Source organism: Robbsia betulipollinis, from assembly GCF_026624755.1.
Classification (GTDB): domain Bacteria; phylum Pseudomonadota; class Gammaproteobacteria; order Burkholderiales; family Burkholderiaceae; genus Robbsia; species Robbsia betulipollinis.
Genome location: NZ_JAPMXC010000001.1, coordinates 2,014,743 through 2,242,575, shown reverse-complemented (window position 1 = coordinate 2,242,575; position 227,833 = coordinate 2,014,743). Strand labels below are relative to the sequence as shown.

At 66.5% G+C, this 227,833-nt stretch carries 201 protein-coding genes, 2 tRNA genes, 2 other RNA genes and 6 pseudogenes (2 of these 211 only partly in view); 89 read left to right on the top strand and 122 right to left on the bottom strand.

The annotated features are described in order from the left end of the window. On the top strand, positions 1-505 hold the 3' portion of the coding sequence (locus OVY01_RS09780) for a TetR family transcriptional regulator (RefSeq protein WP_267847254.1). It extends 143 nt beyond the left edge of the window; only the last 505 of its 648 coding nucleotides appear in the window; its start codon lies beyond the left edge, outside the window; its stop codon occupies positions 503-505. 117 nt (positions 506-622) lie between these two features. Further along, on the top strand, positions 623-1,651 hold the full coding sequence (locus tag OVY01_RS09775; RefSeq protein WP_267847253.1) for an XdhC family protein: 1,029 nt from the start codon (positions 623-625) through the stop codon (positions 1,649-1,651). 30 nt (positions 1,652-1,681) lie between these two features. Here OVY01_RS09775 and OVY01_RS09770 read toward each other — a convergent pair whose 3' ends face one another. The 5 genes from OVY01_RS09770 to OVY01_RS09750 all read right to left on the bottom strand — a co-directional run bounded on the left by OVY01_RS09770 (position 1,682) and on the right by OVY01_RS09750 (position 6,539). Beyond that, positions 1,682-2,152, bottom strand: coding sequence for a peptidase associated/transthyretin-like domain-containing protein (locus OVY01_RS09770; protein WP_267847252.1), 471 nt, complete (start codon positions 2,150-2,152; stop codon positions 1,682-1,684). Between the two features lie 89 nt (positions 2,153-2,241). Next, a complete protein-coding gene (locus OVY01_RS09765) occupies positions 2,242-3,720 on the bottom strand; it encodes a DegQ family serine endoprotease (protein WP_267847251.1) in 1,479 nt (492 codons plus the stop codon). A 157-nt stretch (positions 3,721-3,877) separates the two neighbouring features. After that, entirely contained in the window at positions 3,878-5,260 is a 1,383-nt protein-coding gene (locus tag OVY01_RS09760) for an ATP-binding protein (RefSeq protein WP_267847250.1), read from the bottom strand. A gap of 87 nt (positions 5,261-5,347) precedes the next feature. Then, entirely contained in the window at positions 5,348-6,007 is a 660-nt protein-coding gene (locus tag OVY01_RS09755) for a response regulator (RefSeq protein ID WP_267847249.1), read from the bottom strand. Next, complete coding sequence (locus OVY01_RS09750) at positions 5,988-6,539, bottom strand: nucleoside 2-deoxyribosyltransferase (protein WP_267847248.1); 552 nt, start codon at positions 6,537-6,539, stop codon at positions 5,988-5,990. Before OVY01_RS09750 ends, OVY01_RS09755 begins: the two co-directional genes overlap by 20 nt. 380 nt (positions 6,540-6,919) lie before the next feature. Between OVY01_RS09750 and dacB the strand changes: the two genes are divergently transcribed. Next, positions 6,920-8,839, top strand: coding sequence for a D-alanyl-D-alanine carboxypeptidase/D-alanyl-D-alanine endopeptidase (gene dacB / locus OVY01_RS09745; protein WP_267847247.1), 1,920 nt, complete (start codon positions 6,920-6,922; stop codon positions 8,837-8,839). A 34-nt stretch (positions 8,840-8,873) separates the two neighbouring features. Here dacB and OVY01_RS09740 read toward each other — a convergent pair whose 3' ends face one another. From OVY01_RS09740 to OVY01_RS09710, 7 genes are all read right to left on the bottom strand, one after another. Then, the gene (locus OVY01_RS09740) at positions 8,874-10,031 is read right to left on the bottom strand and encodes an L-threonylcarbamoyladenylate synthase (RefSeq protein ID WP_267847246.1); all 1,158 of its coding nucleotides are present in this window, start codon (positions 10,029-10,031) and stop codon (positions 8,874-8,876) included. Beyond that, positions 10,031-11,389 carry a 5-(carboxyamino)imidazole ribonucleotide synthase gene (locus tag OVY01_RS09735; protein ID WP_267847245.1) on the bottom strand — a complete coding sequence of 453 codons (1,359 nt, stop codon included), beginning with the start codon at positions 11,387-11,389 and terminating at the stop codon, positions 10,031-10,033. The genes OVY01_RS09740 and OVY01_RS09735 overlap by 1 nt, the downstream gene beginning before the upstream one ends. Next, positions 11,386-11,931, bottom strand: coding sequence for a 5-(carboxyamino)imidazole ribonucleotide mutase (gene purE / locus OVY01_RS09730; RefSeq protein WP_267847733.1), 546 nt, complete (start codon positions 11,929-11,931; stop codon positions 11,386-11,388). Before purE ends, OVY01_RS09735 begins: the two co-directional genes overlap by 4 nt. A gap of 147 nt (positions 11,932-12,078) precedes the next feature. Continuing rightward, positions 12,079-12,972, bottom strand: a complete 894-nt coding sequence (locus OVY01_RS09725) for a phosphoribosylaminoimidazolesuccinocarboxamide synthase (RefSeq protein WP_267847244.1) — start codon at positions 12,970-12,972, stop codon at positions 12,079-12,081. Between the two features lie 217 nt (positions 12,973-13,189). Continuing rightward, positions 13,190-14,254, bottom strand: a complete 1,065-nt coding sequence (gene fba, locus OVY01_RS09720; RefSeq protein WP_267847243.1) for a class II fructose-bisphosphate aldolase — start codon at positions 14,252-14,254, stop codon at positions 13,190-13,192. A 140-nt stretch (positions 14,255-14,394) separates the two neighbouring features. Next, complete coding sequence (gene pyk, locus OVY01_RS09715; RefSeq protein WP_267847242.1) at positions 14,395-15,999, bottom strand: pyruvate kinase; 1,605 nt, start codon at positions 15,997-15,999, stop codon at positions 14,395-14,397. Further along, positions 15,996-17,189, bottom strand: a complete 1,194-nt coding sequence (locus OVY01_RS09710; RefSeq protein WP_267847241.1) for a phosphoglycerate kinase — start codon at positions 17,187-17,189, stop codon at positions 15,996-15,998. Before OVY01_RS09710 ends, pyk begins: the two co-directional genes overlap by 4 nt. 285 nt (positions 17,190-17,474) lie before the next feature. Here OVY01_RS09710 and OVY01_RS09705 point away from each other — a divergent pair, with 285 nt between their 5' ends. The 9 genes from OVY01_RS09705 (at position 17,475) to OVY01_RS09665 (ending at position 26,288) form a co-directional block, all read left to right on the top strand. Then, positions 17,475-17,675 (top strand): zinc-finger domain-containing protein, encoded by a 201-nt coding sequence (locus OVY01_RS09705; RefSeq protein ID WP_267847240.1) that lies wholly within the window; start codon positions 17,475-17,477, stop codon positions 17,673-17,675. A gap of 188 nt (positions 17,676-17,863) precedes the next feature. After that, a complete protein-coding gene (gene waaF, locus OVY01_RS09700; protein ID WP_267847239.1) occupies positions 17,864-18,892 on the top strand; it encodes a lipopolysaccharide heptosyltransferase II in 1,029 nt (342 codons plus the stop codon). 31 nt (positions 18,893-18,923) lie between these two features. After that, positions 18,924-19,364 carry a nuclear transport factor 2 family protein gene (locus OVY01_RS09695; RefSeq protein WP_267847238.1) on the top strand — a complete coding sequence of 147 codons (441 nt, stop codon included), beginning with the start codon at positions 18,924-18,926 and terminating at the stop codon, positions 19,362-19,364. Between the two features lie 17 nt (positions 19,365-19,381). After that, positions 19,382-20,449: a YheT family hydrolase gene (locus OVY01_RS09690; protein ID WP_432422203.1), complete on the top strand. Its 1,068-nt coding sequence runs from the start codon at positions 19,382-19,384 to the stop codon at positions 20,447-20,449. A 1-nt stretch (position 20,450) separates the two neighbouring features. After that, the gene (locus tag OVY01_RS09685) at positions 20,451-21,104 is read left to right on the top strand and encodes a DUF2946 family protein (protein ID WP_267847237.1); all 654 of its coding nucleotides are present in this window, start codon (positions 20,451-20,453) and stop codon (positions 21,102-21,104) included. An 88-nt stretch (positions 21,105-21,192) separates the two neighbouring features. Continuing rightward, positions 21,193-21,705: a cyclic pyranopterin monophosphate synthase MoaC gene (gene moaC / locus OVY01_RS09680; RefSeq protein ID WP_267847236.1), complete on the top strand. Its 513-nt coding sequence runs from the start codon at positions 21,193-21,195 to the stop codon at positions 21,703-21,705. A gap of 65 nt (positions 21,706-21,770) precedes the next feature. Continuing rightward, complete coding sequence (locus tag OVY01_RS09675) at positions 21,771-22,901, top strand: OpgC domain-containing protein (protein ID WP_267847235.1); 1,131 nt, start codon at positions 21,771-21,773, stop codon at positions 22,899-22,901. 133 nt (positions 22,902-23,034) lie between these two features. Continuing rightward, on the top strand, positions 23,035-24,846 hold the full coding sequence (locus OVY01_RS09670) for a PglL family O-oligosaccharyltransferase (protein WP_267847234.1): 1,812 nt from the start codon (positions 23,035-23,037) through the stop codon (positions 24,844-24,846). Between the two features lie 68 nt (positions 24,847-24,914). Further along, a complete protein-coding gene (locus tag OVY01_RS09665; protein WP_267847233.1) occupies positions 24,915-26,288 on the top strand; it encodes a chloride channel protein in 1,374 nt (457 codons plus the stop codon). Positions 26,289-26,323: 35 nt separating this feature from the next. Here the strand turns inward: OVY01_RS09665 and minE are convergent, their stop codons facing one another. The 3 genes from minE to minC all read right to left on the bottom strand — a co-directional run bounded on the left by minE (position 26,324) and on the right by minC (position 28,265). Beyond that, positions 26,324-26,578 carry a cell division topological specificity factor MinE gene (gene minE / locus OVY01_RS09660; RefSeq protein ID WP_267847232.1) on the bottom strand — a complete coding sequence of 85 codons (255 nt, stop codon included), beginning with the start codon at positions 26,576-26,578 and terminating at the stop codon, positions 26,324-26,326. Between the two features lie 9 nt (positions 26,579-26,587). Then, complete coding sequence (gene minD / locus OVY01_RS09655; RefSeq protein ID WP_267847231.1) at positions 26,588-27,403, bottom strand: septum site-determining protein MinD; 816 nt, start codon at positions 27,401-27,403, stop codon at positions 26,588-26,590. 82 nt (positions 27,404-27,485) lie between these two features. Next, positions 27,486-28,265, bottom strand: a complete 780-nt coding sequence (minC, locus tag OVY01_RS09650) for a septum site-determining protein MinC (protein WP_267847230.1) — start codon at positions 28,263-28,265, stop codon at positions 27,486-27,488. A gap of 336 nt (positions 28,266-28,601) precedes the next feature. On the opposite strand from minC, the gene OVY01_RS09645 reads away from it, so the two are divergent. Then, the gene (locus tag OVY01_RS09645) at positions 28,602-28,898 is read left to right on the top strand and encodes a hypothetical protein (RefSeq protein ID WP_267847229.1); all 297 of its coding nucleotides are present in this window, start codon (positions 28,602-28,604) and stop codon (positions 28,896-28,898) included. Between the two features lie 47 nt (positions 28,899-28,945). On the opposite strand, the gene OVY01_RS09640 is transcribed toward OVY01_RS09645, so the two are convergent. The 7 genes from OVY01_RS09640 to OVY01_RS09610 form a co-directional block, all read right to left on the bottom strand. After that, on the bottom strand, positions 28,946-29,749 hold the full coding sequence (locus OVY01_RS09640) for an ABC transporter substrate-binding protein (RefSeq protein WP_267847228.1): 804 nt from the start codon (positions 29,747-29,749) through the stop codon (positions 28,946-28,948). A gap of 117 nt (positions 29,750-29,866) precedes the next feature. After that, a complete protein-coding gene (locus OVY01_RS09635; protein WP_267847227.1) occupies positions 29,867-31,423 on the bottom strand; it encodes a YihY/virulence factor BrkB family protein in 1,557 nt (518 codons plus the stop codon). Between the two features lie 87 nt (positions 31,424-31,510). Then, the gene (motB, locus tag OVY01_RS09630; protein WP_267847226.1) at positions 31,511-32,599 is read right to left on the bottom strand and encodes a flagellar motor protein MotB; all 1,089 of its coding nucleotides are present in this window, start codon (positions 32,597-32,599) and stop codon (positions 31,511-31,513) included. Then, positions 32,596-33,459, bottom strand: a complete 864-nt coding sequence (motA, locus tag OVY01_RS09625; RefSeq protein WP_267847225.1) for a flagellar motor stator protein MotA — start codon at positions 33,457-33,459, stop codon at positions 32,596-32,598. Before motA ends, motB begins: the two co-directional genes overlap by 4 nt. 95 nt (positions 33,460-33,554) lie before the next feature. Further along, positions 33,555-33,746 (bottom strand): hypothetical protein, encoded by a 192-nt coding sequence (locus OVY01_RS09620; protein WP_267847224.1) that lies wholly within the window; start codon positions 33,744-33,746, stop codon positions 33,555-33,557. A gap of 347 nt (positions 33,747-34,093) precedes the next feature. Further along, positions 34,094-35,269, bottom strand: coding sequence for an MFS transporter (locus OVY01_RS09615; protein WP_267847732.1), 1,176 nt, complete (start codon positions 35,267-35,269; stop codon positions 34,094-34,096). A 69-nt stretch (positions 35,270-35,338) separates the two neighbouring features. Continuing rightward, complete coding sequence (locus OVY01_RS09610; protein WP_267847223.1) at positions 35,339-35,662, bottom strand: hypothetical protein; 324 nt, start codon at positions 35,660-35,662, stop codon at positions 35,339-35,341. A 157-nt stretch (positions 35,663-35,819) separates the two neighbouring features. On the opposite strand from OVY01_RS09610, the gene OVY01_RS09605 reads away from it, so the two are divergent. Continuing rightward, positions 35,820-36,350 carry a hypothetical protein gene (locus OVY01_RS09605; protein ID WP_267847222.1) on the top strand — a complete coding sequence of 177 codons (531 nt, stop codon included), beginning with the start codon at positions 35,820-35,822 and terminating at the stop codon, positions 36,348-36,350. Positions 36,351-36,382: 32 nt separating this feature from the next. Here the strand turns inward: OVY01_RS09605 and OVY01_RS09600 are convergent, their stop codons facing one another. After that, a complete protein-coding gene (locus OVY01_RS09600) occupies positions 36,383-36,568 on the bottom strand; it encodes a hypothetical protein (protein ID WP_267847221.1) in 186 nt (61 codons plus the stop codon). Between the two features lie 271 nt (positions 36,569-36,839). Here OVY01_RS09600 and OVY01_RS09595 point away from each other — a divergent pair, with 271 nt between their 5' ends. Next, complete coding sequence (locus tag OVY01_RS09595) at positions 36,840-41,123, top strand: PipA/GogA/GtgA family type III secretion system effector (protein WP_267847220.1); 4,284 nt, start codon at positions 36,840-36,842, stop codon at positions 41,121-41,123. Positions 41,124-41,366: 243 nt separating this feature from the next. Here OVY01_RS09595 and OVY01_RS23280 read toward each other — a convergent pair whose 3' ends face one another. Both OVY01_RS23280 and OVY01_RS09590 read right to left on the bottom strand, forming a co-directional pair. Beyond that, the gene (locus OVY01_RS23280) at positions 41,367-41,561 is read right to left on the bottom strand and encodes a transposase (protein ID WP_432422228.1); all 195 of its coding nucleotides are present in this window, start codon (positions 41,559-41,561) and stop codon (positions 41,367-41,369) included. A 103-nt stretch (positions 41,562-41,664) separates the two neighbouring features. Beyond that, a complete protein-coding gene (locus tag OVY01_RS09590) occupies positions 41,665-42,531 on the bottom strand; it encodes a glycosyltransferase (protein ID WP_267847219.1) in 867 nt (288 codons plus the stop codon). A 425-nt stretch (positions 42,532-42,956) separates the two neighbouring features. Between OVY01_RS09590 and OVY01_RS09585 the strand changes: the two are divergent. The 4 genes and pseudogenes from OVY01_RS09585 to OVY01_RS09570 all read left to right on the top strand — a co-directional run. Next, positions 42,957-43,157, top strand: a pseudogene (locus tag OVY01_RS09585) (IS3 family transposase); the annotation flags it as partial. A gap of 70 nt (positions 43,158-43,227) precedes the next feature. After that, on the top strand, positions 43,228-43,779 hold the full coding sequence (locus OVY01_RS09580; RefSeq protein WP_267847218.1) for an SRPBCC domain-containing protein: 552 nt from the start codon (positions 43,228-43,230) through the stop codon (positions 43,777-43,779). Between the two features lie 277 nt (positions 43,780-44,056). Beyond that, a complete protein-coding gene (locus OVY01_RS09575; RefSeq protein WP_267847217.1) occupies positions 44,057-44,221 on the top strand; it encodes a hypothetical protein in 165 nt (54 codons plus the stop codon). Between the two features lie 264 nt (positions 44,222-44,485). Further along, on the top strand, positions 44,486-44,776 hold the full coding sequence (locus tag OVY01_RS09570) for a hypothetical protein (RefSeq protein ID WP_267847216.1): 291 nt from the start codon (positions 44,486-44,488) through the stop codon (positions 44,774-44,776). 152 nt (positions 44,777-44,928) lie between these two features. Here the strand turns inward: OVY01_RS09570 and OVY01_RS09565 are convergent. From OVY01_RS09565 to OVY01_RS09555, 3 genes are all read right to left on the bottom strand, one after another. Continuing rightward, positions 44,929-45,019 (bottom strand) — tRNA-Ser (locus tag OVY01_RS09565). Between the two features lie 117 nt (positions 45,020-45,136). Then, positions 45,137-46,429, bottom strand: coding sequence for a serine--tRNA ligase (gene serS, locus OVY01_RS09560; protein ID WP_267847215.1), 1,293 nt, complete (start codon positions 46,427-46,429; stop codon positions 45,137-45,139). Positions 46,430-46,465: 36 nt separating this feature from the next. Beyond that, entirely contained in the window at positions 46,466-47,179 is a 714-nt protein-coding gene (locus OVY01_RS09555; RefSeq protein ID WP_267847214.1) for a CerR family C-terminal domain-containing protein, read from the bottom strand. 103 nt (positions 47,180-47,282) lie between these two features. Between OVY01_RS09555 and OVY01_RS09550 the strand changes: the two genes are divergently transcribed. Genes OVY01_RS09550 through OVY01_RS09540 form a run of 3 tightly spaced genes read left to right on the top strand, consistent with a single transcriptional unit; the run spans position 47,283 to position 51,732 of the window. Next, positions 47,283-48,665 (top strand): HlyD family secretion protein, encoded by a 1,383-nt coding sequence (locus OVY01_RS09550; protein ID WP_267847213.1) that lies wholly within the window; start codon positions 47,283-47,285, stop codon positions 48,663-48,665. Beyond that, positions 48,658-50,250, top strand: a complete 1,593-nt coding sequence (locus OVY01_RS09545) for an MDR family MFS transporter (protein ID WP_267847212.1) — start codon at positions 48,658-48,660, stop codon at positions 50,248-50,250. Before OVY01_RS09550 ends, OVY01_RS09545 begins: the two co-directional genes overlap by 8 nt. 12 nt (positions 50,251-50,262) lie before the next feature. After that, positions 50,263-51,732, top strand: coding sequence for an efflux transporter outer membrane subunit (locus OVY01_RS09540; protein ID WP_432422202.1), 1,470 nt, complete (start codon positions 50,263-50,265; stop codon positions 51,730-51,732). A gap of 62 nt (positions 51,733-51,794) precedes the next feature. Here the strand turns inward: OVY01_RS09540 and OVY01_RS09535 are convergent, their stop codons facing one another. The 3 genes from OVY01_RS09535 to OVY01_RS09525 all read right to left on the bottom strand — a co-directional run bounded on the left by OVY01_RS09535 (position 51,795) and on the right by OVY01_RS09525 (position 56,411). Continuing rightward, positions 51,795-53,162 carry a replication-associated recombination protein A gene (locus OVY01_RS09535; protein WP_267847211.1) on the bottom strand — a complete coding sequence of 456 codons (1,368 nt, stop codon included), beginning with the start codon at positions 53,160-53,162 and terminating at the stop codon, positions 51,795-51,797. Between the two features lie 72 nt (positions 53,163-53,234). Next, the gene (lolA, locus tag OVY01_RS09530; RefSeq protein ID WP_267847210.1) at positions 53,235-53,882 is read right to left on the bottom strand and encodes an outer membrane lipoprotein chaperone LolA; all 648 of its coding nucleotides are present in this window, start codon (positions 53,880-53,882) and stop codon (positions 53,235-53,237) included. Positions 53,883-53,888: 6 nt separating this feature from the next. After that, positions 53,889-56,411 (bottom strand): DNA translocase FtsK, encoded by a 2,523-nt coding sequence (locus tag OVY01_RS09525; protein ID WP_267847209.1) that lies wholly within the window; start codon positions 56,409-56,411, stop codon positions 53,889-53,891. A 416-nt stretch (positions 56,412-56,827) separates the two neighbouring features. Between OVY01_RS09525 and trxB the strand changes: the two genes are divergently transcribed. Next, entirely contained in the window at positions 56,828-57,802 is a 975-nt protein-coding gene (gene trxB / locus OVY01_RS09520) for a thioredoxin-disulfide reductase (protein ID WP_267847208.1), read from the top strand. 90 nt (positions 57,803-57,892) lie between these two features. Beyond that, positions 57,893-58,603, top strand: a complete 711-nt coding sequence (locus OVY01_RS09515) for a Smr/MutS family protein (protein WP_267847207.1) — start codon at positions 57,893-57,895, stop codon at positions 58,601-58,603. Positions 58,604-58,661: 58 nt separating this feature from the next. Here the strand turns inward: OVY01_RS09515 and OVY01_RS09510 are convergent, their stop codons facing one another. From OVY01_RS09510 to hemC, 8 genes are all read right to left on the bottom strand, one after another. After that, positions 58,662-59,000: a P-II family nitrogen regulator gene (locus tag OVY01_RS09510; RefSeq protein WP_267847206.1), complete on the bottom strand. Its 339-nt coding sequence runs from the start codon at positions 58,998-59,000 to the stop codon at positions 58,662-58,664. A gap of 107 nt (positions 59,001-59,107) precedes the next feature. Next, on the bottom strand, positions 59,108-60,805 hold the full coding sequence (locus OVY01_RS09505; RefSeq protein ID WP_267847205.1) for an NAD+ synthase: 1,698 nt from the start codon (positions 60,803-60,805) through the stop codon (positions 59,108-59,110). A gap of 143 nt (positions 60,806-60,948) precedes the next feature. Beyond that, positions 60,949-62,097, bottom strand: coding sequence for a GNAT family N-acetyltransferase (locus OVY01_RS09500; RefSeq protein ID WP_267847204.1), 1,149 nt, complete (start codon positions 62,095-62,097; stop codon positions 60,949-60,951). A gap of 91 nt (positions 62,098-62,188) precedes the next feature. After that, entirely contained in the window at positions 62,189-62,716 is a 528-nt protein-coding gene (gene ppa / locus OVY01_RS09495) for an inorganic diphosphatase (RefSeq protein WP_267847203.1), read from the bottom strand. Between the two features lie 103 nt (positions 62,717-62,819). Next, complete coding sequence (locus tag OVY01_RS09490) at positions 62,820-64,010, bottom strand: heme biosynthesis protein HemY (protein ID WP_267847202.1); 1,191 nt, start codon at positions 64,008-64,010, stop codon at positions 62,820-62,822. Between the two features lie 4 nt (positions 64,011-64,014). After that, entirely contained in the window at positions 64,015-65,202 is a 1,188-nt protein-coding gene (locus OVY01_RS09485) for a uroporphyrinogen-III C-methyltransferase (protein ID WP_267847201.1), read from the bottom strand. Continuing rightward, the gene (locus OVY01_RS09480) at positions 65,189-66,253 is read right to left on the bottom strand and encodes a uroporphyrinogen-III synthase (RefSeq protein WP_267847730.1); all 1,065 of its coding nucleotides are present in this window, start codon (positions 66,251-66,253) and stop codon (positions 65,189-65,191) included. The genes OVY01_RS09485 and OVY01_RS09480 overlap by 14 nt, the downstream gene beginning before the upstream one ends. A gap of 5 nt (positions 66,254-66,258) precedes the next feature. Further along, the gene (gene hemC, locus OVY01_RS09475; protein ID WP_267847200.1) at positions 66,259-67,338 is read right to left on the bottom strand and encodes a hydroxymethylbilane synthase; all 1,080 of its coding nucleotides are present in this window, start codon (positions 67,336-67,338) and stop codon (positions 66,259-66,261) included. Positions 67,339-67,574: 236 nt separating this feature from the next. On the opposite strand from hemC, the gene argH reads away from it, so the two are divergent. Continuing rightward, positions 67,575-68,993: an argininosuccinate lyase gene (gene argH, locus OVY01_RS09470; RefSeq protein ID WP_267847199.1), complete on the top strand. Its 1,419-nt coding sequence runs from the start codon at positions 67,575-67,577 to the stop codon at positions 68,991-68,993. 65 nt (positions 68,994-69,058) lie between these two features. Here the strand turns inward: argH and OVY01_RS09465 are convergent, their stop codons facing one another. The 6 genes from OVY01_RS09465 to apbC form a co-directional block, all read right to left on the bottom strand. Continuing rightward, entirely contained in the window at positions 69,059-70,516 is a 1,458-nt protein-coding gene (locus OVY01_RS09465; protein ID WP_267847198.1) for an AcvB/VirJ family lysyl-phosphatidylglycerol hydrolase, read from the bottom strand. Next, on the bottom strand, positions 70,516-73,113 hold the full coding sequence (gene mprF, locus OVY01_RS09460; protein WP_267847197.1) for a bifunctional lysylphosphatidylglycerol flippase/synthetase MprF: 2,598 nt from the start codon (positions 73,111-73,113) through the stop codon (positions 70,516-70,518). Before mprF ends, OVY01_RS09465 begins: the two co-directional genes overlap by 1 nt. Before the next feature lie 250 nt (positions 73,114-73,363). Continuing rightward, positions 73,364-75,634 carry an arginine/lysine/ornithine decarboxylase gene (locus OVY01_RS09455; protein WP_267847196.1) on the bottom strand — a complete coding sequence of 757 codons (2,271 nt, stop codon included), beginning with the start codon at positions 75,632-75,634 and terminating at the stop codon, positions 73,364-73,366. 34 nt (positions 75,635-75,668) lie between these two features. After that, positions 75,669-76,238 carry a dCTP deaminase gene (gene dcd, locus OVY01_RS09450; protein ID WP_267847195.1) on the bottom strand — a complete coding sequence of 190 codons (570 nt, stop codon included), beginning with the start codon at positions 76,236-76,238 and terminating at the stop codon, positions 75,669-75,671. Between the two features lie 116 nt (positions 76,239-76,354). Then, positions 76,355-76,930 carry a superoxide dismutase family protein gene (locus OVY01_RS09445; protein WP_267847194.1) on the bottom strand — a complete coding sequence of 192 codons (576 nt, stop codon included), beginning with the start codon at positions 76,928-76,930 and terminating at the stop codon, positions 76,355-76,357. Between the two features lie 106 nt (positions 76,931-77,036). Then, positions 77,037-78,131 (bottom strand): iron-sulfur cluster carrier protein ApbC, encoded by a 1,095-nt coding sequence (gene apbC, locus OVY01_RS09440; protein WP_267847193.1) that lies wholly within the window; start codon positions 78,129-78,131, stop codon positions 77,037-77,039. 342 nt (positions 78,132-78,473) lie between these two features. Between apbC and OVY01_RS09435 the strand changes: the two genes are divergently transcribed. After that, the gene (locus OVY01_RS09435) at positions 78,474-79,127 is read left to right on the top strand and encodes a YiaD family glycine zipper/OmpA-like lipoprotein (protein WP_267847192.1); all 654 of its coding nucleotides are present in this window, start codon (positions 78,474-78,476) and stop codon (positions 79,125-79,127) included. A gap of 323 nt (positions 79,128-79,450) precedes the next feature. Beyond that, the gene (gene metG, locus OVY01_RS09430) at positions 79,451-81,616 is read left to right on the top strand and encodes a methionine--tRNA ligase (RefSeq protein WP_267847191.1); all 2,166 of its coding nucleotides are present in this window, start codon (positions 79,451-79,453) and stop codon (positions 81,614-81,616) included. 94 nt (positions 81,617-81,710) lie between these two features. Here the strand turns inward: metG and OVY01_RS09425 are convergent, their stop codons facing one another. Both OVY01_RS09425 and OVY01_RS09420 read right to left on the bottom strand, forming a co-directional pair. Further along, positions 81,711-85,961 (bottom strand): translocation/assembly module TamB domain-containing protein, encoded by a 4,251-nt coding sequence (locus tag OVY01_RS09425; protein WP_267847190.1) that lies wholly within the window; start codon positions 85,959-85,961, stop codon positions 81,711-81,713. Positions 85,962-85,980: 19 nt separating this feature from the next. Next, positions 85,981-87,777 (bottom strand): autotransporter assembly complex protein TamA, encoded by a 1,797-nt coding sequence (locus tag OVY01_RS09420; RefSeq protein ID WP_267847189.1) that lies wholly within the window; start codon positions 87,775-87,777, stop codon positions 85,981-85,983. A gap of 334 nt (positions 87,778-88,111) precedes the next feature. On the opposite strand from OVY01_RS09420, the gene OVY01_RS09415 reads away from it, so the two are divergent. The 3 genes from OVY01_RS09415 (at position 88,112) to panC (ending at position 90,174) form a co-directional block, all read left to right on the top strand. Further along, positions 88,112-88,297, top strand: coding sequence for a DUF3460 family protein (locus OVY01_RS09415; protein WP_267847188.1), 186 nt, complete (start codon positions 88,112-88,114; stop codon positions 88,295-88,297). A 2-nt stretch (positions 88,298-88,299) separates the two neighbouring features. After that, a complete protein-coding gene (locus OVY01_RS09410) occupies positions 88,300-89,241 on the top strand; it encodes a segregation and condensation protein A (RefSeq protein ID WP_267847187.1) in 942 nt (313 codons plus the stop codon). A gap of 72 nt (positions 89,242-89,313) precedes the next feature. After that, positions 89,314-90,174, top strand: coding sequence for a pantoate--beta-alanine ligase (gene panC / locus OVY01_RS09405; protein ID WP_267847186.1), 861 nt, complete (start codon positions 89,314-89,316; stop codon positions 90,172-90,174). A gap of 73 nt (positions 90,175-90,247) precedes the next feature. Here panC and OVY01_RS09400 read toward each other — a convergent pair whose 3' ends face one another. Beyond that, positions 90,248-90,877, bottom strand: coding sequence for a ParA family protein (locus OVY01_RS09400; protein ID WP_267847185.1), 630 nt, complete (start codon positions 90,875-90,877; stop codon positions 90,248-90,250). A gap of 330 nt (positions 90,878-91,207) precedes the next feature. On the opposite strand from OVY01_RS09400, the gene OVY01_RS09395 reads away from it, so the two are divergent. The 4 genes from OVY01_RS09395 to OVY01_RS09380 all read left to right on the top strand — a co-directional run bounded on the left by OVY01_RS09395 (position 91,208) and on the right by OVY01_RS09380 (position 93,190). Further along, complete coding sequence (locus OVY01_RS09395; RefSeq protein WP_267847184.1) at positions 91,208-91,585, top strand: ATPase; 378 nt, start codon at positions 91,208-91,210, stop codon at positions 91,583-91,585. Beyond that, positions 91,575-91,895: a cell division protein ZapA gene (locus OVY01_RS09390; RefSeq protein WP_267847183.1), complete on the top strand. Its 321-nt coding sequence runs from the start codon at positions 91,575-91,577 to the stop codon at positions 91,893-91,895. Before OVY01_RS09395 ends, OVY01_RS09390 begins: the two co-directional genes overlap by 11 nt. Positions 91,896-92,066: 171 nt before the next feature. Next, a non-coding RNA gene (gene ssrS, locus OVY01_RS09385) (6S RNA) lies at positions 92,067-92,248 on the top strand. A 192-nt stretch (positions 92,249-92,440) separates the two neighbouring features. Beyond that, positions 92,441-93,190 carry an SIMPL domain-containing protein gene (locus OVY01_RS09380; protein WP_432422201.1) on the top strand — a complete coding sequence of 250 codons (750 nt, stop codon included), beginning with the start codon at positions 92,441-92,443 and terminating at the stop codon, positions 93,188-93,190. A gap of 49 nt (positions 93,191-93,239) precedes the next feature. Here OVY01_RS09380 and lgt read toward each other — a convergent pair whose 3' ends face one another. The 3 genes and pseudogenes from lgt to OVY01_RS09365 all read right to left on the bottom strand — a co-directional run. After that, entirely contained in the window at positions 93,240-94,142 is a 903-nt protein-coding gene (gene lgt, locus OVY01_RS09375; RefSeq protein WP_267847182.1) for a prolipoprotein diacylglyceryl transferase, read from the bottom strand. Between the two features lie 169 nt (positions 94,143-94,311). Then, the gene (locus OVY01_RS09370) at positions 94,312-94,725 is read right to left on the bottom strand and encodes a DNA polymerase III subunit chi (protein WP_267847181.1); all 414 of its coding nucleotides are present in this window, start codon (positions 94,723-94,725) and stop codon (positions 94,312-94,314) included. Between the two features lie 213 nt (positions 94,726-94,938). Then, positions 94,939-96,459: pseudogene (locus tag OVY01_RS09365) on the bottom strand (leucyl aminopeptidase); the annotation flags it as partial. A gap of 109 nt (positions 96,460-96,568) precedes the next feature. On the opposite strand from OVY01_RS09365, the gene lptF reads away from it, so the two are divergent. The 3 genes from lptF to OVY01_RS09350 are packed head-to-tail and all read left to right on the top strand — an operon-like array spanning position 96,569 to position 99,331. Then, the gene (lptF, locus tag OVY01_RS09360; protein WP_267847180.1) at positions 96,569-97,657 is read left to right on the top strand and encodes an LPS export ABC transporter permease LptF; all 1,089 of its coding nucleotides are present in this window, start codon (positions 96,569-96,571) and stop codon (positions 97,655-97,657) included. Positions 97,658-97,688: 31 nt separating this feature from the next. Then, complete coding sequence (gene lptG / locus OVY01_RS09355) at positions 97,689-98,849, top strand: LPS export ABC transporter permease LptG (RefSeq protein WP_267847728.1); 1,161 nt, start codon at positions 97,689-97,691, stop codon at positions 98,847-98,849. Between the two features lie 35 nt (positions 98,850-98,884). Then, a complete protein-coding gene (locus OVY01_RS09350) occupies positions 98,885-99,331 on the top strand; it encodes a sirohydrochlorin chelatase (RefSeq protein ID WP_267847179.1) in 447 nt (148 codons plus the stop codon). 4 nt (positions 99,332-99,335) lie between these two features. On the opposite strand, the gene OVY01_RS09345 is transcribed toward OVY01_RS09350, so the two are convergent. The 9 genes from OVY01_RS09345 to OVY01_RS09305 all read right to left on the bottom strand — a co-directional run bounded on the left by OVY01_RS09345 (position 99,336) and on the right by OVY01_RS09305 (position 109,878). Then, a complete protein-coding gene (locus OVY01_RS09345) occupies positions 99,336-101,651 on the bottom strand; it encodes a xanthine dehydrogenase family protein molybdopterin-binding subunit (protein WP_267847178.1) in 2,316 nt (771 codons plus the stop codon). Next, positions 101,651-102,637, bottom strand: a complete 987-nt coding sequence (locus OVY01_RS09340; protein ID WP_267847177.1) for an FAD binding domain-containing protein — start codon at positions 102,635-102,637, stop codon at positions 101,651-101,653. The genes OVY01_RS09345 and OVY01_RS09340 overlap by 1 nt, the downstream gene beginning before the upstream one ends. After that, positions 102,634-103,167 (bottom strand): 2Fe-2S iron-sulfur cluster-binding protein, encoded by a 534-nt coding sequence (locus OVY01_RS09335; RefSeq protein WP_267847176.1) that lies wholly within the window; start codon positions 103,165-103,167, stop codon positions 102,634-102,636. The genes OVY01_RS09340 and OVY01_RS09335 overlap by 4 nt, the downstream gene beginning before the upstream one ends. A 130-nt stretch (positions 103,168-103,297) precedes the next feature. Continuing rightward, entirely contained in the window at positions 103,298-104,071 is a 774-nt protein-coding gene (cobA, locus tag OVY01_RS09330; RefSeq protein ID WP_267847175.1) for a uroporphyrinogen-III C-methyltransferase, read from the bottom strand. Positions 104,072-104,276: 205 nt separating this feature from the next. Continuing rightward, on the bottom strand, positions 104,277-105,596 hold the full coding sequence (locus tag OVY01_RS09325) for a sulfate adenylyltransferase subunit 1 (RefSeq protein WP_267847174.1): 1,320 nt from the start codon (positions 105,594-105,596) through the stop codon (positions 104,277-104,279). A 20-nt stretch (positions 105,597-105,616) separates the two neighbouring features. Continuing rightward, complete coding sequence (cysD, locus tag OVY01_RS09320) at positions 105,617-106,567, bottom strand: sulfate adenylyltransferase subunit CysD (RefSeq protein ID WP_267847173.1); 951 nt, start codon at positions 106,565-106,567, stop codon at positions 105,617-105,619. Positions 106,568-106,647: 80 nt separating this feature from the next. Continuing rightward, complete coding sequence (locus OVY01_RS09315; RefSeq protein WP_267847172.1) at positions 106,648-107,466, bottom strand: phosphoadenylyl-sulfate reductase; 819 nt, start codon at positions 107,464-107,466, stop codon at positions 106,648-106,650. Next, positions 107,463-108,050: a DUF934 domain-containing protein gene (locus OVY01_RS09310; protein WP_267847171.1), complete on the bottom strand. Its 588-nt coding sequence runs from the start codon at positions 108,048-108,050 to the stop codon at positions 107,463-107,465. The genes OVY01_RS09315 and OVY01_RS09310 overlap by 4 nt, the downstream gene beginning before the upstream one ends. Before the next feature lie 157 nt (positions 108,051-108,207). Then, on the bottom strand, positions 108,208-109,878 hold the full coding sequence (locus OVY01_RS09305) for a nitrite/sulfite reductase (RefSeq protein WP_267847170.1): 1,671 nt from the start codon (positions 109,876-109,878) through the stop codon (positions 108,208-108,210). A gap of 343 nt (positions 109,879-110,221) precedes the next feature. Between OVY01_RS09305 and OVY01_RS09300 the strand changes: the two genes are divergently transcribed. The 10 genes from OVY01_RS09300 to OVY01_RS09255 all read left to right on the top strand — a co-directional run bounded on the left by OVY01_RS09300 (position 110,222) and on the right by OVY01_RS09255 (position 115,682). After that, a complete protein-coding gene (locus tag OVY01_RS09300; protein ID WP_267847169.1) occupies positions 110,222-111,163 on the top strand; it encodes a CysB family HTH-type transcriptional regulator in 942 nt (313 codons plus the stop codon). A 172-nt stretch (positions 111,164-111,335) separates the two neighbouring features. Further along, positions 111,336-111,420: transfer RNA gene (locus OVY01_RS09295), tRNA-Leu, on the top strand. A gap of 166 nt (positions 111,421-111,586) precedes the next feature. Then, the gene (locus tag OVY01_RS09290) at positions 111,587-111,775 is read left to right on the top strand and encodes a hypothetical protein (protein ID WP_267847168.1); all 189 of its coding nucleotides are present in this window, start codon (positions 111,587-111,589) and stop codon (positions 111,773-111,775) included. An 82-nt stretch (positions 111,776-111,857) separates the two neighbouring features. Continuing rightward, positions 111,858-112,424, top strand: coding sequence for a tyrosine-type recombinase/integrase (locus OVY01_RS09285; RefSeq protein WP_267847167.1), 567 nt, complete (start codon positions 111,858-111,860; stop codon positions 112,422-112,424). A 159-nt stretch (positions 112,425-112,583) separates the two neighbouring features. Then, on the top strand, positions 112,584-113,330 hold the full coding sequence (locus OVY01_RS09280; protein WP_267847166.1) for a metallophosphoesterase family protein: 747 nt from the start codon (positions 112,584-112,586) through the stop codon (positions 113,328-113,330). Positions 113,331-113,683: 353 nt separating this feature from the next. Next, entirely contained in the window at positions 113,684-113,914 is a 231-nt protein-coding gene (vapB, locus tag OVY01_RS09275; protein ID WP_267847165.1) for a type II toxin-antitoxin system VapB family antitoxin, read from the top strand. Next, entirely contained in the window at positions 113,914-114,324 is a 411-nt protein-coding gene (vapC, locus tag OVY01_RS09270; RefSeq protein ID WP_267847164.1) for a type II toxin-antitoxin system tRNA(fMet)-specific endonuclease VapC, read from the top strand. The genes vapB and vapC overlap by 1 nt, the downstream gene beginning before the upstream one ends. 218 nt (positions 114,325-114,542) lie before the next feature. Next, entirely contained in the window at positions 114,543-114,902 is a 360-nt protein-coding gene (locus OVY01_RS09265) for a type II toxin-antitoxin system HicB family antitoxin (protein WP_267847163.1), read from the top strand. A 106-nt stretch (positions 114,903-115,008) separates the two neighbouring features. Beyond that, positions 115,009-115,263 carry a type II toxin-antitoxin system Phd/YefM family antitoxin gene (locus tag OVY01_RS09260; RefSeq protein WP_267847162.1) on the top strand — a complete coding sequence of 85 codons (255 nt, stop codon included), beginning with the start codon at positions 115,009-115,011 and terminating at the stop codon, positions 115,261-115,263. Continuing rightward, positions 115,260-115,682: a type II toxin-antitoxin system VapC family toxin gene (locus tag OVY01_RS09255; RefSeq protein WP_284700847.1), complete on the top strand. Its 423-nt coding sequence runs from the start codon at positions 115,260-115,262 to the stop codon at positions 115,680-115,682. Before OVY01_RS09260 ends, OVY01_RS09255 begins: the two co-directional genes overlap by 4 nt. Before the next feature lie 423 nt (positions 115,683-116,105). Here the strand turns inward: OVY01_RS09255 and OVY01_RS09250 are convergent, their stop codons facing one another. Beyond that, complete coding sequence (locus OVY01_RS09250) at positions 116,106-118,142, bottom strand: hypothetical protein (RefSeq protein ID WP_267847160.1); 2,037 nt, start codon at positions 118,140-118,142, stop codon at positions 116,106-116,108. Between the two features lie 314 nt (positions 118,143-118,456). After that, positions 118,457-120,064, bottom strand: a complete 1,608-nt coding sequence (locus tag OVY01_RS09245) for a PKD domain-containing protein (RefSeq protein WP_267847159.1) — start codon at positions 120,062-120,064, stop codon at positions 118,457-118,459. Positions 120,065-120,779: 715 nt separating this feature from the next. Between OVY01_RS09245 and OVY01_RS09240 the strand changes: the two genes are divergently transcribed. After that, positions 120,780-121,457 carry an O-methyltransferase gene (locus OVY01_RS09240; RefSeq protein ID WP_267847158.1) on the top strand — a complete coding sequence of 226 codons (678 nt, stop codon included), beginning with the start codon at positions 120,780-120,782 and terminating at the stop codon, positions 121,455-121,457. A 96-nt stretch (positions 121,458-121,553) separates the two neighbouring features. On the opposite strand, the gene OVY01_RS09235 is transcribed toward OVY01_RS09240, so the two are convergent. The 3 genes from OVY01_RS09235 to OVY01_RS09225 all read right to left on the bottom strand — a co-directional run bounded on the left by OVY01_RS09235 (position 121,554) and on the right by OVY01_RS09225 (position 124,006). Further along, positions 121,554-122,324: a DUF72 domain-containing protein gene (locus tag OVY01_RS09235; RefSeq protein ID WP_267847157.1), complete on the bottom strand. Its 771-nt coding sequence runs from the start codon at positions 122,322-122,324 to the stop codon at positions 121,554-121,556. 35 nt (positions 122,325-122,359) lie between these two features. Next, on the bottom strand, positions 122,360-123,433 hold the full coding sequence (locus OVY01_RS09230; RefSeq protein WP_267847156.1) for an alpha/beta fold hydrolase: 1,074 nt from the start codon (positions 123,431-123,433) through the stop codon (positions 122,360-122,362). A 183-nt stretch (positions 123,434-123,616) separates the two neighbouring features. Next, complete coding sequence (locus OVY01_RS09225; RefSeq protein WP_267847155.1) at positions 123,617-124,006, bottom strand: hypothetical protein; 390 nt, start codon at positions 124,004-124,006, stop codon at positions 123,617-123,619. Between the two features lie 146 nt (positions 124,007-124,152). Here OVY01_RS09225 and bla point away from each other — a divergent pair, with 146 nt between their 5' ends. Then, positions 124,153-125,040, top strand: a complete 888-nt coding sequence (bla, locus tag OVY01_RS09220) for a class A beta-lactamase (RefSeq protein ID WP_432422200.1) — start codon at positions 124,153-124,155, stop codon at positions 125,038-125,040. 21 nt (positions 125,041-125,061) lie between these two features. Here the strand turns inward: bla and OVY01_RS09215 are convergent, their stop codons facing one another. From OVY01_RS09215 to OVY01_RS09195, 5 genes are all read right to left on the bottom strand, one after another. Next, positions 125,062-126,450, bottom strand: coding sequence for an aminotransferase (locus OVY01_RS09215; RefSeq protein ID WP_267847154.1), 1,389 nt, complete (start codon positions 126,448-126,450; stop codon positions 125,062-125,064). Further along, positions 126,447-127,337, bottom strand: coding sequence for an aldo/keto reductase (locus OVY01_RS09210; protein ID WP_267847153.1), 891 nt, complete (start codon positions 127,335-127,337; stop codon positions 126,447-126,449). The genes OVY01_RS09215 and OVY01_RS09210 overlap by 4 nt, the downstream gene beginning before the upstream one ends. A 33-nt stretch (positions 127,338-127,370) precedes the next feature. After that, the gene (locus OVY01_RS09205) at positions 127,371-128,948 is read right to left on the bottom strand and encodes an ABC transporter substrate-binding protein (protein WP_267847152.1); all 1,578 of its coding nucleotides are present in this window, start codon (positions 128,946-128,948) and stop codon (positions 127,371-127,373) included. A 229-nt stretch (positions 128,949-129,177) separates the two neighbouring features. Next, a complete protein-coding gene (locus tag OVY01_RS09200; RefSeq protein WP_267847151.1) occupies positions 129,178-129,477 on the bottom strand; it encodes an ArsR/SmtB family transcription factor in 300 nt (99 codons plus the stop codon). A 62-nt stretch (positions 129,478-129,539) separates the two neighbouring features. Further along, positions 129,540-130,673, bottom strand: a complete 1,134-nt coding sequence (locus tag OVY01_RS09195; RefSeq protein ID WP_267847150.1) for an NADH:flavin oxidoreductase — start codon at positions 130,671-130,673, stop codon at positions 129,540-129,542. Positions 130,674-130,825: 152 nt separating this feature from the next. Between OVY01_RS09195 and OVY01_RS09190 the strand changes: the two genes are divergently transcribed. The 4 genes from OVY01_RS09190 to OVY01_RS09175 all read left to right on the top strand — a co-directional run bounded on the left by OVY01_RS09190 (position 130,826) and on the right by OVY01_RS09175 (position 135,233). Continuing rightward, positions 130,826-131,749, top strand: a complete 924-nt coding sequence (locus OVY01_RS09190) for a pyridoxal-phosphate dependent enzyme (protein ID WP_267847149.1) — start codon at positions 130,826-130,828, stop codon at positions 131,747-131,749. 124 nt (positions 131,750-131,873) lie between these two features. Further along, positions 131,874-132,950: an LLM class flavin-dependent oxidoreductase gene (locus OVY01_RS09185; protein ID WP_267847148.1), complete on the top strand. Its 1,077-nt coding sequence runs from the start codon at positions 131,874-131,876 to the stop codon at positions 132,948-132,950. A 13-nt stretch (positions 132,951-132,963) separates the two neighbouring features. Next, on the top strand, positions 132,964-133,533 hold the full coding sequence (locus tag OVY01_RS09180) for a cysteine dioxygenase family protein (protein ID WP_267847147.1): 570 nt from the start codon (positions 132,964-132,966) through the stop codon (positions 133,531-133,533). A gap of 17 nt (positions 133,534-133,550) precedes the next feature. Beyond that, positions 133,551-135,233 carry a rhodanese homology domain-containing protein gene (locus tag OVY01_RS09175; protein WP_267847146.1) on the top strand — a complete coding sequence of 561 codons (1,683 nt, stop codon included), beginning with the start codon at positions 133,551-133,553 and terminating at the stop codon, positions 135,231-135,233. A gap of 6 nt (positions 135,234-135,239) precedes the next feature. Here the strand turns inward: OVY01_RS09175 and OVY01_RS09170 are convergent, their stop codons facing one another. The 4 genes from OVY01_RS09170 to OVY01_RS09155 all read right to left on the bottom strand — a co-directional run bounded on the left by OVY01_RS09170 (position 135,240) and on the right by OVY01_RS09155 (position 140,165). Continuing rightward, positions 135,240-135,992 carry a CDP-diacylglycerol diphosphatase gene (locus tag OVY01_RS09170; protein ID WP_267847145.1) on the bottom strand — a complete coding sequence of 251 codons (753 nt, stop codon included), beginning with the start codon at positions 135,990-135,992 and terminating at the stop codon, positions 135,240-135,242. A gap of 173 nt (positions 135,993-136,165) precedes the next feature. After that, positions 136,166-137,092, bottom strand: coding sequence for a CysB family HTH-type transcriptional regulator (locus OVY01_RS09165; protein WP_267847144.1), 927 nt, complete (start codon positions 137,090-137,092; stop codon positions 136,166-136,168). A gap of 233 nt (positions 137,093-137,325) precedes the next feature. Further along, positions 137,326-138,642 (bottom strand): MATE family efflux transporter, encoded by a 1,317-nt coding sequence (locus OVY01_RS09160; RefSeq protein ID WP_267847143.1) that lies wholly within the window; start codon positions 138,640-138,642, stop codon positions 137,326-137,328. An 83-nt stretch (positions 138,643-138,725) separates the two neighbouring features. Further along, a complete protein-coding gene (locus OVY01_RS09155) occupies positions 138,726-140,165 on the bottom strand; it encodes a saccharopine dehydrogenase C-terminal domain-containing protein (protein WP_267847142.1) in 1,440 nt (479 codons plus the stop codon). 390 nt (positions 140,166-140,555) lie between these two features. On the opposite strand from OVY01_RS09155, the gene OVY01_RS09150 reads away from it, so the two are divergent. Continuing rightward, complete coding sequence (locus OVY01_RS09150; RefSeq protein WP_267847141.1) at positions 140,556-140,981, top strand: DUF3597 domain-containing protein; 426 nt, start codon at positions 140,556-140,558, stop codon at positions 140,979-140,981. Between the two features lie 36 nt (positions 140,982-141,017). Here OVY01_RS09150 and OVY01_RS09145 read toward each other — a convergent pair whose 3' ends face one another. Then, the gene (locus OVY01_RS09145; RefSeq protein WP_267847140.1) at positions 141,018-141,923 is read right to left on the bottom strand and encodes an MBL fold metallo-hydrolase; all 906 of its coding nucleotides are present in this window, start codon (positions 141,921-141,923) and stop codon (positions 141,018-141,020) included. 185 nt (positions 141,924-142,108) lie between these two features. Here OVY01_RS09145 and OVY01_RS09140 point away from each other — a divergent pair, with 185 nt between their 5' ends. Then, positions 142,109-142,282, top strand: coding sequence for a hypothetical protein (locus OVY01_RS09140; protein ID WP_267847139.1), 174 nt, complete (start codon positions 142,109-142,111; stop codon positions 142,280-142,282). A gap of 60 nt (positions 142,283-142,342) precedes the next feature. Here OVY01_RS09140 and OVY01_RS09135 read toward each other — a convergent pair whose 3' ends face one another. The 3 genes from OVY01_RS09135 to exaC all read right to left on the bottom strand — a co-directional run bounded on the left by OVY01_RS09135 (position 142,343) and on the right by exaC (position 144,793). After that, positions 142,343-142,705: a response regulator gene (locus OVY01_RS09135; RefSeq protein ID WP_267847138.1), complete on the bottom strand. Its 363-nt coding sequence runs from the start codon at positions 142,703-142,705 to the stop codon at positions 142,343-142,345. 141 nt (positions 142,706-142,846) lie between these two features. Next, the gene (locus tag OVY01_RS09130; protein ID WP_267847137.1) at positions 142,847-143,272 is read right to left on the bottom strand and encodes a DUF779 domain-containing protein; all 426 of its coding nucleotides are present in this window, start codon (positions 143,270-143,272) and stop codon (positions 142,847-142,849) included. Next, positions 143,273-144,793 carry an acetaldehyde dehydrogenase ExaC gene (gene exaC, locus OVY01_RS09125; protein WP_267847136.1) on the bottom strand — a complete coding sequence of 507 codons (1,521 nt, stop codon included), beginning with the start codon at positions 144,791-144,793 and terminating at the stop codon, positions 143,273-143,275. 296 nt (positions 144,794-145,089) lie between these two features. Between exaC and OVY01_RS09120 the strand changes: the two genes are divergently transcribed. The 4 genes from OVY01_RS09120 (at position 145,090) to OVY01_RS09105 (ending at position 149,897) form a co-directional block, all read left to right on the top strand. Continuing rightward, positions 145,090-145,755: a glutathione S-transferase family protein gene (locus tag OVY01_RS09120; protein WP_267847135.1), complete on the top strand. Its 666-nt coding sequence runs from the start codon at positions 145,090-145,092 to the stop codon at positions 145,753-145,755. A 230-nt stretch (positions 145,756-145,985) separates the two neighbouring features. After that, positions 145,986-146,768 carry a c-type cytochrome gene (locus tag OVY01_RS09115; protein ID WP_267847134.1) on the top strand — a complete coding sequence of 261 codons (783 nt, stop codon included), beginning with the start codon at positions 145,986-145,988 and terminating at the stop codon, positions 146,766-146,768. A gap of 12 nt (positions 146,769-146,780) precedes the next feature. Next, positions 146,781-148,100, top strand: coding sequence for a c-type cytochrome (locus OVY01_RS09110; RefSeq protein WP_267847133.1), 1,320 nt, complete (start codon positions 146,781-146,783; stop codon positions 148,098-148,100). A gap of 327 nt (positions 148,101-148,427) precedes the next feature. After that, positions 148,428-149,897 carry a DEAD/DEAH box helicase gene (locus OVY01_RS09105; protein ID WP_267847132.1) on the top strand — a complete coding sequence of 490 codons (1,470 nt, stop codon included), beginning with the start codon at positions 148,428-148,430 and terminating at the stop codon, positions 149,895-149,897. 86 nt (positions 149,898-149,983) lie between these two features. On the opposite strand, the gene OVY01_RS09100 is transcribed toward OVY01_RS09105, so the two are convergent. The 5 genes from OVY01_RS09100 to OVY01_RS09080 form a co-directional block, all read right to left on the bottom strand. After that, positions 149,984-150,535, bottom strand: coding sequence for a hypothetical protein (locus tag OVY01_RS09100; RefSeq protein WP_267847131.1), 552 nt, complete (start codon positions 150,533-150,535; stop codon positions 149,984-149,986). Positions 150,536-150,562: 27 nt separating this feature from the next. Next, positions 150,563-151,390 (bottom strand): ferritin-like domain-containing protein, encoded by an 828-nt coding sequence (locus tag OVY01_RS09095; protein WP_267847130.1) that lies wholly within the window; start codon positions 151,388-151,390, stop codon positions 150,563-150,565. Positions 151,391-151,841: 451 nt separating this feature from the next. Continuing rightward, positions 151,842-152,537 carry a glycosyltransferase family 2 protein gene (locus tag OVY01_RS09090; RefSeq protein ID WP_267847129.1) on the bottom strand — a complete coding sequence of 232 codons (696 nt, stop codon included), beginning with the start codon at positions 152,535-152,537 and terminating at the stop codon, positions 151,842-151,844. Then, positions 152,534-153,160 (bottom strand): SAM-dependent methyltransferase, encoded by a 627-nt coding sequence (locus tag OVY01_RS09085; RefSeq protein ID WP_267847128.1) that lies wholly within the window; start codon positions 153,158-153,160, stop codon positions 152,534-152,536. The genes OVY01_RS09090 and OVY01_RS09085 overlap by 4 nt, the downstream gene beginning before the upstream one ends. Next, on the bottom strand, positions 153,148-154,347 hold the full coding sequence (locus tag OVY01_RS09080; RefSeq protein ID WP_267847127.1) for an acyl-CoA dehydrogenase family protein: 1,200 nt from the start codon (positions 154,345-154,347) through the stop codon (positions 153,148-153,150). The genes OVY01_RS09085 and OVY01_RS09080 overlap by 13 nt, the downstream gene beginning before the upstream one ends. Positions 154,348-154,683: 336 nt before the next feature. Between OVY01_RS09080 and miaB the strand changes: the two genes are divergently transcribed. The 12 genes from miaB to gloA all read left to right on the top strand — a co-directional run bounded on the left by miaB (position 154,684) and on the right by gloA (position 167,491). Then, positions 154,684-156,081 carry a tRNA (N6-isopentenyl adenosine(37)-C2)-methylthiotransferase MiaB gene (gene miaB, locus OVY01_RS09075; RefSeq protein ID WP_267847126.1) on the top strand — a complete coding sequence of 466 codons (1,398 nt, stop codon included), beginning with the start codon at positions 154,684-154,686 and terminating at the stop codon, positions 156,079-156,081. Between the two features lie 85 nt (positions 156,082-156,166). Beyond that, positions 156,167-157,294, top strand: a complete 1,128-nt coding sequence (locus OVY01_RS09070; RefSeq protein ID WP_267847125.1) for a PhoH family protein — start codon at positions 156,167-156,169, stop codon at positions 157,292-157,294. A gap of 14 nt (positions 157,295-157,308) precedes the next feature. Next, positions 157,309-157,866, top strand: a complete 558-nt coding sequence (gene ybeY / locus OVY01_RS09065) for an rRNA maturation RNase YbeY (protein WP_267847726.1) — start codon at positions 157,309-157,311, stop codon at positions 157,864-157,866. Further along, on the top strand, positions 157,863-158,675 hold the full coding sequence (locus OVY01_RS09060; RefSeq protein WP_267847124.1) for a gamma-glutamylcyclotransferase: 813 nt from the start codon (positions 157,863-157,865) through the stop codon (positions 158,673-158,675). The genes ybeY and OVY01_RS09060 overlap by 4 nt, the downstream gene beginning before the upstream one ends. Before the next feature lie 128 nt (positions 158,676-158,803). Further along, positions 158,804-159,688 (top strand): CorC family transporter, encoded by an 885-nt coding sequence (locus tag OVY01_RS09055; RefSeq protein WP_267847123.1) that lies wholly within the window; start codon positions 158,804-158,806, stop codon positions 159,686-159,688. A 52-nt stretch (positions 159,689-159,740) separates the two neighbouring features. Beyond that, positions 159,741-161,435, top strand: coding sequence for an apolipoprotein N-acyltransferase (gene lnt / locus OVY01_RS09050; protein WP_267847122.1), 1,695 nt, complete (start codon positions 159,741-159,743; stop codon positions 161,433-161,435). A 179-nt stretch (positions 161,436-161,614) separates the two neighbouring features. Further along, the gene (glyQ, locus tag OVY01_RS09045) at positions 161,615-162,562 is read left to right on the top strand and encodes a glycine--tRNA ligase subunit alpha (RefSeq protein WP_267847121.1); all 948 of its coding nucleotides are present in this window, start codon (positions 161,615-161,617) and stop codon (positions 162,560-162,562) included. 11 nt (positions 162,563-162,573) lie between these two features. Further along, a complete protein-coding gene (gene glyS, locus OVY01_RS09040) occupies positions 162,574-164,796 on the top strand; it encodes a glycine--tRNA ligase subunit beta (protein ID WP_267847120.1) in 2,223 nt (740 codons plus the stop codon). A gap of 2 nt (positions 164,797-164,798) precedes the next feature. Further along, a complete protein-coding gene (gene gmhB / locus OVY01_RS09035) occupies positions 164,799-165,380 on the top strand; it encodes a D-glycero-beta-D-manno-heptose 1,7-bisphosphate 7-phosphatase (RefSeq protein WP_267847119.1) in 582 nt (193 codons plus the stop codon). An 18-nt stretch (positions 165,381-165,398) separates the two neighbouring features. Beyond that, a complete protein-coding gene (locus OVY01_RS09030) occupies positions 165,399-166,154 on the top strand; it encodes a lysophospholipid acyltransferase family protein (protein ID WP_267847725.1) in 756 nt (251 codons plus the stop codon). Between the two features lie 13 nt (positions 166,155-166,167). Continuing rightward, positions 166,168-166,992, top strand: coding sequence for a M48 family metallopeptidase (locus OVY01_RS09025; protein WP_267847118.1), 825 nt, complete (start codon positions 166,168-166,170; stop codon positions 166,990-166,992). A gap of 106 nt (positions 166,993-167,098) precedes the next feature. Beyond that, positions 167,099-167,491: a lactoylglutathione lyase gene (gene gloA / locus OVY01_RS09020; RefSeq protein WP_267847117.1), complete on the top strand. Its 393-nt coding sequence runs from the start codon at positions 167,099-167,101 to the stop codon at positions 167,489-167,491. 138 nt (positions 167,492-167,629) lie between these two features. Here gloA and rsmA read toward each other — a convergent pair whose 3' ends face one another. From rsmA to OVY01_RS09000, 4 genes are all read right to left on the bottom strand, one after another. Beyond that, entirely contained in the window at positions 167,630-168,508 is an 879-nt protein-coding gene (rsmA, locus tag OVY01_RS09015) for a 16S rRNA (adenine(1518)-N(6)/adenine(1519)-N(6))-dimethyltransferase RsmA (protein WP_267847116.1), read from the bottom strand. Between the two features lie 137 nt (positions 168,509-168,645). Further along, complete coding sequence (gene pdxA, locus OVY01_RS09010; protein ID WP_267847724.1) at positions 168,646-169,689, bottom strand: 4-hydroxythreonine-4-phosphate dehydrogenase PdxA; 1,044 nt, start codon at positions 169,687-169,689, stop codon at positions 168,646-168,648. A 5-nt stretch (positions 169,690-169,694) separates the two neighbouring features. Continuing rightward, a complete protein-coding gene (locus OVY01_RS09005; protein WP_267847115.1) occupies positions 169,695-171,065 on the bottom strand; it encodes a peptidylprolyl isomerase in 1,371 nt (456 codons plus the stop codon). Between the two features lie 62 nt (positions 171,066-171,127). Beyond that, positions 171,128-173,512, bottom strand: coding sequence for an LPS-assembly protein LptD (locus tag OVY01_RS09000; RefSeq protein ID WP_267847114.1), 2,385 nt, complete (start codon positions 173,510-173,512; stop codon positions 171,128-171,130). Positions 173,513-173,739: 227 nt separating this feature from the next. On the opposite strand from OVY01_RS09000, the gene OVY01_RS08995 reads away from it, so the two are divergent. From OVY01_RS08995 to OVY01_RS08945, 11 genes are all read left to right on the top strand, one after another. Further along, the gene (locus OVY01_RS08995) at positions 173,740-174,870 is read left to right on the top strand and encodes an aminoglycoside phosphotransferase family protein (RefSeq protein ID WP_267847113.1); all 1,131 of its coding nucleotides are present in this window, start codon (positions 173,740-173,742) and stop codon (positions 174,868-174,870) included. A gap of 37 nt (positions 174,871-174,907) precedes the next feature. Beyond that, positions 174,908-175,705: a nucleotidyltransferase family protein gene (locus tag OVY01_RS08990; protein WP_267847112.1), complete on the top strand. Its 798-nt coding sequence runs from the start codon at positions 174,908-174,910 to the stop codon at positions 175,703-175,705. 8 nt (positions 175,706-175,713) lie between these two features. After that, on the top strand, positions 175,714-177,237 hold the full coding sequence (locus OVY01_RS08985) for an aminopeptidase P N-terminal domain-containing protein (RefSeq protein ID WP_267847111.1): 1,524 nt from the start codon (positions 175,714-175,716) through the stop codon (positions 177,235-177,237). Continuing rightward, positions 177,231-178,604 carry a UbiH/UbiF/VisC/COQ6 family ubiquinone biosynthesis hydroxylase gene (locus OVY01_RS08980; protein WP_267847110.1) on the top strand — a complete coding sequence of 458 codons (1,374 nt, stop codon included), beginning with the start codon at positions 177,231-177,233 and terminating at the stop codon, positions 178,602-178,604. Before OVY01_RS08985 ends, OVY01_RS08980 begins: the two co-directional genes overlap by 7 nt. Positions 178,605-178,808: 204 nt before the next feature. After that, positions 178,809-179,897, top strand: a complete 1,089-nt coding sequence (gene dusB, locus OVY01_RS08975; protein WP_267847723.1) for a tRNA dihydrouridine synthase DusB — start codon at positions 178,809-178,811, stop codon at positions 179,895-179,897. Then, positions 179,894-180,127: a Fis family transcriptional regulator gene (locus tag OVY01_RS08970; RefSeq protein ID WP_267847109.1), complete on the top strand. Its 234-nt coding sequence runs from the start codon at positions 179,894-179,896 to the stop codon at positions 180,125-180,127. Before dusB ends, OVY01_RS08970 begins: the two co-directional genes overlap by 4 nt. 130 nt (positions 180,128-180,257) lie before the next feature. Then, positions 180,258-181,835 (top strand): bifunctional phosphoribosylaminoimidazolecarboxamide formyltransferase/IMP cyclohydrolase, encoded by a 1,578-nt coding sequence (gene purH, locus OVY01_RS08965; protein WP_267847108.1) that lies wholly within the window; start codon positions 180,258-180,260, stop codon positions 181,833-181,835. A 61-nt stretch (positions 181,836-181,896) separates the two neighbouring features. Next, positions 181,897-182,439, top strand: a complete 543-nt coding sequence (gene ruvC / locus OVY01_RS08960) for a crossover junction endodeoxyribonuclease RuvC (protein ID WP_267847107.1) — start codon at positions 181,897-181,899, stop codon at positions 182,437-182,439. Positions 182,440-182,570: 131 nt separating this feature from the next. Then, the gene (gene ruvA, locus OVY01_RS08955) at positions 182,571-183,155 is read left to right on the top strand and encodes a Holliday junction branch migration protein RuvA (protein WP_267847106.1); all 585 of its coding nucleotides are present in this window, start codon (positions 182,571-182,573) and stop codon (positions 183,153-183,155) included. Between the two features lie 70 nt (positions 183,156-183,225). Next, the gene (ruvB, locus tag OVY01_RS08950; RefSeq protein ID WP_267847105.1) at positions 183,226-184,290 is read left to right on the top strand and encodes a Holliday junction branch migration DNA helicase RuvB; all 1,065 of its coding nucleotides are present in this window, start codon (positions 183,226-183,228) and stop codon (positions 184,288-184,290) included. 10 nt (positions 184,291-184,300) lie between these two features. Continuing rightward, entirely contained in the window at positions 184,301-185,221 is a 921-nt protein-coding gene (locus tag OVY01_RS08945; protein ID WP_267847104.1) for an oxygenase MpaB family protein, read from the top strand. Positions 185,222-185,277: 56 nt separating this feature from the next. Here OVY01_RS08945 and OVY01_RS08940 read toward each other — a convergent pair whose 3' ends face one another. From OVY01_RS08940 to tyrS, 3 genes are read right to left on the bottom strand one after another with little or no spacing between them, the layout of a single operon-like run. Continuing rightward, positions 185,278-185,988, bottom strand: coding sequence for a histidine phosphatase family protein (locus OVY01_RS08940; protein WP_267847103.1), 711 nt, complete (start codon positions 185,986-185,988; stop codon positions 185,278-185,280). Between the two features lie 22 nt (positions 185,989-186,010). Beyond that, complete coding sequence (dtd, locus tag OVY01_RS08935; RefSeq protein ID WP_267847102.1) at positions 186,011-186,475, bottom strand: D-aminoacyl-tRNA deacylase; 465 nt, start codon at positions 186,473-186,475, stop codon at positions 186,011-186,013. A 22-nt stretch (positions 186,476-186,497) separates the two neighbouring features. Further along, complete coding sequence (gene tyrS / locus OVY01_RS08930) at positions 186,498-187,775, bottom strand: tyrosine--tRNA ligase (RefSeq protein ID WP_267847101.1); 1,278 nt, start codon at positions 187,773-187,775, stop codon at positions 186,498-186,500. 289 nt (positions 187,776-188,064) lie between these two features. On the opposite strand from tyrS, the gene OVY01_RS08925 reads away from it, so the two are divergent. Together OVY01_RS08925 and OVY01_RS08920 are read left to right on the top strand one after the other, a co-directional pair. Next, positions 188,065-189,552: a M23 family metallopeptidase gene (locus OVY01_RS08925; protein WP_267847100.1), complete on the top strand. Its 1,488-nt coding sequence runs from the start codon at positions 188,065-188,067 to the stop codon at positions 189,550-189,552. 22 nt (positions 189,553-189,574) lie between these two features. Next, entirely contained in the window at positions 189,575-190,714 is a 1,140-nt protein-coding gene (locus OVY01_RS08920) for an anhydro-N-acetylmuramic acid kinase (protein ID WP_267847099.1), read from the top strand. 30 nt (positions 190,715-190,744) lie between these two features. Here OVY01_RS08920 and erpA read toward each other — a convergent pair whose 3' ends face one another. From erpA to rplM, 3 genes are all read right to left on the bottom strand, one after another. Continuing rightward, positions 190,745-191,110, bottom strand: coding sequence for an iron-sulfur cluster insertion protein ErpA (erpA, locus tag OVY01_RS08915; RefSeq protein WP_267847098.1), 366 nt, complete (start codon positions 191,108-191,110; stop codon positions 190,745-190,747). 263 nt (positions 191,111-191,373) lie between these two features. Next, positions 191,374-191,766, bottom strand: coding sequence for a 30S ribosomal protein S9 (gene rpsI, locus OVY01_RS08910; RefSeq protein ID WP_267847097.1), 393 nt, complete (start codon positions 191,764-191,766; stop codon positions 191,374-191,376). A 12-nt stretch (positions 191,767-191,778) separates the two neighbouring features. After that, the gene (gene rplM, locus OVY01_RS08905; RefSeq protein WP_267847096.1) at positions 191,779-192,207 is read right to left on the bottom strand and encodes a 50S ribosomal protein L13; all 429 of its coding nucleotides are present in this window, start codon (positions 192,205-192,207) and stop codon (positions 191,779-191,781) included. A gap of 501 nt (positions 192,208-192,708) precedes the next feature. Between rplM and OVY01_RS08900 the strand changes: the two genes are divergently transcribed. Continuing rightward, complete coding sequence (locus tag OVY01_RS08900; protein ID WP_267847095.1) at positions 192,709-193,131, top strand: OsmC family protein; 423 nt, start codon at positions 192,709-192,711, stop codon at positions 193,129-193,131. A 22-nt stretch (positions 193,132-193,153) separates the two neighbouring features. Here the strand turns inward: OVY01_RS08900 and rnpB are convergent. Together rnpB and pyrC are read right to left on the bottom strand one after the other, a co-directional pair. Beyond that, positions 193,154-193,549: RNase P RNA component class A (rnpB, locus tag OVY01_RS08895), an RNA gene on the bottom strand. Positions 193,550-193,644: 95 nt separating this feature from the next. Continuing rightward, positions 193,645-194,772: a dihydroorotase gene (pyrC, locus tag OVY01_RS08890; RefSeq protein WP_267847094.1), complete on the bottom strand. Its 1,128-nt coding sequence runs from the start codon at positions 194,770-194,772 to the stop codon at positions 193,645-193,647. Positions 194,773-194,920: 148 nt separating this feature from the next. Here pyrC and OVY01_RS08885 point away from each other — a divergent pair, with 148 nt between their 5' ends. The 3 genes from OVY01_RS08885 to OVY01_RS08875 all read left to right on the top strand — a co-directional run bounded on the left by OVY01_RS08885 (position 194,921) and on the right by OVY01_RS08875 (position 196,633). Further along, positions 194,921-195,814 (top strand): class II glutamine amidotransferase, encoded by an 894-nt coding sequence (locus tag OVY01_RS08885; RefSeq protein ID WP_267847093.1) that lies wholly within the window; start codon positions 194,921-194,923, stop codon positions 195,812-195,814. 112 nt (positions 195,815-195,926) lie between these two features. Further along, entirely contained in the window at positions 195,927-196,469 is a 543-nt protein-coding gene (locus OVY01_RS08880; protein ID WP_267847092.1) for a hypothetical protein, read from the top strand. An 11-nt stretch (positions 196,470-196,480) separates the two neighbouring features. Further along, positions 196,481-196,633, top strand: coding sequence for a hypothetical protein (locus OVY01_RS08875; RefSeq protein WP_267847091.1), 153 nt, complete (start codon positions 196,481-196,483; stop codon positions 196,631-196,633). A 39-nt stretch (positions 196,634-196,672) separates the two neighbouring features. Here the strand turns inward: OVY01_RS08875 and OVY01_RS08870 are convergent, their stop codons facing one another. The 9 genes and pseudogenes from OVY01_RS08870 to OVY01_RS08835 all read right to left on the bottom strand — a co-directional run bounded on the left by OVY01_RS08870 (position 196,673) and on the right by OVY01_RS08835 (position 205,261). Then, entirely contained in the window at positions 196,673-197,398 is a 726-nt protein-coding gene (locus tag OVY01_RS08870; protein WP_267847090.1) for an amino acid ABC transporter ATP-binding protein, read from the bottom strand. Further along, a complete protein-coding gene (gene gltK / locus OVY01_RS08865; RefSeq protein ID WP_267847089.1) occupies positions 197,395-198,072 on the bottom strand; it encodes a glutamate/aspartate ABC transporter permease GltK in 678 nt (225 codons plus the stop codon). The genes OVY01_RS08870 and gltK overlap by 4 nt, the downstream gene beginning before the upstream one ends. After that, on the bottom strand, positions 198,072-198,812 hold the full coding sequence (locus OVY01_RS08860) for an amino acid ABC transporter permease (RefSeq protein ID WP_267847088.1): 741 nt from the start codon (positions 198,810-198,812) through the stop codon (positions 198,072-198,074). Before OVY01_RS08860 ends, gltK begins: the two co-directional genes overlap by 1 nt. Before the next feature lie 126 nt (positions 198,813-198,938). Continuing rightward, entirely contained in the window at positions 198,939-199,832 is an 894-nt protein-coding gene (locus tag OVY01_RS08855) for a glutamate/aspartate ABC transporter substrate-binding protein (protein ID WP_267847087.1), read from the bottom strand. 232 nt (positions 199,833-200,064) lie between these two features. Continuing rightward, positions 200,065-201,351, bottom strand: a complete 1,287-nt coding sequence (locus tag OVY01_RS08850) for a Glu/Leu/Phe/Val family dehydrogenase (RefSeq protein ID WP_267847086.1) — start codon at positions 201,349-201,351, stop codon at positions 200,065-200,067. A gap of 192 nt (positions 201,352-201,543) precedes the next feature. Next, positions 201,544-201,882: pseudogene (locus OVY01_RS23155) on the bottom strand (LysR substrate-binding domain-containing protein); the annotation flags it as partial. 225 nt (positions 201,883-202,107) lie between these two features. Continuing rightward, positions 202,108-202,701: pseudogene (locus OVY01_RS23275) on the bottom strand (LysR family transcriptional regulator); the annotation flags it as partial. A gap of 19 nt (positions 202,702-202,720) precedes the next feature. Beyond that, complete coding sequence (locus OVY01_RS08840) at positions 202,721-204,694, bottom strand: ABCB family ABC transporter ATP-binding protein/permease (RefSeq protein WP_267847084.1); 1,974 nt, start codon at positions 204,692-204,694, stop codon at positions 202,721-202,723. 9 nt (positions 204,695-204,703) lie between these two features. Next, the gene (locus OVY01_RS08835; protein WP_267847083.1) at positions 204,704-205,261 is read right to left on the bottom strand and encodes a nitrate reductase associated protein; all 558 of its coding nucleotides are present in this window, start codon (positions 205,259-205,261) and stop codon (positions 204,704-204,706) included. Between the two features lie 160 nt (positions 205,262-205,421). Here OVY01_RS08835 and fdhD point away from each other — a divergent pair, with 160 nt between their 5' ends. After that, entirely contained in the window at positions 205,422-206,345 is a 924-nt protein-coding gene (gene fdhD / locus OVY01_RS08830; RefSeq protein ID WP_267847082.1) for a formate dehydrogenase accessory sulfurtransferase FdhD, read from the top strand. Here the strand turns inward: fdhD and OVY01_RS08825 are convergent. The 18 genes and pseudogenes from OVY01_RS08825 to OVY01_RS08745 all read right to left on the bottom strand — a co-directional run. After that, positions 206,342-207,160 (bottom strand): enoyl-CoA hydratase, encoded by an 819-nt coding sequence (locus OVY01_RS08825; protein WP_432422199.1) that lies wholly within the window; start codon positions 207,158-207,160, stop codon positions 206,342-206,344. The genes fdhD and OVY01_RS08825 overlap by 4 nt on opposite strands. A 125-nt stretch (positions 207,161-207,285) precedes the next feature. Then, a complete protein-coding gene (locus OVY01_RS08820) occupies positions 207,286-208,488 on the bottom strand; it encodes an acetyl-CoA C-acyltransferase (RefSeq protein WP_267847081.1) in 1,203 nt (400 codons plus the stop codon). 95 nt (positions 208,489-208,583) lie between these two features. Then, positions 208,584-211,034 carry a 3-hydroxyacyl-CoA dehydrogenase/enoyl-CoA hydratase family protein gene (locus OVY01_RS08815; protein ID WP_267847721.1) on the bottom strand — a complete coding sequence of 817 codons (2,451 nt, stop codon included), beginning with the start codon at positions 211,032-211,034 and terminating at the stop codon, positions 208,584-208,586. Positions 211,035-211,108: 74 nt separating this feature from the next. Further along, entirely contained in the window at positions 211,109-212,929 is a 1,821-nt protein-coding gene (locus OVY01_RS08810) for an acyl-CoA dehydrogenase C-terminal domain-containing protein (protein ID WP_267847080.1), read from the bottom strand. Between the two features lie 81 nt (positions 212,930-213,010). Further along, the gene (locus OVY01_RS08805) at positions 213,011-213,604 is read right to left on the bottom strand and encodes a TetR/AcrR family transcriptional regulator (RefSeq protein ID WP_267847079.1); all 594 of its coding nucleotides are present in this window, start codon (positions 213,602-213,604) and stop codon (positions 213,011-213,013) included. Positions 213,605-213,717: 113 nt separating this feature from the next. Beyond that, positions 213,718-214,980: a phospholipase D-like domain-containing protein gene (locus tag OVY01_RS08800; protein WP_267847078.1), complete on the bottom strand. Its 1,263-nt coding sequence runs from the start codon at positions 214,978-214,980 to the stop codon at positions 213,718-213,720. A 49-nt stretch (positions 214,981-215,029) separates the two neighbouring features. Beyond that, complete coding sequence (gene nudB / locus OVY01_RS08795) at positions 215,030-215,566, bottom strand: dihydroneopterin triphosphate diphosphatase (RefSeq protein ID WP_267847077.1); 537 nt, start codon at positions 215,564-215,566, stop codon at positions 215,030-215,032. Between the two features lie 35 nt (positions 215,567-215,601). Beyond that, positions 215,602-217,383, bottom strand: coding sequence for an aspartate--tRNA ligase (gene aspS, locus OVY01_RS08790; protein ID WP_267847076.1), 1,782 nt, complete (start codon positions 217,381-217,383; stop codon positions 215,602-215,604). A 25-nt stretch (positions 217,384-217,408) separates the two neighbouring features. After that, positions 217,409-218,077 carry a DUF502 domain-containing protein gene (locus OVY01_RS08785; RefSeq protein ID WP_267847075.1) on the bottom strand — a complete coding sequence of 223 codons (669 nt, stop codon included), beginning with the start codon at positions 218,075-218,077 and terminating at the stop codon, positions 217,409-217,411. A gap of 41 nt (positions 218,078-218,118) precedes the next feature. Beyond that, positions 218,119-218,559: an FmdB family zinc ribbon protein gene (locus tag OVY01_RS08780; RefSeq protein ID WP_267847074.1), complete on the bottom strand. Its 441-nt coding sequence runs from the start codon at positions 218,557-218,559 to the stop codon at positions 218,119-218,121. Between the two features lie 135 nt (positions 218,560-218,694). Then, the gene (gene ubiB / locus OVY01_RS08775) at positions 218,695-220,275 is read right to left on the bottom strand and encodes a ubiquinone biosynthesis regulatory protein kinase UbiB (RefSeq protein ID WP_267847720.1); all 1,581 of its coding nucleotides are present in this window, start codon (positions 220,273-220,275) and stop codon (positions 218,695-218,697) included. Further along, positions 220,275-220,898 carry a ubiquinone biosynthesis accessory factor UbiJ gene (locus OVY01_RS08770; protein ID WP_267847073.1) on the bottom strand — a complete coding sequence of 208 codons (624 nt, stop codon included), beginning with the start codon at positions 220,896-220,898 and terminating at the stop codon, positions 220,275-220,277. The genes ubiB and OVY01_RS08770 overlap by 1 nt, the downstream gene beginning before the upstream one ends. Before the next feature lie 198 nt (positions 220,899-221,096). After that, positions 221,097-222,137 carry a Tim44 domain-containing protein gene (locus OVY01_RS08765; protein ID WP_432422198.1) on the bottom strand — a complete coding sequence of 347 codons (1,041 nt, stop codon included), beginning with the start codon at positions 222,135-222,137 and terminating at the stop codon, positions 221,097-221,099. A gap of 146 nt (positions 222,138-222,283) precedes the next feature. Continuing rightward, positions 222,284-223,015 (bottom strand): bifunctional demethylmenaquinone methyltransferase/2-methoxy-6-polyprenyl-1,4-benzoquinol methylase UbiE, encoded by a 732-nt coding sequence (gene ubiE / locus OVY01_RS08760; protein WP_267847072.1) that lies wholly within the window; start codon positions 223,013-223,015, stop codon positions 222,284-222,286. A 35-nt stretch (positions 223,016-223,050) separates the two neighbouring features. Next, complete coding sequence (locus tag OVY01_RS08755) at positions 223,051-223,473, bottom strand: gamma-butyrobetaine hydroxylase family protein (protein ID WP_267847071.1); 423 nt, start codon at positions 223,471-223,473, stop codon at positions 223,051-223,053. After that, positions 223,457-223,936, bottom strand: coding sequence for an HIT family protein (locus tag OVY01_RS08750; RefSeq protein ID WP_267847070.1), 480 nt, complete (start codon positions 223,934-223,936; stop codon positions 223,457-223,459). The genes OVY01_RS08755 and OVY01_RS08750 overlap by 17 nt, the downstream gene beginning before the upstream one ends. Further along, positions 223,933-224,115, bottom strand: a pseudogene (locus OVY01_RS23270) (DUF3400 domain-containing protein); the annotation flags it as partial. The pseudogene OVY01_RS23270 and the gene OVY01_RS08750, both read right to left, overlap by 4 nt. Positions 224,116-224,231: 116 nt before the next feature. After that, a pseudogene (locus tag OVY01_RS08745) lies at positions 224,232-227,833 on the bottom strand (DUF3683 domain-containing protein) (its annotated part continues 260 nt past the right edge of the window); the annotation flags it as partial.

The following is a 227,833-nucleotide window of genomic DNA, read 5'->3' as shown; positions in this document are numbered from 1 at the left end:
CTATTGGCATTTCAAGAACAAATGCGAACTGTTCAGCGCGATGGTGGATCGCGAACTGCTGCCGCTGGACGAATTGCTCGCCACCACCTTCGATACGCGCGAGGCGGACCCGTTGCAACGCCTGCGCGACATCATTGTCGGTTGCCTGTGCGACATGATGCGCAATCCGCGTCGCCGCACGATCGTCGAAATCCTGTTGCTGAAATGGGAACATACGAAGGACATGCAGCCGGTCATCGACCGCAAGCAGGTCAACGTACGGCAAGGCATCGAACGCATGCAACGCGGACTCGACAACGCCGTTGCAAAAGCGCAACTGCCCGCCGCGCTGGACACGCACCGCGCCGCCCAATTCCTGCATGCATTGATCGTCGGGGTCATGTCGGATTATCTGACGGCATCGGAACATCTCGACATTCTGGTGGAAGCCCCCCGCCTTATCGACGGTTACCTGGATATGCTGCGTCTCTCGCCGGCGATGCGCCGCAGCGCCGCGCCCGCCTGAGCGGGACGCTGCAACTATGATCCATCACCGCTACACTGGTGGCAACCGGCGTCTGTTTCATACAACGGTGGCGGCCCAGCCGCGCGCTCCCCACCTTTCTCCCGAGACCCTTTCGCGATGGACAACATCGATCTGGAAGTGCTGCATAGCGCCGCCGACTGGCAGCGCGAGGGTTTTCGCACCGTATTGGGCACCGTGGTGCGCACCTGGGGGTCCGCGCCGCGGCCGGTCGGGTCGATCGTCGCGATTCGCGCCGACGGCAGGATCGCCGGATCGGTCTCCGGCGGCTGCATCGAGGACGACCTGATCGCCCGCGCCCGGGCCGGCGCGCTGCCCGCCGAGCGGCCGGAGCAACTGACCTATGGGGTGAGCGCGGAAGAGGCGCAGCGTTTCGGCCTGCCGTGCGGCGGCACGCTGCAACTGGTACTGGAACCGCTGGGGGAGCGCAGCGCGCTGCCGGCGCTGCTCGATGCGATCGCCACCGACCGGCTGATCGTGCGCCGCCTCGATCTGCGCACGGGGGCGGCTTCGCTGGCGCCGGTGCCCCCGGGAAACGGGACCGGTTTCTCGTTCGACGGCGAGACGCTCGCCGTCGTGCACGGGGCGCCGTATCGGCTGCTGCTGATCGGCGCCGGTCAGTTATCCCGTTATGTGGCGGAAATGGCCGTGCCGCTGGGGTACGAGGTGACGGTCTGCGACCCGCGCGAGGAGTACGTCGGCGGCTGGCACGTGGCGCATACCACGCTCGTGACCGACATGCCCGACGATGTCGTGCTGTCGATGGGGGTGGATTCGCGTACGGCCATCGTCGCGCTCACGCACGATCCGAAGCTTGACGATCTGGCGCTGATCGATGCGCTGCAATCGCCGGCCTTCTATGTGGGAGCGATCGGCTCGCGGGCGAACCGCGTGGCGCGCGCGGCGCGCCTGAAGCTGTTCGACGTCGACGATGCCCAACTGGCCCGTCTGCACAGTCCGGTCGGCCTGGCGATCGGTGCCAAAACGCCGCCCGAGATCGCGGTTTCGATCCTCGCGGAAATGACGGCGGTGCGTTACAAGGTCGTGCATGCCGGTTCGTCCCTGGACCGCGCCACCCATGGGCAGCTCGCGGGTCGGGCCACCGCTTCCGCTACCGACCGGGCGTGACCCGACGGGGCGGCCCGCCCCCGTCCTGGCTTATTGCGCCTGCCAGTTGAAGCGCAGTTTCGCGTGCCCGTTGCCGGCGACCTTGACCTGCTTCTTCTGCTCGTGGCCGGAATAGCTTGCCTGCACGGTGTAGGTGCCCGGCTTCAGACGAACCAGCATGTAGGGGCCCTGCGACGAGGTCTCCAGAATCTTGCTGCCCTTGTCGTCAACGATCACGAGCGCCACGTCGGACACGTAGTCGCGCGAGCCGCCGATGAACTCGAGCGACAGCGGCCATTTCGCGGCAGCGGCCTTGATCGCCTTCGATTCGTCGAGGCCGACGCCGCCCGAGAGGAACTGCACGTCGCCCTGCTGGGCCGCGGCCGGCAGCGCGCTATCGGCCGCGGGCGCCGTCCCGGACGCCGCTTCGGCCGCCATGCAGGCCGTGCCGGCAGCGAAGCAGGCGGCCGTCAGCGCGGACAGTACGAAAGTCGGGATTCGCTTGTTGTTCTGGTTCGGCATAGAGGTTTTCTCCTTATTGGTTTGTCGACGGCAGGACGCGCGGACGCCACCGATGCGCTCCGCAATGCAAGTTTCGCGCCCGCGTTCCCTCAGGACCCCAGATCGACCGGCACGAAGATCTGCGAGTCCTCGCGCTGGATCAGCAAGGCGACGCTGTTGCCGGCATGGGCGATGCGATCGCGCAGTTGGTCCGCGCTCGTTACCGGCTGACCGTTGATCGACAGGATCACGTCGCCCTGCTGAATGCCGGCATTGCGTGCGGCACCCGTCGATTGCTCGACCAGCAGGCCGCTGCCGATCCCGGATGCGCTGCGCTCCTGCGGCGTCAGCGGCCGCGCGGCGACACCCAGTCGGCCTTGTGGCGCCGCCGTGTCGTCCTGGGCCGCCGCGACCTTTTCGTCGCCCAGCCTGCCCACCGTCACATCGATGCTCCTGCGCGCGCCGTCTCTCCACACCTGTAGCGTGGCCTTCGCGCCGGGATGGATATCCGCGATCGCTGCCGGCACCGAGGAAGAATCGTCGACCGCCTGACCGTTCACCGCAAGAATCACGTCGCCGGGCTTGATGCCCGCCTTCGCGGCCGGCCCGCTCGCATCCACCGACGCGACCAGCGCGCCGTTCGTGTCCTTCAGCCCAAAGGAATTCGCGAGCGACTGGTTGAGTTCCTGGATGGTCACGCCAATGCGCCCGCGGCTGACGTGACCGTCGCTGATCAGCGCGTTCTTGACCTTCATCGCGACGTTGATCGGAATCGCGAACGACAGCCCCTGGAAGCCGCCCGTCTGGCTGTAGATCATCGAATTGATGCCGATCACCTCTCCATCGAGATTGAAGAGCGGGCCGCCGGAGTTGCCGGGGTTGACCGGCACGTCGGTCTGGATGAACGGCACGTAGGTGTCGTCCGGCAACGAGCGCGACTTCGCGCTGATGATGCCGGAGGTGACCGTATTGATGAAGCCATACGGCGAGCCGATCGCCACCACCCACTGCCCGACCTTGCTGCGCGACGGGTCGCCGATCTTCACGATCGGCAGATTCTTCGCGTCGATCTTCAGCACCGCGACGTCGGTCGGCTTGTCGACGCCGACGACTTTCGCGCGGAATTCGCGCTTGTCGGTGAGCTTGACCGTGACGACGTTCGCGCCCTCGACCACGTGCGCATTGGTCAGGATATAACCGTCGGGACTGACGACGAAGCCCGATCCGAGGCTGGTGCTGGGCGCGTCGTCCTGCTGCTGATGCGGCACATCGCCGTAGAAATGCTTGAAGAACTGGTAGAACGGATCGTCGGGACTGACCGGGAGCTGCTGCTGCGATTGCGCGCGGGCGGATGGCTTGCCGTCGTGCTTGGCGCTGATGTTGACCACGGCCGGGCTGTAGGTCTCGGCGAGTCCGGAAAAATCCGGAACGCCGGTCTTCGCCGCCGCCTCGGCGGGCATCAGCGGCGCGGCCCGGGCGGGCTCGACGAGGTGCGTGTCGTAATGGCGGGCGCCGGCCAGATAGCCGCCGCCGATCGCCAGGGCCAGGACACTGGCCGCGGCAGTACGCTTGAATGTTCGTTGTTGCATGCGGAGACTCCTTCGACGCTCGCGGTATCACGTATGACAGGGATGGGCGGCTCCGAGGAACCGCTGTTGAAGCCAGACTACGGGACGCGGCTTAAGGGAGCCTTAATCGCGGCGCATATCACCGCGCGCAAAAAGCGGGGCGGACCCACGCCGGGCATCAGGAGCGGACAGGGCCCAGCCAGATGGTGACGCGCAGGCCGCGCGCCGCGCCCGGCATGCGGGCGCCCTCCGCTCCCGGCGCGCCGTCGGCCAGCACGATGTGCGCGCCATGACGCTCGGCGATGCGCCTGACGATCGCCAGTCCCAGGCCGCTGCCTTGCTCCGGCGCCCGGCCATCCACGCCCTCCCCGGGCGACCGATAGAAACGGTCGAACACCCGCTCCCGCTCCGCGGGGGCGATGCCCGGGCCCGTGTCGACGACCTCGATGAACGCCTGCGCGTCCCGCTGTCCGGCCGCCACATCGACGCGCCCGCCTCGCGGCGTGTACTTCACGGCGTTGTCGAGCACGTTGCCGAGCAGCACCCGCAGCGCGTCGGCGTCGGCGTCGCCTGCGATGGCGGTGGCCACGGCGCCTTCGATACCCAGGTCGATGCCCTTTTCAAGCGCCAGCGGCGTCATGGCGAGCACGCACGCCTCGATCAGCGGCAGCAGATCGAGCGACCGCCCGCTGCCGGCGCGCGCCTGGGACGACGCGCCGGCGTCGTTCGCCGCCTCGGCGCGCGCGAGCGACAGCAACTGCTCGACCAGACGTGTCGCACGCGCGACGCCGTGATGCAGGTCCGCGAGCGCCTCGGCGCGGGCGACCGGGTCGGCGGCGCGTTCGAGCAGTTGCGCCTGGATGCGCAGCGCGGCGAGCGGGGTGCGCAATTCGTGCGCGGCATCCGCGACGAAGGCCTTCTGCGTGTCGAGCGCGCCGCTCAGCCGCTGCAGCAGGCCGTTGAGCGCATGCACCACCGGCCGGATCTCGCTCGACAGGCGGCGGTCGGGCAAGGGGTCGACCGCCTCGGGACGGCGCGCCTCGAGCGCGTGCGCGAGGCGCGACAGCGGCCGCAGCCCCCGGCCGACGATCAGCCAGACGCCCAGCCCCAGCACCGGCAGCAGCACCAGCAGCGGCCAGATCGTGCGCCACGCGGTCTCCGCGGCCAGCAGGTCGCGGATCGCCATCGGCTGCGCGAGCTGCACGACATTGTCGCCGACGATCGCGCTATACACGCGCCAGTCCCCCGCCGGCGTGCGTTCGGTGGAGAATCCCAGTTCGGCGCGCGGCGCGAGCGGCGCGCCCGGATGCGAGTAATACAACTGCGCGCCGTCGCGGCTCCAGATCTGGATGACGACGCCTTCGCCGTCGCTCGTGTGACCGCCCAGCACCGACGAAAACGGCTCCGACGGCAATGCCGCCGCGGTCTGCCGCAATTGGTAGTCGAACAAAGCGTTCGCCTCGGCGCGCGCCTGTCGATAGATCAGAATGCCGGCGAGCACGACGCCGATCAGGACGATGGCCAGCAGCCAGACCAGCAGGACGCGGCGAATCGAACGCATGGAATTCCTGGAGAATGTGATGGGCCTTGACGGGCGGGCGAACGCAGGGGGAGCGGGCTGGGCGACGTCGTGCCGGCAGCCGCGGCGCTAGCTGGCCGACACGACATAACCCAGCCCGCGCACGGTGCGGATGACGTCGGCGCCGAGCTTCTTGCGCAATGCGTGAACGTAGACCTCGACCGCGTTGCTGCCGATTTCCTCGCCCCAGCCATAGATGCGCTCCTCGAGTTGCGCCTTCGACAATACCGCGCCCGGGCGTGCGATCAGGGCCTCGAGCAGCGCGAATTCCCGCGCGGACAGCGCCACCGCGACGCCGTCGACCGCGACCGCGCGCGCGGCCAGATCGATCGACAGCCGGCCGATGCGGATCGCCGGATCGCTGCGGCCCGCCTGGCGACGCAGCAACGCGCGCATGCGCGCGGCGAGTTCGTCGAGGTCGAACGGCTTGACCAGATAGTCGTCGGCGCCCGCGTCCAGCCCCTTGATGCGGTCGGCCACCGCGTCGCGCGCGGTGACGATCATCACCGGCAAGCGCTGGCCGGCGGCGCGCAGGTGGCGCAGTACGTCCAGCCCGTCGCGCTTGGGCAGGCCCAGATCGAGCAGCACCATATCGTACTGCTCGAGCGCGAGCGCCGAGATCGCCGCCGCCCCGTCGGCGACCCAGTCCGCCGCCCAGCCGTCGGCGCGCAGCGCCTTGCGCACGCCCTCGGCGATCATCCGGTCGTCCTCAACGAGAAGGATGCGCATGGTTCGCTTCGGGTTCGGATTGTACGGCAGGCCAGGTGGCGCGCATCTGCGCCAGACAGGCGCGGGCGTCGCCCGGCACCACGCGCGCCGCGCATGCCAGCATCAGATTGCGCGACATGCCGAAGTCCTCGACGAGATAGCCTTGCGCGTCGCGGCCGGCCGCATCGCCCGGCACCTGCTCGACGATCGGCACGGCCGGCGCGCCGTAGGCCCAGACGGGCAGGCCGAGCGCGGCGGCGAAGCCCACCTCGAACGCGGTGCCGGAGTCCGGCTCATGGCCACGGAAATCCTGCAGATTGGCGAGCACCGCATCGGCGCGGCGGATCAGCCCGAGATTGGCCTCGAAGATCCGGCGCGCGAAGCGCGCGGGCGAAGACGCGTCCGCCGGCGCCGGCGCGTCCAGCGGAAACAGGCCCTCGAAGCCGAATTCCGTGCACAGTGCGCGCAGCGTCGCACCCCGCGCGAGCGCGTCCGGGAAGAATACATCGGGACCCGCGAGATAGACCCGCGGGCGCGTCGGCAGGAAGGGCATGGACAGGCCAGGAGCAAGAGGGACGGAGCGGCGCACCGGCACCGGCGGCGCGCCATGATGCGGAACCCGCGCCTTCGCGCATTGTATGTCCGTTACCCGATCCGCGCGAGCCGTCCGCCGGCGTCGCGCCGTTGCGTCACTTGTCCGCGCCACCGTGGCGATAGCTGGCTGCGGCACGACGCAGGCCGCCGCAATATGACTAGAATGAACGCTTCCCATCGTCCCCGAGCCGCGCCTTGCCTTCCTCGCACGCCCCCCGCGCCGCTGCCGGCTTTCGGCCTTCAGCCCGTTCGTCCGCCGACTCGCCGTCCGCTGCCCTACCGTCCGCTACGCTACCGTCCGCTGCCCCGCCGTCCACTGACTCGTCGTTCGCCACCCTCATGTCCGCTGCACCGCCATCCCCGCCCGCGCCGGCCACCGCGCGCGCAACCGCGCTGTCGCGGCGCGTGCGCCGGGCGCTCGCCGGCTGCGCGCTGGCGCTCGGCCTGGCGCCGCTCGCCTGGCCCCAGGCCGGCATCGCGCAGCAAGTCCACGCCCCGCGCGCCGGCGCGGCTGACCGCGCCAGGAGTCGTCCGCCGGAACGAAACGCCAGGGACGCGACGAATACGGCGGCGGCGGCAGCAAAAGCGGCGCGCAATGCCGCGCTCGCCGCGCGTCGCGCGAGCGCACAACGCCAGCGCGACGACGCGAGCGACGCCACCGCGCGCCTCACCGCGCGTGCGCTCGCATCGCCCGCCCCGCGCCGTCGGGAGAGCACGGAGAGCACGAGAAGCGCCCCGAGTCCGTCGTCGATGCCGGCCGCGGCCGCCGCGCGCATCGGGCCGTCCCGTCCGGCCGCGCTGTCCGCCGCGCTGGCCGCGGTGGCGTCCGCGCGCGCTCACGCCGCACGCGGCACGGCCGACCCGGACGGCGCGAACGCAAGCGCAAGCGATACGGACGATACGCCCAACGGCGTGTTGCCCGCGCCGGTGGCGGCCGCGCTCGCCCGCGCCAACATCCCGCGCGCGTCGGTCAGCGCGCTGGTGATGCGTCTCGACGACGACCAGCAGATACTCGCCGTCAACGCGCGACGCCCGATGACGCCGGCGTCGACGATGAAGGTGGTCACCACCTACGCCGGTCTGTCGATGCTGGGCGCGGACTTCCGCTGGCAGACCTCGGCCTTCGCCGACGGCACGCTCGCCAACGGCGTACTGCATGGCAACCTCTACATCGAAGGCACCGGCGACCCCTTCCTCGTGCCGGAACAGCTCAGCGATCTGGTCGCCCAGATCCGCCGCGCCGGCATTACGCAGATCGCCGGCGACCTCGTACTCGACAAGGGCTATTTCGATCTCTCGACGCGCGACGCGCCGCCACTCGACGACGCCGCGTCCGCCCCCTACAACGTCGGTCCGGACCCGCTGCTCTATGCCTTCAAGGCGTTGACGATCGACGTATCGCCCGGCGCCGACGGCGCCGCGCAGATCGACATCCAGCCCCCGCTCGCCCAGTTGCGCATCGTCAACGACATCCACATGACCGGTGGCGCCTGTCGCGCAGGGGAAGCGAACCCGGCGCTGAGCAATGGCGCCGACGGCACCTTGAACCTGCGTTTCTCGGGCAACCTGTCGACGCGCTGCGGCACGCAGCAAACCAACATCGCGGTGCTCGACCACACGCGCTTCTTTTCGGGCGGTTTCCTGGCGCTGTGGCAACAGGCCGGCGGCACGTTCACCGGCACGGTACGCGAGGCGCCGGTGCCGGTGGCCGCGCAGCGCATCGCGGTGCACATGAGCCCGCCGCTGAGCGAAGTGATCCGCAACATGAACAAGTTCAGCAACAACGCGATGGCGCGCAATCTGTATCTGACCATCGGCGCGGTGACCTTCAAACCGCCGGCCACGCTCGACGGCACGGAACGGATGATGAACCGCTGGTTCAAGCGCAACCATATCGATGCGCAGGGACTGGTGGTCGACAACGGTTCGGGACTGGCGCGCGATGCGGCCATCAGCGCCGAGACGATGGGTGAATTGCTGAATTCCGCGTATCGCAGCCCCGTGGCGCAGCCCCTGATGGATTCGCTGCCCACAGTGGGCGTCGACGGCACGATGCGCCGCCGGCTGACGAACAGCGGCATCACCGGCCATGCGCAGATCAAGACCGGCACGCTGGGCAATGTCCGGGCGATCGCCGGCTACGTGTTCGCGGCGAACGGCCATCCCTACGTGGTGGTGAGTTTCATCAACGACCCGCGCTCGTCGGCGGGCGGCGCCGCGCACGATGCGCTGTTGAACTGGGTGTACAACCAGCCATGAGCCGGCGCGGGAGCTTATCTGGGCGCGGCGGCCGTCAGTCCGGCGCGGCGCCCGCTTCGGGCAGGAAGGCGGCCGCGGCCCGTCCCAGCCGGTCCGCGACCGCCTGCCAGGCGGGATCGTCCGGCAGCGCTTCGACGAGGATGCGCACGACGTGCGCGCCGTCGAGCGCGCGCAGCATCCCGTACAACACGCGCGCATAACCGGCGGCATTCGCCGGAGCCTGCACCCATTCCACGTCGGCCGCGCCGGCTAGCGCCGCGGCGCCGGCGGCGCTATGCGTCACGACTGCATACCGCATGCCGGGCACATCCGCTGCGCGCGCGCGCAGGATCGCGGCGATCGCGGGCGCGGACAGCAGCGCGAGCGGCGTGGCCGGCGCGTAATGCGCGCGCAGGGTCCCCGAGGCGCGCGGCGCGGGACGATCGCCCGGCGCGGGGCCGGCGTGTCCGTCCCGTGCGAATGGCATCGCTACCGTCGCCGGCGCGGACGCCGCCTGTGATGCGAACGTCGATGGCATCGACGGCATGCCGCCCAGCACCGCGGCGATCTGCTCGGGCGTGACGTGCCCGGGCCGCAACAGCGCCGGAAAACCGCGCGACAAGTCCACGATCGTCGATTCGATGCCGACGGCGCTGTCGCCGCCGTCGAGCACCGGAATCGCGTCGCCGAACTCGTCGCGCACGTGCCGTGCGGCGGTCGGGCTGACCTTGCCGAAACGGTTCGCGGAGGGCGCCGCGACGCCCCCATGACCGCCGCGCAAGGCCGAGAAAGCTTCGAGCAGGGCCTGCGCCACCGGATGCGACGGGCAGCGCAGTCCGATCGAATCCTGGCCGCCGCTCACGGCGGCGGGAATCCGCGCGGCGCGCCCGAGAATCAGCGTCAGCGGCCCCGGCCAGAATGCGTCGATCAGCGCCTGCGCGGCCGGTGGCAGGTCCGCGGCCCACCAGAGCGGATCGCCGCCCGGCGGCAGATGGACGATGACCGGATGGTTCGACGGCCGCCCCTTCGCCGCGTAGATCCGCGCCACCGCGACCGGATCGGCGGCGTCGGCGCCCAGCCCGTAGACCGTTTCCGTGGGGAAACCCACGAGCTGCCCCTGGCCGAGCCAGGCGGCGGCCGCGGCGATGCCCTCCGGGCCCGCAGGCAGGCAGGCGGACCCATCCGGGCCGGTCGGGCGCGCGGCCGCTGTCATCAGTCGAGCGGAATGCGCAACTGCGCGGCGACCGTGCGCGACGCGGCGCGCGCGGCCTCGGGCGTGGGCGCGGTGCAGGTGATGTGCCCCATCTTGCGCCCTGCCCGCGCGGCATCCTTGCCGTACAGGTGCAGATGCGCGCCGGCCACGCCCGCGACCGCGTCCCAGGCGGGCGTTCGCGGGGCGGCTTCCCGGGCGCTGTCCGCACCATCGGCAGCGGCATCCGCCGCGGCAGTGTCCACTGCGGCAGTCTCCACTGCGGCAGTCTCCTGCGGCGCGCCGGCGAACCAGACGTCGCCCAGCACGTTCAGCATCACCGCGGCGGAATGCTGGCTGGTGTCGCCCAGCGGCAGGCCGGTCATCGCCCGTACCTGCTGTTCGAACTGGCTGCTCACGCAGGCGTCGATCGTATAGTGACCCGAATTGTGCGGCCGGGGCGCCATCTCATTGGCGACCAGCGAGCCGTCGTGCAGCACGAAGAATTCCACGCACAGCACGCCGACATAGTCGAGTTCGGCAGCGATCGTGCGGGCCTCGTCGCGCACGCGTGCCGCCAGCGCCGCGTCCAGCGACGGCGCCGGCACGATGGTCTCGGCGAGGATGCCGTCGCGATGAACGTTCTGCGCGATCGGATAGACGAGGCACGCGCCATCGAAACCGCGCACCACCAGCGCCGACACCTCGAAGGCCAGCGACAGGCGTTTCTCCAGCACGCACGGCGCGCCGCCGAACGACCGGAATGCGCGCCGCGCTTCGTCGGCGGTCGCGACCCGGACCTGCCCCTTGCCGTCGTACCCCAGCCGCGCGGTCTTGACGATGCCGGGCAACACGGGCGCGAATGCCGCGTCGTCGAGCCCGTCGAGTTGCTCGACCGATTCGATGACCTGATGCGGCGCGACGCCGACGCAGTCGGCGAGGAAACGCTTCTCGGCAACCCGGTCCTGCGCCACCGCCACCGACCGGCCCGCGGGGCTGACGGTGACCGTGCGCGCCAGCCAGTCGAGGCTGGCCGCCGGCACGTTTTCGAACTCGGTGGTGACCGCCGCGCACAGCGCCGCCAGTTCGGCGAGCGCCGTCGGGTCGTCATAGGCGGCGCGCAGATGGCGCTCGGCCACGGCGCCGGCCGGACTTTGCGCGTCGGGGTCGAGCACGGCGACCCGATACCCCATCGACTGGGCGGCGAAACAGAACATCCGGCCCAGTTGACCACCACCGAGGATGCCCAGCCACGCGCCCGGCAGGATCGGCGGGCCGCCCGCCTGCGTGAGGCGCGTATCGCGCGCGTCCGCCCCGCTGCCGGATGCGGAAGCCGACGCGGGTGCCGAGGCGTGCATCGCGGCGTCCGCCAGCGTGCTCACGCCGAAGCTCCGTGCGCGCCCTGCGCCGTATCCGGCCCGGCCGGCGGCGGCAGCACCATGGCCTCGGCGGCCTGCCGCTGTCGCACGCGAAACGCATCGAGCTTCGCGCAGGTATCCGGACACTCGCCCGCCAGCAGCGCGACCGCGAACAGTGCCGCGTTGGCCGCGCCGGCTTCGCCGATCGCGAACGTCGCCACCGGCACGCCGCGCGGCATCTGCACGATCGAATGCAGCGAATCGACGCCGCGCAGGTATTTGCTGGCGACCGGCACGCCCAGCACCGGCACCGTGGTTTTCGCCGCCAGCATGCCTGGCAGATGCGCCGCACCCCCGGCACCGGCGATGATGGCGCGCAGCCCGCGCGCACGCGCGCTCTCGGCATACGCGAACATCTCGTCCGGCATGCGGTGCGCGGAGACGACCTTCGCCTCGTGCGCGACGCCGAATTCCTCGAGGATCGCGACGGCATGGCGCATCACCTCCCAGTCGGAACTCGACCCCATCAAAACGCCAATCTTCGGGCCGTCCTGCTCGGTCGGCATGCGCAGGCCGGCGGCGGCGCCCTTTTGTTGATCGATCATCGCGGACAATCAGCTTCCATCAGGTTGTTCGGTCGCGGAGGCGAACGAGGACAGATACAGGCACGGGCGCACGCACAAGTACGCGCGCGGACACACCATCGGGCAGGTTCAGCGCAGCGGCAAGCCGGTCAGGCGGCTCAGCGCCTCGCGGTATTTCTCGGCGGTCCTGGCGACGACGTCCGCCGGCAGACGGGGCGCGGGCGGGGTCTTGTCCCAGACCTGCGTTTCGAGCCAGTCGCGCACGAACTGCTTGTCGAACGACGGCGGGTTCGCGCCGACCCGATACGCGTCCGCAGGCCAGAAGCGCGAGGAATCGGCCGTCAGCACCTCGTCCATCAGATACAGTTCGCCCGCGGCGTCGAGACCGAATTCGAATTTCGTGTCGGCGATGATGATGCCGCGCGTCGCCGCGTATTTCGAGGCTTCCGTGTACAACTGGATACTGATCGCGCGGATGCGCTCGGCGAGATCGCGCCCGATCCGGCCGGCGGCATCGTCGAAACTGATGTTTTCGTCGTGCTCGCCCAGTTCCGCCTTCGCCGCCGGCGTGAAGATCGGCTCGGGCAGCTTCTCGGCGTTGCGCAGACCGGGCGGCAGCGCCACACCGCAGACCGCGCCGCCCGCCTGGTATTCCTTCCAGCCGCTGCCGGCCAGATAGCCGCGCACCACCGCTTCGATCATGATCGGCTGCAAACGGCGCACCACCACCGCGCGGCCGGCCACCTGCGCGACCTCGTCGGCGGCGACGACGGTTTCCGGCGCGACGCCGGTCAGATGATTCGGGACGATGGCGGCGAGGCGGTCGAACCAGAATTCGGCCATCTGGTTCAGGACCCGGCCCTTGTCCGGGATCGGTTCGCCCAGCACCACATCGAAAGCCGACAGCCGGTCCGACGTGACGATCAGCAGCTTGTCGTCGCCCACCGCGTAGTTGTCGCGCACCTTGCCGCGCCCCAGCAGCGGCAGGGAACGAAGGGTGGATTCATAGAGCGTCGATGACATGGGAGGGCATCCTGTGGTCGGCCGCGCGCCGTCATGGCACGGAAAAGCGGGGATTTTAATACCTTGCCGCCTGCCCTGCCCACTTTTCGATCATGATGGACGAAAAAAAGCCGCCGGTCACCTCTTGGGTGAACGGCGGCAGGCGCACCGGGCGGCCGGCCCGGCCCCGGCCCCGTGCAGGACGGGCGGGGACAGGCGGCGGCGACGGGGCGTGGCGTTATTTGACGACTTGCGCCAATTCGCCGCGCTTGTAGCGCTCGGCCATCTTGTCGAGCGACATCGGCTTGATCTTGCCGGCCTGGCCCTCGCAGCCAAACGCGACGTAACGGTCGAGACAGACCTGCTTCGCCGCCGCACGGGCCGGCTTGAGGAAATCGCGCGGGTCGAACTTCGACGGGTTTTCCGCGAAATAGCGGCGGATCGCGCCCGTGATCGCCAGGCGCAAGTCGGTGTCGATATTGATCTTGCGCACGCCGTTACGGATGCCTTCCTGGATCTCCTCGACCGGCACGCCGTAGGTTTCCTTCATGTCGCCGCCGAATTCACGGATCTCGGCGAGCAGTTCCTGCGGCACCGACGACGAGCCGTGCATCACCAGATGGGTGTTGGGGATGCGACGATGAATCTCCTTGATCCGCTCGATCGACAGGATGTCTCCGGTCGGCTTCTTCGTGAACTTGTAGGCGCCGTGCGAGGTGCCGATCGCGATCGCCAGCGCGTCGCAGCCGGTCTGGCGCACGAAATCCGCCGCCTGTTCCGGATCGGTCAGCAGTTGCTCGCGGGTCATCGTGCCTTCCGCGCCGTGACCGTCTTCCTTGTCGCCCTTCATGGTCTCGAGCGAACCCAGCACGCCCAGTTCCGCCTCGACGGTGACGCCGATCGAATGCGAGAATTCGACGACCTGCTTCGACGTCGCCACATTGTATTCGTAGGACGCGACCGACTTGCCGTCCGCTTCCAGCGAACCGTCCATCATCACGCTGGTGAAGCCGCTGCGGATCGCCGCCATGCAGATCGCCGGCGACTGGCCGTGGTCCTGGTGCATCACGACCGGAATGTGCGGATAGGCTTCCACGGCCGCCTCGATCAGATGGCGCAGGAAGGCTTCGCCGGCGTACTTGCGCGCGCCTGCCGAGGCCTGCATGATGACCGGCGCGTTGACCTGGTCGGCCGCTTCCATGATCGCCTGCACCTGCTCCAGGTTGTTCACGTTGAAGGCGGGCAGACCATAGCCGTTCTCGGCGGCATGATCCAGCAGTTGACGCATTGATACGATAGGCATCTCAAAAACTCCTTAGATTAAAACGATAGCGTGCAATGCGTTCCGGACGTCGTCGCCGCCCGCGGGCGGCGCCAGGACGAATGGCCGAAATCGATGTCGGTCACCGATGCCGGCCATTAGAACGCAAAAAAATATTCGGTTCAGTGCTCGCCCACTCGTACGATCTTCAACGCGTTCGTTCCGCCTGCCTGCCCCATCGGCTCGCCGACGGTCAGTACGACCTGATCGCCCTCGGCGGCATAGCCACGCCGCACCAGTTCGTCGAGCGCCGCCGCCAGCATCGCGTCGCGATCGTTGCCGTCCTCGGCCGCGAGCGGGGTGACGTTGCGGTACATCGCCATCGCGCGCTGGGTCCGCAGGCGCGGCGTGAGCGCGTAGATCGGCACTTTCGTCCAGTGACGGCTCATCCAGAGCGCGGTCGCGCCGGACTCGGTCAGCGCGACGATCGCCTTCGCGCCCAGATGATAGGCGGTGAACATCGCGCCGATCGCGATCGACTGGTCGATGCGCTTGAAGGTGCGGTCGACGATGTCGCGATCGAACGCCACTTCCTGGGTTTTTTCCGCTTCGATGCAGATCGCGGCCATCGTCTCGATGGTCTCGACCGGATACTTGCCGGCGGCGGTCTCGGCCGAGAGCATCACCGCGTCGGTACCGTCGAGCACCGCGTTGGCGACGTCGGACACCTCGGCGCGCGTGGGCACCGGCGCCAGAATCATCGATTCCATCATCTGGGTGGCGGTGATCACCAGGCGATTCGCGTCGCGCGCCATCCGGATCATGCGCTTTTGCAGCGCGGGCACCGCGGCATTGCCGACCTCGACCGCCAGATCCCCGCGCGCGACCATGATGCCGTCCGACGCTTCGAGAATCTCGGCCAGCGCCGGAATCGCCTCGGCGCGCTCGATCTTCGCGATCATCTTCGGCTTGATGCCGTGGGCCGCGCCGGCGATGATCGCCAGTTGCCGCGCCATCGCCATGTCGGTCGCGCTCTTCGGAAACGACACCGCGATGTAGTCGGCCTGGATGTCCATCGCGGTACGGATGTCCTCCATGTCCTTCGCCGTCAGCGCGGGCGCGGACAAGCCCCCGCCCTGCCGGTTGATGCCCTTGTTGTTCGAGAGATCGCCGCCGATGCGCACCGTCGTATGGATCGCCGGACCGGCGACCTTGTCGACCACCAGCACGATGAGGCCGTCGTTGAGCAGCAGGACGTCGCCGCGCGACAGGTCGCGCGGCAGGTCGGGATAGTCGAGTCCCACGCGCTCGTCGTTGCCCAGCGTGCAGGTGGCGTCGAGAATGAAGGGCTGGCCGGGCACCAGCGTCGTCTTGCCGTTCGCGAACTTGCCGACCCGGATCTTCGGCCCTTGCAGATCGGCCATGATCGCGACCTCGCGGCCCAGAGAACGGGCTGCGGCGCGCACGCGCTCGGCGCGTCCCCGGTGATCGTCGGCGGTGCCGTGGGAAAAGTTCAGCCGGGCGACGTCGAGTCCCGCGCGGATCATGCGGGTGAGCACCTCGCTGTCGTCCGACGCCGGGCCCAGCGTGGCGACGATCTTCGTCGCGCGGCGCCGCCCGCCCGCGGGTAGCGCGCTCGCGGGCTGCGCCTGCGGCGGCGCGATCCAGTGCGCGGGCGCACTGTTGCCCACCAGGCCTGTTGCCGGTGCAACGGTGGCGTCGTGCGTGCCGGGGCTGCCTGCCGCTGCGTGTTCCTCGGAATCCTTGCGTCGCGTGACCATGCTCATGCCCTCGCTTCGAGGATTTCCACCGCGGGCAGCTTCTTGCCCTCGAGGAATTCGAGAAAGGCGCCGCCACCGGTCGAGATATAGCCGATGCGTTCGGTGATGCCATATTTCGCGATCGCCGCGAGGGTATCGCCGCCACCCGCGATCGAAAACCCGTCGGACGCGGCGATGGCCTCGGCGAGCGTCTTCGTGCCGTTGCCGAAGGCGTCGAACTCGAAGACGCCGACCGGGCCGTTCCACACGATCGTGCCGGCGGACTTCAGTTGCGCGGCGAGCGCGCCCGCCGTGTCCGGGCCGATGTCGAGGATCAGATCGTCGGCGGCGACGTCCGCGACCGGCTTGACCGTCGCCTCGGCGCTCGCGCTGAAGGTCTTCGCGGTGACGACATCGGTGGGAATCGGCACCGAGGCGCCGCGCGCCTTCATCATCTCCATGATGGCTTTCGCCTCGTCGACCAGATCCGCCTCGGCCAGGGACTTGCCGATCGGCAGACCGGCCGCGAGCAGGAAGGTGTTGGCGATGCCGCCGCCGACGATCAACTGGTCGACCTTGTCGGCGAGCGATTTCAAAATCGTCAGCTTGCTCGATACCTTGGAGCCGGCGACGATCGCCACCAGCGGCCGGCGCGGCTCGTGCAGGGCGCGCCCCAGGGCGTCCAGTTCCTGCGCCAGCAGCGGGCCCGCGACGGCGACCGGCGCGTATTTCGCGATGCCGTGCGTGGTCGCCTCCGCGCGGTGCGCGGTGCCGAACGCGTCGTTCACGTAGACGTCGCACAGCGCCGCCATCCTGCGCGACAGCGCGTCGTCGTCCTTCTTTTCGCCGACGTTGACCCGGCAGTTCTCGAGCAGCACGACGTCGCCCGGCGCCACCGTGACGCCGTTCTCGACCCAGTGCGGGACAAGCGGCACGTCGCGGCCCAGCAACTCGCCCAGGCGGCGGGCGACCGGCGCGAGCGAGTCCGCCGGCTTGAACTGGCCCTCGGTGGGACGACCCAAATGCGACGTCACCATCACGGCCGCGCCGGCGTCGAGCGCCGCGCGAATGGCCGGTACCGACGCCCGGATCCGCGTGTCCTCCGTGATGTCGCCCTGCTCGTTTTGCGGAACATTCAGATCGGCGCGGATGAAGACGCGCTTGCCGGCGAGCTTGCCATCGGCGATCAGGTCGGAAAGGCGAAGAACTTGTGTCATGGGCGTGGGCGGGCGCGGTCGGCGCAGAAGAGGGTGGATCGGCCATCGCGCCGGCCCGCAGACCGGCGACAGGCGACAGGCGACAGGCGACAGGCGACAGGCAAACATTCTAACTCCGATGTCGGCACACCGCGACGCGCCGAAACACTTCCATACACAGTAGTGCGGCGGCCTGTTTGCGCCATGGCGCAAACAGGCCGCCGCGCAGGGGTCGGGTGATTTACAATACGCGGTTGTGAACAGCTGCGCCCGATTCCCCGCAAACCTCGCAGCAAGGGTCGAGAGATGTCGAACATGAGTGAAATGCCGCTGGTCGAAGTCCGCGCCAAGGATCTGCCGGTGCATTGCCCAAATCCCTCCATGCCGGCGTGGAGCATGCATCCGCGGGTGTTCATCGACGTCACGCATGGCGAGGCGCGCTGTCCGTATTGCGGCACCCGCTACAAGCTGCGCGCCAGCGAAGTGCTCAAGGGCCACACGGTCTGACGCCTGCGGCACGGGCGTACCCGGGGCGGGTCGCGCGGCGCGCGCCGCCGGACGCCCGGCGCGCGTGAAGCGTCGCCCGCCGTCATCCTTGTTTTTCCATCCCGCGCCTTTCGTGCGCCCAGCGCGGCCCGCGCCGTCCGACACCCGCGGACGGCGGGGCCGCCCGGTTTTTTTTGGATTTCTACTCGATGCGTCGAGCGCTCGTCATCGCCCCCAACTGGATCGGCGATGCGCTGATGGCCCAGCCCCTCTTCTCGCTGCTGAAACGGCTCCATCCGAAGCTCGTGCTCGACGTCGTCGCGCCGGCATCGGTGGCGCCGGTCCTGGAGCGGATGCCCGAAGTCGACGCGGTGCATGGCACCGACCTCGCCCACGGACGCCTGCAATGGATGGCGCGCCGCCATCTCGCCGCCGAATTGCGCGACAACGCCTACGACGTGGCCTACGTGCTGCCGAACTCGTTCAAGTCGGCGCTGATCCCCTGGCTCGCGCATATCCGCCTGCGCGTGGGCTATCGGGGCGAACACCGCTACGGGGTGCTCAACGTCGTCCACGCCGCGCCGTCGAAGAAGCGCGAACGCCCGCCGATGGTCGCGCAGTACGCGGCGCTTGCCTACGCGCCCGGCGCGACCCTGCCCGAAACGCTGCCGACGCCGCGCCTCGAGCTCGACCTGAACGAAGGGGTGCGCGTGTCGCACCGCTTCACGCTGGATACCCGGGTGCCGCTGGTGGTCTTCTGTCCGGGCGCCGAATACGGCCCCGCCAAACGCTGGCCCCCGGAACACTTCGCCCGCCTCGCGACGCTGCTGCGGCAATCCTTCCCCTATGCGCAGTTCGTCGCGCTGGGCGCGCAGAAGGATGCGCCGATCGCGCAGGCGATCGTCGAGCAGGCGCCCTTCGTGCGCAATCTGTGCGGGCAGACCGCGCTGGGCGAGGCCTGCGCGCTGATCGGCCGCGCGGCGCTGGTCGTCAGCAACGACTCCGGCCTGATGCACGTGGCCGCCGCGCTGCGCCGGCCGCTGGTCGCGCTGTACGGCTCGACCGACCCGCGACACACCCCGCCCCTCTCGGACAGCGCGCAGGTACAATGGCTGCATCTCGAGTGCAGTCCCTGCTTTGCGCGCGAGTGCCCCCTCGGGCACCTGAACTGCCTGCGCCAGCTCGCACCGGAGCAGGTGTTCGAATCCGCCCGACAGCAGCTCATCGCGCGTCGCTGAGCGCCGTCCAACCGTCTCCGCCGAAGCCAAGATGCCACGTTTCGCCCGCCTGTTCGAAGCCGCCGCCGACACGCTCAATGCGTTCTACGCCGCCATTGCCGAGAGCAATCTCGAAACGGCAATGGACTTGTGGATCGACGAGGAATTCGTCTCCTATATCCGTGCGGATGGCCCGCACCTGCATGGTCTCGAACGGATACGCGCCGGCCTGGCGCAGCAATTCGAGCGCGGCCGCACCACCATCGAGGCGCTCGACGTGCGCGTCTACGACAGCCTCGGCACGGTCGTCTACGCGGCCGCCGAGGCGCACCGCCGCGCGGACCAGAGCGAGACCATGGTGTTCGCCACCTATGTGATGGTGCACGAGCGCGGCGAATGGCGCATCGCGCACGTGCACGCCAGCGTCATGCCCGAGGAAACCGCCGGCCAGTTCGTCGCGAAGATGCGGCGCGGGCGCGGTCCGCTGCACTGACCGGGACGCCCGCGCGCATGTTGCGGGATGGCGCGACGTCCGCGGAATCGATACCTCCCTACGTGGCGCCGTTCTGGCTGCCCGGCGCGCATCTTCAGACCATCGTGCCCGCGCTGTTCGCGCGCCTGCCCGTGGTCGCCTACCGGCGTGAACGCTGGAACACGCCGGACGGCGATTTCATCGATCTCGACTGGCTGGCCGACGACGGTGCGTGCGACCCGGCCGCGCCGTTGCTGGTGCTGTTTCACGGGCTGGAAGGCAGTTCGGACAGTCACTATGCACGTGCCGTCATGCATGCGGCGCGATTGCGCGGCTGGCGCGCGGTGATTCCGCACTTTCGCAGTTGCGGCGGCGAGATGAACCGCGCGCCGCGCTTCTACCACTCCGGCGACGCCGCCGAGATCGACTGGATCCTGAAACGGCTCGACGCGCCGGTCCTGGCGATCGGCGTGTCGCTGGGCGGCAATGCGCTGCTGCGCTGGCTCGGCGAACACGCCGCCGAGTCGCCCCGCCGGGTGCGGGCCGCCGCGGCCGTGTCCGCCCCGATCGATCTGGCCGCGGGAGGCCACGCGCTGGCGCACGGTTTCAACCGCGTCTATACGCGGCATTTCCTGAACACGTTGAAGCAGAAGTCCCTGCTCAAGCTCGCCCAGTATCCGGCGCTGTTCGACCGCGAACGCATGCTGGCCGCCCGCAACCTGCATGATTTCGACGATGTGGTGACTGCGCCGCTGCATGGCTACCGGGACGCCGACGATTACTGGCGGCGCGCGTCGGCCAAACCCATCCTGCCGGAAATCGCCGTGCCGACGCTGCTGCTCAATGCGCTGAACGACCCTTTCCTGCCCGCCGCCGCGCTGGCGCGCGCCGATCAGGTCTCCGCCGCCGTCACGATCGAACACCCGGCGGCCGGCGGTCATGTCGGCTTCATGCGGCCCATGCGCGCCGGGGCATGGCGGGCGCGCGCCCCGGACGAGCGCCCGTCCGCGGGCGCGGATGACACGACACGGCACGCCGCGGCCGGTCGCGAGGACTGGCTGGCACGCCGCCTGCTCGCCTTTCTCGCCCCTTACTGGAGTCCCTGACATGGACCAGATCGTTCGCGACGCGCTTGCCAAGTGGCCGAACGTACCGGCCTGCACCGGCTGGCTGCTGCTCGACCGGCGTGGCCAGTGGCGGATGCGCGACGACGCCTGCCAGGCCGCCGGCGGCATCGGCGACGTCATCCGGCACGACGCGCTCAAGCGCTTCATCGCGCGCAATTACGAAGCCGATGCGTCCGGCCGGTGGTTCTTCCAGAACGGTCCGCAACGCGTCTTCGTCGATCTGGCCTATACGCCGCATGTCGTGCGGCTGCACCGCGGCGGCGCGGCGCACGAGGGCGACACGCCGCGGCTGGTCGATGAATGCGGCAACCCGTTCGCGCCCGCCGCCGGCTGGTTCGACGACCAGGGCAATGTGCTGTTTTCCGGCACCGGCACAAACGGTGCCGCCACGCCGCCGACCATCGCGCTGTTGCACGATCACGACCTGGCGCTGTTTGCCGAATGCCTCGATGCGGACCTCCCGCCCGACGCCACGGCGCACGCCACGCCGGACGCCGCCGTGTCCGTCTCGCCGGATGGCGCCACCATGCCACGCGCGGTGGCCTGGGGCGGTGGCCGGTCGCTGCCGTTCGCGCCGATCCCTGCGGCCGAGATCGCGAAACGCTTCGGCTTCGTTCAGCGCCCGGACCTCTGAACCCCGCCGCCGACGCGTGCGCGCCCGGCGGGCTATCCTTGTCTTCTGCTTTCTTCACCGCCCACGCTTTTTCAGGAAAATTAAACCGATGCGCGATGCTTCCGCCGACCAGCCCACGCCCTCTCCCCTGACGCATTTCGACGCCGCCGGTCAGGCGCATATGGTCGACGTGGGCGACAAGGCGGTGACGCGCCGCCTGGCCATCGCGCGCGGCACGATCCGCATGCGCGCCGAGACCCTCGCGCTGATCATGGGCGGCAATGCCAAAAAGGGCGACGTGCTCGGCATCGCGCGGATCGCGGCCATCCAGGCAGCGAAGAAGACCGCCGACCTGATCCCCCTGTGTCACCCGCTGGCCCTGACGCGCGTCGCCGCGGACTTCGACACCGACCCGTCGCTGCCGGGCGTACACTGCACCGTGCGCGCCGAGACCACCGGGCAGACCGGCGTCGAAATGGAGGCGTTGACCGCCGTGCAGATCGGCTTGCTGACCATTTACGACATGTGCAAGGCGGCGGACCGCGGCATGACCATCACCGACGTGCGCCTGCTGGAAAAACAGGGCGGCAAGTCCGGGCAGTGGTCGGCCGCCGCGCCGTGACGAATCAGCGACATCCGCGGTAACCGCCCGGGACGGCGGCTCCCGCCCCAGCGGAGATACGATCCATGACGTCCTCGACCCAACGGTCCATCGAAATCGACTTCTTCCGTGGGCTGGCGCTCGTGGTGATCATGCTCGATCACATCCCGAACAGCCTGCTTTCGCACATCACCCTGCACCACTACGCGTTCTGCGATGCCGCCGAGGTCTTCGTGTTCGTGGGCGGCTATTCGACCGCCGCGGCGTACGGCGCGATCTGCGCCCGGCAGGGAGAGGCCGCCGCCGCCGCGCGCTTCCTGCGGCGCGGCGGCGAGATCTACCGCGCCTTCCTGCTGAGCGCCGCGTTGATGATCGGACTGGGGCTGGCGCTGCACGGTCTGGGCGTCGACACGCCGGACGTCGACGCAACCGAGGCCGCGACCTTCCTGCGGCGCCCTTTCGGCATGCTCGCCGACATCGTCAGCCTGCGGCGCCAGCCGTTCCTGTCGTCCGTCCTGCCCATGTATGCGATGTTCGCGCTGGCGGCGCCGCTGCTGATCGGCTGCGCGCGCCGCACGCCGTGGTTCGCCGTGGTCGCGAGCCTGTGCGTCTGGTACGCGGCCCCGGCGCTGGCGCAGGGCCTGCCCAGCGCCTACCCCGAGGGGTGGGCCTTCAATCCCTTCGCGTGGCAGTTGCTGTTCGTGCTCGGCGCGGTGGCGCGAATACGGCCGCTCGACCCGGCCTACCTGCGCAGCCCGGACGCGTTGACGCCCACGCGCATCGCCTGCGGGGTGGCGCTCGCCTGCGCGTTCTGGTGCGTTTTCCTCACCGTCGGCCCCGCGCCAGGCTACGAAAAACAGAATCTCGGCGTGCTGCGCCTGCTCAATTTCGGCGTGCTTGCCTGGCTCGCCGCCTGGGTCGGCGCGCGCGGGGCGATCCTGCCGCTCGCGCGCGCCCTGCCGGCGCTGGTACGCATCGGGCGCCGGAGCCTGCCCTGCTTCGTCGGCGGCGCCGGCATTTCACTGACGCTCGACGCCCTGCTGCGCCCGATGTTCCTCACCGGGCTGCCGCTGCCGCACGCGTTCGAACCGTTGCCGTCCTGGCTGATCGGCGGCATCGACGATTTCTGCGCGATCGTCTTGCTGATCGGCGTCGAGCGTCTGGCGTCGGCCGATCTTTTCCGGCATCCGCCGCGGCGGCAACCCTTCACGCGATAACGGCGGCGGCGGCGTACATCCTCCGCCCTGCGTGTCGCGCACATCGGACGGATCGGCGTCAAACCCCGGCGGGCGGTTACATGGCAGGCTTCTTTGTGTATAGTCGCCGCTTGCAGCGACCACTTTGATCCCCATGCCGACCCTGTCCCCCCGCAACACGTCGATCTTCCTGTTTGCATTGCTTGTGCTGGCCTGGACGGTGCCCTACGCGGTGGTCGCGCACACCTATCCGGTTCCTACCTTCTACGCCGAGTACGTCGCCTACGGGCTGTTCGTGCTGATCGGCGCAACGGTCGGCGTGCTGGCCGCCGGCTCGCCGATCCTGCGCCGCGCCGCGTCCCCGCGCGTGGCCGTCGTGCCGCTCGCGTTCGCGGCGGTGCTGGTCGTCCAGACGCTGCTCCTGCCCACCCAGCAACCGTCGATGAATCTGCTGGGTGCCGGTTCGCTGCTGATCGCCGCGCTCGCCGTGCACGCGGGCTACTGGACCGGCCGCCTGCAGCTCGGCGAGGACGCGCTGCGCTGGATCGCGTGGGGTTTGATCGCGGGCGGGCTCTTCGCGCTGTTCTGTCAGGTGGTGCAGCTCTGCCACGCCGAAGCGCGTTTCGCGCCGTTCGTCGTGTCGTACGGCGTGCTCGCCGACCGCCGGCCGTTCGGCAACATGGCGCAGGCCAATCATCTGGCCACCTACATCGCCTTCGCCTTCGCCGCCGCGGTCTATCTGGTGCAGTCGCGCCGCTTGCCGCTGGCCGTCTGGATCGTGCTGGCCGCGCTCTACTCGATCGGCCTCGCGCTGACGGTCTCGCGCACGCCCTGGCTGCAGACCGCCGTGATCTTCGTCGTCGGCCTGGCGATGGCCTGGTCCGACGCCCGCACGGCGATACTCGTGCGCGGCTGGCAGAAAAGCCGGCGCTGGCTGGTGCCGGTGCTGACGGTGCTGATCTTCTGCGCGATGAACCTGCTGGTACGCCGCCTGAACGGGAACTTCGGTCTGCATCTCGCCGAATCGGCCGCCGACCGCTTCAAGGATGCCGGTCAGATCTCGCCGCGCCTGGCGTTGTGGGAGTACGGCTGGACCATGTTCAAGACCCATCCCTGGCTGGGCGTGGGCTGGGGCGAATTCCCGCGTTTTCAGTACCAGCTGGTGCAGCAGCTCGGCCGGGTGGAAATCGCGAACAATTCGCACGACATCGTCGTGGACGTGCTGGCCAAGACCGGACTGATCGGCGCGGGAATCGTCGCGCTCGGCCTGGGTTTCTGGCTGTGGCGGGTCCTGCGCGCCCCGCTCAGCACCGTGCGCCTGTTCGCGCTTTGCCTGCTGGCCATCCTCGCCGTCCACGCGCTCGTCGAGTACCCGCAGCAATACCTGTTCTTCCTGCTCCCCGCGGCCTTCCTGATCGGGCTGCTGGAAACCGAATCGATGGTCCGGCTGCCCACCCGCGCCACGGCGGTCGGTTATGCCGGCGTGACGCTCGCCGGCATCCTGATGGCCTACCCGGTGCTCGCCGACTATCACCGCGCCGAGAAATTGTATTACGGCAACCGGCCGGAACAGGAGTACCGCGCGGCGCCCGCGACGATCTTCGGCGCCTGGGGCGAGTTCGGCCTGTCGACGCTGCTCCAGCTCGACAGCAACGGTCTCGCCAACAAACTGGCGATGCACCGCAAGGCGATCGCATTGTTGCCGGGCGAGGTGGTGCTGCGCCGTTACGCGGTATTGCGCGCGCTCGACGGCGACCTTCCCGGCGCGCTGGATCAGGTCGCACGCCTGAAAATCTTCGCCGAGGCCCTGCACGACTGGCCGGCGCAACTCGGCCTGCTCTACAAGCTGTGCGAGACACGGCCCGCGCTGGACGATTTCAAAACGCAGCTCAAAGCGCGATACGGCATGCCCGCGCCGGCGGTTGCCGCCGATCCCGACGACGACGATGACGATGGCGACAACTGACCGCTTCCCGCACGGTCCCGCGCCGGGGCGGGCGCTATAATCGCGCTTTGCGCTATGACGGGTCGTTCATGCCTTCGCCTCCCCTTCGCCTTACCAAGCGCACCTGGCGGCGCGCCCATCACCTGTGGCACGAATACGGCATCATCTGGCTCGGCGCGATCGTCGTCGGGCTGATCGCGGTCTTCTACGCACGCCTGATCGACTACGGCTTCTCGCTGTTCAGCGCCATCCAATCGCAATACTTCTGGGCGCCCCTGCTGATTTCCCCGGCGGTCGGCGCGCTGTCGGTGTGGCTCACGCGCCGTTTTTTCGCGGGCGCGGAAGGCAGCGGCATCCCGCAGGTCATCGCAATGCTGCATACCGACGCCGCGCTCGGCAGGACCTTGCTGACGCTGCGCATCGTCGCCGGCAAGATCGCCATCTCGTTCCTGGCGATCCTCGGCGGCTTCACGATCGGCCGGGAAGGGCCGACGGTGCAGGTCGGCGCGGCGCTGATGTACCAGCTGCGCCGCTTCTACGCGCCGGCCGGCGCCGCGCTCGAACGCCAGCTCGCGCTGGCGGGCGCGGCCGCCGGCCTGTCGGCGGCGTTCAACACGCCGCTGGCGGGCATCGTCTTCGCCATCGAGGAACTGACGCGCAGCTTCGAGCAGCGCGCCAGCGGCGTCGTGATCACGGCGATCATCTTCGCCGGCATCGTCGCGCTGGGCGTGAACGGCAACTATACGTATTTCGGCACCATCGAAGTCCGGCGCGATTTTCCCGGCATCCTGCTGGTTGCGGTGATCGTCACCGCCGTGGTGACCGGCATCGCCGGCGGCGGCTTTTGCTGGCTGATCATCCATAGCGCACGCTGGCTGCCCGCGCCGGTACGCGCGCTGCGCGCCGAGCACCCGGTCCTGTTCGCCGCCGGCTGCGGGCTGGTGATCGCAATCATCGGACTGGCCGCCGGCGGCTACACCTTCGGCAGTGGCTACGCCGAAGCACGCGGAGTGCTGGACGGCCGCCAGAGCATGTCGCTCGCCTACCCTTTCCTGAAGATGGCCTCGATGGTCGGGTCCTATCTGCCGGGCATTCCGGGCGGGATCTTCGCCCCGTCGCTGGCCATCGGCGCGGGATTCGGCAACCTGCTGCACGAGGTATTCGGCAGTTTGTCGGTGCCCATGCTGATCGCGCTGGGCATGGTCGGCTATCTGGCCGCCGTGACCCAGGCGCCCATCACCGCGTTCGTCATCGTCATGGAGATGATCAACGGCCATGCGCTGGTGATCTCCCTGATGGCAACCTCGCTGATCGCCGCGCGCGTCTCGCGCCTGTTCGCCCCGCCGTTCTACGAAACGCTGGCGAACCGCTATGCGCGCGCGCCCGCGAGCGGTGGCGCCGCCGCAGCGCCCGCGGGAACGGACATCGACACCGCCAGGCGGGCGCACCACGAAAAAGGCTGACCGGACAAGCGGTCAGCCCCGGTCAGCCGCGCCGTTCAGACCTGGGGAATCTCGATCTTCACCTCGAGGACTTCGAGATTGCCCTGCTGCTCGACGCTGACCTTGATGTCGTCGTTGCCGATCTTCACATACTTGCGGATCACCTCGACCAGCTCCCTTTGCAGCGCCGGAAGATAGTCAGCGGGCGGCCGATCGCTCGCCCGTTCATGCGCGATGATCAGCTGCAGCCGCTCCTTCGCGACCGCGGCGGTTTTCTTTTTTTCGCCCAGCAAAAAAGAAAGTAGCGACATGTCGGCCCCTTACTTGTTGCCGAAAAGGCGTTGCAGCAAGCCCGGCTTGGTGTAGTCGGTAAAGCGCAACCCCTTCTCTTCGCCGAGGAAGCGGCCCACCACGTCCTTGTACGCCTCGGAGACGTCGCTGCCGTCGATGTGCACGGCCGGCAGGCCCTGGTTCGATGCCTGCAGCACCGATTCCGACTCCGGAATCACCCCGATCAGCGGAATGCGCAGGATCTCCTGGATGTCGCTCAGGGACAGCATCTCGCCGTCGTTGACGCGCTTCGGGTTGTACCGGGTGATCAGCAGGTGCTCCTTGACCGGCGCCTTGCCTTCGATCGCGCGCCGCGTCTTCGACGACAGGATGCCCAGGATGCGGTCCGAGTCCCGCACCGACGAGACCTCCGGATTCGTCACCACCAGCGCCTCGTCGGCGAAATACATCGCCATCAGCGCGCCCGATTCGATCCCCGCCGGCGAATCGCAGACGATGTATTCGAATTTCAGGTCGATCAGATCCTTTATGACCTTCTCGACGCCTTCGAGCGTCAGCGCATCCTTGTCGCGCGTCTGCGACGCGGGCAGGATGAACAGGTTCTCGCACTTCTTGTCCTTGATCAGCGCCTGATTCAGGTTCGCTTCGTCCTGGATCACGTTGATCAGGTCGTAGACCACGCGCCGCTCGCAGCCCATGATCAGATCGAGATTGCGCAGACCCACGTCGAAATCGATGACCGCCGTCTTGTGGCCGCGCAGCGCGAGGCCCGATGCGAAGCTCGCGCTGGTCGTGGTCTTGCCCACGCCGCCCTTGCCGGAAGTCACCACAATGATTTTTGCCATTCGTTTCCCACCTAGCGGAATTTTCGTATACCGACGGCGTGCCCCGGCCTGCGCCGGCACCACGCACCCATCGACCTGCAAACTATGTGAGCCGGAGCGGCTCGAATATCAACTTTTCGTTTTCCAGACGGATCTGCACCGATTTTCCCACCACGTCCGCGGCCAGCGGATGCTCGGTCGTGCGGTAGATGCCCGCGATGGACACCAGTTCGGGTTCGAGACAGGTGCAGAAGATGCGCGCGCCCAGGTTGCCGTGCACGCCGGCAAGCGCGCGGCCGCGCAGCGGCGCGTAGACATGGATATTGCCCTCGGCGATCACTTCCGCGCCATAGCTCACCAGCCCGAGTACGACCAGATCGCCCTCGGCATAGATCCGCTGACCCGAACGCAGCGGCCGGTCGACGACCAGCGTCGGCACGAAACCCGTCGAGACCGCCGTCGGCAGCCCTTCCTCGACGTTCGCCGTCGCGGAGGCCGCCACCGGCGCGTCCGTCGCTGGCGGGCTGGCATCGTCGCCGGCATCGGCTGTTTCGGCGCGCTCGCGCTTCTCGCGCGACTCCAGGATCGGCGCGCCCTGCGCCTCCGCCCAGCCACGCTGTTCGGGCTGCACGACGACCCCGGCCGCCCGCATCCGGAATTCCGCGAGCAGCGCCTCGACCCGGTCGATTCGCAGGGCTGGCGTCGCCGCGAGGCGGCGCACGTCGATCGCCACGGATTCGCCAGCGAAAAAAGCCGGCGTGGACTCGAAACGGCGGCCCAATTCGGCGCGCAGCTCGTCCAGGTCCGGCGTCTTGACGACGAAATGGAGTAGATCGACGGTTCCGCTTCTCAGTTCGAAGAACGGCGTTTTCTTGAGCGACATAGATGACCAGCGATGAAGCGGCAACGGCCGCGGACCCCGAACCACGAGGCAGGCGAATATTTCGCGTATTTTACAGGGCTCGCACGCGGGGTCGAGCCCTGTAACGATTTCTTTTGATTGCGCGCTGCATATGTCCCCACCGGCACCGGTCGCGGGCATGCTCCGCTCGCGCAAAACCAGCGAGTGGCGGCGCGGCGCGCCCGGCACAGCGCGAGAGGTTACGGGTAAGATGAGGCATGCCGGGCGGAGCGCTTCGGGCCTTGCATCCCGGGCAGGCATGCGCTTCGATCCGCCTGCGTCGGCATCCGCTTCGATGCCGCTTTACTTCTGCAAGCGATGCAATCCGGAAATTTCTTTGAATGGCTGGGCGCGCTGGTCGGCGCCGTGATCGGCGGCATCGTCCATGCCCTCAACTTCGTCGTCCACGGTTTGGGGCACGCGGCGGGCGACTTCTCCGGCGGTCTGGCCGGTAGTCTCGGCATGCACGATTCGATGCTGAACATCGTGTTGCTGGTAATCGGCCTGCTGCTGCTGGTGAGCGGCATCCGCGCCTTGCTGCGCCGCGCCATCCTGGCGGGCGTGATCTGGATCCTGCTCGCCGCGCTGGTGCTGGGCAAGCTGGCGATCTATTAGAACAAGCCGGCGCGCGATCATACATCGCGCGCGCGGGGCGAAACGGGTCAGTCGCCGTAGACGTCGAAGTCGAAATACTTCGCCGCCAGCTTCTGGTAAGTCCCGTCCTGGCGCATTGCATCGAGGGCCGCATCGAGCTTCGTCTTCAGTTCGGTGTCTTCCTTGCGCAGGCCGATCCCGGTACCGTTGCCGAAGATCGCCTTGTCGACCAAGGCCGGTCCGGCCAGCTCATAGGGTTTGCCCTGGGGCGTGCGCAGGAACCCCCGTTCCGCCTGTACGGCATTCTGCAGCGATGCATCCAGCCGGCCCGCAACCAGATCGGCGTATACCTGGTCCTGGTTCTGGTAGGACAGCACGCGCACGCCTTGCGCACCCCAGTGCACCTTCGCATAGGTTTCCTGAATCGTACCCTGCTCCACCCCCACCGTCTTGCCCGTCAGGGACGCGGCGCTCGGCAGCAGCCCCGAGCCTTTTTTCGCGACCATGCGGGTGGGCACGTGGAAGACCTTGTGCGTGAATGCGATCTGCTCGGCGCGCTTCGGCGTCATGGCGAAGGTGGAGAGCACCGCATCGAATTTACGCGCCTTCAACGCCGGAATCATGCCGTCGAAGGCGTTTTCGGTCCACACGCACTTGACGTTCAAACGGCGGCAAAGTTCGTTGCCGATATCGATATCGAAGCCCATCAGGCTACCGTCGGGCGCCTTCGACTCGAATGGTGGATAGCTGGCATCGGTGCCGAAGCGCAGCGTGGCCGCATCCTTGGCCTGGGCGGCGGAGATCGGCCCCATGGGCGCACAGGCCAGCCACGCCGTGGCGGCAAGCAGGCAAACAGCGGTCATTTTTTTCAACGCAGGACTCCCCGGATGGCGCGGATGGAAAGCACCGTGCTTTCCTTGCAGCGCATTCTAGCGGGCCTGGCGCGTCGTGTGCCGCTGGCAAGTATCAAAAAAGCGTATCCCGCCATTTCAGCGTTTGCCGAGCGGGCCGGCATCCGATTTCGCGTCGCGATTGGCGATCGATGCGACGATCAGCCCGGCGCCGGCCGCGAACAGGGCCGCCGTCAACGGATGGCGGCCGCGCGCCTTGGCCTTCGCTTTGGCGAGCCGATCGGCTTCACGCGCCGCTCCCAGCGCCGCGGCTTCCTGCGCCGCGGCGCGGATCGCCTTCATGCCTTTTGCCCCTTTTGCGCCTTTCAAACCTGCCTCGGACTTCGCGAACGGCATGAGTCGGGCAAATAGGGACGCCGTGCGCGCCGGCGCGCGCGGCTTTTTCTTCGGCATCAACAACGAGACGCCCCGCAGCAGCAACGGCGCGGAGCGCACCGCCATGCGCAACGCCACCGGGTGCTTGGTGCGGCTGATGAGCGCGTCCAGCAAATCCATGCCGGATGCCGGCTCGCGTGCCGGACCGGCGACGCGGGGACGGGCGCGGGCCCGGCCGGTACGGTCCGCATGCACGTCCGCCCGGCGACCCGATGTATCGTCGAGACGCGATGCGGTACTCTGGCGCAGCAGCGAAGGCACCATCGCGGCCAGACCGCCGGCGGGACGCGGCGTCTCCGCGGCAGCGGCGGTTTCCGGAGCGTTCTGCTTGCCGCCATTACCGGGCGCGGGCGCGCCGCCCGCCGCGGCCACCGCCGCCGCGGTCGCATCCTTGCGCACGCCGAACCCGCCTTTCACCGCGGCGAACTCGGCACCCAGCAGCAGCACTGCGGAAGAAAAATACAGCCACATCAGCAGCACGGCCAGGGAGCCCGCCGCGCCGAAAGCGCTCGCGGTGCCGGCATGCGCCAGGTAAAGCGCGAACAGCTTCTTGCCGATCGTGAAAAGCACCGACGACACGATCCCGCCCACCAGCGCGTCGCGCCAGCGGATGCTCGCATCGGGCAACAGCTTCATCAAGGCGGTGAAGGCCAGCGACAGGATGCTCAGGCTGACGACCAGCTGCACGATATCGCCGACGATGACGAAGGGCGAGTCGCCCCACACCATCTTGCCGATGAACGTGACCACCGTGTCCAGCACGAGTGAAACCACCAGCAGGAAGGCGACGCCCAGCACCAGGCCGAACGACACCAACCGTACGCGCACCATCAGCGCGATGCCGGAACGTTTTTCCTTCGGCAGGGCCGGAAAGACCACATCGAGCGCCGTGTTCAGCGAGGAGAAGGTAGCGGACGCGCCGATGAACAACAGCGCCAGCGAGGTGACCGCCGCCAGGCCGCCACCGCTTTGTCGATGCGCGTTCTGCACGATCGCCTGGATCGCCGCGGCGGCATCGTTGCCGAGAAAATCATGCACGCGGGAGAACAACTGGCCCTGCGCCGCCTCTGCACCGAAGAACCAGCCCGCGACGGCGATCACCATCAACAGCATGGGCGCCAGCGAAAACGCCGAATAAAAGGCAATGCTCGCTGCCAGCGTGGTGCACTGGTCGCTGCTGAAACGCTTGATGGCCGTCACCGCGAGAGAGCCTTCGCGCTTCAGCTCCTCGGTGATCGCATGAGTATCGACAGTGGTCATCGTGGCCGCCCGGGAAAAATTGCAAAATGTTACTTTAGCATTTTTCATTCCCGATCGATCGGACGGTCGACCCTGCGGCGTTTCGCACTAGCCCGCGAGCGCCTCGCTGCGCGGCTTTTCATTCGATCCGACGTTCCGGACGGCCGACGATTCCGCTGCCGCCTGCTTGTCCGAAGGCGCATCCGCGCCGGCCGGCGCGTTCGAGCGGCTTGAACGGATCGGCCGAACGGGCGGCGGTGCGCTGGCCCCCAGCACCGCGGACGCCTCCGCGGGCGTGCTGATATCGGTGCGGCCGCGGTCCTTGAGGAACGATTCCTCGCTCGCGTGATTCAGCACGAGGATGCTGATGCGCCGGTTCATCGGTGCGGCCGGGTCCGCGGCGACCAGCGGCAGCGCATCCGCCAGGCCACGCACCTGGATCACTTTTTTCTCGTTCATGCCGCCCGCGATCAGTTCGCGCCGCGCCGCATTCGCCCGTTCGCTCGACAGCTCCCAGTTCGAATAGAACTTCTCGCCGCCGCTGTAGGGTGCGGAATCGGTGTGACCCGCGATCGACACCCGGTTGTCGACGTCGTTCAGCGCCAGGCCGATCTCGTGCAAAATGTCTTTCGTGTAACCCGCCAGCACCGGGCTGCCGGAAGCGAACATCGGTCGGTTCTGCTCGTCGGTGATCTGAATGCGCAAGCCTTCGCTGGTGATGTCGATGCGAATCTGGTTGCGGAACGGCTTGAGCTTGATGTTCTTGTCGATCAGCGCGTCGATCTTGAGCTTGAGCCCCTTCAGACGCTGCATGTCGTCCGCGGACGGTTTGGCCCGCGCGGACTCCGCCGCCGCTTTCTGCGCCTTGCTCTTCTCGGCCTCGGAATGCGTCACGTCGCCGAGCTGCGGCTTCGTCATGTCCGCGCCGCCGCCGTCCAGCACGGAGGTCGCACCGCCGGAATAGCTGCCCTTGTTCAGCGCGACCGCCAGCGGGGTATTGAAAAAGTCCGCGATGCCCTGCTTGTCGCCTTTCGTGGTGGACCCCAGTAGCCACATCAGCAGGAAGAACGCCATCATGGCGGTCACGAAGTCCGCGTAGGCGATCTTCCAGGCACCGCCGTGATGCGCATGACCATGCCCCTTGCCCTTGCGGCGAATGATCGTGAGGGAAATCCGCTCCTTGCCTTCTTCGCTCATCGCGGCCCCCGCGTCGCTTTCACCGCGTCCTCCAGCTCAGTGAAGCTCGGGCGATCGAAGGTGAAGAGTACCTTGCGGCCGAATTCGACCGCGATGCTGGGCGCATAGCCGCCGAGAGATGCGAGCAGCACGCATTTGACGCACTCGTAGGGTTTGCTTTCCTCCTTCGATTTCGCCAGCAGCAGGCTCGCCAGCGGGCCGACGAAACCGTAGGCGAGCAGGATGCCGAGGAACGTACCCACCAGCGCGCCCGCGATCATCTCGCCCAGCACCGCCGGCGCGGCCCCCACCGAACCCATCGTGTGCACCACACCCATCACCGCGGAGACGATGCCGAACGCCGGCAGACCATCGGCCACTGCCTGCAATGCCGAGGACGGGACGGCGGCTTCGGCGTGATGCGTCTCCAGTTCCGCGTCCATCAGGTCCTGGATTTCGTGCACCGTCAGATTGCCCGAGGACATCATGCGCAGGTAGTCGATGATGAAATCGAGCAGGTGCGTGTCCGCCAGCACTTCCGGGTATTTGGTGAAAACCGGACTGGAGGCGGGCGTCTCGACATCGGCCTCGAGGGCCATCATGCCGTCCTTGCGCGCCTTCTGCAGTATCTCGAACAACAGCGAGATCAGCTGCACATAGCGTTCCTTGGTATAGGTCGCCCCCTTGAAGCACTTCGGCAGGGCGCCCAGCGTCGTTTTGATCGTCTTGCCGGAATTGCTGATGACGAAGGCGCCGATCGCCGCACCCAGGATGCACAGCAGTTCCAGAGGCTGCATCAGCGCGGCGATATGGCCGCCCGCGCCCAGGAAGCTCCCGATGACGCACCCGACGACAATGACGAATCCCAATCCAACAAGCATGACCCACCTTTCCGAGTGAAGACCGGAGAGTGATCCGGCCTTCCTGTATTACGGCGATGGCGGGAAAAACTTGAGCGTCAAACGTCGGGCCGTGTTTACCAGGTGCGCATTTTCGCGTCGAACAGCGCGGCACCGCCGGCAAGCAGCAGTTGGCGATCGGTTTCCGACAGGTCCGGCCATTTCCGGCTCAGGCACCGTGCGTAATCGTCGAGGTCGCCCACCATCTGCGAAGGGGATTTCTCTGCCCAGGTTTCTTCTATTTTTTTTACGATGCTGTCAGGACTCATCGGACCCATTTTTCCCTCCGAACGTATATCGCGCGAGGCTTCCTGCCCGTGATGCCGGAAATGTCGGAAATGTCGGGCTTCGCACCGGTTTTGTCCGGGACGGGCGTACCGGACAGGCGCATCCAGTCTGCCGTTGCGCGGTGGCAACGTCTGAGCGCTTGCGTACCAAGCGCGGCAGATATCCCCCGGAAAGCACGACAAACCTCTCGGCCACCCGATATAACGGCCCCGAATGTCGCCGCTTTAAGTGTTCTGCCTGTTTTTACCGTTTTCGGAAAAGACCGGGAACCGGCAAGCGGAATCGCGGTGCGATTGCCGGTTCCGGACGCGGCGTCGGGTCGCGGCGTTCAGTCGAGCTCCGCGCCGCGCAGTTCCGGAATCAGGCATACCGTGGCGAGCAGATCGACGATATAGATGGAGGCCAGCAGCGCAAGGGCCGTCGCGAAGGAGAAATGCGCGGCCAGCGCGCCAATGACGAGCGGACCGAAGCCCCCCACCGCGCGGCCGATGCTCCACAACACGTTCTGGGCGGTGCCCCGGGCGGCCGTCGGATACAGTTCCGCCAGCAGCGCGCCGTAGCCGCCCATCATGCCGTTGACGAAGACGCCCATGACGACGCCGCCGATCAGCAGGGCCTGCGGCGTCCTCAGCGTCGAATACACGAATACCATTACCAGCGCGCCGATCTGGTAACCGATGAACGTCGGCTTGCGGCCGATGCGGTCCATCAATTGCCCGAAGATGCCGATACCGGCCAGCATGCCGAGAATCGAGCAGCCCGTCCATACCGCCGAGCGCGTCAGGGTATAGCCGAAAGCCCGGGACAGATAGGCAGGCATCCACACGATCAGGCCGTAATAGCCGAAATTCTGAACAGAGCACAGGACGATCACGCCGAGGCTGCGCTTGGTGGTGGCCGCGTCGCGAAACAGCATGCGCAATGGAAATTCCCGCGTGCCGGCGCGCGTCGCCCGGGAAAAAAGCGTCGATTCGCCGATCGACCGGCGAATGAAGAAAGCACCGAGCGCCGGGAACAGGCCGACGACGAACATGCCGCGCCAGCCGATGACGGGCAGCAGCCAGGGCGTGAGGACCGCCGCGCCCAGCACGCCGAGCTGCCAGCCCATTCCCACGTAGGACGATACCCGGCCGCGTTGCGCCGCGGGCCAGGCTTCGATCGCCAGTGCCATGCCGATGCCGAACTCCCCGCCCAGGCCCACCCCGGCGACGAAGCGGTATGCCAGCAGATCCCAGTAACGCGTGGCCAGCGCACACAGGCCGGTGGCCAGGGCGAAGAGCAGGATCGTGTAGGTCAGCACCCGTACCCGGCCGAGATAGTCGCTCAGGATGCCGAAACCGATGCCTCCCGCGATACCACCGATCAGGGTCCAGGTAACCAGCGAACCCGCCTGCGTCGAGGTCAGGCCCAGATCCGTGGAGATCGCACTCAACATGAAGCCGACGATCAGCAGATCGAAGCCATCCATCGCATACCCGGAGACCGCCGCGATCAACGCGGCCATCGGGCTATGCGCGCGCGCGATGGTGGGCGGCTTCACGCCGTGGCCCGTGTCCGGATCGCGTGCCGGCGTTCAGTTCGTCGCGTCCTTGACGTCCGCCGTGTCGGCATTCAGATCGGTGAAATACCGACGTGGCCAGTTATGGTCGCCCGGCGTCACCGGGTATTTGTATTCGATCTCGCCGGTTCGGATCCCGATCTCGCTAATGGCGCTTTCGCTGGCGCCGTACGCCTGCAGCGCGAAGCCGCTCGGATCCAGGCCCTTCTCCTGGCAAATCGTCTCGAATGCGAGTCTTTGGTCTTCAGGCACCGGGAAGGCTGTCATGCCTTGCTCCTTGAGTAATGACGGAAATGCCAGTATGACCGAAAACGCCCGTACCGCGTGTTCGAACCGCATACGGGGCGGCCCCGCGCGCCGGATGATAGGATGGCCGGTCTCCCTTACTGTCATTTCCGACGCGAATCAGACCATGCGCGATGCTTTCCGGCAACGCCGCGGCAGGCGCTGCGACCTCCGCGCGACCCTTATGCCTTTCCGGCCGCGCGGCTTCATCGTGTCACCCGGCCCACTGGCGAAGGCGCTCGCTGCCGTGCTCGTCGTCCTGTTCGGCGCGGGCATGCCGGCCGCGTTTGCCGAGGGAACCGCCGCGACGCCGCCCGCAGTCCCAACCGTGCCGACCACGCCAACCACGCCGACCACGCCGACCACGCCGACCACGCCGACCACGCCGACCACGCCGATACGGAGCGTCAGTCCCGCATGCCAGGGCGTGGGCGACATCGTCGAAAAGATCGCGCTCTGGCGGGACGCCGGTGGCGCCCCGCAACGCGCGCAGGCGGAAATCGTCCGGCGCATCACCGACCCCGACGCACGCCGGGTCGCCGTGTCGCTCGTGTCCCAGCTCTACACCGGCTTTGCCCGGCAGATGACACCGCTACAGGCGCGGCAGGCCTACACCGCCGGTTGCGCATTCGCGCAGGAGAACGACGCACGCGCGGCGGCGAGTCCGACACCGCCGTCCGCGCCGGCGAGCGTTCCCGCCGCGTCTTCCGCAACCAGTGCTTCGCCGGCGAGCGGGCCGTAGCGCCAGCAAGGTAGGCAGGCGCTTAGCCGAAACTAAATCGCTTGGGTGTCGGGAATGGCGTCGACACCAAAGCCGCCGGTCCGCACCGCATGGATCATTGCCCCACTGGAGTCCAGACGGGCAGATATCTCCTGGCCGAGCGACTTCGCCACCTCGGAGTGCCGTTCCATGCTTTGGATGAAAGTCGTTTCCGCCGTCGAATCCGCCCTGCTCTTCACCGCCTCTCCGGCCGACCGGACGCTACCCCGGGCCCGGACACGGCAAACGCCGGAGACCTCGGTGACGCCGCTTCGTGGAACGGCCGTTCGGCCAGCGGAAGCGGCCGACGTTACGCACCGCGAGCGTGACGACCTCCCGGATCCTGTCTCCGCGGACAGGGTGTCGTCCCGGCGGGAGGACGGCGCCTTTCTCTCACCGGCGGATTCGGCGACCGGCCTCCAACTACGGCGTGCGGTCCACGCAGCCGGGCCTATCCCGCCCGGTTGGGGATTGACGGCAGGCGCCGCGCGTTTCCGTGCGCTGCACAACCACCGTCCGCGCGACGCCGCCTTTCCGCCACAGGACTTCGTCCTTGCCAACGCGACGGCCTCGCCCGACACGCGCGCCTTTTCCCGTCTTTCCGGTACGTCCGCGGGCCTGCTCGCGCCCCCCTCCCCGGCGGCCTCCGCCCGCACCGTATGGACCCATGACCTGGAGCGAGAGGCCAGCAAGTTGACGCAAACCCCCTGGCAGACATCCAGGCAAACACTGGGCGACGACCTCTGGGCCAGCGCGGGCGTGGCCGCATGGTGGGCACTGCGATACGCGATCAACGTCGACACCGCCGCCAGTCGGTTGCACCGTGCCCGGGCGTTCGCGTACGGCGCGTTCGACGTCCCCGCGTCACAAGCGCCCGCCGACGCAGACGGGGCGTCCTCGCGCGGCAGCGACGACATGCTGCTGGATGCCTGGGTCCGGACACGCATCGCGCTTGCCAGCGTCGCCGACAGACATCTGGCGGAACGCGAGGCCAGAGCCATCGTCATGCAGGAAGCGGAAAACGCCTGCCGCAGCAACGCCACGCCCATCCCGGTCGAGACGCTGTACCTCCTCGTCATGGCGGATGACCTTCCCCTGCAATACGATGTCGAGGCAATCCGCCGACGCTACTACGCCATCTGGAATCCGTCCCTGGCGCTCAGGACCGTCGCCTACGGCCGCTGCGTCCTCCTGCCGGCAGTCGAATCGGTGGGCGAGATCGAAGCGCTCCCGGCAGCGGTGCAGCGCGGGATCGACATCGCGGCTTTACTGTTTTTCACCATCGAGAGCGACGCCCGGCAGGCCTGGGCCATCGCGTGCGCGCACGGTCAGCCATCGCGCGCGGCGCTACGCGGCGCTTTCGCGGCCCGCATGCCCGCGGAGAAACGGGATGTGGAACTGCTCGATCAATTGTTCCAGCCCACGGCGATTCCCGGACAAATCCATCACGACGGCATCACCTTGCGCAACGCGCTGGGACGCACCTTCGAAGACCTGTTGACCAGCGAGGAAATGCGTCACCCCCTGGGCATGGACGCAGTGTCCCCGGCGCACCGGCGGCAACTCCTGGCACGCAAGTTCGTCCAGTTCAATCTTTCGATCCTTTATCCGCTCGGCAGCGTCCGCCACGCCATCGCCACGACGGTCGAACGCATCAGCTCTTTTCTTGGCGAGGACGTTCCCCCCGGTCTCCACACCGACACCGGCCTTCTGGAAGCCTTCAGGCAAGCGCGGCGCGCATGGGCGGATGCGGACGATGGCCTTTCTTCCGCGGATCTCCTGCTGGCGGGACAATTGGCGGCCGCCAACGGGGTCCGGCTCGAGACGGCGGAAACACTGCGTGCGTGGTTCGACCGCGCGATTGCCGAGCCGTTTCGGGCCGTTGGGGAGTCCATGCGGGCAGAGGGCGTGCAAGGCCCGTCACCGCTGGAATGGCTGACGGAAAGCATGCAGAAACGGCGCGACGAGAACCGTACGGTGCCGTTCGCGACACTACCCTACGAGTACCAGTGGGCGATCGATCTCGTACGCCGGCAGAAGGAGAGGATAGCCCGCAACGACGCGGGCTATTTTTTTCTCGAAAAATTCGCCGATAGTCGCCGGACCGGGCTGAACTTCGCCCAGATCCCCTATTTCGAACAACGATCGGCTTTCTATAAACGGGCGTTTCTGAGCGTGGATCCGGCCGAATTGACGCATGAGATCCTGCTTGGCGAAACCTGGCAGGAACGCGGCGAAGCATCGCTCGCGTACGCCAACGAAAGGATGTTCGCTACCTACGGTGCCGCGCCTACTATTGATCTCACCGCCATCGCCGTGGAAAAACTCTATGCCGCCGGCCTGAACAGCTACGAGGCGCACGCGGCTAGGCATATCAACATTCACGGAAGCGACGCCGAACTGTGCGAGCCGATCACCGGCTCCTATGTCGATGCCTTTCTACACATTTGCGCGCAGGTCAGCAATGCGCAACATTTCTTCATTCCTTCAGGAAAGGCGATTCATCCACTGGAACTGCTCGCGCCAGTCATCGAGGAATTCAACGCACGGCTTCCGTCCGACTCCTGGGTTCGCGTCGCAGCACTGGAAACCTTCCGGAGCGCCGGAACCGTGCCGTCATCCGAGGGATTGCAGGATGCGATCGCGCAAATCGTCCAGAAGCACCGGATCCTCTCCGCCGGAGAGATCCTGCTCAAGGAAATACTCGACGTCCGCAACCTGATTCCCCTTTACGCCTCCACGCAGGCGATCCGGCAAGGCTTCACGCAGAAACGCTACTACGCGGTTCTGTTCGGCGTCATCAGCATGGCAGCCGAGATCTCTTCGATCACGAATCCGGTACTGAGCATCGGGGGGGCACAGCCGTTTTCCACCGCCGCAAAACGTATGTCCGGCATGCGTCGCGGCTCGGGAATCAACGTCGTCGATGGCGTGTCGGCCTTTTGCAGCTGGCCGCCCTCCATCACCGCGTTCAAAGCGCTCAAACCCTGGGAGGAACTGACCCATCCTCCGGAGCGTCTCTTCGACGCCGACTTGCGCCTGCTTCCGATCCGCGACCGCCGCCCGGTCCGGCAGCTTCCCGAAACCCGGCTTCCCTGGGGAGCGCGCGCGTCGGTCGCGCGGGCCCGCGACGGCGACCCCGACGTCACCTGGAATGGTTTCGACGTGATCTTCTGCCCGCAGGAAAACACGACCTTTCTGGCACGCCCCGCCGGACCGCATCACTATGCAAAAATCGACTGGCTCACCCTGCAGCCGGCCGAACCACCCGAATTCATTCGCCAGGACGAGAACGGCGAATTTCATTCCATCGACACCACCACGCCTCTCGCTCCGCCCTTGTTCGGCGACTCGCTCCTCAACGACCGGCCAACCATACGGCAAATCACCGCGCTTCTGGACATCGCCACCGATGCCACACCACGGAACTTCCGGCGTCTGTTCGACGCCCGTTTCGATATCAGGTACACCGCCGCCGCGCAGGCTTTCCGACAGGCACATCCCTCGCGAGGCTATGCCTTGCCGGACCTGCTGGAAGACGCCTACATGCGCAGCACCGTAGCGCGACGCGTGTTTCACCACTTCGTGGATACGACCACGGCGCGGGACACGATTCCCGTCTCCATCGACCTGGCAGGCACGCCCAGGACCGTGGTATCGCAGAACGCCAATGGCACTGTCACCGCGGCCGACGCCATCGTTCTGCCGGCAGACCGGGACGACGCTTCGTTGCGCTACCAGAGCGTGCGGGGCATCGAACCGCCCGCGCTCATACGCACGGTCCTGCACGAATTCTTCCATGCCTGGACCCTCCTGCCCGATCCGGCGGTATCCGAGGCACGTCATCACCGCGGCGCCGTCGTCTGGCTCACCGAAGCGACGCTGCGTCAGATGGAACATCCGGTCCATCCCCGGATCGCCTACGGCCTATGGGAAAAAGACATTACACAGGGCGGCGAGGAATATCAGAACACCGTCCTGTGGTCTGGTCTGGAGGACCGGCTGATCGAACAGCGTATACCTGCCCTCGGCATGTTCGACGGTCTTTCCAAGGCCTATGGCGTGCCGGTCGAGCATCGGGTGACCGTCAACCAGGTGTTGTCACTCCTTCCCCCGGTGGCGAACGCCGATGCCGCCACGGCATCGGCCTTGTTCATTTCGCAATTCGAATCCCTATTCAAGACAAACGACGCGCGCCCCGGCGCAACGCCGGCGCACCAGACCCGGTTGTGCGCCAGCGTTCGCATCCTGATCCGGCACTGCGCGGCGCACAGTCCTTTGATGCAAAGATTGCTCGCGGCCCATCCGGTCAATGCCACGCAGCAATGGCAATTCCGCATGGACGTCATGCCGCGCGACCCCGACAGGAACGTTCAGCAATTGTACGAAGTCAATGTCTTTGGCCGGCAGGTCACGTTTCTTTCGGGACCGGCGTCCTATCTGTCCCGGAACGGCATTCGACCGGTCACCCTGGAGATGCGCATCCTCGATGCAGCGATCGCGCAGTTGACCGAGAAAACGGCGCCCTCGCGACACGCTTCCCCTTACCTGGACCGGGGTGCCGTGGTATGGCTGAGCGACCGCATCCTGGAAGAAAGCGGCTACGACTTTCCCAAGCGCCTGCACCGGGCATTGCTGTTCGATCGCTATGGCACACACCGACAGCAGGCGATGGCGGAATTCGCCCGGGCGCGCTGGGCGGCGGAAATCGAGGACCGGTATATCGCCGGGGTGCTGGCCGGCAACCGGGTATAAGAGACAGGCAGCGAAGAGTCTGAGGGTTTGAAGCGATCAGAACATGCGAGGTTGCGGGATGCCCTCAATCCGTCACTTGCCATCGAACGCCGTTTCGATCCGGTTTATAACGCCGCCCATGCCCTGTGTCTCGCAGCGCTGCGATGGAGTGGTTTCCGTTCAACCAATTTTCGACATTGACGCTCAATGAACCGGATGCATAATTTGATCGTGATCGCACAAGTGCTGCGGCAAGCAATGATGCTACCGTTTCCATATGTCCGCTTCGTGCCATTCATGTAACCGTCGCCAGCACGTCATGCCGCTCCCGACGCCAGGTTCGGTAGACAATGCCTTCCACGGAATGCCGGCGAACAAAACGAACAGGATCTCATCGAACGCTGTCCGATCGTTCACACGGGGTCGTCCACTCAGCGCCGAGGGTTTGGCTTCCGGCAGCAGCGGCGCAAGCCCTGCTCACATCCGATCGCCAACAAGTTTGCGTTTCATACCGCCTGCGGGTTACCTTTTTGCGCTTGGTTCCCGGTTTTGGAATCCGTGATTAGTAGACCTCCCTTGCGAACCACATGTCTCGATAATTATTCACGCCCGCATGCCCAAAACCCGTCCAGTCGCCGCCCAACCGGTTGCCCCGGTTGGCAACCATCGTAGGTTCTTCTTCCAGAAAACTCGTGAATTTTGCACCGCTTGCGTCGTCTCCTAAAATAGCGCCGAACCATTGATCCGGCGTGATACCTGCCCGCCAATTGTCCGATGCCACACAAGCATAGGCATGGCCAAGCAACCACGGCCCGGTCGGCTCCAGCCAGCTCGCTCCGTAAAATTTTTCCTTACAGTTTTTTATAATTCTTTCTATCGCCAGCAAAAATTCCCTTCTTTTCGGCTTCGCCCACAATAGACTGTTACCCATACTATGTTCGAAAAGGCTCTTCTTTCTGTATCGATCGATAAATGCGGCGTAGCCACACCCTTGGGGAATGATCCAAGATCTTTCATGCAGCAAAGACATATCCGAGTAAAGGCCTCCCAGTTGGTACAGCAAACAATATCGACCAAGGTCAGACTTATACGAGTAAGGTTTCAAGCTATCGAATGCATGAAGCGTTTCGGCGCCAAAGTGCTCTGCAATGAAACTTCTCAATGCCTCGCCACTCCACAAATTGTATTTCGCCCCTGGGTACATCCGTTGCAGAACCGCGGTACGCTCGGCCAGTACCGGAGAAATTTTTTCAGGGAGAGCCATGCCGTCCAACAGCAAGATCTGGTGAATCTCGCTCACCGGCTGCGTTAAGACACGTCGATCATCGCCATAGCGCAGTGCCATTTCGCATCGCGATGGCTTCGACAGGACTCCAAATCCTGCAATCGATCCGTACCCGGAAATTCGAATAAAATCTCTGCGGTTCATTGCTCAAGCCTCTTTTAGGTCGAGACTTGATCTTAAATACCGATGCACCACAAGTACATGATCGAAAGCTGCGAGGTCGGCCATTGGGACCATTGCTCGTGCGTCCGACCGACCAGCCCGACTCATTACTGCCGCGTCGAACCCAGTGTGCGACGCGTGTTTTCGCAAAAACCATTCGAGTGAAACGCCTATGATTATCCGACCGGCAGAGGCAACAGACCTTGATTTGCTTCTCAGCCTGCCGAACGAAGCGTCTGTCCGCCTGCATCGGAAAGAGGGGTTCACTTTTGGCGGGCCGGCAGTTTTCACGAATCAGATTTCCGCCTGACTAAAACATCCAGTTCCCTTGCATTTCGCCACGCATCGCTATGGCATACCCGCGAGGATTTCGCCAGGCGATTGGCGGATCACAAGTCCTTTCCGACGATAATGCCGTGGCAGAGAGCTTCTTTGGAGCGTTGAAAAAGGAACGAATAAAACGGCGAATCGATCCGACCAGGGCGATGACAACTATGGACGTGTTCGATTACATTGAGATGTTCTACAGCCCAATTCGCCGACACGGCTTCGTGGGCCACCTGTCACCGGTGGAGTTTGAGCGGCGCAATGCGTTAAACGGCTCGTAGGTGTCTATCAAACTCTGGCCGGCTCAAGATTCAGACACTCGACGTCGCCTGGCCAGATCGTCAACCATCTGTGCAGTTCAAACTTGCAATCGATCGCGGGGCAAATATGGGCTTGCGGGTATTGCTGCTGAAAGGCCTTGTCGTCACTGCTGTCGGCGTAATTGGAACCCTTTTTGTCCTGCACAAAAACAGCAGTGTGCAGGCTGACATTCTCATCGATCGGCCGCCCGCCGATGTCTGGAACGTCGTATCGAACAGCATGGCGTATTCCGATTGGAATCCCTTCATTACCCGTGTTGACGGCGACTTCAAGGAAGGAGAGACAATCCGCATCGTGCTGGGCACCGGACCGAATGCGATGGTGTTCAAGCCAACTGTGCTGGTCATTCATCCGGAACAAGACCTTTGCTGGCGTGGAGGTGTATGGATTCGCGGCGTCTTCGACGGTACACATTGCATTCACCTCCTTGCGGTACCTGGTGGTACCCACCTTGAGCAAACGGAGTCTTTTTCGGGATTGCTCGTTGGGTGGTTGACGAAAGACGTAGTTGCGGAGACTCGGCGGAACTTTCAGATGATGAATTCCGCGGTCAAGCAGCGCGCGGAAGCCAGAGCGCCCTGAGCGCCGGCTTATCACGCGACATCCAGCGGTATCGATGGTCGCAATCGCTGGATCGGCCAGGAGCCGTTGCAGTCGTGCCGGTCACAACGCGAATTCGTGTGCATCCGCCTCGAACACAAAAATCCTGACAGTCCCGAGGACGCCGGCAATACGCTTGGCAGACCGGTCAACCCAACCATCCTGACCCGCGAGGATTTCGCCAAGCGGTTGGCAGATCACGAGTCCTTTCTGACAAGGGTACTGGAACAACCGAAGATCTGGATCTTGGGAACCGCCAATGACCTCCCCGCTTGAAAACCTGAGTGGCCCTGGAAAACCTCTGAAAGTCGAGCCGCCGGACGCCAGAGAGTTTGATGGCTTGAAACGCTCAGGACATGCAAGGTTGCGGGATGCCCTCAACTCGTCACTCGCCATCGAAAGCCGTTTCGATCTGGCTTTATAACGCCGCCCATGCTCTGTGTCTCGCGGCGCTGCGGTTACCGTTCCACCAATCGATTCCTTGTATTTCAGCTGCTGCCGCATACCCTCGGCCTTGGCCCGTCAGTCTGGCGCGTTCTGTCGAAGTGTCACGATATTCGCAACGTTGGCGAATAAGAAGGCAATTTGAACATCGATGCTCGGATCGTCCCTGACTTGGTAGCCGCTTGCCAGACAGTAGCCGTCAAAGTCGATGCATTGACGCCCCCGAACACTACCGGAACACGTCATGGCGCGTAAATACATTGAGCCCACTGAAGCCGAGGAAGCGGCGATCAACCGAGGCATCGCAAGCGATCCGGATGCAAGGGAGATACCGGAAGAAGTCATCAAGCGCATGCGGCCGTTTTTTGAACCGATGGCGCAGATAAACGACGACGCGCAATGGGGGGCCGAACTAGACAGCACTTTACCGCCGCCACATCGAACCGCCTTGGAAGAGTTTTTAAAAGACGGGAATGCGCACATTCACCAACCAGAGCGGAGCGCGACCTTGACACCAAAGGAAGCGTCCGATTGAACCGTCGTGGATAGAAAATGAGGAGCGTAAGAGAGCGCCAACCCGGTACGTTTTCTACCTAGAATTTCCGCCAGTCGGGCAAAAAATCTGCTTCCCAAAACAAAAAACCAGCCCGAGGGCTGGTTTTCTATCGGACCTAAGTCCTTGAATCCTGGAGGAAAGGGTGGGATTCGAACCCACGTTACGGCGGAACCGTAAACCAGATTTCGAGTCTGGCGCATTCGACCACTCTGCCACCTTTCCGTCTTGCTGCCTGCTGCTCTCTGCGGGTCGAATCACAGAAGAGACGCGAGTATAAACGAAGGCCCGGAATCTTCCAACTATTTTTTCACCGCGCCCCTGCCCTGTCGTCCTGGCCTTTTATTTGGAAGGCTGCAACGTCTCGATCCCGCCCATATACGGACGCAGCACCTCCGGCACCGTCACCGATCCATCCGCGTTCTGATAATTCTCCAGCACCGCGACCAGCGTGCGCCCCACGGCCAGTCCCGAGCCGTTGAGCGTATGTAGCAGTTCGGTCTTGTTCGCCGCGTTGCGAAAACGGGCCTGCATCCGTCGCGCCTGGAAGGCCTCGGTGTTCGAACAGCTGGAGATCTCGCGATAGGTGTTCTGCGCCGGCAACCAGACCTCCAGATCGAAGGTCTTCGCCGCGGTGAAACCCATGTCGCCGGTGCACAGCAGCATCACGCGATACGGCAGGCCGAGCTTTTGCAGGATGGTCTCGGCATGCCCGACCATCTCGTCGAGCGCCGCGTACGACGTGGCGGGTTCGACGATCTGCACCATTTCGACCTTGTCGAACTGATGCTGGCGGATCATGCCGCGCGTGTCGCGCCCGTACGAGCCGGCTTCGGAGCGAAAGCAGGGCGAGTGCGCGGTCAGCTTGATCGGCAGCGCGGCGAGGTCGACGATGCTCTCGCGCACCGTGTTCGTGAGCGTGATTTCGGAAGTCGAGATCAGATACTGCGGGCTCTTCTGTTCGTCGCCACCGCGCTCGACGCGGAACATGTCGTCGGCGAATTTCGGCAATTGTCCGGTACCGCGCAGCACGTCCTCGTTGACGATATAGGGGGTGTACGTTTCCGAATACCCATGTTCGCCGGTATGCGTGTTCAGCATGAACTGCGCGAGCGCGCGGTGCAACCGGGCGATCTGCCCGCGCAGCACGGTGAAGCGCGCGCCCGCGAGCTTCGCGCCGGCATCGAAATCGAGCCCGAGCGGGCCGCCGACGTCGACATGGTCGCGTACCGTGAAATCGAACGCGCGGGGCGTGCCGACGCGGCGCGTCTCGCGGTTCTGCGTTTCGTCCTGGCCGACCGGCACGTCGGGATGCGGCAGGTTCGGCACATCCATCATCAGTTCGGCGATCTGCGCCTGGATGGCGTCCAGCCGCAGTTCGGATGCCTTCAGCGCGTCGCCGATGCCGCCGACCTCCGCGAGCAGCGCGGTGGCGTCCTCGCCGCTGCGCTTCATCAGACCGATCTGCTTGGACAGGGTGTTGCGCCGCGACTGGAATTCCTCGGTGCGCGTCTGGATCGCGCGACGCTCGGTCTCGATCGCGTTGAAGGCGGCAACGTCGAGCGTGTAGCCCCGGTCGGCCAGACGGCTGGCGACGCCGTCGATGTCTTTGCGAAGCTGTTGGATGTCAAGCATGAGGCGGTTTTGGTGGCGGCGATGGAATCCGAGATTCTAACGCACGCGGGCGCTCAGCACCGCCTTCGTCTGTTCGCGGACGGTGTGCTTGAGCAACCGTACCCTCTCCGCGTCGATATCTGTCCAGCCCAGCACCGCCAGCGTCGCGGGACGCGCGAAATGAAAGACCAGGGCCTGACCGAACAGCATCATGGCCCGCAACTTCAGTTCCGGATCATCGGCCGCGCCGCCGCTCAGCCGCGCGAGGATCGCGGTGCCCGCCTGATTGATCCGCAGGCCGGGTTTCTGCGGCAGTGTTTCCAGGACACCCCCCGGCCCATGGCCGCTTTGCTCGCGGGCCATGAAGAGATGCTTGAAGAGGTGCTGCCCGCGCCGGTCCCCGGATCCCGAACCCAGCAAGTGCTCGATGATCGCGTCCTGCAGCAGACAGAACAGCTCGACCGCCGCGTCACCCTGCGCGCCGTCTTCCAGGGACTGCGTGACGTGACTGATCACGGGATCGAAACGTGCCGACGATTCGGTGACGAGATGCTCGACGCACGCGCGATAGAGCCCCTCCTTGTTCTCGAAGTAGTACTGGAGCGCGGGTGGGTTGACCTCGGCGCGCTGCGCGATCTCGCGTGTGGTGGCGGCATCGAATCCCCGCTCGCCGAACACGCCGATCGCGGCGTCGATGATGCGTTGGCGGGTTTCCCCGCCGCGCGCGTAACCCCCGCCCGCGGGATGCCGCAGACGCTTGTCCTCTGTCATTCAAATCCTCTGTTGCCAAATCGACACTAGAAATATATCGCTTGATATAACTATACCATTCGGCATAATTATATCCATTGGAATATATTTTGGGGAGCCCGCCGTGGCGACTAGCATGAATCCGGCATCGTCCGGCCAGGAAGCGAGCCTGCAGCCCCGTCCCGCGGCCGCAACCGACGCGCGGCTGGACGCGAACCCGACGCAACAGGCCGCCGGGACGACAGGCGCCGCGACACGCAAGTCGCCCGATGCCGGTCAGGAAAAGAAGAAGCCGCAGGCCACACCGCAGCAGAAACGCCGCCGCCTCGTCATCTGGCTGCTGATCGGCGCGGTGGTGTTGATCGCCGGCCTGGTCTGGCTGTTTCACTGGTGGACGGTGGGCCGCTTCATCGAAAACACCGACGACGCCTATTTGCGCGCGGACAGCGTGGCGATCGCGCCGAAGATCTCGGGTTATGTGCTGGATGTTTATGTCGGCGACAATCAAACGGTGAAGGCCGGCCAGCCGCTGGTGAAACTCGATGCGCGCCAGTATCAGGCGACACTGGACCAGTCGCAGGCGACGATCGATGCGCGCCGCGCCGACATCACGCGCGCGCTGGCGGATATCAAACAGCAGCACGCGACGATCGATCAGGCGAAGGCGCAGGCCGACGCGGCGCGCATCAGCGCGGACCACGCGGCGCGGGAATACGATCGCTACGCGCCGTTGGCGGCCACCGGCGCGGAAACCGGCGAGAAGGTGTCGGACCTGCGCAGCACCCGTGACCAGGCGCGCGCCACCTACGCGGCGAATCTGGCGTCGGTGCGGGCCGCGACCGCGCAGATCGCGACGATCAATGCGCAGATCGCGCAGGCGCGCGCCCAGCTCGAGGCGGGCGAAGCAAGCGCGCGCGCATCGCATCTCGATGTCAACGACGCGGTGGTCGTTGCCGCGCGCGACGGGCGGGTGGGCGACCGCACCGTGCGCGTCGGCCAGTATGTACAGCCGGGCACCCGGATGATGACGCTGGTGCCGGTACAGAAAATCTACCTCGTCGCCAATTTCAAGGAAACGCAGATCGGCCGGATGCGGATCGGTCAGTCCGCGACCCTGCACCTCGACGCCCTGCCCGATCAGGACCTGCATGGCGTGGTCGAGAGTTTCGCGCCGGGCACCGGGTCGGAATTCGCGCTGCTGCCGCCGGAGAACGCGACGGGTAATTTCACGAAGATCGTGCAGCGGGTGCCGGTGCGCATTCGCGTCGACGCCGATGCGCAGACGCGCAACATGCTGCTGCCGGGCATGTCGGTGACGGTGGATGTCGATACGCGCGGCGCGAGCGACAGCACGACGGGCACGCACGAGGCGCGCAACGGCGGCGCGGCGTCGGAGCCGAACTCGCAGCCGGCTTCGGCATCGATGGGCCAGCCCGCGTCCCGGTCGAGTGGGTCGCCTGACGCGCAAGCTCCGGGATCCTCCGCCACCGAGCCGACGCATGGCTGATTCCCAGGCCACGAGCGCCGTGCCGGAAGACGAGCGGCGCGCCAGCACCAGCGACTGGATCGCGGTGGTCGCGGGCGCGCTCGGCGCGCTCATGGCCACGCTCGACATCTCGATCACCAACTCGGCCCTGCCCCAGATCCAGGGCGAGATCGGCGCGACCGGCAGCGAGGGCACCTGGATCTCGACGGGCTACCTGATGTCGGAAATCGTCATGATTCCGCTCGCCGCGTGGCTCACGCGCGTCTTCGGCCTGCGCAACTTCCTGGTCAGCACCGCCGTGCTCTTCACGGTGTTCTCGGTGCTGTGCGGCCTGTCCCACAACCTGCCGGAGATCATCGCCGGACGCATCGGCCAGGGTTTCACGGGCGGCGCGATGATCCCCACCGCGCAGACCATCATCCGCATGCGCCTGCCGCGCAAGCAGCTTCCGGTGGGCATGTCGATCTTCGGCCTGATCGTGCTGATCGGCCCCCTGCTCGGCCCGGTGGTGGGCGGCTGGCTGGCGGAGAACATCAGCTGGACCTGGTGCTTCTTCATCAACCTGCCGGTGTGCGCGGCGCTCGTGGTCCTGCTGCTCGCCGGACTCGACGCGGAGAAACCGCAGTGGGCGACCTTCATCAAGGCGGACTGGCTGGGCATCGTCGGGCTGGCGGTGGGTCTGAGTTCCCTGACCGTGGTGCTCGAGGAAGGCCAGCGCAACCGCTGGTTCGAGTCCAGCATGATCGTGTGGCTCACCGTGCTGACGGCCGTCGGCATGATCCTGATCGCCATCTCCCAGTTCGTCGCGAAAAAACCGATGCTGCGGCTCTCGCTGCTGCGCAACGCCCGTTACGCGAGCGTGATCTTCATCGTCTTCGCGGTGGGCATGGGACTGTACTGCATCTCGTATCTGCTGCCGCAGTTTCTCAGCAATATCGCGGGCTACAACGCCGAGCAGTCGGGTTTTGTGCTGCTGCTATCGGGCGTGCCGGCCTTTTTGATGATGCCGCTCCTGCCACGTCTGCTGGGCACGGTCGACGCGCGCGTCATGGTGATCGCCGGTCTGGTGCTGTTCGGCATGAGCTGCATGCTCGATACGAGCATGACCGCGCAAAGCGTCGGACACAATTTTCTCTGGTCGCAACTGATGCGCGGCGTCGGTCAGATGCTGGCGATGCTGCCGCTGAACCAGGCATCGATGGCCGCCGTGTCCACCGAGGAAGCGGGCGATGCGTCGGGCCTGTACAACATGGCGCGCAACCTCGGCGGCTCGGTGGGTCTGGCGCTGGTCGGCATTTTCCTCGACCGGCGCACGACGCTGCACGACGACAATCTGCGCGAGGCGGTCACCGCGAACGGAATCCTCGCCAACGAGCGTATCGCCAACAGTACCGCCAGCTTCATGGCGCAGGGCAGCGACGCCACCCACGCCCACATGCAGGCGCTCGGCCAGCTCGCCCAGCAGATTCACGTGCAGGCGCTGGTCATCACCTACTCGCAAACCTTCTACCTGCTGGGCATGGCCTTGCTGGTCTGCATTCCGCTCGCGCTGCTGCTGAAGTCGCCCAAGCCTGGCGGCCCTGCCCCCGTCTCGTCGGGACATTGATCGGACACCATGATGTCGAATCTCCTTACTGTATCCTCCGACTCCCGCGTGCGTGGCCTGTCACGTCATCTACCGCGCCTGTCGGTCTGCGGCATGGTGCTGGCCCTGAGCGCCTGCACCCTGGGGCCCAACTATCACGACGCGCCGCCTACCGCGCAGAACACCCTGCACGCGGGCGTCTTCGCGCGCACGCCGGAACAGGGCGTATCGACCGCACCGGGCGTCGCGCGCTGGTGGACGGAACTGGGCGACCCCGAGCTCGACAGCCTGATCGAGACGGCGCTGGCGAACAATCCGGATATCCGGGCGGCGGAAGCGCGTCTGCGGGCGTCGCGCGCATCGTTGACCAAGGCGCAGGACAATGCGCTGCCGAAGGTGGCGGCCAACGCCGCGGCGCTGCGCACGCAACGGCCCTCGGAACTGGATACGCTCGGCAGCGGACCCCTGAAGCTTTATACGGCGGGTTTCGACGCGACCTGGGAAATCGATCTCTTCGGCGGTACCCGCCGGGCGATCGAGGCGGCCGGCGCGCAGGCGCAGTCGGTCGAGGCGAACCTCGCCGATACGCACGTGTCGCTCGCCGCGGAGATCGCGCAAGCCTATGTGGAACTGCGCGCGCAGCAGCAACGCGCGGTGATCGCGCATCAATCGGCCGAATACGAAGAGCAGATCCTCACGCTCACGCAACAGCGCCGCGCGCGCGGCACGGCAAGCGACGCCGACGTCGAACGCTCGCGCACGCAGGTGGGCACGACCCGCGCGTCACTCACGCCGATCGATGCCGACGTCGGCGAATCGCTGGACCGCCTGGCGGTGCTCTGCGGACTCGAACCCGGCGCGCTCGACGCACGGTTGAGCAAGGCCGGCCCGCTGCCGACCCTGCCGGCCACCGTGGCGATCGGGGATCCTGCGGCGTTGTTGAAACGCCGCCCGGACATCCGCGCCGCCGAACGCAAACTGGCGTCCTCGACGGCGCAGATCGGCGAGAACGAAGCCGATTATTTTCCGAAACTGACGCTGCTGGGCGACCTGGGCTTCAGCGCGTCCACGCCGGGCGGCCTGTTTCGCCGCAGCAATTCTTCATGGATCGGCGTGCCCTACCTGAGCTGGAATGTGTTCGACTTCGGCCGCACGCGTGCCGCGGTGCGCAACGCCGAAGCGCAGCGCGACGAGGCGGTGGCGAACTACCAGGGCACGGTGCTGGGCGCGCTGCGCGACGCGGACACCGCGCTGTCGCACTATGGTCACCAGCGCGACAATGTCGCGCAGCTGCGCGACGTGGAGGCCTCGGCCGACCGCTCGGCGGCGCTGATGAACCAGCGTTATCGCGCGGGTGCGTCGAGCATGATCGACTGGCTGGATACCGAGCGCACGCGCCTTTCCGCGCAACAGAACACATTGAACGGTCAGGCGCAGCTGGTGGAGGATTTCGTGTCGATCCAGAAGAGTCTGGGTCTGGGATGGGAGGCGGCGAGCAAGTAGGCGGCAAGCGCGGTCGCAGCCGCGCAGCAGCGCTGGCGCGCGGACCGTCGACATCGACGGCGTCAGTCGCCCTTGCCTTCCCCGCGCCGCGCCTTGCGGTCCAGCCCGCGCAGCCATTCGAGCTTTTCCGCGATCTTCGCTTCGAGGCCGCGCGGTACCGGCCGGTACCAGCCCGGCTCGCCGATGCCGTCTGGCAGATAGGTCTCGCCGGCCGCATACGCGTCGGGTTCGTCGTGCGCGTAGCGGTACGCGTGCCCGTAGCCCAGTTCCTTCATCAGTTTGGTCGGCGCGTTGCGCAGATGCACCGGCACCTCGCGCGACTTGTCCTGGCGCACGAAGGCCATCGCCCGGTTGAACGCGTTGTAGCCGGCATTGCTCTTCGCGGCGCTGGCCAGATAGATCACCGCCTGCCCGAGCGCCAGTTCGCCCTCCGGCGAGCCAAGCCGTTCGTAGGTTTCGGCGGCATCGTTGGCGATCTGCAGCGCGCGCGGGTCGGCCAGGCCGATATCCTCCCAGGCCATGCGCACGATACGGCGCGCCAGGTATTTGGGATCCGCGCCGCCGTCGAGCATCCGGCACAGCCAGTAGAGCGCGCCGTCCGGGCTCGATCCCCGCACCGATTTGTGCAGCGCGGAGATCTGGTCGTAGAAGTTGTCGCCGCCCTTGTCGAAGCGCCGCGCGTTCAGCGTCAGCGCGTTGCCGATGAATTCCGCGTCGATCGCATCGACCCCCGACGCCTGCGCCGCGGTCTGCGTCTGCTCGAGCAGGTTGAGGAAACGCCGCGCGTCGCCATCGGCATAGCCGACCAGCGTGTCCACCGCCTTGTCGTCGAACGTCAGCCCGGCGAGCGCGCCCTTCCCATTCGACGGCGCCTCCGACTGCGCATCAGACGGTGCGCCGGCCTGCGCGCGCTGCAGCAGCAGACGCATCTCGTCGTCGCTCAGCGACTTGAGCACATACACCTGGGCGCGCGAGAGCAGCGCCGAGTTCACTTCGAAACTCGGGTTCTCGGTGGTCGCGCCGATGAAGGTGACCAGTCCCGATTCGACGAAAGGCAGCAACGCGTCCTGCTGCCCCTTGTTGAAACGGTGAATCTCGTCGACGAACAGGATGGTGTGCCGGCCGCTCTGGTCCAGCGTCTGGCGCGCGCGCTCCATCGATTCGCGGATGTCCTTGACGCCCGAGAGCACCGCCGACAAGGCGATGAACTCGCACTGGAACGCGTGGGCGGTAAGCCGCGCGATGGTGGTCTTGCCCACTCCGGGCGGCCCCCACAGGATCATCGAATGCGGCTTGCCCGACTCGAAGGCGAGCCGCAACGGCTTGCCCTCGCCCAGCAGATGACTCTGGCCGATGACGTCGTCGAGCGTGGCGGGGCGCAGCGCTTCCGCGAGGGGGCGCCGCGGTTCATTCGTGAATAGATCCGGCATCGCGTGCCCGCGGGAAAGAAAACGACCAGGAGACAGGGAAAAAGAACTGGCGCGCAGCGCGCGGGGAGCGAATCACCCCTTGATCACGTCCGCCCCTTTGGGCACCACGAACTTGAAGCGGTCCGCCGTCGCCGCCGGGTTCTTCTGGATGTTCTGGAACGACAGCAGCGTCACATTGCCGAAGACATCGTACAGTTCCATCGAATCGAGGTTGCCGGCCTTGAAGCCCACGCCGATGCGCTTGAACTGCGTGTCCTGCGCCTTGGGCACCAGTTCCACCCAGTCGACGCCCTCCTTCGTACCGCCGTCCTTGACGGTGAAGTTCTTGTCGAGATCATTGCTGCCGAACAGGATCGCCGCCGGGCTCGCGCCCAGCGCATTGCCCAGCGGGCGCTCGGTGACCTGGTTCAGATCCTTGTCATAGACATAGAGCGTCTGCCCGTCCGCCTGCAACAATTGCTGGTAGGGCTTCTGGTACAGCCAGACGAACTTGCCGGGGCGCGCGAACGCGAATGTGCCGCTCGACGTTCCCGTGGGCTCCAGCGCGCCGACCTGGCCCTTCACCGGCTTCATCTGCCGTTGGGAAAAATCCCCGCTCGCCGATTTGACCTGCGAGACGAACTGGTGCATCTCGTCCAGCCCCCCCGCGAACGCCTGCGACGCGGCACCCGCCGACAACGCCAGGGCCAACAGGCACTTCCGCATGAACTTCAACTTCATCGTGCATTACTCCGTGTCGCGATGGGGAACCAGGATCTCGCGATTGCCGTTCGAGCCCATCGGCGAGACCATTCCCGAATTTTCCATTTGTTCCAGCAGGCGCGCCGCGCGGTTATAGCCGATACGCAGATGCCGCTGCACCAGCGAAATCGACGCGCGCCGGTTCTTGACGACGATCTCCACCGCCTGATCGTACAGCGGATCGCTCTCGCCGGCCGCGCCGCCGCCCATGCCTTCGCCTTCGGCGCCTTCGGCCACGCCGCCTTCCAGGATACCGTCGATGTAGTTCGGCTCGCCCTGCGCGCGCAGGTTCTCGACGACGCGGTGCACTTCGTCATCCGAGACGAAGGCACCGTGCACCCGTACCGGCACGCCCGAACCCGGCGGCAGATACAGCATGTCGCCCATGCCGAGCAGGGTATCGGCGCCCTGCTGGTCGAGGATCGTGCGCGAGTCGATCTTCGACGACACCTGAAAGGCCATGCGCGTGGGTACGTTCGCCTTGATCAGTCCCGTGATGACGTCGACCGACGGGCGCTGCGTGGCGAGAATCAGGTGAATGCCGGCGGCGCGCGCCTTCTGCGCGATGCGCGCGATGAGTTCCTCGACCTTCTTGCCGACCACCATCATCAGGTCGGCCAGTTCGTCGATGACGACGACGATCGCCGGCAGGTGATGCAGCGGCTCGGGCGCCTCCGGCGTCAGCGAGAACGGGTTCGGCAGCTTCTCGCCACGCGCGTCGGCCTCGGCGATCTTCGCGTTGTAGCCGGCAAGGTTGCGCACGCCGAGCTTGCTCAGCAATTTGTAGCGGCGCTCCATCTCCGCGACGGTCCAGTTCAGCGCATGACCGGCCTGGCTCATGTCCGTGACCACCGGGCAGAGCAGGTGCGGAATGCCTTCATAGGTGCTCATTTCGAGCATTTTCGGATCGATCAGGATCATGCGCACCTGGTCCGCGCTGGCCTTGTACAGCAGCGACAGGATCATGGCGTTGATGCCCACCGATTTTCCCGAACCCGTGGTGCCGGCCACCAGCAGGTGCGGCATCTTCGCAAGATCCGCGACCACCGGCTGGCCGCCGATGTCCTTGCCGAGTCCCATCGTCAGCGGCGACGCGGCCTGCGTGTAGACGTCGGCGCCGAGGATCTCGGACAGCCGCACCGTCTGCCGGCGCGCGTTCGGCAGTTCGAGGGCCATGTAGTTCTTGCCCGGAATCGTCTCGACGACGCGGATCGACACGAGCGACAGCGCGCGCGCGAGGTCCTTCGCCAGGTTGACGATCTGGCTGCCCTTGACGCCCGTCGCCGGCTCGATCTCGTAGCGGGTAACGACCGGCCCCGGGTACGCCGCCACGACGCTGGCTTCCACGCCGAAATCCTTCAGCTTCTTCTCGATCAGGCGCGACGTGTATTCGAGGGTCTCGTCGGAGACGGTCTCGACGAGCTGCGGCGGCGGGTCCAGCAGACCGAGCGCCGGCAAGCTGCCTTCGCCTGGCGCGTCGGGGAACAGATGCGCCTGCCGCTCGCCTGCTGTGAGCGCCTCCGCCGGCGTGCCGGCTGCGGCCGCTGCGCCGCTCACGCCGTTGCCGGCGCGCGTGCCGGCTGCGGCCGCGGTACCGACCGCCGCGATACCGGCCGCCGCAGCCCCGGCATCGACGCGAGATGTCGCCGGGGCCGGGCGTTCGATCGTCACCGGATGCGCTACCGGTTCGGTGCGCTCGAACGCGGCGCCGCGCTCCGCCGTGCCCGCGGGCCGTCCGGACGCCGGCTGCCCGGATGCCGGCTGCCCGGACGCTTGCTCCTCCGTCCGGGCGCGGCTGCGCTCGACCTTGTCCTCGCGCCGTACGGCCGCGGCCTCGCCCGCCTTGCGGTCGCGCTCGGCCTCGTGGCGCAGACGCGCCAGCGTGACGCCGGAAATGATCGCCCCGCCCACCCGCTCGCACACGTCGAGCCAGGAGAACTGGAAGAACAGCGACAGGCCGATCGCCAGCGACAGCATCAACGCCAGCGTGCCGCCGGTGAAACCGAGCGCGCCGCCGACCCCTCGCGCCACCAGATCGCCGAGCACACCGCCCGGTGCGAGCGGCAACGGGATCTTCAGCGACCACATGCGCATCGATTCCAGCCCGACGCTGGAGACGACGACGAGCGCGAACGAAAGACATTCGGCGATGACCCCGGCCCGATGCCGGGCCGCGGGCGCGTCTCCGCCGGGCAGCGCGTGACCGCTTATCCGATGGTAGTTCGCCGCGACGTGACGGGCGACGAACAGCAGCAGCCAGTACGCGGAGACGCCGAACAGCAGAAGCAGCATGTCGGATACCCGCGCGCCGGTCAACCCGCCCCAGTTGGCGATGCGGTCGACCTGCGCGGAATGGGTCCAGGCGGGATCGTGCCGGTCATAGCTGATCAGCGACAGCAACAGGAAGATCGAGATCGCGACCTGGACGAGCCAGCGGATTTCGGTGAAAAGCCGCGACATGCGGTGCGGCAATGCCGGTGCAGCGGGTGAAAATGTGGTTTTCGCCATTGTCCAATCGTGCTGACGGTGGAAACCGGTTTCCGGGCGAGGGACGACATGGCGGCGTGGCGAAGACATGTCGCGAAGCGCATCGCCGTGACGCGCCCCAGGGCGCCCGGATCGCGGTCACCGGTCGGAGGCGACGCCGGCACGCGCGGGCCCGGCGTCCGAGTAGTCGATCCGGCATTCTAAACCGCGCGGCGGGGTTTGGGTCCGCCCGGGGCCGCAGAAAGACCGCCCGGGGGGCCGGTTTTGTAACATATTGTCGACTTCCGGACGGCGCGCCGCCGACGTATGTTGCAAAGCGGCACGGCGCGCCCCGTGCAAAACGCGGCGCGACGCCCGCGGGTATCATAGCGGGTGTCGCGAGCGCCGGGCGTTCGACGCCGCACGGCAGGCGCATATGCACTCAATGGGATAATGTCATGTCGGAAAAGAAACACGCGAAGGTTCTCATCCTCGGTTCCGGCCCCGCCGGCTACACCGCCGCCGTCTACGCCGCACGCGCCAATCTGTCGCCGCTGCTGGTGACCGGCATGGCGCAGGGCGGCCAGTTGATGACCACCACCGAGGTCGAGAACTGGCCCGCCGATCAGAACGGTGTCCAGGGACCGGAACTGATGCAGCGTTTCCTCGAACACGCGGAGCGCTTCAATACCGAGATCGTTTTCGATCACATCCATACGGCGAAACTCGACGAGCGACCGTTCCGCCTGATCGGCGATTCGGGCGAATACACCGCCGACACGCTGATCATCGCGACCGGCGCCTCGGCGCAGTACCTGGGACTGGAATCGGAAACCGCCTTCATGGGCAAGGGCGTGTCCGCCTGTGCGACCTGCGACGGCTTCTTCTACAAGAATCAGGACGTCGCGGTGATCGGCGGCGGCAATACGGCCGTCGAGGAAGCGCTCTATCTAACCGGCATCGCACGCAAGGTGACCGTGATCCATCGCCGCGACAAGTTCCGCGCCGAGCCGATCCTGGTCGACCGCCTGATGCAGAAGCAACGCGAAGGCAAGGTCGAGATCCTGTTCGATCACACGCTCGAGGAAGTTCTGGGCGATGCGTCCGGCGTGAGCGGGCTGCGGGTACGCCAGCAGGGCGGCACCAGCACCGATCTCGCCGTGCAGGGCCTGTTCGTCGCGATCGGCCACAAGCCGAATACCGACCTCTTCGTCGATCAGCTGACGATGGAAAACGGTTATATCGTCACCGGCAAGAACACGCGCAACTACTTCACCGCCACCAGCGTGCGCGGCGTGTTCGCGGCGGGCGACGTGCAGGACCACGTGTACCGCCAGGCGGTGACCAGCGCCGGCACCGGCTGCATGGCGGCGCTGGATGCGCAGCGCTTCCTCGAAGACCCGGAAGCGACCGAAAGCCTGCAGGCCTGGTAAACCGTCCGTTCCCGGCGACGGGGGGCACGCCGCTCCCCCGCCGCCGGGACGACCGCTCCTCGCCGGTCCCTGCTGGTTTTCCGCTCCCGCATGTCCAAAAAACCCGTCGCCCTCAGCCGTATCCTCCCGCGCCCCGGCGCCCCCGACGCGGCGCGGGCGGGCCCGGACACGTTCGCGGACCTCTCGGGCTTCCGCCGTGCGCTGGCGGACCAGGCACAGGAACGCGAGCGTCTGCTGCGCGAGGCGGCGCAACGGGCGGCCGCCGCCGCCGCCGATGTCGACCTGTTTCGACGCACGGTCGGCGCGATCATCCCGATGGCCGCGCCGAACCGGGCATCGACGCCGGTGCCACGCCCCCTGCCCCTGCCCCTGATGACGCGTCTCGACGAGCGCGAGGTCATGCGCGAAGCCCTGTCCGATGCCTACGATCCGGACGCGATGCTGGAGATCGACGACACGCTGTCGTTCAAGCGGGACGGCGTCGCCCGCGACGTGGTGCGCAAGCTGCGCCGCGGCACGTGGGTCGTGCAGGCGCAGATCGACCTGCACGGCCTGCGCTCCGACGAAGCGCGCGAGGCGATGTCGGGCTTCATCCGCGACACCGCGAAACGGGGTCTGCGCTGCGTGCGCGTCATCCACGGCAAGGGGTTGGGATCGGTCAACCGCGAACCTGTGTTGAAGGGCAAGGTACGCGCCTGGCTCGCGCAGAAGAACGAGGTCATGGCGTTTTGCGAGGCGCGGGACCAGGACGGCGGCGCGGGCGCGGTGGTCGTCCTGCTGCAGGCGCAGCGGCACTCCTGAAAACCGTCCCGGGCAGCGTATTGGAGAGCGTGCGCAGCGCCGGCGTCCGTACCGTCCTTTACACCGCTTCCTCGTTTTCCTCGCCGGTCCGTATGCGCCGGGCATGCTCGACGTTCGCGACGAAGATCTTGCCGTCGCCGATCTTGCCGGTGCGCGCCGCCGCGACGATCGCCTCGATCACCGCCTCGGCCTGATCGTCGGCCACCACCACCTCGATCTTGTTCTTCGGCAGGAAATCGACGACGTACTCGGCGCCGCGGTACAGCTCGGTATGGCCTTTCTGCCTGCCGAACCCCTTGACCTCGGTGACGGTCAGACCCGTCACGCCGACGCTGCCGAGCGCCTCGCGCACCTCGTCGAGCTTGAACGGTTTGATGATGGCGGTAATCTGTTTCATGCTGTCCTCACGAAGCGGTGCCGGGCCAGACCGTACGCGGATGCGGGGCCGGGCTTGCGGGCGTGTTCAGAACGGTCCGGCGCGGCGTCGGGACGCATTCGGCCGCATCACGACTTGACGCGATCCACATAGCGCGACGTCACCGGGTAGCGCCAGTCGCGCCCGAAAGCGCGCGGGGTGACCCGCACACCGATCGGCGCCTGCCGGCGCTTGTACTCGTTGATCTTGATCAACCGCGTGATCCGGTCGACATCCTCGGGCGCGTAGCCCGCGGCGACGATCTCCGCCGGCGAACGGTCCTCTTCCATATACATCTGCATGATGGCGTCGAGCGTGTCGTACGGCGGCAGACTGTCCTGATCGGTCTGATTCTCGCGCAATTCGGCCGAGGGCGCCCGTGTCAAAATTCTTTCCGGGATGATGTCGCGCGGGCCGTGGATGTCGGTGCCGTTGCGATAGCGGCACAAGCGGTAGACGAGCGTCTTGGCGATGTCCTTGATCACCGCGAAACCGCCCGCCATGTCGCCGTACAGCGTGCAGTACCCCACCGCCATCTCGCTCTTGTTGCCCGTGGTCAGCACGATCGAACCGAACTTGTTCGATAGCGCCATGAGCAGCGTGCCGCGAATGCGCGCCTGGATGTTCTCCTCGGTCGCATCCTCGGCGCGGCCGGCGAATTCCGGCGCGAGGGCGGCGCCGAACGCCTCGAACATCGGCGCGATCTCGACGATGTCGTAGCGCACCCCCACGCGCGCGGCCATGTCCTGCGCATCGGTCAGCGAGATATCGGCCGTGTAGCGCGAGGGCATCATCACGGTGCGCACCCGGTCCGCGCCAAGTGCGTCGCAGGCGATCGCCAGCACCAGCGCCGAATCGACGCCACCCGACAAACCGATGATCGCGCCCGGAAAGCCGTTCTTGCCGATATAGTCGCGCACGCCCAGCACCAGGGCCCGGTAGACCTGCGCTTCCGGCGACTCGCGTCGCGCCAGCGTCGTGCCGGGGGCCGCGCGCGGCGTCGCGCTCCGCCCCGCGTCGAACTCGACCACGCCAACCTGCTCGACGAACTGCGGCAGATGCGCGACCTGCTCGCCATGACCGTCGAGGACGAAGGAACCGCCGTCGAACACCAGTTCGTCCTGGCCGCCGACGGCGTTGACGAACACCACCGGCAAGCCGGTTTCGCGGATGCGATTGCGCACGATACCCAGGCGCACGTCGCCTTTTTCCACGTGATACGGCGACGCGTTCGGCACGAGCAGCACCTGGGCGCCCGCGGCTTTTGCGAGCAGCGCGGCGCTGCGGTGCCACACGTCCTCGCAGATGATCACGCCGAAACGCATGCCGTCGAGGTCGAACACGAACGGCGTCGGGTCCGAGGCGAAATACCGCTTCTCGTCGAACACCTCGCCATTGGGCAGTTCCTGCTTCAGATAGGTGCCGACGATCGCACCGTTCGCGATCACCGACGCGGCATTGAACGTCTCGCGCGGCGGCAGCGCCCGGTCCAGCGGCGCGTTTGCGTCGTCATTGCGGCGGTACGGATGTCCGACGATGACGTGCAGGCCGGCGAACGGTTGCAAGGCCTCGCACAGCGCCGTCAGCGCGCGGGCGGAGGCGGCGAAGAAAGCGGGCCGCAGCAGCAGGTCCTCCGGTGGATAGCCGGACAGTGCCAGCTCCGGGGCGACCATGATGCGGGCGCCCAGCGCGTGGGCTTCGGCCGCCGCGGCGACGAGCCGCTGCGAATTGCCGGCGAAGTCGCCGACCGTCGTGTTGATTTGCGCGAGCGCGATTCGGATGGTCATGGCTTCGAACGGAGTGCAGCGCGGAGATGCGCCATGGGAAGGATGACGGATTCCAGGCAATTATCGCATGCGCGGCTGGCAGCGCGTGGCTGGCAGCGCGCGAACCGCAGCGCGTGGCCCCGGCCGCTGGCGATGCGCGACGCTCAGGCTTCGGCAGGCGGGCCGCCCGCTTTCTTGAACGGGGTATGCGCTTCCAGCTCCTCGATGTGCCGGTCCATCGCGGAGGTCTCCGCGTCCAGGAACTCGCCGATCGCGTTCGCGAAGCGCGCGTCGGCAATCCAGTGCGCGGACCAGGTCGGTGTGGGCAGCAGGCCGCGCGACATCTTGTGCACCCCCTGCGCGCCGCCTTCGAACGACGTCAGCCCATGCGCGATGCAGTAGTCGATTCCTTGCATATAGCAGGTTTCGAAATGCAGTCCCGAGACGAATTCCCGCGTGCCCCAGTAGCGCCCGTACATGACGTCGCCGCCGATCACGTCGAGTGCGCACGCGATGTTCTGCCCGTCGCGTTCGGCAATCACCAGCAGGATGCTGTCCGGCTGATGGTCGTGCAGCCGCTGGAAAAATGCGCGGCTCAGATAGGGCGGATTCCAGTGCTCGGCATAGGTATTTTCATAGCAGCCGTAGAAGAAATCGAGCGCATCCGCGTCGACCTCGGCGCCGCGCAGGTGACGGAACGTGATGCCGGCGTCCCGGACATGCCGGCGGTCCTGTTTGACCTTCTTGCGCTTTTGCTGGTTCATCGTCGCCAGGAAGGCGTCGAAGCTCGCGTAGCCGTCGTTTTGCCAGTGGAACTGGACGCCTTCGCGCAGCATGTAACCCGCCTCGCTCATCGCCGCGATGTCCTGCTCCGTGGGAAACAGCACATGCAGCGAGGAGACCTCCAGCTGCCGCGCGAGCTGGATCGCCGCGCGCGCGAGCAGCACCCGGTCGTCGTGCTCGGCGGCGAGCAGGCGCGGCCCGGTCACCGGGGTGAACGGCACGGCGCCGAGCAGCTTCGGGTAGTAGTCGATGCCGTGCCGCTGAAAGGCGTCGGCCCAGCTGTGGTCGAAGACGTATTCGCCGCGCGAATGGGATTTGAGGTACAGCGGCATTGCGCCGGCCAGCACGCCGTCGCGACGCATCAGCAGATAATGGGGCCGCCAGCCGGTTTTCGCCGCGGCGCAGCCCGTGGCGTGCAGCGCCGCGAGAAAGGCATGCTGGACGAACGGGTTCTGCCCGGCCAGGGCGTTCCATTGGGCGGCATCGACGTCGGCGATGGAATCGACTACATGGATCTCGGTATCGCTCACGGCACCTCGGATGGGCAGGGGGGAGCGTCGCGCTGGGCGACAGGTCTTACGTCCATTCTGCCGCAAGTGGCGCCGTGCCGCCGGCGCCCGCTTACTTGCCGAAGGCCGCGACGCCGTCGGTGATTTCCTTTTGCGCGGCTTCGATGCCCTGCCAGCCTTCGACCTTGACCCACTTGCCCTTCTCGAGCGCCTTGTAGTTCTCGAAGAAATGCTTGATCTGGTCCTTCAGGTCCGCCGGCACGTCGTCGATCGACTTGATGTGCGCGGTGGCCGGGCAGATCTTGTCGGCGGCCACGGCGATCAGCTTCGCATCGACGCCCGATTCATCGGTCATCTGCAGCATGCCGACGGTGCGCGCGCGCACCACCGAGCCGGCCAGCAGCGGAAACGGCGTGATCACCAGTACGTCGACCGGGTCGCCGTCGCCGGCGAGCGTCTGCGGAATGAAGCCGTAGTTCGCCGGGTAACGCATGCCGGTGCCGATGAAGCGGTCGACGACCAGAAGGCCCAGGTCCTTGTCCGCCTCGTACTTGACCGGGTCGCTCTGCGCCGGGATCTCGATGATGACGTTGAAGTCGTTCGGAATGTCCTTGCCGGCGGGTACGTTATTGAAGCTCATGGTGTTCTCTCGAAAAGTCGTGAAGGGATACGCGACAGGGTGATGCAACAAGGTGGTGCAATGGGGCATGCGCCGCACGGAGGGGTGCGGCGCACCGGTTTCGTCAATTCAGGTTCACCGCCATCGCGCTCGCGCGATAGTGCACATTGGCTTCGTTCAGGTTGCCGAGCGTTTCGTGCATTCGCGCCAGTGCGCGATGGGTGCGGACCTTCAGCGTGTCGTCCTGCGCGAGTCTGAGCGCGGCCTCGAGGAAAGACTGTGCTTTGCCCCACAAGCGTTGCTGCACGCACAGGCGGCCCAGCGCGAAGCACAGATCCGCGTCTTCGGGATGCGCGCCCTGCCAGGTCTCCGCGCGCTGGATCAGCGGTAGCGGGTCCGTGCCGCCGCAGCCACCGAAGCGGCGCACCAGGCGCGCGTCCCACTCGGCCGCCAGCGCGGTCTCGACGATGCGCCTTGCATCGGCCGCCCGGTCGAGCGCGAGCAGCAGCTCCGCGCACAGATCCGCGATCCGCGGCGCGAGCCGCGTCGCTTCGGGCAGAGCCTGCCAACAGCTCGTCAGCGCGTCGCCGTCGTGGCGACGCTCGCGCAGCAGGTGCTCGGCCGCCTGCCGCTCCAGGTGCGCGGCGGTTGCCGGGTGGATCGCCTCGCGCTTGGCCAGCGCCCTGACAAGGCGCAGCACCTCGCCCCAGTTCTGCAACGCCTTGTGCGCGCGCAGGCCGATCTGCTGCGCGCGCAGGCGTTTCGCGCCCTGATCCTCCAGGAGGTTCAACGCCGCGAGGGCCGCTTGCGGATCGTGCGCATCGACCTGCATTTCCGCGAGCGTCATCAGCTTGGCGTCCTGCCATTGCGGCGCGGTGACGCCGTCGAGCCAGGTATCGCGGCGTTCGCTCTCGCGCATGCGGTGCGCGGCGAGCGCGCCGATCAGTCCGGCGCCGTCGCGGTTCTCCGGCAACGTGGCGGCCACGCGCGCGGCTTTCTCGGCGCGCGAGAACCGTCCCGCGTACAGATTGCCGAGTGCATCGCGCAGCGCCGCCTGCGCCTTGCCGGCGCGCGCGCGCGCGCGGTAGCCGGACACGCGCGACGGCATTCGGACGATGCTCCGGAATACGCGGATCAGCACATACGTCAGAACGAAGGCCACGATGATCAGGCCGACCAGCGCATGCAGGGACATGTCAACGCGGTACGGCGCATAGATCAGGATCACATGACCCTGTTCGAAACGCCCCGCCAGCGCGAGGGCGACCGCGAACACGAATAGCGCCGCGATCCAGAGAAGACCCTTGATCGTCATCGGTTCACCCTCGCGACTTGTACTGACGCAGCGCCTGCAGGCTGGCGTCGAGGGTCGGCACCGTCACCTGCTGGGCGGTGCGCTGGATGTCGGCGATCGTGCCGCGCACCACGCCGATGGCGCGGGACGACGAATCGAAATACCGGGCAAGCGCATCGTCGGCCGCGGCAAGATCGGCGCGCAGCGTCTTCTCGTCGCGCGCGAGCAGCGACAGGCGCGCCGACAGCAGCCGCAGCTTGACGTTCTCGCGCAGGTATTGCGCCTGCGCGGGCGCGACGAGCATCGCGTCGGCGCTGCCCGGGTCGATACGGCGCACCTGGATCAGATGCGATGCGCTGGCGCCGAAACCGTGCGAGACACGCAGCCACCACTGCTTCCAGAAAAGCCCCGTCAACGGCGACGCGCGCACGCCCGACGCGGACGCGCCTGGCGTCGCATCACCGGCAGCGGCACCGGCATTCGCCGCGGCGGCCGGCACATCGCCCGTGAGCGGCAGGCTGTCTATCTGGGCGATGGCCTGGTCGAGCCGCAACGCGAGACCCGGCACGTCGATGACCGGCAGCGCCTTGAGCTTGTCGGTGTCGGCGGCGATGGCGCGGCGGATCACCAGGACCTGCGGCCCGTCGGTGCTGGCCAGTTGCGCATCGGCATTTTGCAGCGCGAACAGCGCCAGTTGCACGTTGCCGGTGAGCTGCAATTGCTGATTGGCGGTGGACAGCGTCTGTTCGGCGTCCGTCATCACCCAGTCGTCGCGATTGCGCGCGAGATCCTGGTAGAGCTGTTCGAGCGCCTGCTGCTGCGTTTGCGCATCACCCAGGCGGCCGGACAGCGCAGCCACCTGGCCATCGAGCTGACGCGACGCCGCGAGCGCCTGCTCGCTCTTCGCACGCGTGTCGGCGAGCGCGGCATCGCTGCGCGTCGTGCGCTCGCCCAGCGCGCCGAGCGCCCGTTCGAAACGCTGATTCAACAGATAGGCGCCCGCGAGCGCCGCGCCGACGAGCAGCAGCAGCGCGATCCAGAGCGCGATGGCGTTGAACGGCACGCGGCGCGGCGCGGCCCGGGAAGGACGGGACGAGGCGCCGGCGGCCGTGCTCGTCGACGCACGCGAGCGCTCGCCGAGTATTTCCTTGGCATACGGGTTCGCTCCGCGCTGGGCGTCCGGTTCAGTTCGTGAATCGTTAGCGTCTGTCATGCTCGTCGTGTGCGATAGGGTCGGATGCCGCGAGAATTGCGCGGAGGAGATTGGCGTCGCCGGCGCCAGCGTGCGTTATCGTATCAAAACCCGCCCGGCTCGCCGCGGCGGCGATCCGCGGGTGCGGGACGATCACCCGCGCGTGCTTGAGCGCCGCGTGGCGGGCGTCCCCGCTGCCCGCGAAATGCGCGCGCGCCAGCAGGTCGAGGTTGCGCACGCCTTCGGAACTGCTCAGGACCCAGACATGCGGCAGGTCCTCTTCCAGCAGGCGGCAGATCGGTTGCCACACGGCCGCGCTCGGCGCGGGCACGTGCCGCTCATACGCCGTCACCGCGTGCACGGTCATGCCGGCGTCGCGCAGCGCGTCGGCGAACAGCTCGCGGCCGCCGTCGCCGCGTACGATCAGCGCCTCGCCACCCGCCAGCGCCGGGCGCTCGCCGCTGCGCGCCAGCGCGTCGAGCAGCGCCTCGGAATCGTAACGAATCGCTTCGGCCTGCGCCTGACGACGCTGCGCGTCCGCGTCCGCGTCCGCGTGCATCGCGTCGGGATCGGGTCCGGCTTCCAGCCCGCCCGCCGCCTCGAGCATGGCTGCCGCCTCGAGCGCGCCCGCCGGCGCCAGCAGCCGATGCGTGCCGGGCCGCACGCCGTGCGCGGCCAGCGCCTGCACGCTGCCCGGGCCCACCGCCGCGATCAGCACGCCCCGGCCCGGCCCGGGACCCGGTTTCCGTTTCCGATCACGGTCCTGGTCCCCGTTCCGGCCCAGCGCCGCGGCGACGTCGATTCCCAGCGCCGCGCCGCGGGCAAACGCCTGCTCGATGGCGTTGGGCGAGACGAAAAACACCAGCGCGAAGCGCGCCAGCCGGCGCAGCGCGGTATCGAGCGCACCGGGGTCCGCGCTGGCGCGAATCTCGATGAGCGGAAAATCGATGGTCCGGATGCGCGACGGCGCGAGGCGGGCCAGTGCCGCAGCGAGCGGCGCCGATTGCCCGGCCGGACGCGTCAGCACCACGCCCAAAGGCGATCGGCGGGCGGGCGCGCGCTCCGGCATCACGTGGTTCAAGCCAGCGGCGAAGAGGAATCGGTGGGCCCGCGGCCGGCGCCGGCCGCACCGTCGCTGCGTTCGCCGGCCGTCGTCAGCGCATCGACGATCGCCTGCGCGCCCTGGGCGACCAAGGCCTCGCCGACTTGCCGGCCCATCGCTTCCGCCGCCAGCGTGTCCCGGGGTGCCCCCTCGACATGCGCTTCGAGCACCCGGGCGCCATCCGGCGTCGAGACGCGCGCGCGCATGCGCAATGTCGCGCCGTCCGCGTCCCAGCGCGCGAACGCGGCGATCGGCACCTCGCAACTGCCGCCCAGCAGCCGCGACACCATCCGCTCGGCCTCCACCGCATGGGCGCTGGCCGTGTGGTGCAGCGGCGCGAGCCAGTGCGCCAGCTCCGCGCGCGAAGCGGAGATCTCGATGCCGAGCGCGCCCTGGCCCGCCGCCGGCAGGCTGGTGTCCTCGTCGATCAACGCGCTGATCCGGTGCCCCAGTCCCAGGCGCTTGAGACCGGCTGCGGCCAGGATGATCGCCGCGTAGTCGCCGCGGTCGAGCTTGCCCAGGCGCGTGTCGAGGTTGCCGCGCAGGCTGTTGACCTGCAGATGCGGGTAACGGGCGCGGATCATCGCCTCGCGTCGCAGGCTGGAGGTGCCGACGACGGCGCCGGGCGGCAGCGCATCGAGCGAATCCAGCGTCGCGCCGGCCGCCGCGACCAGCGCATCGCGCGGATCCTCGCGCTCGAGGATGGTGCTCAGCAGAAAGCCCTCCGGCAGCACCATCGGCACGTCTTTCAGCGAGTGCACCGCGAGGTCCGCGCGACCCTCGGCCAGTGCGTTCTCCAGTTCCTTCACGAACAGGCCCTTGCCGCCCACCTTCGACAGGGTGCGGTCGAGAATCTGGTCGCCCCGCGTGGTCATGCCCAGGATCTGCACGTCGCACGCGGGATAGAGGCGCCGCAACGCCGCCTGCACGTGTTCGGCCTGCCACATCGCGAGACGGCTCTCGCGCGAGGCGATCACCAATCGGGCCGGTGGCTGGGCGGCGAGGTGAGCCGAGGGTGGCACGGCAGCGCCATCGAAAGCGGTCGGAATAGTCATCGAATGAGCAACGGGTAACGCCCGGCGCGACAGGCCGCGGAATGCCGAATGTTAGCATGCGGCTTTTTCATGGACCGTGGCGGTCCGGCCCGCTTCCCGGCCCGCTTCCCGGCCCGCCTCCCGGCGCGCTCGCCATGCGGCGCGCGTGCCGCGCGGCGCAGTTGCTATAATTCCGCCTGGTCCGCCTGGTCCGCCGCCTCGTCCTCCCTTACTCGAACCCGCTTGCACGCGCCCTCATGACGTCCCAATTTTCCAAGAAAGCCGAAGCCTGGTCCGCACGCTTCTCCGAGCCGATGTCCGATCTGGTCAAGCGCTATACCTCGTCGGTCTTTTTCGACAAGCGCCTGGCGCTGGTCGACATCGCAGGCTCGCTGGCGCATGCGCAGATGCTTGCCGCGCAGGGCATCATCGCGCACGAGGACCTCGCCGCGATCGAAAGCGGGATGGCGCAGATCCGCGGCGAGATCGAGCGCGGCGAATTCGTCTGGCAGCTCGATCTCGAGGACGTCCATCTGAACATCGAGGCGCGCCTGACCGCGCTGATCGGCATGTCGGGCAAGCGCCTGCATACCGGCCGCTCGCGCAACGACCAGGTCGCCACCGACATCCGCCTCTGGCTGCGCGGCGAGATCGACCGGATCGTGGACCTGCTGGCCGGGCTGCGCAGCGCGCTGATCGACCTCGCCGCCCAGCATGCCGGCACCATCATGCCCGGCTTCACGCACCTGCAGGTCGCGCAGCCGGTCACCTTCGGCCATCACCTGCTCGCCTATGTCGAAATGTTCAGCCGCGACGCGGAACGACTGCGCGACTGCCGCAAGCGCGTGAACCGCCTGCCGCTGGGCGCCGCCGCGCTGGCCGGCACCAGCTATCCGATCGACCGGCACGCGGTCGCCCGCACCCTCGGCTTCGACGGCATCTGCGCGAACTCGCTCGACGCGGTCTCGGACCGGGACTTCGCGATCGAATTCACCGCCGCCGCGGCGCTGATCATGACGCACGTCTCGCGCTTCTCCGAGGAACTGGTGCTGTGGATCAGCCCGCGCATCGGCTTCATCGATCTGGCCGACCGGTTCTGCACCGGCTCGTCGATCATGCCGCAGAAGAAGAACCCGGACGTGCCGGAACTCGCGCGCGGCAAGGCCGGCCGCGTCGCCGGGCACCTGATGGGTCTGTTGATGCTGATGAAGGGTCAGCCGCTCGCGTACAACAAGGACAACCAGGAGGACAAGGAACCCTTGTTCGACACGGTCGACACGGTCGTCGACACGCTGCGCATCTTCGCGGAAATGAGCGCCGGCATCACGGTCAAGGCCGATGCGATGCGGCACGCCGCCGCGCAGGGTTTCTCGACCGCGACCGATCTCGCCGACTATCTGGTCAAGCGCGGCCTGGCGTTTCGCGATGCGCACGAAGCAGTCGCGCATGCCGTGCGCATCTGCGTCGACCGGGGTTGCGACCTGGGCGACCTGTCGCTCGACGCGCTGCGCGCCGAGTTGCCCGCCGTCGCGCCGCTGCTGGGCGACGACGTGGCCGACTACCTGACGCTCGAAGGCTCGGTCGCGTCGCGCAACCATCCGGGCGGCACCGCGCCCGATCAGGTGCGCGCCGCGGTGGACGCCGCGCGTGCCGCGCTGGCGGCCGAGGCAGGCTAGCCCGCGGCTGCGGCTGCGGCTGCGGCGGCTGCGGCGGGGCGACGCCCGCCGTTCCTCCGCGCCGCCTAGTGCCCTGCCGCCGGCGTGCCGATCTGCGCGCGCCAGCGCGTCACGATCTCCCGCGCCAGCTCGTCGTAGTCATGGCCGAAGTGATGGCCGCCCGTGGTCTTGACGACGGTCGCGCCGCGCTTCGCGAGGTCGGGACAGGCGGTTTCCGTCTCTTCCGCACCGTAGAAACACTGCAGCAGCGCCGTCGGTACGTGAGCGGTTTCCGGCAGCACCGGCAAGGCCTTGTCGCTCGCCGGCAGGCCCAGCCAGCCGGTCACCCGGATCTGAAAGTCGGCCATCGGCCCGAAACCCAGCAACGAGAGCTGCGACACCTCGGCGCGCATCGGCGCGGGCAGGCGGTCATAGACGAAGGGCATCACGCTCGCGCCGAACGAATAACCCACCAGCGCGATATGCCGCGTATGCCAGCGCGCCCCGTAGACCTGGATCACGCGGGCGACGTCGTGGCTGGTCTGCTCGGGCGTCTTCGCGCTCCAGAAGTAACGCAGTGCGTCGATGCCGACCACCGGAATGCCCTCGCGCTGCAGGGATTCGGCGATCGTCTTGTCGAGATCGCGCCAGCCACCGTCGCCCGAAATGACGATGGCGAGCATGTCGCTTGGCTGCGCGGCCGGCAATTCGATCAACGGCAGATCCGACAGGTCCTCCTCGTCATGTGCGCCCGGCGCCGAGAGATGCGGCTTGAGCAGGGTCAGCAACGCCTGGGCCTCGGTGGTGTCCTTCGTGAACTGGCGCGGCGCGGGCGCCCCGTTCAGCGCCGCACTCACCGCCGCATTCAAGGGCACGTTCGAGGACACCGTCCCCGCTTTGTTCGCCGGGCCCGTACCGCCGGCCCCCGCGATCACGCCTGTCTCGATAAAGCCGGGGAACCCCTTGACGTGGGTGATCGTCGGATCCGGCACGCAAGGGTTGAAACGTGCATCGAGCTGCGTCTCCGCGTTCAGCACGATCGCGCCCGACAAGGTATTCGCCGGTGCCCGCGCCAGCGAGCGCTCCGCCAGCAGGCCGCCCTGCCCCACCCCCGCGAGAATCGGCAGGAAGTAACGGGTCGAATGCGCTTCGCGCTGCAATTGATGACTGATCGCCTCGGCATCGTCGACCAGATAATGACAACCGAGCTTGTTCTCCTGCGTGGCCGCGAGCTTCGCCGCATAGCGCGGGGTGTTGACGCCCACCACCAGCGCGCCGTTGCGCGCCAGCAGTTCGGCGGCGTCCTGGTCCCCGCGCTGCCAGCCGTCGCCGCCCGAGTACAGGACGACGAACGCCCGCATCGGGCCCACGGGCTGCGCGACCACGACGTCGCCGTACAAACGGCCGTCGAGGGTCGTCGTGACGCCCGTCGCGTGCGCCGCCGGCACCATGCCCGCCAGCAGTGAAAGTCCCATCAGACGCGTTGTCAGACTCGCCGTCAGGCCGGCCCGCCCCGTCGAAAGCATATTTTTGAAGATCGCCATCATGAACGCCAGCCTCCTGCCAGCAATGAGAGATCGGCCAACGTGAAGAGCACCCCGACCGAACCGGAGGCCGCCAGATAACGCGGCTCCCAGCGCGGCTGAAACTTGTTCTTGAACGCCCGCAGGCCGCGAAAATTGTAGAAACGCCCGCCGAACTTCCAGGTCAGGCTCGCGAGCCGGTACCAGGGCGACGCGAGCGGCCCGGGCTGCATTCCCGAGAGCGGCGACATGCCCAGGCTCAGCTTGCCGAACCCCGCCTCCTTCAAGTGCAGCGCCAGCGTGGTGAAGAGGTATTCCATCGTGTAGGCCGACGCCTCGGGCACGTGGCGCATCACGCCGATGGTCGCCTCGGTGTTCAGGTCGGTGGTCATGAAGGTGGCGAACGCGACCGCGACCTGGTTCTGATAAACCACCATGACCGACTGCGCGATCAGGTAGTCCGGCTTGAAGGCCGCGACCGAAAAGCTCTTTTCCTTGGCGGAGCGACTGTCGAGCCAGGCGTTCGACACCCGGCGCAACGTCGGCAGGAAGGCGGGGATATCGCTGGCCGGCACGACCTTCACGCTCAGGCCATCCTTCTCGCCGCGCTTGAGCGCATAGCGCAGGTTCGCGCGGTGCGGACCGGCCATGCTGAATTCCTTGAGCGGAATCTGCGCTTCCTCGCCCAGTTTCATCAGGGTCAGACCGGAATCCAGGTACAGCGGCAATGCGTCGGCCCGCACCTGGTAGAAGGCGGCGCGGCCGCCGTGCGCATGCGCGAGCAGCACGAAATCGCGGATCAGGCCGGCCCACTCCTCGCGCGGCCCCACCGGGTCGTGCAGCGCCGCCCAGGTCCGGCCGCGCTTTGCGTACATCAGAAAGGATTGCCGCGAGGCGGAGAACAGGAAGCTCTTGTCGCCCATCATCGCCAGGCCGGCGTCGCTGCGCTCCTGCGCCCGCACGATGCGAAAGGCTTCGTCCAGATCGGCGGCCGGCGGGGTGACGAAACGGCCCGCGGCGGGGCGCAGCAGTTGCCAGACGGCGATCGCCGCGGCGCAGACGCCGGCGCTGACCGTGGCGCGCAACGCACGCGGCGCGCGCTCGTCGAACGCGAAGCCCCACCAGAGCTGGCCCGTGTAGGCGACGTCGCGAAACGCGAAGAACATGATCCAGACGGCCAGGCCGACGACGATGCCGACGGAGACCAGCCAGCCCGCCGTAAAGCGCTCCGCGAACAGCGACGACGAGCGGTTGAACTGCCGGCGCGTCGCGATCAGCAACACCAGCAACACCGCGAGCACCGCCGCCTCGACGAAGGCAAGGCCCTTGGCCAGCGCCAGCGCGAGGTTGACCGCCACCAGCACCGTCGCCACCCACCAGGCGGCGTCGAGCCGGCGCACCAGGCCGCGCGCGACGAACAGCAGCAGCACGCCCAGGACGCTGGCCAGCAGTTGCGAACTCTCCAGCACCCACAAAGGCAGGATGTCGCTGAGCGTCAGCAGGCGGATCCGGTAGGCCGGCAGCGCGCCGGAAATCACCAGCATGCTGCCCACGGCGAAAGTGACGATGCCGAGGAACAGCGGCGCGAGCCAGCCGATGCGCTGCGGGCTGACGAAAGCGAACCGCGCGGACAGCAGGCGGCCTTCGAACGCAGCGAGCAGGCCCGCGGAAAACACCAGCGGCACGACGAAGTAGATCGCCCGGTAGGCGAGCAGCGCCGCGACCGTTTCCGGCGTCGACACGCTGCGCCCCAGGGCGAACACCATGGCCGCCTCGAAGATGCCCAGCCCGCCCGGCGTATGGCCGATCATGCCAAGCAGCAGCGCAGCGGCATAGATGGCGATGAAACTGGTGAAATGAATGCCGCCGTGCGGCAGGATCACCCACAGCGCCAGCCCGGCCGCCACCACGTCGGCGACCGAATACAGCATCTCGCACAGCAGCACATTGCGGCTCGGCACCGTCAGATCCAGCGCCGCCAGCCAGGGCAGCCGCCGCAGGGCGAGCGTGCGCGGCCGCGCCCCGCACACCAGCAGCAGGACGGCGAACGCGGCGACGATCACGCCGCCGAGGGTCTGCAGCACACCCGCGGGCAGCCGGAACATCGGGCTCAGCGTGGCGGCGCAGCCCAGCATGCCGACGCCCGTCATCACCGCCAGCGACAAGGCCAGCGTCACGCTGGTGAACGCCGTCAGGCGGCCGACCTGCGCGGCCTGCACGCCCACCGTGCCATAGACGCGACAGCGCACCGCCCCACCCGTCAACGCGCCAAAGCCCGTTGCATTGCCCAGCGCCGAGCCGACGGTGGCGCCGATCCACAGCGCCGGGCGCGGCACGGTCTCGCCGACATATCGAAGACCGATCGCATCGCGTGCCACCAGCGCCACGTAGCTGAGCGCGGTCGCGCCCAGCGACGCCGCCCAGATGCCGGGCGACAGACCGCGCAGGGTATGCACGACCGAGTGGTAATCGAAATGCCGGGACACACGCTGGAACACCAGCATCAGCAAAGCGCAGATCAATAATGCGATCAGGGGCGCGGCGAAGCGGCGGGCCAGCGGCAGCAAACGGCGCAATCGCGCTTCAGCGGGCAAAAGATTCTCAAGGGGGGGCTTCATCGATGTACTGTGCGTTGTTCCGTCATGTGCCGCGTGTAAAGCCTCGCGTCCTGCGTGCAATCACGCCTGCCGCCCCGTATAACGGCACGCCGCGACGGAAACTGTACAGGCGATCGCACGCGTCACCGCGCTGGCGTACCCGGTAAACGCGACGCGCCCCGCGAGCGTTGACCGCCGGGGGCGCGATGTTACAAGATAATTGCAAGAAACCGGTAAGGTGGCGGCAAGAAAGCCGCCGGAACCGCTCGGGTCAACGCACGCAGTCGACGAAGTACTCGATCTTGCCGTTCACCAATTCGCCCACCAGACCGTGGATATCGGTATGGAAGCCCGGGAAGCGCTGGTTGAAGTCGCGCGCGAACCGCAGGTACTGCAGGATGATCGGGTTGAAGCGCTCGCCCGGTACCAGCAGCGGAATGCCCGGCGGATACGGCGTGAGCAGCACGCTGGTGACCCGGCCGTCGAGTTCGTCGATCGGCACCCGGTCGATCTCCCGGTGCGCGAGCTTGGCGAACGCGTCGGTCGGTTTCATCGCCGGTTCCATGTCCGACAGGTACATCTCGGTGGTCACGCGGGCCACGTCGTTGGCGCGGTAGACGCTGTGGATCTGGTTGCACAGATCGCGCAAGCCGGTGCGCTCGTATTGCGGGAACTGCGCCGAGAATTCCGGCAGCACGCGCCACAGCGGCTGGTTCGCGTCGTAGTCGTCCTTGAACTGCTGCAGTTCGGTGACCATGCTGTTCCAGCGGCCCTTGGTGATGCCGATCGTGAACATGATGAAAAACGAATACAGGCCGGTCTTCTCGACGATGATGCCGTGCTCGGCCAGGTATTTCGTGACGATCGCCGCCGGAATGCCGCTTTCGCCGAACTCGCCGTCGACATCGAGCCCCGGCGTGATGATCGTCGCCTTGATCGGGTCGAGCATGTTGAAGCCCGGCGCCAGGTCGCCGAAGCCGTGCCAGCGGTCGTTCGGTTTCAGGATCCAGTCCTCGCGATCGCCGATGCCTTCCTCGGCGAAGGTTTCCGGTCCCCAGACCGAGAACCACCAGTCCTCGCCGTAATCGGCGCCGACCTTGCGCATCGCGCGGCGGAAATCGAGCGCCTCGGCGATCGATTCCTCGACCAGCGCGGGTCCGCCCGGCGCCTCCATCATCGCCGCGGCGACGTCGCACGACGCGATGATCGCATACTGCGGACTGGTCGACGTATGCATCAGGTACGCTTCGTTGAAGCGATGCTTGTCGAAGATGCCGTCCTCCGAATCCTGCACGAGGATCTGCGACGCCTGCGAGATGCCTGCCAGCAGCTTGTGCGTCGAGTGCGTGGCGAACACCAGCGCGCGGGTGCGCGGGCGGTCCGCGCCGATGGCGTGCATGTCGCGGTAAAAGGAGTGGAATTCCGCGTGCGGCAGCCAGGCTTCGTCGAAATGCAGGGTGTCGAGCATGTCGCCCAGCAGGTCCTTGATCATCTCGACGTTGTAGACCACGCCGTCGTAGGTACTCTGCGTGATGGTCAGGATGCGGGGTTTGACGTTCGGATTCTTCTCCAGCACCTCGCGCGCGAACGGGTTCGCCGCGATCTTGCGGCGGATGTTTTCCGGGCGGAAGGCGTCGAGCGGGATCGGGCCGATCAGGCCGTAGTGGTTGCGCGTGGGCGTCAGGAAGACCGGAATCGCGCCGGTCATGGTGATCGCGTGCAGGATCGACTTGTGACAGTTGCGGTCGACCAGCACGATGTCGCCCGGCGCCACCGTGGCGTGCCAGACGATCTTGTTCGACGTCGACGTGCCGTTGGTCACAAAGAACAGATGGTCGGCGGAGAAGATCCGCGCCGCGTTCTGCTCCGATTTCGCGACGGGGCCGGTATGGTCGAGCAACTGGCCGAGTTCATCGACCGCGTTGCAGACGTCGGCGCGCAGCATGTTCTCGCCGAAGAACTGATGGAACATCTGGCCCAGCGGGCTTTTCAGGAACGCGACGCCGCCCGAGTGTCCCGGGCAATGCCACGAATAGGAGCCGTCGGCCGCGTAGTGGGTCAGCGCCCGGAAGAACGGCGGCGCGAGCGAGTCGAGATAGGTGCGCGCCTCGCGGATGATGTGCCGCGCGACGAACTCCGGCGTGTCCTCGAACATGTGGATGAAGCCATGCAGCTCACGCAGCACGTCGTTCGGGATATGCCGGGAAGTGCGCGTCTCGCCGTACAGGAAGATCGGCAGATCGGCGTTGCGGCGGCGCACCGCCGCGATGAACGCGCGCAGCGCGACGATCGCGTGCGCCAGCTCGCCGGTGTCCTCCACGCCGTCGGCCAGACCGAACTCGTCGTCGTCGATCGACAGGATGAAGCACGAGGCGCGGCTCGCCTGTTGGGCGAACGACGTCAGGTCGCCGTAGCTGGTAAAGCCGAGCACCTCCATGCCCTCGCCTTCGATCGCCTCGGCAAGCGCACGAATGCCGGAACCGGAAATGTTCTCGGAACGGAAATCCTCGTCGATGATGACGACGGGAAAACGGAATTTCATCTGGATATCTCCAAGCAGTGCGGCACGCCGGGGCTCAGGCCCGCGGCAGAGTCACGCCGTGCTGCCCCTGGTATTTGCCGCCCCGGTCGCGGTAGGACACGTCGCAGACCTCGTCGCTCTCGAAAAACAGCACCTGCGCGACGCCTTCGTTCGCGTAGATCTTCGCGGGCAGCGGCGTCGTGTTCGAAAATTCGAGGGTGACATACCCTTCCCATTCCGGCTCGAACGGCGTCACGTTGACGATGATGCCGCAACGCGCATACGTCGACTTGCCCAGACACACGGTCAGGACCGAGCGCGGGATGCGGAAATACTCGATCGTGCGCGCCAGCGCGAAGGAGTTCGGCGGAATGATGCAGACGTCGCCCTTGAAGTCGACGAAGGATTTCTCGTCGAAGTTCTTCGGATCGACGATAGTCGAATTGATGTTCGTGAAAATCTTGAATTCGTCGGCGCAGCGGATGTCATAGCCATAGCTCGACGTGCCGTAACTGACGACTTTGCGGCCATCCCCGCCGACCCGCACCTGATCGGGCTCGAACGGCTCGATCATCTTATGGGTCTCGGCCATGCGGCGGATCCACTTATCGGATTTGATTGTCATCTGGGCTGATTGGGACTGATTGCACGGGCAGGCCGCGCCGAACGCGTCGGAAAAGCGGCCATTCTACTTGATCGCGAGCCCGGTGCGGCGCACGCGCCACGGTGACGCCGCGCCGCTCATCGCGCGATCACGCCGCAGGCCAGCACGCGTCCCGCATGGTCGTCGTTCGCGGAGGCGGACGGATCCGAGGCGGCATCGTCGGCTTCGTCCCATTCGTCGACGCCGCTGTGTATCACCAGGGTGCGCCCGACCACCGAGCGCACGCCGTCCAGCGTCAGGCCCGGCAGCACGAAGAAGCCCATCGCCACGCCGTTGCCGTCGGCCCAGATACGGGTGAGACGCGGCGAATAGCGCGCCGGCGCCCCCGCGCCGGGCGGCAGGACATCTCCCGCCGTCAGACGCATGCCGATGTCGCGGGCGCCCTGCCCGCCACAATCCCCGCCCGCGTGGATGACCACGGTATGCTGGGTATTCGGCGCGAGGCCAACGATATCGTAGGTCAGTTGCAGACCCTCGACCCGCTCCGCCAGCGCGACGCGTCCTTCGACCGAACTGCCGTCCAGCGGCCGCAGCATCGCCCCGGCGTGCCGTTCGTGCGGACCAAGGATCGCGCAACCGCTCAAGGCGGCCCCGGTCAGCCATGCTGCCGCATGACGCCGTCCTGCCCGGCCCCACCAATTACCAAGCTGCATACTGCTCCCTCCCAGAGCGCGTGGCGCGGCGAATTCCGCCAATCATACTCCGGCATGCCGCCGCCGGGCCCCGCCACGCACGGTAGGCGTTCCGGCCTCGCGCCGCTCAGGTGTTCTGGACGACGATCGACGGGAATTTCGATGTCATGTCGCGGGCCTTCTCGGCGATGCGGATCGCCACCTTGCGGGCGATCGAGCGGTAGATCTCGGCGACCGGGCTGTCGGGATCGGCGGCCACCGTCGGGCGCCCCGCGTCCGCCTGCTGCCGGATCGCCATGTCCAGCGGCAGCGCACCGAGAAAATCGACCTTGAAATCGGCGCATATCTTCTCGGCCCCGCCGGCGCCGAAGATCGCTTCGGCATGCCCGCAGTTCGAGCAGATATGCGTGCTCATGTTCTCGACGATGCCCAGGATCGGAATGCCGACCTTCTCGAACATTTTCAGGCCCTTGCGCGCGTCGAGCAACGCCAGGTCCTGCGGCGTGGTGATGATCACCGCCCCGGTCACCGGTACTTTCTGCGACAGCGTGAGCTGGATGTCGCCGGTGCCCGGCGGCATGTCGACGATCAGATAGTCCAGTTCGCGCCAGTTGGTCTGGTTGAGCAACTGGTCGAGCGCCGACGACACCATCGGGCCGCGCCAGACCATGGGGTTGTCGGGTTCGATCAGAAACCCGATCGAATTCGCCTGCAGCCCCAGGCCGACCAGCGGCTCCATCGATTTGTCGTCGTGCGACTCGGGCCGGCCGGTGATGCCAAGCAGCATCGGCTGCGAGGGGCCGTAGATATCGGCGTCTAGGATGCCGACCGACGCGCCTTCGGCCGCCAGCGCCAGCGCCAGATTGACGGCCGTGGTGCTTTTGCCCACGCCGCCCTTGCCGGAGGCTACCGCCACGATGTTCTTCACATTGGGCATGAGCTTGACGCCGCGCTGCACCGCGTGCGGCACGATGCGCTGTCCCACCTCGACGTCGACCGGCGTGGCAGCGTCGATGCCCGGCACCGCGCGTACCGCCGCCACGACGTGCCCGCGGATCATCGCGAACTGGCTGCGCGCCGGGTAGCCGAGTTCGATCGTCACGGCGACGCGCCCCTCTTCGACCGCGACGCTCTTGACCGCGCGGCCCGTCTGCAGGCTGTGACCCGTGTTCGGATCGATTACCGCGCGAACCGCCGCGTCGATCTGTTCTTTCGACATCATGTGAAACTCCAGCAGCAGCGAAAACGCCGCCCGAAATAAGCAAGATTGTGTTGCGGCAGCGGCCGGCACCTCGCCCGAGCGTTGCCAACGCGTCGCGCTTGATGCATCCTCGGCGCATCCCGGGATGCATCCTGGAAGCGAACATTATCGCGCCGCCGGTGAAACGTCGGCAAGCGCCGGCATCGGCATCGCCGGAGGGCAGGCGTCGGCGACAATGCGAGGCGACCGCCGCAATTGTAGTAGGTCGACGTCTTCCCCGCTGGCGGCAACGCCGCGCACGGGGACGGCGCACGACGGGATCCACCCCGGGAATCCACTCCGACTTCGAGAACCGAGGCATTCATGAAACGCAGAACCACTGTCCAGATCGCATCGCTGACCCTCGCCCTCACGGTGCTGGCAGGTTGCGCCAACAACCCGCAGCAGGGCAACGCCGCCGTCGGCACGGGCCTGGGCGCCGCCGCGGGCGCCGGCATCGGCGCGCTGCTGGGCAACCGCACCGGGGCGATCGTCGGCGGCACGCTGGGCGCAGCAGCCGGCGGCATCACAGGTTATAACTGGGGCGCAATCAAGCAGCGTCTCTCCGGTGCCAGCGCGGGCACCGGCACGCAGGTCACCGAGCAGCAGGACGGCTCGCTGAAGGTCAACATCCCCAGCGCGATCTCCTTCGACACGAACAGCTATGCGATCAAGCCGTCGTTCGCACCGGTGCTCGACCAGGTGGCGCAGACGCTGACGCAGCATCCGGAACTCGTCGCCCAGGTCGTGGGACACACCGACAGCACCGGCAGCCCGGCCTATAACCAGACCCTGTCGCAAAACCGGGCGCAGAGCGTCGCCGGCTACCTCGCGCAACATGGCGTGGCCACCGTGCGCCTGGCGGCCGAAGGACGCGGCCAGACCCAGCCGATCGCCGACAACTCGACCGAACTGGGCCGCTCGCAAAACCGCCGCGTCGAAATCTACCTGCGCGCGCTGCGCCAGCCGGGACAGTGAACGGACGGTTTTCGGCGTGATTTCCTACGCCGTACCGGCAAGAAATCCTACAAAAAACAACAGCTTGCCGGCGACGATGAAAAATTAAGAGAAATCTGAGAACTCCGTCCGCGTTCCGCTGTCAGTCTTTACGGTGGGCGGCGGTGCCTGACCGCCGCCGCGCCATTCTCCTCTTGTCGTTGTTGCCCCGGGGCCTCGCCCCGGTTTTTTTTGCGCGTCCCGCCCGCCCCGGCATCCAGGCGGCGGCACCGCCACGCGGCGACCGTCACGCCGTCGCGCACTGTTAGAATCGGGGATTCCGCACCTACCCGAAGACGCACCCCATGTCCGCCATCGTCCCGCGACGCATCCTCGTCACCTCCGCTCTACCCTACGCCAATGGGCAGATCCACATCGGTCATCTGGTCGAATACATCCAGACCGACATCTGGGTGCGTACCCTGCGCATGCATGGCCACGAGGTCTATTACGTCGGCGCGGACGACACCCACGGCACGCCGATCATGTTGAGCGCCGAGAAGGAAGGCATCACGCCTAAGCAACTGATCGACCGCGTCTGGGGCGAACACAAGCGCGACTTCGACAGCTTCGGCATTTCCTTCGACCACTACTACACCACCGACTCGCCGGAAAACAAGCAGCTGGCGGACCGCATCTATCTGGCGCTGCGCGACGCCGGACTGATCGAGGCGCGCGACGTCGAGCAGGCCTACGACCCGGTGCGCGAGATGTTCCTGCCGGACCGCTTCATCAAGGGCGGCTGCCCCGTATGCGGCGCGAAGGACCAGTACGGCGACTCCTGCGAGGTCTGCGGCGCGACCTACGAGGCGACCGAACTGGTCGACCCCTACTCGGTCGTCTCCGGCGCGACGCCGGTGCGCCGCACCTCCACGCATTACTTCTTCCGCCTGTCGGATCCCCGTTGCGAAGGGTTCCTGCGGCGCTGGGTGGCGCAGCTCGCGCAGCCCGAAGCCACCAACAAGATGAACGAGTGGCTGGGCGAGGATGGCGACAACAAACTCGGCGACTGGGACATCTCGCGTGACGCGCCCTACTTCGGTTTCGAGATTCCCGACGCGCCGGGCAAGTATTTCTATGTCTGGCTGGACGCCCCGGTGGGGTATTACGCGAGCTTCAAGAACTTCTGCGCCTCGCGCGGGCTCGACTTCGACGACTGGATCCGGCACGACACCACCACCGAGCAGTACCACTTCATCGGCAAGGACATCCTGCGCTTTCATACGCTGTTCTGGCCGGCGATGCTCGAATTCTCCGGGTTGCGTACGCCGACCAACGTCTTCGCGCACGGCTTCCTGACGGTCGACGGCAAAAAGATGTCGAAATCGCGCGGCACCTTCATCACCGCCCACAGCGTGATCGAGACCGGCATGAATCCCGAATGGCTGCGCTACTATTTCGCCGCCAAGCTCAACAGCGCGATCGAGGACATCGATCTGAACCTCGAGGACTTCGTCGCGCGCGTGAACAGCGACGTGGTGGGCAAGTACGTGAACATCGCCAGCCGTACCGCCGGTTTCCTGAACAAGCGCTTCGACGGCAAGGTGCTGGACGCCGCGATGGCGGACCCGCTGCTCGCGCGCCTGCGCGAGGGCGTGCCCACGGTCGCCGCGCACTACGAGCAGCGCGAGTACAGCCGGGCCCTGCGTCTGGTGATGGAACTCGCCGACGCCGTGAACGCCTATGTCGACACCGCCAAGCCGTGGGAACAGGCGCGCAGCGCGGAAAACGCCGCGGTGCTCCACGCCACCTGCAGCGTGAGCCTCGAGGCCTTCCGCCTGCTCACGATCGCGCTCAAGCCGGTCGTCCCGCAACTGGCGCAGGCGGTGGAGACCCTGCTCGGCGTGGCGCCGCTGAAGTGGACCGACATCGGCACGCCGCTGTCGTCGGCGCATGTGATCGCGCCGTACAAGCATCTGACGTCGCGGGTCGAGGCGCGGCATATCGAGGCCTTGCTCGCGGCGAACCGCGACTCGCTCGCGCCGGCGGCGCCGGATGCGGCGGATGCGGGCGTAAAAAAGAAGAAAACGTCGTCCGGCGCGACGGATAAATCCGCGCCGGGCACGGGCGCCAAGGGCGCAGGCGCCCGTTCGGCCGCCGCTTCGGACGCGACGACCGCGGCCGACGCCGGCCAGATCGGCATCGACGACTTCGCGAAGATCGATCTGCGCGTGGCGAAGATCGTCGACTGCCAGGAAGTCGAAGGCTCGAACAAGCTGCTGCGATTCTCCCTCGATCTCGACGAAGGCCGCCTGCGCACGGTCTTCTCCGGCATCCGCTCGGCCTACCGGCCCGCGGACCTGATCGGCCGGCTGACGGTCGTGGTCGCCAATCTGGCGCCGCGCAAGATGAAGTTCGGCATCTCCGAAGGCATGGTGCTGGCGGCCTCCGCAAAAGACGAGAAGGCCGAGTCGGGCCTGTACCTGCTCGAGCCGCACAGCGGCGCGCGGGTGGGCATGCGGATCAGCTAGGCGTCGCGCGCTCCCGTGCCGCGCGGCGAAGGGCGGCATGGGAGCGGACACGCGGTTGACGCAGGGATGCCCTGTCGGGCCGCCCACCCCATGCTCAATCGAAACGGTTCGTGAACATCAGCGACAGGCCGTTGTACGTTCCCGCCTGCGCCGCCACCGACCAGCGCCGCGACAGCAGCCAGGTGAGCTTGAACAGATAGCCGGCCGATTGCAGGCCCTGTTCGTAACCCAGCACGAAATGCTCGTTGAGCGCCTTCGCGACGGATATCACCTGGGCATCGGTGAGCCCCGAATCGCTGGTGCCGATCGAAAACTCGTCGAGACCGACGCTGCGCGCCAGCGTCTTGCCGCCGGCGCTGCCCAGCAGCGCGAGCGCGGCGGTCATCGTGTTCTGCTGCCCGAGGTTCTGACCGGTGTCGGTGCCATGACCGAACAGCAGCCATGACAGCTTCTCGTTCTGCGTGACGCTCGGCTCCGACACCAGCGTCACATCCGGCGAGCGCAGCGTGCCCTGCACCCGCACGCCCGCTTCCACTTCCTGATTGCGGCGCATCGCCAGCAGATTGATCGACGGGTTGTCGACCGGCCCGTTGAAGGTGAAATAGCCGGTCTCGATCCCCAGCTTGCGGCCGAACGCCTCGTAGGTCGACCCCGGCGTCACGCTCACCGTGCCCACCGCCGACAGCGCTTCGTTCGGTGCGCTGCGCACGGTCAGGGCGCCGGTCAGGCCCAGCACCGCGCCCGCTCCCTCGAAGTGAAAATCGTGGCCGAGATCGATGGCGATGTTCGCGATCGGCGCGAACGGTCCGATCGGTTTTTCCACGCCCGACACCGCCTTGGGCGGCGCGGCGGTGTCGGTCTGCCCGTTCGAGCGCACGATCACGACGTCGTCCCCCAGGCGCGGCGCCGAGGTTTTCGGCAGGTCGAAGCGCGCATGGTCGACGGCGAACTTGCCATCGATCGCCAGCCCGCCACCCGGACCGGCGTTGGCGACCGACGCCTGTCCCGAAATCGCCAGCTGCCGGTCCGGCGCGCCGAACAGTTCGAGCTTGTCGGCGACGATGTGGGCCGTGATGCCGGGATTGTCGGCGTCGAGCTGCACCCGGCCGGTGGCGCTCAAGGTGCCGGTGCTGCCATGAAAGCTGACGTTGCGGAACTGCACGATGTTGTCGCTGATCGCGATGTCGATCACGCCGTTGCGCAACTGCACGCCCTGATCGACCAGCGTCGCGCCCAGCTTCTGCCCGGAGATCGTGCCCGACAGTTTCGGCTTGCCGACATTGCCCGCGACCGCCAGCCGCAGTCCGATCGCGCCATCGAAGATATAGGTGGGACCGAGCAGCCCCCCCGTCGTGCGCAGCGACGGCAGGTCGGCCGCGATCGTGCCGTTCAACGGCGATGCGTCGGCCAGCGTCAGCAGGCCGTCCCGCTCCACCAGCGTGCTGTCGAGCGCCGCGGCGAGCGTGCCGAGCCGTGCGGCCTGTGCGTTCACCGTCAGGTGCGCCCGACTGCCGCCGGGGAAATCGACGCGCGCGCTCAGCTTCTCGATGCCCAGGCCGGCCGGGCCCTGGCCGGCGTTGACCTGCAGGTCGCCGCCGTGGCGGCGTAGCGCGATATGCCCGCTTGCCGTGGCGCCCAGACCGAAATCCCAGTCGCCGTCGAGCACCAGGTCGGTCAGCGTCGTGTTCGGCTTGCCGGTGAATTCCGCCTGCAACGCCAGCATGCGCGCCACGTCGATACCAGTGACCGTGCCGGCCGAGCGGATCTGGCCCTCCTGATAGAGGGCGTTGCGCAGATCGAGCACGGCTCCTTCGAGACTCAGCCGCGTCGCGCCGATCTCCACGTGCCGGGGGGCGGCGACGATCGACACCGGCGCGGACAATTGCAGGGCCGGCGTGCCGCGGTTCTGCAACTGGCTGATCGTGCCCCGCCAGCCGGTGACGCCATGGTTGTCGGTCAGACCGCCCTGCGCCGCGAGCGACGCGTCGAGCCGGTTGCCGCGCAGGCTGCCCTGTGCGCTGGCGTCCAGCGTGTGCCGCGCGCGCGTGCCCGACACGCGCGCCGTCAACGTTTGCAACGACAAGCCTGGCGCGCTCAGATCGCGTGCGTCCACCGAAGCGTTCAGCGCACCGTTCGCGCCATCGCGCAACTGCGCCTGCCCCTGCGCGTGCCCCAGCCGCAGGTCGCCAAGGACGAGGCCGCTCGCCTGGTACTGCGCCGTGACATTCGGATGCGCGATCGATCCCGTGACGTCTCCCCGGGCGCTCAACTCGCCGGCCAGGCCGAAGCCCAGACGGTCGAGCTGCGGCGCCTGGATCGTGAAATTCAGGCGGTCGGCCGGCGCGCCGAAGCTGCCGTCGAGCGCGACATCGTTGCCGGCCACCGACAATCGCGCCCGGCTGGGCAACAGGCGCGTTCCGGCCAGTTGCACGGTGCCGGAGCCTGTCATCGGCAAGCCGTCGTAGACGCTGTCGTTCAGCGCGAAACCGATCTTGGCGCGCACCTCCGGGGCAAGCGTACCGGTGGCGTCGAACGTGCCGGACACGCGCGCCTCGATCCGGCGCGTGGCGGTTTGCCGGGTGGCGGTTTGCCGGGTGGCGGTTTGCCGGGTGGCGGCGGGCCGGTCGGCGGTTGGGCGAACGGTGGCTGGCCGGCCGGCCGTTTGCCGGCTGGCGCCCTGGCGTGGCGCAGGTGCGCTCGCCTGCTGCGCCGACATCAGCGCCAGCGGGTCGAAATCGCGCAGCGTGCCCTTGAACGCGAAGCTGGCATCGGTATCGCGCTTGAGCGTGCCGCTCAGGTCCGCGCGCCCCTTGCCGACGCTCAACTGCACCTGCCGGAACGCGGTTTGGGCGGGCGTCGCGACCACGGCGGCGCGCAGGGCCAGCGCCGCCGCGGGGTCGGCCAGCCGCGCAGCGACGGTCTGCGTGTCGCCTTTCAGGCCCAGCGCGACAGTGCCGGCCAGTTGCGTCGGCCGCAGCGCCGCATGCAGCGCATGCAGATCCAGCTTCGCAATGTCGAGCGCCAGTTCGCCCCGGCCCTGCGACAGCCGCCCCCGGCCGGTCACCGTCGCGTCGTTCAGCAGGCGCACGCGCAGCGCTTCGACCGTTTGCGCGCTTGCATCGAGCCGCACGGTCGCGCGCGCGTCGATCAGCGGCAGCCGTTTGGCGTCCAGCGAGCCGGGACTGGCGTTCTCGATCGAGATCGGTCCGCTCACGACCAAAGGCGTGCCCGCGGCCGGCGATGCGACCGGCCGCAATTGCGCGCGGACCTTCAGATCCGCTGCCGGCGCGCCCGCGCCGAATGCCTGAGGATTCAGATGATCGGCGGCGATGGTCACCAGTTTCACCGGTACGCTGGCGAACGGCGTGGCCTCGATATGCGCCTGGCCCGCGAGCTTCATCCCGGACGCCGCGACGTCGGCGACCAGCGTTTCCAGGGAACCGGACACGCGCGCCGAGACGTCGACCGCCTGTCCGCTCACCGCGCCCGCGAAACGCGCGGTGCCGGTGGTCGCGAACGGGCGCACGCCGTCCAGCGCGACGCGCGCATGCGCATCGCCGTACGGCGTCGACACGCCATCGAGCACCAGCCGGTGATGGCGGCCATCGGTCCCGCCATGCAGGGCGAGGGCGTCGATGCGCGTCGTCGACGCGCCACTGTGCACCGCGATCTTTTCCACCCGGACATCGCGGATATCGAGCTGGATCGGCGACACCAGCGAGTCCGGCAAGGTCGCGGGCGAACCCGGCCTGGACGGCGCCGGTGCGATGCGCACATCGACCGTGCCGACCCGCAGATACTCGAGCGTGAAACGCCAGGGCGCCCGGCTGAGGTGCCAGCGCCCCGACACGCGATCGACGCGGACCTCCAGACCCGCAGAACGCCAGGCGACATCGTGCAGGCGCACGCCGGTTTGCAGCGCGCCGCCCTCCAGCCGGCCCGACAGGTGCGCCGGCAGCAGGCGCGTGGCGGCCTGCCACGCGAGACGCGTGCCGCGCTCGGTGTGCACCGCCCCAAACAGCGCGCCGAGCAGCAGGGCCGCGAGCAGCACCACGAACAGCACCGCGTAGACCAGGGCACGCCCGATGCGCCGCCCGATGCCGCGTGGCCGCCGGCCGCCCTTGCCACCATCGCCGCCGTTGCCACCGTTGCCGCCGTTGCCGCCGTGGTCATTGCCTTCTCCGGCACCCGGCCCCGTGCGTCCTGCTTCGCCGGACATGCCGGTCTCGGGCACGCCCTTACCCGCCCCGGCCGCTGCCACACTCGCGGCAGCGGCCGGGACGCCGGGCGCATGCCGGCCGGCCAGCGCGAGCATGGGGGACGGGAGGGCGAGCGACACTTTCATCATGAAGGGCGGTACCGGATCAGAACGCGACGCCAAGCGTCAGATAGGGACGAATGCTGCGGTTCTGGATGCCATAGCCCAGATCGACGTTGAGCGGGCCGACGGGACTGCGCCAGCGCGCGCCCACGCCCACGCCCTGGTAGAAGCGCCGCTCCGCCCAGGTATCGGTCGCCGTGCCCATGTCGAAGAACACCGCGCCGCCCCAGTCGTGGTTGAACCAGTGCTGATACTCCGCGCCGCCGGTGATCAGGTATTTCGTCGGCAGCACGCTCCCCGACACGTTGTTGCCGATGCTCTCGTATCCGTAACCGCGCACCGACGTTGCGCCGCCCGCCCGGAACAACAGCGTGGCGGGAATCCGTGCCGACGCCGCGCCCGAAAACACGCCGCCCATCTCGGTGCGCAGCAGCACGAGATCGTTGCGGCCGATCGGCAGGTATTGCCGCGCGCGTCCGTAGATCCGGCCGAAGGTGGCGTCCGACGCCACGGCCTTGACGGCGAAACCGGCCTCGACGTTGATCAGATTGCCGCTGCGCGGGAATACCGGATCGTCGACGTTGCGCCGCGTCCAGGCCCAGGCGGGCACCAGCGCGCGGCTCACGGTGGGCGGCCCGACGTTCTGCTCGAGCCGATCCTGGTAATACATCAACGAGTAGGTGTAATCGTAGAACTGCAGCGAGCGCGTGCGCTGGAACCCGGTACGCAGGCTGTAGATCACCGTGCCTTCGTCGTCGGTCCGCGTGTACGAGGCGAGCACGCTGTTGACGTAGGACTTGCTGTCGGGCGGCATCGCCAGCTGCACCGATCCATACTGACTTTTCTGTTCGAGCCGGCCCTGCACCGTGAAGACGTAAGCGCGGTTGAAAACGTTGTTGTACGAATAGGCGCCCTCGATCCGCGCGCCCCGGTCGGTCGAGTAACCGATGCCCGAGCGCACGCTGTGGAACTGGTATTCGTGCACCTTGACGTCGACCGGCGCCTCGGTCGCGTGCGCGGGATCGGCCTGCACATCGACCGCGACGCTCGCGTAGTACGGCGTGTTCTGCACCTGGCGTTGCAGCTCCTGGACCCGCGCCGCGCTGTAGATCTCGCCGACATGCAGCGGATTGACGTGATCGATGATGGCATGCGGATAGCGCTCGACGCCGGACACCGTCACCGGCCCGAGCGTGAAGGTAGGGCCGCTGGCGAACTGCACGGAGAGGGCCGCCGTATGGGTGCGCGGGTCGACCTTCGCCTCGGAATGCGCGATGCGCGCCCCCAGATAGCGCTGCGCGCGCAGCACGGTCAGCGAGGCCTTTTTCGCATCGTCCCAGGCGGATTGCGTGAAAGCGTCGCCCGACTGCAGACGCCAGGCGAGCCGGGTCGCGGTCTCGCGCACCGGTGCCTCGGTCGCCACGGGGCCGGTGAACGAGAGCGCGACACTCGAAATCGTCGTCTGCGGCCCCGGTTCGACGCTCAGCCTGACCGCTTTGCGGCCCTTCACGGTGCGCACCTCGGTCTGTATCACCGGACTGAAATAGCCTTGCGTCTGCACCAGTTGACGCGCCTGCTGCGGCGCGGCCGTGACGAGAAACGACAACTGCTCGTCCCCGATGTCGTCGCGTTTCGCGAACCGCGCGAGGTCGAGATGCTGCGTCAACACCTTGCGCACGGCGCGCGGCGCGTCGATGTCGACCGTATACACGGCGCGCGCGGGCGCCGCCAGCGCCAGCAGCCAGACGCCCGCGAGGGCGGCGGCAAGCCGGCGCCCGGCCACGCCCGCGAGGGGTCGCGCCCGCGGCCATCCCACGCGGCGCCCCGGCGTCGCGCGCATGCCGTACGCCGGCGACGCCCCGTTTCCCGTTTCACTGCCCGCCAAACACATCTCCCATTCCGTCCGTGAGCATCGCCCTGCGCCCAGGCGTCGACCTTGCATCGCCAAAGAAAGGCGTGGCCCGTCGCACGCCGCTTGCGGCAATTGCTTGCCGCGCCTTACACCCCGCCGCTATTTCAACACAGTTGACCGCGAAATGATCCCCCCGGCGTTTGACGCGTCGTTTTCGACGGCGTGCGGACGCATCGCGTATTCCCTGGTCAGGTCCCGAGGATAAGATAAAATACCCTGCTGAACATCCGACCACGCATACGACCAAAGGCAGGTACAGACCATGTACGAATCCGAGATCACGTCGTTCATCAAGCAGCTGAAGGCCGAGCAGCCGAAACTCGAACGGCAGCAGCAACTCGGCCGTGCGCTGCTGTGGGACAAAAAGCCGCTGGATCTGGAACAGCGCGCGAGCGAAACCCACGCGCGCGTCAAGCAAACATCCTACGTTTATTACCAAACCTTCTGACGATGTCGAACGCCAACCGGAGTCCGGCGCGGGCCGCTGCTTCCGCCGCACCGGAGACCGGACCTGGCGAACACGCCGCCAGGACCGCCCTTGACGCGGTCAACGCCGAAAGCGGCGCGACGGACACCGTGCGCGTGCCCGACGCCGCACCAGGCGGCGTGGACGTCGTCGCGTTCGCGCGGCTGTACGGCGAGCCGGTGTTCAAGCTGCCGCACGATCTCTACATCCCGCCGCAGGCGCTCGAAGTGTTTCTCGACAGCTTCGAAGGCCCGCTCGATCTGCTGCTTTATCTGATTCGCCGGCAGAACGTCAATGTGCTCGACATCCCGATGGCGGAGGTCACCGTCCAGTACCTGGGTTATGTCGAGCAGATCCGGCGCACCAACCTGGAACTGGCGTCGGACTACCTGCTGATGGCGGCGATGCTCATCGAGATCAAGTCGCGGATGCTGTTGCCGCTGAAGAAGACGGACAGCAACGAGGAAGTGGACGACCCGCGCGCCGAGCTGGTGCGCCGGCTGCTCGAGTACGAACAGATGAAGCTCGCCTCGCAGCGCCTCGACCGGCTGCCGCAGCGCGGACGCGATTTCCTGGACGTCCAGGTGCATGTCGAGGAAAGCCTGGTGCCGCGCTGGCCCGACGTCGGCGCCGCGGACCTGCACGGCGCGTTTCGCGACATGCTGCGCCGCGCCCGTCTGGTCGAGCACCACCGGATCAGCCGCGAGGAACTGTCGGTACGCGAGCACATGAGTCTCATGCTGCGCCGCCTGCAATCGGCGCGCTTCATGGAATTCACCGAACTGTTCGACGCCGGGTCCGGCGTGCCGGTGGTGGTCGTCAATTTCATCGCGATGCTCGAACTCACGCGCGAGGCACTGATCGAGCTGACCCAGGCCGAGCCTTTCGCCCCCATCTACGTCCGGCTGGCCTATTCGCCCAGCTGACGCCCTGCCGACAGACCCGCCGCGGCCATCGTAGCCGCCCGGCGACCGCCCCAATGGAGACCCCTGTCACCCATGAAAGTCATCAGTTCGATCCAGGAATTGCGCGACCAGTTGCGCGGCCAGAACCGTATCGCCTATGTGCCGACGATGGGCAGCCTGCATGAAGGCCATCTGTCGTTGATGCGCACCGCGCGCCTGCACGGCGATCCCGTGGTCGTCAGCATCTTCGTCAACCGGCTGCAATTCGGCCCGAACGAAGATTTCGACAACTACCCGCGCACGCTCGCGGCGGACATCGAGAAACTGCAGAAGGAAAACGTCTACGTGCTCTTTGCGCCTGGCGAGAAGGATCTCTATCCGCAGCCGCAGGAATACCGGGTCCGGCCACCCGACGATCTCGGCGGCATTCTCGAGGGCGCGTCGCGTCCCGGCTTTTTCGAGGGTGTCTGCACGGTCGTGATGAAGCTGTTCTGCTGCGTCAATCCGCGCGTCGCGGTGTTCGGCAAAAAGGACTATCAGCAACTGATGGTGATTCGCCGCCTGGCGCAGCAATTCGCGCTCGCCACCGATATCGTGGCCGCGGAAACCGTGCGACAGGACGACGGTCTGGCACTGTCCTCGCGCAACGCCTATCTGAGCGCGGCCGAGCGGGCCGAGGCGCCGCGCCTGTACGCGGTGCTCAAGGAGGTGCAGCATCAGTTGCAGAACGGCGAGCGCGACTTCGCACGGATCGAACAGCGCGCGGTCGCCGCCCTGGCCGCGGCGGGCTGGCAGCCCGACTACATCGCGATCCGCCGGCAGGCCGACCTGCGCGCGCCGGACCCGGCGAGCCATTCGACGAGCCACCCGACGAGCGACCCGGCCGAGCCGCTCGTCGTGGTGGCGGCTGCGAAACTGGGCGCGACGCGCCTGATCGACAATCTCGAGATCTGAGGGCGGATCCACGACGGCATCCGCTTCAGCGCCGCATGCCTGCCGGGTTGGATCCTTGCTGGGTCGAATCGGCTCAATCGGTCGCGCTCACCCACTGCGTGAGCGCCCGCCACTGCTCGAGATCCTTCTCCACGCGGCTGGGGGCCACATCCCAGAGCGACAAACCATGGGCGGCCAACTGGATATAGTTCTGCGTGTCGCGCAGCGTGGCCAGCACCGGCACGTCCAGCCCCTCGACGAACCGCTGCAACTGCTCCGCCGCCCTGGTGCGCGCGTCCACGCGCATGCCGACCACGCCGATCCGAATCTGCCTACGCTTGACGGTGCGTTCCTTCGCCAGCAGCGCCAGGAAGGCCTGCGTGGCGTAGATATCGAAGATCGACGGCTGCAGCGGTACGATGATGCGGTCCGCCATCGCCGCGATGTGATGTAGCGTCGCCGCGTCGAGGCCGGCTGGCGTGTCCAGCACCGCGTGCGCGACGCCCCGCGCCGGCCGTTCGGGCCGCATCGCGTCGGGTGCCCACGGTGCGATCGGTGACAGCTCGGCGGCTCGGATGCCGAGCCAGACATGGGAGGAATGCTGCGGATCGATGTCGCCGAGTGCCGTCGATTCGCCGCTCGCCGCGAAATAGCCGGCCAGATTGGTGGCAAGCGTGCTCTTGCCCACGCCGCCCTTCGGATTGACGATTGCGATCACCGACATGTCCTCTCCTCCCATTCGAACGAGCGATTATTATCCGCGAACTCGCACCCATTGTGGGCATGGCATTCGGCCGGCGCCGGGCGGCAACGCCCGGCGGACTGCAGGAAGCGGCGAAGGCGGCGATAATGCGGATACGACGCCGGGACCCGCGCGTTGGGCGGGGCGTCGCGAACGGCCCGCCCGGCGGCGCCGGTGCCCGCGCAACGCCGCCATCGAGACGCCTACGAGCGCACGCCTACTCGCTTCCGCCCCCTTGCTGCAAATCCTCTTACATCTTGGCGCACTTTGCCCATGGGACACACGGGGTTCCGGGGTAAAATGCCCCGTCTTATGAGGACGCCGCTCATCATGCTGAACGATCTCGAATCACTGTCTGCCAATATCAACCGCTTGCTCCACTCGGTGGAAGCCGGCAAGGGCGCGCTCGCCGATCGAGAGGCCCAGCTCGCGCGCGTGCGGGGCGAACGCGACGAAGCAATGACCGCGGCGCTCGCGCTGCGCGCGGAACGCGACCGGCTGCGCGACGAACGCGACGCGCTGCTGGCGAAGATCGAGGACGCGCAGGTCAAGCTGAACGCGATCCTGGAAAAACTCCCGGTGCCGCGCGCGATGGAACACGGCGAGCCGGCGCGCCAGGGTGAATTCGATCCGCGGGACGATCCGCACGCGCACGTCCGGCAAGCGGAAGGAGAAACCTATGAGCGCTAAGCAGATCGAAGTACAGATACTCGGACAGCCATACCGGCTGTCGTGCTCGCCGGAAAGCGAAGCGGTGCTGCGCGAATCCGTAGCGCGCGTCGACTCCGAAATGAACAAGGTCCGCGCGCAGAGCCCGATCCGCGGCACCGACCGCATCGCCGTGATGGCGGCGCTGAGCATTGCCTCGGAGCTGCTGAACCTGCAGCAGAGCGTGCGCCATGGCGAAGCGTTTCCAGCCGAGGAAATCCGGCAAACCATCGCGCGCATGAACGAACAGATCGATTCGGCGGTGCAGCGCGTCGCGCATCACGGTGCCTGACACGGCGCCCGAGTTGGCGGCGTTCGCGGGCAACGCCGTGGCGCCATAACCGCGGCCCCGCGAAGAAGAGTGCACATTCGTGATCGTTGTGGCAGAATGGTTTCAACGCGGCGCCCTCACCGTCCGAGCCGGACAAGGCGCCGGATACGTTGCGGATTCACAGTTTTTACGGTTTCCCTGCCTGGTTTGCTAAGGTCATAGATTCCTTGAACCAATGCCTAATCAGCAAGGTCGTGGGAATTTGTAGCGCGGGCGTGAGCGTCACTCTGTCTGACGAACCCGAAGCGCTTCTAACTGCGACCGTCTTGAACTCCGGTTCAGGATGCCGGCCTGGCGGCTAAGGCGGGGATCATTTTCGACGGCATCGGATATCCGATGCCGTTTTTGTTTGTCCTGGCGCTTCTTCGCCCTACGCGCTTCGCCGTCCTTCCGCGTGCTCCCGTTTCCCGACAGCAGCGATAATCCCTCGGCGCCATGTCGCACGGTGCCCACAGGACAGCGCGACGCGTTTAAGATGATCCTCCGCAGACAGGAGACATCGCCGCATGACATTCCCGCTACCGTCCTTCCGCGCCACCCTCCTCGCGGCCGCCATGGGCCTGCCCGTTGCGTGGTCGCTTGCCATGCCGTGCACCGCCACCGCGCAGGGCATCGCATCGCCGCTGGCCGACCTCCCCTCGGGCGTGCTCTCGCTCGACGCCAGCGCCAGTACCGAGGTGCCTGCCGACATCGTCCGCATCGATCTCTTCTATGAACAGCAGGGCAATGACCCGGCAGCGCTGACGCAGGCCCTCAACCAGCACACCGACGCGGCGCTGAAGGTGGCCCGGCAACAGGACGCGGTGAAGGTGAAAACCGGCGCCTTCAGCATGTCGCCCACGACCGATCGGGATGGCCGCATCAGCGCATGGCGCGGGCGCAGCGAATTGATACTGGAATCGCGTGACTTCGCCGCCGCATCGCGGCTGGCGGGCCAGCTCGGCACGACGTTGCAGGTCGGCGATGTCAGCTTCTCGCTGTCCCCCGACGCGCAACGCCAGGCAGAGAGCGAGCTGACGAAACAGGCCATCGCGGCCTTCCGGCAGCAGGCGACGGCCGCCACCCAGGCCTTCGGTTACAGCGGGTATACGGTCCGCGAGGTCAATGTCGGGCGCAATGGCGGCTACCGGCAGTCGCGCATCGCGCCCCGGATGCTGTATGCAGCAGCGGCCGCGAAGACCCAGGATGTGCCCATCGAAGGCGGCACCTCCACCGTGACGGTGACCGTCAGCGGCGCGGTGCAGATGACGCGCTGAGGAGAGGCCGTCGCTATCGTCCGGCTAGCGGTCGGCTTTCGGTACGTCCTCAGCCCGGCACCCCGGCCGGCGATTGCGGCCGACGACGATAGGCCCATGCCATCAGGCCGATGCCGAACAGGATCATCGGGATCGACAGCCACTGCCCCATCGACAGGCCCAGCGCCAGCAAACCGAGGAAATCGTCCGGCTGGCGCGTGAATTCCACCAGGCAGCGGGCAATGCCATAGCCCATCACGAACAGCGCCGTCACCGCGCCCAGCGGCCGCGGCCTGCGGCAGAACAGCCACATGACGACGAACAGAATGATGCCTTCCAGCGCCATCTCGTACAGTTCCGACGGATGGCGCGGCAACAGGCCGCGGGTCTGTTCGTACACCGTTATCAGACCGCGTGACAGCGCCTCGCCGGGGTGCGCCAGCATCCACTGACGGTCCTCGGCGGCGGCATCGGGAAACAGCATCGCCCAGGGCGCGGTCGGACTGGTCACGCGCCCCCACAATTCGCCATTGATGAAATTCCCGAATCGCCCGGCCGCGATACCCAGCGGCACCGCCGGCGCGATGTAGTCGGTCACCTGCAGGAACGGCCGCCTGCGGCTGCGCGCAAAGAGCGTCATCGCCAGCGCGACGCCGAGAAATCCCCCGTGGAACGACATCCCGCCCTGCCAGACCTTGAACACATCGAGCGGATTCGCGAGGTAATAGTCGGCTTTATAGAAAAGGATGTAGCCGATCCGGCCGCCGAGAATCACGCCCAGCACCGCGTAGAACAGAATGTCGTCGATGTCCTTCCTGGTCCACTGCTGCTCCACGATCTGTCGTTGCCGCAGACGCAGGCGCAACACCAGGATGCCGAGGACGAAGGCAAGCAGGTACATCAGGCCGTACCAGCGGATGGCCAGCGGTCCGAGCTGGATCGCGATGGGATTGAATTGCGGATGAATCAGCATAATGACCCTGGAGCATGTGACGATGGGACTGCCCGGCCGGCGGCCTGGCGCGGGCACCGGCGCCTTGCCTGGCCCCTCGGTGCGGGCCTTCGTGGCGGCCCGTCGGGCAGCCCGTCATGATGTCATAAAATGACGGCGCCTAGCCTGTCGGAATGCCATCGCACGGGCATCAGGCCTGTTTGAACAAATTCAGCTGATAGCCCCGGTCGCGATAGAACCGGTAGCGCTCGCGGCCCGCGTCGAGTTCTTCGGGTGCCTCGCCCACCAGTTCGAGCAGGCGCTCGAAACGCGCGAAGTTCGCCGGCACCTCGGCACGCAGATTCAGCAGGATCGCATGGTGGGGTGCGGTATCCGTGCCTTCGGCCAGCACGATCGGCGTTTGCGCCGCCAGCGGGCTGTCGCCCATGCAGTGCGGAATGAAATCGAGCGCGGAGAACGTCCAGAGCGCCGCGTCGAATGCCGTCAGTGCCGGGCGGTCGCCCAGCACCAGCACCGGCTTGCCCGCGCCATAGACCTTGCGCACGAGCCGGCAGGCATAACCGAGCCGGTCGGCGACGTTCGTATGAAAATCGATCCGCGTCATCGCCGCCCGGCCGTCTCAGCCACCGACCGGCAACCCGGCCTTGCCGCGCGGGCGGGCCGTGCGCGCAGCCGCGCGGGGGACCTTCGCGGCACCGGCGGCCGGAGCGGCGGCCGGTGCCGGGGCGCCGGCGGCCGTTGCATCGGCGAGGGCGGCAGCCCGCGCCGGCCCCTTCGCGAGCGTCGCGGTGCGCGCCGCACGCCCCGTCTCGCTGGACGCGCGTTCGCTCAGGAATTGCACCAGCAGCGGCACGGGACGCCCGGTCGCGCCCTTCGCCGCGCCGCCCTTCCAGGCGGTGCCGGCGATGTCGAGGTGCGCCCAGCGGTAGGCTTTCGTGAAGCGCGACAGGAAGCAGGCGGCGGTGATGCTGCCGCCCGGACGGCCGCCGATGTTCGCCATATCGGCGAAATTCGTCTTCAACTGTTCCTGATAGGCGTCCTCGATCGGCATGCGCCAGGCCGCGTCGGCCGCCTGCTTCGATGCCGCCAGCAATTCGTCGGCGAGCGCGTCGTCCGGCGAGAACAGGCCGCTGTTGTGGTGCCCCAGCGCGATCACGCAGGCGCCGGTGAGCGTCGCGATATCCACCACCGCGGCCGGCTTGAAGCGCTCCACGTAGGTCAGCGCGTCGCACAGCACCAGTCGCCCTTCGGCGTCGGTGTTCAGCACTTCGATCGTCTGCCCGGACATGCTGGTCACCACGTCACCCGGCTTCAGCGCGTTGCCCGCGGGCATGTTCTCGCAGGTGGGGATGACGCCGATCACGTTCAGCTTCAGGCCCATCTCGGCGATCGCGCGCATCGTGCCCAGCACGGTGCCGGCGCCGCACATGTCGTACTTCATCTCGTCCATCGCTTCGCCGGGCTTGAGCGAGATGCCGCCGGTGTCGAACGTGATGCCCTTGCCGACCAGCACCACCGGCGCGGCCTTGGCGGCACCGCCGTTGTGACGCAGGACGATGAACTGCGGCGGCTCGCTCGATCCTTTCGCCACCGACAGGAAAGATCCCATGCGCAGCGCTTCGATCTGCTTGCGGCCCAGGATCTCGACCTTCAGCTTCCAGTCGTCCGCGATTTCACGGGCGACGTCGGCGAGGTAGGTCGGCGTGCAGATGTTCGGCGGCAGGTTGCCCAGTTCCCGGGTCAGATCGACGCCGTTGGCCAGCGCCGTGCCATCGGCAAGCGCCGCTTTCGCCGCCTTTTCGTCGGCCGCGGCCACCGTGAACCACAGCTTCTTCAGCGCCGGCGCCGGCGGCGCCTCGGCCTGCATCTTCAGCCCGGCGAAGCGATAAGTGTGATCGCGCCACGCGACGAGCGCCGTGCGCACCGCCCAGGCCGCGTCGCGGCCCTCGACCGGCGTCTGCGCGAGCGTGAAGACGACCTGCGCCGCCTTGCTCGACGCCAGCGCCCGCGCCGCGGACTTCGCCGCGTCGGCATAGGCCTTGGCGCCGAAGCCCGCCTGCTTGCCCAGTCCGACAACCAGCACGCGCGCGGCCGCCGGCGTGCCCGCGCCCGCGCGCAGCGGCGCATGCAGCATCAACGTCGTGCCCGCGCGGCCGTCGATGTCGCCCGCCTTGATCAGCTGCGACAGCCAGCCGTCGCTGGCGGCATCGATCCGCGCCGCGGCGCCGGAAAGCGGCTGCGCTTCGAACGCGCCGACCACGATACAATCGGCCTTGGTGCCGGGAACCGTGTAACCGCCGGCGGTGTTCCATTCGAAGGCTTTTATGCTAAAGTCCATCGCGCTAATCCCTGATTGTCAGTTCAAGCGCGATTATCCGCTATTTTCTCCGGCGCGGCTTGCCGCATGCGTCCCGACGCACCCGGCCGCGCCCTCGATTCCGTAGACAATGATTTTTCAACGTTCACTGCAGCGTGAACTCGCCTATACGGCGGGCGCCGTCTTCATGGTGCTCCTGACCATCATGCTGACCACGATGCTGATCCGCATCATCGGTTCGGCCGCGGTCGGCAAGGCCGATCCGCGCGACATCCTCGTGCTGATCGGTCTGACCATGGTCGGCTATCTCGCGGTGATGCTCATCGTCACGCTGTTCGTCTCGATCCTGGTGGTGTTGACCCGCTGGTATCGCGACTCCGAAATGGTGGTCTGGCAGGCCTCGGGGCTCAGCCTGACCGCGCTGCTGCGTCCGCTCGCCGTGTTCTCGGCGCCGCTCGTGCTGCTGATCGCCTTCTGTTCGCTGGTCGCCTGGCCCTGGGCCAGCAACCAGCAGTCGAAAATCAGCGCACGGTTCCAGCAGCGCGACGACGTGGCGATGATCGCCCCGGGACAGTTCAGCGAATCGGCGAGCAACCAGCGCGTGTTCTTCGTCGAGAAGCTGTCCGCGAACGCGCAGCGCGTGCAGAACGTCTTCGTGACCAGCACCGAGAACGGCAAGCTGTTCGTGGTCGTGTCGCAGCAGGGCTCGATCGAAACGCACCCGAACGGGGACCGCTTCATCGTCCTGGAAAACGGCCGGCGCTACGACGGCGAGCCGGGCCACCCGGATTTCCGCATCGTCGAATTCAAGCGTTACGGCGTCAAGATCGAGGACAAACCGACGGTCAACACGACGACGTCGCGCGGCACGGCGACGATGGACCTGATCCACAACCCGACGCGCGCCAACCTTGGCGAACTCGCCTGGCGACTCGGCCTGCCGCTCACCGGCGTGACCCTGATGCTGCTGGCGATTCCCCTGGCCTATCAGAATCCTCGCCGTGGCCGGACCATCAACATGGTGTTCGCGGTGCTGATCTACCTGACCTATTCGAATCTGCAGAACCTGATGCAGAACTGGATCGACCAGGGCAAGGTGCCGTTCTCGATCGGCGTGATCGCCCTGCACGTCATGGTCGCGATCATCGCCCTGCTGATGCTCTGGCGGCGTGTGCGCAACCGGCCCTTCTTTTCGCTGAATTTCCGGCGTGGCGGCTAGCCCCATCATGCGAACAGGTTCCTAGTCGATGATCCGCACCTACGAAAAATACATTGGGAAACAGGTCTATCTGACCTTCTCCTTCATCCTCTTCGCCTTCTCCGGCCTGTTCTTCTTCTTCGACCTGATCGCCCAGCTCGATGCGGTCGGGCACGGCAACTATCGCTTCGGCTATGCGTTGCTGACGGTGGCGCTGCTGGTGCCCGGGCATTTCTACGAAATCATCCCGGTCGCAGTGCTGATCAGCGCCATCTACGTCTTCGCGCAGATGGCGGGTTCGTCCGAATTCACGATCCTGCGCGCCGCCGGGATGTCGCCGCAACGCGCGCTCGGCACCCTGATGAAGCTCGGCGTGCCGCTGCTGATCCTGACTTTCGTCATCGGCGAATATATCGGACCGTATGCGAACCAGTTGTCCGAGCGCGTACGGCTCAGCGCGATCGGCTCGTCGGTCTCCTCGGGCTTTCGTTCCGGCGTGTGGCTCAAGGACACGGTCGCCAGCGACGCCGCTGCGGGCGCCGCGGGCAACGGCGTGACGCGCTTCGTCAACGTCGGCCGGCTCAACCCCGACGCGACCATCAGCAACGTCAAGATCTACGAATTCGATCCGCGCTACCGGCTCACGCATGTCCGGCTCGCGCAAAGCGGCGTCTTCGTCCCGCCGAACCAGTGGAAACTCGACGGCGTCACGGAGATGGCACTCGAGCGCCTGTCGGACGAACCGGTCGCCGATCTGAACTCGCTCATTCCGCTGTATCAGTCATCGCTGAAGACGATGCCCAGCTATCTGATGCGCTCGGAGTTGACGCCGCGCATTCTGTCGGTGCTGCTGGTGGCGCCGGAGAACATGTCGATTTACGCGCTCACCTCCTACATCCATCACCTGCGCGAGAACAGCCAGGACACGCAGCGCTACGACGTCGCGCTCTGGCGCAAGATCTTCTATCCGTTCGCCGTCTTCGTGATGTTGACGCTGTCGCTGCCGTTCGCGTATCTGCATTCGCGCGCGGGCGTGGTGGGCATGAAGGTGTTCGGCGGCATCATGCTGGGCATGAGCTTTCAGCTCGTCAACACCCTGTTTTCCCATATCGGCACCCTGAACACCTGGCCCGCGCCGGTGACCGCCGCCCTGCCCGCGCTGCTGTATCTGGTGCTGGGCATCGTCGGTCTGCGCTGGGTCGACCGACACTGATCCTGGTCCGATCGCCCCACGCCCTGGAAAATCCGATGTCCGATGCCAACGTCCTGCCGCCTTCCGCCACGCCCCTGCGCGGCCTGATCCTGTTCGGGCATGGCGCCCGCGACCCGCGCTGGGCGGAACCCTTCGAACGTCTGGCGCAGCAGATGCGCGCGCGTCAGGCGGCGGTCCGGGCCGACGACGGCGCCGCGGGTAGTCCCGGCGCCGGCCCGGTGTCGCTGGCGTTTCTCGAACTGATGACGCCGGACCTGGCGACCGCCGTCGGCGAGCAGGTCAGCGCCGGCTGCGACGTGATCACGGTCGTGCCGGTCTTCTTTGGCCGCGGCGCGCATCTGCGACGCGATTTCCCCGCGCTGCTCGACGCCTGCCGGGCAAGCCATCCGGATATCACGATCCGCAGCGCCGAGGCGGTCGGCGAGGACGAAAGCGTGCTGCAGGCAGTGGGCGCGTATGCGTTGCAGCAATGGCAGGAATGATCCGCTAGCCCATGACCTTGTCCAGCGTGATTGGCAGATCGCGCACGCGTCGGCCGGTCGCGTTGAAGACCGCATTCGCCACGGCCGCCCCCACTCCCGTGATGCCGATCTCGCCCACGCCGCGCGCGCCCATCGGCGTGTGGGGATCGGCCTCGTCGCCCCAGATGATGTCGATCTCCGGCACGTCGAGATGCACGGGCACGTGGTAGTCGGCGAGCGAGGGATTCATGACGCGTCCCGTCCTCTCGTCGAAGTGCGTTTCTTCCATCAGCGCCAGGCCCAACCCCATGATGATCCCGCCGCGGAACTGGCTGGCCGCGGTTTTGGCGTTGATGATACGGCCACAGTCGAACGACCCCAGAAAACGGCTCACGCGAATCTCGCCGGTGACGCCATGCACGCGCAACTCGCAAAACAGCGCGCTGTGACTATGCATGGACCAGTGCTGTATCTCGAGCGGCGGCGGCGCCTCCGCTTCCACGCTGACGTGGTCGTGCCCGGCGCGAGCCAGCAACGCGCCGTAGGTTTCGAACCGGTCCGGGTCGTCCAGCGCGCAGAGACCGCCGTCACGGCACCCCACTTCGCCCGATGCCAGGCCGGATAGCGGCGAGCCATCGCCGGCAAGCCGCAGCAGTTTCACGACCAGCTTGTGATGGGCTGCCATCACCGCGGCGCCGATCGCCGCCGTCTGCTGCGAGCCACCGGCCAGCACCACGCCCGGCAAGTGGGAATCGGCGTATTCGAAGTCGACATCGGCCATGGTCAGCCCAAGACGCTCGGCCGCGATCTGCGTCTGGGCGGTGGATGTGCCCATGCCCATTTCGTGCGCGGCGATGCTGACGGTCGCGCGTCCCTTGTCGGTCAGGGTGATCCGTGCCGCGCCGCCCGGCATCCTGTAATACGGATAGGTGCCCGCGGCGCAGCCCATGCCGACGAACCAGTCGCCCTCGCGCCGCGCGCCGGGTTCCCGCCGTGCGTCCCAGCCGAACCGCTCGCGGCCGGCCTTCCAGGCCTCGACGATACCGCGCTGGGAAAAGGGTAGCCCCGTCGTCGGATCCTTTTCCGGTTCGTTCCTGAGGCGCAGTTCGATGGGGTCCAGTCCCATGGCGTGAGCGAGTTCGTCGAGGCCGGATTCCAGTCCGAACGTGCCGACGGCCTCGCCGGGTGCCCGCATGAAGGTGTTGGCCGTCATGTTCATTCTGACGGTTTCGACGTCGAGCAAAAAGCTTCGGGAGGCGTAGGCGCTCTTCGCCGGCAGGATGAAGGGCTCCGGCATGTTGTTATGCGGACTCATCGCGACCGTACCGGTATGAATGAGCGCGTCCAGGGTCCCGTCGGCCCGGGCACCCAGCGCCACGCGCTGCTCGGTGAGCGTGCGCCCGCCGACGATGCGAAACACGCCTTCCCGCGACAGCACGATCCGCACCGGCCGCTGCGCCAGTTTCGCCGCCGCCGCTGCCAGCACCTGATGCTGCCATACCGTTTTCGAACCGAAACCGCCGCCGACATACGGCGAGGTGACGTGCACGTGCTTCTCGTCGATACCGAACACCTGCGCGAGGGTCCACGCTTCGTGGGCGACCGCCTGCACGGTGTCGTGGATCCGCAGCGTATCGCCCTGCCAGGCGAGCGTTGCCGCGTGCAGCTCGATGGGATTGTGATTGTGGCGCGGGGTCGTGTAGCGCACATCGATCTTGTGGGGCGCCGCGGCCAGCATGGTCTCGGCATCCTGGATCGCGAGCTTCAGCGGCTCGCCCTGGAACAACCCTGGCTCCGAGCCTTTCGCCTTGGCGGCCGCCAGTGAGGTGACCGCGTCGCGCCCGGTCTCGTAGACGACGTGGATCAGGGACTGCGCATGATCCGCCTGCTCCTGCGTGTCGGCCAGCACGAGCGCGACCGGCTGGCCGTTCCAGTGAATCTGGTCGTCCTGCATGACCGGCACGTCATCGCCGCCCGCGGCCTTTTGCTGGGTCATGAAGGCTGGCATGGGCCGGAGGCGGGGCGCGTTCCGGTACGTCATCACCAAAACGACGCCCGGCGCGGCCTCGGCGGCCGCGGTATCCAGCGCGACGATGCGCCCGCGCGGTATCGACGCATACTTGAGCGCCGCGTAGGTCATGCCTGCCATGGGAAACTCGGCGGCGAAGGTCGCCCGGCCCGACACCTTCAACGGCCCGTCGATCCTGCTGACCGGCGCGCCGATCAGGCCACCCGTGTGGCGAATCAGGGGGTCAGGCTTGCCGCCGGGGATGAGGACGTCGGGCGCGAGCGCGATGGCCTTTTTCAGTACGGCCTGCGCGGCATTTTTGAGAATGGGCATCACCGAATCTCCTGGAGGGACGTCAGCTTGATCAGTGTGTCGACCACCACACGTTGCGCCAGGTCGATCTTGAACGCGTTGTCGCGAAGTCCACGCGCCGGCGCGAGTTCCGCCTGCGCCGCCGCGAGAAACGCCGCCTCGGTGGCGGGACCGCCCACGAGCAACGCCTCCGCCGCGCGCGCCCGCCATGGTTTGTGGGCGACGCCGCCCAGGGAAATCCGTGCCTCCGTCACCACGCCGTCCCGCACCTCCAGGATCGCGGCCACCGAGATCAAAGCGAACGCATAGGAGGCGCGGTCGCGCACCTTGCGATAGGTGGAACGGCCCGCCGGGCGGGTCGGCAGGACCACGGCGGTGATCAACTCGCCCGCTTCGAGCACGGTTTCGATCTGCGGCGTGTCGCCGGGCAGGACATGCAGGTCCACCAAAGCGATGTCGCGAACGCCGCCGGGACCGGTCACCAGCACGCGCGCATCCAGGGCGGCCAGCGCCACGGCCATGTCCGAGGGATGGGTGGCGACGCACGCCGGGGATGCCCCCAATATCGCGTGCATGCGATTGAACCCGTCGACGGCGTCGCAGCCCGTTCCGGGTTCGCGTTTATTGCAGCGCGCGGCATCGTCGTAGAAATAGCCGCAGCGGGTCCGCTGCAGAAGGTTGCCGCCCGTCGTCGCCATGTTCCGGATCTGCGCCGACGCGCCTGCCAGGATGGCTTGCGACAGCAGCGCATAGCGTTCACGCACACGCCGATCGGCCGCCACGGCCGTGTTTCTGACGCCGGCGCCGATCGACAGCCCCCCCTCCGCGGTCTCTTCTATGGCGCACGAGAAACCGGTGACGTCGACCAGCATCGTCGGATGCTCGATGGTCTCGCGCATCAGGTCGACGAGGTTGGTACCGCCACCGAGGTATTTGGCGCCCGGTCGCGCGGCGAGGGCGAGCGCGGCCTGCTGGTCCGAAGCACGTTCATAGGTAAAGGGGGTCATCGGGCCACCTCGCACTTGCCGGGCACGGCCTCGGCCGTGACGAACGTATCCCGGATCGCATCGACGATGCCGTTGTACGCGCCGCAGCGGCACAGATTGCCGCTCATGCGTTCACGCAGCTCCTCGCCCGTCAGCGAAAAGTCCGACGCGGCGACGTCCTCGCTGACATGGCTTGGCACACCGCACCGCCACTCGCGAACCATCCCGATGGCCGAACAGATCTGGCCGGGCGTGCAGTAGCCGCACTGAAACCCGTCGCGTTCGACGAATGCCGCCTGCAAGGGGTGCAACTCGCCGGGCGCGCCCAGCCCTTCGATGGTGGTGATGGCGCGGCCTTGATACTGCACGGCCAGGGCCAGGCAACTGTTGATGCGCGTCCCATCGACCAGTACCGTGCACGCGCCGCAGGCCCCCTGGTTGCAGCCCTTTTTAACGCCGAAGAGATGACATTGCTCGCGCAGCAAATCGAGGAGCGATGTCCTGGGATCCAGATCCAGCTCGATATCGTTGCCATTGATGACAAAATGCATGCTTGCTCCCTGAAGGTCGGCATGACGTCGCGCGCGGTATCGGCGCGATCCACGAAGCAAGCAATTTCCGAGCCTTGCGGCGAGTCAGGAGGATGCGGTCTTTCGCACAGGCGCGCGGGAGGAAAGGAATCTAGGCCACGAGCTGGCCGTCGTGCGGGCCGGTCGTCGTTACGGCCGACGCCGCCGCCGTCGCACGGCCGCGATCGGCGAATGCCTCGCCGATCAGCAGCACGCTGGGCTGGGCGCTGTCGAGCAGTTCGCGCGCCCGGCCGGCCAGCAGGTCGGCGAGCGTCATCCGGAACTGTCGTTCGCGCGGCGTCGAGCAGGCCTCGACGATCGCCACCGGCGTCGCGCCGTCGCGACCCGCCTCGATCAGCTCGGCCGCGATCTCGTGCGCGCTATCCCGCCCCATATAGAAGACGAGTGAATCGGCATCGGCGCGGCGGCGAATCTCGTCCGACCCCGCCTCGCGATTGCGGGTCGCCAGCACCACGCTCCTCGCCACGCCGCGCAAGGTCAGCGAACGCTTGAGCGTCGCGGCGCTCGCCAGCGACGCCGTCACGCCCGGCACGATCTCGTACGCGATGCCGGCGGCTTCGAGCGCGCGCATCTCTTCGTCGGCACGGCCGAACAGCATCGGGTCGCCGCCCTTCAGACGCACGACGATCTCGGCCTGCCGCGCCGCGTCCACCAATTGCTTGTTGATGAAGTGCTGGGCGCTGGAATGCTTGCCGCACCGCTTGCCCACGCCGATCAGGCGTGCCTGCGGCGCCAGCGCCAGCATGTCGGGCTCGATCAGCGCATCGTGCAGTACCACCTGTGCCTGCGCGAGCAGACGCGCGCCGCGCACCGTGATCAGGTCCGCCGCGCCCGGTCCCGCGCCGATCAGATACACCTTTCCCATTGCCGCCTCGTTACGCCGTTGAACCCGATATGCCGTTAGACCCGATACGCCGTCAAACCAACCCGTTGCGCAGGCAAACCCGTCATGCCATTGCGCCACAGGCCATGCCGTCGGACGCGTCATCCATGCCGCTTTTTTACCACGACTTGTCCGCGCGTCAATAATATGACGTTACCCTGCATGGCCGGCACGGCCCCGTGGCGGCTCAGGCGGAAAATTCCCGGATCATCCCCGCCGCGACCGTATGGAACGTCGTCTCGTCGATCAGCACGAAAGCGCCGGTGGCCGGCTCCGCATCGTACGTATCGCAGACGATCGCCTTCTGCAGGTTCAGCGACACCGCGCCGATATCGTTCATCTGCAAGGGATGACTGCCCGATGTTTCGGACAGCGTGTGCACATCCAGCGTGTGCCGCACGGCCGCCACACGCGCGAAAACCGTCGTGGTGGTCTGTTTGAGCAGATATTTGCGCTGCGTCGACAACGGCTCCTCGTCGAGCCAGCACAGGTCCGCTTCCAACTTGCGTGCCGTCGTGCCCTTCGCCGGGTCGGCAAGCGGGTCGACCAGCATATCGCCGCGCGACACATCCACGTCGTCGGTGAGCCGCACGGTCACGCACTGTCCGGCCACCGCGCGCGCCACCGAGGCGGTACCGCCCGTCACCGGCACGATGATCTCCGCCACCTCGGCGTCGATTCCGCGCGGCAGCACGCGGATCGCCTGGCCCACGCGGATCTCGCCCGATTCGATACGTCCCATATAGCCGCGGAAGTCGTCCGCCTGGGAGCCGTCCTGTCGCGCCACCCACTGCACCGGCAGGCGCAGCTCGCCGATCTTGCGGGTCACCGGCAGCAGTTCCAGCGTTGTCAGCAGCGGGCCGCCCGCGTACCACGGCATGCGCTCGCTCGGGTCCACGACGTTGTCGCCCTTCAGCGCCGACACCGGCACGAAAATCACGTTCTCCAGCCCGATCCGCGTCGCCAGTTCCCGGTAGGCGTCCCGAATCCGGTCGAACACGGTCTCGCTGTACGCCACCAGATCCATCTTGTTGATCGCGACAATGACGTGCTGAATGCCCAGCAACTTGACGATCGCGCTATGCCGCTTGGTCTGCGCCAGCAGCTCGGTACGGTCGCCGTCGAACGTCACGCGGGTCGCATCCACGAGGATGATCGCGGCATGCGCGGTCGAAGCGCCGGTCACCATATTGCGCGTGTACTGCTCGTGTCCGGGCGTATCGGCGATGATGAACTTGCGGCGGGCGGTCGCGAAATAGCGGTAGGCCACATCGATCGTGATCCCCTGCTCGCGCTCCGCCTCCAGCCCGTCGGTGAGCTGCGCGAGGTCGATCTCGTCGCCCGCGGTCCGCTTGTTTTTCGCGCGCGAGAGCGCGCCCAGCTGGTCGGACAGCACTGCGCGGCTGTCGTACAGCAGACGGCCGATCAGGGTGCTCTTGCCATCGTCGACGCTGCCGGCCGTGATGAAACGCAGCACGCCGAGGTCGCGTATCGTATGTTCGGTCATGGGAGTCTCGTGAGCGGGCATCAGAAATACCCCTGCTTCTTGCGCTGTTCCATCGCCGCCTCGGACGCCTGATCGTCCATGCGCGTCGCGCCGCGTTCGGTGATGTCGGACACCGCCGTCTCGGCGATGATCGTTTCGAGATCGGCCGCATCGCTCTCCACCGGGCAGGTGCAGCTGATGTCGCCGACGGTCCTGAAGCGCACGGTCGTCGTCTCGGGCGTCTCGTCGGCGCGCGGCGGCGTCAGACGCGTCACCGGCACCAACAGCCCGTTGCGGCGCACGATCTCGCGCGAATGCGCGTAGTAGATCGACGGCAGTTCGAGCTTTTCGCGTGCGATGTATTGCCAGACGTCCAGTTCGGTCCAGTTCGAGATCGGGAACACGCGCAGGTGTTCGCCCTTGTTCAGGCGGGTATTGAACAGGCTCCACAGTTCCGGACGCTGCGCCTTCGGGTCCCACTGGCCGAACTCGTCGCGGAAGGAAAAGATCCGTTCCTTCGCGCGCGACTTCTCCTCGTCACGCCGCGCGCCGCCGATCATCGCATCGAAATCGTGTTCCGCGATGGTCTCCAGCAGCGTCACCGCCTGCGCGGCGTTGCGGGAATCGGTCTCGCGGCGCAGCCGCACCGTACCGCGCGCGATCGACGTCTCCACATGACCGACGATCAATTCCGCACCGATCTCCGCCGTACGGCGGTCGCGGAAATCGATCACCTCGTCGAAGTTGTGCCCGGTATCGATGTGCACCAGCGGAAACGGCAACACCGTCTTGCGGTTCGCGCCCAGCCCGAAAGCCTTCAGCGCCAGATGCAGCACCACCACCGAATCCTTGCCGCCCGAGAACAACAGGCCCGGCTTGCGGCATTCCGCCACCACTTCCCGCAGGATATGAATGGACTCGGCTTCGAGCCAGTCCAGATGATCGATGGCGATCGCCGGATCGGCGACGTGCGTGTCGGACGATAGTCCCATGACAGATTCCTCGATGACTGCTTGTACGGCCCGCGCCCCGCAGCATCGCAACGCTGCGGGCGGACGCGGACGCGCCTTGACTATGAGTGTTGACCGCCGCCGGTCGGCAGGATGCTTTGCGGCACGATGCTGGTAGTGTCCGGCGGGGCGGAGGCGACATGCAGGCCACACTCCTTCGAATCGCGCGACTCCCACCACCAGCGTCCCGCGCGGCTGTCTTCGCCGGGGCGAATCGCCCGCGTGCAGGGCTCGCAGCCGATGCTTGGATAGCCGCGTGCGTGCAGTGGATTCACCGGCACCGCGAAACGGTCCAGATAGGCCCACACATCGGCCTCTGTCCAGTCCGCGAGCGGATTGTATTTCGCGATGCCGCGCGCCGCGTCGTGTTCCACGTGGTCCAGCGCCGTCCGCGTCACCGACTGCTCGCGCCGCTGCCCGGTCACCCAGGCCTCGACATCCGCGAGGGCCCGGTTCAGCGGCTCCACCTTGCGGATGCCGCAGCAGGCCTTGCGCAGCTCGACGCTTTCGTAGAACGCGTTCAGACCATAGCGTCGCACGTATTCCTGCACCGCGTGCGGATCCGGATGCAGCGCCTCGACCTCATAGCCGTAGCGCTCTCGGATCACCGCCAGCATGCCGACCGTTTCCGGATGCAAACGCTCCGTCTCCAGCGTGAAGATGCCGATGCCCACGCCGCGCGTGAGAATCGCATGCGTCAGTACCATGTCCTCGGCGGCCAGGCTGCTCGCCAACTTGACGCGCGCGTGGGACTGCGCGATACCGGCGAGCCGCGCGTCGAGTTCGCCAACGAGTTCGTCGAGCGGCTGCGAAACCGGGCCAAGGCGCAACGCGTCCAGCGCGGACACGCCGGCCGGCGCCAGCGTCGACACGGCGTTCATCGCGCTATGTCCGCTAAGGTGGCAGCATCGCCACCAATACTGTTAGTTGCGATTTCGGCCGCAGATGGACGCGCGACCTGCCGGAACAACGGCCGGGGGTCGTCGACGGCGCCCTGGTAATGCAGCGTCAGCTCGTCGAACGCCTTCAGCGCGTCGTGGATGTCCTTGTCCGCGCGCACCGCGAAGACATCGATGCCGCAGCGCGCCATGTAACCGATCTGGTCGCGTTGCACATCGCCGATCGCGCGGATTTCGCCCGTCCAGCCGTGGCGCTCGCGCAGCAGGCGCGCCGTGCTCATGCTGCGCCCATCCCGGAACACCGGGAAATCCACGGCCAGCAACGCGATCGCCTCGAACTCCGGCACCACGTCCGCCGGCTCGTCGTCCGGCGCCAGCCAGATACCCAGTTCGCCCTTGTCGCGCAGACCCCGCAGCGTCTCGCCCGCATCCTTCCAGTACGCCAGCGGTACGATGACCTTGCCGGCCGGCAATGCTTCCGGCAAAGGCAGCCCGCCCGCGGGATTCGCTGCAATCACGAGCCAGTCGTCCTCGACGACTTCCCGGTTCCTGATGATCAATGTCATTCGTCACTCCCTTGCCGGCCGCGCGGCATCGCCTGCCCCGGTCGGCTATCCGTCGTCGCCGCGCTCATCGCCGCGCTTGTTGCCGTGCTTATTGCCACGACCGTCGCCGCACGCATCGTCGCACCCTTCACCCTACTCGCATGCCGCATACCGCGCATCACGCCGTTGCCTTCGGCCGCGCCGCGTAGACCCGTTCCTTGAACGGCGCCACGCCGATGCGCGTGAAGGTTTCGCTGAAGCGTTCCTCGTCGATGCGATGCGCCACGAAGGTATCGACGATATGGCTGATCACGTCCGGCACTTCCTCCGCCGAGAACGACGGCCCGATCACCCGGCCGATGCGCGATGCATTGCCCTGCTCGCCGCCCAGCGACACCTGATACCACTCGGACCCGTCCTTGTCGACGCCAAGGATGCCGATGTTGCCGATATGGTGATGACCGCAGGAATTGATGCAACCCGAGATGTTCAGCGACACGTCGCCCAGGTCGTAGACGAAATCCAGATCGTCGAAACGCTGCTGGATCGCCGCCGCGATGGGGATCGACTTCGCGTTCGCCAGCGAGCAGAAATCGCCACCCGGGCAGGCGATGATGTCGGTCAGCAAACCGATGTTCGCCGCGCCGAAATTCTGCGACTTCGCCAGCTCCCACAACGCGAACAGGTCGCTGCGCTTCACGTCCGCGAGCACCAGGTTCTGCTCGTGCGTCACCCGGATCTCGCCGAAGCTGAAGCGGTCCGCCCAGTCGGCCACCGCCTCCATCTGTGCGTCGGTCGCATCGCCCGGGGGCGCGTCCTTCGGTTTCAGCGACAGCGTCACGCTCGCATAGCCCGGCTGCCTGTGCGCGCGCACGTTGCGCTGCACCCAGCGCGCGAACGCGCGGTTTTCCAGCAACTGGTTCTCGTAGGCGGTATCGGTCGCCGGCAGGGTTTCGTAGGCCGGATCGGTGAAGCAGGCCGCGATACGGTCGCGCTCGGCCTCCGTGAAGGTCGCCGGGCCATCCTTCAGATGCGACCACTCCTCCTCGACCTGCGCGGCGAACTGCTCCGCCCCCAGCGCCTTCACCAGGATCTTGATCCGCGCCTTGTAGATGTTGTCGCGGCGCCCGTACCGGTTGTACACCCGCAGAACCGCCTCGCAATAAGACGCCAGATGCTGCCACGGCAGATCCTGCTTGATCACCGATCCCAGGATCGGCGTACGTCCCATCCCGCCGCCCGCCAGCACCGTCGCCACCACCTCGCCCGCGGGAGAGCGCGACATATGGATCCCGATGTCGTGCAGTTGCGTCGCCGCCCGGTCCGTCACCGAGCCGTCGATCGCGAACTTGAACTTGCGCGGCAGCCAGGCGAATTCGGGATGGAACGTCGACCACTGCCGCATCAGCTCGCAGTACGGCCGCGGATCCACCAGTTCATCCGGCGCCACGCCGGCGAACTGATCGGAGGAGATATTGCGGATGCAGTTGCCCGACGTCTGGATGCCATGCATCTGGACCGACGCCAGCTTCTCGAGAATCAGCGGCGTCTCTTCCAGCTCGATCCAGTTGTACTGGATATTCGTGCGCGTGGAGAAGTGGCCATAGCCGCGATCGTGCTCGCGCGCGATCTCCGCGAGCATGCGCATCTGCCGGCTCGTCAGATTGCCGTACGGAATGGCCACACGCAGCATGTAGGCGTGACGCTGCATATACAGGCCGTTCTGCAGGCGCAGCGGCTTGAATTCTTCCTCTTCGAGCTCGCCCGACACCCGCCGACGCACCTGGTCACGGTACTGGGCGACGCGCTCGTCGACGATTTGCTGGTCGTACTGGTCGTATCGGTACATAGGGGCCACTCTCTGTTATCCAGCCGCACGGATCGAGCCGTCGCCGGTGTCTCCCGCCGCTTCTTCCATCCCGGTCGGCAGACAGGTCACACGGTCCACATGGCCGCGCAACGGTCGACGGCGCACTGACGGAAAAGCAAGCTGAATGGAAACCAACTGTAAATCGTAATAAACTCGGCTTATATTTCAAACGACTAAAAAATAGTTACTTTATGCCCGCGGGTTATGAACGCCAGACCGCGCATTCCGTGCTTTTCGGGCGCGCCGTCGCTTCACCATCCGGCAGGTCCGGCCCGCTCCCTCCCGCCGGTAGCGTCGACATTCGCATGAACAGGTCACGACAATGAATCTGCATCAATTCCGTTTCGTCCGGGAAGCCGTCCGGCAGAACTTCAACCTGACCGAAGCGGCAAAGGCCCTGTACACCTCGCAGCCGGGTGTCTCGAAGGCCATCATCGAGCTGGAAGAGGAACTCGGCGTCGAGATCTTCCGGCGCCACGGCAAGCGGGTGCGCTCCCTCACCGAACCCGGACGGCTCATCCTGGCCTCCGTCGAGCGCATTCTCCAGGAAGTGGAGAGCCTGAAGCGCGTGGGCGCCGAATTCGCCGCCCAGGACCAGGGCAACCTCACCATCGCCGCCACGCATACCCAGGCCCGTTATGTGTTGCCGGCCGCCATCGCCGAATTCCGTAAACGCTACCCTAAAGTGCATCTGTCGATTTTACAGGGGAATCCGACGCAGGTTGCGGAGATGGTATTGCGCGACCAGGCCGACCTCGCCGTCGCCACCGAGGCGATCGCCGATTATCCCGAACTGACCTCCCTGCCCTGCTTCCAGTGGTTCCACGTCGCCGTCGTCACGCACGATCACCCGCTGGCCGAGCGCAAGGACCTTTCGCTCGAGGACCTTGCCCAGTACCCGCTGATCACCTATGGGTCCGCCTTCGCCGGGCGCACCAAGATCGACAAGGCCTTCGAACGCCGGGGCCTCGCGCCGGACGTGGTGCTTGAAGCCATCGACTCGGACGTCATCAAGACCTACGTGGAGCTGGGTTTGGGCGTGGGGATCATGTCGGACATGGCGTACAACGCCGAGCGCGACAAGCTGTTGCGGGCGGTGCCGGTCGGGCATCTGTTTGGCGCGAACGTCACGCGGATCGCGTTGAAGCACGGCACCTATTTGCGTAGTTATATCTATGCGCTGGTGGAATTGCTGTCGCCGGAGACGAATCGCAAGCTGCTGGATCAGGCGCTGCGGGGCGGGAGCGAGCATTACGAGCTATAGGACCCGGGCGCGTTTTCCCGCCGGGCGCGAAGGGTGACACCCTGCTTCGGCGCGGTTTTTTTCCGCCCACGCCCTACGAGACCTTGTCGGCGTGGGAAAATTCGGACATAATCGCGCTTCTCGTCGCCAGCCGACGACCGTTTGGGCAATACGTCCAGCGGACAGCGTTACCGCCCGGGTGGTGAAATTGGTAGACGCAGGGGACTCAAAATCCCCCGCCGCGAGGCGTGCCGGTTCGATTCCGGCCCCGGGCACCACCACTGTTTTTCTCGCATGTTCTCTTTTGGTCGCAAAGCCTTATTCCATAAGGGTTTTGGGAACCTTTTCTGCTGTGCCCTCTCACACTGTTTGCACCTAGAATTCGCGTTTTTTCGGGCCTCTCTACGCCAGATTTACGCCAGCCATTACGCCAAGGGGAGATGCATGGCGACCATTCGAAAACGCAACAACATCTGGCGCGCGGAGATATGCCGTTTGCGTGTTCGACTCAGTGGGTCGTTCCATACCAAAGCACAGGCGGTGGCATGGGCCACGCAGAAAGAAGCAGAAATCATCGCGGGCAAGGATCTGGCTTGGACCGATATGACCGTCGCGGAGACGTTTTGCCGGTAAGCGATAGTCCATCGAAGGGCGTCAGGCGGCCGAAGGATGCGAAGCCGCGTGAGCGTCGGATAACGGAGGACGAGGAAACGCGATGGTTGTACACGCAGGGGTACCAGGAGGACGGACCGCCGATCAGCATTTCGGCAAGGGTTGGCGTGGCATTTCAATTCGCCATCGAGACTGCGATGCGGGCCGGGAAATTGTCGGGCTTACCTGGGACCCAGTGCATATCGAACAGCGGTATGGGCGGCTGGACCAGACGAAGAATGGCTTCGGGCGTAGCGTTCCGCTGTCTAATAGTGCGTTGGAACCTGTCAAAAAGCTTGAACCAATTACTAAGGAATGCGACTCAAATACGGTTTTTGGACTGCAATCTTCGCAAGTCGACTCATTGTTTCGAAAAGCGAAAAAGGCGGCGTTGATAGAAGAACTACATTTTCATGGTTCACGGCATGAGGCGGTCACGCGACTGGCTGAAAAGGTCGAGGTGCTTGATTTGGCTCGGATCGTTGGGATCCGGGACTTGAAAATTTTGATGGTTTATTACAACAAGCACGCGAGCGACTGCAAACGCTCCCCCTCCCTCCGGCTAGAGAAACGCAACCGGCGTCCCTGGTTGCGTATGAGCGCCCCTACCGATCACCCATTTCTGGCCTGAACTGCCATTTGGCAAGCTTCGGGTGGATGGCCGAAACGGGTAGCAGATCGATCCTCCCGTTCGCGTTAACTCCAGCAGTCCAGCCAACACACGAATTTATGAAATGGTAATTTAGCGATCGTCACTCTCGATGTCATACATCTTCAGTGGGATCATCAAATGCGAGTCGCTGCAATTTCCGATATCCATGGGAACCTACCGGCCTTACAAGCCATACTCGGTCACATCCGGACGCAGAACGTCGACCTCGTTGTCAATCTTGGCGATATAGCATCAGGCTCGCTTTACCCGTCGCAAACGGGGGACTTCTTATCCCCGCTTGGTTACCCGACAATCAAAGGAAATCACGAACGGCAGTTGTTGGCCGGTGTAGTCGTGAATATGGGCGAGTCAGATGCTTACACTTACAGGCAATTGCGGCAAGACCAACTGGAGTGGATAGAAAACCTTCCCACGTCATTGCGGATAGCGCAAGACGTACTGCTGGTACATGGAACCCCTGCCAGTGACCTAGAATATTTCCTTGAAACAGTAACATCCGACGGGTGCCGTCAGGCAACACAGCAAGAAGTCGAAGCAAGAGCCGGTACAGCCGATGGAGAGGAGTTGATATTATGCGGGCACACGCATATTCAACGCTCAGTGCAACTGTCCGATGGACGCCTTGTCGTCAATCCGGGGAGCGTAGGTTTACAAGCGTATAGCGACGTTCATCCTTTTCCGCACAAGATCGAAACAGGCTCTCCGCACGCACGTTATGCAATAGCGACGCGCTTGGCAACGCGATGGACCGTTGAGTTTCATTCGGTCGAATATGACTGGGCGTCCGCCGCCGATGTATGCAGAGTGAATGGTCGCCCTAGTTGGGCAACTCCGGTAAGCGCTGGACTCATTAACCTACGCTAATGTGTTCGTAAGCGGCCCACTTTTGTCGGCGGTGCACGTCCGTCTGCATTTTGGGCGATAGCTGTCATTGTCAGACCAGGTCCTAAATGACCGCGCCAGCCGAAAACCAGCCGATCACCAAACCCACGATATATGCGGGATTCGAGCCCGCTTTAAACGTAGCAAAATCAATGGGCTATGTGTTTTCCCATGCGACAAGTCGTCTTTTTTCCTCCTTCATCGCCCTGCCCCTTGCGTTCCATTTGCAACACGATGGTGAACGTCGATTCACCATACCACCCGGGATATACGCTTGACATATCCCAAGCGCAACCTACAATTGAGCACATGCCAGCCACATCCCAGGAGGAACCATGGAACAGGGAGCCGTTTTCAAAAGCAACCGCAGTCAAGCCGTGCGGCTGCCTAAATCCGTGGCGCTGCCGGATGGGGTAACGCGAGTCGATGTCGTTGCCGTGGGCCGTACTCGCATTCTTACGCCCGCAGGAGAGTCATGGAACAGCTGGTTTGATGGTGACAGCGTCAGTGCGGACTTTATGTCCACGCGCGAGCAACCAGACGAGCAGCAGCGCGAGGCATTTTGATGCTGAAGTACATGCTCGACACCAATATTTGCATCTTCACGATAAAAAACAAGCCGAGTTACGTGCGAGATCGCTTCAATCGATACCATGGGCAGCTGTGCGTTAGTGCCATCACGTTGATGGAGTTATTTTACGGTGCGGAAAAATCAGCCATGCCCGAGAAGAATCTCGCCGTCGTGGAAGGCTTTGCAACGCGGCTCGATGTGCTGAATTATGATCACGATGCCGCTGCACACTGCGGCCAGCTCAGGGCGGAGCTGGCGAAGGCAGGAAAGCCAATCGGCCCATATGACCAGATGATTGCGGGACATGCTCGGGCTGAAGGTCTCATCCTGGTCACAAACAACCTACGCGAGTTCGAGCGGGTACCGGGTCTGCGTGTCGAAGACTGGACAGAAGCAGGTATCTAGGAAAATTTTTCTCCAAAACCAAACCAGCCGAGAGCTGGTTTTTTCGGACCTAAGTCGTTGAATTTTTAAGTAATGGGCGGGTAATCTCCCCGCTTTTAAAGCGAGGCGTAAGTAGAGGTCATGCTCCGGCTTGGCGCCGCTGAATTGGTGTGATTCCGCCAAGGCCCATATGCGGGCGTTCGTGATTGTACTTCCACATCGATCGTCGCCCTCCCTGATTGCACCTGAAGAATGGTCCCGCTACTACGGAAGGCACACCGGCGCGCTACCTTCGTTGCAAAAGCGAGATCACGGTAAATGCACGGGAGGCTGTGGAGGCGCATTTCGCAGGCGGGGAGATCGTTCCCCCGCCGTCCGGCGCCAGAAAGCTTGCGACACAGGCTGACTTCCAGGGAGGGTTTTGGATGCTTATCGATAGTGCTTTGTCCAAACTCAGCACTCAGGCGGTACGGCTAAATATCAGCCTGCCGGAGCGACTAGTTCAGCCAATAGATCGCACAGCAAGCGCCTTGCGCATGTCTCGCTCAGCATTCCTCGAACTCGCGGCGGAACATGAAATGGCGCAAGGGCGGGCTTGACGTGATTCACATGCACGGCAAACCGCACACCTCCGGAAAAGTCGAGAATTTGCACCACCGGCACCATTAGTAGTAACATAACTACAATTTTACTGGGGGGGTGTACATGACCGTGCTAACCATGACCAGTCGGGAATTTAATCAGTCGGCAAGTGAAGCAAAGAAAACGGCTCTCAAAGGTCCGGTTTTCATTACCGACCGCGGCAGGCCGTCCCACGTCCTTTTGAGCATCGACGAGTATCGGAAACTGTCTGGTGGGACGATGACCCTTGCCGATGCATTGGCACAATCTGACGAATGCGACATCGATTTTGAAGCGCCGCGTGTTGGCGGACTCTTTCGAGAGGCAGACCTTTCCTGATGTTCTTGCTCGACACGAACGTCATATCGGAACTGCGGGTACCCGCGCGCGCGGACGTGAACGTGCTTGCATGGGCAGCATCGCAACCGCTTGCCGCACAGTTCATTTCAGCGATTACCGTTTTCGAACTCGAAATGGGCGTTTTGCGGAAAGAACGCAAGGACGCAGCGCAGGGGGCGGTCCTGCGGTCCTGGCTGGATGGCAAGGTCTTGCCCATGTTCGCCGATCGAGTATTAGACTTCGATCAGGTTGCGGCAATCCAATGTGCCAAGTTGCACGTCCCCGACCTGCGCGCCGAGCGCGATGCGCTGATCGCTGCTACCGCGATTGTTCATGGAATGACGGTCGTGACACGTAATACTGCCGATTTCCGTTCGACCGGGGTTTCGCTCTTCAATCCTTGGATGAACTCGCGATAGTCAATTCCCGGGGCCCTGGCACTGGCGATGAGCGGCCGTATCCTACGCCAAATTTACGCCAACCCCGCTCAAGCCCTTACCCAGCAAGGCTTTTGGCTGCCGGCGCCGGGTAGCATCTCCTCTCCATACCCTTCCTCAATTCCAGTCAAAGTCCAGCCTTGTCAAAGGATGAGCGACGCCTCAGCCATTTCTGAATTTCAGCAAAATTGTACGAAAACACACCCGTGTCGGTAGCACTACACCAATGGACTGACAGTAAGCACGGCATGTCCAGATCGTACACAGCGGCGTTCGGCTGAATGCCTCCTTCCCCATGAAAGCGCAGGCGTTTGCCTGGGCACCCGAAGAAGAAACCGAAATTCCGGCGGGCACTCATTGGCCTGGGTCGAGCATGGGTTGCCCATGACCACTGTCCGAATGACGTCAGGCTTCGGCAGGGAAGCTGCCGGGCATGTCATGCACCGGGTTCGCGGTATCGCGTTCGTTGTTCGAAGGATGCTGTTGCGTCGCGGCCCATGCGCGCGACATCAACTCCACCACGCCATTCATCACCCCGACGATCGTTTTGCCTGCCGGAAACGTCAACGCCAACGAAGGATGCTCGATGGCCTGCAATTCTTTTTCGGTGATCTCGATGGAAGACCGCTCGGGATGGTTCAGACGCGCGATGGCCTTGCTGGCGATAAGCTCGACCATCCGGCGATCCTTCTCGGCGTCCGTGGTCATGAACCTGCCCATTTTCAGGTGATTGGCCGTGAATATTCCCGTGGCCAGACTCAATACTTCCGTCGGCGTGTTCACCACGATCGTGACGATTTTTTTGACTGAATCGTCCAGCTTCCTCGCGCGCGTCGCGCTGTCGATCGGCAGGAAAGCCGCCAGACTGAGAAGGGAGCCTATGCCCATGGAGTTGATCGCAAGGCCGTCGCCGCGGGAAACACCCAGGGCCCCTGTCGTATCGCTCTTGACCTGACGCTCGAGCGCTTTGCCGGCTTCCCGGGAAGTGGCATGAGCCTCGCCGGCCAGTTCCACTTGTGGAAAAAAGCCGTTTTTGACTTGCTGGATGACGCCCTGCGTCATTTGCTCATGCGATTCAGCGATTTCATGCGGCACCATGGCGCCCGACGTCGATGCGGCGATCTGATTCGTCAATATGTTGAGCGGCATCCACCCCCAGCCTTTGAGCGATCCGACGCCGTTGTTCGCGACGGACCCGACAGCTGCGATCGCGCCCGACAGCGCCGCGCCTTTCAGGTCATCGGTGAATTCTTCGACGGACTCCGGCAACAAGGGCTCATTCTTGAAAACCCCCAGCAGCCGCTTGATCACCAGTGAATCCAGCGTTTCGGCGAGAAGCGGCGTCAACGAATCCAGTATGACCTCGGCGCATTTCGCCTGGCTGCTTTCCGGACCAAATCGTTCGGCCAATACTTTGACGACCGAACCCCATGCCCACACATCCATGGCATACGCGATGGCGCCGCTGCCCGCCAAACTCGCCGCGACGGCGATGCCGAGTTCCTTGCTCATCCGCTTCTGACTGATGACGGAATGGATTGCTTGGGCACCCAATCGGCCGCGAAATTCCAGCGTGACGGGGTCGACATCGTTCAAAGATCGTTCGACGAGCGCCTTCAACGAACTGGAAGCGCTGTCGACGGTATAGCGGATATCCTTCAAGAAGCTGAAGGGATGTTCCGGGAGAAGCGGTGCTTCGGATGCGGAAGGATCGGCCGCTTGCGGAAGCACCGAGTCGAGCGTGGCACTCTGCGCGAATCCTCCCGGACCTTTCTTGATGGCCTGGCGTAACGAATAGGTTGTCAGATTGATATTGACTTCAGTGTTCGTACCGTCCGCCAGACTGAGATTTTTTACCTTGCAGCCTTCTTCGAACAGGGCTGTCTTGACGAGAATTTGCGCTTCGAGAGGAAAGCTGATCGAGCATTCCGGCGACACGTGCACATCCCGGGTTTCCGCAGGATATTTTGCCTGGACAAACCTGAGCACCGCTTCAATGGTGGGGTCGGTGCAGACCAATTGGCCCTCCGCATTCCGGGTCACCCTTCCCTCGCGCGCCACCGGCTGCTGGTATGCGCTTGTTGAGATGAGCGCGGCGGTGCGGTCCATGTAGGCGGCTTTTTCCAGTCGCTGCGCTTGCACTAAACGGGGGATATTGTCCACGAGGTTGCGCACGTTTTCCTGCGCCTTCGTGCGCCGCTCTGCTTTTTGTTGCATCATTTTGCCTGTCGCGGCACGCAGTTTTTGCGCGGGCCCCGCTCCGACGTCAGGAGCCGAGCGGTCACGACTCGCCCTAGGTTGCAAGCCGGGGAACCCGTCGCGGTGACGCGTAGGGGATGGGTTGACCGACGCTGCAATGCTTGCGGCGCGGTTGTTGCCTTCGCCAGACAATGTCGCGAGCGGATGCGAGGCGACGGGAGGGTTGGGCAGAATCTTCGGCATCGAAAAGGTATTCCTTTCAAATGATGACCGACTGGATATGGGGTTGATGAGCAAGAAAACTTGCAGTGGATGGACTTGCGTATCTCCCATAGGCGGTCACCGTAGGCGAGCCTCGCACTATGGCGTCCCCTGAAGGGTCGCGAGACTCGAAACCGAAATCGCTCACGCGGAGGCGAAGTTCGGCACACCGATCTTTCGTCAGCGAAAACGTTCTTTCTGCCATTCTCGATATGCCTACCCGGGTGGGCAATCCGGTAATGGCCGGGATTCACAGCGTCGGTGACGCATGACACCGTGAATCCGGCCTTGTCATCCTAGGGCGTGATGTTCGACACGGTCACCGGAATGGTCGCGGTATTCGCGGCATTATCCGTGACGGTGAAGTTGTAGGTTCCATTCGTGGTGACGGAATAAGTCGCAGTGGTCCCCTGAACGATGGTGCCATTTGGCGTCGTGATGGCCGCGACGCCGCTGAGATCATCGTAGCCCGATACGGTGATCGTCACCGGCCCGGTGGTGGCAGCCGTCGTCGACAGCGTCGTCAGAGCCGACGGCGGCGTCGTGTCGGCAGGACTCGATCCCAGAAAACCGTTCAACAGTTTCAGCGATGTCGTCACCAGCTCCTCGGCTGCACCCACCGCGAAACCGGTCTTTTTCGCTTCGACCGTCAAAGGCGCGGTATAGGCTGCCGCATGCGGCATGTATTTCGCATCGCCGGCGAGGAACGAGTCGAGCATCACATGCGAGAAGCCCAATTGCAGCGCCGCTGCCTGCAACTGCTGCTCGGTCACCGCATCGATCTCCGGCTTGAATCCGATGAACGCCGCGTTGCCGAAGCGGATGGAATCCACCTGCAGGTCCTCCAGGGCATCCTGCGTCGAATCCGGCCACTGGAAGGTTGTGGTGTCGTAGGAAATGATCTGGTGGGTCTCGCTGGCCGCGATGTTTTTCGCGATGGCGATCGCATCGTTACCCATCTGCGTGCCCAGCGCCGTCATTTGTTGAATGATGTAGGTCATGCCGACGATGGGATAGAAGTCGACGTTGTCCGTCACATTGCCGCCGCCGTTGTCCACGGCGCGCAAGGCATCGTATTTCGGCGTCTGGTCCCCGCTGGCGCCCATCAGGAACAATGTGGGCGCGCCAAACTGCTGTTCCATCATGGTGCTGGCCAAGCCCGGCACATCGGACGAGATCTGCCGAACGCCCGCGGCCTGCCCTGCGTTATCGATGGCTGTCGGCTTGACGCCATAGCTGATGATAAAACCGATCGGGCTGCCGGACGACACGGCGTTCACCCGCAGAATCGTCATGTTTTTGTTGGATGCCAGCGTGCCGCCCAGACCGATATGATATTGGCCGTCCGACATCAGGACGTTTCGATTTTCATTCACGTCGCTGGTCCCGGTGCCGAACCCCGCGGTGGCCGGCTGGAACGATGTCGCGGCGTTTTGCGCGGCGGTGGTGATCGCGGCTTTGAGGGACGCCATCCACAAGCTCTTCAGGGCGGCATCGCTCGGCTCGTGCGGCGTGGTGATCGTGTGATTCGAATGCACCCAGATATTGTTCTTCGGCGTACCGGTATATTGATTGACGATGTCCTTGACGAGGGCAACGCCATCGGCGTCGGTTCTTACCAGTTCCAGCGCAACGATCGCAACCTTGCTGTTCGTTTCCAACACCATCACTCTGGCGTGGGGATTGTCGTGGATCGTTCCACCGAAACCTTCGACCGCGCCTGGATTGGCGAACAGCGCGCTCGGGAACACGATCTCCGCGGCACCGGCGCCCGCTTTCAAGCTCGTGGTATCCGTCGCGGACGCGGCATGGTTGCCTCCGCCACAGCCAGAGATACCCAGACCCAAACTCATGGCCAAAACCATGCATGACTGGAACTTTTTGATTCTCTTTATCATTTTCATGTCTCCCTTTGAACTCTCGATTGCCCCGTTAACAAATGACGTTTTATCTGAAAAATCATTTCATTAAGCATTGCTAATTTATTTTCCACCGTTACGATCGACGATGATGAAAGTCACTCGTGGTTCTCCCCGCTCTGCCTTCGACGGCGATCCATCACACGATTCGGACGGCAAGGATCGGATCCGCGCTTCAGCGAGGCAGGCGTTCCGCCCTATCGTTTCCCATGAAAACCCCCGATGCCAGATCTGGACCGCGACAAAGCGTCGATATCAACAAACCTGTCCGTCCTGCGGCGGAAATTCCGATAATTGGACTTTTCTAACAATTGGTTGGATTTTTCAAAAAACAAGCAATTGCGGTATAAGATTTCTCATAAATTTTACGAATGGGAAATTCTACCCCGAAGATCCGTCATATTCCTGGAGGGATTACCCTCGATTTTCTGCTTGTACCGGGCATTTTTCGACAGTCGGTTTTGATAATGATTTTTCCAGTGAATAAGCCGACATACCGGAATGGCCGCGCGCAGTCCGGGCAAGATCAGACGATACGCGCGCGCCGCCGGATACTGGATAATGAAGAATGAACGGATGGCATGACACTCGGCAAAACAGACGTGTGGCGAATCCCCATCCGTAGTTGCCGACAAGCAGCGCGCAGCCGGCGGCTGGCCATGCGCGGAAAACGGATACGACTATTTCAGGGAGTTGGCGAATGGACGAAAAAAAGTGGGACGCGCTGGACGCGCTGTTTTGCGAGGCACTGGTACCTTCGGACGCGGCGCTGGACGCCGCGCTACGCAGCAGCGCCGAGGCGGGTCTGCCGGCGATCGGCGTGTCGGCCAACCAGGGCAAATTTCTTCACCTTCTCGCCCTGATGCAGGGCGCGTCCCGCATACTCGAAATCGGCACGCTGGGCGGATACAGCACCATCTGGATGGGGCGCGCCTTGCCCGCCGACGGCACGCTCGTGTCGCTCGAAATCAACGAGGATTACGCGCGCATCGCCCGGGACAATCTCGCGCGCGCGAACCTGTCATCCGTCGCGCACGTGGTTGTCGGCGCCGCGGCGGAAAGTCTGCAGCACCTGATCGATGAGCAAAGCCCGCCGTTCGACATGATCTTCATGGACGCCGACAAGAAAAGTTACCCCCGGTACCTGGAACTGTCGCTGCACCTGCTGCGACCCGGCGGCATCATCGTCGGCGACAACGTGGCGCGACGCGGCCGGATTCTCACGCCGGGTACGGACGACGCGGATGTCGTCGGACTGCGCAGGTTCTTCGACATGCTGGCGCAGGACAAGCGTTTGACGACCACGGCGCTGCAAACGGTGGGCAGCAAGGGCTGGGACGGGTTTTCCTTGACCCGGATGGCAAGCCACCCGGCTTGAAAGCGACGCCCTCGCCACGCCGCTTTCGGGCGATTTTCGTCGATTCCCGACGGTGACGATCGGCCTGACCGCCAGGGTCGCCTTGGCCGACCTGTCTCAGCAAGCCGTTTTCTCCAGCTTTTCCATCAGCGTCAGCGCATTGGGAATCGCCTCGCCGCGCGCGGTATTGTCGAAAATACACCAGACCTCGGCGTTCGCGTTTCGCGCGTCGATCATCCGCGCAGCCAGCGCGTCGATGAACGGCTCGTCGTATGCCGAGTAATACATCTCGGGCGAGCCGTGCAGACGAATGTACAGCGTGCTTGGATCCCCCACCGGTTCGACGCCGGCGACCGGCGCCGGATCCGCGCGCACGCAAGCGACTCCGGCATGTTGCAACGTTTCCGCACCCGCTTCCGTAAACCATGTAGCGTGACGCGGTTCGCAAACGATATGCGCGGTGGTGAGATGGCGTAGCAGCGCAAAAAAAGGGCGTGCCGTGGCCGGATCCAGCGCCAGGCCGGGAGGCAACTGCAATAACAGGCAGCCCAGTTTTTTGCCCAATGGCGTGACCTCCTGCACGAATTCGCGCAAGGCGGATTCCGCGTCGCGCAACCTGAGTTCGTGCGAGATCGTCCGTGGGATCTTTACCGAGAACCGGAACGCATCGGGCACGCTCGCCGCCCAGCGCGCATACGTTTTGGGCTGATGCGGACGATAGAACGACGAGTTGATCTCGACGGCGGAGAAAACCTGCGCGTACCGCTCGAGGTGGCTGCCCGGCGCAGGAAAGCGCGCCGCTACCCTGGCCGACAGCCCCCAGCCCGCACACCCGATGCGTACCGGTGATGCGGCGGGAGAACACTCGGGAGACGTCGCATGGATCATGGTGTTTCTCGGCAGTAGGTTCGAGCGCCGATGCCTCAGCGGTCGGACAAGGTCGCGACGAACCGCGCCAACCGGCTCGCATAGAACTTCGCGTAGAACGTGGTGTTGTGCCCGTACGTTTCCGTGCTCGCGGGAATGACGAGCAATTGCCCATGCGGCAAACGCCTGACGGTGGCCTGTACGGTCCCCGTGATCAACGGATTGCGCTCGTCGTCGCGGGAAAAGATCGCGAGAACCGGTGCCCTGATTTTCTGCAGATTCGGCATCGCGTCGTAGTCCGCGGACGCGGCGAACTGGTAGAGGTAATCGTTTGCGTCCGCCGCGACGGGCACGGCGAGGCGCTCCTCGACCATCTTGTCGGTTTGAGCGTGCGTTCCCGCGTTTTTCTCATACGCCAGGGTGCCGCCGTTGGTCGCGAAGTTGAACATGAGACCGGCCAGTTGCAGCGAAGGCGGCTGGGTCGTGTAGTTACCATGATCCCAGGCCGGATCCCGCTTGATCGATTCGATCAGCATGGCACGCAGTGCCCAATTGCGCGCGGCCATCTGGGTTGGCTGTGCGGCCATGGGGACAAACCCGTCGGTGAAGTCCGGATACCGACCGGCGAACAGCCAGGTCTGCATGCCGCCCATCGAATGACCGATGACGAGGCGCAGGTGTTCGATACCCAGCCCCTCGGTCAGCAGACGATATTCGGCGAGCACCATGTCGTTGTAGTCGTATTTCGGGAATGACGCGCGCAGCCCGTCCGAAGGCTTCGCGGATTTCCCGGCGCCGATGCCGTCGGGGATGACGATGAAATACTTGTTCGCGTCCAACGGCTGCCCGGGGCCGAACAACTCGCCGGCAAAATTCCCGGCGAGCATCGATTGCGCGGTCTGGTTGGTGCCATGCAGGACAAGGATGGCAGGTTTGCCCGGGTCTCCCAGCGTGATGTAGTGCAGGCGCATCGCCTTGAGCGTCTCGCCATCGTGAAAGGCGAACGACGGGGCGACCCAATCGCCCTGCACTGGCGTGGGCGCGGCGGCAGCGCTGGATGCGGCACAGATCATCGCGGCCGATGTGACGAACAAACCGGCAAGGCGGCGCAAGGAGAAACGGAGATTCATGGGTGCGATTTTGCAAACGGAAGGATTTGCCGTGCATGGCCGGACGCGTCATCGCAACACGGTGAGTCATCCTATCCGGCGCCGGAATGCGCGGGGCGAGCGGCGCAACAACGCGCTGGGCGACGCTTTTCATTGTCGTGTTCAAACTTTACGCGCCAAATGAAAAAGGTGCCCGCGTTTCTGTCACGCCGGCTCCTGCCAAAGGGCATCGACCTGTCGCGGGTAAGCCCGATGCAGCGCAACGACCACTCTACCCTCGCTCGACAGCGACCCCATGCATGTCGGGCCGGAAACCCGCACGCGATAGATCGTCCGACGGGTGACGGCCACCTGTCCCGCAGAAGTACCGCTCGGTGCGACGGGATGCTGCGAAACGTTGTCGATATCGAGTTGCCATGTCGAGGCGAGCGGCCCATATTGGTTCGATCGGACCGAAACGGTATGAACCCGCATGATCTGGCCCGGTTTGTTCGCGATGATCGCTTCACCAAGTTCGTTATCAAGGGCCATGGGATCGATCGTGACGACCGTCACCGGAATGTTCCCTGCCTGATTGCGCAAGACATCGGCCATCCCTGCGAGATAATGTTTGCCATTGCGATGGAATTGCTCGCCGGAAGTTAATGAAACTGCTCTAGCAGTTACGGCAAAGAAATTGAAATCTTCAATATCGAATTCATTTACCAGTCGTTGATTTTTAATTTAACCGGGGGCCCTGCGTGATCGAAAACAATTTTCTCCGGAAAATCCTGATGACCGTCATCGTGACGCCGCTATTTCTTGGCGGTTCTCCGCCGTGGGCCGAAACGCCTTCTCGCACACAAGCCATTAAACAAAAGCTGCGGGCCTTGGAAAAGCACTCCGGCGGCCGTCTGGGCGTCGCCTTGATCGATACCGCGGATAACTCCCAAATCCTGTATCGCGGCGACAAGCGTTTCCCCTTGTGCAGCACCAGCAAGATAATGGCGGTATCGGCGATTTTAAAAAAAAGCGAGACCGATGATGAGTTATTGAACCACAGGCTAAATATCGATAAATCGGATTTGGTCAACTACAATCCAATCACCGAGAAACACCTGGACACCGGCATGACGATAGGCGAGCTGAGCGCCGCCGCCTTGCAATACAGCGACAACACCGCGATGAACAAGCTTGTCGACTACCTGGAGGGCCCGGATAACGTCACACGGTTCGCCCGCGCCATCGGCGATACCACGTTTCGTCTGGATCGCACGGAGCCCACGCTGAATACGGCCCTCCCCGGGGACCGGCGCGACACCACCTCGCCACTGGCGATGGCGAAAAGCCTGCGGAACCTGACATTGGGCCAGTCACTCGGCGAAGCGCAGCGTGCCCGGATGGTGGCGTGGATGAAAGGCAATACCACCGGCGCCACCAGCATTCGCGCGGGCGTGCCGGCCGCCTGGGTTCTGGGGGATAAAACCGGCAGCGGGGACTATGGCACCACGAACGACGTCGCGGTGATCTGGCCGGAGAATCACGCGCCCGTGATCCTGGCGATCTATTTCACCCAGCCGCGAAAGGATGCCGTTCCCCGCAAGGAGGTGTTGGCCGCGGCGGCCAAAATCGTCGTCGAGGGTCTTTAGTTTTTCCCGATGGACGACCGGCTAGTCGTCATCCCTGTCGCCCGCCACCTCGTCCACCGCCCTGTGCGTGATCGCGACGATTTCATCCACGTCGGCCTTGCTCACGATCAACGGCGGAGCGAAGCCGACAATGTCGTGCATGCCCAGCGAGCGCAGGATCAATCCGTGCCGCAGCGCGGCCTGCGCAACCCGCGCGCTGACCTTGCCCGGCGCGGCGAAGCCCTGGCGCGCCCCCTTGTCCGCCATCAGTTCGAGCGCCGCGAGCAGGCCGACGCCGCGCACATTGCCGACCAGCGGGTGGTCGTCGAAGGCCGCGTGAAGTTGCGCCTGCAGATAGGTGCCGACCGTCGCGGCGTTGCCGACCAGTTGCTCGCGTTCGATGATGTCGAGGTTGGTCAGTGCGGCGGCGGCGCATACCGGATGTCCCGAATAGGTCCAGCCATGGCTCATCGCGCCCTGCTCCCGCGAGCCGCGCGCGATGACGTCCCAGACCCGCTCGCCGACGATGACGCCGGAGAGCGGCAGATAGCCGCTGGTAAGCCCTTTGGCGACGGAAATCAGGTCCGGCGCGATGCCGTAGTGCGCGCAACCGGTGCGCGATCCCAACCGGCCGAAACCGCAGACGACTTCGTCGGCGACGAACAGGATGTCGTGTCGGCGCAGGACGGCCTGGATCGCGGGCCAGTATCCCGCGGGCGGCGGCAGCAGTCCGCCGGAGCCCATCACGGGTTCGCCGAAGAAGGCGGCGATGGTGTCGGCGCCCTCGCGATCGATCAATTGCTCCAGTTCCGCGACGCAACGCGCGACGAAGCCGGCTTCGCTCTCGCCGTCGCGGCCGTCGCGATAGAAATCCGGACAGGCGGTGTGCAGGATCTGCGGCAACGGCAGGTCGAAGGCGGCGTGGAATTTCGGTTGCCCGGTCAGGCTGCCGGTAGCCACGCCGGAACCGTGGTAGCTGCGCTGCCGGGCGATGAGCTTCTTCTTGCGCGGGCGGCCGAGCACGTTCTGGTAATACCGGATGAGCTTGATCTGCGTGTCGTTGGCGTCCGAGCCGGACATGCCGTAGTAGACCTTGCGCATGCCGGGCGGCGACCAGTCCTCGATCAGCCGTCGTGACAGCTCGACCGCCGGCCCGTTCGAGAAGCCGGCATAGGTGTGGTAGAAGGACAGCTCGCGCGTCTGCGCGGCGATGGCCTCGGCCATTTCCTCGCGTCCGTAACCGATGTTCACGCAGTAAAGACCCGCGAAGCCATCGATGTACGTGCGCCCCGCATGGTCCTCGATGCGGATGCCCGCGGCGCGGCGCATCACCCGCCCGGTCAGTTCGCCCGACGCATGATCGTGGGCATGCGTGCCGGGATGCATGAGATGGCGACGGTCCGCCTGCAACAGCGCGTCGAGCGGGTTCATGGGGTTGCCGCAGGGAGGGAGGCCGGCACGTCCCATTCCGGCTGCCAGACCGGATGGCTGACCCGTCCGTGCGCACGCGCCAGCGCGCCGATCCGTGCCATCGTGGCGGGGTCGAGCGTAAAGTCGAACACCGCCAGGTTCAGGGCGATGCGCGTCGGGTCCGAGGATTTCGGGATGGCGGCGACTCCCGGCTGCTGTACCAGCCAGCGCAGGATGATCTGCGCGGGAGTGCGGCCATGGTCGCGCGCCACCTCGGCGATCAACGGGTCGGCCAGCAAGCGCCCGCTGCCCAGCGGCGAATGGGCGATCAGGGCGATGCCGTGCCGCGCGCAGGCGGCGAGAAGCGCCGTCTGATCCAGATAGGGGTGGTATTCGCACTGGTTCGCGACCAGCGGCAGCGGCGACACGGCGACCGCGCGCTCGAGCAGCGCCACCGGAAAGTTCGAGACGCCGATATGGCGCGTGAGTCCGCTGCGCTGGACGTCGCACAGCGCGCCGAGCGTTTCCTCGAGCGGCACCGCGGGGTTCGGCCAGTGCACGAGCAGCAGGTCGACATGATCCAGCCCCAGCCGGGCGACGCTGCGTTGCGCGGCACGCTGGAAATCGCCCGCGCGCAATTCGGTGTGCCAGACCTTGGTGGTGACGAAGAAATCGTCGCGCGGCACCGCGCAGGCGGCAAGCGCCTCGCCCACGGCCTGCTCGTTGTCGTAGCGCGCGGCCGTGTCGATATGCCGGTAGCCGGCATCGAGCGCAGCGCGCACCGCGTTCACGCCCTCGCGATGCGTGCTTTGCCAGGTGCCCAGGCCCAGCGCCGGAATGCGCGCGCCGTTGGCCTCGATCCAGGGCGCGGTGGCGGCCGGTGTGGCGGCCGAGGGGTTCCCGATCATGCGGGGCGCCTGCCTGCGTCGTACGCCGTCATGTCAGGCATCCCACCAGACGTGGTCCGAGAAGGAAAAGCCCATCAAGGCACCGGTCGGGATCGAGCCCAGTCCTTTCAGGCGCCTGTCGCACCCATCCAGCAGGCTGATGAAGGCCGGAATGCCGATGCCGCCTTCATTGCACACGATCGCCTGCATTTCGTCATACATCTGCTTGCGTTTCGTCTCGTCCGTCTCGGCGCGTGCGGCGAGCAGCAGTTGATCGAAGCGGGCGCTCTTCCAGCCCGACTCGTTCCACGGCGCGTCCGATTTGAAGAACTGCGTAAAGAGCACGTCGGCGCTCGGACGCGGATTGACGCTGCCGAAGCCGAGAGGATGCTTCATCCAGTGATTCGACCAGTAGCCGTCGCCGGGAACGCGCTGCACGGTGAGGTTCACGCCGATCTTCGCCGCCGATTGCTGGATCAGTTGCGCCATGTCGACCGAACCGTTGGCGGCGGGCGTCGCGTAGATCGGTGGCAGGGTCACGCCGACGGCGCCGGCTTTCTGCAGATGGAATTTCGCCTTGTCGGGGTCGAATGCGCGCTGCGGCAGCGACGCGTTGAAATAACGGTGCCCCGGCGGAATCGGCTGATCGTTGCCGATCACCGCATACCCGGCGAAGACCGCCGAGCGGATCTGCTCGCGATTGAACAGATACTTCATGCCCAGCACGAAATCGGGATTGCCGGTCATCCTGTCGTCGCGCCGCATGACGAGGTCGGTGTAGAGACCCGACTTCGTTTCATGGAGGGTGAAGGCGGGATTCGACGTGATCCGTTTCGTCGAGCGCGGGTCGACCGAATTGATGAGCTGCACGTCGCCCGACAGCAAGGCGTTCAGGCGCGCGGAGTCGTCACTGATGGAGACCAGTTCGATTTCGTCCAGATAGGGGCGGCCCGGTTTGAAGTAATTGCCGTTGCGGGCGCCCACGGTGCTCACGCCCGGCTGGAAGCTCTTGACCTTGTAGGGGCCGGTGCCAACGCCGGTCATGAAATTCGTCGTGCCGTCCTTGACGATGACGAGCTGCGGCGTCGCCAGGATCGCCGGCAGGTCGGCGTTCGGCGTGGTCAGCGTGATCTGCACTTCGTTCGGACCGCTTGCCTTGATCTCCTCGAACTGGTCCGCCAGGGTCTTGACCTTCGACGCGGTTTGCGGATCCTTGTGCCGCATCAGCGAGAAAACCACGTCGGCCGGCGTCAGGGATTTGCCGTCGTGAAAGGTGACGCCCTTGCGCAACTTCACGGTCCACACCTTGGCGTCGCTGCTGCTGACCGAGTCCGCGAGGTTCATGCGCGGGGCCAGGGTCTCGTCGAACTGGGTGAGGCCGCTGTAGAACATGAAGAAGCGGATGTAGTCGGCACCGGACGAGCCCTTGGCGGGGTCGAGCGAATCGGCGGCGGAGCCGGTATCGTAGGCGACGCGAATCTTGCCGCCCTGCTTCGGCTTCTCCGCGGCCTGCGCGGCCGTGGAGGCGCCCAGCAGCGTGCCGCCGACAGTGCCGAGCAGCCCCCCCGCAGCCAGTACCCGCATCATGTCGCGGCGGTTGAATCCCCCGTTCTTGATAGTGTCGTTGCTCATGCGAACTGCTCCTGGCAGGAAAACAGAAATGAAAACGGAAAGGGAAGGAAGCGGCGGTGGAACGGCTGGCACACTGAAATCGTAAGACGTAACGCACGGCATTTTCTGCTGAATAAAATCGGGATTCGATGCAAGAACCGATGTTTCCCGACCAAATCCATTTGATTGTTATTTTTTCGGCCGGATTTGCACCGCGCGCGGCGGCGGCGTCGGCCGGCGCCGCGTCCCGTCAAAGACGTTCGGCAAGCGCGGCGATGAAGGCCGTGACGACGTCGCGGTTCAACGAGTAGTACGTCCACTGCCCGACTCGTTGCGAGCGCACGAGGTCGGCGCGCTGCAACGTCGCGAGGTAGAGCGAGATCGTCGATTGCGACAGTCCGGTCTTTTCCTGGATGTGCGTGACGCAGATGCCGTTCTCCGGCGCATTGTCGTTCTGCGCGGGGAAATGCCGTGACGGCTCCTTCAGCCAGGTAAGGATGTTCAGCCGCACGGGATTCGACAACGCGCTGAGGATCTCGGACATTTTCATGGCAGGCGGCGAACGGACACGGTGTGGGACGCCAGTATAAGAGAACGCCGCCGGAACCGGCGTCAGCGCACCAGCGTATCGAGCGCCTGCACGTCGAAATTGCGCAGTTCATCGAGGCGCCCGTCGCGCACCTTGGCGGCCCATTGCGGATCCGACAGCAGTGCGCGGCCGACCGCGACCATGTCGAAGTCTCCGGCTTCGAAACGCTCGACCAGTTGCGCGAGATCGACGCGGCTCTTCGCATCCGGCGCTTCGCTGCGGGTGAAGTGGCCGGTACGAAACGTGGTATCCAGACCGACGCTGCCGACCGCGATGACCGGCCGCCCGGCCAACTCGCGCGTCCAGGCGGCCAGCGTCTTCGGCGAGCCGGCGAAAGCGGGCTCGCCGATGCGGCGCGTGCTGGCATGGAACACGTCGACGCCGGCCTCGGCGAGCGGCTTCAGGATCGCACCCAGGGCTTCCGGGGTGGCGGCGATGCGCGCATCGTAATCGCCGAGCTTCCACTGCGAGAAGCGGAACACGATCGGAAAGCCGGCGCCCACCGCCGCGCGCACCGCCCGCACGACTTCCAGCGCGAAACGCAGGCGCCTTTCCGGCGTGCCGCCGTACGCGTCGTCGCGTTGATTGCTTTCTTCCCACAGGAACTGGTCGATCAGATAGCCGTGCGCGCCATGCAACTCGACGCCGTCGAAGCCGAGGCGCCGCGCGTCCCGTGCCGCCGTGGCGAACGCATCCACCGCCGCATCGATGTCGGCCTGATCCATCGCTTTCACGACGGGTTGTCCGTCCTCGTCGATCGCCATCGGGCCGAAGCCGGGCACGCCGGCATCGGGCTCGACGCCCGCACGGCGCGCCGAACCGACATGCCAGAGCTGCGGGATGATCGCGCCGCCCTCGGCATGCACGGCCGCGACGACCTTGCCCCATGCCGCCAGCGCCGCTTCGCCGTGAAACGCCGGAACCCGGGCATAACCGTTCGCGCCCGGATGGCCGATATAGGTGCCTTCGGTGATGATCAGCCCGACGCCGCCGGCCGCGCGGCTGCGATAGTACGCACAGACGTCGTCCCCCGGCACGCCGTTCGGCGACTGATTGCGCGTCATCGGCGCCATCGCGATACGGTTGCGCAGGGTGATGCCGCCGAAAGGCAAGGGGGTGAACAACGGGGCGGCCAGCGCCAGGGGTTCGCTCGACAAGTTTTTTCTCCATGAAATTACATATTTAGATATCTCAATATATATAAATATGAACTTCTTGTCCAGCCGCGGTCCCGGGGTGGTGCCTCATGCGATGACGCGTATATCCTGCAAACCGGTCCTTCCTTCGTCGAGCGTCCCCCATGTTCCCCGTGCGCACCCCGCTTCTTTTGCATCCCTTCCTGTCCACGCCCGAACGGCGCATCTGGTTGAAGCTCGAGAATCTGCAGCCCAGCGGCTCCTTCAAGATGCGCGGCCTCGGTGCGCTGTGCGCGGACGCGAAAGCGCGCGGCAAGACCCACATCGTCGCCCCTTCCGGCGGGAACGCCGGTTATTCCGCGGCGCTCGCGGCGCGCGCGCTGGGCATGTCCGCCGAAGTCGTCGTGCCGACGACCACCCCGCCCGCCACGCGCGAACTGATCGCGCGCACCGGGGCGACGCTCACGGTGCACGGCGACGTCTGGGAGGAATCGAACCAGTACGCGCTCGACCTGTGCGCGGCGGCGCACGTGCAGTACGCTCCGGCCTTCGATCACCCGGTCATCTGGCAGGGCAACAGCACGATGATCGATGAGATCGTCGCGGATCTGCCGCAGATGGACGTCATCGTCGTGTCGGTCGGCGGCGGCGGCCTGCTTGCAGGGGCACTGACGGGTCTCGCGCGGCACGATCGCCTGGACTGCCGGGTGGTGGCGTGCGAGACGCAGGGGGCGGCATCCTTTCGTGCCGCGCTGGACGCGGGACGGCCGGTGCGGATCGACGCCATTACATCGATGGCGAAGTCGCTGGGGGCCTTGCAGGTGGCCCGTTGGCCGGTCGAAGCGATCCGGCGCTTCCCGCATGTGTCGGTCGTGCTGCCGGACAGCGCGGCATTGATGGGCGTGGTCCGATTCGCGGACGACCTCCGGCAACTGGTCGAACCCGCCTGCGGCGTCGCGCTTGCCACCGCATACCTGGATCATCCGAGTCTGGCCGGCGCGCGGGACGTGGTGGTGGTGGTGTGCGGCGGCGTCAGCGTCAGCGCTCGGCAACTGCTTGTCTGGCAACAGGGCGAGGAGGCGCGTCACAGTGCATGACCCTCTCTGGCCGCCCAAATCCGCAACCGGGATAACCTTATCGCGAAACGATGGTTGGTCGCCGCGCCGCGCCGTTCTACCCTGGGTGTCCCGAGCAGGCCGCACGGCCATCCAGGAGTCGAAGATGAGCGTCGAATTCATCGGCATGATCCAGCCGAACAAGGTGTCGGAAATTCACCCGGCACAGGGACCGGCGGTGGATGTCCCCTACCTGCAGCGTTTCGCGCAGGCGCACGAGGAGGCCGGCTTCGACCGCGTGCTGGTGCCCTATCACTCCACCAGTCCGGACGCCATGCTGACCGTGGCCTACGCCAGCAGCGTGACCCGGCGCGTGCATTTCATGCTCGCCCACCGTCCGGGCTTCGTCGCGCCCACGCTGGCCGCCCGGCAACTCGCGACGCTGGATCAGTTGAGCGGCGGCCGGCTCGCGGTGCACATCATTTCCGGCGGCAGCGACGCCGAGCAACGGCGCGACGGCGACTTCCTCTCGCACGACGAACGCTACGCGCGCACCGACGAATACCTGGAGATCCTGCGTCGCGTCTGGACCGACAGCGCGCCCTTCGACCACGCGGGAAAGTTCTATCGCTTCGAGCAGGGCTTCTCCGACGTCAAGCCGCGGCAGCAGCCCCATCTGCCGATCTATTTCGGCGGCGCCTCGGCGCCCGCCATCGCGGTCGCGGGCAAGCATGCCGACGTCTACGCGCTCTGGGGCGAATCCAAGGAACAGGTCGCCGAGCAGATCGCGCGGGTGCGGGCCGCGGCGCGCGGGCATGGCCGGGACCCGCGTTTTTCGGTGTCGTTTCGGCCGATCCTCGCGGCCACCGAAAAAGCCGCGTGGGAACGCGCCGATGACATCCTCGCGCGCACCCGGCAGCTACGCGCCGCCCAGGGGGTGGATCGGGGCGCGCCATTGCAAAGCGAAGGCGCGCGACGCCTGCTCGCCGCGGCGGGCGCTGGCGTGCGGGCCGACGACCGGCTCTGGACGGGCATCGCGAAAGAGATCGGCGGGCGCTCGAATTCCACCGCGCTGGTCGGCACGCCGGGGCAGGTCGCCGAGACCCTGGCGGAATATTACGCGTTGGGCGTAACGACCTTCCTGGTGCGGGGTTTCGACCCGGTCGAGGACGCGATCGAATACGGCCGCGAACTGCTGCCCCGCACCCGGGAACTGACCGAACGCGTCCGCCAGGCCGCCTGACCCCGACCGTACCATGCCGCTCGAAAGACTCCGCCGCTGCGTCGACGACCTGACCGCGCTGATCGACGCCGCACCGCCCGAGGCGCGGGTACGCGACGCGGGCGCGGCGCTGCTGCAGCGTCTGATCGCCGTCGATGACTGGCTGCCCGACGACCATGCACGCCCCTCGCCCGAGCGCTATCAGCAATATCTGCTGTACGCCGACCCGCGGCAACGCTTCTCGGTGGTCAGCTTCGTCTGGGGGCCCGGACAGGCGACGCCCGTCCACGACCACACCGTCTGGGGCCTGATCGGCGTGCTGCGCGGCGCCGAGTGCAGCCTGCCATACCGGTACGATCCCGCCGCCGGCCTGGTGCCCACGGGTCCGGAAGAACGGCTCGAACGCGGCGCGGTGGCGGCGGTGTCGCCTGCCATCGGCGATATCCATCGCGTGCGCAATGCCTTCGACGACCGCGTGTCGATCAGCATCCATATCTACGGCGCGGACATCGGCACCGTGCGGCGTGCCGTGTACGCGCCGCACACGCCGCCGCGCGACTTCATCTCCGCGTACGCGAACGACACGCCGCTCGTCAACGCCTGATTTTCCGAAGGAACCCCATGAGTGCTGTCCCCCTGCATCCCCTGCGTAGCACCGACGACGTGCGTCGCGCCCTGCTGGACCGGCAGGAAATCGCCCTGCTCGACGTGCGCGAGGAAGATCCGCATGCCCAGGGCCATCCGCTGTTCGCCGCCAATCTGGCGCTGTCGACGCTCGAGCTGCAGGTCGCCGCGCGCCTGCCGCGCCAATCCGTGCCGATCGTCGTGTTCGACGCGGGCGAAGGCCTCGCCGAACGCGCCGCGGACCGTCTCGCGGCGCTGGGTTACCGGGACGTGGCGCTGCTCGACGGCGGCCTCGACGGCTGGGCGCGCGCCGGCGGCGAGGTGTTTCGCGACGTCAATTCGCCCAGCAAGGCATTCGGCGAACTCGTCGAGTCGCGCAGGCATACGCCTTCGTTGACGGCCGAGGAAGTCCAGGCCCTGCTCGAACGCGACGCGAACGTCGTCGTGCTCGACGCCCGGCGCTACGACGAATACCAGACGATGAACATTCCGGGCAGCATCAGCGTGCCCGGCGCGGAGCTGGTGCTGCGGGCGCAGGCCCTGGCGCCGGATCCGGCGACGCGGGTCATCGTGAATTGCGCGGGCCGCACGCGCAGCATCATCGGCACCCAGTCGCTGGTCAACGCCGGGCTGCCGAATCCGGTCGCGGCGCTGCGCAACGGCACGATCGGCTGGACGCTCGCCGGTCAGACGCTCGAGCACGGCAGCGCGCGCCATGCCAATCCGCACACAGGGCGCGATGGGGCCAGCCTGCCGCAACGCGCCGCGGCGGCCCGCGCGCTCGCCGATCGCGCCGGCGTGCGGCGCGCCGGCCTTGCCGAAACGCGCGCGTGGGCCGGCGACACGACCCGCACCACCTATCGTTTCGACGTGCGCACGCCCGCGGAATACGCGACGGCCCACGTCCCGGGCTTCCTCAGCGCGCCGGGCGGGCAACTGGTGCAGGAAACCGATATGTTCGCGCCGGTGCGCGGCGCACGGGTCGTGCTGATCGACGACGACGGCGTGCGTGCCAATATGACCGCCTCGTGGCTGGCACAGATGAACGTGGAGACCCATGTCGTCGACGCCGCCACGTCGTCCGACTTCAGCGAGACCGGCGCGACGTCGCATGCCGCGCCGGCCGGCGACATCGCCAACGCCTGCCCCTCCCTCTCCTGCACGCAATTGTCCGGCTTGCTGAGCGACCCCGCGTCGGGCACGCTGGTGCTCGACTTCACGACCAGCGCGCGCTACGTCGCGCGGCATATTCCCGGGGCGTACTGGCTGTTGCGCTCGCGCCTTGCGGCGGATCTGCGCGAACTTCCCGATGCGCGGCGCTATGTCGTGACGTGCGGCACGAGCGCGCTGGCGCGCTTCGTGGCACCGGAACTCGCGGCGCTGACCGGCAAGCCGGTGCATGTGCTGGAAGGGGGCACGGCGGCGTGGATCGCGGCCGGTCTGCGGCTCGCGGGCACCGACGTGCCGGCCGCGCCCGATGCCGTATCGGCTGCGGCGCCACCGGTGGAATCGCCCGCCGCAACGGATGGCGGCCTGGCGTCGCCGCGCATCGACCACTATCGCCGTCCCTATGAAGGCACCGACAACGCGACGGAAGCGATGCATGCCTATCTCGAATGGGAATACGGGCTGGTCGCGCAACTTGCCCGCGACGGCACGCATGGTTTCACGGTGCTCTAGAAAAAATCAGGAAGCCGGAGAAACGGGCGGCTGGTGCACCATCAGATTCTCGAAATCCCAGCCGCCACGCGCCTGCTCGCCATAGCGTCCGGCCATCAGGTAAAAAACCGGTTCCCCATCGCCGTCGGCACCTGCCGTCATCAGCAACATTGCCGCTTCGAGCTCGATTCCCGCCAGGGCGGCCACGTCGTCGAACAAACGGAACGGATTGACGCGGGCAAATTGCGACTGCGGCACACGGATCACATGGAGCACGCGATCGTTCCACGCCATCGCCTCCCATTGCAGATTCCGCGTGGGGCCATGCGCCGCGAGTTGGGAAGCCAGCTCCGGCGCGATGCGATTGATATGCAGATGCAGATGATCCTGGCTGCGGCTGCGCAGGGGATTGACGACGATGCCGATCTGCTCGTCGCGCAACGGCGCGCCGTCCGCCTGCGCGACAAGATCCCGGTGGCGCCAGGCATGTTCGAAATAATGCGGCGTGCCGGCTTCCCGCAGCGCGGCATCCTCGATCCCGCTCACACACGCGAACGGGATGAGCAGGAAGTGGGTATCGCCCCGAAGGTCCTTCTTGACGACATACCCCGCCGCACGTTCCACCACACGGAGTTCGGACGGCGGCGCGAGCGGGTCGACCACCGACGCGACGGGCGGCAGCGCCAGGAGCAAATCCCGCAATTCGTCGCGCCCCGCGCTGACGGCGTCCGGCCATGCCAGACCGGCCATCACGCACGCAGCGCCTGTCGTGCTTCTCATCCATCCCTTGCTCATCGGCTCCCCGCCCCCCAGACGACCCGGCACCCGCCCCGCCGCGGGACGCGTCAGCCGACGCTACGGCGACCCCGAAAGTATGGAGCGTGCGCGCGCAGGCGGCGCATCGGCTTGCGTCGCGTGGCGCGCGTTTTCGCCTGCCGGCGCCACGCGGCGACTTATTCCTCGCCCGCCACCTGCGCCAGAATCTGCGCCTCGGTCAGGTCCGGCGCCAGCATCTGGATCAGATGGCATGCATAGTGGCGCAGGAAATTCCCGGTGCGCACGCCGATGCGGGTGGTGTTCGGCTCGAACATGTGGTCGGAATCGAGCACGACCAGTTGCGTGTCGCGCACCGGATCGACCGCCATCGCGGCAAGGATGCCCACGCCGAAACCAAGTTCGACATACGTCTTGATGACGTCGGCATCCATCGCGGTCATCACGATATCGGGTGCGATGCCGGCGGCGTCGAAAGCGGCGTCGATATGCGAGCGGCCCGAGAATTCGAGATCGTAGGTGATCAACGGATAGGCGCTGACCTTGGCCAGACTCAATTCGCCCTCCTCCACCAGCGGGTGGTCGCGCCGCACGGCGATCACATGACGCCAGGAATACGACAGAAAGGTCGTCATGTCCGGGTAGAGGTTCAGGGCCTCGGTGGCGATACCGATGTCCGCCTCGCCGCTCAGCACCATTTCGGCCACCTGTTTGGGGCTGCCCTGACGTAGCGCCAGGTTGACCTTCGGATAGGCGGCGCGGAATTGCGGCAGCACCCGGGGCAGCGCGTAACGCGCCTGGGTATGGGTGGTCGCCAGCACCAGCCGGCCCGCGTCTTCCGCTGCGTAGTGGCTGGCTGCGCGCCGCAAGCTCTCGGTGTCCAGCAGAATGCGCTCGACCAGATGCAATACGCCGGTGCCGGGCGGCGTCAAGGCCGTGAGCCGCTTGCCGCGACGCACGAAAATATCGATGCCCAACTCGTCTTCGAGGTCCTTGATCTGTTTGCTGACCCCGGACTGCGACGTGTGCAGGACGTTGGCGACCTCGGTGAGATTGAGATTGCGGCGCACCGCCTCGCGCACATAGCGCAGCTGCTGGAAATTCATGATTCTGCCCTGCCCGTCGAAACCATCGCTGATCGTCCAGTCTGCGCGCGGGCGCCAGTCATCCCTCGCCGGGCGCGCAAACCTCATCTTTTTATTATGTTCGATTAACGATTCCACGAGGACCCTATCTGCCTATCGGGACAGTGTCTTTAAAAAATGTTTAAACCCCTGTTTTGATGGATGATTTATCAATCGATAACATTTTATGGAATAAGTAAATTGCAAATCAATCGTTAGCAGGCACCCCGGTTTCGATAGAGCCACAGCGCGAATGGCAAGGTCAGCAATTCGGCGCCCAGGACCGTCAGCCAGACGCCGTCCGTGACGAAGAGACGGGGCAGCAGCCACAGCATCGCCAGCAGGCCGATCCAGCTGCGCAACGTCGCGATCGCCGTGGCCGGCAACAGTTGTTCGCGTGCGGTCAGATACCCGGAGAGCAGAAAATTTGCCGCCGCCGGCAGGAGCGCCAGCGCATACCACAGCGTCGCGGTCTTCAGCATCGCCAGGGTGGCGGTGGCCTCGATCGAGAACAGCATGCCGATGGGCTGCCAGAAAACGATCATGACCAGCGCGACCAGCGCGGAAAAACCGAAAACGCAGCAACCGCACAGGCGAAACGCGCGACGCGCGGATGCGGGGCGGCCGCCCCCGCGATGGAATGCGACGATCGGCTGCATGCTCTGCACCAGCGCGCCGAGCGTCACCGCCGAGATCATCGTCATGTACTCGATGACGGCGAAGACTTCCAGCCCCGCGTTGCCCAGGCGCGCGAGAATCGCCCAGTTGAACGCGACGATCGTGACCGTGGGCGCAAGCTCGATGAGAAATTCGGCCAGGCCGGTGCAGACGATCGCGATACCGTGCGATCCCGCCGCGAAGGGGCGACGTACCGGCCGCAACCGGCGCGAGCGCCACAGGTGATGGGCCAGCATCGGCACCGTCGCCACGATCTGGCTCAGTCCGGTCGCCAGCGCTGCGCCATTGAGCCCCCACCCCAGATGCGCGATGAACGCATAGTCGAGCACGATGTTCAGCAAGGCGCTGACGGCCAGGCAATACAGCCCGTACCGCGCGGCGCCATCCACGCGGAGGAAGAATTCCAGCGCGCAGGCGAAAACGGTGAAGATGCCGAAACCGGCGGACACGCGCAGGAACCCGACGGTGCGGGCCTGAAGATCGCCATCCACATTCATCGCCCGCAACAGCAGGGGCGAGCCGAAATACAGCAGGAGCGCCAGCGCGACGCCGGCGCCGGCCATCAGCCACAACGCCTGCGTGAATATCGCGCGCGCGGTGTCGGTGCGCCCCTCGCCGATGGCCCGCGAGATGAGCGTCGATGCCCCGACCCCGATCAGCACGCTGAACGCATAGGGCAGGTAAACGACGGGCAGCGCGAGACTGAGGGTGGCGAGCGCCGACGAGCCGATGTAGTGACTGATGAACAGGCCATCGATGACCATGTACGTGCAGTAAATCCACGCAGCGGCGACGGCGGACGCGGCATAGGAGAAAAAATGCCGAGGCACCGAAACGACATCTTTACGAAACATGGGACGGTATCAGTAACCCGCATGCGGGAATCGCACGCGGTCGCACGCCCGGCGCCCGCGCGCCAGGCACGCGGACCACCCGGTCAAACAAGGAATTCGCGAAGCTGCAAAGACCGCTTCGCGGCAGCGGTCGGTGGCGCGGAATGTTCCTCATCCGCTTGCGGACCCCAATCGGTATCGAAACCCTGGACGATTCCCAGATAGGGTTTCGCGACGGCCAGCACTTCCTCGTGCTGCATGTCCTCGGCCTCGACGATTCCCTCGCATGGGTGGCCGATCGCCCACATCATGCCGCCATACACGCCCGCGGCGACCTGCAGCGTGGTCGCCGTATTGAACGGTACTATCGATACGGCATCCTCTATGTTCAGTATGGAACCATACCATATCCCCTTTCCGCTATCCGACATGATCAGTATACCCAAATAATCCGCACCTGAAACGATGCCCTCGGGTTTGAGAACATGCGTCCGTTCAGGGTCCTGGCACGACCGGTTCCGCCACGTATCGATCGACGTCATCGTCGCATCGCAAGGTCGGTATGCGTAATAGACCGTGGGTCGGTACACGGGTTCACCCGGCGCGCGGCAGGTCAGGTAGTCGGCGAGCGAAATCGATTCGTTGTGGGTGATCATCATTCCGACATAGGGCCCCTCGGGCATCCAGGACTTGACCCTCACGTCCGCGCCCCGCGCCGTGAAATGCGCGGCGATACCGTCGTCCCCTTGCGCGAGCACGGCGTCGGGCAGCGCCGTCTCGTGCGTGCCGAGACCGAATTCGGCGGGCTGATTCATTTCCTCGAGCAGCCCGATCACCGACCACGTATTGAGAAAGGTGCGCGGGGGGACGTTGTCGCCCGTTTGCTGCATGTCGCGTTCGGCCACCTGCATCACCTTGACGCCCAGATCGCGGGCCAGCCTCGCCCACGCTTCCCGGCCTTCCGGCACCGCATCCAGCATGCAGGCCTTGCCGGCCATCTCCAGGAGCGCCGCCTTCGCGAAATGCGAGATGAGTCCGGGGTTCGCGCCGTGCGCGATGACGGCGGTCCGCCGGCCGGCCCCGGAACTGCGCGCATCGAGCACCGCCTTGCGCAGCGCGTAATTCGTCACGCGGTCGTGTGTGACGGGGTCCGTATAGCCGCCCGACCAGGGTTCGATCCCGGTATCCAGATAGAGGGCGCCGGTTTCCTGACAGAGCGCGATCAGCGCGAGCGAGGAAGCGCCCGTCGTCAAATTCAGCAGGAAGGTTTGCGGGCCCAGTAACGGTTTCAGTACTTCGTGCAGATTCGTCGGCGTGATCCGCGTTTTGAGATAGGTGATCCGGGGACCGTATTCCTGGCCGATGTCTTCCGCGGAGCCGAGCGGATCGATTGCCACGAAGGTGACACCGGGCGCCATTTTCGATAGCAGGATCGGCATCAGGGCCCGGCTGATCGCGCCGAACCCGACCAAGACGACCGAGGTGATGGATGCGCGCGCTCCGCGATTCGTTCCTGCCTCAGTGTCCGCTTTCGCAAGTGTCATCTTGAATTCCCCATCTGTGCTTCGCATTAGTGAGGCGCAGCGCGAGCGTTCGCGTGTGCCTGCGTCGTTGCCACGAGCGGGCGCCGTTGCAGCCGATGGCGGACAACCTTCTCGTTGCCGGGAAAATGTAACTCACGGGCTTTCACGCAGTGGCGGGGGCGCGCAACAGTGTGCTGGCGGACGTAGGGCCGCCGCGCAGCGCCGCCGACGCGCGAGACGCGCCGAACCCGGGGAGAGCGAAACGAAGACAGGCCATACGCCACGGGCGCAACGCGCCTGGCTGCGGCTACGCCCGGCCGTATCAGCGGATGAGGGGGAACCCGGCGCTCGCCGTGGCAGGCACCTTTATTGCTTCGACTTGCGGGCGATATCAACCTTCAGGAGACACATATGAGTATTTTCAGCGCCATCCTCGGCAAGATCTTCCCTTCCCACGCGCAGACGCCCGCTGCGGCGAACCCGGCCCCCGCGGCCGGCGCCGCGCCCGCGGCCAGCGCCGCGCCCGCGGCCAGCGCCGCGCCCGTGGCTGCGCCAGCGGCACCGGCTGCAGCAGCCGTGCCGCAGGTCGACGTTGCGGAAGTGTTGAGCGGTCTGGCGGCGCAGCGTACCGAGAAGTTGAACTGGCAGACTTCGATCGTCGATTTGCTGAAACTGCTCGACCTGGACAGCAGCCTCGATTCGCGCAAGAAGCTGGCCGCGGAGCTTCAGTACTCGGGCGACACCAACGATTCCGCGACGATGAATATCTGGTTGCAAAAGCAGGTCATGCAGAAGCTCGAGCAGAATGGCGGCAAGGTTCCCGCCGAACTGAAGTAAGCGCCCTGCGCGCTTCGATGCGGCGGCAGCGGGCTTTTACCGTTCCGCGACAGGTATCCCTGCGACAGGTATCTTCAGGTAGCGGATACCGTTGTCTTCCGCCGGAGGCAGCTCCCCGGCGCGAATATTGACCTGGATCGCGGGCAGGAGCAGCACCGGCATCGGCAGCGTCCCATCCCGGCTTTCGCGCAGCGTCACGAAATACGCCTCGCCAACCCCGGCGTGCAGGTGGATATTGCCCTGCCGCTGCGCGGCCACGGTGGTTTCCCATCGCACTTCGCGGTCCGCGGGCGGATAGTCGTGGCACATGAACAGCCGGGTAGCGTCCGGCAGGGCAAGGATTTTCTGTGCGGAGCGATACAGCATGCGCGCGTCGCCTCCCGGAAAATCGCAGCGGGCGCTGCCGACATCCGGCATGAACAGGGTATCGCCGATGAAGGCCAGCGGCGTTTCGCCGTCGTCCCTCTCATGCAGATAGGCGACGTCCGCGGGGGTGTGCCCGGGAACGGGCATCGTCCGCATGCGTAGCGATCCTATATAAAAAATCTCGTTGTCCCGGAACAGGTGATCGAACTGCGAGCCGTCGAGCCGGAATCCCGGTTCGAGATTGAAAACTTTGCTGAACGCGTCTTGCACGGCGCAGATCCCCGCGCCGATGGCGATGCGCCCGCCAAGGCGACGGCGCAAATACGGCGCGGCCGACAGATGGTCCGCATGGGCGTGCGTTTCGAGGAGCCACCGCGTCTGCAGCCGATGCGCGACCACGAATGCGACGATCCTGTCCGCCGCCGCCGTCGAGAGGCGCGCGGCCCGGGGGTCGTAATCGAGGACCGAATCGATGATCGCGCACTCACCGCCGACGGCGTCCCACAGCACATAGCTGATGGTGGCGGTGACGGCATCGTAAAAGGGTTCGACACGCGCAGCGGTTGGGGTCGGCATAGAATCTCCCGATGACTCGACGATCGCCCATTATAGGATCGCGAGATGAAGCGGCGGGGCACGCACGGCCCCCGCGTGACATGCGGTAACAGTTTGCGTGCCGGAATTGCAAAATTGACGAATCAACTTCGAAGCTTGTTGGTATGCTTACATACCTTATCTTATAAAAAAGCGAGAGATCCATGATGAAGAAGTTGATTGTCGCACTGGGCGCGATTGCCACGACCGCCGGTCTGTTGACCGCCGTCCCCGCGCAGGCGCGCCCCCACATGGTCTGCAAGCGCGTCTGGGTGCATGGTCACCCGGAGCGCCGCTGTCACCCGGTAGGCCCGATGCACCATCGCGGCCCGGGCTACTGATCCTTCACGGATCGGACCGATAGGGGACGGAGGCCCGCACGAGGCGGGCCTCCGTCCCCTTTATTTTTTCAGCACGGCGATGATCGCGTCGACGTCCACGGGCTTGACCAGCAGGCGATCGAAGCCCGCCGCCTGCGCCTGACGATGGCTTTCCTGGTCGCCGTAGCCGGAAAGGCCCACGAGTTGCAGCTGCTCGGCCGAATAGCGGGCGCGCAACCGGCGCGCGACCTCGTAACCGTCCATTCCCGGCATGCTGATGTCGAGGATGACCGTGCGCGGCAGCGCGGCCTCGACCGCATCGAGCGCCGTCGGCCCGTCGTGGGCCAGACGCGTGGGATAGCCGCACAGGTCCAGCAACATCGCGAGACTCTCCGCCGAATCGACGTTGTCGTCGACCACCAGGAGATCATTGTTCTGTTCCATCGTTCTTTCCCTTGCGCGGCGACGCTTGCGTCCGTGCGTGAAACGCCGAACGGGCGAGTTGCCTGATTGATCGCTGCATCGTGCGGCGGACGACGCACTGCGAGCACGGGATTATACCGTCCTCGCCCGGCGCCAGCGGCATCACTCGACCATTTCCACGGGGTGCCGGTCGAGCCAGGCGCCCTCCTGCGCGTCGAACAGCCGGGAACGGGTGATGAACCGCCACCCGGTCGGCCGCTCGACGGAAAACATGCCGCCGTTGCCCGGGACGATGTCGATGATCAATTGCGTGTGCGCCCAGTAGGCAAACTGGGCCGCGCCCATGTAGAAGGATACGCCGCCGATCTCGCCCAGCCGCACGTCGGCGCTGCCGACAAGGAAATCCGAAACGGGAAAGCACATCGGCGCGCTGCCGTCGCAGCAGCCTCCGGACTGATGAAGCAGCAGCGCCCCGTGCGTTTCGCCCAGGCGGGCGAGCAATTCCAGCGCGGCGGACGTCGCGACGACGCGCGCCACCGCCTTCTCGTCGACGGGGCCGGGTGTCGGGGAAACCGGGGCACGGTCCATTCAGAAGAATCCGAGCGGCTGATCGCTGTAGCTGACCAGCAGGTTCTTGGTCTGCTGGTAATGGTCGAGCATCATCTTGTGGTTCTCGCGGCCGATGCCCGATTGCTTGTAACCGCCGAACGCGGCATGGGCCGGATAGGCATGGTAGCAGTTGGTCCAGACCCGGCCCGCCTGGATCTCGCGACCGAAACGATAGGCGCGCGTGCCGTCGCGCGTCCAGACGCCCGCGCCGAGACCGTACAGCGTGTCGTTGGCGATTTCCAGCGCTTCCTCCTCGTTCTTGAACGTGGTGACGGACAATACCGGGCCGAAGATTTCCTCCTGGAAGATGCGCATCCGGTTGTGTCCGCGAAATACGGTGGGATTCACGTAATAGCCATTTTCCAGCTCGCCCGCGAGTTTCGCGCGCCCGCCGCCGATCAGGCATTCCGCGCCCTCCTGACGGCCCAGATCGACATAGGACAGGATCTTCTCGAGCTGTTCGCGCGAGGCCTGAGCGCCGATCATCGTCTGCGCGTCGAGCGGATGACCCTGACGGATGCGCTTGACGCGTTCGAGCGCGCGTTCGATGAAGCGCTCGTAGATGCTTTCCTGCACGAGCGCCCGCGACGGACAGGTACAGACCTCGCCCTGGTTCAGCGCGAACATCGCGAACCCCTCGAGCGCCTTGTCGAAATAGCTGTCGTCCGCGTTCATCACATCGGCGAAGAAGATGTTCGGGCTCTTGCCGCCCAGCTCCAGCGTGACCGGAATCAGGTTCTGGCTGGCATACTGCATGATCAGCCGTCCGGTGGTGGTTTCTCCGGTGAAGGCGATCTTCGCGATGCGTTTGTTCGACGCGAGCGGTCGCCCCGCCTCCAGCCCGAAACCATTGACGATGTTCAGCACGCCGGGGGGCAGCAGGTCCGCGATCAGTTCGGCGAGGACCAGCATCGATGCCGGCGTCTGTTCCGCCGGCTTGAGCACGATGCAGTTGCCCGCGGCCAGTGCCGGCGCGACCTTCCAGGCGGCCATCAGGATCGGAAAATTCCACGGAATGATCTGGCCGACGACGCCCAGCGGCTCGTGGAAATGATAGGCGATCATGTCCGCGTCGACCTCGCTGAGCGAGCCCTCCTGCGCGCGGATGCAGCCGGCGAAGTACCGGAAATGATCGATCGCGAGCGGAATGTCGGCGGCCAGCGTCTCGCGCACCGGCTTGCCGTTGTCGATCGACTCGGCATAGGCCAGGCGGGTCAGGTTCTGCTCCAGGCGGTCCGCGATCCGGTTCAGCACCTGGGCGCGCTCGGCCGGCGACGTCCGGCCCCAGGCGCGTCTGGCCCCGTGCGCGGCGTCGAGCGCCAGTTCGATGTCGGCGGCTTTCGAGCGTGGCACCGAGGTGAACGGCAGGCCGGTGATGGGCGAGAGGTTGTCGAAATACTCGCCGTCGAGCGGCGGCACCCACTGTCCGCCGATGAAATTCTGATATTGCTTCTTGTACGGGAACTCGACGCCCAGGAACTGCATGTCCGCGTGATTCATAGGTCCTCCCTCTCTCGCATGGGCGGGCGCGGATGCGCGCCGCGAGGCGTACCGAGGCATGACGGACGGGCGCGGAGGCGCGTGCGCAGCCACCCTCGCGTCCGCTTGCGAGCGCATCGGCAAACCAGGGTGTATTTATGCCGCGGATCCCCCCGGAAACGCAATCGTGGTTTCCAGCAGGGCCCCCCCCACCGCGGGGATCGGAACGATGGGTCCGGAGCAGAAACACCGCCGCGAAGCGAGCCGAACTGTCAGAATGCGTTCACAGTTCATGGACCGACAGGAAGACCCCGCGCATGCTGACCCTCCATCATTTGAACAATTCTCGCTCCCAGCGCGTCCTCTGGCTGCTCGAGGAACTGGGCGTTCCCTACGAGATCAGGCGCTATCAGCGCGATCCGGCGACGATGCTGGCACCCGCGGAACTCAAGGCGGTGCATCCGCTGGGCAAATCGCCGGTCGTCACGGACGGGGCACTGACGCTCGCGGAGTCGGGCCTGATCATCGAGTACCTGATCGAACGTTACGGCAAGGGGCGCTTTGCGCCCGCGCCCGGCAGCGATGCGCGACTGGACTTCCGCTACTGGCTGCACTACGCGGAGGGTTCGCTGATGCCGCTGCTGCTGCTGAAGCTCGCGTTTCGCCGGGTCGCGCAGACGCCGGCGCCCTTCTACATCCGCCCGGTCCTGAAGAAAGTGGCGAACGGCGCGCAGCAGGGCTTCGTCGATCCGCAGTTGAAACTGCATCTGGATTATCTCGAAGCGCGGCTGGGAAGCAGCGACTGGTTCGTCGACAACACGCTGAGCGGCGCCGACATGCAGTTGAGCTTCCCGCTCGAGGCCGCCGCCGCGCGTGCCGGCTTCGCCGGCCACCCGCGCCTGGCCGCCTTCCTCGCCCGAGCGCAGGCCCGCCCCGCCTACCAGCGGGCACTCGAGAAAGGCGGCCCGTACCGGCTCGCGTAGCCTTGGGCGCGGGGCACGAAAAGATGGCATCGTCGTCGCATTGATCGCGCTCGGCATGCAGGATCCGGAGGCCCGCGTCGGGTAAGATGACCGGTGCCACGCGGGATTCCCGAGGCCGATAGGCAGGTGCGGGCGTGGATGTTAGAATGCGGCGTCGTCGCGCCCGCTCATCGAGCAAGCGGGCGGGAAAACAGGCAACCCCCCACAAGCCCGTCGATCATCGAAATCAGATGGAGTTACGCGTGTCCCCCAGACGGATCTTTCGCCCCTTGCTGGCGCTGTTACTGTTCAGTAGCGCGAACATCCTTTCCGGCGCGCACGCGCAGACTCCCGCGCCCGACACGATGGCAGCGCGCATGATGGGGTGTGCCGCCTGCCACGGTGCGAAAGGCGAAGGCAACGGCGCCTATTTTCCGCGTCTGGCCGGACAGCCGCCCGACTACCTGTTCCATCAGCTTCAGGCGTTTCGCGGCGAACACCGCAAGTATCCGGCGATGAATTACCTGACGTCCTATCTGACCGACGACTACCTGCACGAAATCGCCGCGTATTTCTCCGCCCAGAAACCGGTCGTCCCGGCCGGCAAGCCCGCGACGGCGGTCGCGACCGCGGCCGTACTGGAACGGGGCCGCACGCTGGCGACGCTGGGCGACGCCGCGCGCGGCATTCCCGCCTGCGCCAGTTGCCATACCGCTTCGTTTACGGGCCGCCTGCCGGGGATTCCCGGCATCATCGGCCTGCCGCACGACTATCTGAGCGCGCAGCTGGGCGCGTTCCGCACCGGCGTGCGGCACGCCATCGCGCCGGACTGCATGCAGCAGGTCGCACTCAAGCTGAGCGATACCGATATCGGTGCGGTCAGCGCATGGCTCTCCGCGCAGCCGGTGCCCCGGGATCTGTCGCCGGCTCCGGCCAGCGCCGAGGCACTGCCGCTGGCATGCGGCAGTCAGACCGACGGTCAGACCGACGGTCAGGCCGCCGCCCGGCCCGCCGCTCAGGCCAGGCCGCGCTAAGGAGCAGAGACCATGTCACGCAAGACCTTCTATGCGCTGTGCGCCGCCGCTGCGATCGGCGCGGCGAGTTTCCTGCCGTCGCTGCTGCCCGGCAGCGGCACCGACGTCGCCCACGCGGGCAGCAACGGCGGCGAAAACGCTGCGCCGGCAACGCCGGTGAACGCCGACGCGCTGGTCAAGCGCGGCCAGTACCTGGCCGCGATGGGCGATTGCGTTGCCTGTCACACCACCCGGGGCGCGAAACCGTTCTCGGGCAATTACGCGGTCCCCAGTCCCTTCGGCACGATGTACACCCCGAACCTGACGCCCGATAATGCGACCGGCATCGGCAAATGGACGTCCGACGACTTCTACCGGGCGATGCACGACGGTGTTTCGAAGGACGGCAGCTATCTCTACCCGGCCTTCCCCTTCACCAGTTACACGAAGATGTCGCGCGCCGATACCGACGCGATTTTCGCCTATCTGACATCCCTGGAGCCGGTCCACAATCCGCAGCGGGCGAACGACATGCCCTTTCCGTTCAACCAGCGGATCATCCTGCTGGGCTGGCGCATCATGTTCTTCCGCAAGGGCGAATACGTGCCCGATACCGCGCAGTCCGCGGAATGGAACCGGGGCAAGTATCTGGTGGATGGCGCGGGCCATTGCGCGATGTGCCATACCCAGCTCAATCCGCTCGGTTCGCCCTACAACGGTTCGGCCTTCTCGGGCGGCCTGATCCCGATCCAGAACTGGTACGCGCCGTCGCTGACGTCGGACCCGCACCTGGGCATCGGCGGCTGGAGCGTCGAGGAATTGTCGCAGTTCCTGACGACCGGCGTTTCCGACAAGGGTGTGGTGTACGGTCCGATGGCCGATGTCGTGCACAACAGCACGCAGTACCTGTCGGCGTCCGATGCCCGCGCGATGGCGCTGTATCTGAAGTCGATCCCGCAGAAAAAGCCGGCGCCCAAGCCGATGCAGTTCGAGGTGTCCGAGGCCTATGGCGAACAGTTGTTCAAGGACGGCGCGAAAATCTATAGGGCCAGTTGCGCGGAATGCCATGGCGACAAAGGCGAAGGCCAGTTGCCGCATTTCCCGCGGCTTGCGAAGAATCAGTCGATTCTGATGCATTCGTCGGTCAACCCGATCCGAATGGTGCTTAACGGCGGCTATCCGCCGGTAACGGCGGGCAACCCGCGCCCTTATGGCATGCCGCCGTTCGCGCAGACGCTGTCGGACCGCGAAGTGGCCGCGGTGGTGTCCTATATCCGCAAAGCCTGGGATAATGGCGCCGGGGCGGTCTCGCCGCAACAGGTCAATGAGTTGCGCTCGGCACCGCTCGACTGATAAGCTGAGTGTCACGGCGGCCGGCAGCGAAGTCTCCATGCTTCGCTACCGGCCGGTTTTTTTTGCGCGGACCGCGCCGGAACATGCCGTTCCGGCATGACCCGGCGCCCGCCGCCGTGCGCGCCCTCGCGGTCCGTGTACCGCAAAGCACCGCCGGAAAGCACCGCGGGCTGGCCGTGCAGTACCATCCGGCACCCATTTCCGGCAACAGGTGTCCCCTTTCGCCGGCCACGCGATCCAGTCTTCGTGGCCTGGCATTCGACCCATCATTCGACCGGCCTCAGACTGGCGCGTTTCCCGCGACGGGCTGGCGAAACTTGAGATTTCATGTCTTTTACCGAACTCGGACTATCCGAACCCCTGCTGCGCGCCGTGGCGGACCTGGGCTATGAAACGCCTACGCCGATCCAGCAGCAGGCCATTCCCGTCGTCCTCGAAGGGGGCGACCTGCTCGCGGGCGCCCAGACGGGCACCGGCAAGACCGCCGGCTTCACCCTGCCGCTGCTCGAGCGTCTGTCGCGCTCGCCGGCACGCAACCAGGGCAACGGCAAGCCGGCGATCCGCGCGCTGGTGCTGACCCCTACCCGCGAACTCGCCGCCCAGGTCGAGGAAAGCGTGCGCGACTATGGCAAATATCTGAAGCTGAAGTCGATGATGATGTTCGGCGGCGTGGGCATCCATCCGCAGATCGACCAGTTGCGGCGTGGTGTCGATATCCTCGTCGCCACGCCCGGCCGGCTCCTCGACCATATGCAGCAAGGCACGGTCGACCTGTCGCAGATCGAGATCTTCGTGCTCGACGAGGCCGACCGGATGCTCGACATGGGCTTCATCCGCGATATTCGCAAGGTGCTGGCGAAGCTGCCGGCGCGGCGTCAGAACCTGCTCTTCTCGGCCACGTTCTCCGACGAGATCAAGAGCCTGGCCGCGGGCTTGCTGGACGCGCCGAAGATCATCGAGGTGGCGCGCCGCAACACCACCGCGCAGACCGTCGACCAGCGCGTCTACCTGGTGGACCGGGAGCGCAAGCGCGAACTGTTGACGAAACTGATCCGCGACAACAACTGGTTTCAGGTGCTGGTCTTCACGCGCACCAAGCACGGCGCGAACCGACTGGCCGAGCAACTGGACAAGGACGGTATCAAGGCGCTGGCGATTCACGGCAACAAGAGCCAGTCGGCGCGGACCCGTGCGCTGTCCGAATTCAAGGATGCGACGCTGCAGGTGCTCGTCGCCACCGATATCGCCGCGCGCGGCATCGATATCGACCAGTTGCCCCATGTCGTCAACTTCGATCTGCCGAACGTCCCCGAGGACTACGTGCACCGTATCGGCCGCACCGGACGTGCCGGCGCGACCGGCGAAGCGTGGTCGCTGGTCTGCATCGACGAGAAACAGTTGCTGATCGATATCGAGAAGGTCATCGGCCGCAGCTTCCCGAAGGAAATCGTGCCGGGCTTCGAACCGGATCCGTCGATCAAGCCGGAACCGATCCAGAAGCGCGGGGACCGCTCGGGTGGCGGAGGCCGCAACCAGGCACCGCGCGCGCCGCAGGGTGCCCCGCGCGGAGAAAACGGCCGCAGCGGCGGCGGCAATCATGGTGGGAATGGCGGCGGCCGCCCGGCAGCCGCGAGCGGCCGTGGTAACGGTGGCAGCGGCAATGGTGGCAATGGTGGCGGCAATCCGGCCACGCCGCGTTCCGCCCCGGCCCGGGGCGGCGCGCCCGCGGGCGCCGACGGCCGGCCCGCAGCGCTGCTGAGCCAGTCGGCCGGCCGCAACGGCAACCGTTCGAAGTAAAAGCAGCGGCGGACGCTGGCGGCACTGACCCGGTCAAGCCGGGCGGCGTCGCATCCAGGAAAAAAAGGGGCGTGACCGGTTGCCGGTCACGCCCCTTTTGCGAATTGACGCATGCGGCCCATCTGCTCGCGCCAGCGGGCCAGGGTCGCCGCCTCGTCGGCAAGCGCGTAGCGCATTCCGGAAGTCAGCGTCGCATACGGCACGCCCTGCGCCTCGCCGCCGTCGAGTCGCATCAGGTGGCACACGGGATGGCCGGCATCCGCCGCGAGCGCAGGGGCCTCGCTGCGGCGAGTAAGCAGCCGCCACTGGTGGAAACGCCCCTCGAACACGAAGCTCAGTACCGCCCGGCCGCGCGCACGCAGGCAATGACTGCTGCGCGACGTCTGCCAGAGCGCCAGGACCAGATGCCGGCTGTCCGGCGCAAAGACCTCGGCAAGGCCAAGAAGTGCGGTGCGCGGCCAGCCCTGCTCGTCGACGGTGGTCAGCGATAAGGTGAACCCGGCGCGGCCTTTATCCGGAAGGCCGGATGTCACCGCTTCGCCATCGAACCAGCGCAGCAGGACATCGTCCAGGGAGACGAGGGACGTGCGCGTGGTTGCGCCCGCGTCCCTATCCGGAGCCGGCACGCTGGCGCTCACTGCCGCCGTCGGCGCGGTTCGGCCGCTTCAGCGGAAAAAGACATGCTGGGTGATTTTCGTCAGCGGAAACTGGATGCCGGACTGCAGCCGCATCGGCAGATCGAGCGGCTTGAGCAGCATCTTGATGCACATGTCAGCGGAAAGATTGCGCTTGACCAGCCCGTTGACCCGCTTGCTCATCGAGCGGAAACGTTCGCTCTTCACCGCATCCTGATCGTAGCGTTCGGCATACACGTGGCGCAGTGCAATATCGGAATCCTCGCTGCGCATTTCCATCAAACGTCGCGTCAGCGCCCCGAACACCGCCAGCCGGCCGTTGCGCTCGACCGCGTTGTATTTCTTGAAATAATTCAGGAAATGCTTGTAGTGGCGCACTTCGTCGGAACGGATGTTCGCGGTCAGCTGCTTGAGGACCGGCTCGTCGCACGACTCGTTGATCGCGCGATACAGCGTCGCGGTTCCGGTCTCGACGACGCAACGCGCCGCCATTTCGAGCGCGCGCGTTTTTTCGAAGTCCTCGATCTTGCACGTCAGCGAGTATTCCGCGAAAAACTGCTTGAAAGCCTTGTCCCAGTCGAAGTCCGGCCAGGCGCAGGCGATGTACTTCTTCAACGCCCGCCCGTGCTGCAGCTCCTCGACTTCCCAATGCGCGTCGAGCCATTGCGCCACTTCCTCGTCGCCCTCGAAATAGGTCGACAGATTGCGGCTGTAAAGATCCGAACCGCTCTCGATGAACGACGATGCACACAACAGCACCACCAAATCCTCGTTTTTCGCGGCCAGATCCGGATCGATGGCGTCGAAATCGATGTCTTCGAGCCGCCACGGTAGCGGCGGTACATAGTCGGTTTGCACTTTTACTGCCTCCGAGAACCGTGCCGGTGGTAAGTGCCGGTGCCCGGCAGAAACCCGCCCCCGGCCACGTTGGCATTCTTATTCGCCATAATAATGAAAATTCCCGTCACACGCGGGATGGAAAATGCGCCGCGCAGGGCTTTTCCCCTGGCGGCAGTCCATGGTGCCTTGCGCCAGGCCAACGAAGCCGCCGGCCCGCCTGCCTGGAAGGCAGTTTGCGCAAGCGGCCCGCGCCTGTCAAACGGCGCGTACCGCCTTCACGATTTAATTTGTTACGCCATCTATCTGCGCTCGGAAAGCGGCATCGGGGACGCGCAGGCGGCCCGCGCGACGCGATCGACGGCGGGTATTGTCGCAGGATCGGCCGGCGCGTGCAGACTTGCGATGAATACACGATCGGGGCACGGCGCGCGGCGGCGCGGCCGCGGGCGGTGCCGGCGGCAGCCGGGACTCAGCCAGGGAGCAATTGCACGACCCCGCTCTGCGCCCCTGCGGCATAGCCGCGCAGGGTGTCGCCGAAGCCGCCCGCCGCGCGAGCGTCCAGCCGCGCGCTGGTGGTGACCCGCGGCAGCGCGCTCCACGCAATGTCGACGCCGACAGCCAGCAGCGCCTCCACCAGCGCCACGTCCTCGCTGAGCGCGAGCGGCGGGAAACCGCCGGCGCGCCGGTAGGCATGGGCGCTGACGCCCATGTTCGCGCCGTGGATGTGACGGTGCCCGTCGGCATCCAGGTAATGCTCGGCGAAATGCCGGCGCACCCGTTCCAGCTGCGCGCCATGCGGCGACCAGTCGCCCACCGACACCGTCCCACAGACCGCCTCGGCCCGCAGACCAAGCTGGGCGACGAGCCAGTCCGGCGACACGACGGTATCGGCATCGGTAAACGCGAGCCAGCGCGCGCCGGCGGCGAGCTGATGGTCGGCGCCCGCCGCGCGCGCGCGGCCGACATTGCGCGCGCCGATCGTCAGCGTCGCCACGCCCAGCGACGCCGCGATCATCGCGGAAGCGTCGGTGCAGGCATCCAGCACCACCAGGATCGCCACGTCCTCGCCCTGCAGGTCCGGATGGCCCGCGGCGAGCTGGATCGAGGCGAGACAGTCGCGCAGGCCGTGTTGTTCGTTATGCGCCGGGATAACGATGCCGATCATAAGCCCTCGCAGTGCGCAACCGAGCGCGGATCGTTCGACCAGACGTCGAGCAGCATATCCGCATCCTCGTAATGGGCCAGCCGGTGCAAACCGGCGCGCGCATCGAAAGCGGCATGCACGTCGTCGCCGCTGGCCTCCCAGCCTTCGATCGGGTAGCGCCAGTGACATGCCAGGAAAGTTCCTCCCGGCAGCAGCGACGCCTCGATCCGCGCGCCCAGCACGTCGCGCTGCGCGGAATCCAGGTAGTAGCCGAGTTCGCTGATGACCACCAGATCGAAGCGTTCGTCCGGCCAGTTCTCGGGCAGAATCAGCCGTTCGACCCGGACATGGGTGGCGTCGACGAGCCGTTCCTCCGCCAGGGCGGCCGCCCGAGGGCTGCCGTCGCTCGCGAGCAGACGCTCGCAGCGCGTGGCCAGTTCCGCGGCCAGTTCGCCGTTCGCGCAACCGGGCTCGAAACCGCTCGCGTAGCGCGCCTTGGGCAGCATCGCCAGCGTCAGCGCGCGCTTGCGGCGCTCGTACCACCGCTGGCGGAACTGCCAGGGGTCGTCGCTCGCAGCGAACATGTTCTCGAAATACGCCTGGTCGAAACCCGCCGGCGGCGTCTCCTTGCCTACAGTCTCCATGCCTGCTCCCCCGTGGTTCGCTGCTCGATACCCGCACGGCCGTAGGCCGCCAGGTCACGTTCCGCATGGCTCTGCCGCAGAAACACGGGCAGATCCGTCATCAGTGCCGCGAAGCGCGCATCGCGGCACAGGGGCCCGGCACCCAGCGCGCGGCCGGCCGCGCGCAGCACCCTTTCCGCCAACGCTTCGATTTCCAGCCGGACCCGCATGGCCAGCGCCTGGGCGGGCGCCTGGGGGACGGCATCGATCGCTGCCGCGCTCTCGCGCAGCAGCGTCACCGCCGCCGCCAGCGCCAGGTCCAGCTCGGCGGCGTAGAGCGCCGACAGATCGTCGAGCGCGCCACCGGCCGCACGGACTGCGAGGCGCGCCATCGCATAACGGCCGATCGCCGCTGCCGCGCCGTACCAGCAGGCACCGATCCCCGCGCCGCCATGCCAGAACCCGGGGCGCGCCAGATATTCCCCGGGCGCACCGACGAGCGTCGCCGCGGCGTTCTCGAATACCACGTCGACGCTCGCGGTAGCCGCCATGCCCCGGGCATGCCAGCCCTCTCCCGTCACACGCACGCCGGGCTGATCGAGTGCCACCTGCGCCAGGCAGGCGGTCTGGTCGTCAAGCCAGGCCGTGACCAGCGCATGCGTCACGCTCGCCGCGCCCGAGCACCACGCCTTGCGGCCATCCAGGCGCAGGTCGAGGGCGTTGTCGGGGGCGCCAACGCTGCCGGCGGTGCGGGCGGCACCCGCGCGGCGGACTTCTGCGACACCGGGAGCAGGCATACCCGCGGCGTCGGCGCCCCGCCGGGCAACCAGGCGGGCCTGCGGCGGCTCGGCCGCCCAGACTGCCCAGCGCGTGCCGCGCGGCGCGGGCGGCGCGCCCAGCTCCGCGAGAATCGCTACCGCGTCGGTGTGCCCTTCATAAAGCTTGACGAGACCCACGTCGTGCGCGGCGACGTCGGCCAGCATGCGCCAGCGTGCCAGCGTCGCGCCGGGCGCCGCGCCGGGCAGCGGCGGACGGTCGACGCCACGCTCGACGAGCAACGCCAGCGCCGCGCCGACCTGACCCGCGTCGTACGGCGGTGCCAGGCCCGCTTCTCCCGCCGCCAGCACGTCGAGCGCACGCCGCAGCGCGCCGTCGTGGTCGGGCGGCGACGGTTTTTCTGAAAGTGCCGAATCGTGTAGGGCGTGCATGGGTCGAAGTGGTTGATACCCCGGCAGGAAGTGCGGCGGTCCGTCGCGCGCGCCGAGTTACCGGTCACGCAGCGCGGGGTTCGCCTGCACAGAATCGTCCCCCCGATACCCGGTGGGTCGGTAGCGCAGCGAACCATAAGCAATAATCGTGCACGGTTACCGTTTATTTCACGGCCATGGGCCCGGACGGCTTTTTTCTTCGCGCGCCAGGCCGCACGCCGTCCGGGCTTTCGCCCGCGCAACACGCTATAATCGCCGGCTGTGCTGCGTGTGCGCCGCTGACGGCCGCGCACGGCCTTCCCCCCGCCCCCAGGTCAACCACTGCGAACGGCGCTCATGACGACGAACGACACGAAAAAAGTATTCATCAAGACCTATGGCTGTCAGATGAACGAGTACGACTCCGACAAGATGGTCGACGTGCTCGGCGCCGCGCACGGTCTGGTCCAGACGCATAGCGTGGACGATGCCGACGTGATCCTTTTCAATACCTGCTCGGTGCGCGAAAAAGCGCAGGAGAAGGTCTTTTCGGAACTCGGGCGCGCGCGCGCGCTGAAGGAAGCGAAGCCGGATCTGATCATCGGCGTCGGCGGCTGTGTCGCCAGTCAGGAAGGCGCGGCGATCGTCGCGCGCGCACCGTATGTCGATGTCGTTTTCGGGCCGCAGACGCTGCACCGGTTGCCCGGCATGATCGACGCGCGGCGCCGCAGCGGGCGTTCCCAGGTGGATATTTCCTTTCCCGAGATCGAGAAGTTCGATCACCTGCCGCCCGCGCGGGTCGAGGGACCGAGCGCCTTCGTATCGATCATGGAAGGCTGCAGCAAATACTGCAGCTACTGCGTGGTGCCGTATACGCGCGGCGAGGAAGTGTCGCGCCCGCTCGACGACGTCCTGACCGAGATCGCCGAACTGGCCGACCAGGGCGTGCGCGAGGTGACGCTGCTCGGCCAGAACGTGAATGCCTATCGCGCGCCGGTCTCCAAGGGCGGCCTCGACCAGATGGATTTCGCGTCGCTGATCGAGTTCGTCGCGGAGATCCCGGGCATCGAACGCATTCGCTACACCACGTCGCATCCAAAGGAATTCACGCAACAGTTGATCGACGCCTACGCGAACGTACCGAAACTGGTGGATCACCTGCACCTGCCGGTGCAGCACGGCTCGGACCGGGTGCTGATGGCCATGAAACGCGGCTATTCGGTGCTGGAATACAAATCGATCATCCGCAAGCTGCGGGCGATACGGCCGAACCTTTCGGTTTCGACCGACTTTATCGTCGGTTTTCCGGGCGAGACGGCGGGCGATTTCGACAAGATGATGGCGCTGGTCGAGGACATCGGCTACGACACCAGCTATTCCTTCATCTACAGCCCGCGCCCCGGCACGCCGGCAGCCAGCCTGCACGACGATACGCCGCACGCGGTGAAGCTTGCCCGCCTGACGCATCTGCAGGCAACGATCGAGGCGAACGTGCGCCGCATCAGCGCATCGATGGTCGGCAGCGTGCAGCGGGTGCTGGTCGAGGGGCCGTCGCGCAAGGACCCGAACGAACTGCACGGGCGCACCGAGAACAACCGGGTCGTCAATTTTCCGGCATCGCCGGCCGCGCTCGCGCGCCTGCCCGGGCAGATGATCGATGTCCTGATCGACCAGGCCTACCCGCATTCGCTGCGCGGCCAGATCGTGACGGCCGATACGGACGCCGCACCGCAACAGCCCGTCTTGCACACCTGACTACCGGTCTGACGTTGCGGCGCTCCCTGCGCCCGGTCGACCGGTTCACCCCCTTGATGTCCCGGAGAAGGAAGGCTCCCTGGCCTTGAAAATCGCTCAAGAAGAATTCACCGCGCCGCGCGACGACAATACGCGGCTTGCCAACCTGTGCGGCCCGCTCGACGAGAACCTGCGGCAGGTCGAGCAGGCCTTCGACGTGACGCTGGCGCGTCGCGGGCACCGCATCGCGGTGCGCGGCCGCAACGCGAAACTCGCCGTGGCGGCGCTGGAAGATTTCTACAACCGTGCCCGCAATCCGCTGTCGCTCGACGATGTGCAGCTCGGCCTCGTCGAGGCGCGCCAGACGGGCGGCACCACCACCCGCAGTGCCGGACGCAGCAGTACGCCCGGCACGTCCGCCGGCGCGCGCGCCGCCTACGAACGCGGCACCGTCGGCCCGTCCCATGCCACCCCCGTGACCGACGCGGGTCCGGGCGACCCGGATGCGCCGGCGGCGGGCCCGGCGCTGGGGGCCGTGCCGCCGCCGGTCGGTCCGGAACCGATCGTGCTGCACACGCGGCGCACCGACCTGCGCGGCCGCACGCCCACCCAGCACGAATACCTGAAGAACATCCTCGCGCACGATGTCACGTTCGGCCTCGGGCCCGCGGGCACCGGCAAGACCTATCTGGCCGTGGCCTGTGCGGTCGACGCGCTCGAGCGCGACCAGATCAAGCGCATCGTGCTCACGCGCCCGGCGGTGGAGGCAGGCGAGCGGCTCGGCTTCCTGCCCGGCGACCTGACGCAGAAGGTGGATCCCTACCTGCGTCCGCTGTATGACGCGCTCTACGACCTGCTGGGTTTCGACCGCACCGCGAAGATGTTCGAGCGCCAGATGATCGAGATCGCGCCGCTCGCCTACATGCGCGGGCGCACCCTGAACCACGCGTTCATCATTCTCGACGAGGCGCAGAACACCACGCCGGAACAGATGAAGATGTTCCTCACGCGTATCGGTTTCGGCTCGAAGGCGGTGGTGACCGGCGACACCACGCAGGTCGACCTGCCCCGTGGCCACAAGAGCGGTCTGGTGGAGGCGCAGGAGGTGCTGGGCGACGTGCGCGGCATCGCGATGACGCGCTTCACCAGCGCCGACGTCGTCCGGCATCCGCTGGTCGGCCGCATCGTCGACGCCTACGATGCGCACATGCTGCGCATGGGACGCGGCACGTGAGCGGCGAGCCTTCCATGCCGGCCGCGGCGCCGGCTGCATCCGCGGCGGCGGTGCCGCCGCGTCTGGACCTGAACATCCAGTTCGTCGCACCGGCTTACCCGACGCATCGCAAGCTGCTCACGCGCGCGCGCCTCAAGCGCTGGGCCGGCGCCGCGCTCTTCGCGGACGCGACGCTCACGCTGCGCTTCGTCGACGCCGAGGAAGGCCGCACGCTGAACCGCTCGTTTCGGGGACGCGACTACGCGACGAACGTGCTGACGTTCGCGTACGCCGAATCGGCGGACGATCCGGTCAGCGGCGACCTCGTCCTCTGCTGCCCCGTCGTCGAGCGCGAAGCCGCCGAACAGGGCAAGACGCTCGACGCGCACTATGCGCATCTCGTCGTGCATGGCGTTCTGCATGCCCAGGGCTATGACCACGAGGACGACGCCGAGGCCGTCGAGATGGAGTCGATCGAGACCGAGTTGCTGCTCGCGCTCGGCCATGCCGACCCCTACGCCGACGCGCAAACGGGCCGCATCGCCGACGAACCTGCGGCGCCGGGCGCGTTTCCCGGCGCGAACGTGCCATGAGCGAGATCGACGACAACGACATACCGGAACGCGAGGCGCCGGAAGGCGGCGCGGATGCCCTCGCCCTGCCGGCCGTCCCCCATGCCGATACGCCGCCTGCGCCGCCTGCGCCGATCGCGGACGAGGCGTCGCCCGAGGCCACCGCGCCCCCGCCCGCCGTGTTCCAGAACGCCGGCTACCCGCCGCCCGTTGGCGACAGCGCCTTTCTCAGCGAAGAGCGGCTGGCCGCCTCGCTGACGGCGTGCTTTCGCGAGCATGCCCCCGGCGAGGATATCTGGCTGTTCGGCTATGGCTCGCTGATCTGGAACCCCGGCCTGCCGGTCGAGGAATCCTGCCCGGCGCGCGTCAACGGCTACCATCGCGGCTTGTATATGTGGTCGCGTCACAACCGCGGCACGCCCGAGCGGCCCGGACTCGTGCTTGCCGTAGACCGCGGCGGCTCCTGCCCGGGCGTGGCCTTTCGCCTGTCGCCGGTGGGCGCGCAGCCGCATCTCGTGACGCTGTGGCGCCGCGAGATGTCGATGGGCGAGTACCGGCCGGCCTGGCTGCGCTGCGTGCTGGCCGATGGCCGGGCGGTGCGCGCGCTATGCTTCGTCATCCGCCGGGAATCCAGCGCCTATGCCGGGCGTTTGCCCGACGACATCATCCGCTGGGTGTTCCAGCATGCGCACGGCCACTACGGCAGCACCCTCGAATATGTCGAGAAAACCGTCGCGGCGCTGAACGCCGGCGGCATCCCCGATCGGGCCCTCGACGCGCTGCTGCGGCGCTGCCGCAACCCCGCTGCGGCGGCTCCCGAACCACGATAGTGTATGCTTCACTATCCCGATAGGAACCTTTGCGTCCTGACGCCAGCGTTTTTCCCGCCCGCCCGATTGCGATGCCGTTTGGTCGCCGCCGGAAATCCGCGACGCACCTGACGATCCGACGCGCCACCATGAACGACTCATATCCCAGTCGAAGATCCGCCGACCGACCCCGCTCGCTGCTCGAGCGGCTGACCGACCTGATTTCCCCCGAACCCGAATCCCGGGCGGAGCTGCTCGAGATCCTGCAGGACGCGCACGAACGCAACCTCATCGACGCGGATTCGCTGTCGATGATCGAGGGCGTGTTCCAGGTCGCCGAGATGAGCGCGCGCGACATCATGGTGCCCCGCGCCCAGATGGACGCGATCAACATCGCCGAGTCGCCCGAGGAATTCATCCCCTTCGTGCTCGACAAGGCGCACTCGCGCTATCCGGTGTTCGAGGGCGGCCGGGACAATGTCATCGGCGTGCTGCTCGCGAAAGACCTGCTGCGCTTTTATGCCGAGGAGGAATTCGACGTGCGCGGCATGCTGCGCCCGGCGGTCTTCATCCCGGAATCGAAGCGACTGAACGTGCTGCTGCACGACTTTCGCGTCAATCGCAACCATATCGCGATCGTCGTCGATGAATATGGCGGCGTCGCCGGGCTGATCACGATCGAAGACGTGCTCGAGCAGATCGTCGGCGACATCGAGGATGAATACGACTTCGACGAAGAGGCCGGCAATATCATCGCGGCACCCGACGGCCGCTACCGGGTGCGGGCGCTGACCGAGGTCGCGCAGTTCAACGAGGTCTTCGGCACCCATTACAGCGACGACGAAGTCGATACGATCGGCGGCCTGGTGACCCACCGTTTCGGGCGCGTGCCGCACCGCGGCGAACATGTCGAAATCGACGGCTTCGAATTCGAAATCCTGCGCGGCGACGCGCGGCAGCTGCACGTACTTCTGGTGAACCGGGTCGTGCGCGAGCATCCGGGCGATGCCGGCACCGCGCCCCAGGAAGGCTGACGCCGGGTGAAGAAGCCGATGCGCCGGATCACACTCCGCCCCCCTTGCCCCGATGCCGTCCGTTAGCCATCACGCCCCTTCCCGCCGGCGTTGCGCCGCGACGCTCGCGCTGGGCGCCCTCCTTGGCGGCGCGCATACGCTCGCGTTCGCGCCGACGCAGCATGGCGGCTGGCTGCAATTCCCCGTGTTCGCCGCGCTGTTCTGGTTGATCGCGCAGGCACGCACGCGTCCGGGCGCCGCCGCGCTCGGCCTGGCCTTCGGCTTCGGCAATTTCGTCACCGGCGCGTACTGGCTCTATATCAGCATGCACGACTACGGCGGCATGCCGCCCCCGCTCGCGGGTGGCGCGGTGGTGTTGTTCTCGCTCTATCTGGCCTGCTACCCGGCCCTGGCGTGCGGCGCCTGGCGGGCGACCGAAACCCCGCGCCGTGTGCCGTTCGCCTTCGCGCGCGTTGATGCCGGCGGCGCATCACGCGACGCGCCGCCGGCGACCGCTGGGTCCGCCGGGCCGGCGGGAGCGCTGCTGTCGGCCGCCGTGTTCGGCGCCACCTGGGCGCTGGGCGAATGGCTGCGCGAAACGGTTTTCACCGGTTTTCCCTGGCTGTCGAGCGGCTATGCGCAGGTCGACGGCCCGTTGGCCGGCCTCGCCCCCTTCGTCGGCGTGATGGGCGTCGGCTTCGCGACCGCCAGCGCCGGGGCCCTGCTCGCGCAGTGCCTGTTCGCGCTGCGGCACCGCCGCGGGCAACCGGTGCGCATGGCACTCGTTCCCGGCGCGTGTCTGCTGGCCCTGCTGGGGCTCGGCCTGCTGGGCGCCACCGTGCGTTTCGCGACGCCGCGCCAGGCGCCGCTCACCGTGCGCCTGCTGCAGGGCAACGTCGCGCAGGACATGAAGTTCGAGCAGTCCGAACTCGACCGGTCGATTGCCCTGTACCAGCGCCTGATCACCGAAAAACCGGCGGATCTGATCGTCACGCCGGAAACCGCGCTGCCGATCCTGATCGGCAATACCCCGGCCGAATTCGCACAGACGGTCCGCGCGTTCGCCGACCGCACCGGCAGCGCGATCCTGCTCGGCGCGGCAGGCGTCATCGCCCCGCCCCGCGCGGCCGGGACCCCGGCCGGTGCCGCCGCCCCGCCGGTCGGCTATACCAATTCGATCTTCGGCCTGAGCCCCGGCCGCGGCGAGCTGTACCGCTACGACAAGCATCACCTGGTGCCGTTCGGCGAATTCGTTCCCTGGGGATTTCGCTGGTTCGTCGACCTGATGCACATCCCGCTGGGCGATTTCGCCCGCGGGCCGCTGGTGCAGCCGTCGTTCGCGATCAAGGGCGAGCGCGTTGCCATCGATATCTGCTACGAGGACATCTTCGGCGACGAGATCGCCCGGCGCCTGCGCCGGGCCGCCGACCCCGCCAGCATCCTGGTGAATTCCACCAACCTCGGCTGGTTCGGCAACACCGTCGCACTCGACCAGCATCTGCAGATGGCGCGCATGCGCGCGCTCGAAACGCAGCGCCCGGTCGTGCGCGCGACCAATACCGGCGCGACCGCGGCCATCGATGCGTATGGCCGCGTCACGGACCGCCTGCCGAGCTTCACCACCGGCGCGCTCGACGCCACCGTGCAGGGCACCGTCGGGCTGACCCCCTATGTCCGCTTCGGCGACCTGCCGGTGCTGCTGCTCGCCTTGCTGCTGCTCGGCGCGGCGCGGATCGGACGCCGTTCCGCGCGCCGCCCTCCGCGCTGAGGACCGGTGCGCGACGGCATCCCGCACTTTCACCGCCGCGCAAACGGGTAAAACCCGCGCAGCAATCGCCAACCGCGGCGGTAACGGCTAAAATTGCGCGTTTCGGCCCCGCGCCGGGCCGCGCCGACGGTCCTCGCCCGCGGCTCCGCACGATTATCTGGACACCTGGACGCCACCCAATGCTTACCTTCCAGCAAATCATCCTGACCCTGCAGTCGTATTGGGATAAACAGGGCTGCGCGCTTTTGCAGCCGTATGACATGGAAGTCGGCGCCGGCACCTCGCACACCGCGACCTTCCTGCGCGCGATCGGGCCGGAGCACTGGCGCGCCGCCTACGTGCAGCCCTCGCGCCGCCCGAAGGACGGCCGCTATGGCGAGAACCCGAACCGCCTGCAACACTACTACCAGTATCAGGTGGTCCTGAAGCCCGCGCCGGAAAACATCCTCGACCTGTACTTCGGCTCGCTCGCGGCGCTCGGCCTGGACCTGCAGCAGAACGACGTGCGCCTCGTCGAGGACGATTGGGAAAACCCGACGCTCGGCGCCTGGGGCCTGGGCTGGGAAGTCTGGCTCAACGGCATGGAAGTGACGCAGTTCACCTATTTCCAGCAAGTGGGCGGCATCGACTGCCGGCCGGTGCTCGGCGAGATCACCTATGGCATCGAACGGCTCGCGATGTACCTCCAAAAGGTCGAGAACATCTACGACCTGGTCTGGACGGAGTGGGAGGAAAACGGCGAACGCCGTTCGCTGACCTATGGCGACGTCTTCCATCAGAACGAAGTCGAACAATCGACGTACAACTTCGAGCACTCGAACGCGGAAATGCTGTTCGGTTTCTTCTCGCATTACGAAGCCGAGGCCAAGCGGCTGATCGAGGTGCAACTGGCGCTGCCCGCCTACGAGATGATCCTCAAGGCCGCTCACACCTTCAACCTGCTCGACGCCCGCGGGGCGATCTCGGTGACCGAGCGCGCCGCCTATATCGGCCGGATCCGCGCGCTGTCGCGCCTGGTCGCCCAGGCGTACTACGATTCGCGCGAGAAGCTCGGTTTCCCGATGGCGACCGCCGAGACCCTGGCGTCGCTGGCGGCGACGGCGACCCCGCCTTCGCTGGCTGCCTGACCTTGAATACCATGAGCCAAACTGTCCCGCTTTGTCGCACCCTCCTCGTCGAACTGCTGACCGAGGAATTGCCGCCGAAGGCGCTCGCCCGCCTCGCCGAGGCGTTCGCCGGCGGCCTGGCGAGCCGTCTCGCCGCCGCCGACCTGATCGAGGCCCCGGCCACCGCCGATCCCGCCCCGGCAACCTGCACGATCTACGCAACGCCGCGCCGCCTCGCCGTCGCGATCCACAACGTGCGGTCGGTCTCCCCCGCGCGCCAGGTTCGCCAGAAGGTTTTGCCGGTGAGCGTCGCGCTCGACGCGAATGGCCAGCCCACCGCGCCGCTCGCGAAAAAACTGGCCGCGCTCGGCTTTCCCGATATCGGCGTGGACGAACTGGAACGCGCGCCGGACGGCAAGACCGAGGCTTTCTTCCTCAGCCATACCGCGCCGGGCCGGCATCTGGCCGACGTACTGCAGGCCGCGCTGACCGACACGCTGGCCAGGCTGCCGGTGCCGAAAATGATGCGCTACCAGCGTTACCCGCACGCCTCGCAGCGGGTCGGCCCGGGTAGCGGCGCGGGTGTCGCGACGGATGCCGGTGCAAACACCGCCGTCGGCAGCACCGCCCCCGCTGGCGTGCAGACCGTCGATTTCGCGCGGCCGGTGCACCGTCTGCTGGCGCTGCATGGCGCCGACCTCGTTCCCGTGTCCGCGTTCGGCCTGCCTGCCGGACGCGCCACGCTGGGTCATCGTTTCATGTCGTCCGGCGAAATCGCGATCGACACGGCGGATCACTATGCCGCGCTGCTCGAACAGCGCGGGCGGGTGATCGCGAGCCAGGACGAGCGCCGCGCGTCGATCGAGCGCCAGTTGCTGGCCGCCGCCGGCGCGGACCGTGTCGTGATGCCCGCCGCCCTGGTCGACGAGGTCAGCGCGCTGGTCGAATGGCCGAAGGTCTATGCGTGCAGCTTCGACGCGGCGTTTCTCGAAGTGCCGCAGGAATGCCTGATCCTGACGATGCAGACCAACCAGAAGTATTTCGCCCTGACCGACGCGGACGGCCGGTTGCGACCGCGCTTCCTGGTCGTGTCGAACATCGACACCGCCACGCCCGCCGACATCATCGAAGGCAACGAACGGGTGATCCGTCCGCGTCTCGCCGATGCGCGCTTCTTCTTCCGCCAGGACAAGAAGAAACCGCTCGCCGAGCGGGTGTCGCAACTGGGCGCGGTGGTGTACCACAACAAGCTGGGGTCCCAGCTGCAACGCACGCAACGCGTGGTCGCGATCGCCGAGGCCATCGCACCGCGCGTCGGCGCGGATGTGGCGCGGGCGGCACGCGGCGCGCTGCTGGCAAAGGCCGACCTGACGACCGACATGGTCGGCGAGTTCCCCGAGTTGCAGGGCACGATGGGCACCTATTACGCGCGTCACGACGGCGAAGCCGACGAGGTCGCGCTGGCCTGCTCGGAACATTACCGGCCCCGCTTCTCCGGCGACGCGCTGCCCGCAACGCTGACCGGCACCGTGGTCGCGCTGGCCGACAAGCTCGAAACGCTGGTCGGCATCTGGGGCATCGGCCTTGCTCCCACCGGCGAGAAGGATCCGTTCGCGCTGCGCCGCCATGCGCTCGGCGTGCTGCGCATCCTGATCGAAAAAGCGTTGCCGCTCGACCTGCTGCAATTGCTGCAGGTCAGCTATGCGCAGTTCGCGACGCTGCCGGCGGTGAGCGATCCGGTCGACGCGCTGCGCGTCTTCTTCCTCGACCGCCTGCGCGCGCAGCTGCGCGAACGCGGCTATTCGGCGAACGAGGTCGAGGCGGTGCTGGCCGAACAGCCGACGCGCTTCGACGACATCATCGGCCGGCTCGACGCGGTGCGCGCGTTCGCGGCGCTGCCCGAGGCCGACGCGCTGGCCGCGGCCAACAAGCGGATCGGCAACATCCTGAAAAAAGCCGATGCGGCGGCGATTCCCGCGAGCGTCGACGCGGCGCGGCTGGTGGAACCCGCGGAGCAGGCACTGTTCGCCGACCTGCAACGGGTCGCACCGCTCGCGCAGGCGCACCGCGATGCGGGCCGATACGCCGAGGCGCTGTCGGCGCTCGCCGGATTGCGGGGCAGCGTCGACGCCTTCTTCAACGACGTGATGGTCAATGCCGAGGACGCGGCGCTGCGGGCAAACCGTCTGGCGCTGCTCGCGCAGCTCCACCGCCCGATGAACGCCGTCGCCGACATCTCCAAACTGGCCAGCTGACCATGCCCGCTTCCCACGGAAACTCCGGCAGTGCCCGCAAGCTCGTCGTGCTCGATCGCGATGGCGTGATCAATCACGACTCGGCGGCCTTCATCAAGTCGCCCGACGAATGGCAGCCCATCCCGGGCAGCCTGGAAGCCATCGCCCGCCTCAACCGCGCGGGGTTTCGCGTCGTCGTCGCCACCAATCAGTCCGGCATCGGCCGCGGCCTGTTCGACACCGCGATGCTCAACGAGATCCACTCGAAGATGCACCGGGCAGCCGCCGCCGCTGGCGCGCGCATCGACGCCGTGTTTTTCTGCCCGCACACGAACCACGACCGTTGCGACTGCCGCAAGCCGCTCCCGGGCATGCTCACGCAGATCATCGAGCGCTTCGACGTCGCCGATGCGGCGCTGGTGCCGATGGTCGGCGACGCGCTGCGGGACGTGCAGGCGGCCGCGGCCGCCGGATTTCAGCCGCATCTGGTGCGTACCGGCAAGGGCGACAAGACCCTCGCCGCCGGCGACCTGCCCGACGGCACGCGCATCCACGACAATCTGCGGGAATTCGCTTTCGATTTCCTCGCCCGGCACGGGGAGTGACCGCCCATGCTCACGCTCCTGCGCCTGCTTGGCTCGCTCGTCCTGCTGCTGTTCATGATCGTCTTCACGCCGCCCTATGCGATCGCGTGTTTCATCGCCTTTCCCTTCATGAACGCGCACCGGCGTTACTGGATGATCGCCGTCTGGTGTCGCACCATCATCCGGGCCGCGCGGGTGCTGTGCGGCATCCGCTATCGGGTGATCGGTGCCGAGAACCTGCCCGACGGGCCGGCCGTGATCCTCTCCAAGCACCAGTCCGCCTGGGAAACGCTGGCCTTCCCCGCGCTGATGCCGCGGCCCTTGTGCTTCGTCTTCAAGCGCGAATTGCTGTACGTGCCGTTCTTCGGCTGGACGATGGCCATGCTGAAGATGATCCATATCGACCGCAACAAGGGCCCGCGCGCCTTCGTGTCGGTGATCCGGCAGGGGCGCGAACGGCTGGCGGACGGTTCGTGGGTCATCATGTTTCCCGAAGGCACCCGCACGCCGACCGGCGTCACGGGCGTCTATAAATCGGGCGGCGCGCGCTTTGCGATTGCCACCGGCGCGCCGGTGATCCCGGTCGCGCATGACGCCGGACGCGTCTGGCCGCGCAACGCGCTGATCAAGCGCGCGGGCCTGGTGACCCTCTCGATCGGGCCGCTGATTCCCACGGCCGGGCTCGACGCCGACACCGTCAATTCCCGCGTGGCGGCATGGATCGAGGCGGAAATGCGCCGGCTCGATCCCCACGCCTACGCGACGGAAGCCACCGCGCCGGCCGCGCGACCCTGAACCCGGCACCGTCTTGAACGCGTTTTTCCGCCCGCCCGCCCGCGTTGCCTCCCCCGCGCCCCTCGCGCCTGCGGAGTCGCGTCTGCGCACGCTGCGTCTCGGCTCGCGCCTGCTCACCTATACGCTCCGGCGCTCGGCGCGGCGCACCATCGGCTTCGTCATCAGCCGCCGCGGCCTGGCGGTCACCGCGCCGCAGCGGCTATCGCTGCAGGCGATCGAAAACGCGATCGCGGGCAAGCAGCGCTGGATCTTCGCCAAGCTCGATGACTGGGTGGACCGCGCGCTGCCGCCCGAGGAAGTGCCGGTCGCATGGCGGGACGGCGCGCAGATCGCCCTGTACGGCGAGGCGGTGACGCTGCGGCTGTCGGCGGCGGCAGGCGCGCGCGCGCGGGTCGACTATGATGCGGCGTCGCGTACGCTGTGCGTCGCGCTGCCGGTCGCACCGATCCCGTCGCCCGCGCCGGCCGTGCCGGTCGACGACGTCCGAATCGGCGCGCTGCTGCAGGCCTGGTTCCAGGGCGAGGCGCGGCGCCGGTTCGCCGAGCGTCTCGCCTTGTACGCCCCGGTCGTCGGCGTGCGTTTCAAGGCCTTCGCGTTGTCCTCGGCAACCACGCGCTGGGGCAGTTGCTCCAGCGCCGGCAATATCCGTCTGAACTGGCGGCTCGTGCATTTTCCGCTCGCGGTACTCGATTACGTGGTGATCCACGAACTCGCGCACCTGCGCGAAATGAACCACAGCCCACGCTTCTGGGCCGTGGTCGAGGGCGTCCTGCCGGACTACCGGCAACTGCGCGCCATGCTCAAGCAGCCCGCGGCCGGCGCGCTGCCGCGGTTGTAGTCCTTTCTCTTCGGCACCCTGCCCCAGCCAGATTCGGCGCGGAGCGGTAAAATTCCTGAATGGCATGGCATCACGCCGTGCACAACTCCCCTATAAAATTCCCACCATGCGAAGAATTCTGCACACCATGCTGCGCGTCGGCGATCTGCAACGCTCGATCGATTTCTACACCCAGGTGCTCGGCATGAAACTGCTGCGCCAGCACGATTACCCGGATGGACGTTTCACGCTCGCCTTCGTCGGTTACGCGCCCGAATCGGAAGCCGCCGCGATCGAACTGACATACAACTGGGATACGCCCGCCTACGAACTGGGCAGCGGCTATGGTCACATCGCGCTGCAGGTCGACGACGCGTACGCGGCCTGCGACGACGTGCGCAGCAAGGGCGGCAAGGTCAGCCGCGAGGCCGGCCCGATGAAACACGGCACCACCGTCATCGCTTTCGTCGAGGACCCGGACGGCTACAAGATCGAACTGATCCAGCGCGGCACGCAATAAGACCGCGGCGCCCGCGACAAAGGAAAACCGTCAGGCGCGCGTCGCGCATGGCGCGTGTCGACGTTCGATTCATTCGTTTTGCGCTGACGTTCTTTGCCCAGGCGTGCGCCCCCTTCCCTTTTCGGCAGAGAATCCCCTTCAGACGGACGCCGCGAGCCGTTGCGCGACCGTCACGTATTCGGCGACCGGCACGTCCTCCGCGCGCCGCGACAAATCGAAGCCGAGGGCGTCGAAGTCGACCGTCTCGCGATAGGCGCCCAGCGTATTGCGCAGCATCTTGCGGCGTTGCGAGAACGCGGCGGTCACGACTTCCGCGAAACGGCGCGCCGGCACCTCCGGCAAGTCCTCGGGCCGGTGGGGCAACATGCGCACGATGGCCGAGTTGACCTTGGGCGCCGGATTGAACGATTCCGGCGGCACGTCCATCAGCTTCTCCATCGCGTAACGGAACTGCAGCATCACGCTCAGACGGCTGTAGGCCTTGGTACCGGGCACCGCGACCATGCGCTCGACGACTTCGTCCTGCAACATGAAATGCTGATCGACGACCTTGTCGGCGCAGCCCATCAGGTGGAACAGCAGCGGGCTGGAAATGTTGTAAGGCAGGTTGCCGACGATCCGCAGGGACGGCGCCGGGCGCGCGCCGACGCGACCCTCCCCGGCCTCGCCCACCCCGCCGCGTGCGTCCTCCGCGGCGCCGGACGCCACCGCCAGCGCACCGAAATCGAACGCGAGCGCGTCGCCGGCGTGCACCACCAGGCGCTCGCCGAATGTCCTGTGCAGACGGCCGATCAGGTCGCGGTCGAGTTCGACCACATGCAGCGGCGTGCCCAGCGCATCGGCCAGGGGGCCGGTCAATGCCCCCAGCCCCGGGCCGATCTCCACGACCCGTTCGCCCGCGCGCGGCGCGATGCAGGCGACGATGGACTGGATGATGCCCTGATCGACCAGGAAGTTCTGGCCGAAGCGCTTGCGTGCGACATGGCCCTGGACGGGGCTACGGGAGAAGGCGGACATAAGAATGGTCTTAAAACGGTGGTGTGCTATCGAAAATCCGCACGCGTGACCGGCGGACCGGTGCGCGCCGCGCAAGGCGGTGGATCGGGCATGTCCCGCGCCGTGCGCCGGGGACGCGAACGCGTTGGCGGCGGTCGTTACGCCGGCTGGGGGCGGCGCCGATGGCGCCCCATCTGCACCGCGGTATCGAGCGCCGCGAGCATGCTGCCCGGGTCGGCGCGGCCGCTGCCGGCCAGGTCGAGCGCCGTGCCGTGATCCACCGACGTGCGAATGATCGGCAGGCCCAGCGTGATGTTGATGCCCGCGCCGAAGGTGGCGTATTTCAGCACCGGCAGCCCCTGATCGTGAAACATCGCCAGCACGCAGTCGGCGTCGGCGAGATGGCGCGGCTGAAACAGCGTGTCGGCGGGATACGGGCCGCGCGCATCGATGCCAGCCGCGCGGGCCTGCTCGATCGCGGGAGAAATGACGTCGATCTCCTCGCGTCCGAGATAGCCGTTCTCCCCCGCATGCGGGTTCAGGCCCGTCACCAGGATGCGCGGCGCGGCGATGCCGAAGCCGCGCCGCAGATCCGCGTCGATGATGGTCAGTATCCGTACCAGCGACGCGCGCGACAACGCGCCGGCGACCTGCGACAGCGGCAGGTGCGTGGTCGCCAGCGCGACGCGCAGGGGCCGTTCGCCGGTGCCGGCGAGCATCATCACGACCTGTTCGGTCGCGGTGCGCTCCGCCAGGTATTCGGTGTGGCCGGTGAAGGGCACGCCGGCGTCGTTGATGGTGCTCTTTTGCAGAGGCGCGGTGACGATCGCATCGAAATCGCCGGCACGCGCGCCATCGATCGCCGCATCGAGCAGGGCCAGCACGTAGGCGCCGTTACGCGCATCGAGCCGCCCGGCGACGACCGGAACCGCCGCCGGCACATCGGCCAGCACGACCTGCCCATTCGCCAGCAGCGCCTGCCAGTCGACCCCCACCGCCGACGCACGCGCCGCCAGCAAGGCCCCATCGCCCAGCACCACGAAGCGCGTGTCCGGCCAGCGCGCATCGGCCCGTCCCCGCGCCAGCGCCGCCAGCGTCAGCTCGGGCCCGACCCCCGCCGGCTCGCCGGTGGTGATCGCCACCGTCAACGCGACGGCGTCGTCGGGCGGCGCGACGGCCGCCAGGCCGGGGACCGGGGACACGGTGTTCACGGCGTGGTGGTGTCCAGCATCGTCTTGATGTAGGCCGAATCGTACAGCTCGCGCAGCCAGTCCGCGTATGCCTGCTCGGACTTGCGCGACCCGACCGCCTGACGCGCCGCGTCCTCCTGCTCGGCCGGCGTTGCCACCGATTCGCGGCGTCCCTGCACCAGGATCAGGTGATAGCCATACTCGGAACGCACCGGGTTGCTGATCTGCCCCGGCTGCAACTGGTTCATCACGCGTTCGAAATCCGGTACGGTCTGGCCCGGGTTGATCCAGCCCAGGTCACCGCCCTGTCCGGCCGAGCCGTCCTGCGAATTGCTGCGCGCGTATTCGGCGAACGTGCCCTTGCCGGCCTCGATATCGCGTTTGATGCGTTGCAGCTTGCTGACCACGTCCGCTTCGGACGACCCCTCGCCCACGCGCAGCAGGATATGGCTGACATGCGTCTGCGTAATCTTGCTCGCGGCCGAACTCGATGCGCGGCGCTCGACGAGCCGGACCACTTCCCAGCCGTCGGCGGTGCGGATCGGCTCCGGCACGACCTGGCCCGGCGCGATCGTGGCGACTGCGTCGACGAAGGGCTTGGGCAAGGCGTCGGGCGCCTTGAAACCGAGGTCGCCGCCGGCCTTCGCATCGCCCGCCTGCGAATTCGACTTCGCGAGGCGCGCGAAATCGCGGCCGTCACGCGCATCGGCGATGACCTTCTCCGCGCGCTTTTCCGCAGCCTGCACATCCGCTTCCGGCGCGCCCGCCGGCACCGCCACCAGCAAATGCTGCAAATGCAGGTCGTTCGGCGCCGAGGTGATGCCGTGCTGGCTCGCGATGTAGTTCGCGACCTCGGCGTCCGATACCGTGATCTTGCTGTCGACGTCGCGGCGCCGCAGTTCGGCGAGCGTCATCTCGTCGCGCGCGTCGCTGCGAAACGTCGTCCAGGGCACGTTCTCGGCTTCGATGCGGGCACGGAACTGGTCGAGCGGCAGACCGTTCGACTGGGCCAGCCGCGTGAGCGTCGCGTCGACCGCGGCATCGTCGATGTGAATGCCTTCGGACTCGGCCTTCTGCAACTGGATCTCGGTGACCACCATCTGGTTGAGCACCTGCTTGCGCAACTCGGCGTCGGACGGCAACTGGCTGCGGCCCTGGAGGCGCCGCTTGACCATCGCCACGCGGCGGTCGAGCTGACGCTCGGTGATCACGCCGTTGTCGACGACGGCGATGATGCGGTCCACCTCGTCCCCCGTTCGCGCGGCTTTCGCCTGCGGCGCGGCGGCCGAACCGCTCAGTGCCTGCGCCATTGCCGGCGACGCCGACAGCAGCGCGCCGGCGAAAATCGTTGCACTGGCCATCGAGGCCAATCGTAAAGTCTTAACCATTGCCAACAGAGACTCCTTCGGGTTGCGGCACGCGGCGGAAATTGCCGACGACAGCGGTTGCGTCAGTCATAGTCGGAGAAGCGCGATACCGGATCGGCGGGCGGCGGCGGCGGGACGTAACCGGGCACGCTGGCCCGGAACGAGGCCACCAGGCCATTGTCGATGTTCGAGAAGCCCTTGAGCGTCAGCTGCGCAAGGAAACGCGTACCGGTCGCCGGCAGGCCTGTCGTCGTCAGCCCGTTCGCATAGCGCTGGATCGCCATGCCCAGCGTCCAGCAGGGCGCATCGTACTGAAAACCCAGCAGACCGTCGACCAGACGGTGCGAATCGAACGCGTAGTTGACGCGCCCGACCGCGTAGACGTTGCGCATCACCGGCCATTGCGCGGACAGGACCGCCTGCTTGATCTCGCCGGTGGTGTCCGCGAGCGTCGACGTCGCGCGCGTGTACCGGTAGGCGAGATTGATGACCTTGCGGTCCTCGGGGCTCCAGGCGAAGCCCGTGTTCAGGCGATCGATCTGGTTCGTTTCCTGGTTGTACTGGAACGCGTTCTGGGTGGCGAACGTGTCGGTCAGCTTGAACGATGCCCCCAGGATCAGATCCGTACGCGACGATTCGTCCACGCTCACGTTCGGCATCGTCGTCTGCTGCATGCGGAAATTGTATTGCTGCGCGATGACGAAGCGCGCGCGCTCGTCCCCGGTGTCGGGGTTCAGGAAACGCGTCGTCACCGCGGCGGTCAACCGGTTGGCGTCGGCGATGCGGTCATTGCCGACGAAGGTGTTCGTCGTGAAGATCTCGGCGAGCCCGAAATCGGACTGCGCCGTGTCGAACACCGGGATGTCGGACTGGTTCCGGTACGGCGTATAGACGTAAAAGAGCCGCGGCTCGAGCGTCTGAATATAGTCGCGCCCGAACACGCGCACATGCCTTTCGAATTTGAGGCCGCTGTCCAGGCTCACCGTCGGGATCGCGACGTTGATGTTCTTGTTCGGCAGGGACTGCGGTTGCGTCGAGGAAATCGTCGACGGAATGTAGGAGAGGTTGTACGACGCCAGGTGGTATTGCACCTTCGGAATCACGAACCAGCCCGGGTGCACGATCGGATAGCTGATGTACGGATTCAGGAACAGGCGCTCGCCCTCGGGCATCGTGGACTCGATGCTCGTGAATCGCGTGTAATTGCCTTCCGCGCCGAAATCGAAGCCGCCGACATCGTATTTCTGGTAATTGACGTCGAGTTCCGGTTCGCGGGAATAAGGCGGCGCCGCGTTGTCGAGCGACTGCCAGCGCTGCTCGCGCACCAGCACGGACCACGGACCCTTGTCATAGCGCAGTCCGGCTTCCTGCTGGAACAGCAACTGCGTGCCGTTGTAGATGATCGTGTTGCCGCTGGACAGATCCGATGTATACGCCGCGTCCGACACCCGGTTGTAATTGATGTAGCCGCTGAACCCGTCGCCGAAATTCTGATTGTGTTTCAGGAAGATCGCATAACGGTTGTCGCGCTGCGCCACCGCGTCGTGGGGCATGTACTCGATCGTATCCGTGCCGGAGTAGGTGGGCGACAGGTACCGGTAGTCCATCCCCAGAAACGCTCCGCGCCGCTCCAGGATGCGTGGCCGCAGCGTCAGGTCGCGGTTCGGCGCGATGTTCACGTAGTACGGAATGGTGATGTCCGCGCCGCTGGTCGAACTGTAGGTGAACGTGGGCGGCAGGACGCCGGACTGCCGGTCGCTCGACAACGGAAACGTCAGGTAAGGGCTGGCGAAGATCGGCACCCCCTGGAAAAACAGCACGCCGTTGAGGGCGGTGCCGAGGTTGTCGCCCTGGTCCATGTCGAAACGGCTCGCGCGCACGTACCAGCTCGGGTCCGCGCAGGCACAGGCGCTATACGTGCCGCGGGTGATGCGCGTGCGTTCGTCGTCGAGCATGTCGAGCCGTTCGCCCTTGCCGCCCGCGCCGGATTCACCGAAATGATAGGTCGGCGTCAACATGTAGCCGACCCGCGCCTCGAGCGCCATTTGCGCGCGCGGCCCGACGAACAGGTTGCCATGCTGGTTGATCCGCACGTTGCCGTAGGCGTCGGCGACGTCGGTATCCGCGTCGTAATGGATCTTGTCGGCACGGATGATCGCGCCGTAGCGACGCAGTTCGGCGTTGCCGGTCAGCGTGGTCTGACGCTCGCCGTCCGCGCTGACGTGATCGCCCAGCGAGAACGTGCCCGAGGTCTGGCCCGGGGCCAGCGGCTGCTCGACGATCTGCGGCGCGAGACTGAAGCCCCATTTCGGGTCGAGCGCGACCGGGCGCGCGGCGTCGCCGGTCAGTTGGGCGAAGCCCGTTACCGGGGAGACGCAGCCTGCGGCGAAGAGCGCGATCACGACGCGCTTTCTTCGCGATGGCGGGCTGGCGAACGGATTCGATCGTATGAACAGTCTGGGCGGCATGAATGCAGGAGGCGCTTCGACCGGCGCGCCCGGCGCCCCCCGGGGGGTGCGGCTGGTGCGGCTCGGACAGTCGGGATTCGCACGGGGTGTCCGAATTCGTGGGGTATTATATGGCAATCCATCCCTTGCTCCAGCCGAATGCGCCGCTTAGTTGGCAATGCGTTGTCAAATAAGCTCGTCGACGCGTCCGCCAGGCGGCGTGCCGGCCCCCTCTCGTCCCCCGTCGAATGACACAAAACAGTTCCCGCTCCGCGCCTCTTTCCCCCCCGGCCGCCGCAGCGCCCCCCGCGACACAGGCAGACACCGCCGCGGACCAGGTCGCCGACGATCTCCGCCTGACGGCGTTGCGCGCGTGGCTGCGCGGCGTGGCCTGCGCCGCGCCGACGGGAACGGACGCCGATCCCGGGCTCGACGTCGCGGCGCTCGCACCGGCCTCCTCCGACGCGGGCTTCCGGCGCTACTTCCGCCTGCCCGCGCGCGCCGGCTCGCTGATCGCCATGGATGCGCCGCCGCCCGAGAAATCGCGCGAGTTCGTGCAGATCCAGGCCCTGCTGGCCGAGGCCGGCGTGCACGTGCCGCGCATCCTCGCCGCCGACGTCGAACGCGGCTTCATGCTGCTGTCCGACCTGGGCACGACGTCCTATCTGGACGCCCTGTCCGGTGCCGGCGAAGAGGACGCCCGGGCGCTGATGCGCGCCGCGCTCGACACGCTGATCCGCTGGCAGTCCGCCAGCCGGCCGCAGGTCCTCCCGGAATACGACGAACCGCTGCTGCGCCGCGAACTCGAACTGCTGCCCGAGTGGTATCTCGGCCGCCATCTCGGCCGCACGCTCGACGCGACCGAGCGCGCCACCCTCGACGGCGTCTTCCGCACGCTGATCGACAGCGCCCTGGCGCAGCCGCGGCTCTTCGTGCATCGCGATTTCATGCCGCGCAACCTGATGGTGGCGCCGCCCGCGCCGGCCGTGCTCGACTTCCAGGACGCGGTGCTGGGCCCCGCCACCTACGACGTCGCGTCCCTGTTCCGCGACGCCTTCATCAGCTGGGACGAAGGGTTCGAGCTCGATTGCATCGCCTGGTACTGGGGCCGCGCGAAGGCCGCCGGCCTGCCGGTGCGGGCCGATTTCTCCGAGTATTACCGCGAACTCGAATGGATGGGCCTGCAGCGCCATCTGAAAATCATCGGCCTGTTCGCCCGGCTCGCCTACCGCGACGGCAAGCCCCGCTATCTGGCGGACACGCCGCGCTTCATCGCCTATGCGCGCAAGGTCGCAGGCCGTTATCGCGAATTGACGCCGCTCGCGCGGCTGCTCGACCAGATCGAGAACCGTGCGGAAACCGTCGGCTATACGTTCTGACGCCCTTCCCCTGCAACGCCCCCTACCCGGACAGGCCATGGATACTGCAATGATTTTCGCCGCCGGCCGCGGCGAACGGATGCGACCGCTGACCGACCATACTCCCAAGCCCCTGCTGGAAGCCGGCGGCAAGCCGCTGATCGTCTGGCAGATCGAGGCGCTGGCGCGCGCCGGCATCCGGCGCATCGTCATCAACCACGCCTGGCTGGGCGAGCAGTTCGCGGCGGCGCTGGGCGACGGGAGTCGCTGGGGCGTCTCGCTGCGGTACTCCGCGGAAGGCGCGCGCGCGCTGGAGACCGCCGGCGGCATCGCACAGGCGCTGCCGCTGCTGGCAGGCGCGGACGCAATCGCCGAAACGGGCGAGGCCCGCGCTGCCGGAGCGCCGGCCGCCGGAGCGCCGGCCGCAGGGACGCCGGCCGCCACGCACACGGTTTTCCTCGCGGTCGCCGGCGATGTTTTCTGCGATTTCGATTTCGCCACGTTGCGCGAGCGCGCGCGTGCGATGCATCAGCGCGCGCAACCGGCCATGCACCTGGTCATGGTGCCGAATCCGCCCTTCCATCCGCACGGCGACTTCGCCTTCGACGGCGAGACGCTCAGCGCCGACGGCCCGGCACGCTTCACATTCGCCAGCTTCGGCCTGTACGACAGCCGCACGTTCGCGGCGATCGCACGCCGCGCGCCGGTGCCGCGCATGGCCCTGTTGCCGTTCTTCCGTGAAGCGATCGCCAGCGGTCGCGCGTCGGCCGAGGTCTGGCGAGGCCGCTGGGCGAACGTCGGCACGCCTGCCGAATTAACCGCGCTGGATACGGCGCTGCGCGCGAACGCGCGCTAGAATCGCCTATGCACCCGCCCTCTCCCGCCTCCTCTCGTTCTTTCGCGACCGACGCCGCGCGCCCATCGGCACCCGACGCGCACCGCACGCCGCCCCGGGTCGCGGACCGCGCCTTTCCTCCCGAAGTATTCGCGCGACGGCGCCAACGGGTGCTCGCGGCGTTGCGCGCGGCCGGAGGCGGCATCGCCCTGATCGCCGCGGCACCGGCCCGGGTCCGCAGCCGCGACGGCGATTTCCCCTACCGGCAGGACAGCGACTTTTTCTATCTGACCGGTTTCACCGAGCCCGACGCGCTGCTGCTGCTCGACAGCCGCGGCGCGGGGAAAACGGAAGCGCCGTCGAGCACGCTGTTTTGCCGGGAAAAAGACCCGGCGCGCGAAGTCTGGGAAGGATTCCACTACGGACCCGATGCCGCACGTCGGGCGTTCGGCGTGGACGCCGCGCTGCCGAACAGCGCGCGCGACACCCATCTGCCGGCCTGCCTGGACGGCGCGCCCACGCTCTTCCATCCGTTCCATGCGGATACGGGCCTCGACGCGGACATCGCGCGCTGGATCGCCACCGTGCGCGGCCGGCGCGGCCACCGCGCGCCCGCGTCGCGCCACGACCTGACGCCCGTGATCGAAGCGATGCGCATCGTCAAGGACGCCAGCGAACTTGCCCGCATGCGCGCCGCCGCGGCCATCTCCGCGCAGGCGCATCTGCGTGCGATGCGCGCCGCGCGCCCCGGCCTGCCCGAATACGCGCTCGAAGCCGAATTGCTGTATGAGTTCCGACGTCATGGCGCGCAGGCCCCCGCTTATGGCTCGATCGTGGCGGCCGGCGCGAACGCCTGCATTCTCCATTACCCGGCGGGCGACAAGGTGCTCGCGGACGGCGACCTGGTGTTGATCGACGCCGCCTGCGAACTCGACGGCTACGCCTCCGACATCACCCGGACCTTTCCGGCGAACGGCCGCTTCAGCGGCCCGCAGCGTGCGCTTTACGACATCGTCGTCGCGGCGAACCATGCCGCCGCCGTCGCGACCCGACCCGGCGCCCGTTTCGACGACGCGCACCAGGCCGCGTTGCGTGTGCTGGTGCAGGGCCTGTTCGACACCGGTCTGTTGCGCGCGGACGCGCACGGCAGCGTCGACGACGCCATCGCCGCGCGGGCCTATACGCGTTTCTACATGCACCGCACGGGCCACTGGCTCGGGCTCGACGTGCACGACTGCGGGGACTACGAGGAACGCGGCGAGACGGGCGACAGCGAGGCGGACGCGGGCGCGACGACCCCGACCGACGATGCGGACGATACCGCCGCGCCCGCGCCGCCGGCCTCGCGCGTCCTGCGCGCGGGCATGGTGCTGACGATCGAACCCGGCCTGTACGTGCGCCGTGCCGACGACGTGCCCGAGGCGTTCTGGGACATCGGCATTCGCGTCGAGGACGATGCGGTTGTCACCGAGGACGGTTGCGAGCTGATCACCCGTGACGTCCCCGTCGAGGCCGACGCGATCGAAGCCCTGATGCGGGAGGCGCGATGCTGAGCCAGTTCTCTGCGTTGAGCGCAGACGCGGATACGGACGCAGCGGCGTTCGACTGCGACATCGCGATCGTCGGCGCGGGGCCCGTCGGGCTGGCGCTGGCCGGAGCGCTGGCGCGCCGCAGCGCGACCGCGGCGCTCTCGATCGTACTGATCGACGCGCGCGACGCCGCTGCCGCGCACCGCGACCCGCGCGTGCTGGCGCTCTCGTACGGCAGCCGGACGCTGCTCGAACCGCTCGGCTGGCCGGCCGCCGCGACGCCGATCGAGGAAATCCACATTTCGCAACGCGGTCGCTTCGGCCGCACGCGCATCGACCGGCGCGAGCACGACCTGCCCGCCCTCGGCTACGTGCTCCGCTACGGTGCGCTGACGGCCGCCCTGCGCGCCGGCCTGGACCGGACCATCGCGGCCGGGGCACGCGTGCGGGTCCTGGAACACAGCACGGTGCGCGACGACCTGCAGGATGAACACGGCGTCACCGTACGAATGGCGACGGCGTCGATGCCCTCATCTGCCGCCGCCGCTGCCGCTGCCGCTGCCGCCATCGATGCGACCGCCGACGATGCCGCCTCCGTCGATACCGCCGAGGCCGCCCCCCGCAGCTTGCGCGCGCGCCTGCTGATCCATGCCGAAGGCGGTCTGTTCGACGCACAGGCGGCGGCCGGCATGCACCCGCGGTCGCGCGATTATCAACAGACCGCCATCGTCGGCAGCGTGCGGTGCAGCGCCGCGCTGCCGCGCGTCGCCTGGGAACGCTTCACCGACGAAGGGCCGGTGGCGCTGCTGCCGCTCGCCGAATCGGGACAGGCACGCCCGGCGGGGTCGTCGGACCGACCGGATGTCCAGGGTTCGGAGCCGGCCGACTACGCGCTGGTCTGGTGCCAGACGCCGGAACAGGCGGCGCGGCGCATGCAACTCCCGGACAGCGCCTTCCTCGCCGAACTCGATACGGCGTTCGGCGCCCGGGTGGGGAAGTTCACGCAACTCGCCGGGCGGGCGATGTTTCCGCTCGGCCTGAACCGTCGGGACCGGCTCGTCGACCGGCGAGCCGCGGCGATCGGCAATGCCGCGCAAACGCTGCATCCGGTCGCCGGCCAGGGGCTGAACCTCGGTCTGCGCGACGCCCAGGCGCTGGCCGCGGCGCTGGGGCAGCATGGCGCGACGCCGGCGGCGCTCGCCGACTACGCGCGCCGCCGGCAGCGCGACCGCGCGGTGACGATCGGCATGACCGACCTGCTGGCGCGCGGCTTCACCGTCGATCTCGCACCGGTCGCCGCGTTGCGGGGGCTGGCCCTGGCCGCGCTGGACTGGCTGCCGGGCGCGAAATCGCTGCTGGCCCGGCAGATGATGTTCGGGCAACGGCGCTGAGATAATCTCGCCGGCACGCCACGTGGGCGCGTCGGCTTGCGCTAAAATACGGCTGCAAAACGCGATTTTTCCATCGGCGTGGCGGCCGGCGAGGCTTTTCCCGGCTGCCGTCCGCGCCGCTTCGCCGGCTGTTTCGACAGCCGCCTGGCCAGTTGTTTCGTCACCCAGCGCTTCGGCGCCCTCGCGCGTCACGCCGGACACCACATGCTTCGCATCGGATCTCATTCGCTTCGCAATGCCTTGTTCGTCGCGCCCATGGCCGGCGTGACCGACCGGCCCTTCCGGCAGTTGTGCAAACACCTGGGCGCCGGCTACGCGGTGTCGGAGATGGTGGCATCGAACGCACTGCTGTGGAAAAGCGAAAAGACGCTGCGCCGCGCGGACCACACCGGCGAGGTCGAACCGGTGTCGGTCCAGATCGCCGGCGCCGACCCGCGCATGCTGGCCGACGCGGCGCGCCATAACGTCGCGCACGGCGCGCAGATCATCGACATCAACATGGGCTGCCCGGCGAAGAAGGTCTGCAATGTCGCCGCCGGTTCGGCGTTGTTGCAGAACGAGGCACTGGTGGCCGAGATTCTCGAGGCCGTCGTCGGCGCCGTGGGCGTCGGCCCGGACGCCGTCCCGGTCACGCTCAAGATCCGCACCGGCTGGAATCCGGAAAACCGCAACGCCCTGACGATCGCCCGGATCGCCGAGGCGTCCGGCATCGCGATGCTGACCATCCATGGCCGCACGCGCGCCGACCTCTACAGGGGCGACGCGGAGTACGCGACGATCGCCGCGGTGAAGGCGGCGATTTCGATCCCGGTGGTGGCGAACGGCGACATCGATTCCCCGGAAAAAGCTCGGCAGGTGCTGCGCGCGACCGGCGCCGACGCATTGATGATCGGTCGCGCCGCGCAAGGGCGGCCATGGATCTTTCGCGAGATTGCCCACTATCTGGACACCGGCGAGCACTTGCCTGCGCCGCGGGTCGACGAAATCCAGCAGGTCATGAACCGGCACCTCGAGGACCATTACGCGTTCTATGGCGAATTCACCGGCGTGCGTACTGCGCGCAAGCACATCGGCTGGTACACTCGCGCCCTCGTCGGCGCCAATGCGTTCCGGCACCGCATGAACACGCTGGACACGACCCGGGAACAACTGGCCGCCGTCAATACCTTCTTCGACGAGCAGAAAGTCCGATCGGAACGTCTCGTCTATGACACCGGCGACACCGGCGACACCGTCCCGGACCGCGCCGACACCGCCGGCACACCGCCTCCCACGAACCGACTCGCCGCATGAGCAGACATCACATCGAACGGTGTGTCCGTGACAGCCTGAACGAATACTTCCAGGATCTCGACGGATCGAATCCGAACGCGATCTACGAGATGATCATTTCCTGCGTCGAAAAACCGATGCTCGAAGTGGTGCTCGAGCGCGCGAGCGGCAACCAGTCGCTCGCGGCGGAGTATCTCGGGATCAACCGCAATACGCTGCGCAAGAAGCTGCAGCAGCACGGCCTGCTGTAGTGGCGTGCATCGTGGCGCGTATCGTCCGCCGCCGCTCCCTGCCGGGCTCTCTGGTCGCGCCCGCACCGCTTTCCACTGATTTCTATCGCTTCCTATCGCTTCCTCCATATCGCCGGCCTCTTCCTTCGTCATGATCAAACAAGCGCTTATCTCCGTATCCGATAAATCGGGCGTCGTCGACTTCGCCCGCTCCCTCGCCGAACTGGGGGTGTCGATCCTCTCGACCGGCGGCACCGCGCGGCTGCTCGCCGAATCCGGCCTCGCCGTGACCGAAGTGGGCGACTACACCGGCTTTCCGGAAATGCTCGACGGCCGGGTCAAGACCCTGCATCCGAAGATCCACGGCGGCATCCTCGCGCGCCGCGATCTCCCGGAACACGTCGCGGCCATCGACGCGCACGGCATCCCGACGATCGACCTGCTGGTGGTCAATCTCTACCCGTTTCGCGAGACCATCGCGCGGGACGACGCCACGCTCGAGGAAGCGATCGAAAACATCGACATCGGCGGCCCGACGATGCTGCGTTCCGCCGCGAAGAACCACCGCGACGTGACCGTGCTGGTCGACCCGGCGGATTACGCGGGCGTGCTCGAGGAAATGCGCGCGAACGGCAACACGGTCGGCTATCCGACCAACTTCCGTCTCGCGACCAAGGTTTTCGCCCACACCGCGCAGTACGACGGCGCGATCACGAACTATCTGACGAGCCTCGGCGACGCGCGCCTGCACAGCGAGCGCAACGCCTATCCCGCGACGCTCAACGTCGCGTTCGAGAAGGTCCAGGACCTGCGCTACGGCGAAAACCCGCACCAGAGCGGTGCCTTCTACCGCGACCTGGCGGCCCCGGTCGGCGCGCTGTCCGCCTACCGCCAGTTGCAGGGCAAGGAACTGTCGTACAACAACATCGCCGACGCCGACGCCGCCTGGGAATGCGTAAAGACCTTCGACGTGCCCGCCTGCGTCATCGTCAAGCATGCGAACCCCTGCGGCGTGGCGATCGCCGACACCCCCGCCGGCGCCTACGCGAAGGCCTTCGCGACCGACCCGACCTCGGCGTTCGGCGGCATCATCGCCTTCAACCGCGAAGTCGACGAAGCCACCGCCGAAGCCGTGAGCAGGCAGTTCGTCGAAGTGCTGCTCGCGCCGTCGTTCACCGCCGGCGCGCAGCAACTGCTCAACGCCAAGCAGAACGTCCGGGTGCTGGCCATCACGCTGCCCGCCGCGGGCGCACCTGCCACCAACGCGCTCGACTTCAAGCGCGTGGGCGGCGGTCTGCTGGTGCAGTCGGCGGACGACAAGAACATCCGTCCCGAGGAACTGCGGGTGGTGACGCGGCGCCAGCCCACGCCGAAGGAAATGGACGACCTGCTGTTCGCCTGGCGCGTCGCCAAGTTCGTCAAGTCCAACGCGATCGTCTTCTGCGCGAACGGTCAGACGCTGGGCGTCGGTGCCGGCCAGATGAGCCGGATCGACTCGGCCCGCATCGCCAGCATCAAGGCCGAGAACGCCGGGTTGACGCTCGCCGGGTCGGCGGTCGCATCGGACGCCTTCTTCCCGTTCCGTGACGGCCTCGACGTGGTCGTGCGGGCGGGCGCCACGTGCGTGATCCATCCGGGCGGTTCGATGCGCGACAACGAAGTCATCGCCGCCGCCGACGAGCAGAACGTCGCGATGGTGCTGACCGGCACGCGCCACTTCCGCCATTGAACCCCACCGCGCTTCCGTGCCGCATGGCCTGCCGGGTCGTGCCTGAACGGGCAACCCGGCGATGAGAATCCTGGGCATCGATCCCGGCTTGCGGGTCACGGGCTTCGGCGTCATCGAGAAGCACGGCCAGCGGCTCGACTACGTCACCAGCGGCGTGATCCGCAGCGGCGACGGCGATCTGCCCGCGCGCCTCGGCGTCATCTTCGCGGGCGTCTCCTCGCTGGTGCGGCAGTACGCACCGGACCAGTCGTCGATCGAGAAGGTCTTCGTCAACGTCAATCCGCAATCCACCCTGCTGCTGGGCCAGGCGCGCGGCGCGGCGATCTGCGCGCTGGTGGGCGGCGGCGTTCCGGTGGCCGAATACACCGCGCTGCAACTCAAGCAGGCGGTGGTCGGCAGCGGCCGCGCGCGCAAGGACCAGGTGCAGGAAATGGTCGCGCGCCTGCTGTGTCTCTCCGGCCTGCCCGGCACCGACGCCGCCGATGCGCTGGGCGTCGCGATCTGTCACGCCAATGCGAGCGCCATTCTCGGCCAGTTGAGCGATCTGGCGCCGCAGCTCGTGCGCAAGGGCATGCGTGTGCGCCGCGGCCGGCTGATCGGCTGATCGACGGGGTACGCGGCCCCCGCGGGCCTGTAAAATGACATGCCTGCCTTGTTTTTGCCTTCCCTTTGCCTTCCCTTTGCCTTCCCTTTGCCCTCCCTTTGTCCCTCGTCTTTCCTGTTCCCTGAAAAACCATGATCGGTCGAATCGCTGGTGTCCTGCTTGAAAAAAATCCACCGCACATCCTGGTGGACTGCGCGGGCGTGGGTTACGAAATCGCGGTGCCGATGAGCACCTTCTACGGGCTGCCGCATCTGAACGAGAAGGTGGTGCTGCTGGTTCAGCAGATCGTGCGCGAGGATGCGCACCTGCTGTACGGCTTCGGCAGCGCGCAGGAGCGCGGCGCGTTCCGCGAGATGCTCAAGATCACCGGCGTCGGCGCGCGCATGGCGCTCGCGGTGCTGTCCGGCATGAACGTCGGCGAACTCGCCCAGGCGGTGACGATGCAGGAAGTCGGCAGCCTGACGCGCGTGCCCGGCATCGGCAAGAAAACCGCCGAACGCCTGCTGCTCGAACTCAAGGGCAAGCTGGGCGCCGATCTTGGCGCGGCCGGCGCCGGCGGCGCGGCACCGGTCAACGAAGGCAGCGACGTGCTGCACGCGTTGCTCGCGCTCGGCTATTCGGAAAAGGAATCGCAACTCCAGGTGCGCGCGCTGCCGGCGGGCACCGACGTCTCGACCGGCATCCGCCTGGCGTTGAAGGCCCTGTCGCGCAACTGAGGCATGGGAAGGCGCCGCAGCGGGTCGCCGCCATCGCCATGCGGCGGCGCCCTGACGGTACAATGGCTGCATGATCGAAACAGACAAACTTTCCGGCGAGCGGCTGATTTCCGCGGCACCCACGTCGGTGCGCGAGGAAGCCTACGAACGCGCGCTGCGCCCGCGGCAGCTCGACGAATACGTCGGCCAGCAGAAAGTGCGCGGTCAGCTCGAGATCTTCGTCCAGGCGGCCCGCAAGCGCGCCGAGGCGCTCGATCACGTGCTGCTGTTCGGTCCGCCCGGATTGGGCAAGACCACCCTCGCGCACATTATCGCGCGCGAGATGGGCGTTAATCTGCGGCAGACGTCGGGGCCCGTGCTCGAACGCGCCGGCGATCTCGCCGCGCTGCTGACCAATCTCGAAGCGAACGACGTGCTGTTCATCGACGAAATCCACCGGCTCTCGCCGGTCGTCGAGGAGATTCTGTACCCGGCCCTCGAGGACTACCAGATCGACATCATGATCGGCGAGGGGCCGGGCGCGCGCAGCGTCAAGCTCGACCTGCAGCCGTTCACGCTGGTGGGCGCGACGACCCGCGCCGGCATGCTGACCAACCCGCTGCGCGACCGCTTCGGCATCGTCGCCCGGCTCGAATTCTATACCGCGACCGAGCTGACGAAGATCGTGCAGCGCTCGGCGAACCTGCTGGGCGCGGAAATCGGTCCCGAGGGCGCGTTCGAGATCGCCAAGCGCTCGCGCGGCACGCCGCGTATCGCCAACCGTCTGCTGCGGCGCGTGCGCGACTATGCCGAAGTCAAGGCCGACGGCCGCATCACGCCAGCCATCGCCGACGCGGCGCTCGAAATGCTCGACGTCGATCCGGTGGGTTTCGACGTGATGGACCGCAAGCTGCTCGAAGCCATCCTCGAGAAATTCGACGGCGGGCCGGTCGGCCTGGACAATCTTGCGGCGGCGATCGGCGAGGAACGCGACACCATCGAGGACGTGATCGAGCCCTATCTGATCCAGCAGGGCTACGTGCAGCGCACGCCGCGCGGGCGCATCGCGACGCTGCTCGCCTACCGGCATTTCGGCATCGCGTCGCCGGACAGCGCCCCGGTGCGGGACTTGTGGGAAGCGCCGCCCGGCGCCTAGGATCACGACCATGTCCGCGCGTCCTCCTTCCCTGCGCCACCCGCTCGATTTCCTGCGCGCGCGCATCGCCAGCGGCGTGAATCGCGTCACGACCGACAGCAAGCGGCGCATCGACTACGGCACGCCGCTCGGCGACCCGGGACTGTTCGGGCCGGACGCCGTGTGCTGGCAGGTGCACGCCGATTTCACCTCGATGCTGGTCGGCGGGGTCGCCGCCCTGCTGCTGCAGATGCTGCACCCGCTGGCGCTGGCCGGCGTCTGGGACCATTCGACGTTCCGCGACGACATCCATGGCCGCCTCGGGCGCACCGCCACCTTCATCGCCGCCACCACCTACGGCAGCCGCGCCGATGCGCTGTCCCTCATCGAACGGGTCCGCAAGATCCATGAGCATGTGCGCGGCGTCGCGCCCGACGGCACGCCGTACGCGGCGAACGATCCCGCCTTGCTGACCTGGGTGCACGTGGCGGAGATGTCGAGTTTCCTGCGCGCCCACCTCGTCTACGTGAACCCGGATCTGTCGCCGCAGGCGCAGGACCGCTACTACGCGGAAACGGCGCTGGTCGCCGAAATGCTCGGCGCGCGCGGCGTGCCGCGCAACCGCGCGGAAATCGCCGACTATTTGCTCGAACAACGTGCGGTGCTGGTGTGCGATGCGCGCACGCGTGCGGTCGTCGACGTGCTGATGCATGCGCCGGCGCCGAATCTGGCGACCTGGCCGGCGGCCCGGCTGCTGCTGCACGCCGGTCCCGATCTGCTGCCCGACTGGGCGCAGGCGATGTTCGGCCTGGATCGCCATGCCGCGCTGCGCCGCCTGGTGGTACGCGCCGGCGTCAACGGCGTCGCGCCGGTCATGCGCTGGGCGCTGACCAACGGGGTATCGAAACGGGCACGGGCGCGCGTTGGCGCGGCTGGGATCGAAACGGGCTAGGCACGCGGATCAAACCAGCGGACCAGGCGAACCGACCAGGCGGGCGGAGGAAGCGCCTAGACGTCGTCGCGCGTGTCGACCAGACCCGCCAGATGGGCGATATCGGCCCAGGCGAGCACCGCTGCGCGGTCGGCACCGGCCTGCACCGGGGCATCGGGCGCGCCGTTGTGCCAGACGATGCGATTCACGCTCGCGTTGAGCACCGGACAGGCGCGCGGCCCCGTCAGCGGCAGCGCCGCGGCGAAACGGTAGGCGCAGTCGAGCACGCCGCCGTGCGTGACGCACACCACGGTGCGCCCTGGATGGCGGCGCGCGATCGCTCCCAATGTCCGCACCACGCGGCCGTACAGCGTGCGCAGGGATTCGCCGCCCTCCGGCGTGAAATCGGGATCGTGCGCGATCCAGTGCGCATAGGCGTCGGGTGCCCGCGCGCGGATCGTCGCGGCGTCGTGGCCCTGGAAGACCCCGTAATGACGCTCGCGCAAGCCGTGGTCGGCCTGTACCGCGACGCCGGCCGCGCGGGCGATCGGTGCCGCCGTCTGCATCGCGCGCGCGAGGTCGCTGCTCACCACCGCGTCGATCCGCCCCAACGTACCCTCGCGCGCGGCCCGCTCGGCGGCGGTCCGCGCGCCCAGCAGCGCGGCCTGCCGCTCGCCGAGCGGCGACAGTGCGATGTCGATCTGTCCCTGTATGCGCTTGATCCGGTTCCAGCCGGTCTCGCCATGACGAACCAGGATCAGCGTGGTGCCGTCGAACGTGTCGGCCATGAGAATTCGCAAAAGAAGGAAGTCAGGCTGCCGGCGGAATCCGCAGCCAGAAGGTGACCGGCCCGTCGTTGACGAGCGCGACCTGCATGTGTGCCCCGAAGACGCCGGTGGACACCTGCGCATGGCGCGCGCGCACTTCGGCCACGAAGCCATCGAACAAGACACGCGCGAGTTCCGGCGTCGCGGCCCCGGAGAAGCTCGGACGGCTGCCGGACCGTGTGTCGGCGGCAAGCGTGAACTGCGGCACCAGCAGCACGCCGCCCGGCGTCCCCGCGCCGTCGAGATCCTGGACGCTGCGGTTCATCTTCCCCGCCGCGTCGCCGAAGACCCGATACCCGAGCAGCTTGGCGGCGAGACGCGCCGCCGTCTCGGGCGTGTCGCCCCGTTCCGCGCACACCAGCGCCAGCAGGCCGGCCTCGATCGCGCCCACGCGCCGGCCATCGATGTCGACCTCGGCGCGCGTGACGCGCTGCACGAGACCGATCATCGCGTGCCCCGCCTCCCCCGCCTCATGCGAGCGTGACGCGCGCGAAGCGGCGCTTGCCCACCTGCACCACATAGACGCCCGCCTCCAGCTTCAATGCGCGGTCGCTGACGACGGTGCCATCGATGCGCACGCCGTTCTGTTCGATATTGCGGGTCGCCTCGGCCCCCGACGGCACCAGGCCCGCCTGTTTCAGCAGGGCCGCGATGCCCAGCGGCGCGCCGCTCAGCGCCACTTCCGGCACGTCGTCCGGCACGCCGCCGCGCGCGCGGTGGTTGAAATCCTCGAGCGCCCGTTCCGCGTCCCGGGCCGAATGAAAGCGCGTGACGATCTCCTGCGCCAGCATGACCTTGAAGTCGCGCGGGTTGCGTCCGCCCTCGGCCTCGGCCCTGAACCGCGCCAGCGCCTCGATCGACTGGAACGACAGCAGTTCGAAATACCGCCACATCAGGGTATCCGAAATGCTCATCAGCTTGCCGAACATGTCGTTCGGCCTTTCGCTGATGCCGATGTAGTTGTTCTTCGACTTGGACATCTTGTCGACGCCGTCGAGGCCTTCGAGCAGCGGCATCGTCAACACGCACTGCGGCTCCTGACCGGACTGTTTCTGCAATTCGCGTCCCACCAGCAGATTGAATTTCTGGTCGGTGCCGCCGAGTTCGAGATCGGCCTTCAGCGCCACCGAGTCATAGCCCTGCAGCAAGGGGTACAGGAATTCGTGGATCGAGATCGGCACGCCGCCCGCGAAACGCTTGGTGAAATCGTCGCGCTCCAGCATCCGCGCGACCGTGTAGCGCGAGGCGAGCTTGATCAGGCCGTCGGCGCCCAGCGGCGACAACCATTCGCGATTGTGCCGCACCTCGGTCTTCTCGCGGTCGAGCACCAGCGTCGCCTGTTCGAAATAGGTCTTCGCGTTGACGTCGATCTGTTCTTCCGTCAGCGGCGGACGCGTGCTGTTGCGGCCCGATGGATCGCCGATCAGCGACGTGAAGTCGCCGATCAGGAAGATGACCGTATGCCCCAGATCCTGCAACTGGCGCATCTTGTTCAGCACGACCGTATGGCCGAGATGGATGTCGGGCGCGGTCGGGTCCAGGCCGAGCTTGATGCGCAGCGGCGTGCCGGTGGCGGCGCTACGGGCGAGCTTCAGCGTGAATTCGTCCTCGATCAGCAGCTCGTCGCAGCCCCGGCGCGCGATCGCAAGCGCCTGGCGAACCGCGTCGGTGACGGGCCAGGATGGCGCAGCGCCGGCAGCACGCGCGTGGCCCGGCGCAGGGGCGCCGGTGTAGGAGTCTGAACTCATTCGAATCAGTAAATAAAGAGGAAAAATCTGATGGAAGCGTACGACCGGCACCCGTAGGCTAGAGGCGTCGCCGAAAGGCCCTCGCACGCGGCGTCCGCGTGCACCGACATCCGCTTCCGATGAACACAGCGAAACACGCATCCGCTTTCCCGCGCACCGCCGGCATCCGTCGCGGGCGAGCCATCGGCCCGCTCATCGGCTCCCCGATCGGCCCGTTCGGCGGTACCGCCGCGCGCCATCGTACGCGAATGCCCGATTTTACGTGCGATCCGCCGCGCGAGTCTATGTGATGTGGTCTTTCCGTTTCCCGCGCACCCGGCGCGGCGCGTACGTCGGGCTGACCACGCTGGTCATCCTCGTCACGCTGTCGATCGTGTCATCGTCACGGCTGGGAGTCGTCGACGGATACGTCACGCACGTGCTGCCCTTCCCGGCCGACGATATCGCCACGCAGCAAACGGCGCTCGCGCGCATGCCCGCGCAATACGTCGCGGTGACGACGCTGGCGCACGGCGAGGACATCGATGCAGCGTTACGCCGGATGAAGCTTGCCGATCCGGCGCTGCAGCGCACGCTCCGGCAGGACCCGGACGCGCGGACATTGCGCGCACTGGGCGCGGGCGACGACATCCATCTGCGCTGCGACGAACAGCGCCGGCTGCAGGCGTTGGTCGTCCAGATCGAGAGCCCGGTGTCTAAGGTATCCCTGACGACAGGGTCCGGCATCCGTGCCATGGCAGGCGCCGTGTCGGGTTCGCGGCGCGTCGTCGTCGAGCGGACGGCATCCGGCCGTTTCGCCGTGTCCGAGACATTTCAGCCGCACGACGCCTACTGGCACTTTCGTTCCGGCGTGATCGGAACCGGTTTTTTTTCGTCGATGGCGCGCGCGGACGTCCCCGGCCAGATCGTCGCCGAAACGTTGCGGCTGTTTCGCGATCGCATCGATTTTCGCCAGGGGTTTCGTCCGGGCGACGCATTCCACCTGATCTACGAACAGCTCGCCGGCGCGATGGGACCCACGCGCACCGGCCGCCTCCTGGCCGTGGAGTTACAGGCCCGGGGCACATGGCATCGCGCGGTCTGGCATCCGCCGGCCCGCCCGCCCGGCGAGGCTTCGCCTGGGACGCCGCCGGGCGACGCCTCGCCGGGCGGCGCCTCGCCGGGCGAGGCTTCGCGCATAACCGCGGCGGCGACGTTTCCGGCCGTCGCGGGCAACGGGGGCCGCTACTTTACGTTCGAGGGCGCTCCGCTGCACCGGGAGGCGGCATGGCACATGCCGATCCGGGCGCCGGACGCCGGCGCCCGGATCGCCTCCTCCTTCGGCGTGCGCATCCATCCGCTGTCCGGCTATTCGCGGCACCACGAAGGCGTGGACCTCGCCGCGCCACGCGGCACGGCGGTCGCCGCCGCGGCGCCCGGCACGATCTCGTTCGCGGGCTGGCGCAACGGCTATGGCCGGCTGCTCGTCATCCGCCACGCGCCTCCCTATTCCACGTACTATGCACATCTCGACAGCTTCGCGCCGGGCATTCGGGCGGGCCGGCCCGTCGCGCGCGGCGAGACGATCGGGCAAGTGGGCAGCACTGGCGCCGCCACGGGTCCGCATCTGCATTTCGAACTGCGGATCGCGGATCGTCCGGTGGACCCGATGCCGGAACTGCGCCAGGCGGCGACGCCGCTGCGGGGCGAGGCGCTGCGCGCTTTCCGGCACGCCGCCAGCCCGCTGCTCGCGCAGATCGCGCGCATGCGGGCCCTGCCTGCCGGTCGCGAAAGCTGACCCTGCCCCTGCGAGGAATGGAATGCACGTGGAACGCTCTTTGTACATTGGACTCATGTCCGGAACCAGCATGGACGGCGTCGATGGCGTCATCGCGCGCTTCGATGCGGAGGGCCGCCCGCATCCGGAGGCGGAGGCGCATATCCCGTTCGATGCGCCGCTGCGCGACGCGCTGTTCGCATTGCAGTCGCCCGGCGACAACGAAATCGAGCGCGAGGCGCTGGCCGCGAATCAGCTCGCCGATACCTATGCCACCTGTTGCGAACGGCTGCTACAGGCGCACCATGCCACGCCCGAAGCCGTCGTCGCGATCGGCGTGCACGGCCAGACCATCCGGCACCGGCCGGAACGGGGCTATACACGGCAGACCAACAACCCGGCCCGGCTCGCCGAGCGCGCCGGCATCGATGTCATCGCCGACTTCCGCAGCCGCGACGTCGCGGCGGGCGGCCAGGGCGCGCCGCTGGTACCGGCCTTCCACGCCGCCGTTTTCGGCGCGCCTGGACACACGCGTGTCATCTGCAACATTGGCGGCATCAGCAATGTTTCGATCCTGCAGGGCCGGGAAGCGGCGCGCGGTTTCGACTGCGGCCCGGGCAATGCGCTGCTCGACGCCTGGGCCGGCCAGCATCTCGGTCAGCCATTCGACGCGGAGGGTCGCTTCGCCGCCCGCGGAAGCGTGCACGCGCCCCTGCTCGCGGTATTGCTGGCGGAGCCCTTCCTGGCGCTGCCGCCGCCGAAAAGCACGGGACGCGATCTTTTCAATCCGGCGTGGCTGGAGACGAAGCTGACACCGTTCGCGGACCTCGACCCGGCCGACGTGCAGGCCACGCTGACCGCGTTGACCGCCGAGGCCATCGCGCGCGACGTCGCGCTGCACGCACCGGGATGCGATACGGTGTTTGTCTGTGGAGGTGGCGCGCGCAATCCGGTACTACTGGACATGCTGCGGCAGGCGCTGACGCGAGCGCGGGCAGCCGGTGCCGTGGCGCGGACGATCGCCGTCGAGAGCACGCAACGCCTGGGCATCGATCCACAACAAGTGGAAGCGCTGGCCTTTGCCTGGCTGGCCCGACGTTTCGTCGAACGCGAACCCGGAAATCTGGCGGCCGTTACCGGCGCCGCGGGCCCGCGCGTCCTCGGCGCGCTTTATCCTCGATAAAACGCCACTCGAGGACAAAAAACAACGATATCAGACGGAAAAGGACGAACCGCAGCCGCAGGTCGTCGTCGCATTCGGATTCTTGATCACGAATTGCGCGCCGTTGAGGTCGTCCTTGTAGTCGATCTCGGCGCCCACCAGATACTGGTAGCTCATCGAATCGATCAGCAACTGAACGCCGTTCTTGTCCATCACGGTATCGTCCTCGTTCACTTCCTCGTCGAACGTGAAACCGTACTGGAAGCCCGAACAGCCGCCGCCCTGCACGAACACGCGCAACTTCAGTTCCGGGTTGCCTTCTTCCTCGATCAGGTCCTTGACCTTGTCGGCCGCGCTGTCCGTAAAGACCAGGAAGGTGGGCATTTCGGTGGTCGGGGTATCTATTACAGCGTTCATTGATCTCTCCAGAGAAACGACTTTGCCGCTATTGTAGTCCTTGCCCGGCACGGCGGATTACACGCAATGCCAGCAGGGGCATCCGTCGCCCGACAATGCCGGAGGGCGAATCCCGACAAAGGAAAAGGAAGCAGCGGAAATGCAAAACGCCGTCGGACAAAGTCGACGGCGTTTTTCCGGCCGGAGCGGCAAGCCGACGGCAATTCCCGTCCGACCCGCCTTCCGCCAGCTGACTGTCCAAGGGCGGCAAGCCGCCCGATGGATCAGCGCTTCGAGAACTGCTTCCGCTTACGTGCCTTGTGGAAGCCGACCTTCTTACGCTCCACTTCACGCGCATCGCGCGTCACGTACCCTGCTTGCGACAGACCCGGCTTCAACGTCGCGTCGTAGTCGATCAGCGCGCGGGTGATGCCGTGGCGCACCGCGCCGGCCTGACCCGTTTCACCACCGCCGGCGACGTTGACCTTGATGTCGAATGCCTGGACATTGTTGGTCAGTTCGAGCGGCTGGCGCACGATCATCAGCGACGTTTCACGCGAAAAGTATTCGCTGATCGGCTTGCCATTGACGATGATGTCGCCCTTGCCAGCCTTCAGGAAAACTCGTGCGACGGCGCTTTTACGGCGGCCTGTGCCATTGTTCCAATTTCCGATCACGGTATAGGCTCCTTAGATCTCGAGCGCTTTCGGCTGTTGGGCCGAATGCGGATGCGTGCCTTCAGCGTAGACCTTGAGCTTCTTGATCATCGCGTAGCCGAGCGGGCCCTTGGGGAGCATGCCCTTGACGGCTTTCTCGAGCGCGCGGCCCGGGAAACGCTCCTGCATCTTGCCGAACGTCGTCTCGTAGATCCCGCCCGGATAACCGGTGTGGCGGAAGTACTTCTTGTCGGTCGTCTTCTTGCCGGTCACTTTCAGCTTGCCGGCGTTGATGATGACGATGAAATCGCCAGTGTCGACGTGAGGAGTAAATTCAGGCTTGTGCTTGCCGCGCAAGCGGCGTGCCACTTCGCTGGCGACACGGCCGAGAACTTTATCCGTCGCGTCAATCACGTACCATTCGTGCGTGACCTCTTGGGCCTTTGCAGAAAATGTCTTCATGATTGATCCAAAAATTTGCCTGCCCTTTTCGCTTCGGCTACGAGTGTGCGGAACTCTTGTAGGGTCGCCCGGACGCATTGCCGCCCGTCCCGACTTCCCTCCGCTTCCCTGCACTCGCCTGCCTTGGCTGTACTGCTGATGCGTGAGGCCTTCTTTCCCGCCGGGCATGAGTCGGGAAAGCCGACGATTATAACCGGTTTCGGAGAATTGGGAAAGGCATGGATCGAAAGCGCGGGAAGCGGCCCGGCATTCGCACGACGAGACGTCACCGTCCCGCGGCTTGGGATAAATCTGCTTTCCGAACGCCTTCCCCGTCGGTCCCCGGGCAGATCGTTTCGGGACCGCTATCATGGGGGGAAAATGTTTTCGGAGCGGGCGCGCGCTGAAAAATCGGCGCGACCGTTCGCCGGAGGGCGCGGAATGCGTCGATCCGCCCCGGCCAACACATGCACGCGTAGTGGCGCTGACGTTAGAATGCGCGTCTCAGAGGAGCCAGAAACGATGGAATGCAAGATAAGCTGGATGGGCCCGGGCGGCATGTCGTTCGCCGCGGAAACCGGTAGCGGGCACATGGTCACGATGGACGGCGCGCCGGAAGGCGGCGGCCGCGACCTCGCGCCCCGGCCGATGGAAATGGTACTGGTCGGCACCGGCGGCTGCACCGCCTACGACGTGGTGATGATCCTGCAGAAGAGCCGGCAGGACGTCCGAGGCTGCACGGTCGCGTTGCAGGCGGACCGCGCCAGCGAGGACCCGAAGGTTTTCACGAAGGTCAACTTTCACTTCACGGTCACGGGGCGGAACCTGAATCCGTCGACGGTGGAGCGCGCGATCAATCTGTCGCACGACAAGTACTGTTCGGCCTCGATCATGATCGCGAAGACCGCGGCACTGACGCACTCGTTCGACATCGTCGAAGTCTGACGTCGAGCGGCGCCGGAAAATGGGGCAAAGCGTTCCGATAAGCCGGATTCTGTGCGCGCCCGAAAGCGCGTGACAGTCATTCATCTAGACGCGTCATTGCTGACGCGCTCGAGCTCCCTACCCGCAGGCGAACGGGGGCCCCGTCCTGGCGCCCCGAAGGTCGCCGTGCCTGCCTATTTGGAATTGCTCCGGGTGGAGGTTACCGTGCCGGCCACGTCACCGCAGCCGCGGTGCGCTCTTACCGCACCGTTTCACCCTTACCTGATCCGCCGGACCGAAGCCCGGGGCCATCGGCGGTTTGCTTTCTGTTGCCCTGTTCCGCGTGTTGCCACGGATGGCCGTTAGCCATCACCCTGCCCTGTGGAGTCCGGACTTTCCTCCCCCGCCTTGCGGCGGCGGCGACTGTCTGGAACGCTTTGCCGCGCTGATTCTATCATGCCGCGCCAGGCTGCCCGCGCGGTCGCCGGGCGCGGCTCGCCGCGCCTTGCCGCCCACGTTGTGCCGCGGCGCCGCTCAGTCAGGATCGACCAGCCGCCACTGAAGCGTCTCGCCGGCGCGCAGCGGGACGACCGCCTGCCCGGCTGCATCGAACACCTCCGGCAACGTCCAGGGTTCGCGCCGCAGCGTCACCCGCTCCGTGTTGCGCGGCAGCCCGTAGAAATCGGCCCCGTGGAAACTGGCGAAACCTTCCAGACGGTCCAGTGCGTTCACCTTGTCGAACGCTTCCGCATACAGTTCCAGCGCGTGCGGCGCGGTGAAGCAGCCCGCGCAACCGCAGGCGTTCTCCTTCAGACCTTGCAGATGCGGCGCGCTGTCCGTGCCGAGGAAGAAACGGGGGTTGCCCGACGTCGCCGCCTCGACCAGCGCAACCCGGTGTGATTCGCGCTTCAGCACAGGCAGACAGTAATAGTGCGGCCGCACGCCCCCTGCGAAGATCGCGTTGCGATTGAACAACAAATGCTGTGGGGTGATCGTCGCGCCCAGGGTACCCGGTGCGGCGTCGGCATCGCGTACGTACTCGGCGGCCTGCCGCGTGGTGATGTGCTCGAAGACGATCTTCAGACCGGGGTGGCGCGCACGCAACGGAATCAACACCTGCTCGATGAACACGTTTTCCCGATCGAACAGGTCGATCGCCGGATCCGTCGCTTCGCCATGCAGCAGCAGCGGCATGCCGGCTTCCTGCATCGCGTCGAGCGTTCTCGCGCATTTCGCGAGGTCCGTCACGCCGGCATCCGAATTCGTCGTCGCGCCGGCGGGATAGAGCTTCACCGCCTGTACCTGACCGCTGTCGCGCGCGCGCCGAATCTCCTCGGGCGGCGTGTTGTCGGTCAGATACAGCGTCATGAGCGGCGCGAAGCGCCTTCCGGCGGGGATCGCAGCGACGATGCGCTCCCGATAGGCGAGCGCCTGCGCGGTCGTCGTCACCGGCGGACGGAGGTTCGGCATGATGATCGCGCGCGCGAACTGACGGGCAGTATGCGGCAGCACCGCGTCCAGCATCGCGCCATCGCGGACGTGCAGGTGCCAGTCGTCGGGCCGTGCCAGGGTCAGGGTCGATAACGCGGCGGGCGACGCGTCGGCGGACGGGTGCGCGTCCGAATGCGTGGCGGAAGACGGATTTTGCGAAGCGGATGTCATGGGCGGAGAAGGAAGAGGGCTTTTATGGCCTGGCGGGCGATGATATTCTGGATTGCCGCCATTGTACCGGCGCGGCCACGCACGTGCGGCGCTGTCCACGGCCGCCGCCGCCCCCTTTTTTCGCCCTTGCCTGCCGCCTCATTTTCTTATGTGCGAACTCCTGGGATTGAACTGCGCGACTCCGACCGATGTCCGGTTTTCGTTCACCGGGTTCGCCGCGCGCGGCGGCATGACCGACCACCATGCCGACGGCTGGGGCATCGCCTTCTTCGAGGACAAGGCGTGCCGGATGTTCATCGACCATCAATCCTCGGCCAGTTCGCCGGTCGCCGAACTGGTCAAGCGCTATCCGATCAAGTCCCGGAACACGATCGCCCATATCCGCAAGGCCACCCAGGGCCTGACCATGCTCGAGAACTGCCACCCTTTCATGCGCGAGCTGTGGGGACGGCACTGGATCTTCGCGCACAACGGCGACCTGCACGGACATGCACCCGCGCTGACCGGCCCTTACCAGCCGATCGGCACGACCGATAGCGAACTCGCCTTCTGCGCGATGCTGCAGGGCCTGCGCTGCCGCTTTCCGGGCGCGCAGCCGCCGCTCGACGAGCTGTTCGACGGCGTGGCCGAACTGACCGCCGACCTTACCCGCCACGGCAGTTTCAATTTCCTCATGTCGAACGGCCAGGCAATGTTCGCGCACTGTTCGACGCATCTCCACTATCTGACGCGGCAGTGGCCGTTCTCGACGGCGCATCTGATCGACGCGGACATGTCGATCGATTTCGCGCAATACACCACGCCCGAGGACCGGGTGACCGTGATCGCCACCCTGCCCCTCACCGACGACGAGGTCTGGACGGCTTTCGCGCCGGGGGACCTCTACCTGTTCCGCGACGGCGAACGCCTGCTGTCGCGCAACATCCCGGTCCCGCCCGCCGTCCTGGCCGCGGCGAACGTGCCACGCAAACGGCAACCTCCCGCGTCGGCCGCCGCCCTTGCCGAACTCGGCCCCGGTCTCGGCGCGTTCGCCGGCGACTGACCGCTCGCGATTTCCGTGGCCGCATCGGCCGCGCAAAAATGCCTAAGGATTTCGTTCCGCGTGCCGTTAATGAGGAAGCAGACCCGACTTCAGCACGCACAAGGACAAGCCCATGCAGATCGTGAGCGCATCGACACCCGCGGCCACGCCCACGACGCCGCATCAACCCGCCGCCCGCCCCCCCGTTGCGACGGCGGAGAGCGCCTCGGCGAGTAGCGCCAAGGTGAGCTTGTCCGACGCGGCAAAAGCGAGCCAGGACACCGAGGCCAACGGCAAGGCAGCACCGGCCGACGCAAAAGCCGATGCCAGGACTGACGCAAAGGCCGACGACAAGGCGGATGCAAGGACCGACGCCAAGGCGGACGTGAAAGCGGATGCCAAGGCGGAGCCGAAGGCCGGCGCGACGAAGGACACGGACAAGGCGCACAAGGCCGACGGAAAACACGACGCCAAGGCGAGCGCGAAGGAGTCCGCCGAGCATGCCGGCGGCGCCAAGCACGAGCCCGAATCCTCGCCGATCAAGTCCCTGGTTTCGGGCGCCCTCGGCCTGCAGAGTCCCGAGGAAGCCGCGAAGAACACCGACGAGTATTACAGCATCGGCAAATGGATCGCCGCGGCCGCGACGATCGGCGGCATCATATCGATTCTCATCTGAAGGAGGCGGACATGCGCAAGCTCGCGATGGCTTTCGCGCTGCTGATCCTGCTCGCTGTGTCGGGTTGCGCGACGACGTTCGAGAATCTCGCCGCCGGCGCGGTGCTGGGCGGCGTGTTGGTGGGCAGCACGCTGTCCGGGGGCTGTTCGCACAACTGCTATTGAACGAACGGCGGGCCGCCGGCGAGACCGGCGGCCCGTTGCTCAATGCAGGATCTTCGCCAGAAAATCCCGGGCCCGCTCCGACTTCGGGCTCGCGAAGAACTCTTCCTTGCGGTCGTCCTCGACGATCAGGCCGCGGTCCATGAAGATCACGCGGTGCGCGACCTTTTTCGCGAAACCCATCTCGTGCGTGACGCACATCATCGTCATGCCTTCCTGCGCGAGTTCGACCATCACGTCGAGCACTTCGTTGATCATCTCCGGATCGAGCGCCGAAGTGGGCTCGTCGAACAGCATCGCGATCGGATCCATCGACAAGGCACGCGCGATGGCCACGCGTTGCTGCTGACCGCCGGACAGCTGGCCGGGAAACTTGTCGGCATGCGCGCGCAGGCCCACGCGGTCGAGCAGTTTCAGCGCCTTCGTCGCCGCCTCGTCGCGGCTGCGGCCCAGCACCTTGACCTGCGCGAGCGTCAGGTTCTGGGTGATCGAGAGATGCGGAAACAGCTCGAAATGCTGGAACACCATGCCCACGCGCGCGCGCAGCTTCGACAGGTTCGTCTTGTGGTCCACCACCGAGACGCCGTCGATCGTGATCTGACCCTTCTGCACCGGCTCCAGGCCGTTGACGGTCTTGATCAGCGTCGACTTGCCGGAACCCGACGGTCCGCACACGACCACGACTTCACCCTTCTTCACTTCGGTCGAACAATCGGTCAGGACCTGGAACTGCCCGTACCACTTCGACACATTCTTCAATTCGATCATCTTGCATACCTCTTTTGCATGCGTTTGACGAGGGTCGAGGCGACCACGCAGACCACAAAATAACAGGCACCGGCGAACAGCACCATTTCGACGGTCGTCCCGTCACGGTCGCCCACATTGGTGGCCGTGCGGAAGAAATCGGCGAGCCCGATCACATACACCAGCGACGTATCCTGGAACAGGACGATGCCCTGCGTGAGCAGTAGCGGCACCATCGCCTTGAAGGCCTGCGGCAGCACCACCAGGCGCATCGATTGCAGATAGGTCATGCCGAGCGCCGACGCGGCCTGCGCCTGCCCGCGCGCGACGCTCTGCACGCCGGCGCGGATGATCTCCGAATAGTACGCGGCTTCGAACAGTGCAAACGCAATCATCGCCGATGCGAAGCGGATGTCAATATTCGGCGACAGGCCGAGCACCGATTGCAGGAACTGCGGCACGATCAGGAAGAACCACAGCAACACCATCACCAGCGGGATCGAGCGGAACAGCGTCACGTAGACCGCGGCGAAACCCGACAGCAGCCGGGAACCCGACAGGCGCAACAGCGCGAGGATGGTGCCCCAAACGATGCCGACGACGATCGCGAAAGCGGTGATCTCGAAGGTCACGATCGCGCCCTGCCACAGCACGTGCAGCGACACCGGGATCGACGTCCAATTGAAATGATGCATTACTTGCCTCCGATATAGCCGGGCAACCGCGTTTTCTTTTCGATCCAGCGCGCGATGTTCAGCACGATCATGTTGATCAGGAAGTAGGCGACCGTGACCGCGATGAAGGATTCATACGTCTGTGCCGTATAGTCGACCAGTTGCCGGGCCTGCGCGGACAGTTCGAGCAGTCCGATCGTCGACGCCACGGCGGAGTTCTTGAAGATATTCAGGCACTCGGAGGTGAGCGGCGGGACGATGATGCGAAACGCCACCGGCAGCAACACATAGCGGTAGCTTTGCGCGGTCGTCAGCCCCAGCGCCTGCGCCGCGGCGCGCTGGCCGCGCGGCAGCGCCTCGATGCCCGAGCGCACCTGCTCGCACACGCGCGCGGCGGTGAACAGGCCCAGGCAGATCACCGACGACGAAAAGAACTGCACGGTCGGCGGCAGTTGCTTGTACCAGTTGCCGAGTTCCGGCGGCACCAGTTCCGGAATCACCAGATACCAGATGAAGAACTGCACGATCAGCGGGATATTCCGGAAAATCGCCACGTAGAGCGTGCCGATGGCCGGCAGCAGTTTGCCTGGCAAGGTCCGCAGTACGCCGAAAAAGGCGCCGACCGCCAGCGCGATCACCCAGGCGAGCAGCGACAACTCGACCGTCACGACCAGGCCGGACAGCAGCCAGCCCAGATAGGTGGTCGGCTCGCCGGTCGAAACCGGGCTCAGCAAGATGCCCCAGTTCCAGTGATAAGCCATGAATTGCTCCAGAACGATTAAGCAGAAATCCTGCCTCTATAAAAACAAGGCCCGCCTAAATGGCGGGCCCGGCGGTCCGCGCCGGCTCTCGCGAGCGGCGCGGACACACGACCGTGACCTCGAAGGCTATTCGATGGCCTTGTCGTTCGGCTCCTTGAAGATCTTCTCCATGTCCGGGCTGACCGGGAAGTCCAGGTTCAGGCCCTTCGGCGGAATCGGCGACTGGAACCACTTCTTGTACCACTTCAGCGCTTCGCCGGAAGTCTGCACATGCGCGATCGCGCCATCGGCGACCTTCTTGAAGTCGGCATCGCCCTTGCGCACCATGCAGCCGTAGGCTTCGCGCGACTGCGGCTCGCCGACGATCACGTAGTCCTGCGGGTTGCTCGCTTTCGCGCGCTCGCCGGCCAGCAATGCATCGTCCATCATGAACGCGACCGCGCGGCCGGTCTGCAGCGTCAGAAAGGAATCGCCATGATCCTTCGCGCTGATGATGTTCATGCCCATGCTCTTGTCCTGATTCATCTTGCGCAGCAGGCGCTCGGACGTGGTGCCGGCCGTGGTCACGACCGTCTTGCCCTTCAGGTCGTCGAAGCCCTTGATGCCGGAGCTTTTCTTCGTCATCAGGCGCGTGCCGATCACGAAGATCGTATCGGTGAACGCGGCCTGCTGTTGACGCTCGAGGTTGTTCGTCGTCGAACCGCACTCGATGTCGATCGTGTTGTTCTGCAGCAGCGGGATGCGGTTCTGCGACGTCACCGGGGTCATCTTGACCTGCAGGTTCGGCATGTTCAGCTTCTGCTTCAGGGCGGCGACGATCGCCATCGCGTAGTCCTGCGAGTAGCCGACTACTTGTTGCTTGTCATCGTAGTACGAGAAGGGGATCGACGACTCCCGGTGACCGATCGAGATCACACCCGTGTCCTTGATCTTCTTCAGCGTCCCGCTATCCTGCGCATGTGCGCTCGTGGCGATGATTCCGAGCGCGCACAGCGCCAGCGACAACTTTTTGACATTCATTGAAAAACGCTCCTTGCCGAAAACCGTGTGAGTCTACCCCAGTCAATAACACCGGATGCATCATCCGCTGCGCCAACGCATTGGCGACTTACAGTCCCCTTGTGCGTTGGCTGCATTTATATAACATTCCAGCGGATGGCGGCAATGGGAACCTGCCCTTTTCAGCGCCACGCAACGTTTTCGGAAAAATTGACCGCGCGCGGCGTACCGGCACCTGCGCCGCGCCCCTGCATCACGGGTAGAGGCCGCGCAGTTCGCGCGCTTCGAGAATGCGCGTGCAGGCCACGATATAGGCAGCGGTCCGAATCGTCACGTGCTTGTCCACGCTGACCTGCCACACCGCGTCGAAGGCCTCGCGCATCACGCGGTCGAGACGCTGGTTGATTTCGTCCTCGCTCCAGAAGAAGCTGGAAAAATCCTGCACCCACTCGAAATAGCTGACCGTCACGCCGCCGGCGTTGGCGACCACGTCCGGGATCACCAGCACGCCGTTTTCCTGCAGGATATCGTCGGCGGCGGGCGTCGTCGGACCGTTCGCCCCCTCGACGATGATGCGGGTACGGATCGCGCCCGCGTTCTGCGCCGTGATCTGCTCTTCGAGCGCGGCGGGGATCAGGATGTCGCTTTCGATCTTGAAGAATTCCGCCGGATCGTCCAGCGTTTCCGCGCCGGGAAAACCGGCGATGCCCCGGTGTTCGGCCACGTGCGCGAGCAATGCGTGCGTGTCGAGTCCGCCCGGCGCGTAGAGCGTCGCGCTATGATCCTGCGCCGCGACGATCTTCGCGCCCGCGTCGTGGAACAGCCGTGCGGCGACGCCGCCGACATTGCCGAAGCCCTGCACCGCGATGCGCGCGCCGGGCAGTTCCAGTCCGATCCTGCGCGCCGCCTCCGAGGCGACCACGAAGACGCCGCGCCCGGTCGCGTCGCGCCGGCCGAGACTGCCGCCCAGCGAGATCGGCTTGCCGGTCACGACGCCGGTCGCGGTGCGCCCCAGATTCTGCGAGTAGGTGTCCATCATCCATGCCATCACCTGTTCGTTGGTGTTGACGTCGGGCGCCGGAATGTCCGTGTTCGGCCCGATGATGACATTGATCTCGCTGGTATAACGGCGCGTCACCCGTTCGAGCTCGGCGCGCGACAGCGTGCGCGGGTCGACGCGCACGCCGCCCTTGGCACCGCCGAAGGGTACGTTGACCGTGGCGTTCTTGACGGACATCCAGGCGGCGAGGGACATCACCTCGGTGAGCGTCACGTCCTGGTGGAAACGCACCCCTCCCTTGCCCGGGCCGCGCGAGACGTTGTGCTGCACGCGATAGCCCTCGAAATGCGCGATCGTGCCATTGTCGAGCTGGATCGGCACATCGACGATCATCACGCGCTTGGGGCGTTTCAGCGTTTCGACCCAGCGGCTCAGATGACCCAGGTAGGGCGTGACGCGGTCGATCTGCTGCAGATAACTGCCCCAGGGACCCAGCGCATCGGGCTGCAGGTAGGACGGGATGGCATGACGTTCCGACATGAAAAACTCCGCAATGGATTGGCGCGTGTAGGAATGGCGGGAAGACACCATTTAACTAGGCGTATAAATAAACAGGCAGCAGGCAAATGAAGTAAGTGCCGGAAACTGTAAGCCCCCGAAAAACAGATAGCCAATGCCGAATGCACATTTTTCCATGCGTTTTTTGCATGGGCCAGCGGACGCGTCGGAAAATCAGCGGGCGACGTCGACGGGGCGCGGCACCGTGGTTTCCTGCGCGACGGCGCGCGCGGCATGCCAGACCGCTTCGATCAGCGCGCTGCGGGACGCATCGCCCTCCTGCAGCTTGTCGCGGTAGAGACGGATTTCCATCGTCAGCGAGAAAGCGGGCGCGGCCTCCCCTGCCAGCTCTGGCGGCAGGCCGGGTGGGACCAGGCGCCCGTCGGCGAGCGCCTCGGCGGCCGCGCTGTGCGGCAGGAAGGCCAGCCCGTGGCCGGCCAGCGCCATGAGTTTCAAGCCCTCGGCCATGTCGGTTTCGTAGACGCGGTCGAGAAACAGCGGCTGCGGCGCGCGCATCAGCAGCACCTCGGTCATGCGCCCCAGATAGGCGCCCGGGCTGTAGGCCAGATAGGGAATCGGCGCGCCGGCGCGCCCCGGAAGGGAAAAGCGCGGGCTGCCCACGTCGGGCGCTGCGTGGGGTGCTGCGTGGGGTGCTGCGTGGGGTGCTGCGTGGGGTGCTGCGTGTTGCGCTGCGTGTGGTGCCGCATGTGGCATCGCGTGGGAAGCCGCCGCGGCGTCGCCCCGCCACGGCGCGCAGAACGGGCTGATCGTTTCCGTGCCGAGCGTGAGGAAATCGTAGCGGCGCGGATCGAGCACCACCGGATGGCTCGGATGGTGATACCCCATCATCAGGTCGCAGCCGCCTTCGGTCAGGTTCAGCACCGCATCGTGGACATTCAGCGCGCGCAGCTTCGCGTGCAGGCGGGCGTCCGGACAGACCGGCCGCTGCGCGCCGTCCGGACCCGTCACCGTGGCATCGCGCACGCGCCGGTCGATCGCCTCGATCCAGACGGGAAAGAAGGTGAGCGACAAGGTATGCGGCACGGCGAAATCGATCGTCGCCGCGCTCGTCAGGTTCTGTCCGCGCAGCAGCATGCGCGCTTCCTGCGTCTGGCTGAGCATCGTCAGCGCCTGCGCATGGAAGATATTGCCCGCCTGGGTCAAGCGTGTCGGGTAACCGGAACGATCGATCAGCTCCGCGCCCAGCCAGGCCTCGAGCGCCTGGATGCGCCGCGAGAAAGCCGGCTGCGTGACATGGCGCAAGGCCGCCGAGCGGCTGAAGCTGCGCGTTTCGGCGAGGGAAATGAAATCCTCGAGCCACTTGGTTTCCATCGATCTTTCCGGGTTGACCTCAGGCGGCGTCGCACGCGGCGTGCGGCGACGGGGGGGAAGTCCGCGGCGAGTCGGTTTGTGCCGGGTTGCCCTGCGCCAGGCCGGCCTGCCCCAGGTTGCCCTGCGCCAGGCCGGCCTGCCCATACTGCTGCAACCCCCACATCTGTGCGTAGGTGCCGTTCGCGGCGAGCAGGGCCGCATGGGTGCCGCGTTCGACGATGCGACCCTGCTCCATCACCAGGATCTGCTCGGCCGACACGACGGTCGAGAGCCGGTGCGCGATCACCAGCGTGGTGCGCCCGCGCGCGACGCGTTCGAGCGCGCCCTGGATCGCCCGTTCCGAGCGCGAATCGAGCGCGGACGTAGCCTCGTCGAGGATCAGGATCGGCGGGTCCTTGAGCAGGGTGCGCGCGATCGCGACGCGCTGCTTTTCGCCGCCGGAGAGTTTCAGCCCGCGTTCGCCGACCGAGGTCTCGTAACCCTGCGGCAGACTCTCGATGAACGCATCGATCTGCCCCGCCCGCGCCGCCGCGATGACGTCGTCGCGCGACGCGCCCGGGCGTCCGTAGGCGATATTGAAATACAGACTGTCGTTGAACAGCACGGTGTCCTGCGGCACGATGCCGATGGCGGCGCGCAGCGTGTCCTGCTGCACGTCGCGGATGTCCTGGCCGTCGACGAGGATGCGTCCCGCGCCGGCGGAATCGACATCGTAGAAACGGAACAGGAGCCGCGCCAGCGTCGACTTGCCCGAGCCGCTATGCCCGACGATCGCCGTCGTCGTGCCCGCCTCCACGACGAACGACACATCGTGCAGGATCGATCGATCCGGATGATAGGCGAAATCGACATGCTCGAAGACCACCCGCGCGCCCCGCTTCGCGTCGATGCGCAAGGCCGGCGCGTGCTCCCGGTCGGCGATCTCGCGCGGCTGCCGCGTGAGCGTAAACAGGCGATCCATGTCGGTCAGGCTCTGCTTGAGCTCGCGGTAGATGATCCCCAGGAAATTCAGCGGCACGTACAGTTGCAGCATGAAGGTGTTGATCAGGACCAGATCGCCCAGCGTCTGCCGGCCGGCGGCCACGGCGAGCGTCGCGCGCCAGAGGATGAAAACGAGACCGGTCGCGATGATCGTCTGCTGCCCGAAGTTCAGCATCGACAGCGAGCGCTGCGAACGCACCGCCGCGGCCCGGAAACGCCGCAGGTTGTCGTCGTAGCGTTCGGCCTCGAAGGCCTCGTTGCCGAAGTACTTGACCGTCTCGTAGTTCAGCAGCGAATCGATCGCGCGCGAACTGGCGCGCGATTCGAGTTCGTTCATCGAGCGCCGGAAATGCGTGCGCCACGCGCTGATCTTCACCGTGAAGGTTATGTAGACGAGCAACGCCGCCAGCGTGACGAGCGCGTAGTACGCCTCGTAGCGGGTCACGAACACCACGAGCACCAGACCGATCTCGACCAGGGTCGGCAGGATGTTGTAGACCGAGTACGTGATGACGCTCTGCACGCCGCGGGTGCCGCGCTCGATGTCGCGCGTCATGCCGCCGGTCTGGCGGTCCAGGTGAAAGCGCAGCGACAGGCCATGCAGATGGCGAAACACTTCCAGCGCGATGCCACGCACGGCGTTTTCGGTCACTTTCGCGAACAGCAGTTCGCGCAGCTCGGTGAAGAGCGACGTGGACAGGCGCACGATCGCGTACGCGACGACGAGCAGGCCGACGCCGCCGAGCAGGATCACCGCGGGCGAATCGTGCGCGCGGCCCAGCGCGCTCAAGGTCTTCGCCGCCGACAGATGGTCGACGATCAGCTTCAAGAGCAAGGGCACGCCCAGGTTCGCCACCTTGGCTGCGATCATGCAGCCGAGCGCGAGCCCGATGCGCAGCCGGTAGCCGGCAAGATAGGGCAGGAGCGCGACGATGGCGTGCCAGTCTCGGCGCGCCTGGCCGGGCATCGGAGGGACGGGGGGTGGCAGGGACCCGGAAGCACCACGGCGCATGGCGGGACGCTAGACGGCCTGACCGTGAACGAGCCGGAACTCGGTCATGGCCGGAACGAAGTCGTGGTTCAACGTCGCCTTGCGCGAGAGTTTCGCCAACGCGTAGCGCTGGAAGCGGCTCAACGCCGCCCACGCGTCGTCGCCCGGCACGTCCAGGCCCGCGAGCGCGCATTGCGCGGCCACGCTGGCGGGCAAGGCCGCGCGGTCGTCGCCCGGGAGCGACGCCGGCGGCGCGCCGGTCTCGGGCGGCCGCCCGACATGCTCCAGCATCCAGGCGCGCAACAAGGCGGCGAAGTCCGCCTCGCTGCTCTGCTGCACGGTCGACGGCGAAGTCCGGGTGCGCGCCACGCCGTCCGTCCCGCCAAGCGCCCCGCCGCCGGGTCCCTCCTCGACGGCATACGATGCCAGCGTCACGCGCGCGTCGTAGGGCAACCGCTGCCAGTCGTCGAGCGAGATGCGCTGCCCGCTGCGGTCGAGATGAAAGCGCACCGAGAGCGGGATATAGGACAGATTTTCCGAAGACGGCACTTCGAAGTCGAACAGTTGGGGACGATCCTGGCGGGTCACGGCGGCCTCTGGGGAATATGGCGGGTTCTGGAGGCATTCTACGCAGCTAACGTAAAAGGGGTAGAGTCTCGACATCGGCCGCGGCCCTCGCGCGGCCCACGGTAGAGGCGGCGGCGCCCCGACGCGATGTCGGGAACCGGACCTGCCCGCACGCCGGACCATGGCCACCGCCACCACGACGCATATGACCACGAACGCTGCCCTCTCCAACGTTTCCGACGTTTCCGACAATGCCACCGACGACACGTCGCCATCGCCCGGCTGGCGCCGGCTGCCCGTGCTGCGGCACCGCGCCGGCGCGCATCAACCCGCCGACGATCAGGTGGCCGAGGAATGGCCCGTCGCGCTGGTATTCAACGGCATCTCGCATGCGGTGATGATGACCACGCCGCGCGACCTGGAAGCCTTCGCGGTCGGCTTTTCGCTGAGCGAGGGCATCGTACGCAGCATCGTCGAGATCCGCGACATCGAGACGACCTTCCATGAGGAGAGCGCCGAGGTGGCGATCGAACTGCTGCAGGGCGCGTTCGTCGGGCTGAAGGACAAACGCCGTTCGCTGGTCGGGCGCACCGGTTGCGGCGTGTGCGGCATCGAAAGTCTCGCCCTGCTCGATCTCGAACCGGAGCGCATCGCCGAGGCCGGCAACGCCGGCCCGACGGCCGCAAGCGCGATCGACGACGCGGCCATTCAGCGCGCGGCGCGCGAACTGCGGCCCCGGCAAACGCTGATGCAGCAGACCGGCGGCGTGCACGCGGCGGCGTGGTGCGGCCGCGATGGCGAGATCCTGCGCGCGTTCGAGGACGTGGGCCGCCACAATGCGCTCGACAAGCTGATCGGTCAGCTGGCGCGCGATCGCACGGATTTCGGCAGCGGCTTCGTCTTCATGTCGAGCCGCGCCAGCTACGAACTGGTACGCAAGGCGGCGCGCGTCGGCATTCCGATGCTCGCGACGATCTCCGCGCCGACGTCGCTGGCGGTGCGCATCGCCGAGAAGGCCGGCATCCGGCTCGCGAGCTTCTGCCGCGACGATGGCTTCGTCGAGTATGCGGGGGCGGATATGGGAACGGCGCAGCAGGCGCGTTAGCGCTTCGGGCCGTCGAGCGCCGCGAAATCCGGCCGGCGCTTCTCCACGAACGCCCGCAGCGCCTCCTGCGCCGCCGGGCCGCCCAGCAAGGCCGCGAATTGCGCGATCTCGGCATCGATGCGGGCGGCGACCGTTTGCATCGGATCCGCCTTCAGCAGCGCCTTGGTCGCGCGCAGCGCGGCCACCGGCAGGGCCACGAGCCGCTGTGCCTGCCGCAGCGCCTCGTCCTCGACCGCTTCCGGCGCGACGATGCGATTGACGAACCCCATCGCTCGCGCCTCCTCGGCGTCGAACGGGTCGCCCAGCAGCAGTTTCTCCGCGGCGCGCTGATGGCCGCTCAGACGCGGCAGCAGCAGGCTCGACGCGGCTTCCGGGCACAGTCCAAGCTGCGCGAACGGCAGGCCAAACCGCGCGTCGCTGCCCGCGTAGACCAGATCGCAATGCAGCAGCATCGTGGTGCCGACGCCGATCGCCGGCCCGCGTACGGCCGCCACCAGGGGCGTGACGAGTGCCGCCAGCACATGCAGGAAGCGCGTCACGGGCGCGTCCGGACCCATCGGCGGATGGCGGATGAAATCGTCGATGTCGTTGCCCGCGCTGAAGGCCGGCCCCGTACCCCCGAGCACGATCGCTTTCACGCGCGGGTCGGCGTCCGCCGCCGCCAGCAGATCGGCCATCCGCGCATACATCGCCGCGGTGATCGCATTGCGTTTCCCGGGCCGGTTCCAGCGCAACACCGCGACGGCGCCCTGGTGCATGAGGGTGACGTCCGGGGCGACGTTCCCGGCAACGTCCAGGGCGAGCGCCGACGCCATGTCGGGGGCAGCGTCCGGCAAAGGCGCCGCACCGGAAATCCTACCGGGAGCCTTACCGGGAGCCTTACCGGGAGCCTTACCGGGAGCCTTACCGGGAGCTTTACCGAGAGCCTTCCCGGGAACCGTCACGACATGTTTTCCAGGATGCCGGCCGCGCCCATGCCGGTACCGACGCACATGGTCACCATGCCGTACTTGAGCCTGCGTCGTTGCAGCGCATGCACGAGTGTCGCCGCGCGGATCGCGCCGGTCGCCCCGAGCGGGTGTCCCAGCGCGATCGCGCCGCCCAGCGGGTTGACCTTCGCGGCATCCAGTCCGAGATCGCGGATCACCGCCAGCGACTGCGCGGCGAACGCTTCGTTCAACTCGATCCAGTCGAGCGCCTCCTGCGTCAGGCCGGTGGTGCGCAGCACCGCGGGAATCGCCTCTTTCGGTCCGATGCCCATGACCTCCGGCGGCACCCCCCGCACCGCGAAACCGGCGAAGCGCGCGAGCGGCGTGAGACCGAACTGCTTCAGCGCCCGTTCCGACACGACCAGCAGCGCGCCCGCGCCGTCGGACATCTGCGAACTGTTGCCCGCCGTCACCGAGCCCTGGTTCGCGAACACCGGTTTGAGGCGGGCGAGCGCGTCGGCGGACGACTCCGCACGCGGTCCCTCGTCGCGCCCGAGTTCGCGGGTGACGACGCGCACCTGCGCGGTGGCGAGATCGGCGTCATGCTCGGTCACGGTCAACGGCGCGATTTCCGCGTCGAATTCGCCCGCCTGCTGCGCGGCAAGCGCGCGGCGGTGCGACTCGACCGCGAACGCGTCCTGGTCCTCGCGGCTGACCTTCCAGCGCTCGGCCACGCGCTCGGCCGTCAGCCCCATGCCATAGGCGATCGCGACGTTCTCGTCGCGATCGTAGACATGCGGCGACACCGACGGCGTGTTGCCGGTCATCGGCACCATGCTCATCGACTCGACGCCGCCGGCGAACATCACGTCCGCCTCGCCGACGCGAATCCGGTCCGCGGCCATCGCCAGCGCGCTCAATCCCGACGCGCAGAAGCGGTTGACCGTGACCCCTCCGACCGATTGCGGCAGGCCCGCGAGCAGCACGCCGATACGCGCGATATTCAGCCCCTGCTCCGCCTCGGGCATCGCGCAGCCGATAATCGCATCCTCGATCGCCGCCGGATCGAGCGACGGCACCGCCTGCAACGCCGCGCGCAACACGTGCGCCAGCATCTCGTCGGGACGCACATGCCGCAGCGACCCGCGCGGCGCCTTGCCCACCGGCGTGCGCGTCGCGGCGACGATGTAGGCATCCTGGACTTGCTTGCTCATCTTCTTCCCCTTCCGTCGCGAGGCGCGCGCCGTGGCGGCGCGCCATTGCTTCGCTCAGTTGATACGCTCGGTCGAGAGCCACCCGGGCGGGCCGCTCAGTTGCGCGCCGGTTTGCCGCCCTGCAGCAGGCTCATGATCCGTTCCTGCGTCTTCGCGGTGCCCAGCAGTTCGACGAAGGCACGGCGCTCCAGCGCCAGCAGCCAGTGCTCGTCGACCAGCGTGCCCGGCTCGACGTCACCGCCGCAGATCACTTCGGCGATGCGTGATGCCACCCGATAGTCGTGCTCCGAAATGAAACGGCCATCGCGCATGTTGACCAGCTGCGAGCGGATCGTCGCGATGGCGGAGCGCCCCGCCACGGGAATCCGCACCGCCGGCAACGGCGGCCGGTAGTCACCCGCCGCCAGTGCCCGCACTTCCCGCCGCCCCGCGTCCAGCAATTCGTACACGTTGAAGACCACGCGGTCGGACGGCTGCAGATACCCCATCTGCCGCGCCTCGTGCGCGGAGGTCGAGACCTTCGCGGTGGCGGCGGCCGTGAAACGCGGCGTCAGGAAATCGAGCAAACGCTTGCCGTCATAGCGCGCGGCGGTCTCGGCGGCGGCAATCGCCGCTTCCTTGAGCCCCCCGCCGGCAGGTACCAGGCCGACGCCGATCTCCACCAGGCCGAGATAGCTTTCAAAATGCGCGACGCGACGCGCCACATGCAGCGCCAGTTCGCAACCGCCGCCCAGGGCGATGCCGGAGATCGCCGCGACCACCGGCACCTGCGCGTATTTGATGCGCAGCATCGTCTGCTGGAAGTCGGCAACGAAGGGTTCGACACCCGCCGCGCCTTTCGTCATGAACAGCGGCATCGCCGCTTCGAGATTGGCGCCCGCCGAGAACGGACCGCCCGGCACGCCGGCTTTCAGCGACGTGGTCTGCCAGACGAGCAACCCGTCGAAGCCCGCCTCGGCGAGTTCCACGCCCTTGCGCAAGGCCTCGAGCACTTCAGGGCCGATCGTATTCATCTTGCTGCGGAACGAGATCACCAGTACGTCGCCGCCGTCCGCGTCGTCGGTCCAGATGCGCGCGCCCGCGTTCTCGAACACGGTTCGGCCGTACCGGGCGGGGTCCGATGCGGCGTCCTCTGCCGGTGCTGCACCGAACAACGGCGCGCGGAACACCTGTCGCGCATACACCGGCAAGGTGCTGCGCGCGACGAACTCGCCGCGCGCCGGCGAATAGGAACCGCTTGCGTCGTGCACCCCGCCACGTTCGGCCACCGGACCCTCGGTCACCCAGCGCGGCAGCGGCACGGCGGAAAGCGCATGCCCGGCGGCGATATCCTCGGCGATCCAGCCGGCCAGTTGCGTCCAGCCCGCCGCCTGCCAGATCTCGAAGGGCCCCTGCTCCCAGCCGAAACCCCAGCGCAGCGCAAGATCGACATCGCTCGCGCCGTCCGCGATCGCCTCCAGATGCACGGCGACGTAATGGAAGACGTCGCGGAAAATGGCCCACAGGAACCGCGCCTGCGGATGCGTGGATTCGCGCAGCAGCCGCAGACGCTCGGGCAGCGGCCGTTTCAGTATCCGCACGACCAGTTCGTCGGCCTTGCCGGATGCCGCGCGGTAGGCTCCCGGCGCGCCGGCCCCGCCCGCGGCGGTGTCCAGCACATGGATGTCACGGCCGATCTTCCTGTAGAAGCCCGCGCCGCTTTTCTGCCCGAGCGCGCCGTTGTCGACCAACGCGCGCAGGAGCGCGGGCGTCGCGTACGCGGCGGCGAACGGATCGTCCGGCAGGCCGTCCTGCATCGTCTTGACGACATGCGCGAGCGTATCGAGCCCGACCACGTCGGCGGTGCGAAAGGTCGCCGATTTCGCACGGCCCAGACGGCTGCCGGTCAGATCGTCGACGACATCGAAGCCCAGCCCGTATTGCGCGGCGCGGGTGATCGTCGCGAGGATCGAGAACACGCCGACGCGATTCGCGATGAAGTTCGGGGTGTCCTTCGCGCGCACCACGCCCTTGCCGAGGGCGCGGGTCAGAAAGGTCTCGAGCGCGTCGACGATGTCCGCGCGCGTGTCGGCCGTGGGAATCAGCTCGACCAGATGCATGTAGCGCGGCGGATTGAAGAAGTGCACGCCGCAGAAACGCCCCTTCAATGCGGACGCGAACCCGTCGGCCAGCGCCGTGATCGACAGCCCGGACGTGTTCGACGCGAAGATCGCCGTGTCGCTCAGGAACGGCGCGACCTTTTCATACAGCCCATGCTTCCAGTCGAGCCGCTCGGCGATCGCCTCGATCACCAGGTCGCAACCGGCGAGCCGGTCGAGGTCGTCGTCGTAATTCGCCGCGACGAGGTATTTCGCATCGTCGTTCGTACCGAACGGCGCGGGTTTCAATTTCTTCAGCCGCTCGATGGCGGCGAGCGCGATCCCGTTGCGCGGCCCCTCGGAGGCCGCGAGGTCGAACAGCAGGACGGGCACCCGGGCGTTGACCAGATGCGCGGCAATCTGCGCGCCCATCACGCCGGCGCCCAGCACCGCGACCTTGCGGATCATGCGGCGCGGGTCGTCCGTGTTGTTTTTATCGTATGCGTCGTTCTTCACGTTCGTCACCTCCGTCCTCCCGTTTTTCAGAATAGCGTTTCGTCCGGGTCCATCAGCGTGCTCGCGCCCGCGCGGGCCATGCGGATCTGCGCGGCCGTCTCCGGCAGCAGCCTGGCGAAATAGAAACGCGCGGTGGCGAGCTTGGCGCGATAGAACGGATCTCCGCCCGGCGCCTGATCGAGCGCGATGCGCGCCATGCGCGCCCAGAAATAGGCGAACACCAGATGGCCGACCACGCGCAGATAGGGCACCGCGGCGGCACCGACTTCGTCGGGGTTCGCCATCGCCTTCATGCCGATTTCCATCGTCAGCTTCTGCACCTTCGTGCCCAGGTCGGCGAGCGGATTGACGAATTCCTGCATGTCCGGCTTGATCCCTTCCTCGTCGACGAAAGCCTCGATCAGCTTGCCGAAGGTCTTGAGCTTCGCGCCCATGTCGCCCAGCACCTTGCGCCCGAGCAGATCCAGCGCCTGGACCGCGTTGGTGCCTTCGTAAATCATGTTGATCCGCGCGTCGCGCACGTACTGTTCGACGCCGGTCTCACGGATATAGCCGTACCCGCCGAACACCTGCATCGCGTGGCTGGTGCTCTCGAACGCGTTGTCGGTGAGGAAGGCCTTGGCGACCGGCGTCAACAGCGCGACCATGTCCGCCGCCTCGCGCCGTTCCTGCGCGTCGGGGTGCGCGGTCATCCGGTCGATCTGCAGCGCGAGCCAGCTCGTGAACGCGCGGGCACCTTCGATATACGCCTTTTGCGTGAGCAGAATGCGCCGCACGTCGGGATGCACGATGATCGGATCGGCCGGTTTGTCGGGTGCCTTGACGCCCGAGAGCGAGCGCATCTGGATGCGCTCCTTCGCGTACGCGAGGGCGTTCTGATAGGCGACTTCGCTCAGTCCCAGACCCTGCATGCCGACGCCGAGGCGCGCGGTGTTCATCATCACGAACATCGCGTTCAGGCCACGATGCGGTTCCCCCACCAGCCAGCCGCGCGCGCCGTCGAGATTGATCACGCAGGTCGCGTTGCCGTGGATGCCCATCTTGTGCTCGATCGCACCGCAGCGCACCGCGTTGCGCTCGCCCACGCCACCGTCCGCGGTCGGGACGAATTTCGGCACGATGAACAGCGAGATGCCCTTGGTGCCGGCGGGGGCATCGGGCAGGCGGGCGAGCACCAGGTGCACGATGTTCTCCGCCAGATCGTGCTCGCCGCTGGAGATGAAGATCTTCGTGCCGGTGAGGCGGTAGGCGCCTGCTTCGTCGGTGCCAGTGCCCGCGCCGGCTTCCGCGCCGGCTTCCGGCATGGCCTTCGTGCGCAGCAGGCCGAGATCGGTGCCGCAGTGCGCCTCGGTCAGGCACATCGTGCCGCTCCACTCGCCCGAGACGAGTTTCGGCAGGTAGAGCCGTTTTTCCCGGTCCCGGCCGTGGGCGGCCAGGCATTCGTAGGCGCCGTGCGAGAGACCGGGGTACATCGTCCAGGCCTGATTCGCCGCGTTCAGCATTTCGTACAGCGCGTTGTTGACGAGCACCGGCAGGCCCTGGCCGCCGTATTCCCGGTCGCAGGCCAGCGACGGCCAGCCGGCTTCGACGAAGTGCCGGTACGCGCCCTTGAAGCCGGCCGGCGTGCGCACCGCGCCGTCGGCATAGGTGCAGCCTTCGCGGTCGCCGCTCGCGTTGAGCGGGAACACCACCTCCTGACAGAAGCGGCCGGCCTCCTCGAGTACCTGGTTGATCGTGTCCGCATCGACCTCCGTGTGCGGCGGAAGTTCGCGCAGGTGCGTCTCCACCTGCAGCAGTTCGTGCAGAACGAATTGAATGTCACGCAACGGCGCGCGGTACTGTGCCATCAGTCTCTCCTCCCGGTGACAGGCCGCGCGGTGCGACCGGGACGTCTCGCGGGACGTCCGGCGGTGCGCGACGCGGCGCGTCTACGTCTGGTATGAAACGATCAATTTCTCGAGTGCCGCGCGGCCCAGCGCCACCGCCTGCGGGTCCCGCAGCAATCGGGCATCGTGGTGCACGCCCAGCGTCAGGCTGTACACCTCGAACAACATCATCTGCGGCTGGGTGTCGGCCCGCAGATGCCCTTCCTCCTTCGCCTGTTCGATCGCGCGGGCCAGCGCCGTACGCCAGGCCGTGACGCTGGCGACCAGGTGCTCGCGCACCGGGCTGGCCGCGCGGTCGTCGTACTCGATCGCGCCGCTGATCAGGATGCAGCCGGTGGACACCTCATGCTGGATGCGCTTCTCCATCCAGCCGAACACCATCTGCCGCAAGCGCGGCAAGCCGCGCGCGCAGGCCAGACTCGGCAGGAAAACGTCCTGGCGGAAGCGCCGGTGGTATTCGCGCACCACCTCGATCTGCAGGTCCTCGCGCGAACCGAAGTGCGCGAACACGCCGCTCTTGCTCATCTGCATCCGCTCGGCCAGCAGGCCGATCGTCAGGCCTTCGAGACCGTCGCGGCTCGCCAGCTCGAGCGCCGCGTCCAGAATCGCCATCCTTGTCTGCTCGCCTTTTCGCATACTTTTGTCCAATCCAAAATAAACGAACGGCCGTACTATTATTGGCGACGACCGTCTCGGATAACAAGTACTTTATTAGAAACCGCTTTCTAGAGGAGACGCTGCCGCCGGCGTCAGTCGTAGCGGCCAACGGTCAGCACGCGCATGGCCAGGCGGTAGAACGCGTAGGCGCTGGCGTTGAGCAGGCGCTCGCGCCAGCCGCGTGCCGTGTAGCGGCCCTCGTCGATGCGCCGCGCCGTACCGAATGCGCGTTCGATCGAGCTGCGCAGTTGCGGAATCACCGGGTCGTGCACGGCGACCACATTGGCCTCGTGGTTGAGGAAAAGACTCAGTGCGTCGAGGTTCGAGGAGCCGATCGTCGCCCATTCGTCGTCGACCACCGCGACCTTGCCGTGCAGCATCGCATGGTCGTACTCGGCCACTTTCACGCCGGCCTTGAGAAAAGAGCCGTAGAGCGACGGCACCGCCCAGTCGAGCAGGCGGAATTCCTTGCGGCCGATCAGCAGCCGGACGTCGACGCCGCGCCGCGCCGCATCGTTGAGCGCGCGGCGCAGGCGCGTGCCCGGCGTGAAATACGGGTTCGCCAGCACCACCTGGCGGGTCGCGCGGCCGATCGCGTACAGATAGGCGCGTTCAATCGCGCGCCGGTTGAGCCGGTTGTCGCGCGCGACGAACGCCACCTGGGGCTCGCCGTCCGGGCTGGCCTGGTCCAGCCCCCGCCCCCCCGGGGGCGCGGGCTGCAGCGCAAGCTCGCGCTCGAGATCCGCCCGTTCGCGCCGCAGCCGCCGCCGGCTCGCCAGGGACAGGGCATCGGCCGGCTTGCGCGCCGGGTCGAGCCGTTCCCATTGCGCATCGAATGCGCGGATCACGTCGTGTACGACCGGCCCGAGCATTTCCACGGCGAAATCCCAGCGCGGCTCGGCCATCCGGTGGCCGTCGTTCATCATGTCGTCGACGATGTTCATGCCGCCGACATAGGCGACGCGCTGGTCGACCGCCGCGAGCTTGCGATGGTCGCGCGCGATGCCGCCCCTGCCCATCAGATGCGGGTTGAAGATGCGATGCTGGATGCCCGCCGCGGGCCAGGGCTCGAACATCGCCAGGCGCGCGGTGCCCACGCCGTCGGTGATCACGCGCACGTCGATGCCGCGCGTGGCGGCACGCAGCAGCGCATCGGACACCATGCGCCCCGCATCGTCGTGACAGAAGATATAGGTTTCGAGGCGCACGGTGGTGGCGGCCTCGTCGATGTTGCGGACCAGCGCATCGAAGTACGCAGTGCCGCTTTCGAGCAGCGTCAACCCGTTCGCGGCGCAGAAACGCAGGCGCGCGGACCGCCAGCCGCTGAGACGGCGCCGCCGGCGCGCGGTCGGCACGCGCGTCTCGGGCGCAGCAGACGCAGCAGGCGCACCGGCGCGCGGCGGGTCACCGGCCGCTTTCGTCAAGGCCATTGGCAGCAAAGGAGCGGAGGCGCGACGGAAGCTCAAGGATGGCCTGTGCGTTGGAGGGAGAGGTACAGCGCGCGGCGGCCTCGCGCCAGGGCAGCCAGCACGCCGCGACATGCTCGCGCGGCGCGAGGCGCACCGGCTGGCCGGTGGGAACTTCCAGACTGAACCAGTGCTCGGTGTTCGAGACGACGCCCGACGCGTAGCGGTGCCGCCAGACCTCGTAGATCGGATAATCGATGCGGTGCCGCCAGTCGCGCAGCGCCTCGCGCGGCACATCCGGCGCCCCCACGACGATGCCCGTCTCCTCCTCGACCTCGCGCGCGGCCACCGCCCGCAATGCTTCGTCGAGGCGGTCCTTCGAGCCGGTGACGGACTGCCAGAAGCCCGGAAAGTCGGCCCGTTCGATCAACAACACGTCGAGCGCCCGGGTATGGATCACGACCAGTACCGATTCCGGAATCTTCGGCGCCCGGGCGCCGAACGGCGCTGCGGGAGGAGGCGAGGTCGAGGACACGGGCGAAGGCCGGAAAGCGAACGTGGCGCCGCGGCCTAGCGCAGCTTGATGTGCAGTTCGCGCAGCTGCTTCTCGTCGACCTGGCTGGGCGCCTGCGTGAGCAGATCCTGCGCGCGCTGGGTCTTCGGGAAAGCGATCACGTCGCGGATCGAATCGGCGCCGGCCATCATCGTGACGATGCGGTCCAGACCGAAAGCGATGCCCCCGTGCGGCGGCGCGCCGTATTGCAGCGCGTCGAGCAGGAAGCCGAATTTCAGGCGCGCTTCCTCGGCATTGATCTTCAATGCGCGGAATACCTTGCTCTGCACTTCCTCGCGGTGGATCCGCACCGAACCGCCACCGATTTCCCAGCCGTTCAGCACCATGTCGTAGGCCTTCGCGAGGCAGCGGCCCGGGTCCGTTTCCAGATAGTCGAGATGCTCGTCCTTCGGGCTGGTGAACGGGTGATGACTCGCCGTCCACCGGCCGTCGGCCTCGTCGTATTCGAACATCGGGAAGTCGATGACCCACAGCGGCTGCCAGCCCGATTCGGCCAGACCCTTCTTCTTGCCGAACTCGGAATGGCCGATCTTCAGACGCAGCGCGCCCAGCGCATCGTAGACGACCTTCACGCGGTCCGCGCCGAAGAAGACGATGTCGCCGTTCTGCGCGCCGGTGCGCTCCAGGATGGCGGTCAGCGCCGCGTCGTGCAGATTCTTGACGATCGGGCTTTGCAGACCGTCGCGCCCCGCGGCGATGTCGTTGACCTTGATCCAGGCCAGACCCTTTGCGCCGTAGATCTTGACGAATTCGCCGTAGCTGTCGATCTCGCTGCGGCTCATCTCGGCGCCACCCGGAATGCGCAGGGCCGTCACGCGCCCGTCCTTCGTGTTCGCCGGATTGCTGAAGACCGTGAAGCCGACGTCGCGCATCGCGTCGGTCAGATCGGCGAACTCCAGCTTGACGCGCAGGTCGGGCTTGTCCGAACCGAAACGGCGCATCGCTTCCGAATGCGCCATCACCGGAAACGGGTTCGCGAGTTCGACGCCCATCGTGTTCTTGAACACGGTGCGGATCATCGTCTCGAACATGTCGCGGATTTCCTGCTCGCCGAGGAAGGACGTCTCGCAGTCGATCTGCGTGAATTCCGGCTGGCGATCCGCACGCAGGTCCTCGTCGCGGAAGCACTTGACGATCTGGTAGTAGCGGTCGAACCCCGAGACCATCAGCAGTTGCTTGAACAACTGCGGCGACTGCGGCAGCGCGAAGAAGTGCCCGGCGTTGACGCGCGACGGCACCAGATAGTCGCGCGCGCCTTCCGGCGTGCTCTTCGTGAGCATCGGCGTTTCGATGTCGATGAACTCGCGCGCGTCCAGGTACTTGCGCACTTCCATCGCCACGCGGTAGCGCAGCTTCATGTTTTCCTGCATCTGCGGACGGCGCAGGTCCAGCACGCGGTGCGTGAGACGCGTGGTCTCCGAGAGATTGTCGTCCTCGATCTGGAACGGCGGCGTCACCGACGCATTCAGCACGACCAGTTCATGGCACAGCACCTCGATCTTGCCGCTGGTCAGACCGGCGTTCTCCGTGCCGGCCGGGCGCGCGCGCACGAGGCCGGTGATCTGCAGGCAGAACTCGTTGCGCACGTCCTCGGCGGCCTTGAACATGTCGACCCGGTCCGGGTCGCAGACGACCTGCACGACGCCTTCGCGATCGCGCAGATCGATGAAGATCACGCCGCCATGGTCGCGCCGCCGGTGGACCCAACCACACAGGGAGATGGTTTCCCCCAGACGGTTTTCGGCCACGCGGCCACAGTATTCGGTTCTCATCGACATGGACATTTTTGGACTAGGGTGGTGTTCAGATATCGCTACGCGGCGTTTTGACCGCTTCCAGCGTGGGTTCGGGAGGACGTCGCGGCGGGCTGACCGGCGACACGACGCCCATCGAGACGATGTATTTCAATGCGGCGTCCACCGACATGTCCAGCTCGACCACGCCGGCGCGCGGCAGGATCAGGAAGAAGCCGGATGTCGGGTTCGGCGTGGTGGGCACGTAGACGCTGACGAAATCGCCATCGAGCTGGCGCGCAACGTCGCCGCCCGGCGTCCCGGTGAGGAAGGCGATCGTGTACGAGCCGGCGCGCGGGTATTCGATCAGCAACGCCTTGCGAAACGCGTTGCCGCTGCTCGACAGCAAGGTGTCGGAGACTTGCTTGATGCTGGTATACAGCGGCCCGACGATGGGAATGTGACGCAACAGCCAGTCCCACCATTTCATCAGCGTCTGGCCGATGAAGTTCTGCGTGAGCAGGCCGACGACGAAGATGAAGGCCAGCGTCAGGAGTGCGCCCAGCCCCGGGACGTGGACGCCCAGCCAGGTGTCGGGCTGCCACGAAGCCGGCAACAGCAGCAGGGTTTGATCCATCGTGCCGATCACCAGGCCGAGCACCCATAGGGTGATCGCCAGCGGTACCAGTACCAGCAGGCCGGTCAGGAAATACGTCTTGAGCGTCTTCTTGGTCGTCATCGATAAGGGCGATCGTGCCCGGCTGTCATGCGGAAACGGCGTCAGGTGCCCGAGGAACCGGCGTTACCCGACGAAGGGGACGGCGTGGCGGCGGGTTTTGCAGCACTGGAGGCATTGGACCCGGCGGCCGCGGCCGGCGCGGCGGCCGGGGTGGCGCTGGCGCTACCGTCGGCGCCGCCGCTACCCTTGGTGCCGCCTTCGGCCGAGGACTTCGCGCCACCGGCTTCACCACCGGTCCCGCTCCCCTCGGCCGCCCCGCCCTTCGCGTCGGCCGCGGGCTTCGCGGCGGTGTTGCTGCCGCCTTCCCGGAAATCGGTGACGTACCAGCCCGAGCCCTTGAGCTGGAAACCCGCCGCCGTGACCTGCTTGCGGAAGGTGGACTGCCCGCACTGCGGGCACTCGGTCAGCAGGGGGTCCGATATTTTCCGCAGGACGTCTTTCGCGAATCCGCAGGACTCGCAGCGATACGCATAGATCGGCATGACCCGAATTCCTCTCGAATACGTGGTGCAACACGCAAAACGTGGAATTATAGCCGCAAACGGCCTGCCACCCGACCGTCTTCACCATGCCGCCGGCGTCCGCGCTCCGGCACGCGCTGCTCCGACGCGACGCCCTCAGCCCGCGCCGAGCGACACGATCAACAGTACCTTCGTCAGCACCACGCCGACGCCGGCGGACACGCCGAACGCGATCAGGCCCCGCAACAGGCGGTTCGTGCGCTGCTGTTCGACCACGAGCAGCCGAAGCAGTTCATCGTTTCGCCCGCCCTGGTTGAGACGATGCTCGCTCAGCAGCGAATGCACGAGCCGGGGGACCTGGGGCAGCGTCTTGCTCCATTGCGGCACCTCGTATTTCAGCCGTTCATACCAGCCGCGCCACCCCACCTGTTCCATCATCCAGCGTTCGAGGTAGGGCTTGGCGGTTTTCCACAGATCGAGATTCGGATCCAGATCGCGGCCCAGCCCCTCGACATTCAGTAGGGTCTTCTGCAGCAGCACGAGTTGCGGCTGGATCTCCACCTGGAAGCGGCGCGATGTCTGGAACAGCCGCATCAGCACCTGGCCGAGCGAGATGTCTTTCAATGCCTTGTCGAAGTACGGTTCGCAGACCGCGCGGATCGCTCCCTCGAGTTCCTCGACGCGGGTCTGCGGCGGGACCCAGCCGGACTCGAGATGCAGCATCGCGACCCGGTGGTAGTCGCGCTTGAAAAACGCCAGCAGATTCTGCGCGAGATAGTTCTTGTCGAAATCCGACAACGCGCCGACGATACCGAAATCCAGCGCGATGTAGCGGCCGAACGTCGCCGGGTCCAGGCTGACCTGGATATTTCCCGGATGCATGTCCGCGTGGAAGAACCCGTCGCGGAACACCTGCGTGAAGAAGATCTCGACGCCTTCGCGCGCCAGGCGCGGAATGTCGACCTCTGCAGCGCGCAATGTCTCCATCTGGCTGATCGGCACGCCGACCATGCGCTCCATCACCAGGACCGTCGGCGTGCAGAAGTCCCAGTACATCTCCGGCACCATGAGCAGATCGGTGGCGGCGAAATTGCGCCGCAACTGGCTGCCGTTCGCCGCCTCGCGCATCAAATCGAGTTCGTCGTGCAGGTATTTGTCGAATTCGGCGACCACCGCGCGCGGCCGCAGACGGCGGCCGTCGGACCAGAAGCGCTCGGCCAGGCGCGCCACGTCCGCCATCAGCGCGAGATCGCTGTCCAGCACCGGCAGCATGCCGGGCCGCAGGACCTTGATGGCGACCGGCTTGCCGGCATGCTCGCCGACTTTCAGCTTCGCGAAATGCACCTGCGCGATCGACGCGCTGGCGACCGGGATGCGCTCGAACTCGTCGAAAATCGCTTCCACGCGCTGGCCCAGCGCCCGTTCGATCAGCGCGACCGCCACGCTCGACTCGAACGGCGGCACCTGGTCCTGGAGTTTGGCGAGTTCGTTCGCGATATCGGGCGGCAGCAGATCGCGCCGCGTCGACAGCATCTGGCCGAACTTGACGAAGATCGGGCCGAGACTTTCGAACGCGAGGCGCAGGCGCATGCCGCGCGGCGCGTCGAGTCGGCGCCCCACCGTCATCAAACGGACCAGCAGCTTGATGCGCCGATGCTCGAAGCCGGACAGGACGACCTCGTCCAGCCCGAAGCGGATCAGCGTGAAAATGATTTTCCAGAGCCGCAAGGTCCGCATCATGGGCGCCCCCGCGTGTCGCGCGCACCCTGCTCGAGACGATCGAGACGTTTCTCCAGACGCTCGGCATCCTCGCGCAGCACCGCGACCTCCCGGCCGAAGTCCTCGACCATGCGGTGTCGCACCAGTTGCGGATTTTCGTCGAGCAGGTATTCCGCCACCGATTCCAGCAAGCCGCGCGACGCCCGCTGCGCATGTCCGGCCACCGCGCGCGCGGTACGCGCGATGCGGTACGCCGGGGCGTCGCCGAGCCAGCGCGCCAGATCCTCCTCGGGATCCCATCGCAGGTTTTCGGCCAACTGGCCGAGTACCGCCGCGAACTCGGCGTCTCCCGCGATGCGCACATGCTTCATCGCCGCCGCGGGGCCGCCCCGCAGTACCGCGGCGACCGCGTCCGGCAGGACGGTGATCGTGACGTCGTCGGGCACCGGCGGCAGATCGCCCGCCGGGGCCGGCGCCGCTTCGAGCAGACCTGCGGCGGTGACTCTCACCACCACGAAAAACGGCGGCGCATTGAGCCGGGCCCGCTTACCGGCATAGGGTTCGAGTTGCGCGCGCGCCCAGGGCTCGCGTTCGAGCAGATGGTTCACCGCGGCATGAAAGGGTTGGGTAACGACGCTCATCAGCACCAGCAGGACAGCACGAAGGAAAGTGCAAAAAGGGACACCCCGAAAACAGGGAAACCCGCCGCGAGCAAACGCCCTCGACGGGTTCCCATTGTAGGTCAGTTCCGGTTTCGCCGAACGTCCGCTTCGCCCGGACGCCTTTTCACCTACGCAAAAAGTCGGTTCGCCCGGACGGCCGCGGCACGGAGACGCGGACTAGTTCAGTTGCTGGATACCGGCCAGCAACCAGCCTTCGGTGCCCTGCTTGCGCTTCGCCAGATTCCATACCTCGGCGAATTCCTGCGCCGGCGCGCCCTTGTCTTCCCGGATCAGACCCGAGAAACGCACGCTTGCCAGATACTCGCTGTCCTTTTCCTCGATACCCAGCAACTCGGCGTCGACCCGCACCACGTCCGTGCGGTTCTCCGTCTGACCGCGCGCGTTGAGATCCAGACGCACCTCGGCGAACATCTCGGGCGTCGTGAACTCGCGGATGTCGTCCAGATCCGCCGCGTCCCAGGCCGCCTGCATGCGGATGAAGTAGACCTTGGCGTTGTGCAGGAAGGATTCGCGATCGAAGTTGTCCGGCACGCCCCACGGCGCCGCGGTTCCGGCACCTGCTGCGGCACCCGCACCGGCCGCACCGGCATAACCCGTGTCATACATCGGCGTGCTCATCGGCTGCTGGCCCGGATAACCGCCCGCGGGCGGCGCGTCGTAACGCGTCTCGGCGAAGCCCGGCGCGCTGCGGTTGGCACCCGCCGCCGCATAGGCCGGCGTGTCCGCGTCGCGGCGACGCGTGAACTTGCGGATCAGCCAGATCGCGATGAAGGCGATCGCCGCGATCACCAGCATGTTCGCCATCGCGCCGGCGAATGCGCCGCCCAGTCCGAAGTGCGACAACAGCGCCGCGATGCCCAGACCGGCCGCGAGACCGGCGATCGGACCCAGCCAGCGGTTGCGCGCCGGCGGCGTCGCCATGCCGGGCCGTGCGGCCGGCGGTGCGGTGTACGCGGGCTGCTGCGGCGCACGCGCCGGAGCCGCCTGCTGCGACACCATGTTCGATTGACGGCCCATGCTGCGGCTGCTGCCCATGCGGCGGGCTTCCGCTTCGTGGATCACTGCGGTGAAGACCAGCATCCCGACCAGCGCGAACGCGCCGAGCCGCGACGCCGACCGCGGCAGCGACTGCAAAGCCGACCGCAGGAACGCCGGGCGGAACCAGGATCGGAACAAGCCACTACGTTCTTTTGACATTCGGAAACCTCTCGAAGTGAAACATGAATGAGATGCACGATGAAACGCGTTTTCTTCGACATCCCATCGGGGCGCCACGCGCAAATAGCCAGGCGCGCATGCGCCTAGCTTTCAATTAGCATACAGTTTGGAACAGCGGAAGTAAATCAGTATTTGGTGCCCTGATGGAGCGCGACGATGCCGCCCGACAGGTTGAAGTAGTCGACCGCTTCCAGGCCTGCCGTTTCCATCATCTGCTTGAGGGTGTCCTGGTCCGGATGCATACGGATCGATTCGGCAAGGTAGCGGTAGCTTTCGGCGTCGCCCGCGATGCGCGACCCGAGCCAGGGCAGCAACTTGAACGAATACAGGTCGTACGCCTTGGTGAGCGGTTGCCAGATCCGCGAGAACTCCAGCACCAGCACCTTGCCGCCGGGTTTGAGCACGCGCCGCATTTCGGCCAGCGCGACATCCTTGTGGGTCATGTTGCGCAGGCCGAAGGCCACCGACACCACATCGAAGTAATTGTCCGGGAACGGCAGTTTTTCCGCGTCGCACAGCAGCGTTGGCGTGATCACACCCTCGTCGAGCAGGCGGTCGCGGCCGACCCGCACCATCGAGGCATTGATGTCGGTCAGCCAGACTTCGCCGCGCGGCCCCGCGGCCTTCGCGAACGCGCGCGCGAGGTCGCCCGTGCCGCCGGCGATATCGAGCACCTTCTGACCCGGGCGCACGTTCGCGCGGCCGATGGTAAACGCCTTCCACACCCGGTGCAGACCGCCGGACATCAGGTCGTTCATCACGTCGTACTTCGCCGCCACCGAGTGGAAAACACCCGCGACCTTCTGTGCCTTTTCCTTCTCCTCCACTGTCGTGAAGCCGAAATGGGTCTTGCTCATCGCGTCGTCCTTATTCTTAGCATTATCGTGTTGGTTCAGTGGTGGCCGCACGCGTGACCATGGCCGCCATGGCCGCCGGGCGCCATCGGCGCGTCGCGCTCGACGCCCGCCGCCGCCAGACGGTCGAAGTAGTCGCGCCAGAGCGCGTCCTGCTCGGTCGCCAGCTTGTAGAGATAGTCCCACGAGTAAATGCCCGTGTCATGGCCGTCGGAAAACGTCAGCTGGATCGCGTAATGGCCGACCGGCTCGATCTTCGCGATCATCACCTGGCGCTTGCCGGTCTGCAGCGTTTCCTGCCCGGGGCCGTGGCCCTGGACCTCGGCCGAAGGGGAGTAGACGCGCAACAGCTCGAACGGAATGCGGTAGCTGTCGCCGGCGTAGTGCAGTTCGATCACGCGGGACATCTGGTGCAGCACCACCCCGGTGGGGATCGGGGTGTCCTTATCGAGTCCTGCCATCACCTGTCTCCTGGGCGGATTGATCAAAAAAAGCGGCGTCGAGCGCCGTGCGCAGCACCGGGGCGAGGCCGCCGGCACGCGCCGCGCGGGCGGCGTGCAGGGCGTCGGGGACCGTGCGCTGCGTCTCGGCCCACACCGGCTTCGGAAAATGGGCGTCGTCCGTGAAGCGCGGAATCACGTGCCAGTGCAGATGCGGCACCTGATTGCCGAGACTCGCCAGATTGATCTTGTCGCATTGCATGACGTCGCGCACGACCTGTTCGACCACCAGCACGACGTCGAACAGGTGACGCTGCGCGGCGGCGTCGAGATCGGTCATTTCGGCCTGATGATCCTGCCAGATGACCCGGCAAAAGCCCGGGTAATCCACATCGTCGACCTGAACGACACGCAATACCGCGTCGCGCCAGACGACCTGGCCGTCATCGGTCGTGCACAGGGGGCAGGCGGAAGCGTGCGTCATACCAGCACCCGCTCGATGCCACCGGCATTCGCCTTGTTGACATAGTCGACCATCCAGTTCTCTCCAAGCACGGCGCGTGCCATCTCCACCACGATGTAGTCGGCCTCGACCTTGACGTCGTCGCCGTAACGCGACAACCCTTGCAGGCAGGACGGGCAGCTGGTCAGAATCTTGACCTCGCCCTGGAACGGCGCGGCGGTCGCCGCTTCGGCCGGCGGCGTCACGGTGATGTTCGCCATGCCGCCGCTCGCCGGGACGATCGACACCACCGACGTCGCCGTGCCTGCCGCGCGCACACGCGCCTCGCCCTTGCGCATTTCCTCTTCCTTGCGGAAGCGCACCTGGGTGGAGACGTCCGGCCGGGTCACGGCCAGCGTGCCGGACTCGCCGCAGCACCGGTCGTTCTTCTCGATCCGGTAGCCATCGTTTTCGGTGCCCATCAACTCGTTCACCAGCCTGACCGGGTCCATCGTCTTGATCGGCGTATGGCACGGATCATGGTACATGTAACGCGTGCCGGACACGCCATCGAGCTTGATGCCCTTCTCGAGCAGATACTCGTGGATGTCGAGAATCCGGCAGCCGGGGAAGATCTTGTCGAATTCGTAGCCGGCGAGCTGGTCGTAGCAGGTGCCGCACGAGACCACCACCGTCTTGATATCGAGATAATTCAGCGTGTTCGCGACCCGGTGGAACAGCACGCGGTTGTCGGTGACGATCTTTTCCGCCTTGTCGAACTGGCCCGAACCGCGCTGTGGGTAGCCGCAGCACAGATAGCCCGGCGGCAGCACGGTCTGCACGCCCGCGTGCCAGAGCATCGCCTGCGTGGCGAGGCCGACCTGCGAGAACAGCCGCTCCGAGCCGCACCCCGGGAAATAGAACACGGCCTCGGTGTCGGCATGCGTGGCGCGCGGGTCGCGGATGATCGGCACGACCTTGTTGTCCTCGATGTCGAGCAAGGCGCGCGCGCTCTTCTTCGGCAGGTTGCCGGGCATTTTCTTGTTGATGAAATGCACGACCTGCTCGCTCAGCGCCGGCTTGCCGACGGTGGCCGGCGGATGCGCGGTCTGCTTGCGCGCAAGGCGCCTGAAGACATCGTTGCCGGCACGCTGCGCCTTGTAGCCCCAGTTCATCATCAACTGGCGCGTGACGTTGATGGTGTTCGGGTTCGTCGCATTCAGGAAGAACATCGCCGCGCTCGCGCCGGGATTGAACTTCTTCTTGCCCATCTTGCGCAGCAGGTTGCGCATATTCATCGATACGTCGCCGAAATCGATCTTCACCGGGCACGGCGTGACGCACTTGTGACAGACGGTGCAGTGGTCGGCGACGTCGGTAAACTCGTCCCAGTGCTTGATCGACACGCCCCGGCGCGTCTGCTCCTCGTACAGAAAGGCCTCGATCAGCAGCGAGGTCGCGAGGATCTTGTTGCGCGGGCTGTACAGCAGGTTCGCGCGCGGCACGTGCGTGGCGCAGACCGGCTTGCACTTGCCGCAGCGCAGGCAGTCCTTGATGCTGTCGGCGATCGCGCCGATGTCGGACTGCTGCATGATCAGCGATTCGAAGCCCATCAGCCCGAAGCTCGGCGTGTAGGCGTTGCGCAGATCCGCGCCGGCCATCAGCTTGCCCTTGTTGAAGCGGCCCTGGGGATCGACGCGCAGCTTGTAGGCGCGGAATTCGGCGATCTCGTCTTCCGTGAGGAATTCGAGCTTGGTCACGCCGATGCCGTGCTCGCCGGAAATCACGCCGTCGAGCGAGCGCGCGAGCGCCATGATGCGCGACACGGCCGCGTGCGCGTCCTGCAGCATCGCGTAGTTGTCGGAGTTCACCGGCAGGTTCGTGTGCACATTGCCGTCACCGGCGTGCATGTGCAGGGCGACGAAGACGCGTCCGCGCAGCACCTGCTTGTGCAGCGCCTGCACGGCGTCCAGGATCGGCTTGAATTCGCCGCCGTTGAAGATGGCGCGCAGTTCGGCGCGGATCTCGGTCTTCCACGAGATCCGCACGGTGCGGTCCTGCGCGAGGTGGAACAGCGTCGCGTCGGGCTGCGCGGCCAGGCGGCTGGCGAAGACGGCGTCGAGCGCATCGGCCGGGGTGGCGATTCGGGCGCCGCCAGCCTGGGCGCCGGACGGGTCATCCGCCTGGACGGTTTGCGCCGCCGTCAGCAGCGCCACCAGGCGCGGGCGGGCGCTTGCGAGCGCCTCGTCGAGATGGTCGCGCACATAGGTCCAGCGCGCCCGCACCGCGGCGATGAGCGCCAACGCATGGCTGACCCGGTCCTCGAGCAGCTCCGCGCTGGGAATCTCGTTGGCGTCGTCGCTTTTGCCCAGCGGCAGGTCGCCCGCCCGGAAAAACGCGTCGAGCGCATCGACCAGTTGCAGCTTGTTCTTCAGCGACAGCTCGATATTGATGCGTTCGATGCCGTCGGTGTATTCGCCCATCCGGTTCAGCGGGATGACGACGTCCTCGTTGATCTTGAAGGCGTTGGTGTGCTTGGCGATCGCGGCGGTGCGCGAGCGGTCGAGCCAGAAACGCTTGCGCGCCTCGGCGCTGACGGCGACGAAGCCCTCGCCGCTCTTGCCGTTGGCCATGCGCACCACCTCCGAGGTGGCGTGCGCGACCGCGTCGGCATCGTCGCCGACGATGTCGCCGATCAGCACCATCTTCGGAAACGCGTTGCGCTTGGACTTGGTGGCGTAGCCGACCGCGCGCAGATAGCGCTCGTCCAGATGCTCCAGGCCGGCGAGGATCGCCCCGCCGCGTTTCGACGTCTCGAACAGGTAATCCTTGATCTCGACGATCGACGGGATCGCGTCGCGCGCCTGGCCGAAAAATTCGAGACAGACGGTGCGCGTGTGCGCGGGCATCTTGTGCAGCACCCAGCGCGCGCTGGTGATCAGGCCGTCGCAGCCTTCCTTCTGCACGCCGGGCAGGCCGGCGAGGAATTTGTCGGTGACGTCCTTGCCGAGGCCTTCCTTGCGGAAGCGCTTGCCGGCGATGTCGAGCGTCTCGCGGCGCAGCAGGGTCTGGCCCGGCGCGTGCCGGCCGTCGAACCAGTGCAGCTCGAACCGCGCGACGTCGATGTCGTGGATCTTGCCCATGTTGTGGTCGAGGCGCGTGATTTCGAGCCAGTCGCCGTTCGGGTCGACCATCCGCCACCAGGCGAGATTGTCGAGCGCGGTGCCCCACAGCACGGCCTTCTTGCCGCCGGCGTTCATCGCGACGTTGCCGCCCACGCACGACGCGTCGAGCGAGGTCGGATCGACCGCGAAGACGAAGCCGGCCTTTTCCGCGGCCTCGGTGACGCGGCGGGTGACCACGCCCGCGCCGGAGAAAATCGTCGCCACCGCGTGGTCGAGCCCGGGCAGCATCGTGCGCTCGACCTCGCCCAGCTGTTCCAGCTTCTCGGTGTTGATGACCGCGGCGAACGGCGTGAGCGGCAAGGCGCCGCCCGTATAGCCGGTGCCGCCGCCGCGCGGGATCACCGTCAGCCCGAGTTCGAAACAGGCACGCACGATGCCGGTCATCTCGGCCTCGGTGTCCGGGGTCAGCACGACGAACGGATACTCGACGCGCCAGTCGGTGGCGTCCGTCACGTGCGAGACGCGCGACAGGCCATCGAACTTGATGTTGTCCTTCTGCGTGTATTTGCCGAGCACGCGCGCGGCGCGCTTGCGCAGCTCGGCGGTACGGGCGAATTCGTCGGCGAAGTCGCCCACCGCGCGGCGTGCCGTGCTCACCAGGGTCTCGACCCGGGCGGCGCGCTCGCGTCCGGCCGCGTCGTCATGCGCGTTGAGGTCCGCGCGGCGGCGTTTCTCGATCTCGCCGAGCCGGTGGTTCAGCGCGTCGACGAGCAACTGCCGGCGCCTGGGGTTTTCCAGCAGGTCGTCCTGCAGA

Excerpts from the sequence above, each read along its gene's own strand:
- OVY01_RS09775 (WP_267847253.1), top strand. The coding sequence starts at position 623 with ATGGACAACATCGATCTGGAAGTGCTGCATAGCGCCGCCGACTGGCAG.
- OVY01_RS09770 (WP_267847252.1), bottom strand. The coding sequence starts at position 2,152 with ATGCCGAACCAGAACAACAAGCGAATCCCGACTTTCGTACTGTCCGCG.
- OVY01_RS09765 (WP_267847251.1), bottom strand. The coding sequence starts at position 3,720 with ATGCAACAACGAACATTCAAGCGTACTGCCGCGGCCAGTGTCCTGGCC.
- OVY01_RS09760 (WP_267847250.1), bottom strand. The coding sequence starts at position 5,260 with ATGCGTTCGATTCGCCGCGTCCTGCTGGTCTGGCTGCTGGCCATCGTC.
- OVY01_RS09755 (WP_267847249.1), bottom strand. The coding sequence starts at position 6,007 with ATGCGCATCCTTCTCGTTGAGGACGACCGGATGATCGCCGAGGGCGTG.
- OVY01_RS09750 (WP_267847248.1), bottom strand. The coding sequence starts at position 6,539 with ATGCCCTTCCTGCCGACGCGCCCGCGGGTCTATCTCGCGGGTCCCGAT.
- dacB (WP_267847247.1), top strand. The coding sequence starts at position 6,920 with ATGTCCGCTGCACCGCCATCCCCGCCCGCGCCGGCCACCGCGCGCGCA.
- OVY01_RS09740 (WP_267847246.1), bottom strand. The coding sequence starts at position 10,031 with ATGACAGCGGCCGCGCGCCCGACCGGCCCGGATGGGTCCGCCTGCCTG.
- purE (WP_267847733.1), bottom strand. The coding sequence starts at position 11,931 with ATGCCGACCGAGCAGGACGGCCCGAAGATTGGCGTTTTGATGGGGTCG.
- OVY01_RS09725 (WP_267847244.1), bottom strand. The coding sequence starts at position 12,972 with ATGTCATCGACGCTCTATGAATCCACCCTTCGTTCCCTGCCGCTGCTG.
- fba (WP_267847243.1), bottom strand. The coding sequence starts at position 14,254 with ATGCCTATCGTATCAATGCGTCAACTGCTGGATCATGCCGCCGAGAAC.
- pyk (WP_267847242.1), bottom strand. The coding sequence starts at position 15,999 with ATGAGCATGGTCACGCGACGCAAGGATTCCGAGGAACACGCAGCGGCA.
- OVY01_RS09710 (WP_267847241.1), bottom strand. The coding sequence starts at position 17,189 with ATGACACAAGTTCTTCGCCTTTCCGACCTGATCGCCGATGGCAAGCTC.
- OVY01_RS09705 (WP_267847240.1), top strand. The coding sequence starts at position 17,475 with ATGTCGAACATGAGTGAAATGCCGCTGGTCGAAGTCCGCGCCAAGGAT.
- waaF (WP_267847239.1), top strand. The coding sequence starts at position 17,864 with ATGCGTCGAGCGCTCGTCATCGCCCCCAACTGGATCGGCGATGCGCTG.
- OVY01_RS09695 (WP_267847238.1), top strand. The coding sequence starts at position 18,924 with ATGCCACGTTTCGCCCGCCTGTTCGAAGCCGCCGCCGACACGCTCAAT.
- OVY01_RS09690 (WP_432422203.1), top strand. The coding sequence starts at position 19,382 with ATGTTGCGGGATGGCGCGACGTCCGCGGAATCGATACCTCCCTACGTG.
- OVY01_RS09685 (WP_267847237.1), top strand. The coding sequence starts at position 20,451 with ATGGACCAGATCGTTCGCGACGCGCTTGCCAAGTGGCCGAACGTACCG.
- moaC (WP_267847236.1), top strand. The coding sequence starts at position 21,193 with ATGCGCGATGCTTCCGCCGACCAGCCCACGCCCTCTCCCCTGACGCAT.
- OVY01_RS09675 (WP_267847235.1), top strand. The coding sequence starts at position 21,771 with ATGACGTCCTCGACCCAACGGTCCATCGAAATCGACTTCTTCCGTGGG.
- OVY01_RS09670 (WP_267847234.1), top strand. The coding sequence starts at position 23,035 with ATGCCGACCCTGTCCCCCCGCAACACGTCGATCTTCCTGTTTGCATTG.
- OVY01_RS09665 (WP_267847233.1), top strand. The coding sequence starts at position 24,915 with ATGCCTTCGCCTCCCCTTCGCCTTACCAAGCGCACCTGGCGGCGCGCC.
- minE (WP_267847232.1), bottom strand. The coding sequence starts at position 26,578 with ATGTCGCTACTTTCTTTTTTGCTGGGCGAAAAAAAGAAAACCGCCGCG.
- minD (WP_267847231.1), bottom strand. The coding sequence starts at position 27,403 with ATGGCAAAAATCATTGTGGTGACTTCCGGCAAGGGCGGCGTGGGCAAG.
- minC (WP_267847230.1), bottom strand. The coding sequence starts at position 28,265 with ATGTCGCTCAAGAAAACGCCGTTCTTCGAACTGAGAAGCGGAACCGTC.
- OVY01_RS09645 (WP_267847229.1), top strand. The coding sequence starts at position 28,602 with ATGCAATCCGGAAATTTCTTTGAATGGCTGGGCGCGCTGGTCGGCGCC.
- OVY01_RS09635 (WP_267847227.1), bottom strand. The coding sequence starts at position 31,423 with ATGACCACTGTCGATACTCATGCGATCACCGAGGAGCTGAAGCGCGAA.
- motB (WP_267847226.1), bottom strand. The coding sequence starts at position 32,599 with ATGAGCGAAGAAGGCAAGGAGCGGATTTCCCTCACGATCATTCGCCGC.
- motA (WP_267847225.1), bottom strand. The coding sequence starts at position 33,459 with ATGCTTGTTGGATTGGGATTCGTCATTGTCGTCGGGTGCGTCATCGGG.
- OVY01_RS09620 (WP_267847224.1), bottom strand. The coding sequence starts at position 33,746 with ATGAGTCCTGACAGCATCGTAAAAAAAATAGAAGAAACCTGGGCAGAG.
- OVY01_RS09615 (WP_267847732.1), bottom strand. The coding sequence starts at position 35,269 with ATGGCCGCGTTGATCGCGGCGGTCTCCGGGTATGCGATGGATGGCTTC.
- OVY01_RS09610 (WP_267847223.1), bottom strand. The coding sequence starts at position 35,662 with ATGCGGTTCGAACACGCGGTACGGGCGTTTTCGGTCATACTGGCATTT.
- OVY01_RS09590 (WP_267847219.1), bottom strand. The coding sequence starts at position 42,531 with ATGAACCGCAGAGATTTTATTCGAATTTCCGGGTACGGATCGATTGCA.
- OVY01_RS09575 (WP_267847217.1), top strand. The coding sequence starts at position 44,057 with ATGACCTCCCCGCTTGAAAACCTGAGTGGCCCTGGAAAACCTCTGAAA.
- OVY01_RS09570 (WP_267847216.1), top strand. The coding sequence starts at position 44,486 with ATGGCGCGTAAATACATTGAGCCCACTGAAGCCGAGGAAGCGGCGATC.
- serS (WP_267847215.1), bottom strand. The coding sequence starts at position 46,429 with ATGCTTGACATCCAACAGCTTCGCAAAGACATCGACGGCGTCGCCAGC.
- OVY01_RS09555 (WP_267847214.1), bottom strand. The coding sequence starts at position 47,179 with ATGACAGAGGACAAGCGTCTGCGGCATCCCGCGGGCGGGGGTTACGCG.
- OVY01_RS09545 (WP_267847212.1), top strand. The coding sequence starts at position 48,658 with ATGGCTGATTCCCAGGCCACGAGCGCCGTGCCGGAAGACGAGCGGCGC.
- OVY01_RS09540 (WP_432422202.1), top strand. The coding sequence starts at position 50,263 with ATGTCGAATCTCCTTACTGTATCCTCCGACTCCCGCGTGCGTGGCCTG.
- OVY01_RS09535 (WP_267847211.1), bottom strand. The coding sequence starts at position 53,162 with ATGCCGGATCTATTCACGAATGAACCGCGGCGCCCCCTCGCGGAAGCG.
- lolA (WP_267847210.1), bottom strand. The coding sequence starts at position 53,882 with ATGAAGTTGAAGTTCATGCGGAAGTGCCTGTTGGCCCTGGCGTTGTCG.
- OVY01_RS09525 (WP_267847209.1), bottom strand. The coding sequence starts at position 56,411 with ATGGCGAAAACCACATTTTCACCCGCTGCACCGGCATTGCCGCACCGC.
- trxB (WP_267847208.1), top strand. The coding sequence starts at position 56,828 with ATGTCGGAAAAGAAACACGCGAAGGTTCTCATCCTCGGTTCCGGCCCC.
- OVY01_RS09515 (WP_267847207.1), top strand. The coding sequence starts at position 57,893 with ATGTCCAAAAAACCCGTCGCCCTCAGCCGTATCCTCCCGCGCCCCGGC.
- OVY01_RS09510 (WP_267847206.1), bottom strand. The coding sequence starts at position 59,000 with ATGAAACAGATTACCGCCATCATCAAACCGTTCAAGCTCGACGAGGTG.
- OVY01_RS09505 (WP_267847205.1), bottom strand. The coding sequence starts at position 60,805 with ATGACCATCCGAATCGCGCTCGCGCAAATCAACACGACGGTCGGCGAC.
- ppa (WP_267847203.1), bottom strand. The coding sequence starts at position 62,716 with ATGAGCTTCAATAACGTACCCGCCGGCAAGGACATTCCGAACGACTTC.
- OVY01_RS09490 (WP_267847202.1), bottom strand. The coding sequence starts at position 64,010 with ATGACGATCAAGGGTCTTCTCTGGATCGCGGCGCTATTCGTGTTCGCG.
- OVY01_RS09485 (WP_267847201.1), bottom strand. The coding sequence starts at position 65,202 with ATGACAGACGCTAACGATTCACGAACTGAACCGGACGCCCAGCGCGGA.
- hemC (WP_267847200.1), bottom strand. The coding sequence starts at position 67,338 with ATGACTATTCCGACCGCTTTCGATGGCGCTGCCGTGCCACCCTCGGCT.
- argH (WP_267847199.1), top strand. The coding sequence starts at position 67,575 with ATGACGTCCCAATTTTCCAAGAAAGCCGAAGCCTGGTCCGCACGCTTC.
- OVY01_RS09465 (WP_267847198.1), bottom strand. The coding sequence starts at position 70,516 with ATGGCGATCTTCAAAAATATGCTTTCGACGGGGCGGGCCGGCCTGACG.
- mprF (WP_267847197.1), bottom strand. The coding sequence starts at position 73,113 with ATGAAGCCCCCCCTTGAGAATCTTTTGCCCGCTGAAGCGCGATTGCGC.
- OVY01_RS09455 (WP_267847196.1), bottom strand. The coding sequence starts at position 75,634 with ATGAAATTCCGTTTTCCCGTCGTCATCATCGACGAGGATTTCCGTTCC.
- dcd (WP_267847195.1), bottom strand. The coding sequence starts at position 76,238 with ATGACAATCAAATCCGATAAGTGGATCCGCCGCATGGCCGAGACCCAT.
- OVY01_RS09445 (WP_267847194.1), bottom strand. The coding sequence starts at position 76,930 with ATGCAGCTTGGTAATTGGTGGGGCCGGGCAGGACGGCGTCATGCGGCA.
- apbC (WP_267847193.1), bottom strand. The coding sequence starts at position 78,131 with ATGATGTCGAAAGAACAGATCGACGCGGCGGTTCGCGCGGTAATCGAT.
- OVY01_RS09435 (WP_267847192.1), top strand. The coding sequence starts at position 78,474 with ATGAAACGCAGAACCACTGTCCAGATCGCATCGCTGACCCTCGCCCTC.
- metG (WP_267847191.1), top strand. The coding sequence starts at position 79,451 with ATGTCCGCCATCGTCCCGCGACGCATCCTCGTCACCTCCGCTCTACCC.
- OVY01_RS09425 (WP_267847190.1), bottom strand. The coding sequence starts at position 85,961 with ATGAAAGTGTCGCTCGCCCTCCCGTCCCCCATGCTCGCGCTGGCCGGC.
- OVY01_RS09420 (WP_267847189.1), bottom strand. The coding sequence starts at position 87,777 with ATGCGCGCGACGCCGGGGCGCCGCGTGGGATGGCCGCGGGCGCGACCC.
- OVY01_RS09415 (WP_267847188.1), top strand. The coding sequence starts at position 88,112 with ATGTACGAATCCGAGATCACGTCGTTCATCAAGCAGCTGAAGGCCGAG.
- OVY01_RS09410 (WP_267847187.1), top strand. The coding sequence starts at position 88,300 with ATGTCGAACGCCAACCGGAGTCCGGCGCGGGCCGCTGCTTCCGCCGCA.
- panC (WP_267847186.1), top strand. The coding sequence starts at position 89,314 with ATGAAAGTCATCAGTTCGATCCAGGAATTGCGCGACCAGTTGCGCGGC.
- OVY01_RS09400 (WP_267847185.1), bottom strand. The coding sequence starts at position 90,877 with ATGTCGGTGATCGCAATCGTCAATCCGAAGGGCGGCGTGGGCAAGAGC.
- OVY01_RS09395 (WP_267847184.1), top strand. The coding sequence starts at position 91,208 with ATGAGGACGCCGCTCATCATGCTGAACGATCTCGAATCACTGTCTGCC.
- OVY01_RS09390 (WP_267847183.1), top strand. The coding sequence starts at position 91,575 with ATGAGCGCTAAGCAGATCGAAGTACAGATACTCGGACAGCCATACCGG.
- OVY01_RS09380 (WP_432422201.1), top strand. The coding sequence starts at position 92,441 with ATGACATTCCCGCTACCGTCCTTCCGCGCCACCCTCCTCGCGGCCGCC.
- lgt (WP_267847182.1), bottom strand. The coding sequence starts at position 94,142 with ATGCTGATTCATCCGCAATTCAATCCCATCGCGATCCAGCTCGGACCG.
- OVY01_RS09370 (WP_267847181.1), bottom strand. The coding sequence starts at position 94,725 with ATGACGCGGATCGATTTTCATACGAACGTCGCCGACCGGCTCGGTTAT.
- lptF (WP_267847180.1), top strand. The coding sequence starts at position 96,569 with ATGATTTTTCAACGTTCACTGCAGCGTGAACTCGCCTATACGGCGGGC.
- OVY01_RS09350 (WP_267847179.1), top strand. The coding sequence starts at position 98,885 with ATGTCCGATGCCAACGTCCTGCCGCCTTCCGCCACGCCCCTGCGCGGC.
- OVY01_RS09345 (WP_267847178.1), bottom strand. The coding sequence starts at position 101,651 with ATGCCCATTCTCAAAAATGCCGCGCAGGCCGTACTGAAAAAGGCCATC.
- OVY01_RS09340 (WP_267847177.1), bottom strand. The coding sequence starts at position 102,637 with ATGACCCCCTTTACCTATGAACGTGCTTCGGACCAGCAGGCCGCGCTC.
- OVY01_RS09335 (WP_267847176.1), bottom strand. The coding sequence starts at position 103,167 with ATGCATTTTGTCATCAATGGCAACGATATCGAGCTGGATCTGGATCCC.
- cobA (WP_267847175.1), bottom strand. The coding sequence starts at position 104,071 with ATGGGAAAGGTGTATCTGATCGGCGCGGGACCGGGCGCGGCGGACCTG.
- OVY01_RS09325 (WP_267847174.1), bottom strand. The coding sequence starts at position 105,596 with ATGACCGAACATACGATACGCGACCTCGGCGTGCTGCGTTTCATCACG.
- cysD (WP_267847173.1), bottom strand. The coding sequence starts at position 106,567 with ATGGGACTATCGTCCGACACGCACGTCGCCGATCCGGCGATCGCCATC.
- OVY01_RS09315 (WP_267847172.1), bottom strand. The coding sequence starts at position 107,466 with ATGAACGCCGTGTCGACGCTGGCGCCGGCCGGCGTGTCCGCGCTGGAC.
- OVY01_RS09310 (WP_267847171.1), bottom strand. The coding sequence starts at position 108,050 with ATGACATTGATCATCAGGAACCGGGAAGTCGTCGAGGACGACTGGCTC.
- OVY01_RS09305 (WP_267847170.1), bottom strand. The coding sequence starts at position 109,878 with ATGTACCGATACGACCAGTACGACCAGCAAATCGTCGACGAGCGCGTC.
- OVY01_RS09300 (WP_267847169.1), top strand. The coding sequence starts at position 110,222 with ATGAATCTGCATCAATTCCGTTTCGTCCGGGAAGCCGTCCGGCAGAAC.
- OVY01_RS09290 (WP_267847168.1), top strand. The coding sequence starts at position 111,587 with ATGGCGACCATTCGAAAACGCAACAACATCTGGCGCGCGGAGATATGC.
- OVY01_RS09285 (WP_267847167.1), top strand. The coding sequence starts at position 111,858 with ATGGTTGTACACGCAGGGGTACCAGGAGGACGGACCGCCGATCAGCAT.
- OVY01_RS09280 (WP_267847166.1), top strand. The coding sequence starts at position 112,584 with ATGCGAGTCGCTGCAATTTCCGATATCCATGGGAACCTACCGGCCTTA.
- vapB (WP_267847165.1), top strand. The coding sequence starts at position 113,684 with ATGGAACAGGGAGCCGTTTTCAAAAGCAACCGCAGTCAAGCCGTGCGG.
- vapC (WP_267847164.1), top strand. The coding sequence starts at position 113,914 with ATGCTGAAGTACATGCTCGACACCAATATTTGCATCTTCACGATAAAA.
- OVY01_RS09260 (WP_267847162.1), top strand. The coding sequence starts at position 115,009 with ATGACCGTGCTAACCATGACCAGTCGGGAATTTAATCAGTCGGCAAGT.
- OVY01_RS09250 (WP_267847160.1), bottom strand. The coding sequence starts at position 118,142 with ATGCCGAAGATTCTGCCCAACCCTCCCGTCGCCTCGCATCCGCTCGCG.
- OVY01_RS09245 (WP_267847159.1), bottom strand. The coding sequence starts at position 120,064 with ATGAAAATGATAAAGAGAATCAAAAAGTTCCAGTCATGCATGGTTTTG.
- OVY01_RS09240 (WP_267847158.1), top strand. The coding sequence starts at position 120,780 with ATGGACGAAAAAAAGTGGGACGCGCTGGACGCGCTGTTTTGCGAGGCA.
- OVY01_RS09235 (WP_267847157.1), bottom strand. The coding sequence starts at position 122,324 with ATGATCCATGCGACGTCTCCCGAGTGTTCTCCCGCCGCATCACCGGTA.
- OVY01_RS09230 (WP_267847156.1), bottom strand. The coding sequence starts at position 123,433 with ATGAATCTCCGTTTCTCCTTGCGCCGCCTTGCCGGTTTGTTCGTCACA.
- OVY01_RS09225 (WP_267847155.1), bottom strand. The coding sequence starts at position 124,006 with ATGGCCGATGTCTTGCGCAATCAGGCAGGGAACATTCCGGTGACGGTC.
- OVY01_RS09215 (WP_267847154.1), bottom strand. The coding sequence starts at position 126,450 with ATGAACCCGCTCGACGCGCTGTTGCAGGCGGACCGTCGCCATCTCATG.
- OVY01_RS09210 (WP_267847153.1), bottom strand. The coding sequence starts at position 127,337 with ATGATCGGGAACCCCTCGGCCGCCACACCGGCCGCCACCGCGCCCTGG.
- OVY01_RS09205 (WP_267847152.1), bottom strand. The coding sequence starts at position 128,948 with ATGAGCAACGACACTATCAAGAACGGGGGATTCAACCGCCGCGACATG.
- OVY01_RS09200 (WP_267847151.1), bottom strand. The coding sequence starts at position 129,477 with ATGAAAATGTCCGAGATCCTCAGCGCGTTGTCGAATCCCGTGCGGCTG.
- OVY01_RS09185 (WP_267847148.1), top strand. The coding sequence starts at position 131,874 with ATGAGCGTCGAATTCATCGGCATGATCCAGCCGAACAAGGTGTCGGAA.
- OVY01_RS09180 (WP_267847147.1), top strand. The coding sequence starts at position 132,964 with ATGCCGCTCGAAAGACTCCGCCGCTGCGTCGACGACCTGACCGCGCTG.
- OVY01_RS09175 (WP_267847146.1), top strand. The coding sequence starts at position 133,551 with ATGAGTGCTGTCCCCCTGCATCCCCTGCGTAGCACCGACGACGTGCGT.
- OVY01_RS09170 (WP_267847145.1), bottom strand. The coding sequence starts at position 135,992 with ATGAGAAGCACGACAGGCGCTGCGTGCGTGATGGCCGGTCTGGCATGG.
- OVY01_RS09165 (WP_267847144.1), bottom strand. The coding sequence starts at position 137,092 with ATGAATTTCCAGCAGCTGCGCTATGTGCGCGAGGCGGTGCGCCGCAAT.
- OVY01_RS09160 (WP_267847143.1), bottom strand. The coding sequence starts at position 138,642 with ATGTTTCGTAAAGATGTCGTTTCGGTGCCTCGGCATTTTTTCTCCTAT.
- OVY01_RS09155 (WP_267847142.1), bottom strand. The coding sequence starts at position 140,165 with ATGACACTTGCGAAAGCGGACACTGAGGCAGGAACGAATCGCGGAGCG.
- OVY01_RS09150 (WP_267847141.1), top strand. The coding sequence starts at position 140,556 with ATGAGTATTTTCAGCGCCATCCTCGGCAAGATCTTCCCTTCCCACGCG.
- OVY01_RS09145 (WP_267847140.1), bottom strand. The coding sequence starts at position 141,923 with ATGCCGACCCCAACCGCTGCGCGTGTCGAACCCTTTTACGATGCCGTC.
- OVY01_RS09140 (WP_267847139.1), top strand. The coding sequence starts at position 142,109 with ATGAAGAAGTTGATTGTCGCACTGGGCGCGATTGCCACGACCGCCGGT.
- OVY01_RS09135 (WP_267847138.1), bottom strand. The coding sequence starts at position 142,705 with ATGGAACAGAACAATGATCTCCTGGTGGTCGACGACAACGTCGATTCG.
- OVY01_RS09130 (WP_267847137.1), bottom strand. The coding sequence starts at position 143,272 with ATGGACCGTGCCCCGGTTTCCCCGACACCCGGCCCCGTCGACGAGAAG.
- exaC (WP_267847136.1), bottom strand. The coding sequence starts at position 144,793 with ATGAATCACGCGGACATGCAGTTCCTGGGCGTCGAGTTCCCGTACAAG.
- OVY01_RS09120 (WP_267847135.1), top strand. The coding sequence starts at position 145,090 with ATGCTGACCCTCCATCATTTGAACAATTCTCGCTCCCAGCGCGTCCTC.
- OVY01_RS09115 (WP_267847134.1), top strand. The coding sequence starts at position 145,986 with ATGGAGTTACGCGTGTCCCCCAGACGGATCTTTCGCCCCTTGCTGGCG.
- OVY01_RS09110 (WP_267847133.1), top strand. The coding sequence starts at position 146,781 with ATGTCACGCAAGACCTTCTATGCGCTGTGCGCCGCCGCTGCGATCGGC.
- OVY01_RS09105 (WP_267847132.1), top strand. The coding sequence starts at position 148,428 with ATGTCTTTTACCGAACTCGGACTATCCGAACCCCTGCTGCGCGCCGTG.
- OVY01_RS09090 (WP_267847129.1), bottom strand. The coding sequence starts at position 152,537 with ATGATCGGCATCGTTATCCCGGCGCATAACGAACAACACGGCCTGCGC.
- OVY01_RS09085 (WP_267847128.1), bottom strand. The coding sequence starts at position 153,160 with ATGGAGACTGTAGGCAAGGAGACGCCGCCGGCGGGTTTCGACCAGGCG.
- OVY01_RS09080 (WP_267847127.1), bottom strand. The coding sequence starts at position 154,347 with ATGCACGCCCTACACGATTCGGCACTTTCAGAAAAACCGTCGCCGCCC.
- miaB (WP_267847126.1), top strand. The coding sequence starts at position 154,684 with ATGACGACGAACGACACGAAAAAAGTATTCATCAAGACCTATGGCTGT.
- ybeY (WP_267847726.1), top strand. The coding sequence starts at position 157,309 with ATGCCGGCCGCGGCGCCGGCTGCATCCGCGGCGGCGGTGCCGCCGCGT.
- OVY01_RS09060 (WP_267847124.1), top strand. The coding sequence starts at position 157,863 with ATGAGCGAGATCGACGACAACGACATACCGGAACGCGAGGCGCCGGAA.
- OVY01_RS09055 (WP_267847123.1), top strand. The coding sequence starts at position 158,804 with ATGAACGACTCATATCCCAGTCGAAGATCCGCCGACCGACCCCGCTCG.
- lnt (WP_267847122.1), top strand. The coding sequence starts at position 159,741 with ATGCCGTCCGTTAGCCATCACGCCCCTTCCCGCCGGCGTTGCGCCGCG.
- glyQ (WP_267847121.1), top strand. The coding sequence starts at position 161,615 with ATGCTTACCTTCCAGCAAATCATCCTGACCCTGCAGTCGTATTGGGAT.
- glyS (WP_267847120.1), top strand. The coding sequence starts at position 162,574 with ATGAGCCAAACTGTCCCGCTTTGTCGCACCCTCCTCGTCGAACTGCTG.
- gmhB (WP_267847119.1), top strand. The coding sequence starts at position 164,799 with ATGCCCGCTTCCCACGGAAACTCCGGCAGTGCCCGCAAGCTCGTCGTG.
- gloA (WP_267847117.1), top strand. The coding sequence starts at position 167,099 with ATGCGAAGAATTCTGCACACCATGCTGCGCGTCGGCGATCTGCAACGC.
- rsmA (WP_267847116.1), bottom strand. The coding sequence starts at position 168,508 with ATGTCCGCCTTCTCCCGTAGCCCCGTCCAGGGCCATGTCGCACGCAAG.
- OVY01_RS09005 (WP_267847115.1), bottom strand. The coding sequence starts at position 171,065 with ATGGTTAAGACTTTACGATTGGCCTCGATGGCCAGTGCAACGATTTTC.
- OVY01_RS09000 (WP_267847114.1), bottom strand. The coding sequence starts at position 173,512 with ATGCCGCCCAGACTGTTCATACGATCGAATCCGTTCGCCAGCCCGCCA.
- OVY01_RS08995 (WP_267847113.1), top strand. The coding sequence starts at position 173,740 with ATGACACAAAACAGTTCCCGCTCCGCGCCTCTTTCCCCCCCGGCCGCC.
- OVY01_RS08990 (WP_267847112.1), top strand. The coding sequence starts at position 174,908 with ATGGATACTGCAATGATTTTCGCCGCCGGCCGCGGCGAACGGATGCGA.
- OVY01_RS08985 (WP_267847111.1), top strand. The coding sequence starts at position 175,714 with ATGCACCCGCCCTCTCCCGCCTCCTCTCGTTCTTTCGCGACCGACGCC.
- OVY01_RS08980 (WP_267847110.1), top strand. The coding sequence starts at position 177,231 with ATGCTGAGCCAGTTCTCTGCGTTGAGCGCAGACGCGGATACGGACGCA.
- dusB (WP_267847723.1), top strand. The coding sequence starts at position 178,809 with ATGCTTCGCATCGGATCTCATTCGCTTCGCAATGCCTTGTTCGTCGCG.
- OVY01_RS08970 (WP_267847109.1), top strand. The coding sequence starts at position 179,894 with ATGAGCAGACATCACATCGAACGGTGTGTCCGTGACAGCCTGAACGAA.
- purH (WP_267847108.1), top strand. The coding sequence starts at position 180,258 with ATGATCAAACAAGCGCTTATCTCCGTATCCGATAAATCGGGCGTCGTC.
- ruvC (WP_267847107.1), top strand. The coding sequence starts at position 181,897 with ATGAGAATCCTGGGCATCGATCCCGGCTTGCGGGTCACGGGCTTCGGC.
- ruvA (WP_267847106.1), top strand. The coding sequence starts at position 182,571 with ATGATCGGTCGAATCGCTGGTGTCCTGCTTGAAAAAAATCCACCGCAC.
- ruvB (WP_267847105.1), top strand. The coding sequence starts at position 183,226 with ATGATCGAAACAGACAAACTTTCCGGCGAGCGGCTGATTTCCGCGGCA.
- OVY01_RS08945 (WP_267847104.1), top strand. The coding sequence starts at position 184,301 with ATGTCCGCGCGTCCTCCTTCCCTGCGCCACCCGCTCGATTTCCTGCGC.
- OVY01_RS08940 (WP_267847103.1), bottom strand. The coding sequence starts at position 185,988 with ATGGCCGACACGTTCGACGGCACCACGCTGATCCTGGTTCGTCATGGC.
- dtd (WP_267847102.1), bottom strand. The coding sequence starts at position 186,475 with ATGATCGGTCTCGTGCAGCGCGTCACGCGCGCCGAGGTCGACATCGAT.
- tyrS (WP_267847101.1), bottom strand. The coding sequence starts at position 187,775 with ATGAGTTCAGACTCCTACACCGGCGCCCCTGCGCCGGGCCACGCGCGT.
- OVY01_RS08925 (WP_267847100.1), top strand. The coding sequence starts at position 188,065 with ATGTGGTCTTTCCGTTTCCCGCGCACCCGGCGCGGCGCGTACGTCGGG.
- OVY01_RS08920 (WP_267847099.1), top strand. The coding sequence starts at position 189,575 with ATGCACGTGGAACGCTCTTTGTACATTGGACTCATGTCCGGAACCAGC.
- erpA (WP_267847098.1), bottom strand. The coding sequence starts at position 191,110 with ATGAACGCTGTAATAGATACCCCGACCACCGAAATGCCCACCTTCCTG.
- rplM (WP_267847096.1), bottom strand. The coding sequence starts at position 192,207 with ATGAAGACATTTTCTGCAAAGGCCCAAGAGGTCACGCACGAATGGTAC.
- OVY01_RS08900 (WP_267847095.1), top strand. The coding sequence starts at position 192,709 with ATGGAATGCAAGATAAGCTGGATGGGCCCGGGCGGCATGTCGTTCGCC.
- pyrC (WP_267847094.1), bottom strand. The coding sequence starts at position 194,772 with ATGACATCCGCTTCGCAAAATCCGTCTTCCGCCACGCATTCGGACGCG.
- OVY01_RS08885 (WP_267847093.1), top strand. The coding sequence starts at position 194,921 with ATGTGCGAACTCCTGGGATTGAACTGCGCGACTCCGACCGATGTCCGG.
- OVY01_RS08880 (WP_267847092.1), top strand. The coding sequence starts at position 195,927 with ATGCAGATCGTGAGCGCATCGACACCCGCGGCCACGCCCACGACGCCG.
- OVY01_RS08875 (WP_267847091.1), top strand. The coding sequence starts at position 196,481 with ATGCGCAAGCTCGCGATGGCTTTCGCGCTGCTGATCCTGCTCGCTGTG.
- OVY01_RS08870 (WP_267847090.1), bottom strand. The coding sequence starts at position 197,398 with ATGATCGAATTGAAGAATGTGTCGAAGTGGTACGGGCAGTTCCAGGTC.
- gltK (WP_267847089.1), bottom strand. The coding sequence starts at position 198,072 with ATGCATCATTTCAATTGGACGTCGATCCCGGTGTCGCTGCACGTGCTG.
- OVY01_RS08860 (WP_267847088.1), bottom strand. The coding sequence starts at position 198,812 with ATGGCTTATCACTGGAACTGGGGCATCTTGCTGAGCCCGGTTTCGACC.
- OVY01_RS08855 (WP_267847087.1), bottom strand. The coding sequence starts at position 199,832 with ATGAATGTCAAAAAGTTGTCGCTGGCGCTGTGCGCGCTCGGAATCATC.
- OVY01_RS08850 (WP_267847086.1), bottom strand. The coding sequence starts at position 201,351 with ATGTCGGAACGTCATGCCATCCCGTCCTACCTGCAGCCCGATGCGCTG.
- OVY01_RS08840 (WP_267847084.1), bottom strand. The coding sequence starts at position 204,694 with ATGCGCCGTGGTGCTTCCGGGTCCCTGCCACCCCCCGTCCCTCCGATG.
- fdhD (WP_267847082.1), top strand. The coding sequence starts at position 205,422 with ATGGCCACCGCCACCACGACGCATATGACCACGAACGCTGCCCTCTCC.
- OVY01_RS08825 (WP_432422199.1), bottom strand. The coding sequence starts at position 207,160 with ATGGCGTCGGCGCTCGCCCTGGACGTTGCCGGGAACGTCGCCCCGGAC.
- OVY01_RS08820 (WP_267847081.1), bottom strand. The coding sequence starts at position 208,488 with ATGAGCAAGCAAGTCCAGGATGCCTACATCGTCGCCGCGACGCGCACG.
- OVY01_RS08815 (WP_267847721.1), bottom strand. The coding sequence starts at position 211,034 with ATGATCCGCAAGGTCGCGGTGCTGGGCGCCGGCGTGATGGGCGCGCAG.
- OVY01_RS08810 (WP_267847080.1), bottom strand. The coding sequence starts at position 212,929 with ATGGCACAGTACCGCGCGCCGTTGCGTGACATTCAATTCGTTCTGCAC.
- OVY01_RS08805 (WP_267847079.1), bottom strand. The coding sequence starts at position 213,604 with ATGCGAAAAGGCGAGCAGACAAGGATGGCGATTCTGGACGCGGCGCTC.
- aspS (WP_267847076.1), bottom strand. The coding sequence starts at position 217,383 with ATGTCGATGAGAACCGAATACTGTGGCCGCGTGGCCGAAAACCGTCTG.
- OVY01_RS08785 (WP_267847075.1), bottom strand. The coding sequence starts at position 218,077 with ATGACGACCAAGAAGACGCTCAAGACGTATTTCCTGACCGGCCTGCTG.
- OVY01_RS08780 (WP_267847074.1), bottom strand. The coding sequence starts at position 218,559 with ATGCCGATCTATGCGTATCGCTGCGAGTCCTGCGGATTCGCGAAAGAC.
- ubiB (WP_267847720.1), bottom strand. The coding sequence starts at position 220,275 with ATGCGGACCTTGCGGCTCTGGAAAATCATTTTCACGCTGATCCGCTTC.
- OVY01_RS08770 (WP_267847073.1), bottom strand. The coding sequence starts at position 220,898 with ATGAGCGTCGTTACCCAACCCTTTCATGCCGCGGTGAACCATCTGCTC.
- OVY01_RS08765 (WP_432422198.1), bottom strand. The coding sequence starts at position 222,137 with ATGTCAAAAGAACGTAGTGGCTTGTTCCGATCCTGGTTCCGCCCGGCG.
- ubiE (WP_267847072.1), bottom strand. The coding sequence starts at position 223,015 with ATGAGCAAGACCCATTTCGGCTTCACGACAGTGGAGGAGAAGGAAAAG.
- OVY01_RS08755 (WP_267847071.1), bottom strand. The coding sequence starts at position 223,473 with ATGGCAGGACTCGATAAGGACACCCCGATCCCCACCGGGGTGGTGCTG.
- OVY01_RS08750 (WP_267847070.1), bottom strand. The coding sequence starts at position 223,936 with ATGACGCACGCTTCCGCCTGCCCCCTGTGCACGACCGATGACGGCCAG.